The sequence below is a fragment of the Bacteroidia bacterium genome (assembly GCA_041391665.1).
GTDB lineage: Bacteria > Bacteroidota > Bacteroidia > J057 > J057 > JAGQVA01.
The window spans coordinates 346,028-576,713 of record JAWKNO010000002.1 but is presented as its reverse complement, the minus strand read 5'-3'; the positions used below and the strand labels follow the sequence as shown (position 1 = coordinate 576,713).

Genomic DNA, 230,686 nt, shown 5'->3' with positions numbered 1-230,686 from the left:
GATGAAGAATTACTGAAAGAAATTGCGGCCAGAACCGGAGGGAAATATTTCCAGGCTACCAGTAATGCCGCTTTGGGTAATGTCTATCAGGAAATCGATCGTCTCGAAAAAACTCGTATCGAAGTTACACGTCTTACCAACTATACAGAGGAATTTTATTGGTTTCTCATCATTGGGGGCCTTCTGTTTCTACTGGAAATGGTCCTTCGATATAGTGTTGTCAGAAGTATCCCTTAAGAAATATGGCAAGTAGATTTGAACATCCCGAGGCTCTGTACCTTTTATTTCTGCTCATTCCCATGGCAGTAATATTTGGGGTATTCTGGTTTGGCAGAAAAAAAGCTATTGCCCGAATGGGTGATGCATCTTTGGTTGCCAGGCTTATGCCGGCAAGTCCTACATGGAAACACCAGATCAAGTTTGCGCTCGCCTGCCTCTCTCTGATTTTTCTCGTTTTTGCACTCGCCAATCCGCAGTTGTCCGAAACACCCAAAAAAATAAAAAGAGAAGGCGTTGACCTGATTATTGCCCTCGATATCTCCAAAAGTATGCTGGCTGAAGATGAAAAGCCTTCCCGCCTGGCAAAATCCAAACAATTTGTATCACGACTTATCGATAAACTTGCAGGGGACCGGGTTGGAATGATTATTTTTGCCGGAAATGCCTATCTCCAGGTACCGCTTACCTCCGACTATCGCGCGGCAAAATCTCTGTTAAAAACAGTTAGCACAGACCTCGCACCGACCCAGGGAACTGCCATTGGTGAGGCAATCCGGTTAGCTGCAAAATCTTTCCCGGAAGGGCAGACACAATTTAAAACCATGCTTATCATCTCTGACGGTGAAAATCATGAAGGAGATGCACTTGAAGCCGCCGAGGAAGCCGCATCACAAGGACTGGTTGTGCACACTATGGGGATTGGTACCACCAGAGGTGCCCCAATCCCTGAGATGAAAAATGGAATGGAAGACTACAAAAGAGATAAGGAGGGGGGAATTGTTTTTTCAAAACTCAATGTCGAAATGCTCAGAGAAGTAGCTGCAGCTGGAAAAGGAAGGTATTTCCAGCTTACACAGGGAACCACAGAAGTGAAAGCTTTTTTGGATGAGTTGGCGGGAATGGAAAAGAAAGAGTTTGAAGATCAGGAGTTTACAGATTATGATGACTACTTTCAGCTATTCCTGGGCATCGGGATACTTTTTCTTTTGCTAGAATATTTTATCTCAGAAAGCCGAAGCAGAATTTTCTCTGACTGGCGTATTTTCAGAGAATAACCGGACACTCAAATTTGGGAAATATGAAACGCATTTATCTGATATTTTTTCTCTTGATCCTGGTAGTCCCTACCTATGCGCAGCTATTTTCAGAACCGGGAAAAGCAGATGTACGAGCAGGGAATAAAGCGTATGAAGACAAAAATTATGCATTGTCAGAGCAGGCCTACAAAAAAGCATTAGAAGCTAAAAAAGAAAATTCACGTGCAGTGTACAATTTGGGAAATGCTTATTACCAGCAAGGCAAATTTTCCGAAGCCGCTTATGAGTTTGAAAAAGCGGCGAGCATGGCCGAAAATTCTGGTGAAAAGTCTCAGGCGTTTCACAATCTGGGAAATGCGCTGCTAAAGGACAATAAATTTAAAGAGAGCATTGATGCCTATAAAAGAGCCCTGAGGGAAAAACCTGATGACGAGGAAACCAAATACAATCTCGCCTATGCGCAACAGATGCTGAGAGAACAACAACAGAAACAAAACCAGGATCAGAAGCAGGACGATAAGAAAGACCAGGACCAAAAAGACAAACAGGATCAGCAAAAACAGGATCAGCAAGATCAGAAACAAGACCAAAATCAGGACCAGCAACAAAATCAGGATCAGAAAGATCAACAGGACAATAAAAGCGAGGCGCAACAGCCCAAACAACAGCAAATGTCGCCGGAACAAATAGAGAAAATGCTGGAAGCACTTGAATTTCAGGAAGAAAAACTTCAACAGGATCTGCAAAAAAAGAAAGTCCCGGCTAACAAGAAAAAAGTAGAAAAGGATTGGTAATCTATCTTTAACCTAACTCCGTCAACGTTTATGAATCAGGGAGACATAAATCAGCAAATCTACGATCACACACTGAAATTCGCTCAGGCTGTGCGTGAACTTGGGAAAGTAATCCCAATGACCGTCTCCAATGTGGAAGATCTTAAACAGTTGATCAAAACTTCAGGTGCAATCGGCGCCAATTATATAGGAGCCACAGAAGCAACCAATCGAAATGATTCTCTGACTTATATAAAAAACTGCGTGCAGGAAACAAAAACCACGCAGTACTGGCTGAATCTGATTGATATTCAGGGCGATCCGATGCTCATACAAAGGCGCGATCAGCTCATACGTGCTTCCAACGAACTTGCCGCCATTTTTTCAAAAATCATTCAAACCAGCAGGGCATAAAGCATATGAAACGGATTTATTTGTTGATATCGATATTTGCACTCAGTTCCGGATGGTTATACGGACAGGCATTTAGCGCTTTTGTCAGCAAGAATAAAGTCGCTTTGGATGAGACCTTTCAGGTTTCATTTAAGCTGGATAATGCGCAACCACAAGGAATAGAATACCCTTCTTTTGATGGTTTTCAGGTACTGGGTGGCCCAAACACCTCCACCAGTATGCAGTTTATCAATGGAAATACGACACAATCCATTACGTATTCCTTTTATATTCGACCCAAAAAGGAAGGCAAAATCACCATCGGCCCCGCAACAATCGTTGTCAATGGTCAGAAACTTTCTTCCCAGCCTATCCAGATGGAGGTTTCCGCAGCCGGATCTTCCGGAAACCCCAATACAGCCGGAGGCAATACAGAAACCCAGCGAAAAGATCAAAGCCTGGAAGCCCAGCTAAAAGATTACATTTTTCTGCGGGCCATTGTCAGCGACCGGGAGGTATATATGGGCGAACAACTGACTGTGACATATAAATTGTATGAGCGAATCCGGGCATTAAATCTTATCCCCGAAGAGCCACCAAAATATGAAGGTTTTTGGGTGGAAAATGTAGAACTCAAAGGCGCTCCTGCTCAAAACGAGATTATCGACGGGATTCAGTACCAAACACGGATTATAAAAAAAGATATTCTGTTTCCCCAAAGAGCCGGTAAACTGACCATTGACCCCATGACGCTTTCATGTGTGGTACAGGTACAGGCCCAACCCAAACAGCGAAGAAGTATTTTCGATTCATTTTTTGAAACCTACGAAAACTACCCCTATACTTTTGCCAATGCACCAGTTCCTGTACAGGTAAATAGCTTACCCGCAGCAGGAAAACCAGCCGATTTCAGCGGTATGGTGGGGGTACTGGATATGGAAGTAACATTGGACAAACCCGAAGTAAAAACCGGCGATGCCGTTACATTCCGGATAAAGTATTCCGGACAGGGAAATATCAAAAATTTTCGGGAACCCCGCCTGGAATTCCCCCCTGACTTTGACGTTTTCGACCCCAAAGTCGATGAGTCTATTGTCAAAAACACAGGTACCGTCAGTGGCAGGCGCAGTTTTGACTACCTGATTGTTCCCCGAAACCCCGGTGTATACCGGTTACCGGAAGTTACTTTCAGCTATTTTGATACAAAGAAAAAAGATTACGTTACGCATCGCTCACCGGAATATACGCTCACCGTTACCGGAGAGGCACAACGTCCGGAAATCAGCACTTCCAATATGAGTAAAGAAGATATGGAACTCATTGGCCAGGATATCCGGTATATCCAAACAGATGATTATTCCCTTCGGAAAAAAGGGCAGACCTTTGCCGCCTCTCTCCCCTTTTTCGCCCTTTACTTTCTGCCATTGGCAATATTCGGGATATTGATTTTTGTAAGGAAAAACCAGCGAAACGCGGCCGCTGACCAGGATGGTACCCGTAGGAAAAAAGCCAGCCAAATGGCGAAAAAACGATTGACAGCCGCGCAAAAATTTCTGGCTGCCGGAGAAGAAAAATCATTTTATAAAGAAATTACACGGGCAATATGGGGCTATGTCAGCGATAAGCTTACGATCAGTCAGTCAGAACTTACCCGTGAGACGATCAAAGAGAAACTGCTGGCCGGCAACGTACCGGAGTCGCTGATCGGACAGCTCACCGATTTGCTCGATACCAGTGAAATGGCACTGTTTGCCCCCTCATCCGCCGGAGGTGGAATGCAGGGCACTTATGACCAGGCGCTAAAATTAATCGCTGAAATTGAGGGTATTACAGGAAAATAATACCACTAACTGCAATACAAAGACATGAAAAGATTATGCATTTTTATCGCTGTTATCCTGCTGCTTACCAGTAGCGCATTCGCTCAGGAAGCGGAGCATCTCTTTAAACAGGGTAATGAAGCATATATAAATGAAGACTATTCAGGCGCAGTACAGCTTTATGATTCTGTAATAAACCAGGGATTTGAATCTGCAAAACTATATCTCAACCTGGGAAATGCCCACTATAAACTCCAACATACAGCCCTTGCAGTACTTAATTATGAACGGGCATTGGAAATAAACCCGAGGTTTGAAGACGCAAGGGTAAACCTTCAACTGGCCAACCTTCGCGTAAAGGATAATATAAAACCCATCCCGGGTTTTGCGATAACCGAAAAAATACGGAATTTCATACTTTCATTTTCATCCGGGCAATGGGCATGGCTGGCGATTGCACTTTTATTTGCAGCAGCTACCTTAGGAGGAGCTTTTCTTTTTCTATATTCACCCATTGTAAAGAGAGTTACTTTTTTTAGTGGAATATTTTTTGTGGTTTTGTCTCTCGCTGCTTTGACTATCAGCCTCAATCGGAATCTCAAGGAGCAACACAGTCATCTGGGCATTATCCTTTCGCCCAATGTATATGTAAAAAATGCCCCTTCGGGCCGTACAGATCTGCTAATCCTGCACGAAGGGGTAAAAGTAGATCTTCTCGATGAGATTGGCGGATGGACAAAGATCAGGGTAGCCGATGTCAATATTGGTACAGTAGAAGGATTTATAGAAAATAAACATATAGCCCCTATTTAACTTAGTCGTATTTATGCATCAGACAATCCTGGAGACTTTTCAAAAACACTTTCACCATACCCCTACCCTGGTTATCGCTCCGGGAAGAATCAATCTGATTGGAGAACATACCGACTACAATGAAGGGTTTGTGCTCCCTGCAGCCATTGACAAAGGAATCGTATTTGCTGTGGCACCCAATCATACGACCCGTTGCCGGATCATTGCAATGGATCTCAAAGATGAGTATGAGACAGAACTTCACGACCTTCAACCGGTTTCTGTATCATGGGCCAACTACCTGCTGGGGGTCGTCCACCAGTTTCAACTCAACGGTTATGCAGTAGGTGGTTTTGATTGTGTATTTGGTGGTAATATTCCGGTTGGAGCCGGGCTTTCCTCTTCTGCGGCAGTAGAATGTGGTATAGGTTATGCACTCAGTCTGATATTTGATCTGAATATTTCCCGGATGGATTTGGTAAAGATGGCACAAAAGGCCGAACATACTTTCCCCGGGGTTCAATGTGGCATAATGGATCAGTTTGCCAGTACTTTTGGCAAAGCCAACCATGTAGTCAGGCTGGATTGCAGGACGTTGGATTACGAATATTTTCCCTTTGACATGCGTGCGCACAAAATTCTACTTTGTGATACCCGGGTTACTCATTCACTTTCTAATTCTGAATATAATACCCGCCGAAAAGAATGCGAAGCGGGAGTAGCAATAATTCGAAACACCTTCCCTCACGTTCACAGTCTCCGCGATGTAAATGCAGATATGCTGGCAGCACATGAAGACCAGATGGATCCCGTTGTTTTCAAAAGATGCAGCTATGTCGTTGAAGAAAATGACCGGGTAATTAAAACCTGTGAAGCATTAAGCCAGGGAAAATTGGCACGCGTAGGCGAATTATTGTATAAGTCCCATGAAGGACTGCAGCATCTTTATGAGGTAAGTTGTCCCGAACTTGATTTTCTCGTAGAACTAACCCGCGACAATCCTGAAGTAATGGGCGCAAGAATGATGGGAGGCGGATTTGGGGGATGTACCCTCAACCTTGTACCATCTGCTTATGCAGAAACGGTGGCAGAGGAGCTGAGCAGTCAGTATGAGGCAAAATTTGGCATAAAACCAGGTATATACATTACGAGTATTACGGACGGCGTGCAGGAGATTATTCGTTCCCAGGCATAAAAACTACCTGTGAACCAATCTTTTCGTTAATATTGAACCTTATTTCATATCCCGATTCATGAAAAAACTAAGTATACTCATCATTTTTTCATTGGCTATGTTTGCTGTTCTTACGGCTACAGGCCAATCAGGAAAAAAAGGCATCTCCATACAGGCTGGCTATCAACTGAAATACCTTACCCCGCGTTCTGTCAATTTTATTATCGGGAAGTATAACAGTTCGGTTTCTCTCACAAGAAAAATGGAAGAAATTAAATGGGCCAATGGATTTTCGGCAGGGCTGGGATACCACAGTGGCAGAGCCAGTTTTCGACTGAGTGGGATGCTTTTCAATGCACAGACTTATGCTATTGGCCCGGACAACAACGGCCAAAACTTTCGCAGAGACGTACAACTGCATGGCGGCGTAGTCTCATTAGGCCTCAATAGCGAGCTGATTAAATTTTATAGCGAAGGTGGGTTTAATGTAGGCGGATCTTTTGATCTTACCAATTTCCGAACAGCTACTGCTCAGGTTGCCGAGGCAAGTTTTGACGAGAATACAGCCCTTTCCCAGGTTAGTAACGCGTGGATGACCAGTTTCACGATCCTGGCCCCTTTCCGGTTTGGATTTGGGCCGGTTGTAAAACTTTCCATTGAGCCATATTACCAGATATTTTTTGGCAGACTGAATTACCGCCAGTTAAATCAGGCGGTTAATGGTTCCTCAGTACCTTCCAATTCACCGGAATTGTTGACAGAACCCGATCATGCCGGGATCAATGCAACACTGATGATTTACCTGAGACGGCGCTAATCAGCGAATCCACTGTACTTTCGGATTACTGCCATCTTTTTCCCATGAGAGTTTGACTCGCCGCTGTTCTTTCCCATTGTAGTGGGTAAGGCGAACGACGAGTATTTTCCCTGATTGAATCCAGTCCATCTGGCTTACATAGTAACCGTCAAACCTGAATTCACCAACTTCACAGAAGGCATCAGGGCCATTTCCCTGGTTGATAGACATAATATCGTATACATCTTCCGGAGTAACTCTACGGATATGTATGGTCTCCAGAATACATTCCCCACAATCACCCCATCCATAAGGATCGCGGTAGCTACTTTCCCGGATAATAATCCCCGGGAGTTCATCGGGAAATCGAAAGATCATATTTTTCCGGCTTTTGCCGTCAGGAAACCCCGCAGTTTTTGCGCGTTCGACCTCAATCATTTTTCCGGCTATTCTGACAAACTCCTTTTCTGTGGGTAGTTTATTGACGTGAGCCATTTCCATGATCAGCGTAGAAACCTGAACCCCGGAAATCACTTCAGCATCAAAACGGTAAGGTACCCGGGAGAACTTGATTTCTGACAGCACATCACTTACCTGATGTTCGCGATAAACAATACCATCGACATCCACAGAGGCATAGATCCATTCTGTATTGCCGTACACAAAAAGTGGAAGAAGACGAGCGGCACGGAAAAAATCATTAGGGACAGGAGATATATTTGTCTTCAACGGCTTCTGAAAAACTACCTGATTGAAAGTCGCAGGTACGCCTTGCTTGCGATTGTTGGAACTGGAGAGGACGATATTGGCGGGAGCAGAAGGCGTGGCGCCATTATCTGCGATATCAACCAAAAAGCGAATCTGGTCCAGTTGAGGTAGTTGCACAAACCCCAGCGCTTCAGGGGTAATACGGGCATTAATGGTATACCCATCTTCCTTTTCATTGATTTCTGCAATATAATCAATGCCTTCCGTCAGATTGCCGAGTCGAATATGAAGCGCATCTTCGACGAGACTCAGATCTGATTTATTGTAATGGATGACAGATCTTCCATCAGGAAAAAAGCCAAAATGCACGATTCCAAAGGGGACCGATTTACTTTTTAAGTTTTTCCTTTCAGGAATATCCAGACTATCTCTGCGGATTTCAGAAGACTTGGGATAATCATATTGAGAGACGAAGTCCCCGGCATTGGTTATTTTTCCATATTCTGAAAACACACTAAAGAAGCGGGGATCTTCTGGTTCATTGCTGCGGGTGCTCTCAGGGATAGCACAGATATACGCAGGATGCGTATTATATTCAAAATTAGCGGGGAAAACTGGTTTGGGAAGAGCAAACCACACTTCGATGTGGTCTGTGTTTGCATTACTTTGAGGATCTATATTTACATCCTTATCGTGAACTTCTATAACCAGTGACAAATTGGCCTCATACGAAAACAATTGCGCCCGCGCAGTAATATTTGAGGCAGAGGTGGTAGAATTTGCAATTGCATAAAACTGATCCGTTGAAAAATCAGGAACCTGCCCGACCGAGATCAAAGGAAAGAACAAATAGCAAATCCAGATATTTTTCCTGACTTCCGAAAAGCTCATACCATGAATGTCAGTTGGTGTTTCAGTAAAATTCAACCCATCGCACAATCAAAAAACGAAATTTAGGTACATACAGTTTTCCCTTTTATGGAAAAAAGGAAAGATATATTACTTCAACTCAGCCAGGTCCACAAGAATCCCTTTCTGGCCGGCAGCAAGCGCTTTTTTTCGCATGTTTAACGCTTCCTGCCGTGTTTGGTAAGGGCCTAACAAGATGCGGAAAATCGGTTTGTCATCCTTGATACTATTATGTACCATCGTGTTTTCAAATCCTTTGCGGTGGAGATCATCTAACCCTTCCAGAAGTCGGTAATAGGTAAAAAACGCGCCTACCTGTACACCAAAACCCATGGGTTCCTGTTTTGTTGCCGCCATTTGGAAAAGTGCAGGTGTGTATTTTGCCATTTCCGCTGATAGCTTATCAGGAAGGCTATTTGCAGCACCACTGCCAGTCGCCTGCCCCTGACTGGGAGCAGATTCACGTACCTCCCCGTCTTCAGAAAGAAGTTTGCCGGCCTGGTCGCGAAGCGGGAGATCTGAAAGTACAATCTTGGTGCGATCTTCAGTCACACCACCGGAGTTTCCCGGCGTTGATACGGTTTCCGCAGGTGCCTGCGCCCCGGTAGTTGAAATCACATCCAGTCTTACCTGCGTAAAACCATCCCGGGTCAGGCCGATCTGCTCGGCAGCTACACGACTCAGATCTATGACACGACCTACTTTCTGTGGGCCCCGGTCATTGATCTTTACCGTTACAGATCGCCCATCATCAATACGGGTTACACGAACCATTGTACCAAAACCGAGCGTACGGTGTGCCGCGGTAAAGCTATATTTATTGTAGCGCTCCCCACTGGCTGTACGTTGACCATGAAGGTTATCACTGTAATAAGATGCTTCGCCATACTCCTGGGCAAATGTCAGTATGGGGAAAAACAACCCCAACAGACAAATCCAAAGTACTTTCATATAACTAAGAAAACTAAAAGGATTTTCCATTGTTCCTCGCTTAATCGTAATACAACATTAGGAAAAGTTTACACACTTTACAAAGCACGATTTCCGGTATTCATTCATACCAGATAAATACAGGCAATGCTGCAATTGTAGGTCTTGTCATTAACTGATATCTTTGCCTTGTATGAAAATAATGATTTATACCGACGGAGCGGCAAAAGGCAATCCCGGGCCCGGTGGATACGGCGCAGTATTGCTTTCCGGCCAACATAGAAAAGAGCTATCTGAGGGTTACAGAAAGACTACCAACAATCGCATGGAGTTGCTGGCTGTAATTGTTGCCCTCGAAGCATTGAAAAAGCCTGGGATGGAAGTTGATATTTTTACTGACTCCCAATATGTACAAAAAGCTGTAACCGAAAAATGGGTTTTTGGCTGGGAGAAAAAAGGGTTTGCCGGAAAGAAAAACCCGGATCTGTGGCGACGTTTTCTTAAAGTTTACCGTTTACATCAGGTAAGGTTCCACTGGGTAAAAGGCCACGCTGGCAATCCGCTCAATGAACGCTGCGACCAGCTTGCAGTAGCAGCTTCACAAAAAGCTGAGCTGAAGATCGATTTTGAGTATGAAAATGAGCAATAACACATGATCCGATTATTTTTTTTACTCGTGGCCGGATTCCTGCCCGTTTTCCATCTCTTTGCCCAACAAACAAAAAATGTAACCCTTACGGGTCATTTACCCTATACCAAAGAGCTGAATGATATCTGGGGTTATACAGACCTGAATGGTAACGAATACGCCCTCGTCGGCCTTACCAATGGCGTTTCCATTGTAGATATTGCCACGCCGTCACAACCGGTGGAAGTACAGTTTATTCCGGGAATGGAATCGGTATGGCGCGATATAAAGACATTTGACCACTACGCTTACACCTCCAATGAAACCGGAAATGGCGTCCTGATCATCGACCTTTCCGGCCTTCCAGGCAATGTGGCCTACAAGGATACCACATTGGGTGGCATCAATACTGCACATAATGTATGGATTGATGATAATGGATATCTCTACATCATCGGCTATAACACAACAGGAGGTTTTAAATTATTTGACCTCAACAATGACCCCTGGAATCCTACCTTCCTGGGCGACTATCATCAGCATTATGTTCACGATTTGTATGCGCGCAACGACCTTGTCTATGCAGGTGAACTTTCCAACGGCCTGACCATACTGGATGTAACCGATCCGGGTTTGCCAACAATTATTGGAAACCGCGACTATCCCCGTGCATTTACCCACAATACCTGGATCAATGACGCGGGAAATGTATGCTTCACCACGGATGAACTTGCGCAGGCTTACCTCACCGCCTGGGAAATCAGTGACCCTGGAGATATTCGTTTTCTGGACAAAATCCGCTCATCTGTCAATGACGGGCAGGCTGCCCCTCATAATGTCCACGTGCTCAATGATTATCTGGTGACGTCCTATTACGCCGACGGGTTGAATATTGTAGATGCTTCACGGCCAGGAAACCTGGTTGAGGTAGGTTATTATGATACCAGCCCCAAAGCCAGTGGTTTCTTTGAAGGCGCCTGGGGTGCATATCCTTTTTTACCCTCGGGATTGGTGCTGATATCGGATATTGAGGAGGGTTTGTTCATCCTTCAACCGCACTATCAAAGAGGTTGTTATCTGGAAGGGAATGTTACTGATGCCCAAACTTCTGCCCCCGTCACCAACGTTTCGGTTCATATTGTCGAAGATAGCCTGGAAGAATTCACCCAAACAACCGGCGCGTATGCAGTCGGCACCCCTGATTCAGGCAGTTACACCGTGATTTTTAGTAAATATGGATATGAATCAGATACGGCTTTGGTTTCGTTAGACAACGGACAACTGACGACGCTGAATATTGCGCTCGTTCCCCTGCCCCGTACCCAGCTAAAAATACGGCTGCTGGACAGCGAAACCCTTCAACCCCTTCCGGGTGCACAAATTCAGGCCATTGCACCAGATCAGGCAGCTATTTTTTCTTACACAACCAACGGCAACGGCGAGGTTTCAGACAATCGGTTTGTCATCAATAGCTATGCGTTTATTCTGGGAAAATGGGGCTATCATACATACGATACAACCCTCACCGTGGCTCCAGGAAACGATTCACTCGTTTTGTACCTGATGCCTGGCTATTACGATGATTTTGCCCTTGACTTTGGATGGGAGGTTACGGGCAGTGCTGAAAGAGGGATATGGGAGAGAGGAGAGCCCATAGGTACCTACAGAGAGAATGGCGAAATTTACAATCCGGAATACGATCTGCCCGACGATATCGGAGACCAGGCCTATATAACCGGTAATGCCGGAGGCGCCCCTTTTGGTGATGATGTGGATAATGGCACAACCTTGCTGATTTCTCCCGAAATTGATCTCAGTGGCTATGACACGCCCATACTACAATACTACTGGTGGTTTCTCAACTGGTCTCTTAACGGCTCTGCTCCCGATGGACCGGGAAATGATTTTCTGACGGTATCTGTTACCGATGGCATCGATACGGTTGAATTGCGGCGTTATACCGGGCCATTCGACACTACCTGGAATGCGGCGACGATTGTTCCGTTTGTAAATGCCATTGACCGTAGCAAACCGGTAAAATTTATTTTTTATACCCAGGACTTAGAACCCGGCAACCAGGATGCGGTGGAGGCAGGCATTGATGGATTCCGGATCGTGGAGGAATCTTCTGTCGGATTGGAAAAAACAAGTGTTTTGCCATTCCGCATTCAGGTTTTCCCCAACCCTGCCCATGATCACTTAACGGTCGCGTATCAACTACCCGAAAACACCCATTCTTCTGACTGGCGCATTTCACTGGTCAATAGTTGGGGGCAAAAGATCATTTCTACCCCCCTCACAAATGTATCCGGCGATATTTTGATGAATTTTGCTCTTTCTCCAGGCATATACCTGCTCACACTTGAGCAGGAAAAGCAGCCCGTATTCTCTCAAAAAATTCTCATTCAACCCTGATTACCGAAGGAGTGTAACACTGCCTATCCGCTGAATTTTTTCCCCTTCAAAACCCACTCCCCGGGCGATAAATACATATACCCCTTCCGGTGCCAGAAGACCTGACTTGGTTTCTCCTTTCCAGACATTTTCCATGGATGTGGATTCGAAGATTTTCTCTCCCCATCGGTTAAAGATTTCCAGACTATACTCAGTAAGAAAAGCCCCATGCACGGTAAATTCATCATTGGTGCCGTCCCCATTGGGTGTAAAGGCATTGGCCGTATGAATCCGGGGATCGAGCACAACGCAGGACTCGTTGGACATACTGGAGGTGAAAGTTCCACCGGCTTCCCAGGCAATCACGCGATAACAATTCATAGCCTGTATCGCATTTGCCCCAACATCTTTATAACCCGTCTGCGTACCATCGATTGTCGCTACATTTGTAAACTTACCTGAGAGCTGATCAACCAATTGAATATCATAGCGATCCACCCCGTTTTCCCAGCCTTCATAGGGGTTCCATTTGAGGAATATTTCACCGTCGTTTCGCTCCGCATGAAGCAATATGCTCTTGCCTTTGCGGCCGGTAGGCGTATAGTCTCCACAGGAATCAATTGTTGAAACCTGATATTCGTAAGACAAGGCATTCACATCCGCATTGAAATCCTGAAACTTCGACTCTCCGGCATCAAAACTTTCGCGATACACTTCCTGATACCCATTTCCGGAACTCCTTTCTACGACGACCTCATTTGCCTTATCAATGGCTGCGGCATCCCATTCTACCTCAATTAACTGGTTGTTTTCTACTGTAACCCGAATAATATTCCCTTGTTCTGTGGGAGGAATATGCACGGGAGCAGCATGTGTAGTATCTGAATAAGACTGAACATGACCTTCGCCAACCGCAACAATCCGATAGGAAAATGCATCATAACAGTAGGTTTCACGATCCGAATAATAACTTGCATTGCCAGGCATTGTGGCAATCAGGATCATACTTTGCGGATTATAGTCCATTACTCTGAAAATCAGATAGTTCTCCACATGATCCCAGCCAATATAAGGATTCCACCGAAGGAAAATTTCATCTACCAGCCCATTTGCCATCAGATTGAGCGTACAATGGGCTTCTGCCAGGCTAATATCATAAGTTGTACCGCAATCATTTACCACCTGAATTTTATAGCAATATGACTCATCCAGCGTATTTAATCCGCGATCGACAAAACGCGTCTCACTGATATCGTACATCACTCCCACAGAATCATAGCTACCGCCGGGCGCCATTCGGTAAACCACATAGCGGTTAAAATCATTATAAACATTGGGAAATGGCGAGAACACAACTTCTACCTCCTGATTATTGAGTACCGAAACATACTGGATGTTGATGGCCTTGGGAATAAAATCAGGCAATACCTCCACATAGGCCGGGCGGATCAATTCGTCGGCACAGCCCAGGGAATCCACCACGGTCAACGAAATATCATACAGCCCTGAAGTCGTAAATTGATGAACAGGAGTCTGTCCATTGAAGCCGGAGCCATCACCAAAGTCCCATACCCATTGAACCAGTGGTGCATATGCAGCTATACAATCGTCGAAAAATAAAACCTCCGAGTCGGGGCAAATCACGGTATCCAGAGCAGAAAAATTTGCCACAGGGTGATTCAAACGAATATAATCAGGTCTGGAGAAGGTAGCTTCACAGCCATTTGTATCCGTTACAGACAGCCCTACAGCGTATTCACCATCTGCCAGCCAGGTATGATTGGGGAGAGAGTCAACAGCCACAGAGCCATCGCCAAAGTCCCATATCCATTTGACCGTTGGTATGTCAGTCAGGTTGTGAAAGGTGGTGGTAAAGGGCGCACACCCGATACTATCATCTGCAATAAAGTTAACCACAGGAATGGGGAATACGGTAATCGTCTGGGTTGCAGAACCCGTACAGGTATTGATATCCGTTACTGTGAGATTTGTATAATAAGTCCCTGCCGGAGGAAAGGAAAATGAGGGCTGGGGAAGTGTTGAAGTTCCATTATTATACCCAAAATCCCACACATAATCTGTAAACGGAAAAGGATGTCCATTGCTGGATGCCTGAAAGGATACAGATAATGGGCTACACCCAAAAGGATCTACCGCTAATATTGTTGGCTTAGGCGAAGGGACAACTGTGATGTAATCAGATACCCGCAACGTATCCATGCAGCCCTCAGACGAGGTAACGATCAGGGTCACATCATAGCTGCCCAATTGTTGGTAATAATGTGTAGGAAATTTTACAGAATCTGTTCCGCCATCGCCGAAGTCCCAGTTCCAGGCTACAATCGAAGCCGCTCCAAAAGACTGATCCACAAATGTCACGGAACCCGAGTCGCAGATCACCGCGGTATTGGAGTTAAACTCCGCCACGGGTGGCTCAAAAATCGTAATTGTATCAGGCGCAATGGTAAATATCTGACAGCCGGTATTGTCTTCTACTCTTAATACCGGAATATAGGATCCCGAAGCAGCATAAACATGAGAAATATTTTGTCCAAGATCTGTATTCCCGTCGCCAAAAATCCATTCATAGACAATGGAATCTTCCGGCGAAGTAGCGGAAAAGTTCACCTCCGTCCCCGGGCAGCCAGATTTTGGATCAAAGGTAAAAGTCGTGGAAGGGCCCAAAACCGTAATCATATCCTGCCAGACCATGGTATCAGCACAACCTGAAGGAGTTGAAACAATTAGCCGCACGGTGAATATTCCAGGTGCTGTATAAACATGCGAAGGCGTGGTTTGGGAAGACGTTGCGCCATCGCCAAAATCCCATGCCCAGGTAATGCCAGTGTGGGGAAAACTTCCCAGGGTCGAAAAATCAACCGCCAGCGGCGGACAAGGCGCAAACATCGTATCAGCCACAAAATCGGCGATCAGTTCGCGTATCTCTACCATTTGGGGGATAAACACAGACGTATCACAACCATTGACATCCGAAAGATAGAGAGTTATATCATAAAGGCCCGTATCCTGATAAGCATGAAAGGTATTGGCCAGCACAGAAGTAGCCCCATCGCCAAAATCCCAGGAGTAAGTAAGCCCTACACCTGATGATTGAGAAACAAACACAGCAGGCGTTCCGGGGCAGTTAATCATCGGGTTAACTGTAAAAGCGGGTATAGGCTGTGTGGCAAATATAAAATTGGTTCGAACGACCGAATCCATGCATCCGTCTTCATCCTGAACCGTGAGTTTAACAGTATAGTAGTCGGGTTGTAAATAAGTATGAGATACGTTTTGAGTATTGGTAGTGGTGCCATCGCCAAGGTCCCATGACCAGGCGGTAACCTGCCCGGTTCCATAAGAGTTGTCGGAAAAACTCAGCGCCAGCGGTACGCAACCGGCATTGGGTTCTGCCAACCGAAAATCGGCATTTACTCCCAGAGCTGAAATACCCGGATCCCAAACGAGTGTATCCCGACAACGAATACTATTCTCAACCACAAGTGTAACTTTAAAGTTTCCGGGATTTTTATACGTATAAACGGGGTTTTTTAGCAAAGACGTATCGCCATTCCCAAAATCCCAATGCCACTTGATCGCATTTTCAGAAAGGTCATTAAAATGAATCTGAAGCGGCACACAACCACGATTTGTATCGGCCTCAAAATCAGCCATAACCGGATGAATATAAATGGAATCTATCGCCGAAATCAGACAGCCGGTTGTATCATTCCCCACCAACAACTCAACATAATGGAATCCCGGTGTCTGGAATGTATGGGTAAAAGACATGCCGGATAAACTGATAGAATCCTCCAGTGTCCATGCCCATGTATCAGCACCGATGGACAAATTGCTGAAAAGTATGGTTGCCGGCAAATCACAGATATATTTCTGACTGATCCCGATCACCGGCAGAGGTGCCAGAATATTGACCATATTGCTATAGCGCAAGGTATCCCAGCAACCCCTGTCAGAAGCTGTGAGAATAACATCCATATCTCCTATCGCAGCAAATCCGTGAAGCGGGTTTGCAGACATAGCCGTATCCCCATCCCCAAAATACCAGATGTAATCATTGGCACCAACCGTATTATTGATAAACTGAATATCTGTAAGTGCACATGCCTGATTGGTATCTGCGGCAAAATCGATTATAGGTTTTTGGCCGGCGCTGATATAGTTGGGGCGAATGATTGTATCGGTACATCCCTGGCTGTTGGAAGTGATCAGGGTAATATCGTAATAGCCGGTATCCACAAAGGTATGGGAAGGGTTTTGCAGAGTAGAGGTAGTGCCGTCGCCAAAATCCCAAAGCCAGGTGATCACCGGGTAAGGAGAGTAAGTCGTATCACTGAATGTTACGTCAAGGGGCGCACAACCATTGGTTTTATCTGCCACAAATCCATTCCGCACTTCCCGGATCTGAACAAAATCAGCCAGGGTGCGAGTATTTGAGCATCCTCCGGGGCCGGTTACCGTAAGCCGGATGTTGAAAGTATCCACTGTGTAAAAAGTATGCAGCGGATGTTGAACAGAATCATACGTTCCATCCCAAAAATACCACCACCAGGAAACAGCATTGGTGGATTGATCCTGAAACTGAACCGTAAAGGGCACTTCACAACCAATTTTCGGTGTACTGGCTGCAAACCAGGGATTGGGGAGCGCATATACAGACACATCTGCCTGAAGATCATATATACACCCACTCGCATCAGATACTGTAGCTACAATATGATAACTACCTGGTCCTGAATATTTGTAATATGGGACAAGCCCGGTAGCAGAGATTCCGTTGCCAAAATCCCAGTGGATATTGCTGTTTGAGGCTGCATTGGTGGTGAAAAAGATTGTATCTCCCACACAAATAGAGGTATCACTGACTGAAAGGCTCAGGGTATTCACCCCAATATTTACCAGTCCATCTTTCGTAAGTGTGTCTCTGCAACCCTGAGCATCTTCAATAATATGCGTTACATCGTAGCTTCCGTTTGATTGATAAGTGTGGACAGGGTGCACCAGCGATGAGGTTGTCCCATCCCCAAAATCCCATAAGTGTATGCCGGTCGTGTCGCCGGTACTGGTAAAAGTGCTCGTCAGCGGTGGGCCACACGCAAGCAGGTTTGTAGCAGAAAAAGAGGCATCCGGAGAATTTACCTGTATGTATGCATTGAGGATTTTATCATCGCTGCAATGGTATTGGTTCTCCACGATAAGCGAGACCGGATATATCCCGGGAGAAGTATAGGGGTGAACCGGATTTTGCAAACTACTCGTTGTACCGTCTCCAAAATCCCACATCCAGGAAACAATGTTTCCGGAGGGATTGGTCGACTGATCAGAAAATACAATGGGGGTAAATCTACATACATTGGTGAGGTTTGCCGAAAAATCCACCACAGGGTTTCCGTGAGTGGTAATGTAGTTCACCCGGGTCAGGGTATCTTTCTGTCCGTTTGCCGAAGTGACAATCAGGGTCACGGTATAAGTTCCCGGCTGCGTGTAGATCACGCCAGGATTCTGCAAAGTGGATGTTCCCACACCCGTATTCCATTGCCAGGAGACGGCATTGGTGGATAAATCTTCGAAGGTCACGACAACTGGTGCGCAACCGTAGGTGGTATCTGCCTGGAAATCAGCAACTGGCTGGGCAAGGAGGTTTGGAACAGAGCAATAAATTCCAAACAGTATAACTAGTCCCGATATGTACCTTTCCATGATTCAAAAGTACGTATAATCGGATTGTCCAACCTAATAGCTGTTAGTAAGTAGTTTAATTTGTTTAACCACGGGTGGGTGTTGTTCAAAAACCAGTTATTTATCAGCCATTTAGGTATTTCTCCCTATCTGCGTAACCCCAAAAGTACAGGTAATAAATTCTCTCCTTCGTACAATTATGTAACTATCATCGGGTATTTTTGCGTAGAAAGCGTAATGACCTTTTTAGTTAGTTTGCGATATTTTCTTAAAATTGTGTAATCTGCCACCCGGGTTTTGGCCCGGGTGTTTTTATGTTATACATTCAAAGCCAACAATCGGGCACAGAGTTTCGTTTGCTGTAATGATTAACAAACAAAGGGTCTGGTTAATTTGCGAAAGTGCTCTACTTTAGTGCTAAATATTTGAAGACTGCTCATGAATAAGCATATACTTATTACCGGAGGCGCGGGGTTTATCGGCTCACATCTTGTCAGGCATTTTATCAACCATTATCCTGACTATCGTATTTTCAATCTGGACAAACTTACCTATGCCGGAAATCTGGAAAACCTTCGTGATGTGGAAAACCACCCGGGTTATACATTTATCAAAGGCGATATCTGTGATCCGGAGCAGTTGACGTCTATTTTTGAATCATACGATATCACTCATGTCATCCATCTGGCAGCAGAAAGTCATGTGGATCGGAGCATACTGGATCCGCTTGCTTTTGTACAAACCAATGTGATCGGAACTGTGAACCTGCTCAACACTGCCCGTAAGTTCTGGAAAGGAAATCAGGACAGATTGTTTTATCATGTTTCCACCGATGAGGTATATGGTTCACTGGGGGACCATGGATTTTTTCTGGAGAATACGCCCTATGACCCTCAAAGCCCATATTCCGCATCAAAAGCCAGTTCCGACCACTTTGTCAGAGCCTATGGAAATACGTACGGATTTCCCTTCATCATGAGCAATTGCTCCAACAACTACGGCGCCTATCAGTTTCCGGAAAAACTTATCCCCCTTTTTATCGCCAATATTTATGAAGAAAAGCCTTTGCCGGTATATGGAAAAGGCGAAAATATCCGGGACTGGCTTTGGGTAGTGGATCATTGCCGTGCCATTGATGTTATTTTTCATAAAGGGGAAATTGGAGAAACCTATAATATCGGCGGACAAAATGAATGGAAAAATATCGACCTGATCCGCCTGATGTGCCGTCTGATGGATAAAAAGCTTGGACGCGAAACAGGAAGCTCAGAAAAGCTTATCACCTATGTAACCGATCGTCCGGGACACGACATGCGATATGCGATCGATCCTACGAAACTTGTAACACAACTGGGATGGACACCCAGTGTAAATTTTGAAGAAGGACTCGAAAAAACCGTTGACTGGTATCTCAGCAACTCCGGTTGGATCGAAAGTGTAAGGTCCGGAGCTTACCGCTACTACTACGAGCAGCAATACGGACAACGATTAACTTAACGTAAATGCCTCATCGTAAACATCTTACGGCAAGCCCTTTTGGGGCGGCCATGTCTCTTGCGTCTACCTGGCTGTATTTTCTGATCCTGCAGACCGCAGATAGTTTTGGCCTTGCGGCCATTTTTGCTGTGATTCTTTTGCACTTTACGCTGCTGTACGCGCTGGCAAGCAAATTTCAACGCACTACAGCCGGAGAATGGATGCGTGGCGCCATTGTCGGGCTCAATGCCGGATTGAATGGAATTTTGTTGTTTTTCTTCACGGAGAATATCACCGTTTCGGGAGCCATTGCCGTGATTATTATGCTCGCTGCCTTTCTCCCGGTATCTCGCCACAGGGTCTATCATACCGTGATCGGCTGGCTCAACTGGCTTTTGCCGATGTCATGGCTGGTCACCTACCCGGGCATGATGATTTACCTCATCAACCTTATGGCTGCACCACTTGGATATATTTATCCGGTACTCAGGGGCTTGCGGGTGAAATTGTATATTGATCTGCGAAGTTGCAGCTTTACCATGTATGGAGGGTTGATTCGTCCGGTAAAAGGATTTTCAGGGTTGAATATGGGCAATTTCATCTTTATCAATCCGGGTTGGGAACATCTGCTCAAACACGAAATCGGGCATTTGTTTAGTCTCGCAGCATTGGGATTCGCCTTCCACTATATTGGAGGAATAGACGAAAACTATGTTCAGGAAAATTACCGGGAAGCCTACGCCGAATATCTTGCTGAAAGCTACAGCACCCCCGGCGTATCGACATTGAGCATGTGGCGGTAGAGCCAGATAATAATCTGGATGTTTTAGAGCCAGATAATTATCTGGATGTTTTAGAGCCAGATAATAATCTGGATGTTTTAGAGCCAGATAATAATCTGGATGTTTTAGAGCCAGATAATAATCTGGATGTTTTAGAGCCAGATAATAATCTGGATGTTTTAGAGCCAGATAATAATCTGGCTCTACTGGCAAAATTCGGGCCTTTCAATGAGGAATGCCCCCCACCACCGGGAAAACAAAAAACTTATGTATTTCCCTACAGGCGATTTTTCCTGATAAAAATCAAAATACATCTTCTCAGGTTTTTCGCTGGTTTGTTCGTCAAAACAAATATGATAATTGCGGACGGCAGAAAGGTCAGAAAGCTGAAACTGGGTAATACGCATATCGGACATACGAACCGTTACCCGGTCGGTGACCATGCGGTTACTGCGGATAAATACCGACTTATGAATGCGGGTGGTCATCGAAAATGGTGAAAGTACAAGAATGTAATCCAATTCCTTTAATACCTCACCTGGTCTTACCAGGCGACTGCGTTCCGCATCCCAGGATTCCTGCATGGCTTTGCCTTTGGGAAGATCCGCATTGAGAAAGTGGATAGAATCCGCACCTGAGAGAACCTGCAGTTGCTCCGAAAGCATCCACCCAACCCGTATCATAAATTCTGATTTGAGCTTTCCCGCATAAGAACGATCATCGCCTATAGTTAGAAATTGGGTGATCGCAATGTTCTGCTCCTCCGGAATTTCAAAATCTTTTCCACTGATATATAATCCTACCTGTTTTCCTCGGAGTATTTCATTTTGGCTATAAGCCGATCCTGTTAGTCCCACCAACAAAATCAAAACAACATGAAGATAATTGCCACATTTCGTAAGAAAAGCAGACAGACAGGAAGCGGGGGTAATAATCATATTAATTATGCTCAACTAATTCTTCGATATAGATGCGGCTTTTGTCGGGGTTAAATTCGCCCATCGCGCCATCATTGACAAGAGTGCGATTATATTTTTTGACAAGACCTATTTCGGGGGCATAGATTTCATACGCCAGCGACTGACGTATCAGCCCTTTTGTATTTTCCTGTACCACCATTACACAATGATCATAGGTCACCCCTTTGACAACCACGGAGGTATCTATATTCCCGTAATAAAATTCCTGAGCACCGAGATTGTTGTAAAGATTGCCGTTCCAGCTTACTAAAGTATGCACAGGAAACTTCAGAACCTGGATACGCACATTGTTTTCGGTACGTTCTGCATAATAGTCTCCCGATGAAGCTGGCTCATAATACACCGTTCCCAGAAGATAATATTTCCAGTCGTAGTCCTCGCCACGGTCAAAATCGGAATGGTAAATATCAAGTCTGTAGAGAGGTCTGCCCGTAAGATCCGTTTCTGTACCGCTGATTTCTTCCCTTTTATAGAAACGGGCAGCGACGGGTCCGCCTGTATTGAACGTAGTATCAATCACTTCACTGATCCGGTATTGTCCTTTTGTGACAGGAAAAATGGTAGTGGTATGTGGCAGAATCACATCCCTTGTCTGGTTGCAGCGCAGCAGAAATAGCGCGGAGAAAGTCAGAAGCAAGGAAAAAATATAGCTTTGTTTTGTCAACGTATTTAATTTAGAACCAAGATCGGAGTTTTTGTGTGATTTCCCAATGAGAAAACTTCCCCTATATAACGTTGGAAATAAATCCTAAGTGTGAGCAGGTCAACGGAAGTTTACTTCTAAAACAATCACGACTGAATCACCTTCTTTGCTGCCTCCACCACTTTAGGGGCATTCCCGATAAATATCTCTTTACCCGCTACAATGACAGGCCGCTTCAGAAATGTGTATTCCTCCAAAATGTATCGCCGGTAATCCGCTTCCGTCAGTGTCATTTTGTTTAATCCCCAGTCTTTGTATTTTAATGCGCGCTTGCTAAACAAAGCTTCATAAGAACCAGTCATCTGGTACAACTCGTCCAGTTGCTCCGGCGTAATATTTTCCTCTTTGATGTTCTGGAATTCAAATTCAGGGCCGGGAGCGATTTCTTTCAGAATGCGCTGACTGGTCGTGCAGGTTGCCAGTGTATAGATTTTATTCATACAATGATTTTGGGCTGCAAAATAAGGATTTCTTCCGGATAACGTTATTCGTATGTAAATTGGCTACCTGATAGCCAGCTCAATTCTAATCCTGAAAAAAAAATTTACAATGACGAAACCATTCTACCTGCCACTAACCTTTGTTCTGGTTGGATTATTTGCCTGGAGTTGTGAACTGCTTACTCCTGACAACTGCAAGGAAGGCCAGACTCGTATTACAGTCAACACTTCCGACAATTCGGTATGCTGCCCGGAAGGCTGCACCTGCGTCAGTCTCGCAGATCAGGAAGTGCGAAATACAGCAGACAAATCCACACTCCCCTCCAATGATACCATTTCCATTCCGGAACCACCGCCAAGTGGTGACCCGATAGATTTGGTTGAATGTGCAAGTCTTGACGATAGCAATGCTTATCAGCTCGATCCGGGCAATGATGCCAATATCATCATGACCCTGCATAGTGCGAGTTTTGAAGACCTGAAACTTTCGGGCCAAAACCTTCTTTCCGGCGATAATTATTTTACCAGAGGTTATCTCAACGAAGGAAAAAAACCCTACTTCATCACCATTGTCAGGTCTCAGACAAATGGAAAAATTATCCGGTTTGCCTACACGGGTGAGACGCTTTTTGCAACGCGCATTTCTCTAAACTAGTCTGTTTCATTCAGGTTGTTATACCTGACGGATGTAACCAATCACATGTCCTGTCCGATGTTTTCCCGGCTTTTCCTGATATTCTGTATCCTAATGGGATGTGGAGGGGATATAACACACTCCCCAAAGCCGACACAGCCGGCATCCGGGCAGGACATGATTGAGTCCATTTCACCTGAAGAAGAAATCAAGCTTGCCCGGCTTCGGCTTTCAAACCTCCCGGCAGATAGTCTGGCAGCTCAAATGGAGGAACGGCTGAAACTCGTAGGACTCCTGCAAAAAAACAAACAAACTGCTGAAGCAGGAAGCCACCTCGATACGCTTTCCGCTCTGCTAAATAGCCATAATGACAGGGGTTCTCTGTTTTTTATCCGAACAGAAAATCTGCTGGCAGGGGAAGATTTCAGGGAAAATAAAATGGATTCGGCGCTTGCTCATTACAACAATGCCCACGAAGCAAACCAGGCTTTAGCTGTTCTGGATTCCTCCGAGTTTTTGAAGTCTCTGGTAAATACGGGGGTTATTCTGGACAGAATCAGACGGTATGAAGAAGCACTAACCGTTTATAAAAAGACGCTGCCGGTAGCCGAATCATACTCCCCCACCACATCTGACAGACTGGCAAAAATCTACAATAACCTGGGCAACACACTCAATCATCTTCAGCGCCCCCTTGAAGCTGTGGTATATTTTCGCAAAGCAGCCGACTTTCTCTATGAAAATTTTCCCGGCGATTATCCCTACACAGCAAAAACACAGTCCTATCTTGGCGACGCCCTCCTCCTGCTGGGTCGTTCGGAAGAAGCACTCGGACTTTACGAAGATGCCCTGGATATTTACCGCAAAAATCAGGCAGACGATATAGGAGTAGCCGACATTTACCTTCGACTGGCAAATGCCTACAAAGAAAAGCGGGATTTGGATAAAGCCATAGACTATTACCGCCAAAGTATTCAGATGTATACCAACGCCGGCAGTCATGCTTATTATCAGAATGTCCGGGCAGGGATTTATCAAAATCTCGCGCTGACTTATATGGAATCAGGCGATTTTTCTTCGGCCCATGAGAATATGGAGGAAGCCGAAAAGATATACCACCAATTATTTCCCGGCAATTTGGGACTCAACGGCCAACTGGCACTAAATCATGGGCTCATTTATTTTAATGAGCACAAATTGCCTGAGGCAAAACAAGCTTTTGAAAAAGCCAGCAATAATTACAATTCCCAATATGGCGAAGAAAGTCCTTATCTGATTTATGTATTTTATGCGCTGGGAAGCCTGTATGAAGAAGAAAATGATTGGATAAAAGCCGAAAATCAGTACCGTACAGCCTTACAAATTGCGCTCAATACTTACGGTCCCAACCATTATACAACTGCCAGGACTTATATGAATATGGCCATTCTGGCAAAAAAGCAGCAACAATTTGATCAGGCTGAAACACTGATCACACAGGCCATTCAGTGTTTATATCCCCCATTTTCCCCACAAACCCCTCAGGAAAATCCGGAACTCCTCCGGGAAATACCAGCTGCGGGTTCGATCACAAAAATACTTTGGGCCAAAGCAGAGATTTTAAGAGATAAAGGAGAACGATTGGGCGATACCACCGCACTTCGCGCTGCATTAGGCACCTTTCGCTTTACGCTTGATCTGATCAGCCGTATCGCCACAGATATTTCTTCCCAGGGTTCGCGCCAACAATTGCAAGAGAATAACTACCAGCTATATGAAGCGGGAATCAGCACCGCATGGAAACTATTTGAATGGACCAGCGACACCAGTTATTTGCAAGAAGCCTTTCATCTCTCAGAGAGCAGCAAGGCGCATTTGCTTCTCGAAGCACTGAAGGAATCACAGGCCAAAGCATTTGCCGGAATTCCAGCGGCAGTCATAGAAAAGGAGCGGTATATACAGGACCAACTGAACCTGATAGAAAAAAAACAATACGATGCTGCAGAAGGACCAACCCGGCCAGACAGTGCCGAAGCAGCTTTGCTTGAGCAAAGCCGGTTCACTTTTCGCCAGCAATACGACTCATTAAAACAAAGCCTGGAAGTAAACTATCCACAATATTACCGGCTCCGGTATGATCAGAAAACAGCAAAAATTGACGAGATCCAGGCTGTTTTACCCGATACGACCGGCTTCCTAGCCTTTTTCACAGGAGACAGCAATGTGTATGTTTTTGTGCTGGCGAAACATCAATTTACGGCACAAAAAATGAAAATCCCCAACCTCACGGAGCAGGTAACAAGCCTGAGATCAGGTATCCTTGACTGGCATTATGAGACAGGAAAAACCGAAAAAGAAAAGACCACCTTACTCCAGCAATACGCCATCACATCTGCCAACCTGTTTCAGGATTTACTTAAACCCGTAGAAGATAAACTTCCCCCCAGGCTGGTTATCGTGCCAGATGGCGTACTGGGCTACCTTCCTTTCGAGTTATTGTTGACAGAGCCCGCGGATCTTACCCATTCCCCCTCCCGGTGGCCATATCTTCTCAGAGACCATGCTATCAGTTATAACTATTCGGCAACCCTGTATCGGGAGAGGAAAGAAGCAGAAGCAGCGCAGCCTGTTGGGAAAGGATTTATAGCCTTTGCACCGCAGTTTGGGGAAGGAGAGAAAGAAAAGGATCGCAAATCAATACCCAATACAGCTTTCAGCCCTTTGCGTTACAATATGGAAGAAGCGAAAGAAATCGCATCTATCACCGGGGGGAAAGCTGTTCTCGGCGACGAAGCCACCGTTGACCATTTTTACAAATCGGCCCCGTCACGTGCAGTGATTCACCTTTCCAGCCATGGAAAGGCCGATGACAGGGACGCCCGATATTCCTATATAGCCTTCGCTGACCCCGGGGATTCAGCCCGAAAACAACTACTCTATGTTGCAGACCTGTACAATCTCCATCTGCAGGCTGAGCTTGTTGTACTTTCAGCCTGCGAAACAGGGCTGGGGCAGCTGTACCGCGGTGAAGGGATTGCCAGCATGGCGCGGGCCTTTACTTATGCAGGAGCCAGAAGTATTACCACAACCCTATGGCGCGTCAACGACAAGGCAAGTGCAGATCTGATGGTATCCTACTATCACCATCTTGCATTGGGAGAATCCAAAGACCGGGCACTTCAGCAGGCAAAACTCCATCTTCTCCGCACACAGCAAGATCCTTTTTTGTGGGGAGGATTTGTCACAATAGGAGACATGGAGCCTTTACAAAAAACAGGGATACCGTTTTGGATATGGGGAATAGTAGCAGGAATTGTGCTGGTGGCAGGGGGATTTTTTGTATATTTCCGGAATGAATATTATTCCCGCAAGCATAGAACATCTCCCGGTACTGGTCCCATTATTTGATGCCTACCGGACGTTTTACCGAAGACCATCCGACCCGGAAGCTGCCCGTGTATTTCTGGAGGAAAGAATCACCAGGCAGGAATCGGTGATATTCCTTGCGCAGGCCGATCAGACCGGCGCAGGATTCGTACAGCTTTATCCACTTTTTTCTTCACTTGGGATGAAACGACGGTGGCTGCTCAACGACCTTTATGTCGCTCCTGAATTTCGAAATATGGGCGTAGCTACCCTGCTCATTGAACGGGCACGCGAATGGGGTATTTCAACTGGCGCCAGCGCCCTTATGCTGGAAACAGAAGTTACCAATGTCGGCGCGCAGCGATTGTATGACAAAACGGGCTGGAAACGCGACACCAGCAATTTTTGGTACTATCTGGAACTATTAACCTGAAATGAAAAAAATCCTCTATATCTCCCTGCTGTTTTTAACTGCATCCTGCCAAAGACCTCCCGTAGAGCCTGACCCAGATCCCGATCCGGAACCCGAAACCATACCCGCAGGTGCTTATGAGATTCCCGCCTCCGGGCAGCGAAGCGGCGATGCCGATGCTGGTTATATCTACCTGACAACCGGCGACTATGTGAGCAGCGGTATCCCCTTGCAGATATACAAAACTGTCTATGGAAATGTAACAGCCAACGAATTGGGCAGAAGCGGAGAAAATGCGAATATCGCCTATGATTATACCGCCGTCACTGCCCCAAATGGCGTACAGGTTGTATCTGCCAACTGTCTGCAATGCCATGCACAAAAACTCAACAATACCCTGATTGTCGGACTGGGGAACTCTCTGGGAGATTTTACGACTGACCAGAGTACGCAAGTATCAAACCTGGATCTCGCGGTCAAGTTCATTTATGGAAACAACTCCCCCGAGTGGGTGGCTTATGCACCTTTCAGAAGAGCAATACTTGCTGTGGGTCCGCAACTTGTCATGCCTTCACGAGGCGTAAATCCGGCGGACAAACTCGCGGCAGTACTGGCGGCCCACCGCAACCAGACGGATTTGGTATGGCGAGACGAACCCGGGTTGACCATTCCGGCAGGTGTCGTGCCGACCGATGTACCAGCCTGGTGGTTGATGAAGAAAAAAAATGCCATGTTTTATACAGCAACCGGCCGTAGTGACATGGCCAGATTTATGATGGCATCCAGCCTGCTCACACTCACCGATACCGCAGAGGCAAGGAAGGTTGACAACCATTTTGCAGATGTACTGGCATACATTCAGTCTATAGAACCCCCCGTGTACCCGCAGACCATTGATCCGGTACTTTCCGCGAAGGGTAAAACTATTTTCACGCAAAATTGCAGGAGTTGTCATGGGACTTATGGAGACTCCGCTTCCTATCCTAACCTACGGGTAGAACTGGCAACCATCGGGACAGACCCGTTGCTTTCTTCCAGCAATTATTCGGAGAGCGCCTTTATCGCATGGTATAATGGCAGTTGGTTTGGGAAAAACCCAAACCAGGCGCAGTTGGTAGCCGAAGGCGGATATATTGCCCCGCCACTCGACGGCGTTTGGGCTACAGCCCCCTATCTTCACAATGGCTCTGTACCTGATCTCGAAACTTTGCTCAACAGCCCTTCAAGGCCTGACTACTGGCGGAGAACTTTTGACCACAGCGACTACAACTATGAAACTGTAGGTTGGAACTATACCTTGGAAACAAGCCAGACGGATGTAAAAACCTATAACACTACCCTTCCGGGTTATGGAAATCAGGGACATACATTTGGCGATAATTTAAGCGAATTGGACCGAAAGGCGTTGATTGAGTATCTCAAAGGAATCTGAGAATAAATTTATGTCTTTTCTTATTATCTTGCCCGAATGGAACTTTTAGCACTGGCTCTGGCACCGGTTGTGTTTATTTTCACCTATGTTTATTTGAAGGATGAATATGAACGGGAACCGCTTAAATATTTGATCATTTCTTTTATCCTGGGTGTACTGATTGCATTCCCGGTAGTTTTTATCGGTGAGCTTTTATCTACCTATACAGGCATTTCAAGCACTTCAGGATCCGCGGGGGAATTGTTTATCTACGCTTTTTTTGTAGTTGCATTTACGGAAGAGGTAATGAAATACCTCGTACTTCGCTATTACAACTATCCGCACGAGGAATTTGACGAACCCTATGACGGCATTATGTATGGTGTTGCCGTATCATTGGGCTTTGCCGCAATAGAAAATATATTATACGTTTTCACCTCAGATGGCGGACTGGAAACAGGTTTGCTGAGAATGTTTACCGCAGTACCTGCCCATGCCGTCTTTGGCGTCATTATGGGTTACTTTGTTGGCAGAGCCAAATTTTTGGGAGAAACCGGCAATCCCTATACGGAAAGAATGAAAGGGCTTTTGGGGGCCGTTTTATTGCACGGGTTGTACGATTATTTTCTGTTTTTGGGAAATGAATACCTCGCGTTATTTGCCTTTATTGCGCTTTTTGTAGGTATTTGGCTGGCTTACCGGGCGATGCGGCTACATGCAGACTTATCGCCACACAAAATCCCCCCCATTTCTGCCGGGGAAAATTCTCCGGTCGAGGACCCCTCCGGTGAAGACACTCTGATTTGATCGATCCATGAAGGAAAAAATTCCCAGAAACCAGCTTGCCGCACTTCTCGACCAAAAATACCAGCAGTACAATACCCCTGATTTTATAGAAGAAGATCCCATCTCCATTCCGCATCAGTTTGACCAAAAAGAGGATATCGAGATCGCAGGATTTTTGACAGCGCTGATTGCCTGGGGGCGCAGAACCTCCATTATCAATAATGCCAACAAGCTGATGGAAATCATGGGACAATCCCCCTATGACTTTGTGATGAATGCAGAAGCAGGAGAACTGTATGGGTTGGACGAGTTTGTTCATCGCACTTTCAATGGCGGAGATTGTCAGGCGCTGGTTCTTTCCCTGAAAAATGTTTATCTAAATCATGGTGGCCTGGAAAAAATTTTCTCCAAAGGCATACACGAAGCACATGAGAATGTATATCACGGCATTTTGTTTGCCAGGGACCGTCTGGTATCTTACGAAAATTTTCCGGAAAGAACTCAAAAGCATATTGCCAACCCGGCAGCAGGCTCTTCCGCCAAACGAATCAATATGTTTCTGAGATGGATGGTACGCGACGACCAGCGAGGAGTAGATTTTGGTCTTTGGAAACATATTTCTCCCCACCAGCTCATCTGCCCGCTTGATGTACACACAGGCAACGTTGCGCGAAAGCTGGGGCTGCTTACCCGCAAACAAAACGACTGGAAAGCAGCAGCAGAGCTTACGGCAAACCTGCGCTCATTTTGCCCCGAAGACCCTGTGAAATACGATTTCAGTTTGTTTGGACTGGGCGTTTATGAAGGATTTTGAAACGAAATTATAAACCTATTGGGATCATAAAATGAACTTCTGCGGAACTTTGCGATTCCTTTACGGGACTCTGCGTGAACCGGAGAATCTGTGATCGGAGATCATTTCTCTGCTTTTGGACGCAGAGGAACGCAAAGTCCGAGCAGAGTTTCGCAGAAACTCCCAATTATTTTATAATTCCGTTTTGAAATATTACAGACCAAATCTTCCATTATATTTGGCGGATTAACTCTGATTGCATGCAAAACTATTCCCTCCTGACCGACCTCTACCAGCTCACAATGGCTTATGGTTACTGGAAAACCGGGCTAAAAGACCATGAAACTGTCTTTCATCTATTCTTTAGAAAACATCCTTTTCAGGGAGGTTATACAATTGCATGCGGATTACAGCCTGCGATAGACTTCATCAATCATTTTTCCTTCAGCAAAGACGACCTCGATTATCTGGCAACCCTCACCGGTAACGACGGAAAACCACTTTTTGCGATCGAATTTCTCGAATATCTGGAAAGTCTGGAAAATACCCTGACGGTTCACGGTGTACCGGAAGGAACGGTGGTTTTCCCGCACGAACCCCTGCTCAGGTTGCAGGGACCGATTATTTTGTGCCAATTGCTGGAGACACCCCTGCTCAACATACTCAACTTCCAGACACTGGTTGCCACCAAAGCCTCCAGAATTGCCCGTGCGGCTCAGGGAGAACCCGTGCTGGAGTTCGGACTTCGGAGAGCACAAGGCGTAGATGGTGGACTGGCAGCCAGCCGTGCAGCTTATATAGGCGGTTGTGCGGCTACTTCGAATGTGCTGGCAGGCAAAATGTTTGGCATTCCGGTGAAAGGCACACATGCACATAGCTGGGTGATGTCGTTTCCAACCGAAGAAGAAGCATTTGAGGAATACGCCAAAGCCATGCCCAACAACTGCGTATTTCTGGTTGATACCTATGATACCGTTGAAGGTGTCAAAAACGCAATTGAAGTAGGGAAAAAACTGCGAACCGAAGGGCATGAGATGGTCGGCATAAGACTGGATTCCGGCGACCTGGCGTCATTGAGCATTACAGCAAGGAAACTGCTCGATGAGGCCGGTTTTACGGATGCCAGCATAGTTGCCAGCAATGATCTTGACGAATATGAAATGAAGACTTTGAAAGAAAAAGGCGCAAAAATCAACGTATGGGGAGTGGGAACGCGGCTGGTTACCGCTTACGACCAACCTGCATTGGGCGGCGTATACAAACTTGCGGCGATCCGCAAACCAGGAGGAGATTGGGCTTACAAGGTGAAATTATCAGAACAGGCAATCAAGGTTTCAAATCCGGGCATACTAAATGTGCGCCGGTTTGTAGCAGACGGACAATATGCCGGAGACATTATCTTTAGCGAAGAATGGCAGCCCGACATGTGCCGGTTTGAGACTTTTTCCGGGGAAAAAATCCAACAGAAAACCGATTCACACCAGGATCTTCTTGTTCCTGTTTTTGAAAAGGGAAAAATGGTTTATCCAATGGCAGATATTCACCAGATCAGGGCAATTGCGCAGGCAGGCATGCGGCAATTTCCGGACAGTGTATTCGCACAGACCTCACCCGAGACCTATGCCGTAGGGCTGGAGCCCAGGCTTCTTTCGTTCAAGCTGGAATTAATGAATCGGGCAAAATAAGGAGAATAAATCTGAAATTTTCTTTTCACCTCCTTCCGCCGGCCAGATGTGTATTTTTACTTTTATTATGTATCCAGATCCCGGGCGTACAACTTCACATACCCGCAATCTTTACAGCGATAGGCACGAAGGGTAAATACCTGATCATTTTTGAGCGCACCTGTCCACATATTCATTTTCGGATCACCCTCCACCCACTTGGAGGCAAAGACCTGCCCATAACCGCGATCGGCAATCAGTCCAGGCTCCATAATTCCTTTACACTCGGGACATTTTGTATTAATGGGTTCCATAGAATTTGACATACATTCACTAAAAAGATTTACATTTCGCCACAACTCAGACCAAAATAATGAAATACCTCCAAATTCTTCTAATTTTGATGATTGGGTTTGGCGGCTGCAAACAGCCTAAACAAACGGCGATCGTTGAGAACTTTGAAAATCAGGCCCAAACACTGGAAAAGCCGTACGTCATTATGGTTTCTATGGATGGGTTCCGGTACGACTATGCGGAAAAATATGAAGCCAAAAACATTCTCCGACTGGCTTCCGAAGGTGTGAGCGCAGAATCCATGATCCCGTCCTTTCCCTCTTCCACATTTCCCAATCATTATACGCTGGCTACAGGTCTGTATCCCCAAAATCACGGATTGGTGTACAATACGTTTTATGACAAAACCCGGGGAGAGATGTACAAAATCAGCGACAGAGAGAAAGTGGAAGACGGTTCCTGGTATGGAGGTACTCCCCTTTGGGTACTGGCAGTAAAGCAAGGCATGGCATCTGCCAGTTATTTTTGGGTCGGATCGGAAGCAGCGATCCAGGGAATACGCCCGGTATATTATTTCGCCTACGACTCCAGCGGTCCCAACCGTCAAAGAGTGGATCAGGTAATCGAATGGCTGAAGTTACCCGAACAGAATCGTCCCCATTTTATCACCTTATACTTTTCAGATGTTGACAGCAAAGGCCATAGTTATGGCCCAGAGGCACCTGAGACAAAGGCGGCAGTGCAAGCGCTGGACGAAGAAATCGGCAACCTCGACCGCAGGGTGAGCGAACTGGGATTGCCAGTCAATATCATCCTGGTCTCCGACCACGGGATGTATCCGGTAGATACTGAAAATCCGGTATTCCCGGAGGACGAAGTTAACATCAGCGATTTTACCATTGCCAAAGGCAGCGCCATCTGGATGCTGTACAGCAACGATACCTCACGGGTAAAGGAAACTTATCTTCAGCTAAAAGCCGTAGAAAAAGACAGGTATCATACCTATCTCCGGAAGGAAGTTCCTGCGCATCTCCATTACAATCAGAATCCGTTGATCGGAGATCTGGTCCTTATCGCAAATCCACCCAATATCCTCACATCTCAAAATTTCCACAACAACCCTGGCCAGCACGGCTATGACCCGACAACTACGCCCGAAGTAGGTGCGATCTTTTACGCCAAAGGCCCGGCATTCAGGAAAGGGCTCAAGATTCCTCCTTTTGAGAATGTCAATGTTTATCCCCTTGTAGCTAAGATACTGGGACTTGAAATCACAGATTCTATTGATGGAGATCTCTCTGTTTTGGACAGCGTGCTGGTTAAATAAAATCATTACGCCTTAAAACTTCACCCGCAACTGGATTTTCACTTCGGTCTTCGACGGGCCGCTGATTTCATCCAGGCCAGAACCGATACTATCGGTTTTCCAGAGTCGGGTTTGCGCCACCCTCGCCCAGAGATCCAGGTTTTTGTGGGGCTTCCACCCTACAATTACATAGTAGCGGCTACCCGTCTGATAATAAGGCGGAATGGAGGAAAACCCAAGTACATCGTTTTCATATGCATACACCCGTGTGTCATAATCAGGTGTATCAAAAATGGCGTATCTACCGGTAATTTTCCATTTATAACCGAGTTTCCAGCTGAGATCCTGATAAATCATCATGCCCCCTTTTACAACAGAATCTCCCTCACGAAACCCGGCAAATTCCATCCGGGTGCGGTAGGTAATATCGCGGTTGACTTTTGTCTGAAAATGAATTCGCACCTGCGTTTTATTTACCGGTACAAGAAAACGCACCTGCTGCCCCGGCAGATATTCACTTGCGTTCATTTCTTTGTTGTCCGATCGGAACCGAAGGTAAACCAGCGTATTTCGGTTGGGTTTATATTCAGCCTGTGCCAAAAACTCCCAGCCACGGGAGGGATAGTCTGCCTGATAACGATTCCATGGAAAATAAAACTGATCGAAGTACAGATTGAATGTCCAACGGTTTATGGGCACTATTTGAAGACCGACATACACGCCGGTTTCATTTTGCAGTGCCGTAGGTCTTTCGGCAAAGGCATACCCTTTATCGCTGTGGAAATCCCGGTCAAAATGGCGAAAAACCATTGACACATCCAGCTGTGGTGCCAGGCTGCTCATGAACCCCATTACCCCACCCCATCCACCAGAGCGGGACCGGGCGATTTCTCCGAAAAAATTAAAGTTGCGAATCACCCGGTCAAAGTCCAATGAATAAATTGAATTGTGCTCCCCGCGAAAGTCAAACTGATTATAGGAGTTGACGGGCTTGATCACTTGACCGGAGAAATACTGATGGAAGGCAGTAAAACCCATGCGCAGTTTACGGGTCTGATATTCCAGGCGACTGCCCGCAAGGGTTTCCTTCAATGTTTTGCGGCTAGTGAGTTCGGCAGTCGTACGGTGCAATCCTCCCAGGCGAATACCAGAGACTACCAGGTCATCTTTGGCGAGCGTATCGACCTGTTGCACGGTAGCATCCAGCGAGATGCAGGAGAAAAATGTAGTGAGGTATAGTTTTTTCCAGGCAAATGTGGTTGCAAGGCCACGCATGAGTTGGTTTTCATTGACTGAGCTATAAGGCTGGATACCCTTGCCGGTCATTTTGACATTACTGATTACTGTAGATCCCTTTCCAAACCCCACGCCACGGCTCAGTACCAGCCCCTGGCCGAAAGAGAGATTGTAATCGCCGACCACCAGATTCTTCAGGTTTCCATACCCTGCAACTGCGACATGGCCAGAGAGGAAATCATAACCATACAGCTGATTGGCCGGATTCCACAACAACTTCTCTCCGGGATCTTTTTCGCCGGTAAGGGTAATGCTCACATTGCGCCCATATCGGGCTCTGAACCGAGTGTACAAACGCGTAGGAGATCCGAGATAAGACGTCCCCCCCGTGGTATCATTTCCGGAAAAACCTCTTTGAGGCTCCAGCAAAAAACCCGTTCGTTGGGTTAATTCAAAGTCCAGATTTTTGATTACTTCCCGGAAGTTCGGGCCAGAGGGGTGGTCGGTACCCGGGCTGATGTGTTTTTCCCCTATGTGTCGAACGACGATAAAGGGAAGCCAGAGACGGATTTCATCAATGGTAAGTCCGGGGACAGCCTGTAATTCGTAGAGAGAGACAAATGCACCAAACCTTTCTTTGTAGGCATCCAGGCGACTGACAACCAGCTCAGTCATCCCAGGGAGAAGCAGCAATTGTTCGCGGCTGGCAGTATTGATATCGAGACGTTTACGGGCAAAATCTTCCAGAACATCTGTGAGGAAGGAAAAATCTATTTCCTCCTCCACCTCTATATTGCTGACCATATCTTCCAGAGCAGGAGAAACGGATTCAGCAGAAAAGTCTTCCTCATTTTTCACAGAATCTACCTGAGCCAGAAGAAAATCCGGCCAGAGAAAAAAAGCAATAGAGAGGAAGACAACCGTGATCAGCTGTCTCTTTTTCATCCCTTATTCTTTGCAAACTGGTAAGACAAAGAAATATGTGGGGTATATCCCAGTCTTTCATGAAAGCTGAAAGCCATATCCAGCGATAATTTTTCCAGCTTAAGCCCCAAACCAGTATTAAAGGTGAGCGGATTTGTACTTACACCGACACGGGCAAGAAGTGCAGGAATTACGACATATTCCAATCCCCCACTCCAGCTTAAGGGAAAAGCGATAGATTTTCGCACATCCGCAACCAGCAGCACCTTTTCGGAAGGCTGGTACAAAATTCCGGTTGAAAACACTGAGAGGATTTCTTCTTTCCCCCCAAAGCCCGCGATGGTAGCGCGGTTGGCGTTGGCTGCCGAAAATCCAAGTGTGAGTTGAGAATTGATTTTTGTTTGGGTACCGACAGTTACAAAAGTTGCCGAAACATTTCCGGCATCGGCTGTAGCGATAGAGAGATAATTAACTTTTGCCCCCAGACTAATCTTTTCAGCGAGGGTAATTGCGTAAGAAAGAGCGAGTAAATTTTCACGCCATGCGTCAAATCCAAAGGATCCCGCTTCGAGACCGACAGCTTGTTTCCCTCCAAAAGGAAAGACAAAACCAGCATGACTTCGGGTCAGTTCGGCGAGGTTAAATCTGCGAAAAAAAAAGATACCTGCTTCGGGATTTTTTAATCCTGCGATTCCTGCGGGATTGTGAAATAAACTCCAGAAATCACCGTTTACAGCGGTGTAGGATTGGCCCAGGGCGAAAGCCCGGCTGCCGGCTATTTCAGACGGATCAATACCTGCAAAAAGCATTGCCGGAAACAGCAATAAGACAAAGAGAAAACGATACATAATGGTTGTGCTTTAAAGAAAATTAGTACGAACAAATAAAAGAAATAATTCGCGCATTTCTCACTTTGAAATTGAAAAAAGCCGTGTTTTATTCGCCACCTAAAGACCATCTCCGCAAAAACGCATCAATGACTAACAACGCATTTTCAGAAACCTTGCAGTACCTCTATACCCTCTTGCCCATGTACCAGCGGCAGGGGCCTGTTGCTTTCAAAAAAGGGCTTGGCAATATTCAGGAATTATGCTGGGCATTAGAGCAGCCGCAATGGAAATTTAAGAGTATTCATGTAGCCGGCACCAATGGCAAAGGGTCTGTTTCTGCCATGCTCAACAGCGTATTGATGGAAGCAGGTTACAAAACGGGCATGTACACTTCACCGCACCTGCTTTCTTTTACTGAGCGTATGCGGGTAAACGGAAAGGAAATTTCGCAGGAAGAAGTGGTCGAATTCGTGGAAAAAACCAAACCCCTGATTGAGCGGATGAAGCCCAGTTTTTTTGAGATGACGGTAGCTATGGCATTTGATTTTTTTGCCAGAGAAGAAGTAGAAATTGCGGTAATTGAAGTGGGATTAGGGGGAAATTTTGATTCGACCAACATCATCCATCCCGAAATAAGTGTGATCACCAATATTTCCTACGATCATATGGATATGCTTGGAGATACACTCGGGTTAATTGCCGGAGAAAAAGCAGGCATTATTAAACGTTTTACACCAGTAGTAATCGGAGAAAAGCATACAGAGACTACGCCTGTTTTTGCGGATAAGGCAACATTGATGGAAGCGCCTTTATTTTGGGCAGAAGATATGTTCCATATAAACAGCATTTCCCTCACAGAAAATGGGCAAAAATTTTCGGTTACAGATGTTGAAGAAGAGGATGATAGTCTGGTTTTTGAACTGGACCAACGGGGCGATTACCAGCAAAAAAACCTGGTTACCACACTATCTGCACTGAAGGTAATGAACGAAGAAGGATGGGAAATCTCTGATAAAGCCATTCGCAACGGGTTGGCAAAAACCACAACGAATAGCCGTTTAGCGGGCAGAATGCAAAAATTATCCGCCAACCCTACTGTACTATGTGATACAGGTCATAATGAAGGCGGAATCCGGTTAGTGGTAGAGCAGTTGAGTAAAATGAAAAAAAACCATCTCCATTTTGTACTGGGAATGGTTGCAGATAAAGATCACGATAAAATCCTATCACTTCTCCCAAAGGATGCGACCTATTATTTTGTACGCCCGAATGTGCCACGTGGATTTGACGCACAGAAACTCAGCGAGAAAGCCGCCACTCACGGACTCAATGGAGAAGTTTTTGATCGGGTAGCAGAGGGTGTAAACGCGGCACGGAAAAAAGCTATGCCTGAAGATGTGATTTTTATTGGAGGAAGCACATTTGTTGTGGCAGATGCGCTTGAACCCGTACCGGTAGGATAATTTAGCTACAAGCAAAAAGCAGGATTTTTGTAGCGATTACAGCATCTGAAAGCCGTTTTTCTGCATTACCTTTAAGTTCGTGGAAAAGCACACCGGCCTCTTCAAGTTCCCGGCGGTAGATATCATATAATTCTTCCCGTTGGAAAGGATTTTCCCTTTGCGGATCAAATTCCCAGGGAACATCTGTTCCGGCCAGGAAATGCATATCATAATCAGGGAGATTCATATTTTCCAGAATCCATGGATCACAATGGCGGTATTTGTATTCACTCCAGACTTTTATGACCAGCAGATTGGTATCGGCAAAAAACACATCCTTTGCATTTTTGCGGGCAATATCTTCTTCCTGCATCTGGAGTCTGGCGATGGCAGACAGATCTTCCTTCGTATATGCGCGATTGAGTTCAGAAAGATATACGCGGGCGACTTCTTGCGCGAGAGAAGTATTAAAAAAGTCTGCCAATTGACGGGCAAGGGTAGATTTTCCGGTCGATTCCGGTCCGACAATCGCTATTTTCAATGGAAGACTCATACATTGGCAAGCTGAATCCCCATTTTTCTTTTCCAGTTAAAATAGCCAAGAGTAGCGAGCACGAGATAGATCAGAAACATCAAAGCGGTAAGCCTGAGGTCTTTGTACCAATAGATACCAATAGCGATGACATCAACAGCGATCCAGATGAGCCAGTTTTCGATTTTTTTCTGCGCCATTAATACCTGTGCCAGCAAGCTAAAAGAAGTCGTGTAAGCGTCCCAATAAGCGAGGTCAGCATTCGTATAGTTGTCGAAGAAAAAACCAATAATAAGAATTCCCAAAATACCCACCAGGAGATACATACCCCATAGTTTAAGCGGGCTGGTGGTAATCGGGAGGTCATCTTTTTTATTGCCGCCGTTGAGCCAGTGATACCAGCCATAGACACCGGTAATGAAGAAGAAAATATTAAGCACCACATCAGCATAGAGACGTGCGATAAAAAAAATGTAAATATAAATACCGACGTTAATGAGTCCGGTCGGCCATCCCCAAATATTCTCCATGGCATTGAGCGCAACGCAGACTACCCCAAAGATAAATCCCAGCACTTCGAGTGGAGAAGTACCGACAGCCTCACAGGCTTGAGAAAATTGAATCCAGAGATCATTCATGAGCAAAAATTGCGTTCACAAAGTAAACACTTTGTTTGCCTATCCCAACAAGGAATGAATTAATTTCGTAACAGATATTGTATATCAAATCGTAGATTAATTATCTTGCACGAATCAGAAATCTATCATGAGACTTAAATATAACGCCCCGGTTATCCTGACCTATACGCTGGTATGTACGTTGGTACTTATTCTGCAAAGTTTTACAGGGTTGGACATTATGACTTACTTCACTATTTATCCTGTGGTGGACATCTCCAATCCGGTCTGGTATTTCCGATTATTTTCACATGTTATCGGGCATGGGGACTGGGCGCACCTTGCAGGCAATTTTTCCTTTATCCTACTTTTGGGGCCGATTTTAGAGGAAAAGTATGGTTCCAGAGATACCTTACTCATGATGTTTGTAACGGCCCTGGTAACGGGGATTTTACAGATTGCTTTTTTTGACAACCCCCTTTTAGGCGCAAGCGGCATTGTTTTTATGTTGATTTTACTGAGTTCCTTTACCAATGCTAAAGGAGGAATTCCACTGACATTTATTCTGGTGGTAATTCTTTTTCTTGGGAAAGAGGTTCAGGATGCCTTTGCAGCAGATAATATTTCCCAGTTTACCCATATCATTGGCGGTATTTTAGGGGGATTGTTTGGGTTCTTTCTTGAAGGGGGGCAAAAGCGGGCAAGAGAAAAATCTGGAATACAAACTAAGTAGAACTGCGTGGTTTCTTTGGAAATTGCATATTTTCGCAGGCTCTATGAAGTACCAGTTAATTCACAAAGATTTACAGTCAAAAGCGCGGGCAGGAGAAATCGAAACTGCGCATGGCAAAATAGAAACCCCGATTTTCATGCCGGTGGGTACTGTGGGCAGTGTCAAAGCTGTGTCCCAGCAGGCTTTGATGGAGGATGTACAGGCCCAAATCATATTAGGCAATACCTACCATTTGTTTTTACGCCCGGGGAAAGATATTCTCCAGCAGGCAGGTGGTTTACACAAATTTATGCATTGGGACAGACCGATACTAACAGATAGCGGCGGTTATCAGGTGTATAGTCTGGCTGGAAGCAGAAAACTTACAGAAGAAGGCGTAACCTTTTCCAATCATATAAATGGCAGTAAACATTTGTTTACGCCAGAGTTGGTGGTGGACATTCAGCGTGCGATTGGTTCGGATATCATGATGGTGTTGGATGAATGTCCTCCCTACCCTTGTGATCACAAATATGCAAAGACCTCCATGGAGCTTACTCATCGTTGGGCATTGCGTTGCAAGGAACACCACCAAAACCAGGGACCTTTGTATGGCTACGAGCAAAATCTTTTTCCAATTATCCAGGGCGGGACATATAAAGATTTACGGACTCAATCTACAGAGTTTATTGCAGGACTGGACTTGCCCGGCTGCGCAATTGGCGGCCTTTCGGTTGGAGAGCCGGCGGAGATCATGTACGAACTGACCGAGCTATCCTGTGATATTCTCCCGGTTGATAAACCACGTTATCTTATGGGAGTGGGCACACCAGTAAATCTGCTCGAATGCATTGCTTTGGGGGTGGATATGTTTGACTGTGTATTGCCTACCAGGAATGCCCGCCATGGTCTGATTTATACCAGAGAGGGGGTCCGCAATTTAAAAAATCAGAAGTATGAGAATGATTTTTCCCCACTTGACCCCCACAGCGAGTGTGAGATCGACCAGTATTATACCAAAGCATATGTAAGACATTTGTTTAAGGCACAAGAATATCTGGCGCTTCAGATCGCGAGTATCCACAACCTGCACTTTTTCCTCTGGCTGGTAAAAGAGGCCCGGAAACATATTCTAGCTGGTACCTTCCTGCCATGGAAAACAGAAATGGTAGTAAAATTGGGTGAAAGGCTTTAACAGGAAGCCATTACAATTACCAGGTATGATCTTCTTTGTTAAGAAAGGCGTCAACCCCGCGTTTGCAGTCATCTGTAGCCCGTGAATAGGCATTCATTTTTGCAGCAAATCGCATCGCCTCCTCAAGCGGGAAGCTCTGAATATCAGCGATCATTTTTTTAGTAAGTTGAAGAGAAGCAGCCGAATTTTGTGTGCACATTTCCCCGGCAAACTTTTTAACAAAAGCCGAAATTTCATCTTTAGGGATAATCTGATTGACCAGATTATAGTTAACCGCTGTTTGAGCATCGATTATTTTCCCGGAAAGGAGAAGCTCTTTTGCCCGGGTTTCTCCTATTTTTCTCAACAAAAACGTCATAACAATTGCAGGAACAAACCCAATGCGCACCTCGGTATAACCGAGTTTGGCGTCAGGCACGACAAATGCAAAATCGCACACCGTCGCGAGACCACAGCCACCAGCAATGGCATGACCTTCGATCTGAGCAATCACGACTTTGGTAGCGCGGTAAATGGTAAGGAAGAGTTGAGCAAGCGAGGTTGAATCAGCAAGGTTCTGTTCAATATTGTATTCCTGCATCTTTTGGAGATACCCCAAATCTGCACCTGCACAGAAAGCCGGTCCGTTTGCCTTTATGACAATGATTTTTACCTGAGTATCCTGCTCTGCGGTCAATAAGGCATCTTTCAGTTCGACTATTAACACATCATTTAACGCATTCCTTTTTTCCGGACGATTGAGAGTAACCCAGGCAATACGGGACTCCACGAGGTATTCAAGATGTTGATAGATTTTCATACAGGTAGTGTTTATCCAAAGCTACAGCAAAATTGGGGGGAGTCAAAAAAATGGGGGTACGGTTTGTGGCAGTATTTTTTATCAAGGGTTTGGGGGAAGGTGGGGGTCGGAAGTTTTGAGGGCTTTGGCCGATCCCCGTTAACGGGGATCAGATCTCAAAAACCCCTTTCCCGGAGGCCTACCCCCATTCAAGATCCGTAATCCGCATACCCTCACCATCCCCGGAAGTCTCCTTCAGGCGGCAAAATTCAGACGCAGAAACATAAACCCGACCGGTAAAGGTTTTATTTTCTTTTGTCTTTGGGAATGAGAACATTGATCAAACTTTCAGCAGGAATATATATACCTGCAATATCGACCAACTCCTCCTGGAGACTCATCCGCTGGTGTATTTCCTTCTGGTTACGGATTCGTTGGCGGACATCTTCGACTCGATCCAGCCCAACCGATACTCCTGTGTATCGCTTCTTCCAGCCAAACGAAGACTCCTCCGGCCATTCTTCTTGCATCCATCGCGAAGAGCATCCTTTCATATGATTCATCACGCCTGCAATAGTCTGTGTACGACGTAGTCGGATGAGTACATGTACATGATCCTGCACGCCGTTGATCTCGACAAGATCAATTCCCTTATCCTGGCAATCCCACAAAACCAAATTGAAAATGTCTTCTCTCCGTTCTTCACTTAGCAATGGCGCCAGATTCGGAGTCGTCCATATCAGATGGAGCCAGTTAAGCACAAAGCTGTTTTGTTTTATTATCATAGTTGTGTAAATAATTATTTACTGTTTTGTATCCTTTTGCCTATTACCAATATAAGGCCGGCGATCCCCAGTTCTCCTGCCATAATCAGAAAGCCTTGATAGTCCTGCCATTCGTCAATCACTGGGGAAGGAAGCGCCCCAATAAGCGTCACGATGGTGTACAAATACCCGATCAGCCGCTGGCAAAAAAATCCCAGCCACTCTCCTAATACTGGCACTGAACAAAGGACTACCGTAAAAAAACCAACCAATACCAACACAAAAGCCAGCGATGCAACCAGTATATTGCTCAGCAAAAAATAGGTCGGGAATTTTCCAAAATGCAGAATGATCAGGGGAAGCGTTGCTATCGTTGCACAAAATGTCACTCCTATCCACGCATATAGGGTCTTAAGCAAAAAATGGTGTGCAGAAAACTGTGCTTCGAAAATGGGGAATAGTACGATAATCCCAACTACCGCAGAATACGATAACTGAAAACCTGCATCAAATGCAATAACAGGATCTGCGAGCAACTGTATAAGCCCGGCTGTCCCTACAATATTCAGCATGCTGTATCGGAGGTAAAATATCCTGAAAATCAAAACAATCCCAAACATCAGAACGGCACGCACTACAGCCGGACTTGCCCCTGTCATCAACATATACCCCAACAAGAAAATCAGGATAATTGCATTCTTGATCTTCAAACCGAATGGTACCAGATGAAGCAGAGAAAAAATATGGTTGAGTACCAGGAAAACAATCCCCACATGCAATCCGGAAATTGCCAGAATATGGCTTACTCCTGCAACCGAAAATGCATCCTTTACTTCTTTACTCATTTCACCCTTTTCCCCCAAAAACATCGCCTGTGCAATTGCTCCGGCCGTAGAGTCGGGGATTACCTGCTTCAACTGCTCACACATTTCCTGCCTCATCGTTTCCAAACTGACATCCCAGCCTTTTTTCTTCCCTGAAACCTGAATGGCATCTGCATAAACTGTATGGAAAATCCCCTGATTATGGAGGTATTGGAGATATCCCTCATTGGCCGTATAAGCATCTGTTACATTGCCCCGAATCAATACCTCATCAAATCTTCCCAGACTACTGGTATCTCGCACGTCTATATATAGCAGAAACCGCCCCGAAGCTGAAATCCATTCACATTCCTTGCGGTAAGCAATCAATTCGGCCCAGGTCGAACGTCCCCTGAAATTCTTCTTTACCGGGCGAATGACCCTTGCATACAATTCTCCCTTACCACAATTCACGTCATTGATAACCGGTAAATCAGCAGTCCATGTCCGGGCATAATAATTCAGACTGCCTAACCCCAGCACAACCAGATAAATACCTGCTGCTGCCAGATATTCCCTTCGGAAGGAATAATTTTTCCCGTAGTATAGCCGTATCGCGGCCAGCAATCCCAATCCCGAGATCCCGGCTACTATACTCCAGGAAAAAAAATACCTGGCCAGAACAATGCCGGCCAGGTATAACAGTACAAACTTAAAAACAGGAGCTTGTGTAAGTGCTTTCATGGTGCCTTAAAGTAAGGCAAGCTCCGTTTTAATTCATTGGAAAAAACCAGAAAAAGGTAACAATAGCATTTTCTCTTTAACGGGTAAAAACCCACTCATCTTCCCGGGAAAGCCCTTCGTGGAAACAATAACCCATACCCGTAAAATGTTTTATTTCTTCGGTGTGAGTAATTTTTTCTCGGATAATAAAGTCTGCCATCGCACCCCGGGCCTGTTTCGCATATAAAAAAATGGATTTGTACTGTCCATTTCGCTCTTCCTTGAAAGAGGGGGTGATAACCCTCCCATCGAGTTTTTTCAGGTTTACTGACTTAAAATACTCTGCTGACGCCAGATTGATCAGCACTTTATCTCCGGAATCCGCAAAGGATGTGTTCAGCGCATGGGTAATGCGATCGCCCCAAAACTCATATAGATTTTTACCCCTTCGCGTTTTCAACGCTGTACCCATTTCCAACCGGTAAGGCTGAATCAAATCGAGGGGATTTAGCAGACCATATAAACCTGACAAAATCCGTAAATGCTGCTGGGCAAATAAGAAATCTTCCTCCGAGTATTTTTCCAACTCAAAACTCAGGTAAACATCTCCCTTAAATGCCAGCAATGCCTGCTTGGCGTTTTCTGGTGTAAAAGGGGTATGAAATTGTTGGTACCGCTCGTGGTTTAATGCAGCAAGTTGGGGACTTATATCCATCATCTCCGCAATTTTTTTCTCACTTTTCTTTACCAACTCCTTGATCAGCAATTGTGAATCAGGCAAAAATGAGGGCAAAGTATGTGTGGTCGTGTAGCGGGTTTCTTCTGAAAAATCCAGCTTCTTTGCCGGGGAAATAATGACAATCATATCTAAATTTTTATTCACTTCCTGACTAAACGAATATAAACGGGGAAATGGTCGCTAAATCCTTCTGGCTGAAATTCATCGCGAAAAATAGATCTGCGGGGCATATCCTTCGCAGAACCGTTTCCCCCCACCTGCATAAACTCCTCATTCACTATTGCCGCCGAACCTTCCTTATACTGTAATTTGCCGGTCCCATCATTCATCAACCCATGACTTATCAATATCTGATCAAACAGGTTCCATTTGCCCTGATATGTCAGTGTGCCTATTCCATTGGGGTCGTGCAAAGCGCCTACCGGATTATAAAAGCCGTTATCACCTACTGATCCAGCCTCCGTTTCCGCTCCCATAATCTCATGGATGCTTCGATTCCCGGGATCATCATTGTAATCACCTACCGAAACAATACAGGCATGAGGATCTTTCGACAGAATTTCCGACACTCGCTCCCTTGTAACTTTTGCTGTTGTGATCCTGCGGATTTCAGATTCATCTTCACCGCCACGCCGGGAAGGCCAGTGATTGACAATCATATACAGTCTCTCACCTTTTATTTGCCCTTCCACTACCAGAATCTTCCGGGTAGTATAATCAGGCTCTTCGGGGAAATCAACATCATAGGCCTCATGGGAAATATACTTGAATACTTTGGGGTCATATATCAACCCCACATCTATACCCCGAATATCTTCGGACTCTTCCAGTATTACCTCATATCCTCTTTTCTTCAATGAAGTAAGCTGAACCAGATCCTTCAAAACCTGCACATTTTCCACTTCTGCCACCCCCAATATATCCGGGCCCTTTTCACCCATTTGACTGATTGCCAATGCCAGGTTGTCCAACTTTTTCAGGTATTTTTCTGTAGTCCATTTATATCTGCCTTCGGGTAAAAACTCACTGTCATCTTTCACAGGGTCATCTTCTGTATCAAACAGATTTTCAACGTTATAAAAGCCTATTACCACTTCACTTTTCCCGGAGAGATCACTTGGGTTTTCCGGCATCTCTTTGCCATGGCTTCTATCAGAACCATTTGCCTGCTTACAGCCTGTTATCATATACAATGTGAACAGGACAACAGATACAATTTTAAGTTTAGAAAAAATCATTGGGAATTTCATCTGATAAATATTTCCCGCAAGTTACTAATCCTGCCCTAAACTCAATCGATTTTCCGGCATACCTTAACCACTTATTCCTCCCAAATTTTAAAATGTTTATTATATTTGTGCCGCATGGCGATCGCATTACTCCTGACTTGCTTATCTTTAAATATTTATCTGACGGGAATCACATGGTTCCTGCAGATTATCCATTTTCCCCTTTTCGAAAGTGTTGGATTGAATCAATTTCATGACTATCACAGGAAGTTTTTTCAGAAAAAACAATTCATTGTCCTCCTCCCCTCACTTGTCGCTGCGATCTGTGCGCTGATCCTCATCTGGGTAAAACCCTGGGGTACAAATATGGTTTTTGTAAAAATCAACCTCGGGCTCATGGTCATCGCATTGGGCGCTTCTGTTATTTTAGTAGAACCGCTGCACAAAATACTCTCCTCTCACGGCTATTCAGATAAAGCGATCCGACAACTTACCCGTGTAAACTGGGTCAGAACCTGGGCATGGACAGGAAGCAGCCTGATGATTATACTCGCTGTTTTTAGCATCCTCGCCCAACACACCGAATAATACGCGATCCTCCTTTGCTAAAATTGCCTTTTTTTACAAAAAATATTACCTGTGAGAAAGGATTTGCGTGTATTATTTAACTAAATTAAAATCCATTTGTGTATTTTGTCCGTTCAACCCCTATAAACCTCTCTTTTTGGGGGTCTCACTTTTACAGGATTACTGATACTGAAATCAATTATCTATGAAGCTCAAATTGTTGATTACCGGTGCTGTCGTTTCTGCTCTCCTTATCCTCAGTTCTTACACTCTTCATACTAATGAGGGTGATAAACCAGGAGTGCTGATCCGGCTGATGATGCAGGGAATGGAATACTATCACTATCAACCACCCAAAATCAATGATGATTTTTCCCAACACGTCTTTGATCTCTACCTGAAAAATCTCGACTACAGCAAAAGATTTCTCACAGAACGTGATGTGAATAATCTCAAAAAATACAGGGAGAAAATTGATGAAGAGCTAAAAGAAGGCTCTTTCGAATTTTTTGATATGGCCATAAACCTGTTTGACAAACGGGTTTTAGAAGCGAAAACCTATACTGAAGAAATCCTCTCTCAGCCATTTGACTTTGATCAAAAAGAATATCTTGAGACGGATTATGAAAAGCTGGAATTTGCCGAAAACGAAGCGGCGATTAAAGATCGCTGGAGAAAAACGCTCAAATATCAGACCTTATCCCGCCTCGTTACGCTAATGGAAAACCAGGAAAAGGCGGTCTCTTCAAGTGGACAGGAAGGGATTGAATCCAAATCTTTCGCGGATATGGAAAAAGAGGCCCGAATGAAAGTCCTTAAAGCTCAGGAACAAACCTTTCACCGCCTGGAAAGAATTCCTATCACAGACCGAAGAGCGGATTTTATCAACTCCGTTGCGAATGTCTATGATCCCTATACAGGGTATTTTCCACCTAAGGATAAAGAAGACTTCGATATGGATATTTCGGGTAAACTGGAAGGCATTGGCGCCCAACTCCGGGAAACCGACGGTCTGATTAAAGTCGTATCTATCGTCCCTGGTTCTGCTTCCGCCCGCCAGGGAAGCCTTGAAGTGAATGACATCATTCTGAAAGTCGCTCAGGGAGACCTTGACCCCGTAGATGTGGTAGATATGGATATTGATGAAGCAATCAAAATGATCCGTGGGAAAAAGGGTACCGAAGTCCGGCTGACCGTTCGCAAAATTGATGGTTCAGAGCAGGTTATTCCGATTGTCAGGGATATCGTCGTGCTCGAAGAAACCTATGCGAAGTCTGCAGTTCTCCAAAGTGAAAAGAATAAGAAAAACGTAGGTTATATCTATCTGCCGAAATTCTATGTGGACTTCGATGACCCCAGAGGCAGACATTGTTCTGAAGATATCGCCCTTGAAATTGAAAAACTGAAAAAAGACAATATCAAAGGTCTTATCATCGACCTCCGCAACAATGGTGGTGGCTCTTTACCTGATGTAATCGACATGGCGGGCCTGTTTATCAGCAAAGGCCCGGTTGTTCAGGTAAAAGCGCGCAGCTCCGCACCACAAGTGAAGTCTGACAAAGATCCTACCATCCAATGGGATGGGCCGCTGCTGATTCTGGTCAACTCCCTTTCCGCTTCCGCTTCAGAAATTCTCGCAGCTGCGATTCAAGATTATGACCGTGGGGTGATTGTAGGGACAACAACCTTTGGAAAAGGTACAGTCCAAAGCTTCTTCAGCCTCGACAACATGGTGCAAGGCTCCAGCGACCTTAAACCACTGGGTGATATGAAACTCACTACCCAAAAATTTTATAGAATCAACGGTGGGGCAACTCAACATAAGGGGGTCGTTCCGGATATCATCCTTCCTGACGAATATAGCTTTGTTGAATATGGTGAACGCGATCAGGATTTTTCTATGCCCTGGGATGAAATTTCACCCGTGAGCTATCAGAAATGGTCTGCCCCTGTAAGCCCCAAACTGGAACAATTGAAAAAAGCCAGTGAAAAACGAGTTGCCGAAAGTGAAACATTCAGCCTCGTCAAAGAAAATGCAGAAAGGTTGAAAAAAAATCAGGATCAGGAATTTTATCCCCTGAATATTGAAGAGTTCCGTGCCGAAAGAAAACGCCTCAACGATGAAGCAGCGAAGTATAAAGATCTCAAAAAGCCGATTGAAGAAATGTCGGTAAATTATGCCACCGCCGATATGGGCTTCATCAATCAGGATACGGTTAGGTCAAATAGGTTTAAGGCTTTCCGCGATAACCTGGGGAAAGATCCTTATGTTTTTGAATCGCTGAATATTATCAAAGATATGCAGTAAAATTATTGCTGATTTTTATATAAAACCCCCTCCCGGAAGCCCGGGCGGGGGTTTTTAAAACGCATCCCCCAAATGCTGACTACCCGTGCTACTTTACCTCCTCATTTCAGGTATTTCCAAATCCTGATACCTGTCATCTCCCTGCTCCTGGCCTGCACTACCGCCGGTAGCCAGCCAGGGCAAACTTCCGCCAACGGTTCTCCCCCACCCTTTAACCGATCGCTGCTTATTGTTGCTGGAACGGAAGATTCTGCGAATACTGCGCTTTTTAAAACCTGGGCACAAAATCTTGGCAGTCGCAGCAGACGAATGGAAGTTCGCTTTAAAACCGACAAAGAACTTCTGGCGGAGGATTTAAGCGCGGGACAAATCCTGTATATCGGAAATCCAAAAACCAATGAGGCTATAGCGGCCATATCTGATAAATTACCCATTTTGTTTGCGCCAGATTATTTTTCTCTGGGAAAAACCAGCTATAAGGGTAATGGATATGTATGTGTGATTTCTTCTTTTTCCTTGCCGGGAGCAAATTCTCCGGTGAGTCTTGTCACGGCCAACCAGGATGTAGATATCCTCGCTTTCCTGGAAAATGGTGCTTTTTCAGGAAGATTTGGCATCCCCTGGGGGCAATGGGGGTATCAGATATTTCAGGGAAACAAACGTATTCGCCTCGGTAATTTTACCGAAAAAGGAAGCCCCGACGGTAATCCTAACTGGGACTTCTCCGATCAGTCATCTCCACTTGTCACATCTGAACATTTTCGCTTCTTTATTCACAGCGATACGATTTCAAGATCTACCGTCAATCAGCGAATGGACAGCTGTGAAAAAATTATAGGAACCCTTCAAAAATTTGCCGGCTCAAAATCTCCTCTTAACATCGACTATCATCTGTATGGATCTGCACAAAATCTTGGCCTTATGACTGAAAGAATGGAGCAGGCTTTTGCAGATCCGGTTCGCAACGAAATTCATATACTCGCCAGTCAGGATTATGCCGAAAATATCGAGGCAATTGAAACCCGACTTTTTTTTCGTCAACTAAAAGGCAAACCAGAAGTAATCGCTCTGGAAGAAGGGCTTTCTATCTGGTTTTCACCTCGCTGGCAAAAAAAGGGATTCGGATATTGGTCCTCCCGGCTATTTCAATCCCAAAACCTGCTTACCCTGGCGCAACTCACCAATAATGAGTATTTCCAGGCCGAATCACCACTCATTCGCGGTGCAATGGCAGGATCACTGATCGATTTTTTGATTGCATCCTGGGGAAAAGATGCCTTTCTGGAAAAATATCCCACCTGGCACCCCACTCCGGCAGAAATTGCCACAATGGAAAATGACTGGATTGCATATCATCAGGATCACTTCATTGAAGCTCAGCCCCCTGTGTATCCTGAGCCGGGGTATCAAAAAGGAATGACCTTCGCACATGAAGGTTATGGTATTTATAATGGCTATGGTTCCGAAATGGCCCACGAATCACTCACCCGCCTCCAATCTTTGGGTACAAATGCTATTTCTCTTGTGCCTTATACAGGTACTCGTGAAGTTCAGTCACCAGAAGCATTCGGATTCTCACAGTTTGCCGGTGGAGAAAATGATGCAAGCCTTATCCATGCCTACTATGCCGCCAAAAGAATGGGAATGAAAACCATGCTCAAACCTCAGGTATGGGTGCGCGGTGGATGGCCCGGTGACCTCGAAATGAAAAATGAAGCCGACTGGCAAATGTTTTTTGTCGAATACCGCCGTTGGATCCGACATTATGCCATGCTGGCAGAAATACATGAAATGGAGATCTTCTGCGTCGGGGTCGAATTCGTCAAAGCAAGTACCTCCCACCCCGACGAATGGAGAAAGCTGATCAAAGACCTGCGCCAATTGTACCATGGCCCGATTACCTACGCCGCCAACTGGGGAGAAGAATTTGAAAAGCTTGCCTTCGCAGATGCACTCGATTTTATCGGGCTGGATTGTTATTATCCGCTGAGTGGAAAAAAAACGGCGTCTAAAGCCGAACTCCGCGCCGGATTCCGGAAAATTGCCCAAAATATCCAGAAGATATCTGAAAAGCATAACAAGCCGATCGTTTTTACGGAAGTGGGCTTTCGTAGCATTGAAGCACCATGGATTCAACCACACGCTGAAGCCGGAGATAGCCCATATCGGGAAACAGATCAGGCGCTATGTTATGAAATTGTTCTGGAAACCATGAAAGACCAGCCCTGGTTTAAAGGTTTGTACTGGTGGAAATGGCCTTCCTACCTCGATCATACGGATCGCGACCCCACAGACTACAACCCTTTTGGAAAAGAAGCAGAAGCGGTTTTGCAGTCGTTTTATTGATATTCCATTTTTTCCCCCAATCCCTACCCAAAGCTTTAAATTGATGGTTTTAAGACCATTTCTGAAAAAATAAAAAATATCTACATAATTCCTATGTATTTGGTAGGATTTGTGTAGATTTACTTTTGTTTTCTTTCGCTTCGTGGGATTTTTCCGTCTCTGATACGTTGACTCAAGGCCCGTCGGTTTTTAAATTTCTGTCTGAATCCAATTATGCTTAAGGTTAAATTTTCCTTTCTGACCCTTGCCCTGATATTTTCCGCTTACCTCATCTTCGCGCAGGAAAACCCGCCTGCTTAAGAAAACAAAGAATCGTTTTCCATTAAACTGGAATTCAGACCCCGTACCGAATTCAGAAACGGGTACCGCCAATTGCGAGAGGACACAACCCATGCCGCAATATTTACCGAAGGAAGAAGTCGCCTGTACCTCAACTATGAACGCAAAAACTTTATTTTCCACACCTCTATTCAGGACGTCAGAGTGTGGGGTTCACAGGACCCCAGATCTACAGAAGGGAGTTTACAGATTTTTGAGGCTTATGTCGAACCTACACTCAAAAAGGGTATTTCCGTAAGGATAGGAAGGCAAAAAATCATGTATGACAATCAACGTTTGTTTGCTCAAAACAACTGGCGTCAAAACGGTGGCGCGCATGATGCAGTAAGGTTTATTCTGAAAAATAAAAAAATCGAAGGAGACCTGATCGGTGCTTTTAACCAGGAACAAGGCGCACAGGAACGATTTTTTGAAACGGATTTTTCTCCTGGTTTCAACAATTATAAAGTCCTGTTAGCCAATTTTATCAAATACAAAACAGACAAATTCACCCTTACCGGCATCAATGTCGCAGATGCTTTTCAGGATGCACAAAATATCCGCACTACTCATTGGCGCTATACCAGTGGTGGCCGGATTGAATTTACCAAAAATCGCTGGTATACAACTTTGGCCGGCTACTACCAATACGGGAATACCTCAAAAGGCACAAAGCTGAGTGCCTGGTACCTCCAACCTGAAGCACAGTATAAAGACAATAAACACTGGACCATTCGTCTGGGAGCAGAGGTTTTTAGCGGGGATAATGGCCTCCGTCCGGACAATACCTCCCAATCTTTCGATGCACTGTACGGCGTAAACCATCGGTTCCTGGGATCTATGGATTATTTCACCCGATTTCCCGGCGACCTCAACAATGCTGGCCTGGTCGCCCCATACTTATTTATCTTCTATGATGTAAACAAAAAAATGACGCTTCGCGCAGACGGGCATTTATTCTCCTCGCAAAACAACTTTGTACCTGATGGTGCTTTGGCCGCAATCGACAAATATCTTGGATTTGAAAATGATCTGCTTATCCGCTATCGACCCAATACCTATACAGAAATTGATCTCGGATATTCATGGGCTAGCCTCTCCGAATCTATGGAATATATCAAAAAGGGGGGAAACAGCAGCCTTTTCCAAAGCTGGGCTTTTCTGATGATCACCTTCAACCCCGAAATATTCCACTGGACAAATACTCAATAAAATTTATCATACAATTTTTGCCGCATAAGACAATACGTTAGTTCCCGCATTAAGAAAATTTAACACCTATCATATTATGAAAAACAGAATTGGCATTTATTTGCTCACAGGCATTCTATTGTCCATTTTTTCCGCATGCCGCTCAGACACCAAGGTTGCATCCGGCGAAGATCATGAAACGCAAACCCTAAAAGGTACGATCTCCATTTCCGGGGCATTTGCCCTTTATCCGCTGGTAAATGTGTGGGCGGAAGAATTCAGAAAAGAGTATCCCGATGTCAGAATTAATATTTCCGGGGGAGGAGCAGGCAAAGGTATGGCAGATGTGCTGGCAGGGGCTACAGATCTCGGTATGTTTTCAAGGGAAGTAACCAATGCCGAAATTGAAAAAGGCGCCTGGTGGATTTCTGTAACTAAAGATGCTGTCATCCCTACCATCAGTGAAAAAAATCCTTTGCTGGATCAGATCAAAAGGAAAGGTCTGACCCGGGAGGAACTAACTTCCTGCTTTCTGAAAGAAGGCAAAAAAATGTGGCCGATGTCTTCGCTTGAACTAAATGCCTATACCCGTTCTGATGCTTCCGGGGCAGCTGATGTCTGGGCAAAATATCTCGGGGGCAATTCTCAGGAAGAACTGAAAGGAATTGCTGTTTACGGCGATCCCGGGCTGGCAGAGGCCATAAAAAATGACCCGAAAGGTATTGGGTTTAACAATATCATCTATGTTTTTGACCTGAACTCGGGTGAAAAATATCCCGAAATCGAAGTCGCTCCCATAGATATCAATGCCAACGGGAAAATCGATCCTGAAGAAGATTTTTATCACAATCTCGATGAAATCAATGCGGCAATTGTTGATGGCAGATACCCCTCCCCTCCGGCCCGTGAACTATACCTGATCTCCAAAGGGAAACCCGCTAATCCGATAGTTGTTACTTTCCTGCAATGGGTACTGGATAAAGGGCAACAGTTTGTAGAAGCTAATGGATATATCCTGCTACATGAATCCGTCATTGGAGAACAAAAAAAGAAATTATAAACCATGTCGTACGCAATCAGACATTATCAGGAATTTCTTCGGAAAAGTTGGATGCAGATCACGCTGGGCCTGATCCTTTTCCTTCCCCTGGCAATAGGTTTGACTTTATTGTTTAAATCATTGCCTTTGCTCACGAATCTTGAATTTTCAGGGTTTTTACTCGGCTCCGAATGGATACCCGCACAAGGGAAGTTTGGTCTGCTTCCTTTTATTGTGAGTTCTGTTATAATTTCTTTTATCGGCCTGCTGATTATGGTTCCCCTATGCCTGACCGCCGCTATTTACATCACTCAGTTTGCGCCTGTATGGATATCTCGCTTCCTCCGGTCAGTGATTGATATTCTTGCAGGAATCCCTTCCGTAATCTTTGGCCTTTGGGGTGTTATCAGCATCGTACCCGTTGTGTCGTCATGGGCAAATTTATACGGCACGGAAAATTCATCCGGATATTCTCTGCTAGCTGCCGGCGTAGTCGTTTCCGTTTCAGTTATGCCTTTTATGATGAATATGTTAATTGGCCTTTTTGAGTCTGTAGCAATTGAATTTAAAGAAGTTGCCTTGTCAATGGGCGCCAGTTACTGGCAGACGATTAAATGGGTGATTTTGAAAAAAATCAGGCCGGGCATTTGGGCATCTTTTACCCTGGGTGCCAGTAAATCATTTGGAGAAACCATTGCGGTATTAATGGTAGTTGGCAATGTTGTGAAGATTCCCGGCAGTTTGTTTGACCCTGGCTACCCATTATCTGCACTACTGGCCAATAACTATGGAGAGATGATGTCTATCCCTATGTACGATGCAGCATTGATGTTCTCTGCGCTCATATTGCTCATCATCGTCATCTTCTTCAATTACCTGTCCCACAAAGTGATCCGCTATTACCAGTCAAAGGCTTAACTTATAAAACCCATTTTATGCGCAGATATATCTATTTAGAAGAAAAAATCGCAAAAACGGTACTTGCTCTGTTTACTATGCTGATTGTTGTCGTTCTTTTCAGCATCATCGGAGGTATTTTTGTCAAAGGCCTTCCTGCACTTAGCCTGGAAATGATCACTCAGGTACCCAAAGGGGGGTATTATTTTGGGAAAGAAGGGGGAATACTGAATGCGATATTGGGTTCGGTTTATCTTGCTATCGGCGCCTCGCTGATTACCTGTACAATCAGCATCCCCGTTGCACTTTTTATCCATACTTATTTATTCTCTTTCCCAGGCTGGCAAAAAAGGATTCGCCTTTGGCTGGATGTCTTATGGGGGGTTCCGCCCATCGTCTATGGTGCTTTCGGGTTTAATCTCATGCTTTTTATGGGATGGCCGACTTCTCTCCTGGCAGCTATCATAACAGTTTCGCTGCTGATCAGCCCAGTAATGATCCGGGCTATGGATGAAAGCCTTCAGCAAATACCTTCTGGAATGTTTGAATCGGCTTTGTCTCTGGGTTTTTTTAAAGGAGAAATCGGTTTTAAATTTCTATTCAAACAAGCTTTACCGGGTGTTGCGACGGCATTTCTTCTCGCGCTTGGAAAAGGTATCGGAGATACAGCCTCTGTACTTTTTACCGCAGGTTATACCGACTACATCCCCGAAAGTCTTTCAGATCCTGCCGCTACCCTGCCCCTTGCTGTATTTTTTCAACTAAGCTCTCCCATCCCGGAAGTGAAGTCCCGGGCCTATGCCGCTGCCGTGGTTTTAACCATTATCGTTCTGATTATCAGCCTTTCATCTCGTTTTATCAGTTTTCAACTTTCAAAAAATAAAATACAATGAGTAGTATTGATCAAAATACGCCCTTTCTGGATGAGGAAATCATCAGGAAAGATGAATCAAAAGGTTTGCACAATCTCCTTTATGTCAATAACCTGAGCTTATGGCATGGGAAACAACAAACTTTAAAAAATGTCGAATTAAACATCCGGGATAAAGGCATAACCGTCCTTTTAGGTCCTTCGGGTTGTGGCAAAACCACTCTGCTCAAAACATTTAACCGCCTCACTGATATCTACCCGGATATCCGTACTGAAGGTTCTGTTTTTTTTGAAGGCAAAGATATCCTGGGCAAACAGACCGATGTATATAATCTCAGACAAAAAATGGGGCTGCTTTCTCAAAAACCGCAGCCACTTCCAGGTACCATTAGCGACAATATTCGTTTCGCGCTGAAATTAAAAGGTACCTGCGCCAAATCTGAGCTGGATGACCGGGTAGAATATTATCTCCGCAAGGTTGCGCTCTGGGAAGAAGTGAAAGAAAGGCTCAAAAGCCCCGCCGGCAGGCTTTCTATCGGACAGCAACAGCGTCTTTGCCTGGCAAGAGGGTTGGCCATAGAACCACGGGTTATCCTTGCTGACGAACCGACCTCCGCGCTGGATCCTATTTCTTCCCGAAAAATTGAGGAGCAGTTTAAAGAACTTAGTCAGGACGTCGCAATCGTATTGGTTACCCACATCCTTCGGCAGGCAAAACGACTGGCAGACTATGTTGCCTTCATGTATTTCGGGGAAGTCGTCGAAAAAGGTCGTCCCGGCGTTGTATTTGAAAATCCCAAAACCGAAACATTTAAAGAATACCTGCTTGTTGGTCATTAATGAGGGGCAAACTTCAATACCCGGTAAGGTTCCCGCCCTTCTCCTTTGACCATTAACCGGTCTTTGTAAACGTCAACTACTGCCCATGCAGTGGTTGATTCTGTTTCTACCATACCGTGAAAAATCAGGTAATGGATCCCATTACTTACCGTATAACCGCCGGCATGGTTGTGGCCGCTCATCCATGCAACTACGCCTTTGGATGACTCCAGCAGGGTTTTTACTTCATTGTCATTCCATAGATTATGCGCCTCGGACGGATAAATCGGAAAATGTGAAAACAGTACAACATACTGATTTTTTTTCTCCGCATCTTTCAGAGTCTTTTCGATCCACCGGAATTGTTTTTTGCCTATTCCACCATTCCACTCCTGTGCCTGTGGTTTGCCATTTGCTTTCACTGACTCATAAATATGTGCGGCAGTTTTCTGCTGTTTGCTTCCTCCCGGCCAGGCATATACGCTCTCCTCATTGCCGTCCGTTACAATAAACCGCCAGTTCTGCACAGTATAATCATAATACCGCTTTTCCAGCCCAAGCCTGCCCGGGACTTTTTCTTTTTCGCCATCATCAACCGAAAATTCGTGATTGCCCAGGACAAAATATACTGGCGTGTCTAGCCTATCAAAAATGGGCAAAATAGTATCAAAACTCCGGTAATCCCGATCTATCACATCTCCCAGATGAACCACAAAAGATAGCTCTTTAGTGGCGAGAACCGCTACACTGGAATCTAGTTTTGCCGGGGAAAGTCTGTAAAAGCGGCTGCCTTTTGTATCACAATCGCAGTATTGTACATCCGCTATCACGCCAAAGGAAAACAATGGTTTTTCTGTCTGTGCGGAAATGCTATATCCACTACATAAGGCAATTAACAAAATTGTCATTTTGACTGATAATCTGTATTTGTTCATACGTTTTCCATCTTTTGTGGTCGCAATCCATTACATCTGTTTCCTGAATTTCAAAAAAAGGTTGCATATTACCGCTCACAAACCTACAACTTTCCCGAATGAATCTGACAGCAATGATCGAGGAACTTCGCCAGCAAGTCAGCGGCGACCTCCACACTGACGATTACGCTCTTGGGCTTTATGCGACAGATGCCAGTATTTATCAGATAAAGCCCCTGGCGGTCGTTGCTGTTAAAGACGAGACAGATGTTCTTGCCGCTATTAAAATTGCCCAAAAATATGGGGTAACCCTTCTCCCCCGTGGAGGTGGCACCAGCCTGGCCGGACAGACAGTAGGGCATTCTCTGATTCTGGATTTCTCCCGTTATATGAATCAGGTCATTGAGTTTAATGAATCTGAACGATGGGTTCGGGTCCAGCCAGGACTTGTCAGGGATGAGTTAAACGCTTTCCTCTCTCCCTATAAACTTCATTTTGCCCCTGACCCGGCTACCTCCAGTCGTGCAAATATTGGTGGCATGATCGGAAACAATTCTTCGGGCACCAAGAGCATTTTGTATGGAAAAACCGTTGATCACGTACTTGAATCGCGTTTTATTCTGGCCGACGGCACCCTCCTCCACCTCAAAAATCATAGCCCGGAGTCCTGGGATCAAGTTGCCAGTCAAAACGATCGCGAAGGAGAGATCTACCGGAAATTTCGCGAATTGATTCATCAAAACCGCACAGAGATTGAAGCCCGTTTCCCAAAAGTCATGCGAAGAGTCGGCGGCTACAACCTGGACGAATTTATCCACACCGACCAATGGAACCTCGCCAAACTTGTTACCGGGAGCGAAGGTACGCTAGGGGTCATGCTGGAAGCAAAAATCAACCTCGAACCACTCCCCAGATTCGAATCCGTTTGTGTCGTACACTATCACACCGTACTGGATGCCATCTATTCGGTGGAAACCATGCTCAAATACCAACCCGCCGCCGTTGAGATTCTCGACGATGTCGTGGTACAACTCAGTCGGGAAAATCTCGAAACCTCCCGCCATAGTCACTTTATCCAGGGAAACCCTGCTGCTATTCTCATAGTCGAATTTTATGGCGAAACACCCGAAGAAGTAGAAACACGGCCACTGCAAATGATTGAAGAACTGAAAAGCAAAGGCATGGGATATGCGCACCCGCTTTTCACTGATGAAAAAAATCACGATGATGTTTGGGTAATCCGCAAAAAAGGGCTTGGCTTAATGCTCGGCATCAAAGGAAAAGCTAAACCGCTGCCGTTTATTGAAGATGCCGGCATTCCCATTCCTCATTTACCCGAATATATTGACCGCGTACTTAAGCTATGTGCGGACCTCGACACCAAAGTTTCTATGTATGCACATGCCAGCGTGGGTGTCATTCACGTACGACCGATCCTTGATCTAAGGGAAGAAACTGACATAAAAAAACTAACTCAAATTGCAGAACGCACTTTTAACCTTGTCATGGAATATGGCGGCTCCTGGAGTGGGGAACATGGAGACGGACTGGTGAGAAGTCCCTTTAATGAGAAATTTTTTGGCCCTATCGTTTATCAGCTTCTAAAAGATGTAAAGGCGCTTTTTGACCCTGAAAACCGAATGAATCCCGGAAAGATTGTCGATGCCCCGCCCATGGACCAAAATCTTCGATATGGTAAGTCCTACCACTCAGCGCCACCGACAACCCATTTCCACTACCGCCAGGAGAATGGCTTCGAAGCAGCTGTCGATATGTGTACTGGGGTAGGCGAATGCAGAAAAGTATTGTCAGGCACCATGTGCCCCAGTTTTATTGCTACCCGCAATGAAGAACATTCCACCCGTGGGCGCGCAAATGCGCTCCGGCTTGCTATGTCGGGTCAGCTGGATGAAGAAGGACTCACCAGTCCCCGGCTCAGGGAAGTCCTTGACTTATGCCTTTCCTGCAAAGGCTGCAAGTCTGAGTGCCCCAGCAACGTTGACATGGCCAGACTTAAAAGCGATGTATCTCAACTCTATTACGACAAACACGGCCTTTCATTCAGAGATAAACTGATTCGCAACACGACCAAAGCAGCGAAACAGCTGAGTGGCAGTATGGCACCCGTAGTTAACCGGGTACAAAAGACTAAAATTTTCCGCGTAGCAATGGAAAAAATGGCGGGATTTGACCGGCGCAGAGTGCTACCTGAATACGCTGCGGAGACTTTTGAAAAATGGTACCGCAAACAAGCACATGTTTCATCCCCAGATAAACCGAAGGTGGTTTTGTTTGCCGACACCTTCCTCAACCATCACGAACCTGAAGTAGGTATTGCCGCATTCAGGTTGTTGCAGGATTGTGGTTATGAAGTAATTCCGGCCTTTGCCGGCTGCTGTCAACGCCCAAAGATTTCTCATGGATTTTTGAGAGAGGCCAAAACTGAAGGAGAAAAAACGCTGAGGAATCTTAATACCTATATTCAGGAACACATACCTGTAGTAGTCGTAGAACCAAGTTGTGCCTCGGCACTTACTGATGATCTGCCTGAGTTGCTCGAAGATATCGGTTTGGGTGAAAGCATTAAATCGGGGGTAAAAATGATTGATATTTTCCTGGCAGAAGAGAAGGCCGCAGGCAGACTTGATGTCAGTCTCGAACTTATTGCAGAAACCAACCTTCTGCATGGCCATTGTCATCAAAAAGCCCTTTTTGGTACCAAGGCGATGAAACAACTCGTTTCCGGAAATGGCAAATCCATCAGTGAAATCCCTTCAGGATGTTGCGGAATGGCAGGCTCATTTGGCTACGAAAAAGAGCATTATGATTTGTCCCGGAAAATAGGGGAGCGCAAATTATTTCCTGCAATAAAAACCGCTGAAGCCCAAACCGGTATCATTGCCTGCGGTTTTAGCTGCCGTCACCAGATCGAACATTTCACCGAAAAGAAGGCACGCCACTGGGTTGAGATGGTTCGGGTAAAAAAATAACCTTCGACATGACTCGCATACTTTCAATATTATTTATTTCTATTCAACTGACAGGATTTTCTTCCTGCCAGAAAAAGCCCGAACAAACCGCCCAAACCGCTACGGTTCAAACTGTTAAGGTGCCTGATACATTAATGATTCTCACACTGGAGAGAACTATTTATCCGTTGGAAAAAACCGTTTCGATGCCATGGGCAGTTCGGCTTTCAGATGTATTGGCAGACATTGGCAAACCGATAAGCATTGTTCGTTCGTTTTACGAATTTATACCTGAGAATTTGGCAGATTCTCTGATCAGTCTTCACCCTGCAGTAGTCGTGATCGACTTTGGATTAATGGAATCCTGGGTAAATACAACCAATCAGAACGATGACTCAGCACTGCCATTAACGGAATTTCGCAATCGTTTACACCAGCTTTCCAAAACATTTTCGGCAAGAGGAATATATGTAATCCTACTTACCCCCAACCCATTGGGCGAGGCATATGAAAAATGGCGAAGCGACCGCCTGGAAATGTATGCAGCGACCATACGCGATTTGGCAAACCAATTCTCACTGGCATTGGTAGATGTGGAAGGGAGTTTTGGCCAATACGCATCTATACCGGGCAATCAATTGTCGGATTTACTGATAGAAGGTAAATATCCCAATGATATCGGACAGGCAATCATTGCAGAAGATGTTGGCGTTTCTATTGCGTATCAGTTGTACCCGGGGAAATAATACCCCCATATCTTACTCAATATTAGCGATTTCAGATAATTATTGCGAACTTCGCAGGCTGTTTTGACAGGGTGGATCAAAATGCCAATATGTCATTCTGACAAACCATTTCTGCCAAAATGAAAGTAACGTCAAGGTGTTTGTAAAATTTGTCATAAACAGGATGCTTGGCATATTTTTCGAAAAACCCTACACGTAACAAATATGAAATTTATCTCATAAAACTATTTATTTAAATCGCGAATCAACTATGGCAGTAAACATTAAACCATTAGCTGACAGAGTGCTGGTACAGCCGGCGCCTGCGGAAGAAAAGACAGCTTCTGGTATCATCATTCCTGATACCGCTAAAGAAAAACCACAACGCGGAACCGTTGTCGCTGTCGGTCCAGGTAAAAAAGACGAACCAACCTCAGTTTCTGTAGGAGACACCGTTTTATATGGCAAATACTCCGGTACAGAAATCAGTATCGAAGGAACAGATTATCTTATGATGAGAGAGTCTGATATCCTCGCGATTGTTTAATTTTTCCACAAAAATTCCAAAATCAAATTATTGCAAATAAGCTATGGCTAAAAAAATTGATTTTAATGTTGAGGCTCGCGACCGTTTGAAAAGAGGCGTAGATGCATTGGCAAATGCTGTAAAAGTAACCCTCGGGCCAAAAGGAAGAAATGTCGTTATTGACAAAAAATTTGGCGCCCCGGCCATCACAAAAGATGGTGTTACCGTCGCTAAAGAAATAGAGCTGAAAGATCCCGTAGAAAATATGGGTGCCCAAATGGTGAAGGAAGTTGCTTCCAAAACCGCTGATATCGCAGGTGATGGTACAACGACCGCTACAGTACTGGCTCAGGCTATGGTACGTGAAGGTTTGAAAAACGTAACAGCCGGCGCTAACCCTATGGAGCTGAAAAAAGGTATCGAAGAAGCTACGAAAGTGGTAGTTGCTCAGCTGAAAAAATTCTCTAAAAACATCGCCGATTCCAAAGAAATTGCACAGGTTGCAACCATCTCTTCCAATAATGACGAAGAAATTGGTGCCTTCATCGCTGATGCAATGGACAAAGTTGGAAAAGATGGTGTTATCACTGTTGAAGAAGCCAAAGGTCTTGACACTTACCTCGACGTAGTGGAAGGTATGCAGTTTGACCGTGGATACCTCTCGGCTTACTTTGTAACCAATCCTGACTCCATGGTAGTAGAGCTGGATAATCCTTTTATCCTCCTCCACGACAAAAAAGTCTCTCAGATGAAGGACCTTCTTCCTGTACTTGAGCAAACCGTTCAGACAGGTCGTCCGCTTCTGATTGTTGCTGAAGACGTTGATGGTGAAGCATTGGCTACGCTGGTTGTAAACAAAATCCGTGGTTCGCTGAAAGTTGCTGCGGTAAAAGCTCCGGGCTTTGGAGACCGCAGAAAAGCTATGCTCGAAGATATCGCTATCCTTACAGGTGGCCAGGTAATCTCCGATGAGCGTGGATTCAAACTGGAAAATACAACCCTCGACATGCTGGGAACTTGTAAAAAAGTTTCTATTGACAAAGATAACACAACGATCGTTGACGGTGGAGGTGATACTGAGCTGATTTCAGCGCGTATCAAGCAGATCAAATCTCAAATCGAATCCACTACTTCAGATTACGACCGCGAAAAACTCCAGGAGCGTCTGGCAAAACTTTCCGGTGGTGTTGCAGTGCTTTATGTAGGTGCTGCTACTGAAGTGGAAATGAAAGAGAAAAAAGACCGTGTGGACGATGCGCTTCATGCAACCAAAGCGGCTGTAGAAGAGGGCATTATCCCTGGTGGTGGTGTTGCACTGGTACGTGCAATTGCAGCCCTGAAGCCCGGTCGTGGCGGGATCAATGACAACTTCCTGAAGGGAGATGTAGGTATCGGCGTGGCTATCGTTCGTCGTGCATTGGAAGAACCGCTTCGTCAAATCGTGGAAAATGCTGGCCTCGAAGCTGGTGTTATCCTGAACGCGGTTATGTCTAGTGACCAACTTGACTATGGTTTTAATGCCCGCAATGAGCAGTACGAAAACTTCTTCGAAACAGGTATCATTGACCCGACCAAAGTAGCAAGAACTGCACTGGAAAATGCATCCTCTATCGCTGGTATGCTCCTGACCACAGAAGCTGTGATTACAGATGAACCCGAACCAGAATCAGACGGTGGTGGTCATCATCATGGTGGAATGGGCGGCGGCATGGGCGGCATGATGTAGTCCCATTCAAAATAAACCCAAAAGCTGTCCTTCGGGACAGCTTTTTTTTTGTTTTTTTTCTTATATTAGGTAGGTAAATAAACACCCTAAACCCCCGATTATGAATACTTTTTCAACGATTATTCTGATCGCAATCATTGCTGCCGGTTTCTATTTTACCTATTGGGCCATTCAACGTACACTTAAAGAAGAACCATCAGGAAAAACAAAAAGCAAAAAAAGCCGTCACAAAGCTTGAAACCAAGGGCTCTTTCTCCTGCCACCCGTGGTAACATCCTGATTTTTTCTTACATTTGGCAGGAGTTTAATTACTAGTCTATGCCGGATATCCCACCGATTAAGCAGAAAGAAAGGATTCAGGAGGTAAAGACCATTTTCGCCGGTTATCTGGACAAAAAAGGGCAGCGGAAAACACCTGAAAGGTTTGCCATTCTCGAAGAGATCTACCAAAGGTCGGATCACTTCGATGTGGAATCTTTGTACATACATATGAAAAACAACAACTACCGTGTAAGTCGGGCAACGGTCTACAATACCCTCGACCTTCTGGTAGAATGTGATCTTGTAAAAAGGCACCAGTTTGGTTCCTCGCAAGCACTATATGAAAAATCTTATGGCTATAAACAACATGACCACATGATCTGTTCCTCCTGTGGAAAAGTCATGGAGTTTTGCGACCCCCGACTCGGTGAAATTGAAAAAACCATCGGGGAAATTCTTGATTTTGAAGTTTCTCACCATTCTCTTACCATCTATGGTCAATGCAAAGATGTAACCTGTGAAGGTCGTAAGGGAACTAATCACTAGCAAAAAAATGGAATTTAAAACAACCACCTCCGATCAGGTTGTCATCTATCACCTGAAAGGAAATCTGATTGGAGAAACTGATGGTATTCCGCTAACGGAATCTTTCAGCGAATATATTGAAAATGGTGCAAGAAATTTTGTCATCAATCTCCAACATCTTCAACATATCAATTCAAGCGGACTAGGCGTGCTGATTACGCTTTTGACAAAAGCCAGAAAAATTGGCGGTGAAGTATCTCTGGCCAATCCTTCTTCTTTTATCCAGAATCTGCTTATCATTACCAAACTGAATACTATATTCAAAATCCATCCTACAGAAGAAGATGCCGTTAAGGCTTTTGTTCTCTAATTAATCCAAATTCTAAACCAACTACTATGCCTGTAGACGTATTACTGGGCCTGCAATGGGGCGACGAAGGGAAAGGAAAAGTCGTGGATGTGTTTACCCCGAGTTATGATATCGTAGCCCGCTTTCAGGGTGGCCCAAATGCCGGGCATACCATTGTCTTTGACGGAACCAAATATGTACTTCATCTTATTCCTTCGGGAATCTTTCACCCAAATACTGCCTGTATCATCGGAAATGGTGTAGTGCTGGATCCGATTACGCTTAAAAAGGAAATTGAAACACTGGAAGGTTCGGGGAAAAATATCAGAGATCAATTGTATATTTCCAAAAGGGCGCATCTCATCTTACCTTCTCATAAACTTCTTGACGCGGCCTCAGAGCATGCCAAAGGAGATAAAAAGATTGGATCTACTCTTAGAGGAATCGGACCTACCTATATGGATAAAACCGGAAGGAATGGATTGCGCGTGGGTGATCTGGTTTCTGGTGATTTTGAGCAAAAATATCAGTTTCTCCTGGCCAAACACCGCCGAATGCTCGATGACTATTACGGATTTGAGTATGACCTCTCCGCTACGGAAGATCAGTTTCGCGAGGCCATAGACTTTCTCTGTGAGCTCAATCTTGTAAATACGGAGTATATGCTTGCAGATGCATTAAAAGCAGGAAAAAATATCCTTGCCGAAGGTGCACAAGGAACACTTCTCGATATCGAGTTTGGCAGCTATCCTTATGTAACCAGTTCTAATACAACTACAGCTGGCGCTTGCGTTGGCCTGGGCATTCCGCCTCAGCAGATCGGTCGCGTATTTGGCATTTTCAAAGCTTATTGCACCCGGGTAGGCAGTGGACCCTTCCCCACAGAACTCAACGACGATCTTGGAGAGAAAATCCGTCAGGAGGGCAGCGAATTTGGCGCAACAACCGGAAGACCCCGTCGAACAGGTTGGATTGACCTTCCGCTGCTTAAATACGCGGTTCAACTAAATGGTGTTACCGACTTAATCATGACCAAAGCAGATGTTCTTTCCATGCTTGATGAAATCCAGGTCTGTACAAGCTATATTGTAGAAGGAGGAGAAACTCAAGAAGTGCCTTTTGACTTTGAAACCTCTAAAGTTGAGCCTGTCTATGATTCATTTCCAGGGTGGAAAGCAGACATTACCGCTGCCAGAACCAAAGAGGATCTCCCCAAAGCGTTAAGAGATTATATCGATGCGCTGGAATCGTATCTTGACGTACCGGTATCCTATGTATCCGTAGGACCAGACAGACAACAAATATTATCAATGGAAACACTTACGGTTTAATTTCCAGGTACAGCTATTCACACCCTTCGATACATTTCCCGGAATGATCAATATAAAAGGTCTGCACATCTATGCGGACCTTTGCTTTTCCACTAAAAAAAGGAAAAGCCTCGTCGTACACCATCTCCGTAATCCTCTTCCCTTGTGTATTAAAATAAGCACTTTTCCCCTCACGACTGACAATGACCAATCCTTCAGAAGAATTTTGTGCATAATCATACTCCAAAGGAATTACTGTCTGTCCGGAATAGTTGATAAATCCGTAACGGCTATTTAAAGAAACCATGGCTACTGAATCCTGATACGACCAGACACGATCATACATCAAAGGTACAACCTCCTCTCCCCGGGCATTGATAAATCCTGATTTATCATTGACACTAACTTTTGCCCGACCTTCCCGAAAATCAGAAGCCTTGTCATATATTGGCTTTGCTACGATCTCTCCGGAGGCAGCAATAAATCCATACTTACCTTCCTGGAGTACACGCGAAACATTATCCTCCAAAGGCCATACTTTCTCAAATACACTAAAAATAATGCCTTCAGGATATTTGAGCGTATCATTTTGTGAAAAAATGGGGTTCCCCATCAGAATCCCTATCAACAAGAAACCCGCTCGTGTGGAAAAAGAAAAATCATTCCTCATATCATTCTTTGTTTTGCTACATACAAAATGCCTATTTTATTGCGATAAAGTAATCTAATATAATTACCCATGTCCAGGTTTATTCATCTTATCCTTATTCTGCTACTTTCACTTCAGGTCCAAAGCCAACTCCGCATTCGGGTCATGCAATACAATCTGCTAAGCTTTGGACCACCTTGTACGAATGTAAATATTAGCAACAAATATAACTGGCTGGGTACCATTTTGGAGCACTATCAACCGCATATCTTTACAGTAAACGAATTGGGCCCCAATATCGCTTATGCCAATGGGATAAAAGCTTTGTCTTTTGACTATACCAACCGGATTTCCTATGCAGACTTTACCAACAATGCCAATTCCAACTTTGTCAATCAACTGTTTTATGACCATGATATATTTGCCTATACAGGCGTTGAGGTGATCGGCGGATTTCTCAGAGACATGAATGTCTATCATCTGTACATAAAGCCGACTACTGTAACACCAGGCGTAGATACCGTATTTCTCGACTGTATCGTAGCCCATTACAAAGCTGGCGACACGCCCGGAGATGCTAACACAAGGGCGGGCATGGCTCAGGCCGTCATGAACTATATCAGCACCAAAGGAAAAGGGAAAAACATTCTGGTCATGGGTGATTTTAATTTATATTCCCACAATGAGGCAGCCTTTCAGACCATGGTTTTTAATCCTGATACTTCTATCAGACTCCTTGATCCTGCCGGGAAACAAAACGGCTGGAACGGCTCTACTCATGCTATCATTCATACACAATCACCCAGACAAAGCTCTGTAGATTGTGGTTCCGGCGGAGGAATGGACGACAGGTTTGACTTTATCCTTGCCAGTCCTGCAATTATGGGAGATACTGCCGGAATTGGTTATGTACCCGGCACTTATGCAGCTTTGGGAAATGACGGAAACAGCTACAATCAGGAATTATTATGTAGTAATACAGGATCAGTACCTGCAGCAATTTGTGCGGCAATGAAACAAATGTCAGACCACCTCCCCGTAGTTATGCAGCTGGAGGTCGCAGGGGTTACCGGAATTGAAGATCATCAACTGGCCGATTTTTCATTTTCTGTTACTCCTCAAAAGAATGATAATATTATTCGCGTCTATTTCAGCGACGATTTATCAAAACCCCAAACCCGGGAGATATCATTGACTAATCTTTTTGGACAAACTCTTTTTACCCAAACAATCTCTCCAGGTGTAAGCCAAATAGCGATTCCTGCGACTTCTCTGGCGAGTGGCTTATATGTCATCAGACTCAAAAATAGCCAGAATCAATCCGTCGTACGCAAACTTTTGTGGTGATTTGGTCAGAGTAATTCTATATGTCCGGAGGAGAAACTCCAATAATGTTAGAATTTTGTGCTAATTATATTTGCTTTATCTAAATTTGTTAGTAAATTTGGATTATATCAAACGCAAATTCTAATTATGTTGGCAATTCAACTCAAAATCGGACAAAGATGAGTACCTATCGACCAAGAATCACTAAATCCGGGGCGGAATACTATTCCCGTCGTGGTGAGACTACCCTCACGCGCCCAATGCCTGAAAATCTCAGGAGAAATTTTCGGAATATAGGCATGATTGCTGGGGTTATTATTTTATCCAATATTCTGACTCATACCATTTTTAACCCGGGTGTCCATTTCCGTGGTGGTTCAGAAATGCCTACTGCACCGGTAAAAGAACCATCGCTTTATTTGATTGACAAAGCGAGTATGTTTGTTCCCGATATTTTCACGTTTGAAGATAAAGTCAGAGAAATCGCGGGTATGCTGCATGTACCCCCCGAATGGCTAATGGCCGTTATGTATTCCGAATCAAAATTTGATGCATCGGTGCTAAATCAAAAGGGAAGCGGAGCTACCGGACTGATACAGTTTATGCCGGCAGCCGCAGAAGATTTGAATGTTTCTCTTCAGCGAATCCGTAAGATGAACCATCTCCAGCAATTGGAATATGTATATCTATATCTGGAGCAGGCAAGAGAAAGATACGGAGACTACGAAAGTCTTGCGGACCTCTATCTGGCGATTTTGTACCCCAAGGCACGCAAACAGGACTATTGTTATACCCTGTATGCAAAGCCCGGAAAATCGTATGAGCAAAATGCCGGGTTGGATGAAAATAAGGATGGAAGAGTTACGGTCAGTGATATAGACCGCCGGATGAAAAGACTGTATCCGACGGCCTATATGGTAGAATTGGATAACTGAAGTTAGTTTTTTACTTCTTCGGAGTTCATTACCATAGTCTGCTGGCGAATAGACTCTTTGTGAATCATTTGAAGAATCTCGTTCATAATGTCTTCACTCAATCCTTTGGCGACGGCAGCCTGAAGACGATCTTTGATAATATCGCTCCAACGGGCAGCCTGAAGAATGGTAATGCCATTCTCTTTTTTATAATGACCGATCTGGCGGGAGATTTTCATCCTGTTTGCGAGTAAATCGACCATCTGATTGTCAAGTTCGTCGATCTGGTCTCTCAACAAGGAGAGCTGATTAATGAAAGCAGGGTTATCGCTCTGGGTTTTACGGTAAACGAGTTCATTGAGAATATGGCCAAGGCGTGCAGGTGTCACCTGTTGTTTGGCATCACTCCATGCTACATCGGGATTGATATGCGCTTCGATCATTAACCCATTAAAGTTAAGGTCCATTGCTTTTTGTGCAACAGAAGCGATAAGGTCTCTTGTTCCACAAATATGGCTAGGATCGCAAATGATCGGCATATCAGGGTAGCGACGACGAAGTTCGATAGGAATTTCCCATTGAGGCTGATTGCGGTATTTTGATTTACCGTAAGAGGAAAAACCCCGATGGATGGCGGCGATTCTCCGAATACCCGCCTGATAAATGCGTTCAATTCCTCCGATCCATAATTCAAGATCCGGATTTACGGGATTTTTAACCATGACAGGAATGTCCATCCCCTTGATAGCATCGGCAATCTCCTGAACGGCAAAAGGGTTGGTTGTCGTTCTTGCGCCAATCCAAAGCATATCAACGCCTGCTTTGAGGCATTCGTACACATGTTTTACGTTGGCAACTTCTACGCAGGTGGGAAGCCCTGTTTCCCGCCCAGCTTCAGCAAGCCACGCAAGGCCTTCACTACCGATTCCCTCAAAGGAATTGGGTCTTGTACGTGGTTTCCAGATTCCGGCACGCAACACCTGCACATTTTCTTTGGCAACGAGGCGCGCGGTTTCCAACACCTGCTCACGGGTTTCTGCACTACAGGGACCAGAAATTACCATTCTTTCACCCATACCGAAACCCCAGTCTTTTAAAGGGATAAACGTTAAACTATCCATGGTATTTGTTGAATTGATTATTTAATTCCATTAAGAATTGGGCCGATTACATTGGCTGCTTCCATCAGCGAATACGTTTGATCGTATTCGCCTTTGGCGATCAAATCTCTGAAAAGACCCATTTTTTCTATATAATTATTTAACACGTCCAGAATATTCTCGCTGTTTTGCTCATATACATCCCGCCACATGCGGGGAGAGCTTTTAGCAAGTCGCACAGTGGAAGAGAAACCACCACTGGCAAGGTTAAAGATATTTGCTTCGCTTTTTTCTTTATCCAATACTGTTAAAGCAAGCACAAAAGAGGTGATATGCGATATATGAGAGACATAAGCCGCATGAATATCGTGTTCACGGGCATCCATATAAATGATCCGCATAAATAGACTCTTAAATAGTCGCTCAACCAGATGAACTGCCTGAGGGTCGCTTTGGCTTCGGTCGCAGATAATTGCAGCCTTTCCGTGAAAAAGATTATTGATCGCTGCTGCCGGCCCCGAAAACTCTGTACCTGCCATTGGGTGCGCCGCAACTGCACGGGACCGCCGCGGATGCCCGGCTATTCGACGTATAATTTCTGCTTTCGTCGAACCCATATCTACGACAACCCCTTTCTCTGATATCAGGTCTAGCACCTGTGGGAAAAGAGAAACAATCCCACTTACCGGTACTGCGAGAATCACGAGATCAGCCGCCGCACAAGCACTTTCCAGCGATAATATTTCATCTACCAACCCCAATGCTATCGCCTGATCTGTATGCAATGGATTTGCATCCACACCGATCAGCCAATCAGCAAAACCATTTGCCCGCAGATCCAAAGCCAGTGATCCCCCGATAAGTCCCAATCCTACAATCGTAATTGTCATTACTGCACCTTTTCCAGTTGAAACTCAAGAATTCTTGTCAGGGCTTCCTGCAATCGGGTTTTGGGCATACACAAGGATGCACGGATGTACCTGTCACCCTGTGATCCAAAAATAAAACCCGGGGTAATAAAGACGCTACAATTATTCAAAATATATTCAGAATAAAACTCGCCAGACGGAGAGCTATCGGGAATTTTTGCCCAGATAAACATGCCCACCTGCTCCTGACTAAACGTACAATCCAGCGCGCCCAGCATTTTCTCGACAATTTTCCTTCGAACCAGATATTCCATATTACGCTCTCTATGCCATTCGTAGGAGTTGTCTAATGCAGTAGCCGCAGCTTCCTGCATGGGTAAAAACATACCCGAGTCCATATTACTTTTTACCCGAAGAATCGTATCAATATAGGCCTGATTTCCAGCGACCATTCCGACACGCCAGCCCGCCATATTATGCGATTTGCTTAGAGAATTTAGTTCGACGACCACGTCTTTTGCTCCTTCAGGCTCCAGCATACTCATAGGGCGATCATTTAACACCAGACTATATGGGTTGTCATGGCAAATGAGAATCCTGTTTTTCCGGCCAAATGCGATGATTTTCTCAAAGAGTTCTCTGGAACCTGTAGCCCCGGTAGGCATATGAGGGTAATTGACCCACATGATTTTTACCTTTGAGAGATCCATTTTCTCTAATGTTTCAAAATCCGGCTCCCAGTTGGTAGTTTCTGACAGTTGGTAAAACAGCGGCTCGGCACCTGCGATTCGGGTGTTAGAGACGTAGGTCGGATACCCCGGGTCAGGGATCAATGCCTGGTCGCCGGGGTTTAGAAAGGCCATGGAGATATGCATAATCCCCTCTTTGGAACCCATCAATGGAAGAATTTCCGTTTCAGGGTCCAACTCTACCCCGTATGTATTCTGGTACCATTGAGAAAATCCTTTACGAAGCCGGGGTATCCCTTTATAGGGCTGATAACCATGATTTCCGGGATCTACCGAAGTATTGATCATGGATTTAATCGTTTCCTCAGAGGGCATCATATCAGGGCTTCCGATCCCGAGGTTGATAATATCCTCTCCTTCTGACATGCGGCGACGCAACTCGCGCAATTTTCCCGCGAAATAGTATTCCTGAATATGTGCGAGTCTGTTTGAGGGTTCTATGATCATAGATAATTGATTTTTTTAATAATAACGATTAAAGGTGAGCCTCCGGATGCTTTTTGCCCCGTTCGTATTCTCCAAGGATTTTTAGCTCTGCGACAAGGGGTTGAATGGCTGAAAGAGAACGCTGATATTGCGCATAATCATCATATTCGAGATCGATATGAAAAAAATACTGCCATTCATGTCCGATTACAGGAAGAGACTGAATTTTAGTCAGGTTCATTCCATGGCTGCTAAGTACAAGCAGAATTTGAGATAAACTCCCAACCTTATGGACAAGATTAAAACATAGCGAGGATTTGTTTGGCCGGATTTTTTCAAAATCCACGAGGTCGCTTTGCTGAAGTACTAAAAAGCGGGTAAAATTTCGTTTATGGGTTTCAATTCCTTCTGCAAGGATTTCCAATCCGGTATGTTTTGCGGCCAGTCTGCTGGCAATGGCACCTACACCCGTTTTTTTCGATTTTTTAATCATCCATGCACTGTCTGCGGTATCGGTGCTTTCAATCAGACGAATATGAGGCTGATCTTCAAAGTATTTGTGACACTGCAAAATTGCCATGGGGTGCGAATGGACTTCGTGGATTTCGGCTAAACTCTGTCCGGGAAGCGCCATGATATGATGTTCTATACGAAGGTATAACTCACCAATTATCGTATAACGGGAATCTCTGACAAGGCCATAGTTGGGCAAAATTGTACCTGCCACGCTATTTTCTATTGCCATTACCCCAAATTCGGCTTTGCCTTGATCTAAAGAACGAAAAAGAGCCGGAAAAGAGTCGCACATTTCCAATTCTATTTCGTCGCCAAAAAACTTCCGGGCAGCAATTTCGTGGAAAGACCCCATCACACCCTGAATGGCAATTCGTTTTTCGGCGGTTAATACTGATTTCATTTTTTCGTTTTTCAGTTTTCAGACAAAAAAAAATCCCTGAAATTTTCTTTCAGGGACTTGCTTAGTTTTTATAAAAACCATTATACAAGGCCCTGCCCTTTACCAAAAAAATAGTAAAAGTAAAAAAAGCTGGCGTTGTATATGAGTGATAATTTCATAATGTTAATGCAAGTATAAGTAAAAGATTGTTAATTCAAAACTTATTTTGATAAATTGTATGTAAAGAAATTACGGTTTAATTGCGATGTTTAGCAGAAACATTCATTAAGACTGAAACCAGCTTTTCCAAATCTGCTGGTTCATTATATAAATGTGGCGAGACCCGGAGCGATTTTCCTCTTACAGAAATGAATATTTTTTCTTTCTCCAGCTCCTGTTTTATATGATTTACCGCCAACCCTTTGGGAAGATAAATACCAACCAAATGATTGCTCCGCCACCCGGGCTGCTCAACCTGATAACCCGCAGACTGAAGAATCTCCAATGGTTTTGAAACCAGTTCTTTACAATACCCCTGTATATGGTCCACCCCTTGCCTGTTGATCCACCCTATTGCGGTAGTAAGCATTGGAACCAGGATAAAATTGCTTTGTTCTCCCATATCATATCGTCGCGCAAATGGCTGATAATGGGGCTCATACCTGGCCAGAGAGCTAAAGTCTTCACTCCCCATGCGGTTGATCCAGTTTTCTTCCAGCGGCTCCTTATCATCAAAAAAAGGCCCAAACCAGGCGAGTCCCAGACCATAAGGCCCCATTAGCCATTTATACCCCGCAGCAATTACGGCATCTGGCTGTATCTCCTGAATATCAAAAGGAAACGCGCCAATAGACTGTGTGCCATCAATAATAAGTTTGGCACCCACTTCCCAGGTTTTTTTGCGAATGGCAAGGAGGTCAAAGCGTGTCCCATCTACCCAGTGAAAATGGGGAAGGGCGACTACTTTTGTACTCTCGTCGATAGCGTTTAGTATTTTTTCATTCCAGTGCTCCCCTCTGTCAGAAAAATCCTGCGGCGGGGTGACCCTTATAACAGATGCGCCAGTATGGTGGGCAAGCTTTTCCCAGCCAAACACATTGCTGGGAAATTGTTCGTCTGCCAATATGATTTTCTCACCTCTTCTCAAAGGAATATTGCGCGTAGCGATCGCCATTCCATAAGAGACAGAAGGAATCAAAGCAACCCTTTCGGGAGTATCCCCACCAACCAGTTTGGTAAACGCTGATTTGAGTGCCTTTACAGGGGCAAAAAAATCATCGGTTGAGATACGGTTAGGAGAACGTTTTCCCAAAATACCCGTTATCCCGGCTTCTTCCACCTCTCGCAACATCGGTGACATATATGCACCATTCAGATAGATAACCTCAGGATCAAGGTTAAACATGTATTTGAGGGAAGGGTTCATATTTTTCAGGGGTTATCTTTCAACGGGAGAATCCAGGTGCTATTCCTGAATATACTTCGGGTGGTTTCGGCCATATTAATTTCAGGGTCAACCATTTGCTGAACAGGTCGGTTATTCATTGAAACCCTGATATTTGCCTGTACCCCGACTTTCTTTGAGTGAAGCTTGATTTTTCCCCGGTCGGACAAAAACTGACAGAATTGCCACATTGCGGCGGGGTCCATGGCCATCAGCGTGATCTGATCGCGATTGAGTTTGTAGGCGCTGAGGTCAACCGGGTAAATGGTTTTTCGGGAATAATCGAGAACCTGGAATTCCAGCTTTTCTGTTTTTCTGGTCTGAATTTTCATCCGCCATGAAAAACGCTGTCCCTGACCTGTCCATTCCGGGTTTCCCGGGTATAAAAAATGGCGGAATGGCATTAAGAGATGAATGCCAAAATATATACAGAGGATCAGTACCAATCTGCGGGAAGGGGCAAATACGGATGGTTTAGGCTGTTTTCTTTTGGGATCAGGCTTCCGGAAATACAGCTTTTCCTTCAACCAGTTCTGATCCAAAAAAAGTACAGTTGCCAGAACCATAAAATAGGGAAATATGTTGATATCGTCGAAGAGTGATGCATTGCTCAGGTTAAAGAACAATACCCCGGCGACGCCCAGCCAGCGGGTTTTAGGAAATAGCAGTATAAAACCTATGGTAAGGTCGAAAACAAGCCCACCGTAGGTAAGCAGTCCAATAGCGATGGAGTCTCCAAGCAGTTGGTGCAAATAAAAACCCTCATCCAGCATGGTCATCACAGGTTCGTGCCGAATGAGCCAATCATAATTCAGCTTAGCTATTCCCCCAAAAAAATACACCATCACCAGATGAGCCTGAAGGACGTAATACATCCAGGCTGGAACCGTTTCATCACCAGTTGGCGCAGTTTTTCGCCCAATTTTCAATGAAGTATCCGCATCAATAAATATCAACCATCCGGAGAGCAGACAGATCAGATAAAGGTGGTTGTTGTAATAGGCTTTATCAATAAAAAATATATAGGTAAAGCCAATGGCAAAAACCGCCATAGCTGGCCGATACCATTTACCCAAAATAATGAGAACACAGCAGGCTATCAGCGCTACGATGAGCAACCACATGAGGTTTTCGGGGAGTGGGTTCAGCCATGAAAGCAGATCATAATGAAAATGCACTTCAGGGTCCGTCAGAAAGACAGGGACAAAGTCCAGTTTCACCAGATACAACATCTCCCAGAGCATAATTGCACCAAAAGAAATTCTAAATATGCCCAGCCCCAATGCTGGCATAGGCCGGAAAAGGTAGCTCCATTTATCAGATCGATTAACGGAACTACTTTTAGTACTGTTTGCCATAAGTAGATTACCGGATCAAAGTAATTGAACCACCCCTTTGGATGCGTTCACCGCGGTAAGTTACAGCATTTACTTTATAAACGTAAGCACCTTCAGCAACTGGTGTTCCGCCCGCACTTCCATCCCAACGGAAAGAGGGGTCATTGGACTGGTAGATCAATTGCCCCCAGCGGTTAAATATTTGAATTTCAAATACTTCAATAGAGTTCATCACGATATAAAATTCGTCATTATGCCCATCTCCGTTAGGGGTAAAAGCGGTAGGGAAGAAAATATTGTAATCCAGCGCCCTGATAAACCTGTATTCAAAATCAGCCGGACATCCAATATCGTTGTCCGCTGTCAGGATCACCACAAAATCTCCTGGTTCGGTGAATGTATGAGTTGGGTTCGGGTCTTCCGAAAATTCACCATCGCCAAAGTTCCAGATAAAATTGGTAGCAAACTGGCTTTGATTGTTGAAATTCACCTCCAGCGGATAAAAACCTTCGGCGGGATCTGGGACAAACTCCGGTCTTGGCAGATTCCGTTCGACATATACTTCATGGAAGAAAGTATCTCCGGCACAACCATTGTCTTCAAATGGAATTACCCAGAAAACACTCGTCGACGGCGGTACAACCCGAATACGATCATTTTTTGCACCTGTACTCCACAAGTAGGATTTGCCACCGGACACTTCCAGAATCTGATCCTGCCCGATACAGATTTCGTGATAAGGGTCGCCGGTAATCACAGGAAGTTCCCAGACATTTACCGTTACCTGATCAGTATTGACACAACCATTGTCATCTGTGCCAGTTACGGTATAGGTAGTATTGACAGACGGGAATGCGAGAGGCGCATCTGATGCAGGGTCGGAGAGCGTCTGACCGGGAGACCAGAGATAGGTAGTTGCTCCGGTAGCCGACAGAAGTGCCGCACCCCTGTCACAGATAAAGGTATCCACTCCTGCATCTAAGATCGGCAACGGATTTATCGTAAGGAATATATCGTCTTTAGCGGTACAGCCATTTCCATCCGTCACCGTTACAATGAATCCTTTGGAAGTAGTTGTATTGGCAATAGGGTCCGGAATAGAGAAGTTGCTCAAAGCAGGATCAGCATTCCACTCATACCCGATACCACCCGAAGCATTGAGGCGGACTGTTTCGCCGATACAAATCGCCGTATCAGGGCCAGCATTGGCCGGTGGGGGCGGGTTGACAAATATTTCAACGGCAACGTCATCCATACATCCGCTGGAATCTGTTACTGCAACAATATAAGTAGTAGTAACGACCGGAAATACAAAGGGGTCAGCTACCAAAGCATTCACAACAGACGAATCCGGAGACCAGGAATAAGCAGTTGCCAGTCCGCCGATATGACCAGCCTGCAGGCGTATGGTATCGCCAAAGCAAATTGTATCCGGCTCACTGACTTTTGCATACATAGTCAGAATATTCAGGGTATCAGTATTTACACAGCCGTTGATATCCGTAACAGTTACAACATAGGTAAAATTGGAGTCAGGCACCGCCATTGGGTTAGGGATATTATCTGCGCTAAGGAAAGATGCGGGACTCCACAGATAATTAACGCCTCCGCTGGCAGTAAGCTGCACAGAGTCCTCTCCACATTTGGTAAAGTCTGTACCTGCATCAGCCGGAGGCAGAGGATTGACGGTAAGGAACATTGAGTCGCGTTCAGTACAGCCATTGGTATCCGTTACCGCTACTACAAAAAACTGACTTACCAGCGGGTTAGCCAGCGGGTTAACCAATGTATCATCACTCAGGCTATCGCCGGAAACCCATAGGTATGATATCCCACCGGCAGCTGAAAGCTGAACCGTATCGAAGATACAGATTGCCTGGTCCAGGCCCGCATCTGCCGGAGGCAATTGATTGACAAAAACCATCATGGTATCAACATCCACGCAGCCGAGGCTGTCGGTCACAGTCACAATATACTCTGTAGTAAATGCGGGGGAAGCCATTGGGTTTTCAATATTGGCATTACTCAACCCAGTTGCAGGCGCCCAACTATAGGACATACCACCAGAAGCGAACAGTTGCACACTGTCCCGCGCACAAATCGTAACATCAGGCCCGGCGTCAGGATCAATCACAAATACCGTTACCTCCGCAGAATCAGCGCAACCCCATACGGCAGTAACTGTTCCTGTATAAATCGTAGTTGTGTCCGGAAAAGCGATAGGATTGGGGATATTAGGATCGCTCAACGCATAAGAGGGAGACCATTGGTATGAAATACCTCCGGTCAGTAAAAGCGGAACAGTTCCTCCCGGGCATCGAACCGTATCGTTGCTAATTGTAATAATAGGCAATAACCGCACGACCTGATCCAAAGAGTCGAGACTGGTACAACCGTTGGTGTCGGTGACAGACACATAAAACCGCCAGGTACTGTCCAGCGTAGTACCGCTATAAGTCGGTGAAGCAACCGGGCTGGCGAGGGTAGGATCGTTAAAAATATTGGCAGGCATCCACTGATAGATGACTCCGCCAGTTGCATTCACAGTAGTACCCCCCCCAGAACAAACATAAGGGTCTGTACCAAAAGTCGTGGTAAGTGGAAGCGGATTCACCACTACGGTAACTGTATCGCGGTCTGTACAGCCTGTAATATCTGTAACCGTTACATAAAAATCTGTTGTTGCCTGAGGAAATACAGTAGGCGTAGAAGAAGCCGCATTGATCAGATCAGGAGATAAATCCCACTGGTACCCTACCCCACCACTGGCGGCAAGCTGGATACTGTCATAAATACAAACAGGTATATCCGGGCCGGCATTTGCATACATTGTTCTGACAAATACCGAATCCATGCTGGTACAGCCATTGGTATCCGTCACCGCAACAAAGTAAGTCGAGGAAGAATCAGGGTTTGCTATTGGGTTAAACACCAAAGGATTATCAAGGCCCAGGGCAGGTGTCCAGGCAAAATTCACGCCACCACTGGCAGCAAGCGGTACACCCACATTCCCACATTTCGCGGTATCATTTCCGGCATCTACAATGGGTAGTAAGTTGACAATGACGGTTGTTGTATCAGTATTTACACAGCCATTGGCATCGGTAACCGTAACCACATAATCGGTAGTGTCAGTAGGAAAAACCAGGGGATTGGGGATATTGGTGCCAGACAGAGAGGGCGAAGGATTCCAGACATAAACAACTCCACCGCTCGCGTTCAGGTTAACTGAGTCGCCAATACATAAAGGCTGGTCATTGCCAGCATTGGCATTGGGCAGTGGATTGACCACCACGGTAACCTGGTCAGTGTCTGTACAACCCGTAACTGCCGTAATGGTCAAGGTATAAACAGTGGTAACCAATGGTGAAGCAATCGGGTCAGAAGAGTTAGGGTTACTCAGAGTAGAAGGATTATCCCATGAATAGGAAACACCGCCATTGCCATGTAATTGTACGGCTTCCCCCACACAAAGTGTATCATCTACTCCAGCATCCGCATGAACTACTGAGACCAGAATTCCATCGGTTTGTGTACATCCATTTTCATCAGTTACAAAGACAGTATAATTGGTTGTTGTCAGCGGATTTACGATCGGATTAAACACAGAAACATTACTTACACCTGTCCCAGGGCTCCACAAATAGGTATAATCAGGGTCGAAAGTCGCAGCGATCTGAATACCGGTTGTACCACATTTCAGTGTATCATTTCCCGCGTTGATTATGGGTAAAGGATTAACGGTTAGTGTCATGCTTGCGGTATTCACACAACCATTTGCGTCTGTTCCGGTAACGGTATAGGTAGTAGTTGTCGTAGGATTAGCCGTAGGATTGGCTACTGTGGAAGAAGAAAGACCTGTGGCCGGAGACCAGACATAATTTACTGCGCCCGTTGCATTCAGCTGGGTACTACCACCAATACAAATGGCGGTATTCGCCCCCGCACTCACAGTCGGCAACGGATTGACCGTAACGGTCAGTTGATCTGTATCTACGCAACCTAAGCTATTGACAACTGTTACAGTATAGGTTGTGGTCGTAGCGGGCGAAGCTTTGGGGTTTGCAATATTAGGATTACTTAAACCAGTTGCAGGGGACCAGGAATAGGTAATTCCCCCTGAAGCGGAAATCGTAACACTATCTCCGGAGCAGATAACCTGATCGGGTCCGGCAACCGCATCCATAGGAGTTACCACAACCTGATCTGTATTTACACAGCCATTGAGATCCGTCACCGTTACAGTATAGGTTGTGGTGAATATATTATTAGCTACCGGATTGGATATATTAGGGTTGGATAAGGTAGCAGCAGGAGACCAACTATAAATAATCCCCCCTGTAGCCTGCAACTGCATCGGGATTCCCGGGCATTTTATCGTATCATTTCCGGCAAAAGCATTTGGCAGAGGATGAACCAGAACGAACACATTATCGGTTTGCACACAGCCAAAAGCATCCGTAATACTTGCGGTATAGGTAGTGCTGACGGTGGGTGTTGCCACTGGGTTTGCAATATTCACATTACTGAGGCCGGTGGAAGGAGACCACAAATAGGAAACCCCGCCGCTTGCCTGGAGGAAAGCGCTTTGGCCTACACAAAGTGTATCTCCCAGCCCTGCATCGGTGGGAGGCAGCGGGCTGATGACGACATAAATCGTATCTCTTGTGAGAAATTTACAATAGTTGACATCCCTTGCACCCAGAATCATGGGAACGGTCATTCCCGCCATGGTACAGGGCGGTGTCCAGCAGACATTTCCCGAAATCGGGTTGGTACCAGACTGCGTAATCGTAGCCACCGGTTGTGGTGCACCCAGGCCGGGAAAAGGGCCCTGTATCGGTATCAGTTCCAGTGTATCAAATGCATCCGCGTCTGAAGCCGTCCATGTGAAACAGAAGTTCTCAAGTGGATCCACAAATACAGTATCCGCACTGGCTCCAGGCAATGTATGAGAGAGCGTAGCCCGGGCCATTGGCTCTACAATCACATAGGTTGTATCAAAAACGATATTATACCCGGGGCAATCGGAAGTATCCCGCCCGCCGACAATAAACAAGACGGTATCACCCTCCAGTTTACAAGAGGCCGTCCAGCAGACTTGTCCTACCGCAGGATTGGTACCAGTATAGGTTAAGGTTGCAAAAGGCGGAGGCAGCGTATTGCCAATGCCAAAAACAGCACTGACAGGGAAAAGAATTACGGTATCGCCTACAGTAGGATCGGAGACAGAAATGTCATAGCAAAACGATTCGGTCGGCTTTACCCAGATCGTATCTCCATTTGAACCAGGAACCGGCGCTGTATTATTGGCGATCACAGGCTCATTTCCCTGCGGAGAACAAGTAATTACATTGATCTGAAAGTCCCGTTTGTTTTCACTGAGCAGCACACCATTGCGGTATTCTTTTACAGAAAGCGCAAAAACAGAAAGACCAATTTGGGTGGGTGTGAGGGTAAGCAGTCCGGAAAGAGGGTCTATGTTAAAATTGCCGGAGGCAAAAGGATCCTGATAACTATAGCCGGCAAAATAATTCACATTTTGATAGGGAGGTGGTCCCATAGGATTGGCCCCAAATCCGCCGACACTTACTACCGGATTAAACTGGGTAGCGCCCTGTCCCACTGTATTGACGCCTGTATAGGGGTTGGAAATCTGGTACACCAACGAGTCACCATTGGGATCAGTCGCCGAGTGGTTGAAGCTGAAAGGCTGATTGACACAAAGGAACAGTGGCGGCAGCTGATTAAATGTGGGCATACTGTTACAAGAGGCTGGCGTAGTTTCGGGAACCTTTGCCAGTACCGTAATGCCCTGATTTTGGAAAATATTAGTAACCACATTGTTTCGGCAGCATCGTGCCCAACCGATATTATATCCTCCGGCAAGTGCAGGAAGGGTAACATTCGCTGTATAGTTGACATACTCCACACAAAGGTTATAAGGAGTACCGGTACAGGCATTCCAGTCCACCGGAAGTACTTCTATTCCCGTTTGAGACAACGGGATATTGACAGTGTTATAAAGCGTGTTGTTACTGCCACGGAAAATAAATAAGCGCACATTATTGTCAAAAGCGGCTTGTCCATTTACACAATCTCTATACACCGTAAGTTTTACCTGATACACCCGCGCTGCCGGGTTTACGCAGGTGTAGGTAAGTTCTGCGCCGGTGATATGTGTTGCATGGGCACTTAAAAACACAGAAAAAAACAAACCTAAAAAGAGGGAAATTTTCGCTCGAATCATGGGGAAACGGTAAATGTTCTTTATTTCAGATATTTCTATTTTGTGTTATTATCTACAGTAGCCTGAGTATTCAGAAATCTTACCCGGTTATACTTTCATTAATATTCACTTTTCTACTTTGGCATTTTTTGTCAAAAAAAGATTCATTTTCAGACCAATAAATCTACACAAAACTACACGAACCTAACATCCCTTTGGTTGGGTTCGGTTCAATTTTTCGTACCAACGGCTCATTCGATGCAGATTGGAACCCTTTCCCGGAAGAATTCCCGGATAATTTTATTCCAGCTACACTTTTTATATGTCTTATCCGTGATTTTCCCCTATTCTTTTTGAGCCAGGTATATCTTCAGTTTTTGGCAAAGTGGGCAAAAAACATTACAAAAAACCACCAATTCTTACCTGTATAATTAATGGAAAGCATAAAAAAAACGGGGATTCATTTGTTGAATTCCCCGTTATAAAATATTCAGTTATTTAATATTTCAACCTATCTGACAATAGTAATGGTTCCGGATTTCAGGATCTCTGTACCGTGAATATCACGGGCTTCCAGATGGAACACATACACACCTTCAGGCAGTACCTGTCCGGAAAGGCCATGCCCATCCCACCGAAAATCCAGTTCATTGGTCGCAAAAACTCTTTCTCCCCAGCGATTGTACACCTGAAAATCCATTGTCGAAATCAGGTGGTATCCAATGGTCAGCTCATCATTAAACCCGTCGCTATTAGGAGAAAAAGCGGAAGGGACGTAGATGCCAATTACCTGTTTGACCTCAATCACACCTGACAGTTGGTATTCGCAGCCATAACGATCGATCAGATCGACAATAACTTCATATTTACCGGGTCGCTGGTATTCGTGAGCGGGTTCGGCTTCAAGAGAAGCTGCACCATCCCCAAAATTCCACCGATACTCTTCTACTTCAATATTTCCCGATATCCGGAAGTTTATGAGAGAATTGGGAATTTCAGCGATCCACTGACTGGGAATCATTTCTGCCTGACCTGGCTGATACAATGTGGCATCTACCGCAAATTTTTCGCCAATACATTCTTTATCTGAAATGGCCCGGACATAATAGGTTTGCGGATAGGGCAACGGTGGAGTGACATAGCTATTCCCTTCCTGAAATGGCCGCTGATCGTTGATGCCATAAAACCATTCCACCCGTTTCGTGGGAGGTACTGACTGTGCGATCAAAAATGCCTGATCGCTAAAACAAACCGTATCGTGCCGAAAATCCGGCGCAGGTGGCATGGGATAGATCTCCAGTTCGAGCGTACGACTAGCTGTACAACCTTTATCTGTAGCGACAGAAAGCGTAATCGGGAAAAAGCCTGAAGTCTGATATGCATGCACAGGATGCAGAATTGTATCGGTGCGGGTACCATCGCCAAGATCCCAGGTCCAGGAGACAATTTCATCACCCGTAACTGTACTATCCACCCAGCTTTGGTTGAGAAAATGAGAGCTGTCTAATACACAGACCGGTTCCATATTGAAGGAGGCTACAGGGTTGGGGAAAACAGTAACATTTTTAGTGATACTGTCGGCGCAACCAAACTCCGTCCAAATATTGAGTTTGGTCTGAAAAATTCCCGGATCCCAATAAAACGGATCGGGATCAGATAAACCAGACGTGCGACCATCGTGGAAAGACCAAAGGAAGCGGGTGATAGCACTGTTGTCAACCACTGAACTTAGATTTGTATAGATCATCTGATTCTCCTCACAAATCTGCTGGGAAGTAAAATCAGCATCCGGCAAAGCATATACTTTAACATTATCCGAGTAGGTATCTTTGCAACCCAGATTGTCAGTGACCTGAATGGTTACATTATAGGTTCCATAAGAACTATATAAATGCGTAGGGCTAAGTGCAACACTACCCGACCCGTCACCGAATGTCCATTGGGACAACTGACTGGTTCCTGTGCCTAATTGGGTCTGATTGGAAAATGAAATCGGGATTCCAAAACACTCAAACTCTGCCGTGAAGTTCGCCACGGGGCTTTTATATACCTCCGCATTTCTGGTAAGACTATCGGTACAACCTCTTGCGGTCGTGGCAATCAACTGAACGGGGAAAGTGCCATAATCTGTGTATGTATGTACAGGATTAGCTGTATTGGATTCGCTGCCATCGCCGAATAACCAAACGTAACTCACGCCCGGACGGGTATCATTCACAAACAGGCTGGGGGTATTCTGGCAAACAGGGTCAACCGTAAAACTGACCACAGGCAAAGAATCTACCAACACGGCATGTACAATTGTGTCCAGACAACCCTTACTGTTGGCCGTGACCAATTGTGCCTGAAAAATGCCCTGATTGGTATACAAATGAGAAGGATTGGAAGTGGTATTTACCTGCCCGTCTCCAAATTGCCATAACCAGGAGGTAAGCTGGTCAAACCCGGCTGTACTGGTAAAGGAAGTAGCATTCCCCTCACAGACACTATCAGCGGTAAATGCTGCAAAATTTCCCGGATAAACGGTAACCTCCATCGAATCTTCATAAATACAGTATCCCTGAAGATCGGTTGATAAAAGGTAATAGGTGGATTTTTGTTCCGTAGTTCCTGAATAAGTGATAGAAATAGAAGGATCAGAAATCGTAGTACTGGAAAGCCCGGTCGCAGGTGTCCATTGATAGGTCTGCCCCACTTGCGGCGTATAACCGATTGTAACAGAAGATGCAGAACAAAAAGCCGTATCCTGAAGCGGCGGAATGATGGGTTTGTCCCAGATTTGCATTACGGCTGTATCGCGGTAAATGGTTGTCGTACACAGCGTACTATCGACGTAGTAGATTTCAATAAATTCGGTGCCTTCTACGAGGTTATCAGAAAATATATATACGGGTAACACAACACTATCCACACCTGCCGGCATGATAATACTATCAGGGAGTGTCTGATAATCCACACCGGGAATCGCAGTTCCACCAACTGTAAAATGGAAAACGGTTGTATCTGTGGGGGGCGTGGGAAGCGTAAAGGTAAACAACCCGTAATTCACACAGCCCTCCACCGCAACATTGGCACCCAGTACGGTCGAGTTGGTTGCGCTCAGGTTAAGTGTCGGGGTTATACAGCCGATACCACCGACTTCAAAAAATACCCCCGAATCATAAGATGCATCAAAAACGTCGGCAATCGCCAGAGTTATATGATAGGTCTGACAGGGAATCACGGCGGCGGCGGCTACCATAGGCACAGTAAATCCGTCAAATTCGACAGAAGTCCCAAAAGTATTATCGGTATAATAGGGGCAGTTGGTACAAGGGCCGAAAGGTATGGTTCCGGGGTTACTGTTGCCATTATTGACATTATTGATCGCAACCGGAATCGTTGTACCGGGAATGCGTGCGATATTCTGACCAGGCGTACCCGTATATCCGGGACCGGAAATAAAGAAGGCAAACACGTCATTGAAGTTTGAGGCTACAAATTCATTGTATTCTTCCGAAGCAAAAACGTAGCTGATGCCGATCGAATCGCACAGCGGAACCACATCAAATTCGATCACACAGACATCATATACGGGTCCACCGACAATAGAACTGAGGGGCGTATAATTTTGAGGATTAAAGGAAAAACTCCCTGAGGTAAGTGCAGATATATTGGGACCTCCCGCAGTAAGCACATTTCCGGTAGAAATTACCACACCGGAATCCAGTCCAAGATTCGAATTCACTCCATTAAACTGGCCGGTTTGGGAGGGCTGACAAAATTGGAAGGTCAGATTACTGACGGTAACGCCCTGGGCAAACAGTGTGGAAAACAGGGTGTCATTGGGCAAGGTATCTGCCGTTACCAATTGAGCATGAAGTGGTTTTACCCACAAAACAGATAAAACCAGAACATAAAATGTAAATCTTTGTCGCATAGCCAGGGTTAATAGTGTAGGTAAATAGGATACGGAACAGCAAGATAAAACAAAAGGTTAAAGACGAAAAGAAATACGTCTGAAACGGGCAATTTGGGTGTCTAACTCAATGTGCTTGACCCGGGGGCCTTTTGTGATTTTCAAACGAAAATCATCCCAGATAAATTGCCGGAGGAGGAATAAAAGCGATATTAGTTGAAGGGACCAGACGCTATTATTCAAATGCTTCAACTTCCAGGCTAAAAAAATCGCCTTTCTCACTTGGGTGAATATTGAGTAATCCAGCCCTTACCAGCAAAACAAGCAACCCTGACACCTGCTGGCGATTGATCTTCAACAATTTCTGGGCTTCAAACAGGGTGATTTGCCGGGTTTGTTCCAGGTGTTGCAGAAGCAATTTTTCCCTTTCCCCGATTCGGATAGATACACCCGACTTCTTTTTTTCGGTGCGAAGGAGTTTTACCATTTCCTGGCTGGCGAGAATACTCATATCATTGCTCCTTACAAAGGCCTGTTTATTTCCTTCATGGAATAAAAAATGAGGCTTTCTTCGGCTTACCGGCACATGGTACACCAATACTACACGACGGGCACTCAGCGGAACCCGCTCCAGTCTGAAGTTGAGTTTTGGGCGGCAGGCTTTCGTCACAAAAGATTCTATCGCAAATACCTCTTCATCGGGAAATTTACAACCCGGAATGCTTTTATCATCGTCCACACCTACCATCAGCATACCGCCTGATGTATTGGCAAATGCCACCATTTCCCGCGCAAGTTTTTCCGGAAAAGCAGCTTTACGCTTAAATTCCAGATTGAGCCCCTCGCCTTTGCTGACCAGTTTTCTAAGTTCGGACATTTCCATAAATCACGATGAATACCGAAATAAGTCATAACCGGGATTAAAGTCCAATCTGCTTACTAAAATCAAACCGATTTTGTTTAGATTTATCTCAAAATTCCCCTATATGATGTATCGTCGATTTTATCTGGTTGCTTGTGTCTTTATTTTCTTACCTGTATTGTTTTTCGGGCAATCTTTTTTAGGGCTCCAAACCGGAAAAACGCTCGGCATCTACAATCTTGATCTTCAGCCTGCGGCTATTGCCGGTCAAAATCCGAATGTAGATATTCAGCTTTTTGGGCTCTCTGCTACACTTGAAAGCAATTACCTTTCCGTCAGTACGTCAGCCATAAAGGATGGTTCTGTCTGGTCAGCAGATGGAAGCAACTACACCCGAATATTTCCGGAAACACTCAATGGCAAGGAAAAAAATATGTTTCTGAATTCGGATTTTCTCCTGCCATCCCTATCAGTAAAGGTAAACCCCAACCGCTCATTTGCGCTTAGCGGTCGTTTGCGAAGCTTCTCCCACCTCGACAAGGTGGGCGAGCCGGCGGCGAGATTCTCTTTTCTGGGTCTGGATATCCCGGAGCAGTTTGGCATACAATACAACAATGACCGGTTTCGATTTTCAACCTTGTCCTATGTAGAGCTGGGACTGGCATGGGCTGAGAAGGTATATGAAAATGGCCCGCATCGGATTATGGCGGGTGCTCGTTTTAAATTTCTCAGCGGCCTTGCCGGAGCTTATTTATATGCCAACCGACTGGAGTATTCTTTTGACAATGCCCACATCCTGAATGTACATGAAGCAGATATGGAGTTCGCTCACTCTATACCCATCGAAGGCATTGATAATAATTTTAACCCCAGAAATGATTTTGACAAGTTTAACCTCCGAAATACTGGTTTGGGAGCTGATCTTGGCGCTATTTACGAATACCGGCCCGACGGACAAAATTATAAGGCACGTGTAGGATTGAGTATTCTGGATTTGGGCAGCATTAGCTTTGAGCAGTCTGTATTTAGTCAGAATTTTTCAGGAAGTGTCATTGGATACGATCTCAACCAGCTAAATCTAAACGGTGTCAGGAATTTTGACAGTACGCTTAATAGTGAATTTGAATATCAGTCAGGCGGGGCTCAATTTCGAATGGCACTACCTACTGTTGTAAGTTTGCAGGCTGATTTCAGGTTGCAGCGCAATGTATATGTGAGTGTGATTCCGTTTCTGGCGATGAAACGTTATGGCAGAGCAGGAGCCGTTCATCAGCTTTCCAACCTGGCAGTGACGCCCCGTTTTGAAGGCAAATGGTGGGGTGTGGGAATACCTTTTTCATTAGCTGGAGACAGAGGTACCAGTGTAGGTGCGACTGTCAGAGTCGGCCCAGTCGTAGCTGGTTCCGCCAACCTGTTTAACTTTCTGCTAAAAGACAATATACGATCTGCGGATGTCCATTTCGGATTTAGAATTCCGCTGTCGGTTTCCAAAAAAGATAAAACCGGGCAGGAAGAGCTCCCGCCATCGCCAGAGCCCGAATCAAAACCAGAGCCCACAGAAAAACCCCAAAAAGAGCCAAAGGAAAAACCCGTTAAAGAACCCAAAGAAAAGCCAGAAAAGCCAGAAAAACCCGATACGGAGAAAACGGTAGCGGAGAAAAAAACAAAAGAAAAACCGATAAAAGAACCTGTAGAAAAGGCCCCAAAAGAAGTCCCGGATAAGCCCATGTCAATATCGCCGGAAAAAACTGAAGCGGTTCCCGAAATTGAAGCAACACCTGAAATAGCGCTCCCTATGGAGTCAAAAGCTCCTGCGCCAGTCGTAGAATCTACGCCATTGCCACCGGCAACAGAGACTGCTGCTGAAATTGCCAAAAAGGAGGCAATCGCCAGGGCAGAAGAAAAGGCCCGGGCAGTAGCAGAAGCAGCAAGGATAAAACGCGAAGAGGCCCGGCAAAAAGAAGTGGAGGCGCAGAAAAAAGCCAGAGAACAAGAGCTGTTGTCAACCGATACTGAACTTTATCAGGATCGCGACAATGACGGAATTGCAGATAAATATGATCAATGCCCGGATGTACCCGGCCCCCTGGCGCTTGCAGGTTGTCCGGAAAAAGTAGAAAAAACCGTTGTAAAAACTGTACCCAAACCCGTAGTTGAGACAGAACCCGTAGTAGCCGGGATGGATTATTCAAAAGGAATTTACAGCACCGGGCCACTCTCCAAATACCTGCCATACGCAGACTATGACCACGACGGAGTGGTAAACGAAGATGACCGTTGCCCCGAGTCCGCCGGGCCAAAATCCAGGATGGGTTGTCCGGAAGAAGACCCCAGAGGCGATCATCTTTTAGAGGAACTGGAAATTGATGCGTTTGAGCGGATCTACTTCGACTCAGGGAGCGACCACCTCACCGGCAATAGCCGGATGGTGCTTAATCGCGTATCAGATTTTTTGAAATCACAGCCTGAAGCCAATATTCAATTAGTAGGCCATGCTGATGATATTGGCTCCGACTCCTACAATGATGATCTTAGCCAAAGAAGAAGTGAATCGGCCAAAAAATATCTGGTAGCCAAAGGCATTTCTGAAGACCGGCTTTCAATAGAATATTTTGGAAAACGTATGGCTGTAGTTCCCAACCGGGATGAAGCAGCCCGTAAAAAAAATCGCAGGGTAGAAATTGTATTGGTAGGAAATTGACAATCAGAACTTTTGCGCCTGAGCCAGAATGTTCCTTATGGCCGGTATGATTTCCTCCCTTGAAATCGGTTTAGCAAAATAATCATCAAACCCCGACTCCAGAAATCTTTTTTTGTCACCGGGAAGCGCATAACTTGTAACTGCAAAAATGGGAAGATTTGTATTACGGGCATCTTTCCTTAGCATTTTCATAATCGATTCTCCATCAAGGCTGTTCCCCCCCAGGTTAATATCCATCAGAATTAAAGAAAATGGATATTTCTGTACAGCAGTAAATGTTTGTATATCATTTTCAGCCTGGATCACCTCACAGAAATCTTCGATAATTTTACTTAAGACCAGCGCATTAATAGGGTTATCTTCAACAATCAATACATAAGGTTTCATCATAATTCAATAGAAGTTTGCTGAACAACTTTTTCCATATGTATACTCTCCACCAATTGAAAACTTACTTCAAATGTAGTACCCTGGTTTCGCCCGCTCCGGACACTAATCGTACCGTTTAAAATTTCTACAATGCGTTTAGTAATGGAAAGCCCTAGTCCGGCGCCTTCATAGTTACGATCGAGACCATCACTTTCCTGTTCAAATTTCATAAACAACTTTTGGTTAATAAACTCCTCACTCATTCCGATTCCGGTATCGGCAACACTTATGATCCCAACTTTCCCCTGGGGAGTATACGATTCCCTCAGACTTACGACCACACTTCCTTCTTCGGTAAATTTCACCGCATTGCCGATCAAATGTTCCAGTACCTGATCAATTAAATACACATCCAGACATGCCATCATGTCAGCGTCTGGCATCTGAAGGACCATATTCAGGCCTTTGTTTTTTCCAGCGGCTTCAAATTTTCTGAACCCATTTTTCACAAACTGATTAAGTGAAAGGGGATTCAAGTTGATTTCCTTACCATTGGCATCCAGGCGCGCGAGTTCCAGTACAGAACCGATGGTACGCAAGAGTCTTTGCCCGGAGTCGAGGATTAAACCTGCATAAGTATTAAGATTTTCTTCTTCATCGTATTCACTGCGAATAATTTCGGCTAATCCGATCACCCCGTTTATCGGTGTGCGAATCTCATGACTCATATTTGCCAGGAAGTTGGATTTTGCTTTGTTGGCGGCTTCAGCTTTTTCTTTGGCTTCAATCATGGCCTGCTCGGCCTGTTTTCGCTCTGTGATATCGGTGATACGAATCATCATCAGGGGTTTTTCGCCATAATGTATATAGGTATAAGCGACGTTTCCCCAGAAAATACGGCCATTGCTGGAGACAAATTCACTCTCCGTACTCCAGCGCTCCTTGTTATTCAGGCGATTGTAAATAGCAGCGATTCTTTCTGGTGAATGGGGTGTTTTTCTAAGGCTGTTTGCATTTTTCCCCAGAATACTTTCTTTGTCTTTTTCATCAAATAATTCCAGAACCCGAAGGTTGCATTCCTCAATCAGGTGGGTTTCCGGATTTACCACAAAAATCGCATCATACGAATTGTTAAACACAGCCTTAAGCTCCTGCTGTGCCCGAAAAATAATATCGTCAACCTGTCGATTGGACAGTTTTTGAAAATACACTGCAATGAAAACGAAAATCACTGCCGACATTCCGAAGTTCCCTACATAGGTATCGTGTTGTTCGGCGATTTCGATGGTTTGCTGGCCCAGAATCGCGTAGTCGGTTAGTTCCAGTAAAACAAGGCATCCCACTTCCATTGCCAGAGCAAGGCTGATGTACCACCATTGTTTCAGGTCAAACACCATAAAAACCATCATCAAAATCATGAGATAAGCAAGATGTTCTCCACTTTCAAAACCCAAAATCGAACTCGTGAAGAACACACTGGTGTCTGCTGCAATAAAAAAGAGAAATTTTGCAGCAACTTCCCGGCGAAAATGGTTAGCGACAACGACCAACCCAAATCCAATGATCGTACAAATCTGCACAATGCCGGCCAGATTCTGCCCAATTTCAAAGTAATATTCAATATAAGGAGAGAGCAAAACGATAGCCGCCAAACTGATACGATTGACCATTCGGATACGCTTGGCATCACCTGATGACATATTTTCAATTACGCCCTGATTGGATAGCAAAGTCCAAAATCGGAGAATAAAACCCATAATGATCTCTTCTGATTAAATGCTTTCGAGGTATAAATGTATATATTGATTCGATTATTAAAAAATACATGTAATGGAATAGTTGTTTTAATTCTTTTTTTACCTTACCGAAAAGAGCTGAAAATCTGCAGCAAGTACAGATTGTTAGGCATATCAGTCAATCAGGCTTTTTTTTCTCCCCCTCAATCCTGAACTTGAAATCAATTCAACCTGCTATGTTTCACAACAACCTATCCGGAGTTTCACCTTTGCCAACCCATATCCACACACTGGTAGATCTATTGACTTCCAGAGCGGAATCCAACAGCCATAAACTGGCATGCGCCTTTCTCGAAAAAGGGGAATTACCCACACACGAATTCACCTATGACCAGCTGGATCTTCGCGCACGTGCGATTGCGGCAAGGCTACAGGCATTGGGGCTTTCCGGTGAGCGGGCCATTCTGTTATATCCCTCGGGGCTGGACTATATAGCCGCATTTTTTGGTTGTCTTTACGCGGGTGTGATTGCGGTACCCGTATATCCCCCGCAAATGGGCAAACAGATTGACCGGGTACTGGCAATTGTAAAAGACTCCGGGGCCAAAGCATTTCTTACCAATCAGGAAATCATGAAGGCAATCGGCCTGTTTATGCCAGAGTTGGTTGCCGGAAACCCCGAAGCCTGGATTGCAACAGACCAAATCGAAAACAAGGAAAGTACTCAATGGCATACGCCAGCAATTACCGGGCAGTCTCTCGCTTTTTTGCAATACACTTCCGGCTCAACCGGTAATCCCAAAGGGGTATGTGTCACCCATCAAAACCTGCTGCACAATGAACGCATGATCAGTGAAGCTTTTCGCCATCAGGAAGGCGAAATGATCGGTGTTGGCTGGCTACCATTATATCACGATATGGGGTTGATTGGAAATATCATTCAACCCATTTTTGTAGGGCAGCCTATCTATATAATGTCTCCCCTATCTTTCCTCCAAAAACCAGTCAGGTGGTTACAGGCCATCGACCGCTTTAAGGCAACCTCCAGTGGCGGGCCCAATTTCTCCTATGAATTACTCATGGCAAAAACTACTCCGGAAGAAATTGCAGCATTGGATTTAAGTAGCTGGAATGTAGCATTTACAGGAGCCGAACCCGTCAGAGCCGATACGATCAGACGGTTTTCAAAAATGTTTGCCCCGGCGGGGTTCAGGGAAGAGGTTTTTTATCCCTGCTATGGAATGGCAGAAACCACCCTCCTGATCTCAGGAGGCGATGAAGGCAAGCTGCCGGCCATGCTGCATCTCGACCCCACTGCATTAGGTAACAATGAAATCAAACCTGTGGAAGCGCAAACACCACACGCCATTTCAGTTGTAGGCTGCGGACATACCTGGGGCGGTCAAACCGTACAGATTGTCCATCCGGAAACGATGGAAATTTGCAAGGATCGTCAGGTAGGAGAAATATGGGTAAAAGGCGAAAGTGTAGCTGCGGGCTATTGGAACAATCCCGAAGCCACGGAAAAAACCTTCCATGCGTTTATCAAAACCACCGGAGAAGGGCCATTTCTCCGGACCGGTGACCTGGGGTTCATCTACGACAATGAGTTGTATATCACCGGCAGATTAAAAGATCTGATGATCATCAGAGGGAAAAATCACTATCCGCAGGATATCGAACATACGACAGGACAAAGTCATGAAGCATTAAAACCCGGAGGATGTGCAGCCTTTTCAATAGAAGTGTCCGGGGAAGAACGCCTCGTAATTGCCGCAGAAATAGAACCCAATACGTTAAAAACCCATTCCTCCGAATCAATATTTGGCGCGATAAAAAGTGAAATTGCGATCCGGCATGAATTGCAGGTGTACGCGATTACCCTGCTTAAAAGACGCAGTATACCCAAAACCTCCAGTGGAAAAATCAGGCGGAAAGCTTGTAAAGAAGCTTATCTACTAAAGGAATTATCTATCGAAGCGGAATGGATCAGCGATCTCACGGAAGAAAATACGGAAGCTACAGAAATCTCCCCCACCCCAACTCCGGTATTGGATGCTTCAGGTATCCAGGCTTGGATCATCACATGGATGAGTAAAAAACTCCGCGTACCAGCAGCCAAAATCGATCCTCAGGAATCTATGCAAGCATATGGACTGGACTCAATGGGAACCGCTGAGTTTGAAGAGGAAATATCCCAGTTTGTTGGTTTCAAATGGCCGGTAATGGATTTTCTGATCAATGAGCCTACGATAGAAGAGATCAGCAAAAGAGGGGAAATGTTGCTGGCTGAGCGTAAAAGTAAATCCTATTAACCTTTTGTTAACTGTTTTAGGTTTTCATTAACCCAAACCCTTTATATACAACCCTAAGTTTGTCCAGTCTGTTTTTAACTCTGACTGGATGAAAAAATTTTACACAATCTCCGCATTCTGGATTCTATTATTCTCCACCACATTTGCCCAGACAAATACCCATCCGACCAAAACCATAACCCTCGATTCTGTAGTTGTGGAAGGAAGTGGCCATTTGCCTGATATCTCACGCCTCGAACCCATCGGGCATACATTTATTTTTTCCGGCAAAAAAAATGAGGTAACCAATCTCCTTGGAAAAGATGTCGCGTTGGCAGAGAAATATGGAAGGCAAATTTTTTCAAAAATCCCGGGCGTATTCATCTATGATATGGACGGTACCGGCAATCAGGTTAATATTTCTACCCGAGGGCTGGATCCGCACAGAGGATGGGAGTTTAATATCCGCAAAGACGGAATACTCACCAATACCGACATGTATGGATACCCTGCCAGTCATTACAATATCCCAATGGAAGCGGTAGCGAAAATTGAATTGGTAAGAGGAACGGGTTCGCTACAATACGGGGCACAGTTTGGCGGGATGTTGAACTATATCAGCAAAAGGCCTTCTGCGCAGAATATGGCTTTTGAATCCATCAATACCGTCGGATCATACGGGCTGGTGAGTAGTTATAATTCTGTATCAGGAACTATCAAAAAATTCAGCTACTATATATGGGCAAACCGCAAACGCAACGATGGCTATCGAAAAAACAGCGATTCAAAATATGAAGCAGCCAATGTGTCTCTTTTTTACAATCCCACAAAAGATTTGCAGCTCAAACTGGAGTGGACACATTCCAACTACCTGATCCATCTGGCTGGGCCGCTTACAGATAGCATGTTTTATGCAGACCCGCAATCTTCTACCCGTTCCCGCAATTATTATAACCCCAATATTCATATCCCGTCATTTTCTCTCGACTGGAAAATCAAACCTACGACACAGCTGGTTCTGAAAACTTCCGCGGTATTGGGAGCAAGAAACAGTGTCATGTTTGACAAACCTGCAACTATCGAAGATTCTATCGTAACAGCCACACAGCAATACAATCCACGCCAGGTGGACATAGATAACTACCACAGCTACACCTCCGAACTTCGCCTTTTACATTCGTACCACCTACTTGGCAAAGTCAGTTCTTTGTCCTCAGGCGTTCAATATATGAACAATGACCTACATCGGAGACAACAGGGCAAAGGAACTACAGGAAGCGACTTTGACCTTAACCTTTCGGCTCCCGGTTGGGGCAGGGATCTGCATTTCAAAACTTCCAATCTGGCAGTATTTGCAGAAAACCGCTGGGTATTATTTAAAGGATTTTCATTCAATACGGGCGCAAGGATGGAAATGGGCCAAAGCGTAATGTCAGGGACCACCATATATTATCCCGAAAGAGATTTGCCCAATACCATTAAACATGCCTTCCCGCTTTTGGGTGTGAATGCGGAATACGATATAACCGAAAAGATCAATTTTTATGCAGGCTGGTCGCAGGCATACCGACCGGTGATTTTTAAGGATATTGTACCCTCTTCCATCTATGAGTTTACCGATAAAAATCTGAAGGATGCCTATGGCTATAATATGGAAGCAGGTTTCAGGGGTTCATGGAAATTTCTTTCCTGGGATATAACCGCCTTCAGACTATTGTACAACAACCGAATCGGAACGCTGGCAAAAACTGATTCTGCGGGCAACCTCACCATTTTCCGAACCAATATCGGCAACTCCCAAACCCATGGACTGGAAATGTTTGTACAAGGCATTTTTCCAATCAACAGCAAAACCCGACTAACAATCTTTACATCAACCGCATGGATGGATGCAAGATATAAAGGAGCATTTGTACGTTCAGGCAGTGAGAATATACCGATAAGTGGAAACAAAGTAGAAAGTGTACCAGAATGGATATCGAGAAATGGATTTACTTGTGAATATGGCGCTTTCAGTTTGACCGGATTGTATAGCTACACTGCCCAAAGTTTTGCGGATGCCCTGAATACCATAACCCCATCAGCAAGTGGATCGACAGGCATTGTACCGGCTTACCATTTGTTTGATCTCAACTTATCGTGGATACTCACCAAAAATGTCAGCATCAAACTCAATGGTAATAATATTTTCAATCAGCAATACTTCACAAAAAGGCCACAATTTTACCCCGGACCCGGAATCTGGAATTCGGATGGGAGGACTTTTTCTGCAACAGTAATTATAAAAGTATAGGTGTCATAGTTCCGCTGTTGAAGCCTTTTACTTCCTCAATATCAAATATTGATAAGGCTGAAGCGATACCGAAACTGACAACTTAACAGGCGTTTGATCCAGCGCATTTATCCAGTCTGTATTCTTCAAAAATGGCGGAAGAGAATAATTGGACACACTGTTTTGGGTATTGACGAATACGAGCACTTCCTCTGTCTGGAAAACTCGTTTGAAAGCAACAACATGGGCGCCATCATTTACCAGTTGAAGCCCCCCTTCTTTTATCGCCTGACTGGACTGTCTGAAAGCCATGAGGCGCTTGTATTCAGCGAAAACTTCCGGGTTTAGCTGCCAGTTGATAGGGCTTTTGCTAAAGAAGGGCGTTTTATCAGACCGACCGACCTCCTGTCCGTTGTACAACAAAGGCACTCCTCCCATGTAAGCGGTCAGAACAAAAGCACTTAAAGCGCCTGACTGCCCACGAAATAAATTGACCGGCGAATCATTCCAGGCAGATTCGTCGTGATTAGTGATAAAACGCAACTTATGGCTGCCGGCAGGTATAGCGCTATATTCAGAATTGTGCGTGTTGACCAAATTAGAAGTAGCCAGATTGTTTTTATAGACGTTGAGCGTTTGTCCGTAAAAATCCCAACTGTAATTCATGGAAAAACCAGCAGAAAACAACGAACCTGATGCCCCCTCAGCAAGCAGGATATATTTTCGGCCTGGCAATGTTTTGAGAGAATCAATAGCCTGTTTCCAAAAATCCACAGGCACCCCATCTGCATAATCACACCTGAAGCCGTCTATATTGGCTTTCAACACCCAAAACTTCATCGCACTAATCATAAATTGTCGCATGGTAGCATTGTCAAAATTCAAATCAGCGACATCCGCCCAGTTTGTACCCGCAGGAATAATAATATTGCCAGCACCATCTTTGGTGTACCAGTCCGGATGCGCGGATATCCAGGGGTTGTCCCATGCGGTATGGTTTGCCACCCAATCTATAATGACCGCCATGTTTCGGTTGTGCGCCTCTGCCACCAGGTTTTGAAGGTCTTCCAAAGTACCATACTCAGGATTGACTGCGCTGTAATCTTTTACCGAATAAGGAGAACCCAATTGTCCGGCATTTTTGAGCACACCTATGGGGTGAACAGGCATTAACCACAGGACGTTGATGCCCAGCGCTTTTATAGAATCAAGCCGTGCCTGCACCCCTTTGAAAGTGCCTTCCGGACTAAAAGCCCGCATATTGACTTCATATATCGCGACATCTTTGGTTTCCGGAACACCCGCAAATGGCGCAGCAAAAGCTACCGGATCCGGATCAGGAGTAGTCGCTTCAGGTTTTGGCGGGACAGGCGAAGGATCTTTTTCACAACCAGCAAACACAACCAGGCAGATAATCAAAAACCGAAATAAAATATTCATAGAGAGCAGATTCTTTGAGAAACAGGAAAATAACCAAATAAACGGGAACCATTAAACTTCAAGTGTACCCATATTTTTTTACCAATCATCTGAAGAATAGACAAGGTTTAAAGAACGATCTAAGAAATCCCCAGCTTTAAAGTCTTGTTGAAACCGTTGCCAGGCAGCTTCAAAAAGGGGGTTCTTTGCTTCATCTTTGAAGGGATTGGGATATGCATCGGGATCAATATTATATTTTACAGGAATATCTGTAATTGCCATCGCATACTTTGTGTGCAAATAGTCCAGCAGATTTTCAAGGCTGTCGAATTGATATAAATAGTTTTCCAGCAAATTTTCCCCATACAAATCGAGTCCAAAAGAAATCCACTGCAAATCCAGCTCATATTTCCCTTTAGGTGCATCAAAAATGATAGCGATACCTAATACCATCCCATCATAATCATCCATGTTGCGGTAGGCAACCATTAACGACCCTTTTCCCACAGTATGGATATGCGTTTTTAACGCTACCAAATCAGTGAAATGATTTTGTATTACTGACATATGACAAATATTGATACGAAGATACGATACTTCTGCCCTATTTCTTTTTCGCAGGACGAATTACCAACACAGAACCCGCATAAGGAATAGTGGCATTAAAATGTGGCAACTTTGTATTAAATTTGCTGCATGAAGTTTGAAGAGTTTGGCCTTGAACCGGAATTGAGCAGGAGCCTGCAGACACTGGGATTTAACCGGCCCACCGATATTCAATATAAAGCGATTCGTCCGATCCTTGAAGGGGAGGATGTATTGGCAATTGCTCAAACAGGGACAGGCAAAACTGCGGCATTTGCCATTCCCGTGATCAATATTCTTCATCGGAGAAAACGCTCAAAGCGCGCCACGGGCATTCGGTGTGTGGTGATGGTACCCACCCACGAACTGGCGATCCAGATCAACGGCGTTTTCCAGCAAATCGGCAAACATACCAAGGTGCAAACCTTCGGTATATTTGGCGGGGTAGAGCAAAACCCACAGATAGCCCGACTCGAAAAAGGACTCGATATTCTGATTGCGACACCGGGGCGATTATTTGATCTTGTGAGTCAGGGGCATCTGCGGTTGAATATGGTGGAAATTTTGATTTTGGATGAGGCCGACCATATGCTAGCGCTGGGATTTTATAAAGATATCGAAGATCTGATCAAATTTTTACCTTTGAAGCGGCAGACCTTATTTTTCTCAGCGACTATTGATGAGAAAATCAAAAAACTCGCATACTCCCTCGTTCAGAAACCCATTCGTATTCAGATTTCGCCCAAAGATCCTGTAGCAAAAAACATAGATCATGCAGTCATATTTGTAGCCATGGAGGACAAAAGATTTTTCCTCGAAAGGCTGATCAATGAACATCCGGATAAGAAATTTCTCGTATTTGTGCGAACCAAAGTACGGGCAGAGCGGGTAGCGAAGGCCATGGAACGAGTGGAAATAGAGAGCCAAACCATTCACAGCGACAAAGATCAGCACGATCGCGCAAAAGTGATGACTCAGTTTAGAAAGGGCGGTGTCAAGATCATGATTGCTACTGATGTAAGTGCAAGGGGAATAGACATAGCAGATGTGGACTATGTAATCAACTACGACCTGCCCGAATTGCCGGAAAACTACGTACACCGCGTGGGGCGCACAGGTCGGGGAACCAGGAGAGGCAATGCCATTTCGTTTTGCAGTCCGGAGGAAAATGAATTACTGACAGCGATCGAAACTTATATTGGCAAGGAAGTCGAAGTACTGGACATCGCACACGATGAGTACACCGATACCATCGAGCTCACCAAAGATTCTGGGAATAATAATTGGAAGGCGCTGATGAAGGAAGCTGAAGAAGCGAAAAATCAGCCTAAAAGAAAAAAGAAAAAGAAATAACGTGTATTTTAGTGGTAGAATACGGTTGGATATTAGCTAAAAAATGTAAAACCGATACCATGAGAATCGCTTACTTCTTTTTAATCACTGTGGTATTCACACCGCAAATGATCGCACAGTACCCCGGAGACTGCGAATCTGCATTGGAAATACCTATCAGCCTTACTAAAAACTCATTTTCCTTCCCTGCCCCCCAAGGTTATGGGGAGGTTCAGGAAATAACTCCTGCAGGGAAAAGCCCCAAACTGTTTAAAGAAGAACATCACACCTTCTGGGGGAAAATCAAAAGCCCTTTTACAGGCTACCTGGGGCTAGAAGTCATTCCACACAATATAAAGGATGATTATGATCTCATTGTATTTGTTGATAGTACTGGTCAATTTTGCGATGAACTTCAAAGCGATATATCCATTCCAGTAACCAGCATTATTTCCCGAAATGATTTATCGGTAAATAGCCAAACGGGATTGTCAGTGGTCGGAGAGAATAAATACATCAATCAAGGCGTGGGACCTTCTTATGCGCCGCTACTTCCAGTAAAAAAAGGGCTGACCTACTATTTCTGGATAGACAATGTATATGGAGGTACGGATAGCTTTGACATGGTCTTTAGTTACTTTTACCTGCCAGGTATCAGGGGTACAGTAGCTGACCGGGAAACCGGAGAGCCTTTGGTTGCGCGAGTCAGGGTGAACAACGAAGATAGAGATGCCTACACGCTTTTTTCCAACACGGAAGGAAACTGGCAATTGTCACACTATCTGGAGTTTAATCAAACATACACACTTACTTTTGAGGCGGAAGGGTATTTTTCTGAGCAAAGGGAAATGAGTTTCCCCATCGTCAGAAATAATAAAAACCACCCATTAACCATAGAGCTTGTGCCGATAAAGGAGGGAGCGGTGCTCACACTGGATAGGGTATTATTTTATGGCAACAGCCCAGATTTATTACCTTCTTCATACCCTTCGATTGAAAATCTGGCGGAGGTATTACGAGTCTATCCAAAGATGAAAATCCAGGTGGAGGGACATGTCAACAGTGCAGGGTATGAAGAGGAGGAAAGAAAAAATCGGCAGGATTATTTTTTCACTCTATCCAGAGCCCGTGCGTTGAGAGTATGTAATTATCTGGCAGAGAAAGGTATAGCCAAAAACCGTTTATTCCCCAAAGGTTTAGGAGACAGCCAAATGTTGTATCCCGAGACTTACAAAGAATCAGAAATGCAGCAAAATCGCCGGGTAGAAGTAAGAATTTTGAGTTTATGAGGAAGATGATCCTATATGACGACGCTTACCCCTACTCCTCCCGCTTCCATTCATAACTGGCTCCCACAGAAATCACATGCCCGGAGTATAAATTCTTCCTGGCAAATACAATGTCTGAATAATTTTGGTATTCAAGGGTTGCTGATATCTTTGAAGAAATGCTATATGCCGCACCAAACCCCCAACTGGTGTATTCGGTTCCGTCTCCTCTGATAAAATCTACCGGCGCGCCAGGCTGACCAAGGGTCTTTTGTGCTGCAAGCCGAGCATTTAACCATAATTTCCCTTTTACCTGGTATCCCACTTCCACACCGGTTTTAAACTGATTGCGGAAAGAGTTTCCCGAAAATCCTGTGCGGTAATTAAATGCGCCATACACAGAAACATATGCCGGAAAAGGATAAAACGAATGCGAAGCGGCAAGTGTACCCCAAACATTTAGTTCGCCGTCTCCGGTCGGCAAATTGATCCGCTCAAAGCTGGTCATTTTATTCTGGGCATAGTTGTTCCACGATCCTGTGGGCAATTCCGGAGCTATACTCAATGAAACCGGAAAGCCGCCTTTAAGAAGTGCATACTTAAGTTCGGCGTGTAAGTCGCCAATTCCCGCAACCGCTTCCGTCGTCTCAAAACTGTTGATCTTCAGCAACGGAAAACTCCCAATGACGGTAAACCGCTCGCTCAATCCATATTCTCCATACAGAGAAAGTGCCTGCTGCCGAAACTGGCTGGTAGTAAGCAAATCACCGGCGAGGTTATAATATTGCGCCGAAGCAAATGAAAGTGCTCCTGCTTTTATGTAACCCTGGCCGGGTTCCCGTGTCCAGCCGCTCTGAGCGGAAAGTCCGGACACGAGGAACAAATAAGCCAGGAAAAATCCTGCGTTTTTCATTCGGTTTTAAGATGGGAAGTAATCAGAAAATACGCAGGATATTAGTTGAGTGCGGCGTTTCCAAAGGGAATATTCGCAGAACCACACCAGAGAATGACGTGAGTGAATTTAGCTGCGGCAACCGGGTCAAGTTTAAAATACGTTTCTCCGGTTTTGCTGATTGGGCCTACCTGCCGTAAATCTGGATTGCCATTGGCGGGATCTGCTACAAAGTTTTCGGAAGTTGACAGATATACAGTCACTGTACCTGTACCCAGGTTTGTGGTAAAATTGCTGCCAAACCTCAAAAACTGAACATCGTCTTCATCAGTACCTAATTCGACCGTTCCGGCAGTTCCGGTTCCGTTTTGTTCTACAAGACTACCACTTTTTGCGGCAGCAAAAGTACCATTGGGAAGCGAAGAGTCGATAAAAATAGTCTCTGTTTTGCAAGCTGCAAGCAATACTACGACAAGTGAAAATAGAAAGATGATTCGGTTCATACGTGTAATTTTTTTGTGAATGATTAACTTACAGGTACAATTATCGGCCTGAAGTATCACGATAAAATCACAGAACCATCACTTTTATTGGCCGGGCAAATTTTTACTCTTTGACGAGTGTCCAGGTAGTTTTCCGATGTGAGGATGGACCACTGGCATTTCCAATAACGCGATACATGCTCCACTGCTGGCGGTTTTTTTCATTTACCTCAATCGTACCAACCCAGTCACATCCAAATATATCTCCGCAGAAAAAATTGTAAAAAAATACTCTTTTCAGTTCCTCATCCGCTTTAAAAGGCAAACCGATCAGAGAAAAAGTGGAATTGGCAAGCGTAAGCGAATACGTCCTGAAAACCCGGTCGCCTTCTTCGTAAGTCAGAGTCAATACGCCCACATTATCCGTTTCGGAAACATCCTCCACACTGCCATCGGGGTGAATGATGACAATTTCTTCATGCGCAATATTCCAAACGCCTTCCATTTGGCGGGCATATACCAATTGTTTGTCCTTGCAGGCACTGGTCAGCAACAAAATAAATGCTGCCAGAAAAAAATATTCCTTTCTCATTTTCTATCTCTTTTATTCTTAGCTGCTTTTTCTTCCCAACCATATTTCCACGCCAATATTAATTCTCACAGACCGAAAACTCTGTGTGCGAACGGCATCTTCAAACGGGTCAAAATTGACCGGGTCGTCGGCCCACACCTGATAATTGCGGGGCAGATCGTTCCAACGAATACGGGTAATGTCGTAATCCAACATCGTGGACAGGCCATCGTCGGGAACCATGTTGGTAGGAAAACTAATGCCTACGGGAATAAAAACCGGCCCCAGTTTCAGTCCGGCACTTGCGCCCACATCCAGCGTAATGGTCGAACCATGATACACACCGAGAATATCGTACTCATTTCCCCGACTAAAAGAACCATCCTGGTATACATATCCCAAATCAAACAGACTCTCCCGAACGCGTGCACTGAGATGCCCCTGAATCAGCAAAAAGCGTTTCAGGTGAAATCCTATATCCACCTGACAGTTGTAGTCTTTTACCCGAAAATCTGTCCGGGTGAGAAGGTTATTGGCAAATATGGACTCATTTCTAATCGATTTACTGCCATAGGTCAGGAAAATTCCCGTGGCAAATCCCGCATTATCCCCGCTGAGAAAACGGATTCCCATGCCCCAACCAGCGTGACTTAAACCGTTTGCAGCAACGGTGTCAAAAGGTTGTTTCATGTTCACGCCATAATAGGCATTGTAGCTCTGAAAAAAATCATTCAACTCAAATCCCGAGAGTTGGGACGATTCATAATCGCCGCGAAGCGTCAGAGCTACCTGATAGTCTTGTGCAACAATCCAGCAAGGGTAAAGAAACAGGAGGAAAATCAACAGTCGGTTCATAGGTGGAAATTAGCCACTGCTAAGTTATAAAATTGAGGAAATTTTCCTGATTAATAACCTCAAAAGTTGCGTTTGGATAAGTTTCAAGCCAGGAACGGCTGCATTCCGAACTCCAGCTTCCAATACTTGTTCTCCCAATTTGATTAAATTGAGAGAGTTAATTCTCCTAATTTGATCAAATTGGGAGAATGACTATTCCTTTTCAGCTTTATTAATCTGAGGTTCCGGCAACCGATATGGCACTTCCGGCCCAATACCCAGCCGGTCAAAACATACCTCATGAATATTGTTGTAGCGACCCGTTGCTGCTGTAACGCCCCAATACACGATGTCATTTCCCCCAAAAATATTACTCACCAGGTCGTATTGTGTGGCGATGATTTCCCTTCGGTCAATTTGTACTGACAACCGCTGGATTTCGGGGTTCCAGATAACGATAAAACTGTGCCGGGTACAGTCTTCGATATTGTCTATAAGTTGCGGTCCTGCCAGGTCGCTGTAATGCCCCATCCTCCCATTGGCCATGATTGCCAGATGGTCCTCCGCCGGGTCATTCAGGTGGTAGTTGCGCCAGGTATCTATTTCGATGCCCACCGAAGGCACAAGGCCGGCAAACCCCATCCCCTCCCCTACATATCCCAATTGGTTTCCCTGCGAAGTAAATACAAATACCATCCCGTCGGCTCCTTCTACATCCTGACAACCCGCCATGATTGACAGCTCAATCGCAAAGGGCTGCATCAGACTGACTGGCTTTTTATACCAGATTGAACCCGAAGTATAATCCACATCTTCTGTCAGGCGAAAACAATAGTCCTCGGTCAGATAGGTCGAACCCCGCAGCGTAAAATCATCAACTGTGGGTCGCTGGGCAAACAGAGTTCCCGGCACTCCCGCATTTGAGAAAATGAGGAGCAATATCCAAACACCCTTAACGATGTTATATTTTATTACGTATTTTAAATTTTCATGTTGTTTCATCATCGCTTCGTTTATAGAAAAAATAATTTCTCCTCAACCCAGCGCTTCCCGGCAAAAATCAATACATTTTCCGACTTCCACCACGGCATCTGAGCCTTCCGGAATCGGATACTCCAGTTCGATTGCCGCCAGAAAACGATATTTTTCCTGCTTCAGCAACTGCAAAATTTCTTTCAATGGCGTATCTCCCTGCCCCCAGGGCATATTCGGGCCTTCATCAAATTTGCGATCCTTGAGGTGGAGGTTGAGAATGCGGTCCGGATATTTTTTAATCAGGTCGATCGGAGACTGATTGGTTCCCGCCACATAATGCCCCACATCGAGGTTCATGGCATTAAACTTTGCATCACCAAGCAGTTTATCCCAACTGTTGAAATTGACTTTCGCGTGATTGTGGTAGCCAACCATTCGCTTATACTTATCGGCAAACGGCCCCAGTTTGCTGGCAGCTTCATCTGATCTTTCCAGCGTAATGCCTTTCGCACCCACCGTCTTTGCCACCTGGAAACAATAGTCAATTTCCGCATCTTCCATGCGATCCATTGGAAATTTGATGACATCAATCGCAACGCCTTCTGCGTTAAATTTTTTCCGCAACATTTTGAACCTGTCCATAGAGGCGGATAACCGCCATTTGCGGACTTCTTCCATATACTTTTTGCGTTCCGCCTGCTTTTCGGGCGTAGAAGGCCCGGGACTCCATGCAGGCGCAGCGGGTGCTCCGGCAAAAACCTCAGCCGGATCGCCCATGAGTTCGGCAGAGTTAAGCCCCAGCTTCACCAGATAACCGAGCAAATCATCTGCACTGCCCGGCATGCTGCGGAAACTGTACGTAATTGCCCCCAGATTTATGCCCTTTACAGCAGAAGGGAGAAGCAATTTTTTTGAATCACCCGCAAATGCAGGGAAAGGCAGAAAAACAGCAGCCGAAAAGGCCGCAGCCTGTGCCATAAATTTCCGGCGGGAAATCGCATCGGGAAAGGAGTTTTTTTGTTTCACGTGTAAAGGTGTTAGCAATTTTTTCTAATTTAGAAAAATAACCAATATTTTACGGATAGCCAATAATTATACGTGAATCACTCCCCCAAAATCCGCGGATGGAAACGCCGGGTCCGCCAACTCGATCAATGGTTGGAAAAATACAAAACCCCTGACCTCCCGGGACCGGAAAACCGTACTGATGCCTATGTCAAAATATGGATTGATCCTTGGTTCCGGCTCCAAAAGCGCAATCCTCCTGCCTGGTATTTCAAACTGATTCTCGATCGATTCTCGCTGATGTATGATCAATGGCAAATAGCTTTCAGCCACGCATCATATCCTTTCGACCTTCAACTATGGCTGTTTGAAAACAATACCATCGAATCCGAACTGGTATGTACAAGGGTGGATGAAGTCGGCCAACAGCGCAACAATTATTTTGAATCCTGTGAGGTAAAAAGGGATTTTCCGGTAAAAAAATTCGATGCCAGAACTTTTAAATCTACTGAATGGAACTGGTCATTGTTTTACGCCGGCAATCACTATTTTGAGAAAATGGATGAACTGAAGCCAGAGGAAATACAAAACCTCAGAGATCATGGTTTTGAGGAAAAGATTATTTTCCCTGGAAAGTCAAATGAAGACCGCCATTTCTGGAAACCGTATGATTTTGTCTGGGTAGGAAGAAAAAAGTAAAGCTCTGTCAGGTTTTATCTGTACTACTCCCGAATCCCCGCCACGTCCTGTACAAATTCGGGGCAGGTAGGCTCTCCTTTAAAAAAATCTCCTTTATATCCTTTGGTAAGTGCCCACCGGTCAAGCCAGCTGATTCCGCCACGACCCGTGAAGGTACTCTCGGTTTTGTAACATGGGTCTTTCAACGCTTCATTCAGCGTGACAATTTTATAGTTGCGGATTTTCATCATAAGGATAAGATCATCGAGATAGTCGGCATTGATCAGGTTGGCGTGAATGAGCAAAACCTGGCGGATCTCGTAGCCAAATAGTTTCTCCGATTGTTGTTCATACCAGGCTAGTTTGTCCTCCATATATTTTACATAAGAACGGCCAATAGAATCCATCATCTGTGTATCATTGCTTTTTACAGCATTTCCATACGCCTGTGCATAAATCCACTCAGAGTTGTCAACCGTAACAGGTGCTTCTATATACTTATTTTTTTTCAGGAACGTCTTCAAAGCGGCCTGCTTTTCAGGCGAATCGCCGGTATGTAGATAGGGGTGCCGGAAATAACGAAACTTGCGACCGGCTTTATTTACCAACGGACGGGTAACTCTTTCTCCCTTCAGAATGTCGTGGGAAAAAGCCTCAAAATCATTGTTGTGATAGTCCATGTGAGACCATGCATGGTTGCCGAGGTCCATCCCCGCATCCAGCCACATTTGCAGAAGATCAACCCGTCTTTTTTCCACTTCTCCATTTTTTTCCAGCTTGATTTCGTTGACAAAACCAATAGCAGGAACATCTGCAGATTGAAGATGCCCGAGGATTTTTTGCGTACCGGTAAGGGCAATTTCATAGTCATTTCCGCCCCCTACAAAGGGAAGATCGTCAATGGTAATGGCTATTTGCCGGGAATCTTCGGGTTTCCCGCCAAAAAATGTGAGAAAAATCAGAAGAAAAAGAGGCATAATGTCCAGGATTATGGTGAATTAAACCGCCCAATTTAAACCCGTATTTTGTAATTTACCATTCCTTGTACCTGAGGTATCTTTGATTTGTAATTTGTTACGGAGTTGTAAAGTAATTGGGATAAAGGGATTTTTCGAATGAAGGAACAGCAAAGACAGGAAATTACCCAAACGTCGGCAAAAATACTTTGCGAAACGCTGTGTGTACTTTGCGGAACGCTGCGTGAACCCTATTTTCCCTTGTCAAAGACAAACAAATACACTTAAAACGCAGATTTTCGAAGAGGAATCGCAAAGTTTCGCATAGTACACGCAAAAACTCTTAATTAATAATTCCGATTTGTTATTCACCCCAACATTTTCCTATGGCTATCCTTCACCGAATTCAAATTCTCTTTACAGCGGCAATCTGCCTGCTTTCCCTTTTGTCCTGCGAAAAAACGCCTCCGCCCAAACCCAATTTCGTTTTTTTCCTCGTCGATGACTGGGGTTGGACTGACGCGGCTTGTTTTGGGAGTTCTTTTTACGAAACGCCCAATATCGACCGTCTGGCAGCTGAAGGTATGCGTTTTACCAATGCCTATGCGGCATGTCCGGTATGCTCCCCTACCCGCGCCAGTATCATGACGGGCAAATATCCCGCTCGCACCGGCGTCACGGACTGGATTCCTGGCAGACAATCTTACCGCCCCATCGAAGCTGCCAACCGCAACATCGCCCGCCCCTTCCGGCTCGAACTTCCGCTGGAAGAAAAAACTATTGCCGAAGCACTCAAAGAGGCTGGATACAAGACTTTCTTTACAGGTAAATGGCATCTCGGAGGCGAAGGTTTCTGGCCTGAAAATCAGGGATTTGATATCAATAAGGGCGGACACGACAAAGGTTCTCCTCCCGGTGGTTATTTTTCACCTTACAAAAACCCCCGCCTCGACAATGGCCCCGATGGGGAAAATCTGACCGACAGGCTGGCTAATGAGTCGATTGATTTTCTGGAAACGACAGGCGAACAACCGTTTCTCCTCTACCTTTCTTTTTACACGGTCCACAATCCGCTTCAAACGTGGGACTCGCTGGAGCAAAAATACGAGCAGAAAAAGGCACTTGCCGGATATTCTGACGAACAACGTATGATTGACGAGCCCTGGATGGAAAAAGCGCCGGAAGGCAATTACAAAACCCGACTGGTGCACGATAATGCCAAATATGCGGGTATGGTCGAAACCCTCGATTATAATATCGGCAGGGTAATGGATAAACTGAAAGAACGGGGCCTCGACAAAAACACGATCGTTATCCTCATGTCCGACAATGGAGGACTGGCAACTGCTGAAGGTTCTCCCACATCCAACCTCCCGCTACGTGCAGGAAAAGGCTGGCTGTATGAAGGCGGCATCCGCGAACCGATGATCATCAAATGGCCGGGCGTAACCATAGGGGGAAGCGCTTCAGCAGAACCTGTAACCAGCACAGATTTTTACCCAACGATGCTACAAATGGCCGGAATTCCGCTGGACCCCAATCTTCACCCAGATGGGGAAAGTCTTGTTCCGCTGCTAAACCAGACAGGAAAACCCGATCGGGAGGCCATTTTCTGGCACTACCCACACTATGCCAACCAGGGAGGATTTCCCGGTGGGGCGGTAAGACAGGGCAAATATAAACTCATTCAGGATTACGAAGACATGCATATAGAACTCTACGACCTGGAAGCTGACCCCGGTGAAAAACACGACCTTTCCGCTGAATTGCCGGAGATCGCCCGGCAGCTTACCGATAAGCTCGAATCCTGGCGACAGTCAGTTCATGCAGAAATGATGGACCCCAATCCGGAATATGACCCTAACTATGTGCGAAAATAACCAACTACTCCAATGAAAAACTTACTGATTTTTCTTCCCGTTCTGTTTGCGACCACGGCTTTTTCAAGTGTAGTGGATTCTGCTTCGAATGGGTTTACAGTCAGAACCATCGTCGAAATCAAAGCATCTCCCATGGCCGTGTATGAAGCGTTAGTCCGGGATGTGGACCATTGGTGGGATCCTGCCCATAGCTACAGCGGCGATGCCAGCAATTTTTATATGGAGCCGCGGGCCAATGGATGTTTTTGCGAACAACTCCCCAACGGAGGAAGTGTACTGCATATGACGGTAGGGCATGCAAATCCGGGAAAGACGCTGATTCTGCTCGGTGGAATGGGACCCCTACAGGGAATGGGACTGTATGGCAGCATGACCTTTAGTCTGGAACCCAAAGGCGAAAATACCCAACTGACCATGAACTACGTGGTTTCAGGTTATATGCCCGGCGGTGTGCAAAGTCTGGCTGCCCCAGTTGATCAGGTGCTGGCGGGACAGGTAAACAGACTCAAGTCCTACGTGGAAAAAAAGGAATAATACCCCAACTTCGTACAGGAAAATTCAGAAATTCAAATATTTTCCTTAATTTCAGTCTGAAATAAATACCACCCGCCCCATGACAGAAGCTTATATTTTTGATGCAGTCAGAACCCCAAGGGGGAAAGGCAATTTTAAAGGTTCGCTCGCCGAAGTATCACCTGTAGATCTGGTAGTAACCCTGCTCCAGGCACTTAAACAAAGAAATGATCTGGACACTACCCAGGTAGAAGATGTCATTCTCGGCTGTGTAACCCAAATCGCCGAACAAGGCGCCAACATCGCCAAAACCGCTGCGCAACAGGCGGGTTACTCCGACACCGTAGCCGCAGTAACCCTCAACCGGTTTTGTGCTTCCGGACTGGAAGCCATCAACCAGGCAGCGGCCTATATCATGTCCGGACAGGTGGATTTAATGATAGCTGGTGGTGTCGAATCCATGTCCAGAGCAAAAATGGGCTCCGATGGCGGTTCTATTTTTATGGATCCCAAGATCGCCATTCCGCAGTATTTTGTCCCTCAGGGCATATCCGCCGACCTGATCGCCACACTGCATAACTTTTCCCGCACAGATGTCGATGCCTTTGGCATGCGTTCACATCAAAAAGCCGCTGCCGCATGGCAGGGGGGGAAATTCAACCGATCGGTTGTTCCGGTTCTCGATATCAACGGATTTACCATCCTCGACCGCGACGAAAATATTCGTCCGGACACATCCATGGAAGGGCTGGCAAATCTCACCCCTTCATTTGAGATGATGGGCCAGATGGCGGGTTTTGACTCCGTCGCCATTCAGAAATACCCTCAGGTCGAAACGATCAACCACGTACACCATGCGGGAAACTCCTCCGCCATCGTCGATGGCGCGGGGGTCATGCTGATCGGTAGCAAAGCAGCCGGTCAAAACCTTGGACTTACTCCAAGGGCAAAAATCCGCGCTTTTGCTGTAGTGGGCACTGAACCTACCATCATGCTCGTGGGCCCCGCACCTGCCTCCCGCAAAGCGCTCAAACGCGCTGGTCTCTCAAAAAATGATATTGATCTCTTTGAAGTAAATGAGGCTTTTGCCGCCGTAGTCATGCGTTTTATGGAAGATATGGACGTGTCTGAAGACAAAATCAATGTCAATGGTGGTTCGATCGCCATGGGGCATCCTCTCGGTGCTACCGGCAGTATCATTCTCGGAACCCTCCTCGACGAACTGGAAAGGCAGGACAAAACACTGGGGCTGGCCACTTTGTGTGTGGGCGGAGGAATGGGCATCGCAACTATTATCGAAAGAATCTGATGTTATCTATTACCAACGATATACTGGAAGTTCAGTCCGATAAGGATGGCATCGCCGTCATCACACTGAACATGAAAAACCTCCCCGCCAATGTCATGAATCCCGAATCGCTCCGGGCAATTGGGGAAGCTGTTACGCTCACTGTCGAAGATCTGAAGATAAAAGGAGCGATTATCACCTCTTCCCGCAAAGAGTTTATGGCCGGAGGCGACCTCAAAGCCATGCTGACCATGACGGACCGGGAAGAAATTTTCCGGGGTTTGCTGGAATTTAATGCTGTATTGCGAAAAATGGAGACAGGGGGCAAACCCTTTGTCGCCTGCCTCAACGGCAGCGCATTGGGCGGCGGATTTGAAATTCCGCTGGCATGTCATCACCGCGTAGCGGTTTATGATCCGGCATTAAGGGTCGGCCTTCCCGAAGTCAAACTCGGCCTCCTTCCCGGCAGCGGCGGTACACAGCGATTGCCCCGGCTGATTGGCATAGAAAAGTCTCTGCGATATATTCTGCAGGGATTGACTGTGCCGGCTGAACAAGCCTTAAAAGACGGGCTGATCCATGCCATCGTTTCCTCTCCGGAAGAATTGCTGGAAGCGGGCAAAAAATATATAAAAGAAAATGGCTCCCATGTCCAGCCCTGGGATGAGAAGCGGTTTAAGGTTCCGGGCGGGGATGTGCTTACTCCTCATGGAGTGCAGACATTTAGCGCAGGCGCAGGCCTTCTCAGACAGGAAACCCGCGGCAATTATCCCGGAGCCCAATATGCCATGAGTGCTATTTTTGAAGGTCTGCTGCTGCCTATAGACAGGGGCACGACTGTTGAGGCTCGCTATTTTGTAAAAGTATTGTTTTCGCCGGAGGCGCGAAACATCATCAAAACAGGCTTTTTTGCCATCAACAAAGCCAATAAGGGAGTTGCCAGACCGAAAAACGTTCCGCCATTCGAAGTAAAAAAAGTGGGGATCCTCGGCGCAGGACTGATGGGCGCAGGAATCGCCTATGTAACGGCCAAAGCGGGAATGGAAGTTGTGCTGAAAGATGTCTCGGAAGAGGTGGCGATCAAAGGGAAAACCTACAGTGAAGGATTGATTCAGAAAGACATTTCCCGCGGAAAAACCACCGCAGAAAAAGGGAAAAAATTGCTGGATTTGATCCACCCGACAGCAAATCCGCAAGATGTGGCGCGCTGTGATCTGGTCATTGAGGCTGTATTTGAAAACCGGGAGCTCAAAGCTGCTGTTACCTCCGAATCAGAACAGGTGCTGGCAGAAACTGCCATATTTGCCTCCAATACCTCCACCATTCCCATCACTGGACTGGCAGAATCATCGATCCGACCCCAAAATTTTATCGGCCTTCACTTCTTCTCTCCGGTAGATAAAATGCCGCTGGTGGAGATTATTGTTGGGGAAAATACATCTGAATACGCCCTTGCAGGTGCGATTGACTATGTGCTGAAAATCAGGAAAACCCCGATCGTTGTCAACGATAGCCGGGGATTTTTTACATCGCGCGTATTCAGTACTTTTACAATGGAAGGTATCGGCATGCTGACCGAAGGCATTCCCGCCGCAATGATCGAAAATGCTTCTAAGGATGTGGGTCTGCCTGTTGGAGCGCTTGCCGTATCTGACGAAGTAAATCTGGGCCTTGCACAAAAAATCAGGAAGCAAACCGAAGCAGATTTGGGAATAAAGGATACCCGTCCGGGAGCTTTGGTAGTTGACAAAATGGTGGACGAGTTTGGCAGAGCCGGAAAAAGACAGGGGAAAGGATTTTACGAATACCCCGCCAATGGCAAAAAACATCTTTGGCCCGGGTTGAAAGAACATTTTCCGGAAAGAAAAGACATTCCCGACTACGAGACGATTAAAAAGCGGTTGCTACATATACAGGCACTGGAAGCGGTCAAATGTCTGGACGAAGGCGTATTGCGCTCAGCAGAGGATGGGGATGTGGGTTCGCTGCTGGGCTGGGGTTTCCCGCCCTATACAGGGGGCGTCTTGTCTTATATAGAATATGTAGGAGTGGGAAAATTTGTCGCGGAATGTGAGGCTTTTGCCCGGCTGTACGGGGAGCGGTTTTTGCCGCCGTTGTCCTTAAAGGACCGAATTTAACCGAGCTAACGTTGGGTCAACCTCGAAGGGCACTAAGGTGAGTCGTTCTTTGTGCCCCTTGTGATTGCCTTTGTGCCCCTTGTGGTTCCTTCCTGGCAAAACAAAGAATAGTCTTTCAAGATTTTTAATCGACGATTTGCTCAAAGAGGATAAGCCACGAATGGCACGAATTTACGCGAATGGTTTTTGCGCTGATTTTCGTGGTTATTCGTGTCGAAGATACCTCAGGTAGGATTCGTGGTTATTTAAAGATTGGGCCTGATGAAGTCAGCCACGAGTAGTACAGAAGTATTTTCAACTCGAATATTCCCAAAAAATTCGTACCTTAGAGATCATACAACTGATCTTATATCTGGATATGTCCGACAACCAGCAAACCATTCTCAATAACATATACACACGACTTACTGCTAGTGAGCGATTTCATCTGGCGTTAATCCTGCTAAACGATTTTGATCCGGAAGATTCAATTGCAGAAATTCCCGAAACTTTCAAAGCCGAATACCGGTCGAGAAAACAGGCTTTTTTAGATGGAAAACTAACGGCTCGGCCCTGGCGTGAAGTGTTACAGGAAATGCAGGTACAAAAATCATAATATCCCAGGTTGAAAATTTCTGGTTAACATAATTTTAACCACAAGGAACACGAGGGATTCACGAAGGGCACTAAGGTGGATGTTTTCTTTGTGTCCCTTGTGGTTGCCTTTGTGCCCCTTGTGGTTCCTTCCTGGGAAAACAAAGAATAGTCTTTCAATATTTTTAATCGGCGATTTGCCCAAAGCGGATAAGCCACAAATGACGCGAATTTACACGAATGGTTTTTGCGCTAATTTTCGTGGTCATTCGTGGGATTCGTGGCTGACTTTATCAAGCCAAATCATAAATAGCCACGAATGACGCGAATTTGCACGAATGGTTTTTGCGCTGATTTTCGGGGTTATTCGTGTCGAAGATACCTAAGGTAGGATTCGTGGTTAATTTCTATTTGACAGAAACGACCACCTAATCAATCTGGTCGAAGCAAAGTTTTCAATGGTGAGTTTATTGTTAATCAGGCTGTTGCAAAAACACTCAGAGAAAAGATTGGTAGAAGAATAAAAAAAGCCACTCCTCGCGGAATGGCTTTTGTATTTTCGATCGCCTTTCGGCAAAAATAGACTAGTAACGGTAATAATCCGCTTTGTAAGGTCCCTGCTTGTCGACACCAATATAGCTGGCCTGCTTGTCATTGAGTTCGTCGAGCACTACGCCGATTTTGGCGAGGTGAAGGCGGGCTACTTTCTCGTCGAGATGTTTAGGAAGGGTGTATACCTGATTTTCGTACTGATCACCATTTGTCCAAAGTTCCAGCTGCGCCAGTGTCTGGTTGGTGAAAGAGTTGGACATTACGAAAGAGGGGTGTCCGGTAGCACAACCGAGGTTAACCAGACGACCTTCCGCGAGGATGATGACATCTTTTCCTTCAATGGTGTAGAGATCCACCTGCGGTTTGATGACATTTTTGGTTTGACCATAGTTTTTGTTCAACCATGCCATGTCAATTTCATTGTCGAAGTGGCCGATATTACAGATGATGGCTTTGTCTTTCGCAAGGCGGAAATGTGCTTCAGAAATGATATCGCAATTGCCGGTAGCAGTTACAATAATGTCTGCTTCTGGAATAGCATCAATCATTCTTTTTACTTCATAGCCATCCATGGCAGCCTGAAGCGCACAGATCGGGTCAATTTCAGTAACAATCACCCGTGCACCTGCACCGCGGAGCGAAGCTACAGAACCTTTGCCCACATCCCCATAACCCGCAACAACTGCAACTTTTCCTGCAATCATCACATCCGTAGCGCGGCGAATCGCATCTACGAGAGACTCTTTGCAACCATATTTGTTGTCAAATTTAGATTTAGTTACAGAGTCATTAACATTGATCGCAGGCATAGGCAGCGTACCATTTTTCATTCTTTCATACAGACGGTGAACGCCGGTAGTCGTTTCTTCACTAAGTCCGCGAATGTCTTTAATTAATTCAGGGTAACGGTCGAGTACCATATTGGTCAGGTCTCCACCATCGTCGAGAATCATATTCAACGGCTTCTGGTCTTCGCCAAAAAACAGGGTTTGCTCAATACACCAGTCAAATTCTTCCTCATTCATGCCTTTCCATGCATACACCTGAATACCAGCAGCAGCGATTGCCGCAGCAGCATGATCTTGTGTTGAAAAAATATTACAGGAGGACCAGGTAACTTCCGCACCCAGTTCGATCAGCGTTTCAATAAGTACAGCAGTCTGAATGGTCATGTGAAGGCATCCGGCAATGCGGGCACCTTTCAATGGCTTTTTCGCACCGTATTCAGCACGCAATGCCATAAGGCCTGGCATTTCAGCTTCAGCCAGCATAATTTCTTTTCTTCCCCAGTCAGCAAGGGTAATGTCTTTTACTTTATAAGGAAGGTAGGTTGTTTTAACTTGAGCCATTATAAGATATGATTTGATTATTTATACAAAAATACTTACTCATTATAAATTAAAAAACTAATGTTTTGCGAATCTTTCTACTTCGCGCCAAACACGAGCCAGATTCCCAAAACATATTTTCTCAATATCCTCATCTGAAAATCCTCTTTTCAACAATTCCTCAATCAGATTGGGATAATCGGAAACATCTTTCAATCCTACCGGCAGGCTATCCCCTACTCCATCAAAGTCAGAACCAAATCCCACGTGATCTACCCCCACCAGTTTAGCTACATGCTCTATATGATCTGCTACAACTGATACGCTGGAATATTGTTTTCCGATTTTCTCGCGATACGACTTTGAATAGGCTTTATAGGCAGAATCCTGACTGGTCAGGTTGTTTTCAATGGCCCAGGCGCGCAAGTGGTCCGCGACTTCATCCCATTGTAGTCTTATTTTTTCATCCAAAAAAGTGGAGCCAAAATTGATCATGATTACCCCACCGTTTTGTGCCAGCAGGCGTATCATATCGTCGTTCATATTTCGCTGAAAACCTGGGGTAAAATGCCGGCACGAAGAATGAGACGCGATGACCGGAACTTTTGTAATGGCCATCACATCATAAAAAGTACTGTCTGAAACATGCGATATATCCACCATAATTCCGGCTCGATTCATATTTCTGACTACCGCTTCACCAAAGGGGCTGAGTCCGTTCCATGTACGTGTGGTATCATAAGACGAATCGCAGATTTGATTGTCTTTGCCATGTGTAAGGGTAATGTAGCGAATCCCTCTTTGGTAAAAATATGCAACATTGGCGGTATCATTTTCCACGGGGGCGCCATTTTCCATCCCCATAGGAAGCGAAATCAACCCTTTTTTAAAGTTGGCCTCCACCTCTTCAGCCGTATTAGCCAGGGCAAACTTGTCGGGGTATTGTTGGGAAATACCGATAACCATATCGATAAGACTGTCGGCAAGGGATTTCGATTTTCCTGCGGTAAGTTGGTTTTCAGAGGGAATATAAATCGACATGAAGGGCGCATCTAAACCGCCTTCCCTGGCGCGGGCAAAATCAAAGTCTCCTTTTTCATTGATGGCCATGTCGAGGTATTCTTTTTCCAGTCGGAAATTTTTCACTTTCAGCCGGTAGGGCAAATCCACATGGCCATCGGCCATGATAAAACGATGGGCCAGTTCCTTCGCCTTTTCATTTAATGACTGGTCAGAATCTGACGAGGGTTGGCAGGCGACAGCCAAAAACAACAAAATGACAATCAGGGAATGTGATATTTTCATCGGGCAAGAATTTTATGCTGCAATATTACAGGATAATTTTACCAAAATGAAAAGACCTGGTACCAGGTACCAGGCCCTCACATTCCACAAAATCGCAAAAATACTAATGACAAATTCTTTGCATCAGCGACAAAACCCGTTGCTGTTTATCTTCTGACAGACCATATACCAATGCCTGATCGAGCTCCTGACAGGCCTCATGGTCGGCCCCTATCGCTACCATCGCCAACCCCTTTACCAGATAGGCCTCTGCATTGTGAGGATCTTCCTCTATAATTTCGGAAACGGTGGCAAAAGCAGACTCAAAGTTTTGAATTTTTATCTGTGTCCATGCATCTTGAGTTCTGCCTGAAAATATCGGCACAGGCGGCGCGTCGGACACCCGTACACCTTGTGTAAATGGTTCATCAAGATACATTGACAAATTCTCCGACTGAATTTTTAACAATTGATCGTCAGGATCAATGGTCCGCATCCGGTTAAGCGCACCATTACATACCTTCAGGTCAGCTTTTGCCAAATGATATTCGGCAAAAACATCCGTCTGTTCCCACAAATCTGCAGGGTACATACGAGTCACCCAATAAAAATCATTCATGGCATGAACCTCCTCACCCATATTTATCGATGCTAATGCGCGGTTGAGAAAAACTGCCGGTCCGATTTTTTGAAGGTCTTCAGGTACTTTTCCGGTTGTATTCAGATAACCAACAGCCTCTGTAAAATCTTCATGGGCATGTTTCCAGTCCCCCATTTTCCCATACGCCTGTCCGCGGTAAAAGTGATTAAATACCAATAAAGAATAGCTCTTCTTTTTTCGGGGCGTATAGCGGAGGCCCCGGGAAAAAGCGGCCAATGCTTCGGTATATTTTTTCTCATCCATACAGGCGATACCCTTTTCCAAATACTTATTGCCTTTCCGGTTATTACTCAGCATTTTATGCGCAAGCGTCTGTTGAAACAGCATCGGGTGTTTCAGTTCCTGAATATTTTCGTTGACCCCGCGGGGATTAAATACAATGGACAAATTGACCCAATATTTCACCGTTCTATTACCTATTCGGGCAGGGGTAAACCGCAATTTTCTGATATATGGATCCGCCGCTTCCATCAGCAAAGGATCAATCAACCGGGTGATTTTATGCTTTTCATAGGACCCATCTTCATTTACCAACACACGAAAATACATTTTACCGCCTGTATGACTCCACAGTGCCTTGGCAGGATACGGAATTTTACTTTGTATTTCAGACAGATTGAGGGGCTCTGGTTCCTGATCAACATACATAAACTCATGAACTCCCGGTTCATAGGACGATGAGATTCCAGAAGGTTGAGAAAATAATAGGGTGGTAATCCAGAGCAAGATGAGAATGCCTGTCAAGCCTTTCATCTAAAATGCAATTTGGTTTTGTTTGACAGGAATAAATTTATCCAATTAAATAACTGAAAAACAGCCCCTTGTTTGCTCTCGCGATTTTGCGCGAATAATTCCAGGAAAGAATATTACAAATAATAAAAATATTTGCCCCTCAATTTGGATAAAGCCCTTATTCATTTAAAAAAAAGGCTTTGGGGGTGAATGAAGTGGTTGTAAGACAAAAGAATAACCGGTATAATTACGCAAAAGGAAAAATGTTGGATATTGAGCTGACTGAATCGTTTCTCCAACAATAAGAATTGAGCCAGGTTGACAAGAACAAAAGAAAATCCCTATGAACGCTTCAATTTATTACAAAAGACTGCTTCTGGTTTTCATTATGGCAATTTCCCATACATGGATCTATGCAGATATTTCTCTTCCCGGTATTTTTACAGATGATATGGTGCTCCAGCAAAATGCTGAAATTACATTCTGGGGATGGGCTAAACCTCGCGAGAAAGTCCATATCTCTTTGCCCTGGCTGGATTCTGCACTTGTAACTGAAACTACGAATCAGGGCACCTGGCAAATGGTCGTCTCTACCCCCAGGGCAGAAGGAAAACCTTTTGATCTGAAAATCAGCGGGTATAACGAAACCATTCTGCGCAATGTGGTTCTGGGCGAAGTATGGCTTTGCGCCGGACAATCCAATATGGAATGGACTGCCGGGGGTGGAATTGATGGAGCCGCAGATTTTATTGCAGCAGCTGATTATCCCCAAATCCGATTCTTCCGGGTACCTCACCGTTCTGCCCTGACCCCACAAGATGACCTGAAAGGCCAATGGGTTTCCTGCAACCCCCATACCATGAAAAGCTTCAGTGCAATCGGCTACTTTTTTGGAGAAAAAATTCATAAGGAGTTAAAAGTACCGGTGGGACTGATAGACGCAAGCTGGGGAGGAACCCCGGCAGAAATATGGATGGCGGCAAAAGTCATATCAGAGGATGAATTCCTGTCAAAAGCCGCATCAACGCTAAAACCCGCGCCATGGGGGCCTGTAGAACCAGGCAGAGGCTATAATGCCATGATCGCTCCTCTGACCCGTTTCAGGATTGCGGGCGCACTCTGGTATCAGGGAGAGTCGAATGTGGGAAATGCGTATGCCTATACCAAAATGTTTTCGGCGCTGATCAACAGCTGGCGGGAGGAAAGAGGGTATATTTTCCCCTTCTATTTCGCGCAGATCGCACCGTATAAGTATGGAGAAGGGTTTGGCGGGGTAATGATTCGCAACGCCCAGCGCAAAACGCTGGAAGTACCGCAAACCGGCATGGTCGTTACCAGTGATATTGGCAATATTGAAGATATTCACCCCCGAAATAAAAAAGATGTTGGGATGCGTTTTGCCATGCTGGCGCTTACCAATCACTATAAAACCTCGCAGGCGGAAGCCTCCGGGCCACTCTATAGAAGCTTTGCAGTTGCAAAAAATAAAATCACCGTTTACTTTGACCATGCCGAAGGCCTGAATGCAAGAGGAGGTTCTCCCACAAATTTTGAAATTGCAGGCGAAGACGGAGTATATCATCCGGCCGAAGCTGAGATCAAAGAAAATACTGTCGTAGTGGTGAGCAAAGCAGTAAAAACACCGGTGTCTGTTCGTTTTGCCTGGGCAAATACCGCAGAACCCAATTTATTTAACCATGCAGGACTTCCTGCATCATGTTTTCAAAGTGAATAAACCCAAATACAGAAGATGAAAGAGTGGATTAAATATTTGCAGGATGAAGTAGATGCTGCATTTTTGTACAGAACCTTATCCGAACTCACCTCCGACACCAAGACCATCAAGATTTATAAGCAGTTGGCCGAGGTGGAAGATCGCCATGCTACCCGCTGGCGGGAACTGATAGAAGAAAGTGGAAATCTGGCTCCTCAAATTCTCCCCTCCCTCAAAGCTAAATTTATGCGATGGGCAGCCGTAAAGTTTGGCCCGGGTTTTCTCAAAGATGCCATGCTCCGGGAGGAAGGAGAAGAGGTGAGGATCTATCTGGATCTTTACCAAAAAAGTAACCCCGGCGCTACCAAAGAACTGGCCCTTGATCTGGCCAAGGATTCTGCGCATCATGCAGGGCAATTAACCCCAGAAGATGCCGGAGAGCCCTGGCACAGCGTAAATGCCGGTGGTATGCTTCGCAATGTGGTTTATGGTTTTAATGATGGACTCACCGCCAATTTTGGACTTATTGCCGGGGTGATCGGTGCCAGTTCAGCCGACCATGTCATCCTGATTTCAGGGCTGGCAGGAATGATTGCAGATGCGCTTTCGATGGGCTCTTCCGGTTTCCTCGCAGCAAAAAGCGAGCGGGAAGTTTTTGCCTACGAAAAAGAAATGGAAGCGCGTGAGATCCTTCTGATGCCAGAAATTGAAGCGGAAGAGCTCGCACTGATTTATGAAGCGAAAGGCATGTCGCGTGAACAGGCCGTAAAACTCGCCAATGAGGTCATTCAGGAACCGGAGCGTGCCCTTGAAGAAAAAGTCAGAGAAGAACTGGGGATTTCAGAAAGCTCTATAAGCCCGCTCAAAGAAGCATGGACAACCGGTCTTGCAACGGCTATTGGCGCCCTGATTCCAATTTTCCCCTTTTTTATCTGGAAAGGCATACCGGCCATTGTTATATCATTTATTATTTCGATGATCGCCCACTTTGGTGTAGGTGCTGTCAGAAGTTTTTTCACCGGACGAAACTTTTGGCGAAGTGGATTCGATATGTTTGTTGTAGGCTTTGGGATTGCCGCAGTGGGTTATGTGATCGGCGAATTGGTACTCAAGTATTTCATGTAAATCAGTAAAAATCAGTTAGTGGATAAAACAATCATTCTGAATACGGCCCTTGATTTTATCAATCACCTCGAATACGCCGCCATCCGGCGGGTAGTGATTGAGTTACAACTCAAAGATCAGCCTGATGTCTGGAAAAAAGTTTTTATCAAAAGAATATCTGCCCGGGACAATGAATTCTCCGTGCTAACAATTGGCGGCGAAACGATTTCCGGAGCAGATATTCTGGCGCTTATCCCGCCTTTTGATGATTATGATTCCGATGCCATTAGCTGTATGTGCGGGTAAAAAAATGCTTGTCTGATTTTCGGTTGCCATACCTTTGGGTCCTGTCTACCTTTATGAAAAAAAGTATGCTGACAGAACAAATCATGTATCAGGCGCTGGTAGATAAGGACTCTGCTTATGAAGGCACCTTTTTCGCTGCGGTAAAAACAACCGGTATATTTTGCCGGCCTACCTGCACTGCCCGGAAACCCAAAAGAGAAAATGTAACATTTTTCCAAACAACCAAAGCGGCAATGCTCGCAGGTTACCGCCCCTGCAAAGTCTGTCATCCGTTAGAAAAGGCAGGTGAAACTCCGGCCTATATACAAAGCCTGTTGGAGGAATTCGGCAACCAACCTTCTCTTAAGCTGAAAGAACATGATTTAAGGCAGAGAGGTATAGAACCAGCGACGATCAGAAGATGGTTTCTCAAACACCATGGGATCACTTTTCACACCTATCAGCGGGTATTGCGAATCAATTCTGCATTTAAAAAAATACAAAGCGGAACTTCTGTAACAGGCGCTGCATTTGATTCAGGCTATGAGTCGCTGAGTGGGTTTAATGATTCATTCAAATCTATTTTTGGCGTATCACCATCCAACAGCAAGGAAAAACAGGTTATTGATCTCACAAGGCTGGAAACGCCTTTGGGCACCATGATTGCCTGTGGAACGAAAGAAGGCATTTGCCTGCTCGAATTTTCCGAAAGAAAAATGCTGGAGACAGAGTTTAAACAGCTCGCCAAAAAGTTACATGCGACCATCATCCAGGGGGAAAATCCTCATTTTGGCAAACTACGGATTGAGTTAGATGAATATTTTGAGGGGAAGCGGAAATCTTTTTCCGTTCCCCTGGTAACTCCCGGCACAGATTTTCAGCAATGTGTCTGGAATGAATTACAACAGATTCCCTATGGGAAAACACGTAGCTATAAACAGCAGGCAGCAGCCCTCGGAAAACCAGACGCAGTCCGTGCAGTTGCCAATGCCAATGGAATGAACCGGATAGCCATTATCATTCCCTGTCATCGGGTAGTTGGCAATGATGGAAGCCTTACAGGCTATGCCGGAGGGCTTCACCGCAAAAAGTGGCTGCTCGACTTTGAAAAACAAATGGGATCAAGCCAATAGGGCTGATTTACAACGCGACAATCTTAGCACTTTGGCCCTCCACATCGGGCAATACCATACCTAAATCTGCATTGATATAAGTCGGGTCGCAGATCACGTATTTTTTGTTTTGATAGCGGATAAAGTCGCCGGGAACATCTGAAGTGAACTTCACCGCCGTAGCCGCATGGCCGGGGAACAACAGCCCCACTACTTCAAGGCCCATGATTTCTTTTACCAGGTGGGCAAAAAGCACCGCACGATCTTCGCAATCACTATATGGATAATACAAGGTTTCGTCACCAAACAGATAACGTTCCTGCCCAAATTGCTCATTGTCAGGCTTGTAAGCAAAAGCTGTCTGCACAAAGCGGAGAATCAGATTCACCCCTTCGGCTTCCCGGTTCTGATCGGGGCGCACAGGCATGTTTTTCACAATTTCCTGCAAAGCTACTACCATCGATGCATGGGCAGGTGCTGAAAGCGGAGCAGACATATAGATATCCAGATCTACAAAAGGATAGGTCTCATAAAAATCCACCAGATGGGTATTGACTTCCAGCGGTACGGTGTACGATTTGCCTGCATAAGAAAAGTTTACGGTTTTCTTTCTGGACTGGCCAGTAAACAGCGGCGCACTTTTCAGCTGAAAATCCATTACTTTTTTGGCTTCAGGATGTTGCGCCTGAAAAACTTTTGCCCGCAGCAATTCGGGGTTTCCGCCATCGAGGTCTATCGCATAGAGTTTATTGTCTTTCCCCTGAAGATAACTTTTGCCATAAAGCACATTTTTTGAGGGCAACATCAGATACATTTGGTTGCTTTCGTAGCTGACTGTAGCGATGTAGCCGGCTTTGGTGAGAATAAACCAGTTAAACAGGGTACGCGCATTTTTATCGTTAGGGTAGATTTGCTTTGCCATTTCATTTACCAAAAGGGCAAACCCCCAGTCGTTGAGTTTCAGGTCGCGCGCCTGACGGGAAAGCTGATATACAAGAAATTCGTAAGGAGTTTTTTCCAATTTTTCCCATTCATCAGCAATGGCGTTGGTGTTAAGTGTACCCGGCATACCAAACTCCATACCGGAGTCATAGTGTAAAGCCATTTGTTTACCGAAATAAGCCAGGCGCACTTCCCTGTCCATTTGATTGACATCCGCCTCCATCTTCGGGTCAGGTGGCGATGCAGGAGGTTCTGGCTCCGGATTTACCCGGAGGTCAGGTGTGGCAGCTATTCCTTCATCAGAAGGCAGATTCAAATCGGGAATGACCCGCATTTCCTGTTGATCTTTGGGAATACGGATAGCAGGATCGTACACCTTCGGAATAGATGGCTCGGGAATTTCCGGCGCAGCTTCTCCTTCGATAAACTGCATATTGAGCCACATGCGACGCACCTGATTGGCAAACTGAAGGTCCACCCTACGCTGCTGGTTTTCCATCTTCATTTGCACACGCTGACGCATAGCTTCCATTTTTTCTTCCCAGGTCTGCACCTGCGCAGTAGCTGTAATGACCAGACTACTGAGAAAACAAAGGATAATGACTGACTTTTTCATGGTAAAAATTTATTCCTTACGGATCATAATATCGAGTCGTGCGACTTCCATGTCTTTGTTGTACTGCTTGTTTTTGGCAAGCCATTCGTGAAAGTTTTCTGATTTCAGTTCCATGGGCATTTCGACCGATTCATTTTTACCGCCCTTATACAAGGCCGGTTTGGTTATAGGCTCTTTGGTGAAAACAACAAATATGCGGTTCTGATCTACTTCTTCATTGGCAAAGAGCTCATACTCATCCACATAGCTTTTTAAGCCCAATTGGTCTTTGGCGCCGGAAAACAAGATGTATTCCTTATCGGCTTTTATCGGTACGGCATTTATCTGGCTGGAAGGCATATTGCGGTAGGGGAATAATCGCTGAGCCGTATAAGCATCCGTGAGATAAACAGTAATATATCCATCTACCGGGCTTTTGAGGTAAAGGTAAAAAGACTCCCCATCCTTAAACTGCGAGGTTTCACAACCTGCATTTTCACAATCCAAAGCTTTGATGGACAGGTCAATATGTGGTTTTTCCAACTGCTGTACCGTTCCTTTCACCTTGCAGCTGATCCAAAACTCGCCGTTGTCGCTGGTAAAACGTTCACAGCCCTCATCAATGGTTTTTACCCATTCGCCATTGACATAAGTCTCCGCAATCATATTAAAGATCTGGGTGGTCTCGACCGTTTCGCCGGTATTTTTATTGCGTACAGAGGTCGTATTCCCCTGAATAATCACGGTTCCAAATGCCTTTTCAATCGCATCCACCATCGCTCGTTCAATGCAATACTGGCAGGCTTGTTGTTCTGAAAAATTTGAATTGGTCAGACTCAGCTGGTATTCACCAGTAGATTTTTGCGTTTTTTGGGCAAACAATGTCCCTGCCATTAGTAAGTATAATGACCATACAAGTAAATTCCTGCACATTACTGTATTTGTTAGTGTTGGGTGATCCGAAGATTGCCACAAAAACTCAAAAGCATAAAGATTGTCAGATGTTTGGCCCTCATGACTTTGAGCTTTTGCGGCAGATAGGTTATTTCACAAAAATATTATTTACGGAACAGAGTATTGATTTCTTCAATCAACTCGTCAGCTTCGCCTTCGAGCTCCTGGCGTACTTTCATCTCCAGTGCTTTTTCTGCTGCAATCATTGCTTCTTCCACGCTGTAGTACATTTTCACGGCAACTTCCATGTCTGATTTGCCTACGTTGCGGTAGATTTTGAAAGCAGGTTTTACGTAGGAGAGATTTTGCACGATGTAGTTTTTACTTCCGGCAACAAATTTTGTCAACGAATTGCCTTTTTCACGATCAATCTGGTCGTTGGCAATTTTCCCTTCGATGATCTGGTTGACTTCGTTGGAAATCTGACCGGCGAGCTGAAGTTTTGCGGCTTCCATGGCCTGCATTTCGGCAGCAGTCTGGGTTTTACCTACACCGTTTCCATCAGCAAACAGGTATTTGGCAGATCCGTCAGCATTTTCCTGATACTGCTTCATCCAGATACGCTCCAGTTGCTTTTCCATGGGCATACTTCCGGGGAATACCATATATCCATCTTTTTCAAGGCTACGGCCTTCTTTGCGTGCTTCTCTGACCGGCTGATCCTTAATGTCTTTTACCAGTTCTTTTTTCTCTTTTTCGGTGATTTTGCCCATTTTCCTGGGGCTAACTTCTTTCGGCTTTACGACATAGTCCTGAGCCATTGCAGGTACCGCCACAAACAGGGCGAGAACGAAGGAGAGTGCGAGGGTAATAATTTTATGAGACTTCATGATAATCAATGGTTAATTGTTAATTGTTAATGTTTAATGGTTAATAGCTATTGATTGATGATTACACTTTCATTTTGGCCATATACCTCTGGGGTTTGTACCCGGTTTTTGAGGCGTCGGGCCATATAAGGCACCTGTTCATTGATATAGGTGCGCATTTCTTCGAGGGTAATTTCACGGTCGCGGTTGGCGTTGGCTTCTCCCTGAAGCCCCTTGAGGAAATAGTATGTGAAGAGCGAATGTGATTGTTCTGCATACCAGGAGGCGATTTCTGCGCCACTGGCTGAGGTAAACACCATCGCTTTGGGGTCTTTGAGTACATTATTGCCTGACTTGATCCTGACAAGTGAAGCCTGCGGAATCAGTGTTCCACGGTCAGAAGATCCACTGAAACAGGCGTCGATCACCACCGTCAGCGTGCGATATTGGATTTTGCTCAGGTTGTCATAGAAGGTTTTGATTCCATAACCATTAAACCTGACCAAAGAAGGATCGCAGTCAACCGGTACAAAATAGGCTTCTTCGGTCTGAAGATCGGGTGCGCCGTGTCCGCTGTAAAAAACAAACACATCTGATTGTCCGGGTTTTACCAGATTATACAATCTCGCCTTGTGATCTTGCACAGTTCCAAAAATTCCGTTGAAATCTGCCTGGGTCGCGTTAGGAAGAAAGATGATATTGTTTTCATCAAATCCAAAACTCTGAACCAGATAGTTTTTCATACTGGCCGCATCCTGTAACGCAAAGTCAACGGGAGGCACATCTGGGTTGTTGTAATCTCTGTTGCCAATCACTACGGCAATAGCGTTGGGATTTTTCTCAAATGTGCGGGGCAGATTCCGGTCTACATCAGAAGTCAGGCGAATATCCTTCACATCATATGTGGGATCGGGCTTGGCATTTACCACCACACGGGAGTTGACTTCCAACTGTTGGTTGATATGAACAGTCATAGTCTGCTTTGTGCCGTAATTGCCGTATTCTTCCGTTATTTCAGCGATGACCGGCACTTCTTCCCCTTCGTACCGTTTATTGGTAAAAAATTCAAAATCAATGATCTGGCTTTGGCCTGGGCGCAAAGTTCCGAGGTTAAAAGTATTTTCTCCTGCAGTAAATACATTATCGGGAAGAACCATTTCCACCTGAACATTATCTGCATCACCGCTACCTGTATTCTGAACTGCTAATTTCAGGGTAATGGGTACTCCCAGCCGCATTTTGCCCCCCAACTCAGTAGCAAAGTGAAAATCTGCGATTTCAAGTGCCGGAGGCATAAACTCCTGCGTGGGAATCGTGATATACAGGTTGTCAGAGTCAAAGCCATTTTTTTCCAGCACCTGAATAGTAAAATCTGCCTTACCAGATTCGAGTGATATACTTCCGTACACAGGAACCACCACTTCCATTTCCTGCTGAGCTTTCAGATCACCGATAGAACGCTCTTCGTCAAATTCCAATCCGTTGATTCGGCCTTCTTCCACCACACGTACCACAAGCGCTTCGGCATCCGCAGGACCATTGTTTCTGACTACAAAACGAATATTTGTTTTTTCATTGGCATCGATCCGGTTATTTCCGTCTGTATCCGAGAACGTCAGATCGCGGGTTTTAACTGAAGCAGGTGCTCTGCGAGAGGAGGGAGTAACGGGTTCTGGTGAACGAGTCGGGGCCTCTTGACCTAATGTGATCGCCGGATCGTCTGTAGGAGGGTGATAGGTAACCCGAGGTTCATTTGGCGAAATCAGATGGTAACGTAATCCGTACTTTTCCAGCAGGTGGACAAAATCATAGCTGGTACTAACCCCGAGAAAATTAATATCGCGGGACAACCATTCGAGTTCATCATAACCATAATCCAGTGCATTTTGAAGATAACGTACTGCACCGGGAGCATTTCCCATCAAAGCCTGAAGCCCGGCCATGGTGTAGTGATACTGCGCATAAGTTTCTCGCTCAAAATTTCCGGAGTTGGAGATCAGGGAGTTCATTTCACGCAGCGCATTATCCTTGTCGCCCAAAAAGTAACGACAGAAAGCAGTTTGCACGGTAGAACTGCTGCTGAGACGGAGTACCTTTTCAAAATCTTTACGGGCAAGATTCAGATCGTTGTAGATCAGATAATTGATTTTTCCCCGAAAATAATAGGAGTCGGTAATATCAGGGCGATAAGAGATGGCTATGTTAAAATCCCTGATCGCTTTTTCATAGTCCTGAAGGATATACCAGCACAATCCCCGTTGGTAATGCATACGGGCAAGCTTACTGGCTTTTCCTGAAAAATAACGAATGGCAGAATGGTAGTCTTCCAGAGCCTCGGCATATTCACCTTTCTTAAAATGCTCGGATGCAAGATGGTGGTAATAATCTCCATCATAGGGATTTACACGAAAGACACTGGTATAAGACTCAATGGTCTGACGTATTTTGTCGAGTTGGCTTAGGGTACCGCCGGATTCATTGTAGATGGTGGGAGACTGTGCCAGAGTCATTCCACACAACATCGTATGTAACACAAACATCCAAAGGGCAGCGTAAAGTTTAGGGCTCATAGGGCTAGTGCATTTGGGGGTCTCGCATGTTATATTCAATGACAATCGGGATGATTTGGGGTTGCGTGATCATTAAAAAAAATTTACACGATCTATCAAATAAATCCTTTTCCCGAGTTTACGTCAAAAATACACCGAGGTCACCCACCAATACACGAACGTGTAGGATGGCTTAGCAAGCGTGTTGATATGGGATATGATTCTAAAAAAAGACTTTATCAATTACCCAGGCGACCTCCCGGCGGGTGATCGGTTCCGACGGACGGCGGTTGGCTTCTTCCATCCAGTCTTCCAGCCATTCGTTGTCTTTCAGGTTTCTGTTGAGGGCAAGGGCCATCTCGCCATAAGTCAGAGGCAGATCAGCATCTGCGGCTGTGAAATGCCCTGCGGATTCCTCCCCCCCAACTTTTTCCAGAACAGCCTTTACCTCCTCATGAGAAATAGTACTATCCGGATCAAACCAGGTCTGGTTGGCCCATTTGTAAGGGACTCCCCTGCCCCGCATCAGTCCGCGTACGCCCATTCGCTGGATAGCCTGAAAATCGCGGTCCGCTGGGGTAACATCCAGATAGGGCAATAGCCAGCAACCGGCGTCAAGCAAGGTCTGCTGAAGGTCAGAAACGGAAAGCGCTCTTGGCTCGATATTCTGTTTTACACAAAGTCCGGCAGCAGCTCCGGCTGCCTGCCCGATGAGCATCACACATGGCTGCAAACGGGTAGCCCCGTTTAAGATATGGGAAACAGATATGCTCTTCTCGGCAACGATGAGTCCGTCAATCGTTATGGGAATCATCGCGCCAAATGGAACTGAAAAAGAAGGGATTGGGGGAAATTCTTCCGGCCGGGTATGAGGATTTTTGTCGTGGTGATGGTCCAAAGGGTAATCGCCTACCGCTATTGCCTGTTCATACAAAGGGCGGTCAGGATCTGCATACGGGTCTTCTACATCTTCAACTGTCAGTTGAAACAGCCCTTTTACCCGCCTCGCCTCGCGATGATAGGGTTGGGAGGGCAACAAATCTTCTGTGGGAAATTCGTCATCGGCGAGTCCCAACTGGGTGAATCCTGCCTCAGTCTGGAGAAAATATAGTAAACTCAATGTGCGGTTTTTTGCAGCGATATAGGCCTCCTGCCGCTCTTCTTCCGTCATCGGAATCGGATTGAGGTAATAATCATTTCCATTGTTGGGCCAGTTGATCATATATTTTTTGCCTGGTAATCTGCCATAGTTCAGCACCGTCTGGCAATCGGGAACTTTGGTATCCGGATCGTCGCAAACCTCTTTACATATACAGTGAAATTCTTCCGGATCGTAGCCCTCAGGTCGGGAAATGATCCGGTTTTGTCCGGGACCATACTCTTTTAAAATAGCCGCATAGGTGATGTCTTGTATATTATCATCGTGAGGGTTTGTTTCACTGTCCTGCCCGGTCAGGTATTCGGCGCCAGCCAATTCCAGTACATCACCCAGCTCCGTGGCTTCGATAATCACTTTGGCCATGACCGTCCGTATCTCCCCCAGCTCGTTTACAAAGCGTGCGCCGGTCACACGATTTCCTTTTTTTAAAACTTCTACAACCCGATAGCCGTGAATGCGACTGAGTGTTCGTTCTTTGTCGGCCAGTTGGTTCCAGAACCGGTTGCCTATATGGGGCTCAAACAATGTATTACTCACCCATCCGGTAGCGACAGAATCAGGTCCGCCGTAATAATTGTAGAGCATCTGCCGCCATTCGCCCCATAGTCCGGAAGGAAGACGATGGTTGCCATCTGTCGCAGGAACCCCGGCAGAGGTAAGCATACCGCCCAACCAGTGAGTAGGTTCAATAATTATTGTATTGGCTCCACTTCTTGCAGCCTGTATCCCCGCAGTAACCCCGCTTGCTCCACCACCAATAACCAGTACATCAACAGATACATAGTCTTGTTCCGTAGTACAAGCTGAAAAGAAAAATAGCCACAAAGCTATAAAAAAGGACAGAAACTGAGAATTCATAACAAAAACTGTATATTCGTTTTGACTATTCGGACTAAATCTAAACAATTTCTTTCTAACCCGGATATATGAAATCGATTACTACTATACTACTGGGGCTTTTTTTGCCCGTTTTTCTATTTTCCCAGACAAAAACCCAGACGATCCGAGGAAAAGTATGGGATGCAGTAAGTCAGCAACCCATTGTAGGAGCTACCGTCTTTGTGGAAAATACCGAGCCAAGGATCGGGAATATCACGGATTCACGCGGTAATTTCAGGCTTGAAAATGTTCCCATAGGCAGAAGAACTGTTATCTGCAGATATACAGGATATGGCGATTATATCAGCGACAATCAAATCCTCACTTCTGCAAAGGAGCTGTATCTGGAAATTGCATTGGATGAGCAAATCGGAGAATCGACCACCGAAGAGGTATTTATTACTGCCAAAGAATACCCTACGCAGGCTGTCAATAAATTATCGGTCGTAAGCACACGTTCGTTTTCAGCAGAAGAAACCCAGCGTTATCCCGCAGCGGTCAATGATCCCGGGCGAATGGCTCTTGCTTTTCCGGGTGTCCAGCAGGGAGGGGATGATTCCGAAAACGACATTATTATCCGGGGAAATTCATCCTTCGGTATGCTCTGGCGTCTGGAAGGCATCGACATTCCCAACCCCAACCACTTTGCCCGTCCGGGTACCTCCGGGGGTGGAATCACTGTTTTCAGCGCACAGTTGCTTGCCAATTCTGATTTCTCCTCCGGGGGAATGGCGGCCGAATATGGCAACGCTATTTCAGGCGCGATGGATGTGCATTTCCGGAAAGGGAATATGGAAAAACGCGAGTACCGCACAAAACTCAGTCTGCTAGGGCTGGATTTTGCAACGGAAGGCCCCATTGGCAAAGGAAACAGCTCTTACCTCGCCAACTACCGGTTTTCGACACTCAGCCTGCTCAACAAGATGGGCTTCTACCTGGTCGGCGAAAGAGTGGAAAATGACTTTCAGGACTTGTCATTTAACCTGGCTTTTGACGGAAAAAATGGCAAAAGTTTTACGACTGTCTTTGGCATGGGAGGACTCAGTCTGGAACATTACCTGCCTGTAGCAAACCCCGCAGAAAGAGATTCGGGCGTAGCCAACCACTGGGAAGATCGTATACAGGGAAGCAATATGGCCGCACTGGGGGTTACGCATACCCGACTGCTGGATGACAAGTCCCATTTGAAAATTGTAGTTGCCGCGCTCCATAGTGATATTTTCAGAGATTACGACGTGCTTGATTTACAGGACAATCGATTTAAATACAACGACGAAACCTACCTTGACAACCGCATCACTGCCTCTGTCACCTATCAGCGGAAGTTTTCGGAAAGAACCAGCCTGAAGACTGGTATGTTTTTCCATCAGACCTTTTTCACTTTCAACCGGGAGTCTTTCCCGAGAAGTGCAGTCGGCGATATCACCAATACATTTTACAACAAACAGCTGAGCATCAGCGGAAAAGGCAATACGCAAACCCTGCAGTATTATGCGCAGTTTAGCCAGCATCTCACCGAAAAGCTCGTGCTGAATGCCGGCGCGCATTTCTTCTGGTTGCTGCTCAACAATACAGGAACTGCCGAACCCCGGGTTTCGCTTTCATGGTCTCCGCTCAAAAGGCATAAACTGAGTTTTGCTTATGGCCTTCACAGCCAGATGTTGCCATTAGGCGCGTATTTTTATGCACGAAGGGATACAGCTGCCGACCAGACAGTTACAGTGACTAACCCCAATTTTGACCTGAAAATGATTCGCTCACATCACCTGATTCTGTCTTACAATTTCATTGTAGGCAAAGGATTACGGCTCGGTGTAGAAGGTTATATGCAGCGTTTGTCGAGAGTACCTGTACAACCGGATATGGCTTCCGTCTGGTGGATGCTCAATGATCAGAGCGGAATTGCACAGTTTGAGCTTACCAGCGAAGGAAAAGGCCTCAACTATGGTGTAGATGTGGCGCTGGAGAAGTTTTTTTCCAGAGGCGTATTTTTCCTGCTGACCTATTCTCGGTTTGAGTCAACCTACGAACTACCGGATGGCAGAATATTCAATACCCGTTTTGGCACAAACTTTTCATCCAGCTATACATTGGGAAAAGAGTTTACCTTTAAAAACGAATCTGTACTGCAGATTGGGGCCCGGCTGCTATACAATGGCGGCTTTCGCTATACGCCTCCCGATTTTCCGGCTTCTGAAACTGCAGGAACCTATGTTGCAGATATAGCCCAAACCAATGAAGGCCAGGTAAAACCTTATTCCCGTATTGACGGGCGGATTTCCTATCGCACCAACAGAAAAGGCAGAGCTTCCAACGTATTTCTGGATATCCAGAATGTAACAGACAGAAGAAATACCCAAAACATCGGCTATGACCCGGTGAAAAAGGCGATTTATTACAGGAATCATCCCAGTGGGTTAATTCCTATTTTGGGATATCAGCTTGATTTTTAGACTGTGGAGGCAGGCACCGAATAGGCAGCCTGCCGGTTTTTCCGGTAATAAAAACGATGAGGATAAGTAGCCAAAGGAGGAATTGGAGCCTGTTCCCGGGGTTTATTTGCCCGGATTCGGGCGATTTCCAGTTTGATACTCTCCAGGCCTTTATTCATTGCCCAATGATGATTAAATGAAAAAAGCGGTCTCAGCGCGAATGAAAAAAGCCGGAAAATGACTTTATCTGCCAAAATCTCCCAGTCGTAGGTGATTTTGGCAATGGGGCCGTCCTGGGTCAGACTCCATTTGCCATATCCATTGAAATCACCCTCTGCCTGAAGTTCCAGATAATCAGGTAGCTGATTGACCGTCTGCTGAAATTTCCAACGAAGCGTATAAGGCAGCCAGCCCTTAGTAAACAGATGGTAATAGGTTTTGCCATCTGATATTTCCTTTTCAATACCCAAATACACAGAAGGCCACCAGAGCGGCAGGTCCATCGGACGATTCAGGATATCGGCAACCTCTTCTTTAGAGGCAGAGATTTCCCAGTTTGTAATGAAGTGATACTTTACGCCAGACATGGGTATAATGATTAAGCCATCACATTAACCAATATTATCAAAAACAGAATATTGCTTTCTCTCATTCAACGTTGCCCCATTTCCGAAAATTTGAGAACCAATTTCCCTTTTGCAAGATTTTTTTTACTGGTAAGCTGTATTCGCCCCACGCGTTCTCCCCAAACGCCTCCAAGCAGCGGATCTTCGACCGTGATCATCTCTACAGAAGGAAAAAATATCTGGCTGTCAAAATCCAGTGAGATAAACCTGTCACCGTTTGTTTCTGGTACCCGAATCAGGATTCTTCCCGGCATCTGTACAATCGCTGTATCGGGGATCATCAGATTTAAGACGATTTCCTCTGAGGCTACAAGCAGAAAGTCCTCTGTCAGGGAAATGGTTTGGCTATTGCGGTCCAGCACAAAACTGCGTTGCCATTTTTGTACGCCTGCTTCAGGAGGATAGGCTTTGGCTATTTCCGTTGAAAAATTCACCTGATCTTTGGTTTCGCTGAATAATAAGTTTTCGGCTTTATAAGGCCAGCCCTCTTTCTGCATAAAACCGCCGATTGTGGGAAGGTTGTGATACCCTGACTGCATTGTCCAGATGGCATACCGGTCGTCGGAGAAGGTTTTTCGGGTATAGGTTTCCACACCTACATCTATCAATGCAGGAAAACCGTCGAGGTAAATCATAAAACTACCGACGTCGTTGTGGTTATGGCTGTGCCCGTTGTTTCCACCGCTGGCGGCCAGGCAAAGGCCGGAAGCACTTCCCGTTTTCATTCTGGCGACCATGACTTCCGATTCTGGCAACCATACACTGGCGGGTAATGGCTCTGTCGGGCGTGCCAGAATGAGTTCTTTCCGGTTAAATAGTTCGGGTACACGACGCCCCATAGTATAACCTCCGGTGGGTTTGTACAATTGGTTCTGATCCTGGGCGATAAACGCGCCAAAACCCATCATATCGGCGTCCCCAATACGTTTCCCAAACCGGTAAACCATATCGCCTGATGGGTGAAGAATGGCACCCGCGTCGGCAAAGTTGATAAAATAAGGCCCGCCGACATGGGTATAATAAATATACTTTGCCATGTTTTTTATCAGCGGATGATCGTAGAAATTTATTTTTCCATCTGAAGCTGAATAAAGCAATTCCAGACAATCAAACAACGATGCCGCAGCACGTGCCCAATAGGATGGGCCTTCGTCGCATCCGCCATCGTCGGGGTACTGGTTGATAAACTCGTCGGTTGACCGAAGGATTTTGTGAATCGCCTGAATTCTTCTTTCAACATCATCTTCCATCAGTAATACCATCGCCAGCCAGTTGCTGTTGATCCAGGGAGTCCAGTTGTTAATACCTTTTTCATTGCGCTGAAAGCCCATCCACCAGAAATCTTCGCGTTCGAGATTGACATCAAGTACCCGCCGTTTTATTTCGGCTTTAATACGGGGACGCACAAGCGGCGATACCCGATCCAGTTCGTCGCCGAGCAGATAGTAGGTCCAGGCAAGGAGGGCACCAGTCTCGGCGGCAAACAGATCAACCGTAGGTTCATCGACATCAGGTAGGCCGGGGCCGGCAGATTGCAGGTACAGGTGTGCAGGCACGCCCCAGTACGACTCTTCACAGATCAGCCAGAGTCCATTGACAATCTGATCGGTAAATCGCCCTTTTCCTTCGATCATTTCGGCCATGACCAGATCGGCAACCATTTGCCTGCGCTCATAAGAAATATCCTGATAATGCGAGCGGTTGCCGTTTCTGGTAAATTCCAGCGCAAGACTGGCGGTAATAGAGGGCCATTCGTACCGAAGCGCCGCCTCGCCAAGGGTAATATGAATCTGCCGAAAGGCAGGATCAAGGGCCTCCCAGGGCTGCCGCTCTGAATAAGCAGGCCAGGGAGACCATTTTTCCTGTGGTAAAATTTCTTCTGAAAGTAAGGCCGGTGTATATGCCTTACTCAGCAGGTAACGGGGATATAATTTGATTTGCGCCTGAAGGGAACCCAAAGACAGCAACAGACAAAAATATATAGCTACCTGCTTCATATCTGCTTACATTGATGTGTGAATATTTACCAACAGATTCCCACCACCACCACCGTAATGATCAGCAGAATAACCGACAATATGCGGTAGTTTTGATACCATGGCAACCCTGCCAGTTCTGCGGTTTCTTCCCTGAATATAGCCGTTGTCCAGGTATAATCATTCGTTTTTTCAGCTGATGGCGGGGCAGTTGCGAGACTAAACACGACATGAACCAACATACAAAAAACCAGCAGCATGGGGCCCAAATGTAAAAAATGAATGTGGTTTAACGCGGGGAACCAGCCATTGATGGAAGACAGAATCATAAAAATCGAAATTATAAAACCTGCCATCAGGGAGGCAAATGCGCCGTTGGCATTGGCACGTTTCCAGAACAACCCTAGCAGAAATACACCAACCACCGGCGGTGCTATATAGGACAATACCTGCTGAAGATAGTCAAAGAGTGAAGGGAAGTTTTCGATAAAAGGTGCCCACCCCGCGGCGAGCAATACCAAAACTACTGTAGCGATCTGCCCTACCCTTACCAATTGTTTGCTGGAGAGGTCGGGTTTCATTTTGGATACAAAATCCATGGTAATCAGGGTGCTGGCAGAATTGAGCGTAGCGCTGATACTGGAAGACATTGCGGCCAGCAATCCCGCGACAACCAATCCCAGCAGCCCGGTAGGCAAAAGCTTAAAAAGCAATACCGGATAAGTCATATTGGGGCATTCCGAAAGGTTTTCGCAAATTTTTGTTCCGCCACCCTCGACCGGGATTTGATAGTTGAGAAATGAAAGGTCCAGATCTTTATAAAGTACAATCGCAATGAGGCCAGGAACCACCATAATCAGGATGACGGGAAGTTTCAGCAAACCGGCAAACAATGCGCCCCAGCGACCATGGTTGAGGTCTTTGGCACTGAGCACCCGCTGCACCATAAATTGATTATTCGCCCAGAAATAAAAGCCCAGAATCGGTACTCCAAAGAGCAAACCTGTCCAGGGCATCGTTCGGTCGTCGACGCTACCTGCAAGACTCAGCATGTATTCTTTAGGATGATTGAGAATTCCGGCAGATTCGGCAGCATCCAGTCCGGTCATAAGGCCGTTCCAGCCACCTACTTCGTTAAAGGCAAAAATGGTAAGAACGGTAGAGCCAATCACCAGCAAAATCGCCTGAATCACTTCTGTGTGCACGACAGAAGATAGTCCGCCGGGAATCGTGTACGCAGCGGCGGCAAAAGCCAGCAGAATGATAATAACCGTGGAAGAAAGCGTGGGGAAAAGAATTTTTAACACCAGATTGCCCGCATAAAGGGCAGAGGATGTGTCAATGATCACATTCCCGATGATGGTAATAAAGGAAAAATAATAACGGGAACGGCTGTCATAACGCCTTTCCAAAAACTCAGGCATGGTATAAACCTTGGACCGAAGATAAAATGGCAGGAAAAAAAGTGCAAAAAACACTAATACCACAGCTGCCATCCACTCGTAGTTATACACATTAATACCAGAATTGAAGGCGCTACTGGCCAGACCAGTGAGTGTATTGCTGGAAATATTGGCAGCAAAAAGTGAAATTCCGACAACCGGCCAGATCATATTGCGTCCGGCTAGAAAATAGCCTTCTGCACTTTGCCGTTTGGCATGTCGAAGTCCGTACCAGATAATTACGACCACATAGACAATCATAATGCCTATGTCCAGAGGATTCAGGGTAAATTGTTCCATTGGATTAATTTTTTCTTTTAAAACTATTGTGTAGTTAGTTTAAAAGCTCACCCTGTTTCCGGGCAGTAGTAGTAAGGAAAGTAGTAGTAATTAATTTCGCGTTGTCAGATTCTCCACAATAAAAGCCCCGACTTTTTTGCCCTGATCGACACCATTTTCACAAGCCGGGCGATAGTGAATGCCGCCATACATCCGGCTGATTGCCGCTTCTGATGACGCTTCAAAGAAGGAATTAAACGACCGCATTGGAAGTCCATATTCTTTCTCCGTTGAATCCATAAAAGCAAATGGCTCACCAAACAGAGCGGTAAGTGTGGTAGCAGCAGAGGCAGAAATGACACTATGTCCGCTTGTATATTCAGGAAATGGCGGCGTTTGAAGGAGAGGGCGCCATTGTTCATCCACATATTGATTGATTACCGTCTCCGGACGAATCAGCACACTGCGGTATTTTTCATCCCAGCAACTGATAAATGCATCTGCCAATGCAATGGAAGTACGGGTATATGCTTCTGAACTTCGCATGATATCTGCATTTTCTTTCCGGCAGGCAATGAGCGTAATACCTATCCAGTGGCCACCGGGTGTGATTTTTTTTGTAGCAAACATCACGTGCCCCTGATGGTGAGTAACAAACGGGTTACAGTCCCAGAATTCGGCAATCGCCTTTTGTTCATCCGTGAGCTGGTTGCCAATGTTGTACACTTCCATCATCTCTTTATAGAAAGTGCTGGCAGTATCTGTACTGAAACTGGTAGGTTTGACTGGCACAAACTGATCCGACGATTTGATCACAAAAGGACGAATGCGGCTCCAGTGCGGTTCGATTCCATCCATATAATCAGGCGGCGTTGGCGTCCAACGGGCAGGATCATCATTGACGGTATAGCGCGGGAAAGTGCGGGTTTGTTTATAATTGTCGTTTCCCGACCAATCTATAATATGTTGGCCTACCTTGGTTCCATATTCCAGCGATGCCGTAAATACATCAGAAGGGACACCCATCGCACGAAACTTGTCCATGACTTCCTTTTCGTAGGCACTCAGTTTGTCCTGAGAAAAAATCATGGTACGGGAAACCGTCAGAAATGCCTGAACAGCAGCCAGGGGATAACAAATTTCTTTTGACGTATCAGGTAAAGGCGTCGTCTCAAGGCCAGTCAGTTGTCCGGCTAGTGATTTATATTCGGGATGGTCATTTACCAACACTTCATAAGCCGCTATATTGGTATAGGCGTATATTCTGCTGGCAACCGGCGGGCTAAAAATATCATAAACGATAATATCCGTAAGGTTCTTAACCGTTTTATGCAAGAGTTCGGGATCCTGGGTAGTTGTCTTCCATGAATCATCGGTCTGGCATCCACTTACCATAACCGTTAGCCACACTACAACAAAAGCGAAATGTCTAAATTGAGTACTCATATCACAAATTATGCAAAAATGAACAAGGTCAAATTTTATGAATTAAATAATCAGTAACAAATATTCTACCCCAAAACAATCCTGCAGAGGTCTATGGCTTTACTGAAAACGGCTTACGATCTTTACCCACACCCGTGATTGTCAGCGACTTCCAGTTTTTAGGGAGGGAAGATTTCAATTGAATAATACCCGAACTACTGATTTCCAATCCGCCAAATCCTGCCAATACAGCCTGTAACATACCGCCTGCACCTGTTGCAAAATAAGGGTTTGTACCTCCGGCAGTTTCTGCCATCACCCCAAAGGGAGGCACGCCATTAGGTTTATAGCCTTTCACAAATAGCTCGTACGACTTTTTACTATCGCCATAACGGTTGTGCAAAATAGATAATACCGCATGCCCCATAGCAGGGCCATCCGGCGACATCCGTGGTTCATAATAATCCAAATCTTTCTTTATTTGTTTTTTGTCTGTAATCAGACCCAACGGATAAGCCAGCAGGTTGACATCTCCCTGTTTGATGGTTTCGCCTTCATACGTTGCGTGTTCGCGCGTCACGCCGTCAGCAAACGTGAGAATCGTCATATTATCAGCCACTACCTGCCAGCGGGGATCAGCATGTTCGCCCAGTACAGCCGCAGCTTCCGTAGCATAACGCAATGCCTCAATAGCAACCGCATTGGTAAACGCGTTATCATCGACATTTTCCGCCCATTCGTCGGCTGCCACTACATTGATAATATGATATTTGCCATCATCGCCTTTTTCTGCGCGGCTTGCCCAGAAAGCAGCGACTTCCTTTAATACTGGCCAACCTCTTTCGCGAAGCCAGGTTTTGTCGCCGGTTACCTGATAATATTTCCAGAATGCCCAGCCAACACATCCTGTGATATGGTGCTCAAAGGGGCCGGTCAATGCCCATACGGGCGTAGCCTCCTGCCCTATTCCGTCGGATTCCCAGGGGAACATGGCCCCGTCATAGCCATGACTCCGCGCATTCTGTTTGGCCACTTCCAATCGCTCATAGCGGTATTCGAGCAGCGACCGTGCAATCTCTGGCCGCAACATCAGTAATGGCGGGTACATCCATAGCTCCGTATCCCAAAAAACATGGCCATTGTATCCAAGGCCCGAAAGACCCATCGGCGATGGACTGTATGCAGTACCTTCTCTCACAAAAGAGTACAAATGATACAGCGCAAACCGGATATCGCGCTGGGCAACCTCATCTCCTTCTACGATAATATCGCTTTTCCACAAATCCTCCCACGCAGCCAGATGCCGGGACAATAACCGTTCCCGCCCTTCCAATGCGGCATAGATTGTCAACCGCTCTGCTTCATTGTGCGGATCTGAGTAGTGTTCGGTAGAACACTCAGATCCCACCACTGAAAATCGAAATTTTTCTCCCGCTTTCAGTTCCTTTACAAAACGGACAAGATGCATGTCGTAGTCCCACTCTTCATGAATAAGCGTTGGGGATTCATGTCCCTCAAACAAGTAGCTACAGGAAGCAGCCACCGTGTGTTTGCCTGTAGGACTTTTAGCCACAGAAGTCATCATCGGAATTTTTACATGTGGCCGGTCAATCATGCTGTAAAAGTTTTTCACATCTCGCAAGATTTCCGGTGCACGCATAATATTGCCGGGAGATATATTCACATCTTTTTTGGCAACGACCTCCATCTCGATCATTGCTGTAAATGGCAAATGACGGAGCGCCCGAACTGAATAAATGACAGAGATTTTGTCCTGATAATCAAACCTCGAAATAAACGTCGCCTCCTTCATATTGATTTCCTGAGTCAGATTGGAAAAATCTTTCATTCCCAACCTTCTTCCATCCACATCCAGCTGCATATTGGCGAAATTGAACCCTTTGAGAATATTAGATACACGGCCTCTTCCATATGTATCAAATACTCCATTGAGAACAATATCTTTCATTTCAAGTGGATTCGGCGAAGAGACAAGCCCCATCATGCCATTGGCTACCGTTACGCCAAAATAGTTGTCGGGATTTATCTGATCGGTTTTAATTACCCAGGTATCCTGAGCGATTCCACCAAAATTGATTGCCAGAAGCGTCGAAAAAATCAAAAAATGTTGTAGCAGTCGCCGTTTCATATTCAGAAATTATTTCAATTTGATGATGATAACCCCATTGCTTCCCCTTACGCCATAGAAGGAGGTCTCTGAGGGATCTTTAAGCACCTGAATAGTTTTTATATCGTTGACATTCCCGACCATATTATACACCGTGCTGTAGCCACTTGAAATCTGGCTTCCATTGACGATGTACAGGGGTTCTCCCGAGGTTTGAAGTCCGGCATTACCGCGGATACGGATTGTAGCCTGAGAACCTGTTCCCTGTACCCAGACACCGGATACTTTTCGCAGGTGATCAGTTAAATCAATCGTGTTTTGAAGGTCAGAAATTGTCGTTGCATCTTCATGCACTTTGGAGTCAGTTTTTTTCTCAGATACAGGCTGACTGGTTTTACAGGCCATTAGTCCGATCAATAAAGTAGCGAGTAGCAGGTAGTTCCTCATGGCATTAGGTGGTTTAGTTGAATAACTTTTAATGTATCATTGTTTCGGGCAAGTATCAATGATTCCTGACCGGAAATTGAAATTTTTCTAACTTTCCTCACCTGCCCCTTAACTTCTATATCGTTGAGATGGGTTACCTCAAAATTGCCATCTCCGCGGTTTATGAGCACTGTGCCAAAATCTGCATCATAACGCCCCATCTGAATATTACTTTCATAATAATTTCCGCCCAGAAATACGTCAGGCAATGCATCTCCATTCGCATCTGTCAAGACTCCGGTACGGTAAGGGGTAAACTGGGCCTGCCAGGGCAATGGTTTTACCTCAAAGGTGCCATCTCCATTATTCAGGATGACCGCATTAGAAAAATAGTTGGCCTCCCAAATTGTTGCTGCCTGAATTTTGTCCCTGCTAAACATCTGGCTAAACTCATCCCTCGCAAAGTCAGCAGCATACAGGTATTTCTGTTTCAGGGCGGGCATTTGTTTTTCCAATTCAATCATATTGGCAAATGGAACTTCTTTGCCATTGAGATAATAGGACAATAGTTGCTCGGGGGTTCCATTATCATCAAAATCGCTGAAATACATCCGAACAGGTTCTTCTGGTGATGCCTGCAAACGGCTGTTGAGTCCCAGGTTCCCGGCGATCAGATCCATGTCTCCGTCGTTGTCAATATCTCCGGGTAAAATAAAATTCCACCAGCCCTTCTTATCTGTGATAGTCTGTTGTTCGAATTTGCCACCGTTATTGACAAAACAAACGATTCCGCCCCATTCCAGACTGATAATCAAATCCTTGTCGCCATCCTTATCGGAATCATACCATTCGCAGGCTGTAACCATCCCCACTTTTGAAAGGCCGGGAGCAAAGGTCTCCGTCTTTTCTGTAAACTTTCCGGTTCCGTCATTTACCAACAGATAGGAAGCCGGTGTTTCGCCGTACTTCCAGGGCACAGTTCTTCCGCCTATAAACAAATCAGGTATCCCATCACCACTAAAATCATAAACAGCCAGTCCTGAAGCAGTCATAAAAATGCTGTCAAATGCATCTGCTTTTCGATGAAACTGGCCGGAGGCATTTCCCAGATAAACCCGTGGCATAAGCAGGGGATCCTGATTGTAATATTCATTGCCGCCGGAAGCGACCAGCAGATCTGGCCAGGAGTCTCCATTTATATCAGCAAAAACAGCATCTGTTTCCTCATACATACTGTCAGCATGAAAATCAGGTTGATAGGATTCTCTAAATGTCCCATTGGCCTGCTGAATCATCAGTTTCCCGACAGTACGTTTGGAGGACCCCAGGTAAAGGTCTTCCCGCCCGTCGCCATTGACATCGCCTACTGCGAGGGCCGGGCCTTCTGTAGAGTTCATATGTGGGAGAAGCGGTTCACGGTCAAATTCGAGAAAAGGGTTTTCATGATGGGTCAGAGAAAGGCCGGAAGTACTTGTTATGTCTTTAGCGGTAAATGGGGGGTTATTTTTGCGGTTGAAATTCTGATAATTGTAGACAGGAAGATGTTCTGTATAGGCAATAGTATGTTCACCCGCTTTTTCAGTGAGCTTTTGAAAAGTATTATCCGGCCAGATCAGAATAATAGAATCAGGCGTTGAAGCGCCACCGACTCCCACATGCATCGGAATCACCATACTGGATTGGAAACCTCTCACCGGGTAGTTTTCATACAGTCTGTTTTCAGCACCCCGGTACACCAGAATTTTTGCACCGACCGCGTCCGGATTTGTTTTGGCACCCGAAAGTGTGAGTTTCAGGAAATCGGTTTTATCGGCGAGCTTGTGCAGGTTTTCATAGATATAGGCAGGATCGTTGATATTATTGACGACAAAATCCAGGTCGCCATCATTGTCCAGATCGGCATATACAGCGCCATTGGAATAGGTAGGGAGATTGTTGCGGATACTTTTACCCAGATTGGCAAATTTCATATCGCCCTCATTCCGAAAAAATTCATTTGGCAGCTTGATTTCGGGCATATTTTCAACGACTGCAAGGTCGCCGTTTACCATATTTTTTGTGCGAATCCGCCACTGGATATCTTCATTGGCCATGAAGTTTATATAGTCCATATCGTTCATCCGCTTGGGAATCCCGTTAGAGACAAATAAATCCTTTCGTCCGTCATTGTCAAAATCAGCGAGAAGCGGTGCCCATGACCAATCCGTGGCATAAACACCTGCATAAAGCCCAATTTCGCTGAATGTTCCGTTTCCTTTGTTTAGTTGGAGATTATTGCGGGCATACTGGTGATTGTAGCCCTGTGTTACCTTGTACTGAAAGATTTTATAGGCGTCTTCTCCTTCCGATTTTTTCAAAATTTCGGGGTCATAGGGCAACATATCCAGGGAGATGACCTCCTGCCGGGAATCGTTATTTAAGTCGCCAATGTCCACGCCCATCGAAAACCGGCTGGTATGCATCATTTTTTCTGTCAGTACCTCTTTGAATGTACCGTCTCCCTGATTGATATAGAGGTAATCATTTTCATGAAAATCATTCCCTACATAGATATCAGGAAACCCATCCATGTTAAGGTCTCCGGTCGCAACCCCCAATCCATAACCGATGACTGTGCTTCTGATACCAGATTTTTCTGTTACGTCTGTAAATTTCTGCCCATCATTGCGAAACAGTTTGTCACCCGATAATGGATGAATCTGTCCCTCAAAAGAAGCCCGGGGCCCAAAAGTTCCATTGGCATGGAGGGAGTGATTGAGCAGAAACATATCCAGATCACCATCCATATCATAGTCAAAAAAAGCAGCCTGGGTAGAAAATCCTTTAAAATCCAACCCATATGCTGCCGCTTTTTCTTCATAGTGCGGGATGCCGTTTTCATCGATTCCTGTACAGACAAACAATTGATTTTTTCCCTGAAGTTTGTCCAGATCGCCTACCTGAGAAATATAAATATCGAGTTTCCCATCGCAGTTGATATCTACCACTGACACCCCTGTGGACCAACCGCCATCGTTGACAATTCCCGCCTTTTCAGATACGTCGCGAAACTTCAGTTTTCCCTCATTGAGATAGAGTTTGTTGGGCAATAAGTTTGCAGTAAAAAATAAGTCAATCTGCCCGTCATTATTAAAATCACCAGCCCCGACGCCACCGCCATTAAAAAAGTACATATAGTTAAATATGTTCAGATCAAGCGTAAGGGTAAGGTCATTGGCAAATGAAATACCCGTTGAAGCAGGCTCACGCAATACAAACAAAGCCTGATCATCTGTGGTTTTACGGCAGGCAACCAATGAAAGAAGAGAGACAATAATACCTATTTTAAAAGCAGATTTCATGATCAATGTGATTACATATCCACCCGTGAAATCATATATACAGCGGGTTTCTGGTTGTTGATCAGGAAGATTACCCTACGGGTATCTCCGTTTGAGATCAGGCTGATCTGTCTGACTTCCCCATTGACGCTCAGGCCAGACTCATTCTCCGGAATGCAGGCAAAATTTCCTTTCTGGTCATTGAGCAGGATATGGCCCTGACTCGCATCCAGCCGGGAAAATTGTGGCTGAAAATCGTAATTATTACCGCCCATAATCAGGTCATCAAATCCATCTCCATTGACATCGGTAAAAAGGGCGCTATTTATACAGGAAAGTTGAACTTCGGGTGCCATTTCGCGGATTTCAAACTGGCCGTTTCCATTGTTGATGGCAAAACTGGTTTTCAGGTAGTTGGTCTGTTTCACCAAAGACTGGCTCAGCGATTCTTGTGAAAACAGATCCTGAATGGCCTTCTTAGCATAATCGACATGTTTGAGATTTTGTTGTTTCAGGGAAACAATTTGCATGGTCATGTCTCTTTTCAGCGGCACAGGCATGTCTTTTCCGTCGATCGTTCGGGTAATGATTTTTTCGAGGGTCTGGTTTTGATCAAAATCGTTGATCCATAGTTTCAGCGGGGTTTCTTTGGAAGCTTTCAGGTAAAAATTCTCCCCCAGATTTCCCAGTGCAAGATCCATATCTCCGTCGTGGTCAATGTCACTGAAAGCCAGAGCAGACCACCACCCCTGGTAATCACTGAGGTTGGTTTCTACCTCCTGAAAACGCTTTCCATTGTACATATACACCTTTGGGCTCATCCATTCCCCAACGAGCACCAGCTCTTTATTGGGGCCGCCTACCAGATCTATCCAGGCTGCATCCGTAACCATGCCTGCCAGAGAAATAATATCATTTTCAGACCGGGCGACGTCTGTAAATCTGCCTGCGCCATTGTTGAGATACAAATAATTGGATGGGTTTAATCCATATTCCATAGGGACGCTGCGACTGCCCACAAATAAGTCTATATCACCGTCTTCATCAAAATCATAAGGAATGGCAACGGAAGTGTTCATGCCATTGGGAGGTAATGCAAATGCTTCCGCGCGGAAATTGCCTTTCCCGTCATTGATATACAACCTGTCTTGCATCCGTCGGTCGCGATACGGATGATTATTGCCCCCGCTTCCTACAAATAAATCCAGATCCCCGTCTCCATCGGAATCAAAAAATGCAATGGCTGTATCCTCCGAATTGGCATCCATTGCAAATGCTTCACTGAGTTGCCTTTTAAAACCCTTGGAGGTCTGGATATATAACTGCCCGGCCTGACCGGCAGCTCCTCCAATAAATATATCTTCCAATCCATCGCCATTCACATCGGCGACTCCCGCACATGGCCCCTCCTGCGATAACATTTCGGGGATATTTCCTTCGTAATAGAAATCAATATAATCGTCCTCTTTATGGGCTTCAAAATCATTGGTTTCTGCAACCAGATAGGGAGAAGCAGACTCCGCCTGCACCGGTTGCCAGGTACGCAAAACCTGATCATCATAGCGGAAAACATACAATGAATCAACTGGTAGCTGGTAAGAAACAGAAACCTTTAAGTCCGGCCAAATAATCCGGATGGAATCAATTATCGCAGCATTGCCCAAACCAACTATCATCTTATAATCAACCGAAGACTGAAATCCACGAGTGGGAAACAACTGTCGGTTGATATTTTTCCCTCCGGCAAAGAACTCAGCTTTTGCCCCTACGGCAAACCTGTTTTCGGAGGTTCCTTCCAGACTAATACCGGCAAAGTGGTTGGAAGAAACGGAATTGCTTAGATTCTGATATACAAAAGCTTCCTGATTCACATTATTTACGACCAGATCGAGGTCGCCATCGTTATCGAGATCACCATAGGCAGCACCGTTGGAGAACGATTTTTCAGTAAATCCCCAGGAATCAGTAACGTCTTCAAATCTGAGATTTCCTTCGTTTCGGAATGCCTTGTTTTTGACCGGGAGAGAAGGCATTTTATTGATGACTTCATTCATTTCTTCCTTCTCTCCGGTGAGCGCCATTTTCTGAATGACATCATTGGCAAAAAAGTCGATAAAATCCTGATCGATCACATCGTGGTAGATACCGTTGCAAACATAAATATCTGCATAAGCGTCATTGTCAGCATCAAACATCAGCGCCCCCCAACTCCAGTCAGAAGCCTGCACCCCACTAAACCATGAGATTTCCTGAAACTGGTTTTTCCCTTCATTCAGTTGAAGGGTATTGTGCATATACTGATTGTAAAAACCCCGATCCTGCTTTAGCTTAAACTGATTGATATTATCAAAAGAAGTCGTCGTTTTGAGTCTGTATTCATCGTCAGGAAGCATATCGGTGACAAATATTTCCGGGCGACCATCATTATTGATGTCTGCCATGTCTGCGCCCATGGAGGAGTGCGAAATATGGGACATTGACTCCTGGAGCTTTTCAGTGAAAGTTCCGTCTTTTTGATTGATATACAGGTAATCCCTTTCAAAAAAGTCATTGGAGACGTAGATATCGGGATACATATCTTCATTTACATCTCCGATGGTGACACCGAGTCCAAAGCCAATCAGGCTTCCATAAATGCCTGCGGCTTCACTTACATCGGTAAATTTCCCGCCATCATTGCGGAGGAGTTTATCTCCCCCTCCCTTTAGAAAATCTTTTACCGGCCATTCTTCGGCCCTGAGTTCACGTTTGTTGCTGTAGTTAAGAGTATTGACGGGAATAAAACTATTGTTGAGAATATATACATCCAGGTCGCCATCGAGATCATAGTCAAAAAAACCAGCATGTGTGGTATAGCCATTTTCAGCCAGCCCAAAAGAAGCGGCAGACTCGGTGAATGTGAGGTTTTGATTGTTGATAAAGAGAGAATTTGCCTGATCGACCCCTTCGCGATAACCGGCATTGCAGACGTAAATATCCAACCAGCCATCGTTATTGATATCCACCAGCGCCACACCTGTACTCCATTTTGTGGCGTCTTCAATTCCAGCCTGCGCAGAAATATCTTCAAATTTCCAGTTCCCTTTATTGAGAAATAATTTATTAGCGCCCATGTTGGAGGTGAAATAGACATCGGAGAGTCCATCATTATTGATGTCGCCGATTGCCACGCCTCCTCCGTTATAGAAATTGCGGTAACTGAAGATGTTAAAATCTTCAGAATTGGTTACAGTATTGGTGAATGAAATACCCGTTTCGGTATGGTTCATCCATTTAAATTGCTTTTGAGCGACCTCCTGCTTAGTGCAGGCGAAACCCAAAAACAGCAGAAGCAGGGGAAAATAACGCATGGGTTTGGGTGGAATATAAACGGAAAAAGGTCATTAGTATCAATGACCTTTTTCCATAACATATTTCAAAAGGATTAGTATCCAGGATTTTGCTGAAGGTTCGGATTCACAGCCAGTGCAGTGCTGGGGATCGGGAACAGGAGTCTTTCAGAACCGGAAGCAGGTTTTTCATTCCATGCATTGAGGAATTTACCGAAACGGATCAGGTCCTGACGGCGCCATCCTTCCCAGTAGAGTTCAAAACCTCTTTCGTCCAGAATATCATCAAGTGTAAGGGAAGTACGATCAGCAACTCCTCTTTTTGCACGAATGGAGTTAACAGCAGCCAGCGCGTCAGCAGTGCTTCCACCAGAGCGGAGAAGCGCTTCAGCTTTCATCAGCAGTACGTCTGCATAACGGAAGAAGACATAGTCATTATCAGAGTTGTCGCCGCTAACATAGTCGATCGGATATTTTACTACCCGTACACCCGTTACTTCGAGGTTATCACCGGTTTCAATGAGTTTCACTTCTTTGGTGAAAACCAGCGGAGCGCCTTTACGATCTTTCAGCGCAACCCCATTCTGGTCAAACTGCTGACCTTCGAGGAAACCCACTTTAAGACCGGAAACGTCAGTCTGGCCGGTATAGTCAGCGCTTTTGCGCACGTCACCATCTTCAAACTTGTTGTAGAAGTCAGCAATCGTTGTGAAACCATTCCAACCTGAAGGGTTGTTGTTGTAGTGAAGGGTACAGAACCAACGGGCACGTACGTTTCCACTGCTTTCGCCACCACGGTTTTGGTTGGTGAAAATAAGCTCAGTAGAGATCGCATCATTGTTAGGGGCAAAGTTGTCGTAGAAGTTATCTGCGATCTGATATTTGCCACTGTTGATCAGCTGGTCGGCAATCGTAATTACCTGGTTCATATCACCATTGTCAAAAGCAGGAGACTGACGGTTGGCGAAAGTACCTTTATTCAGGTAAGCTTTCATCAGAAGCACACGTGCAGCATCTTTATTGGCAAGGTAAGTAGGACCATCTGGCAGGTCAGGAAGGATTGCATTCAGCTCAGAGATAATAAAAGCAACAGCTTCGTCTCCGCCAAGTACACGGGGTGCATCAAGCAGATTGTCGCCGGGCTCTCTGAAAGGAACCTGTCCCCAACCGTCAGCTACGGAGAACATTACGAAGGCACGGATAAAACGCGCTTCAGCAGCCTGACTAGCAGAAGGATTAAAGCTCAGGATATTGGTCGTACTAAAAACTACCTGTAGCAGTTCATTGAAAGTACTGGTAAGGAAGGAGTGATCAGCCGCCCATGTGTGATCATGAAGCACACGCCATACACCGTTGTCATCCCAGTCTGGTCCACGGGTGGGGCCGATTACTTCATCAGAAGTGTGCTCTTGAGCAGCCCAGAAACGAGACTGATCCTGGTAGGGAAGGCGGAGGCCTTCATAAGACGCCTGAAGCAATGCGCTGACATCGGTTCTAGCCTTAATGAAGTCCTGAGCAGCCTGGCCCGATAAATCTTCATTGAGGTTTTCCACAAGGTCAGTACAACCCAGGGAGAAGAATGTCATCACACTGAAAGTGATTAATATTCTTTTGATTTTCATAATGAATTAATTTTTTAAAAGGTTAAACTAACTGCTCACCAATTAGAAAGAAAAACTTACACCTGCAATGATGCTACGAGCACTTGGGTAAACAGCGTATTCGATTCCAAATGAAGGTACACCACTTACCTGCTTGTCAACGTTAACTTCAGGGTCAAAACCGGTGAAGTTTGTCAGAACAAATAAGTTCTGTCCGGTTACGAAGACTCTTGCGCCTTTCACATAACCATTAAACAAATCGCCCAGGTTGTATGAAATCGTAGCGTTGGTAAGTTTCAGGTAGTCACCGCTTTCCAGGTATCTGGAGGAAGACTTGATCGAGTTGGAAAGATTTTCCTGGTTGGCTACATCCAGCAGAGAAGCTGCGATATTTCTACCAGAGTTCAGGTTACCGATCGGAAGAATGGTATTCGCAGTGTTGTTGTAAATCTGGTGCCCAAATGCGCCATTGAAGTTGACATTGGCAGACAGTTTACCTGCTGTAAGGCTGGTAGTGATACCGAGGAGAATATCCGGGTTTGGATCCCCGAGGAAGTACAAGGTATTTCCACCATCAGTCAGATTATCCAGTCCGTTTTCACCAATACCATTCCACTCTCTTACGTAGAAGGAGTTAAGAGGCTGATCGTTTTCCAGACGCTGAACAGTAGAACCTGTGATCCCTTGTCCGTGAAGAGCACCGGTAAGAACCGTAGGACCTACATAGTTGGTCAGCACGTTTTTCAAGAATGCACCATTTACTCCGACTTCCCATGAGAAGTTGTCTTTGGAGATGATAAAGGTATTCACCAAAAATTCAAACCCTGAGTTTACGACTTCCCCATCGAGATTCACCCAGTAACGACCTGCGGGAGCGGGCTGAATGGTTTCGAAGTTGAAGAGGAGGTCAGTGGTGGATCTGTTGAAGAAGTCAAGTGAACCGTAGAGACGGCCATTTGCAACACTGAAATCAAGACCTAAATTGAGGGTCGTAGAGGTTTCCCATCTCAGGTCAGGGTTAGCAACGTTTTCAAGTCCGTTGAATACACCATTGTTACCGAAACCATATCTTTCCTGAGAAGCACCAGCGGGAAACTCCTGGTTACCAGTTTTTCCCCAACCCGCGCGTAGTTTCAGGCTTTCAAATGGAGATCCGGAGAGGAAGTCTTCATTTGCAAGATTCCATGCAGCAGCAAAGGATGGGAAAACTCCGTATTTGTTATTGTCACCAAATTTGCTGGAACCATCAGCACGAACGGTTGCTGTCAAAAGGTATTTACCCTGAATGTTGACATTGGCACGGCCAAAGAAGGACTGCAGCTCAGAGGTTGGGTCAGCAAATGAGCTGATATTACGGCTGCTTTGAGATGAGTTTTGCAGAATGTTGTTATAAGGCAGCTCATCTGTCAGAAAATCCTGGCCTGAAAGGCGCATACCGCGGTTTTCAAATTTCATATATTCATACCCGGCAACTGCATTCAGATCGACATTAGAGCCGATAGAGGTATTGTAGGAAAGGGTATGAGTAAACTGCTGAGTAGTCAGTTCATTATTTGAGAAAGCACCCCAGCCTCTTCCTTCTACCCCCTGAATATTAATCCAGGAAGCGGTCTGAGACTTACGGATACCTAACCCGTGGTTGATGCTATACAGAAAACGATACTGCAGTTTATCTGTAATTTTGAACGAAGGAGAAATACTTCCCAGAATATTGGTGGTGTTAGCTACGTCATCATTGGCCTCAAGCATGGCAAGGGGATTGATGGTAGTAGAACCCAACTCAATGTCCAGATCACCATTCGCTTTTCTCAACGGTCTTGTAGGGAACCACTGAAGCGCCTGGCCAATAAGACTGCCTGTAAATCCGGCATCATTCACAATCGGGGCGATCTGCTCTTTGTTGTGAGAAGCGAGCAAATTCATATCAATAGTCAAACGGTCATTCAGGAAATTGTATGATCCATTGAAGCTACTGGTATATTTTTTCAACCCACTCTTCTGAATAATCCCTTGCTGATCGAGGTAGCTGGTAGAAATACGGTATCTGCCCTGATCGTTTCCACCATTGATAGAAACATTATAGTTTTGGGTAATACCATTGCGGAGGATAGCCCCCAGCGCATCTTCATTGCCACCAAAATCACCACCTGTAAGGCCGTAATCAGCAAGTGTCTTACGATATTCATCACCGGTAAGTACATCCAGTCTTTTCAGAATGGAGCTTACTCCCACAGAAGCATTGTAGCTTACAGAAGGAGCGCCTGCTTTACCTCTTTTGGTAGTGATAATTACCACACCATTTGCACCACGTGAACCATAGATAGCTGTTGCTGAAGCATCTTTCAATACATCAATAGACTCAATATCATTAGGGTTGATGAAGTTGAGTGGGTTTGAAGAAGGAGATGCTCCTACACCAGAAAGACCGATGTCAGGTCTCGCTGTTCTGCCATCCAAAGGCACACCGTCCACTACGAAAAGCGGCTGGTTACCGGAACGAACAGAAGCATTACCACGGATACGGAAGGTAGCAGTACCACCAGGCTGACCGCTATTGTTCATAATCTGAACACCTGCGACTTTACCCTGTACCAACTGGTCAGGAGCGATGATGATACCTGCGTTGAAGTCCTCTGCCTTAATAGATGATACTGCACCCGTAAGATCTTTCTTCTTTACGGTACCGTAACCTACCACGACAACTTCTTCCAGTGTTGATTCATTTGCTTCCATCACCACATCGATAACGGTGCGTCCATTTACGGCAATCGTTTGCCTTGTGAAACCAACAAAAGAAAAAATGAGGTTTGCATTGTCACCTGCATTGAGAGAGTATTTACCATCGGCATTGGTAAAAGCACCGACAGTCGTACCCTCCACCAATACAGTAGCTCCAGCCAACGGACTCCCGTCTGCACTGGATGTAACCGTACCGGATACGGTCTGGGCGTGGACGCTACTGCCAACAATGAGCCCCAACATTGTTAGTAGCAGCAAATAGAAACTTTTTGCTTTTTGTTTAATGTTCATAATAATAGTAGTTAAAATCAGGAAAATTCCAGAAACAAACTAGTTGAAAGAGTTAATTTTTCAATATTTAAATAATGGCTTTCAGGAACTATCAAAATTCAGAATAGCTCCGCCCCGACTCATCTTCTGAAGAGCAAAAGCAGAAATCGGATGTGTACGGAGACAAAATCTCTGAGGAGGGGAAGAGATACGCTTCTAAGTAGTTTGGTAGTCTTTCAGCCAAATTTTTTTAATCGTTAAGGGTTGAGTGTAGTAGTCAAAAACAACAATAAAACTTTCGCGAACTGATATTGTTTGAGTTTTAGATTTTAAAGATTGCGATTTTTTATATACGAATCAAGCATATCACAACCTGTTGTTTACAATGAATTTGCCGAAATCGATTACGTAATCCTTTTCGTTAAAGAAAAATCTTATCTTTTTCTGAAAAAAAAACGCAAATTCATCTTTGATCTCAGGCTACTTGAAAAAATTTATGCAAAAACGGCAAATCACACTCGCAGACCTCGCAAAAGAATTAGGAATCAGTACCGCGACAGTTTCCCGTGCACTGAAAGATTATCCCGACATCTCTAATGAGACCAAACAAAAAGTTATTGCACTTGCCGAAAAACTTCACTACCGGCCCAATACACTCGCTGCCGGCCTCCGTAAACGGGAATCAAAAATTATCGGCGTGATTATCCCGGATATTGTCAGTCATTTTTTTTCCTCTGTCATAAATGGAATCATGGACATCGCTTATCAGGAGGGATACCGTGTAATGATCTGCCAATCCAACGAATCCTTTGAAAAAGAAGTCGCAGATGCGCAGGCCCTCCTTACAAGCAGAGTTGACGGGGTGCTGGTATCTATCGCTCATGAAACTAAATCCTTTGATCATTTTACAGAATTTAAAGACCTGGGCATCCCGGTGGTATTTTTTGACAAGGTGCCAATCGAGGAATTTAAAGATGCTTCCAAAGTCGTCGTCGATGATTTTATGGGTGCTTATACTACCGTCGAGCACATGATCCTCCAGGGCTGTAAGCGGATCGCACACTTTCGGGGGCCCCTGATTGCCTATACATCCTTTAACCGGTTTGAAGGGTATAAACAGGCGCTCGCAGACTATGGTATCCCTTATGATGAATCACTGGTCTTTGCCTGTGAAGATATATCTTTTGAAGAGGGCCAAAGATTCTGTCATCAGGTTATTTCTTCCGACAACCCGGCTGATGCTATTTTTGCTGTTACCGATATGGTGGCGCTGGGGGCCCTGGTTACAGCCCGTGATGCTGGATTAAAAATACCCGAGGATTTAGCAATCGCTGGTTTCAGCGACTGGCTGATAGCCTCAATCATTGCTCCGCCCCTCACCTCTGTCGCTCAGCCCAGTCATGAAATGGGACAAACAGCCACAACCTTGCTACTGGAAGAAATAAACGCTAATAAAAATAATATACCTTTTTCTTTTAAAACCGTTGTATTAAAAACGGATCTCATGGTTCGTGCTTCCACTCGGTTAAAATAGTTGTTCTGATTTTTTATTATGAAGCGCCTTCTTTTTCTATTATTTCCACTTTTTACTTCCCTCCAGGCTCAAACCGATACGGCCGTATGGTATTATGACTTTGAAACCGCAATGCAGATTGCTGCTACTGAAAATAAATCTGTGCTGATGGTATTTTCTGGCTCGGACTGGTGCAAACCATGTATCAAACTCAAAAAAGAAGTGCTCGATCATCCTGCTTTTTGCGAATTTGCCGCCCGGCAGCTCGTTCTTCTCAATCTGGATTTCCCTCGTTACAAAAAAAACCGGCTCCCCGATGCCATTGCCTTTCGGAATGAGCGGTTAGCCGAAAAATATAATCCTCAGGGCATTTTCCCTATGGTGGTTTTGCTTAGCCCAAAAGGAGAAGTGATCGATCATACCGGTTATACGACTAATCAACCACAGACCTTTGTCCAATATCTTTCAAATTTAATCTCCTCACGTTGATTCGGTATCTCCCGGTTTACCTGCCTGCAATTGCCTTCATCGCTCTCCTTTCTCCCCCAAAAGGATTCGCTCAACATATGATGAATACGTGGGGAGTTGGAACCAGTGGGGGCATGGCTGCCGGATGGTGGATTTACGACAAGGGATTCAATGATACGCTTCCAACATGGCATGAGGGATACGACCGTACGCATTTATCTGCTATGTTCCAAAGTGGTTTTACCCTCGACTACCGAAGTCGGCAATTTTATGTATCTGCCGGGGTAGGATTCAGCTCTCTCAGAGACAATATTATGATCTCATCAGCAGACCGACGACGTACGGGGACCCGCTACCGTATTTCAGACGGAAATGCCATGCCGATTTTCTCTGTATTCCTCATGGGGGGGTACAATCTCTATCATAATAAGTCTTTTTCCTTTACACCAACCCTGTCCACAGGTACATTTTTTGTAAAAACGACACATCCCCAAAAAGCCTATTTCAAATACAAATACTTCTACGATATAGGAATCCGGCATGTGTTTCACCTCAGCGAAAACTGGGATTTTTCGGTCTATCCCCATTATTCCCAAATGATCATCACAACACGTCCCGAAGCAAATAAGGGATCCGGGCATCATATTTATACCGTAGGGGTCAACTTTGCCTTTAGCATATGGATTATTTAACTTTCCCGTAAAGAAGGAAATGCCATGAATGTACGCTGCATTTTTTCTCTCCTTTGTATATTTTTCTGGTGGAATACCGATTCCTCCGGACAAACCGCAACCTTCTCCAGAGAACTGATTCTTATGGGATCGAGGTTTGAAATTACAGCAATAGCCAATGATGATTCGACCGCCCGGGAATCCGTAGATCTGGCTATTGAAGAAATCAGCCGAATTGAGGATTTGATTTCGGAATGGGATTCGGCATCTCAAACCAGCGAAATCAATCGCCAGGCCGGCAAACAGCCGGTCAAGGTTTCGCAGGAATTATTCACGCTGATTCGCAGGAGTAATAAAGTATCGGCGCTGACCGGCGGTGCATTTGACATAACATTTGCTTCAGCTGATCGCATCTGGAAATTTGACGGCTCAATGAAAACGCTTCCCTCAAAAGAGGAAATCGCCCGTTCTGTAGCCAAAATTGATTATCAAAAAATTGTCGTTAATCCTTCAGATACTTCCATTTTCTTATCTGAAGCGGGTATGAAAATGGGATTTGGCGGAATTGGTAAGGGATATGCAGCCAATCAGGCCAAAACGATCATGCAACAAAGGGGAGCAACCGGCGGACTCGTGAATGCGGGAGGCGATCTCATCTGTTGGGGAAAAAGCCCCGGGCCCAACGGCTGGCGTGTAGGAATCGCCAATCCCAAAGCCCGTAACCAACTGGTCGCATGGATGGAAATCAATAATATGGCCGTGGTAACCTCCGGTGATTATGAGCGGTATGTTATTCTGAATGGTAAAAAATATGCTCATATCATTAACCCCAAAACCGGCTGGCCGGTAAGCGGACTGCAAAGTGTAACCATTATTTGTGCAGACGCAGAATTGGCAGATGCACTTGCTACAGCAGTATTTGTGATGGGAGAAAAAGAGGGTATGGCACTGATCAACCAGTTGAAAGGGGTAGAATGTATGATGATCAATGACAAAGATGAAATTTTGAAATCAGAGAGCCTGAAAATGTATTTTTACCACGAACAACCACAATCCGGGGAAACACCCCAGCTGATTATCGGACAATAGAAAAAAAACTAGCTATGAAAAACAAATGCCCAATCATGCCCATCAGGTTTTTGGTAATAATAATATTCCTGACATGCGTTGGAATTTCAGGTTGTGTTTCTGTAAAACCCTATCAGAAAATGTATCTCAACGATCAGGATATGGAGCTTTCAGCCAGAAAGCTTGAGTTTTACGAAACCAATTTCGAATCGTACCGCGAAGGATCTGCCGGGGCCAACGGAGGAAAAGTAGGCGGTGGATGCGGTTGTAATTAATTCATAATCTGTAGTTGATGTCTCATTGGAAAATATGGCTGATCGCCCTGACAGGCTGGCTGCCGATGGTAATGCAGGGTCAATCGCCGAAGGATTCTGCTGCAAATGCTGTATTTTTAACAACACAGCCGATCGACGTAGATTTTTTATTTAACTACTACTCACAGGACGGAAACCACTCTGCGGTAACCGGAGGGCTGGGAACAGAAGAACTCGAAGATCTTTCAGGAAAGGTGGTGATACAGGTACCCCTGGACACAATTACCCGAATCAACACATCATTTACCGTCAATCATTATACCAGCGCCTCCACTGACAAAATCGATACCTATGTTTCTTCTGCTTCTCAAAAAGATAGCCGGGCAGTACTTGTAATGGGATTTGACAGAGATCGTCCGGCCAACCGGCAGTCCTGGGGCGTATCGGGAGGCGGATCCATAGAGTCAGACTATATTTCCTCGTTTGTTACTGCCCGCTGGTCTCACACGAGCAGTGATGGCAATCGGGAAATTGCCCTTCAGGCACAGGCATATTTTGACCGGTGGGTTGTGATTTTTCCGGAAGAACTAAGAGCGCCGGGATTGGCAATGGTTCCTACAGACAAACGCAGGTCATTTAATCTTGCAGCTACCTGGTCTCAGGTTATCAACCCAAGACTTCAGGCATCTTTTTCAAGTGAAGTGGTTGTCCAAAATGGCTTATTGTCAACCCCCTTTCACCGGGTATATTTTCAGGGGGAATCTTTACCCAAAATCGAAAAACTACCACTGTTAAGGCTCAAATACCCATTGGGAATTCGGCTAAACTATTATGCAGCTGATTTTCTTATTCTTCGGTTTTATTACCGCTTTTATTTGGACAGCTTCTCGATTCTGGCACATACTACCAGCCTTGAGATGCCTGTCAAAATTGGGCCTTTCTTTTCTTTTTATCCATTTTACCGTTTTCATATTCAATCGTCTGCTCGGTATTTTAGTGAATACGGCCAACACTTGATCACAGAAGACTATTATACTTCCGACTTTGACCTTTCGGCATTCCATAGTCATAAGTATGGCTTAGGTATGAGTTTTTCGCCGGTTTACGGTATCGTCAAATTTCAACAGAAGAATGGGCGCACCGGACAATTGAAAAGTATAGACTTACGCTATGCAACGTACTCCCGCTCAGACGGGTTATCTGCTTTTATGATTGGCGCAGATATTGGTTTTAATTTCTAAAGTTTTCCTACCCATCGTCACAAGGGGTATATGAAACGAGTGATCATAATTTTTTCTATATTTGCCACATGCCCGAATTTGACCAGCGATTCCATGAGATTCGCCCTTATTTTGACGAGGAAATCAACGAAGTCCTCCAAAGACTTACCACAAAGCCATCCTTCTATATGCTGATGGCATACCTTTTTCCTGAAATGTCGGGAGAAGAGGTCGCGGAAAGCTTTAAGCAAATTCATTCATCCAGAGAGTTTCAAAGGCAATATATCTACCGCGCCATGAAAGGCGTAAGTGCAGAAAGCACTGACGGGCTGACAGTTTCAGGGATAGAATATCTCGATCCGAAAAGACCAACCCTATATCTTTCCAATCACAGAGATATCATTCTCGACTCGGCTTTCCTCAATACATTTTTGTTTGAGCAGGGATTTGAAACCACACAGATTGCCATAGGTAATAACCTCATGGTATCGCCATTGGTCACAGACCTCATGAAGCTCAACAAAAGTTTTGTTGTACACCGGGATGTTCCCCGAAACCAGTTGTATCAATACTCGGAAAGACTTTCTGCCTATATTCGCACGATCATACAAGGCGGTGAGTCCATCTGGCTGGCACAGAAAAGCGGACGTACCAAAGATGGGGATGACCGGACGCATACGGGATTGATGAAAATGCTCCATATCACAGGGACGAATGATTTGAAAGCCAGTTTTCGTGAGCTGAATATCGTACCCATGGCACTTTCCTATGAGTTTGAGCCTTGCGATTATCTGAAAGCGGAAGAACTTGTGCATATTCAACAGGGACTTCCCTACGAAAAAGACGACAAACTCAGCATGATCAAAGGAATCAGAGATTATAAAGGGCGTGTACATATGGCCTTTGCGCCTCTGATCAATGACCAACTTGACAAACTCGATGATATAGCGAATCGCAATGACTGGGTGAAGGCGCTTTGTGATCTCATTGACAGCCATATATACCGGATTTTCAGACTTTGGCCCAACAATTATATTGCCCTCGATATACAGGAAAACAGCTGCAGGTATGAAAAGGAGTATTCCGGTGCAGACAAAGATAAATTTCTCACTTACCTCGATAGCCGGCTCAATGAGATGAAAGGCCCGCCTGAACTTCTCCGTAATCAGCTTTTACAAATCTACGCTGCGCCTGTCAAAAACCGCGAAACCGCCGACAAACCCTACTAGTAGAAAAGTCCGGGATTCATACTTGCATTAAAAAAAAGTCGTGCAGGTTTTACCTTTTGTCCAGGAAGATACAAGTATGGCAATCCTTCGGTATCCAGCATAGGGTACTGCGGATTTTTGCTTTTATTCCACTTTAAAGGCACAAAATACATATCGTGAATCAGACGATTTTGAAAAAAATGCCTGACATACTCCGAATCCACTCCCAGATTTGCCTGGGCAATCTGCCCATATGGAAGCGCATACTGCACCTGCAAGGTTTGTATGCCATGGGAGAAATGTCCATACTGCACATCCCTAAGGTCCTTATACCCAAATCTTCCGGGATAATCTGAATGCCGGACCTTTTTTACATTGGGGTCGCGGCTGTCGCCGGTCCACATCAGGGTATTGAGTCCTATGGTCAGACTATCAATTCTGTAAAGAAAAACAAGGCTTGCAGTTCTGAATTTGTCGACAAGTTCACCGGTTAGCGCATCATTTTCCGAAGCTGCGAAGAACTTGCCGATATGAAAGCCTACGGTTCCCGTGCGCTGAGAGGTTTTTCGCTGATCAAAATAAAGATTATAGGCATAGGCAATGGCATATTGCCTACCTGTCTGGTTACTTAACGGGTTGAGGAAAGGGCTTTGGGTATGACGATTGGGCCCGAAACCTAATAATGCACCTGCCGAAATCTGAGCCTCCCATCCTGGAAGCGCAGGCCGCGGCCCCAAGTCTGTAATACTGTAAAATCCTCTGAGTTGAAGATTTACCTGCACAAAATCAGACAGGTAGTACCCACTGGCGGAGATTCCCAGCCGGTTGATGGTTGTACCCAATTGTACAGACAATCCGACAGTCCCGCCCAAACGCGCTGAACTTACCCATTGACTGTAGAGAGAATATACGCCCAATAATAAAAGGATCAGGCAAACTGCTCTTTTCATGCCGGAAGATAAAGATTTCCTGAAGAAAAGAAGCAAACCGGGCTCAATCTCAGCCCGCCTAGTGAACGACTACCTGCTCCAATTCGATTCGGGAGAGCGGTTCCAGCTTGTTTTCCTCAAACAGGCGATCCGTTTCCTCTACGGAAAATTTCTCAGGGTCTGCCTGGTAATTGATATAATCTGAAAAGACAAGCCCCCCCACGGTGCGTGTATTATAGGCTTCCCGAAAGCGTATCCCCCCTTCTTCCGTATAATATCGGTAAGCAAAATAATCCATTCGGAAGTTGTCGGTTCTGAACCAATACACAAACAAGTCATTAAAGTCTTCTCCCCCACCCTCCTGGTCAAAGGATACTTCTATCTTATGATAGGAAATATCTTTTATCTGAACCTGAGCCAGGTATTTTTTTCTGACGGCAGGGTCGTTGAGTCCAAAAGGTAAAACAGAAAAATAAATTACTGAGTTGACGGAATTGGAATATTTTACCGCCATAGAATCAGGGATTTCTGTGCGCACTTGATTGATCTCGCGATAGAAACCCTGATTATTTAGCACATCTCTTACAGAATCGCCATTTTCCTCAAAAAGTCTCTCGTACTGATAATCACCACCGTTTCGGATAGAGATATATGCACGATCCCGGAAGGTAAAGGCAATTTCTGCATGAGAAAATTTTTCACCGCCATAGGCTTTAATAGCCTGGTCAATAATCCATTGCGGATCATTTTTGTTAGTATTCTCTGAGGAAAGGCATCCAAACAGGAAAACAAAGGGAAAAGAAAAGGATATAAGCTTTTGCATTCAGGAAACTTTGGGGACAAATATAGCCTCCATTCACAGAAAAAGTCGTCAGCTGGTTTACAAAAGCAAACTTTTCTATCAGGCAACACATCAGATTACCTTCACCACAATTTCATAATCTTTGTAAGGAACCTTCTTGCCATATACCGGATATGGATTTACGGCTATGAGTTCTATCGTATGATCGCCGATCGTTACCATTTTTTGCACTTCAGGGCGGGAACTCAATCCCAACGTTATACCAACCGGCTCCTGATCTGTCAGCGAGACGCTCAATTTCACCAAAACTTCTCCTTCCCAGATACACTCTACGCCCGTAGGGCAGCGGGAATCGGTCTCTACAGAGGCAAACTGTATGGCCAAACCCTTGGATGGGAGAGATATTTTTTGCTCAAACCGAATAGAAACTTCATTATCAGAGATAGGCGGAACCTCCTCTTTTTGGGAGCATCCTGTAAGGAAAACCAGGATTAAGGGAAAAAAATACTTCAATAATTTCATGGTTAACAACAATTAAATTGAACAGTTACCCTTACGACGGTTATACGTACAAAACCGCTGCATTGATACCTGTAAGAAAGTTTCAAATTTAGAGAATGATTTCAGCCAAAATTATCAGACCTTTTAGAAATACCCGGATCACAATATTATCCCTATGGAACCGAACAATGTGTTCCCAGTCTCAACATTTTCCGAAAATGGCATATCGGGAAAAGAGGTTATCCAGAAACATATCGAAAAATTGTTTCAGTTTTCGATTGACCCTGCATGTGTAGCGGGATTTGACGGGTATTTCAAATTAATCAATCCCGCCTTTTCCAATATTCTGGGGCATAGTAATGAAGAATTGCTGCGACGACCTTATATGGATTTTGTACATCCGGACGATGTGGAAAGTACCTTAAATGAGGCGAAAAAACTGGCTGACCGGTCGATTACTACCATAGGATTTGTCAACCGTTACCGAAAAAAGGACGGAACCTATGTCTATTTTGAATGGAATGTTTTCCCGGATGCAGAAAATCAACTGCTCTATTGTACGATCCGAGATATTACCCTTTTGGTAAAGGCAGAGGAGCGGGAGTTAAAGACCAATAAAACCATTAATCTTATTCTGGAAGGAATTGATGCAGGGGTCTGGGAATGGAATATCCTTACGGGGCAGGAATGGTGGTCCGATAAATTTTTCCATATCCTCGACTATCAGCCAAATGAAATAACACCTTCCTACAGTACCTTTATCAACCTCCTCCATCCCAATGATATAGAAATGGTCTCTCAGGCGTTGGAGACACACCTGGAAAAAAAAGAGAAATACATATTGGACATACGAATGCAGACGGGAAAGGGCATCTATAAATGGATACAGACATCCGGTCGGGCAGAGTGGAATGAAGATGACAAGCCAGTGAGAATGTACGGTACGATTCTCGATATCGACGAGAAAAAGAAGAAGGAAATCCGCTTGAAAAACTCCATTGATGTAATCAATGAACAAAACACACGGCTGCTGGATTTTGCCCACATTATCTCTCATAATCTTCGTTCCCATACCAGCAATTTCGGAATGCTGATCGGACTATATGAATCGCTGCCCGATGAAGACTCCCGCACGGAGATCTTTTCAAAGATTAAACAAAATTTCAACAATCTCAATGAGTCAATCGAATCCCTCAACAAGGTGGTTAAGATTAAGTATGGCATTCAGGAACAGAAAGAAGAAATCGATCTTCCGGAGACATTGAGCAGAGTGCTGAAAAGTATAGAATACCAGATTCAATCCAGTAAAGCAACCATTAATACCGACTTTAGTCAATACCAGACGATCGCTTCTGTTCCGGCATATATGGAAAGTATATTTTATAATCTTGTTTCCAATGCGATCAAGTACCGCCACAGCCGAAGAGCACCAATCATCCATATATCTACAAAACTGGAAGGTGGGCGGCCGGTACTTATCATTAAGGATAATGGGATAGGCTTAGACATGAAAACGCATGGAAAAAAAGTATTCGGAATGTATAAAACTTTTCACGGCAACCCTGATGCCAAAGGCCTCGGACTATTTATGACCAAAAATCAAGTTGAAGCATTGGGGGGTAGTATTACATGGGAAAGTGAACCCGGACATGGCTCCACTTTTAAAATTTATTTTTGATGCAAAAAAAACACTTTGAAATTGCGTGCATTATTGATGACGATGACATCTTTATTTTTGGTTTAAAACGCCTCATCGAAATTAAAAAACTATGCAAAAACCTGATGATCTTTTCTAATGGCAGAGAAGCCCTCAACTTTTTTAGCGATTACCTTCCTCACGTATCTGAAGTCCCTGACCTTATTTTACTTGACATGAACATGCCGGTACTTGATGGCTGGCAGTTTTTGGAAGAGTTTGCTTCCATCAAAGCCAATTTTTCCAAACAAATCACCATCTTCATGGTGAGTTCTTCTATCAATCAGGCAGATATTGAGCATGCAAAAAATTTATCGCTGCTTTCCGGCTACTTGATAAAGCCGATTTCCCTTCAGGATCTTGAAAAATTATTCTCAGGTGAACTTGAAGGCATTTTTGGCACCAACCACATCTAAATCTGTTACCAGAAATAAGCGTACAACATCGTTGTAATCAGTATGATACCTGTTGCTGCGGCAGTAAAAACAGGATCTTTCTCTCTTACGACTTCGCTGTGTACAATCGCTTTAGGAGAATCTTCTCCCTTTCCTTCGAGCCTGGAGATTACCACAATCAAAACCAGCGATATCAGGAATACGATACCCATACGGTTCATAAACGGTATAGAAGGAAGCCACGCATTAATCGCGAAGGAAAGCGGAACACTTAACAGTGCGGATACCAGGGCTGAATTAGCCGTAGCTTTTTTATAAAACAAGCCCATAATAAATACGGCTAGTACGCCCGGACTTACCAGACCTGTCCAGTTTTGGATATTCTGAAATACCTGATCACTTTTACCCATCAGGGGATAAGCCACAAGACCTGCTACCAGCATAGCTACAAATGCTACGATACGGCCCACCAGCACCAATTCCTTTTGAGAAGCATCTTTTTTAATATACGGCTTATACAGGTCCATCGTGAAGATGGTAGATGTGCTGTTCATCATAGATGCAAGCGAAGAAACAATCGCCGCAGCAAGCGCAGCAAAAGCCAGCCCCTTAAACCCGGAAGGCACAAAGTTAGCCAGTAACCAGGGATATGCGCCATCTGCCTTATCGATTGGCGCCTTCATGGCAAAAGCCACAATGCCTGGTATAACCACAATCATCGGGAGAAGCAGTTTCAGATAACCAGCAAATGCTACCCCCCGCTGCGCTTCCTTGATATTTTTAGCTGCCAGGGCCCGCTGAATGATATACTGATTACACCCCCAATAGTAGAGATTCGCAATCCACATTCCGCCGATCAACACACTCAGTCCGGGCAAAAGATTGTAAGCGTCCTGAGATTGGCCTGCATCATCTGTAAATATCAATTCCCCTTCAAAAAGAATCATATTAAACCGGTCGCCAAAGTCTCCCATCAGTTTGCCGATTCCTCCATAAGCATCAAGTGCGATATAAGTGGTCATCAATCCACCACCAATCAGAAATACAACTTGTACGACATCTGTCCAGGCTACCGCCTTTAGCCCTCCATAGACACTATATATAATCGAAAATAGCGCCAGTCCAATCATCCCGTAAACCAATGGAACCCCCATAATGATCTCCATGGCTTTTGCACCGAGATACAAGACAGAAGTGAGGTTGACAAAAACAAACACCGACAGCCAGAAAACAGCCAGCAGTGTTCTCACCCGGTTATCATAACGAACTTCCAAAAACTGCGGCATAGTAAAAATGCCTTTCTTCAGGAAGATCGGAAGAAAAAACCAGGCCACTACCAGAAGGGTGATAGCGGCCATCCACTCGTAGGTAGCGATAGCTAACCCCAGCCGGAAACCGGAACCCGACATACCGATAAATTGTTCTGCAGAAATATTGGACGCAATCAATGATGCCCCGATCGCCCACCATGGCAGCGTTTTTCCGGCAAGAAAGTAGTCCTCCGCATCTTTTTCTTTTCCACCTTTTTCGCGTGACACCCACAGGCCGATAAAAATAATCAGCGCGCCATAGGCTGCAAATACAATGTAATCAATGGTACCAAAATTCATTCCTCGGTAGTATTAGTTAGTAGTGGGGCGTAAAATAGACATTTTTCAATTATCACTCCGATTTTAGGAGGAATTTTTTCAGTCTTTCAGGATCATCGGTATTTATATAGTCCACACCAGCGTCCAGCAATACAGTCCAAACTTTCTCATCCTCAGGTGTCGCCCACAGCCGTACTTTTTTTCCCTGCCGGTGTGCCTGGTCTGTGAGCGCTTTTATCGCAGCCATTTCTCCTGCCGGGATTTCGTCTTTCCCTTTCCATGAAGTCACGATTCCGTATCTTTGACTGATCAGCGGCACGAGAGAAGTTTCGTACAATTCGCCCAAATCTTCCGGACGCCCATCAATACGCGCCAAACGGCTGCTATCGGCAGCAATGGTGGCTACCGGACGGTCTCCTGATATGACAACCTGCACAGCGACCGGACGATTTTTGCCCGGTTGGAGCAGGTAATCGTATTTACTCAATACTTCTTTCAACTTTGCATAGGTAGCTTCACCATCATTTTTGAAATCCACCAGCAACTGTATAGGCTGATTATACCCCGGAAATACCCAGCCATGGTTTTCAGTTACCAATCGGGAAAGTGGTTCCAGATATAAAGACTCAAGCGTAGGTGAGCGAGGGGTGATTACCGGACGGTTGTGAGAAACATACAATTTATTGTCTATCAGCCAGATATCGGCTTCAATGCTTGCAAACCCGTTTTCCAGAGCTTCCCAGAGCGGCTTTGACTGCTCATAGTCATTGTGAGAATGCGCCTGAGGCAATGCTACCACCGGGTCGATCATAACCTCCGCCATCACCGGCAGGTGGTCGGAAGGATAACGGCCAGACCACGAATCGGAAAGCGTGGCGTGTTTGAGCACAACTACACGGTTTCGGGTGAATATATAATCAATCCTTTTGTCCCCTTCTCCGGGAAAATGAAACCCACTCCACGTAGATTCCGGTCCATGGTGAGGGATCAGGCTCTCATAAAAAGAGTCTTTAAGGTTCTTTTCGGGGTTGTCTGAAGTTAAAATTGAATAGGGAGAATCTGCCGGCGTAAGGTTAAAATCTCCACTAAGAATGACCGGAAGATTGTCGGGATTCAACTCAGCAATCTTGTCCATGATCAGCCGGGCGCTGTTTTCTCTCGCTTCTACGCCCTTGTGATCAAAATGAGTATTAAAGTGGAAAAACATTTTACCAGTAAAGCGATCTCTGAATTTTGCCCAGGTCACAATCCGGTTAAGGGCAGCATCCCAGCCACGGCTGGCCATTTCGGGGCTTTCAGAAAGCCAGAAGGTAGCGCCTTCGACCAGGTCGAAGCGGCTCTTCCGGTAAAATATCGCAGAATACTCTCCCCATTGCAGATTCGTATCTCGGGCTACTCCATGTGCGCCGAAATCAGGCAGCATGGATTTGAGATCGACCATCTGGTTTTCGAGCGCTTCCTGAACGCCAATAAGATCGGCTTCGTGGTAGCGGATCATACTTTCGACAAGGTCAGTACGATGGGGCCAGGCATTGGTGCTGTCAGAAGCTATATTCAACCGGATGTTGAAGGTCATCACCCGGAAACTCCGGTCTGTCTGAGCCTGTGCGGGGAATAAAAACTGAGATAGTAGCAAGGTGAAAAATGCTATCGCTGACGTTAGGGTTTGCATAAGTTTTTGTTACAGCTACAAAATACAATGTTAAGCAAAAAACTTCAACCATAAGAATCTGCGGGAAAACACAATTCTGAAAAGCCCGGATGTATAAAAACCAGGGACTTTTCCATAGCGAATATCCGGGATTGACAGCTGCTACAATGTATCCTATCTTTCTGAAAGTTTAGATCCACCATACAGATTCTAAAATAACACAAGCTCCTATAATACTCATTACTTTATGAAAACCATTTTCACAATCTTCGGATTTTGCCTTTTCCATATGGCGATTGGCCAACAATTTACGGCTTTTGATCTCAATTCTAAGGGCGCAGCCTATTTTGGGGAGTTTACCGAAATAGGACAAAAGGCCTATTTTTCCTGTGCTACGGTAGGCGATACCAACAGCGGTATCTGGGTAACAGATGGTACGCCGGCGGGTACTCATGTCCTAAGCAAAGTCCAGGCTGGTGGAAATCTCTTTTTCTATGAATTAACGGCTTTGAATAATCACTTGATTTTCAAAGCAGAACGCACTTACGCAGATATGGTAAACGGAATTGAATTATGGCATTCTGATGGGACAACAGCAGGTACAAACATCTTAAAGGACATATGGCCAGGCTCAGGCTCTTCCGTCCCCGAACAGTTATACCTTTTCAATGGAGAAGTGTTTTTTAGGGCAACGGACAGCCTGAATGGAACTGAGTTATGGAAAACCGATGGCACAGCTAACGGGACTATCCTTGTAAAAAATATTGCACCCGGAGCAGCAGGTTCATTTGTAGACAATTTTACAGCACTGGGAAATCAGTTATTTTTCTCTGCCTATGAACCAACTACAGGCAATGAATTATGGGTAACTGACGGAACCCCAGGCGGCACACACCTCTTTCTGGATATAAATGCAACCGGTAACCAATCCGCTGGTCCAAGGAATTTTTATGTTTATCAGGGAAAACTATATTTTACGGCAGAAAGTGCCGGAACCGGAGCTGAGTTATGGGTTTCTGATGGAACCGTGCAGGGAACTACATTTCTTAAAGATATAAATCCGGGGCCAGATGGCTCAGGGATACGCGAATTTTACGGCTTTAATGGAAAAGTATATTTTAATGCACAGGATGACACACATGGAGAAGAATTGTGGGTAACCGACGGGACTTCGGGTGGTACGTATCAAATTAAAGATATTCATACCGGTAGTGCATCTGCCTACCCATTAGGGTATATGAATTTTCAGGGCCATCTGTATTTTTCCGCCTATGATGATTCTCATGGAAATGAATTGTGGTATACAGATGGGACCGAAGCAGGTACCCAGCTTTACCTCGATATTATTCCCGGCTCCGACGGAAGTAATCCGGCATCTATGACTACTTTCGGAGATAGTCTTTATTTTGTAGCTCTGGAAGCTATAGGTGATAATCAGATGTTTGTAACTGCCGGTGATCCGGCACAAACGCATGTGATTAGTCCTCCGGGTAATACAGCTATCAATCCACTGTTTGGATTAAACTTTACGGTATTCAATCCTGTACTCAACAGCCTGTTTTTTTCGGCCGATTATGATCAGACTGGCCAGGATATGTGGCAATATACAGATGCCTCCGGAGGTGTTGGAATTGAAAAACAGATTAAACAGCAGTCCTTATTTTCCATCTGGCCAAACCCGGCTGATGATATCGTCAGGATTTCTTCCCAATTGTATCCTGTTAGGCCAATATCAGTTGAAGTGACAGATTTGCAGGGCAAAATAACAGCATCAGAATCTGGATTTTCAGATCAAATGACCATTGATATTTCCACACTTTCACCAGGTTTGTATATGCTAAAACTACAAATGGGGAATAGTACCAGCTTTCACAAACTAGTAATAAAATGAGCCAGAAATTCAGTACTTCACTCTGATCTCTGTTTTGATGGGAACCCGCTTTTCGATGTTGAAAATGACGGACAGCTCCATTACAGCCGGAACGGCCAGCTCTCCCCTTCTGGCAGGTTCAAACTTCAGCTGAGAAATATAGGGATCGACTGCAGCTGACAGAAGCGAATCCGCAGATTCTACAATATTGTGGGCCACATATTTACCCGCCTCATCCACTTCTACCTCTACACGTACCGCGCCTTCAATCTTCCTGGAAACGGCTTTAAGCGGGTATTTGACGGGGTCAAGGGCATCAATATTTTTGATTTTGGGTTTGGTGAAAGGAAGTTCAGATTCTTCCGTTTTGCGCATTTCCGGTGTTTCTGTCTGGGAGAAAAGTATCACAGGGAAAAGGAGGAATCCAATCAAAAGAAGCGAAAAGGAAGTTTTCATAGGGGAATCGGTAATGGGTGGAATAATTACAAGGAATCAGCCCAAACTTCGGGAAAAAATAATTATTTTTCAGCTACTGTTCCTATTGAGGCTAAAATATTCCATGCAAAACCCTTGCCATTCAACATCACTCCCTGAAGATATGCACCCCGATGCCCGGGTTATTGCCGAACATTTTCAATTCGACAAACTCCCGGTAGAAGGAACCCTGTTTAAAAGCACCTATCGCTCTGCCCGGGAATTTGCCAGTGGCGCACCTTTCGGCACAGCGATGATCGGCTTTTACTGCGAAAAACCGCTGAGTGTGTCTTGTTTTCACCGGCTAACGCATGACGAAATCTGGCATTTTTACGGAGGCGATCCGCTGGTTCTTTATCTGCTGTATGAAAATGGCACAAGCCGGGAAATTGTCATGGGTAGTGACCCTGCGAAGGGGCATGAAATACAGTTTGTTGTACCTGCGGGTGTCTGGCAGGGAGGTTGTCTGATCGGGGGAGGTCGGTATGCATTATTTGGCTGTACGATGGCTCCCGGCTTTACGGGTAACTGTTTTGAAGGAGCAAATGCTGAAGTATTGATTCAACAATTTCCGGACAGAGCCGATATCATCCGCAAGCTGAGTGTAAACGGGCATGAAACCCGAATGCCGGATGGATTTGCTTCCTGATAAGTTTTAAAATTTATTATCAACTACACAATGAAAACGAGCCTGATTTTATCCGTTTTTCTGATTTTCTCAGCTTCCATTTTTGCTCAGCCGCAAATACATAATTCCTTTGCACTCGATAGTATCCTGACCCTGGCCATGACTTCCTCGGTCAATCGAGATAGCGTAAACTGGGAAAAACTCAAACCGCAGATTTATGCCCTGCACAAAGAAGAGGGTATTATTGCTGCGGGGAAACTGATCCTCAAAGAGCTAAAGGACTTCCACGGAAGAATCTGGGTAAACAATGTACCCTACAATGGCTTGTCCAAACCCTGGAAAACCTCCACCATGGTCTTTGATTCACTCATTCTGGATCAATACCGCAGAACGGCAATACCGGTTTTGGGACAGGTCATAAAGGAAGAATTCGGTTATATCAGAATCCCCGGCCTGATCATGGGGCCCGCGGATTCACTCTATGCCTGGCAGATCAGACAAACGATCCTGGACATCCAGCAAAAAAACAAACCCAAAGGTTGGATCATTGACCTTCGACTCAATGGTGGGGGAACCATGTATCCCATGCTGGCGGGATTATGTGATTTTTACGGGGACACCAAAGTGGGGGCATTCGCTGAAAAATCTTCTGGTTATAATGAAAACTGGATCATCAAAGACCAGAATCTCTACATCGATGACCGGCAGATGACTGACTATCAATTGTCCAAAATGGACAATTACCTACAGCTGGATACCGTTCCGGTTGTCGTCCTGATCAGTGCGGCAACCTCCAGTTCGGGAGAAATTACGGCTATTTCTTTTAAAAACAGACCCAAAACCTTCTTTATCGGCGAGGAAACTTCAGGATACACCACAACCGTAACCTGGCAGCCCATCACTGAAAATATTGTAATTCAGCTGACCATCAGTTTTTATGCAGACCGGTTGGGAAATATTTACGAAGGTGATTCGGTAATTCCAGATGAATATGTAGAAGGCGGAGACAATTTTTATGATCTGGAAAAGGATGTAAAAATATTGCGGGCCGTAGAGTGGCTGAAGCGCAATTGAGAAGGGATATTACTTACTTAATCTATACTCTGAATGGTGATGCTGCCTTCCATAATCCGGTGATTCGTGCGGATCATTTGATCGATGCTGGAGAGAATGGCTTCATTCATTTCCTTTTCTTCCTCAGTTTCCGCGTTGGCAAGCGCTTCAACATAAGTTTTTCTGGCTTCTTTCAATTCTCCGGTCTGTTGTTCAATCTGCTCGTAGAAGCTTACCACTTTATCTTCATTTCCCAGGGTGGAAACACCGAGCATAATCGGTTTTTCATCAGATGAGGCAGAAAGGTTTTGAGCTTGTGAGAAGAATCCGGTCAACAGGAGGGCGGTAAGGATGAGCAAGCTTTTCATATATGTAATGTTAATCTTTTTTGTTGTTTGATATTTCAAAGGTAGGGCGGGTTTACAGGATTACCAAGGTAACATATCCTCTCAACCGCCCGTTTTTTTTTTGCCATATTTGAGGTAAGGAAAATGGGGAAAGTCAACAAAAATCATCCAGACTTCGCATACAACTGAAAAAATCCAACCTCCTGCTACAACAAATTTGCCATGTAAGCCCGCTCGTTTTCGGAGCAAAAAAAAAGACGCTATCAGCCCGATATCGCTTCCAGGAGGGTTTTTACTGTAAAATACCGGGAAAGATTTACTGGAAAAGGTGGGGATTCAGGGGCGATAATCTACCCGGGAGGTAAAGATTCATTCATGAACATTTCCTTATAACAGCCGATTTTGAAAGGATATTTTCTATCGACTAACAGGTCAAAAATATTACTTTCGTCAATAAAATGTAACAGATACAATTAAAATTCCGACAGGGAAAGCTGAAAATCTTACATGATCCGGGGATTATGTTAACAAATTTCAGACCTTTCCGATATCATTTCCAGGCATAGTGTAAACAGGCATGAAACCCTATTGACGAATGGATTTTTTTCATAATAAACGAAACCTGTTGTTTACCGACGGAGGTTTTGCTTATTTTCAGGGTGTGCCACGGATTTTGGATAAAAATGAACCTGAGAGAAATTCACGTTACGGACGCCGAAGCTTTTATCAAACTGCTCTCCACCATTGAGTCGGAGTCTCCTTTTGCCCTGCTTGAACCTGGCGAAAGGCGTACAACCATCCGCGAGCAGATGGATGAAATCGAAACGATCCTTGACCGTGACAATCAGACAATACTTATTGTCGAAGATGGCGCAGAACTGGTTGGCTGGCTGGGCGCTTTTGGCGATTCGCACCGCCGCACCCGCCACAATGTACTGCTGGCAGTCGGTGTACGCGAAGACTATCGCCGCAAAGGCATTGGTTCCTGGCTGTTTACTGAAATTGAAAAATGGGCATGGGCTCACAATATCCGCAGGATGGAACTTATTGTTCTCTCTCAAAATAAAGCGGGAATCGGCTTATACCGAAAGATGGGCTTTCAGATTGAAGGCACGAAAAGAGAATCGTACCTTCTCGATGGAGAATATGTGGACGAATACATCATGTCAAAACTTCTGATTCGACCCGAACCCCCAAAGCGAAATCCTTTTCCCAAATGGTAACACTCGACATTCTTTAGATTTTATTTAACATCCCCGATAAACCCTGGTATATGATACGTTTACTCACTACTACCCTGATTGCATCTTTCCTCCTTTTATGGAGCGGCTGCGGTGAAACTTCTTCCGGAGATAAAAAACTGCGTATTGCAGTTATACCCAAAGGTACTACCCATATCTTCTGGAAAAGCGTGCATGCTGGTGCAAAAAAAGCCGAAAATGACCTTGGCGTTGAAATTATCTGGCAAGGGCCGCTGAAAGAATCTGATCGCCAGACGCAAATCCAGATTGTGCAAAATTTTATCAGCCAGAATATTGATGCCATTGTGCTGGCGCCGCTTGACTCCCGCAGTCTTGTTCCGGTAGTAAAATCTGCCGGAAAAAGAAACCTCCCCGTAGTCATATTTGACTCCGACCTGGACTCCGACGACTACCAAAGTTTTGTGGCAACAGACAACTACAAAGGCGGCCAACTTTGTGCAGAACTTCTGGCCGAGAAGATGGGCAATAAAGGCAAAGCCATTCTGATGCGTTATCTGGAAGGTTCTGCCTCCACGACAAACCGCGAACAAGGTTTCCTTGACCGGATGGCAGAAATTGCCCCAGACATCGAGCTGATCTCTACCAACCAATATGCAGGCGCCACCATCGAACGCGGCCTCCAGTCTTCCCAAAACCTGCTCAACCGGTTTCCGGAAGTAGAGGGAATCTATTGCCCCAACGAAACCAGCGTTCAGGCGATGCTCCGCGCCCTGCAGACTTCAGGTAAAGCTGGAAAAGTCATTCTCGTAGGTTTTGATGCCAACGAAACGCTGATTCAGGGAATCAAAGACGGAGAACTTCACGGCGTTGCGCTACAGGATCCCTTTATGATGGGATATAAAGGCGTGGAAACAGCAGTAAAAGTTGTGCGCGGTGAGCCATTTGACAAACGCGTCGATACAGGCGTAGTCATGGTAACCAAAGACAATATGGATTTACCCGAAATTCAAAAATTGCTGTACCCTGAAGTGGAAAAGTGGCTGGGAGAGTAATCATGCATATCACCAGCGCGGGTTTAAACCGCGAGTGATATGAAATAAAAACACATGCTGCAACTACATAATATTCACAAAACATTTGGTCCGGTAAAAGCCCTGCGGGGGGTATCACTTTCAGTGAACAAAGGCGAAGTACATGCCATAATTGGTGAAAACGGAGCCGGAAAAAGTACCCTGATGAAAATTCTCAGCGGTGCCACCCAGCCTGACCGTGGCGGAAGCATTAAGCTTTTGGGGCAAAATTACCACCCCGAAGATCCTGCGGAAGGAAGAAATGCCGGGATATCCATGATATACCAGGAATTAAACCTCGCACGCCATCTTACGATTGAGGAAAATATTCTTTTGGGAATGGAATCCACCCGCTGGGGATTTGTACGCGACCAAAGTGCCAAAGTCAGAGAAGCCCTCGACTGGCTGGAACAACACGATCTTACTCCCCGGATGAAAGTAGGCGATCTCAGCATCGGGAAAAAACAAATGGTCGAAATCGCCCGCGCACTCGTAGCAGAATCGAAGATTGTCATCATGGACGAACCGACAAGCTCTCTTTCTGCCGAGGATACACAGGCACTTTTCAGGGTTATCCGAAGGCTAAAAGAAAAGGGCATTTCGGTGCTGTATATCAGCCATTTTCTCGAAGAAATCAAAGAAATCTGCGACCGCTTTACGGTGCTTCGTGACGGAGAAACCGTAGCTACAGGGGATGTATCCACGACAGAAATCGACACACTGATCACACATATGGTTGGCCGCTCAGTCGAAGAGCTTTATCCCGCGATTCCTCATCAGCAGGGAGAGGTGGTTTTAGCGGTAAATAACCTGAAAGGCTCCGGTGACCTGCCGGATGATGTGTCTTTTTCGCTTCACCGCGGTGAGATCATGGGCATAGCCGGGCTGGTCGGTGCAGGAAGGTCAGAAACCATTCGCACCATCTTTGGGCTCGACAAAGCGCAAAATGGCGAAGTGAAAATTACCGGACAACCGACCATTTCCGCCACCTGGCTCAACCCGCGCAAGGCGCTTGGCCAAAGCCTTGACCTTCTGAGTGAAAACCGAAAGGAAGAAGGCCTTGCGCTCAATATGTCCATAGGTGCCAATATCACCCTTTCCGCCCTTCATCGTTATGCCCGACTGGGATTTGTCCGGTTAAAAGAAGAAACAGATGCAACAGAAGAATGGGTAAAAACCATGAATATTAAATGCCGGGACGGGAATCAGGCCATCCAGAATCTTTCCGGAGGCAACCAGCAAAAGGCCTGTATTGCGCGGTTACTTCACCACAACAGCGATATTTTTTTCCTTGACGAACCAACCCGCGGCATAGATGTGGGCAGTAAAGCAGAAATTTATCGGCTCATACAGGAACTCGCTGCCCAGGGGAAAGCCATTGTGGTAGTCAGCTCCTATTTACCAGAGCTATTAGGGATCTGTGATACGCTGGCAGTCATGTACAGAGGGAAATTGTCACAGATTCGCCCACTTAAAAACTGGCCCAGACAGGAAGTCATGCGGTTTGCTACTTCAGGAACCATTAACGAAACGATTTGATGCAGAAATATTTACGTCTTTCCCTAAATCTACTATACAAACTAGGTCCATTTGGTGCACTGCTTTCCGTAATGGCTCTGTTTGCGGTTATCGGAATCTGGAATGAGAATTTTATCCGTTCCTTCTTCTCCCTGTATAATGAAAAAACCATCCTTACTCAAACGGTAATCATCGGCATTGGGGCCCTGGGCATGACGATGGTGATTATTTCGGGAGGAATAGACCTGAGTGTAGGTTCACAGGTAGCACTGGGTACGGTCATTATTTCGCTGATTTTAAACGGTGGAGACCCAGAAAACATGGGTTTTTTCAGACCACTGATGGCTGCGATGGGAGGCATAGGCGCTTGTGCTGTCGTGGGATGGATAGGAGGTTTTGTCAGTGCCCGATTCCGGATTGTACCGTTTATTGTTACACTCGGCACGATGCAGGTAGCAAGAGGCGTAGCCAAATGGTTTGCCGGTGAGCAGACTGTTCCCACCGGTAGCAACTGGCTGCAGTCCTTAATGCTGGTCGATCCGGAACCATCATGGCTGGTGTTTGCACCCGGAATCTGGATTACACTGATACTACTGGGAGTACTATATATCGTACTGAAATACACCGTTTTAGGTCGTCACATTTTTGCAATTGGTTCTAATGAACAAACAGCCAAACTATGTGGGATCAATGTAGAATGGAAACGCATTCTGATTTACACACTTTGTGGGTTGTTTACCGGTGTGGCTGCAGTCATGCAATACAGTAACCTCACCATTGGAGACCCGACCGCTGCGGCGGGAATGGAACTGGATATTATCGCAGCTGTAGTCATTGGCGGAGGTTCACTCAGCGGCGGAGAAGGCAGTGCCGTAGGTTCGATCGTAGGTGCGCTCATGATCGCCGTTTTGAGAAATGGATGCAATATTCTCGGAGTACCTACTTATGTGCAGGAAATTATTATTGGTCTCATCATCGTTGGTGCCGTGCTGGTTGATAATATTCGCCACCGAAACCGTAGCTGATCATTTGTATTATTTGTAACTGAACGACATTCTTGTAACTTAGTGTCGATACGACTATAACCAAAGCCCTATGAAATCCCCGCTTCTGTCCAGATTTCTTATATTTTCTCTGGCGGCAATATTTGCCTGTACAGGGAATGAAGAAAGTCATGATACCCCAACTGTCGCAGAACAGACCGACAAGCTCGAAAAACTTCCCTTATATGACCTGAGTCAATTTCAGCCGACAGACGAAAACTGGAAAATTGTGGGAGAAGTTTTTTCACTTCCCGACGAACCTCAAAACATGACTACGGAGGCGGGGGTTGGTATTCTCGCTAATCAAAATAATGAAACGCACCGGAAAAATATTTTTACCGCATTTGAGCATGAAGACATTGAAATCGAATGGGAGTTTTTAATGCCCAAAGGCTCTAATTCTGGTGTTTATTTCCAGGGCAGATACGAGGTTCAACTATTTGACAGTTGGAAAACAGCACCCGTAACGTATGTGGATTGCGGCGGTATTTATCAACGCTGGGACGAAACAAAACCTGAAGGAGAAAAAGGATTTGAAGGAATCGCACCCAAAGTAAATGCCTCATTGGCACCCGGTCTCTGGCAGCGAATGCGCGTAATTTTTCGCGCACCGAGATTCGACGAAAAAGGCAATAAAACTGAAAATGCCCGATTTGTAGAAGTGATTTTTAACGGAATCACCATTCATGAAGATGTCGAAGTAACCGGCCCCACGCGAGCAGCGGCCTTCGCCAATGAACAGGCAACCGGCCCGATTATGATTCAGGGAGACCACGGCCCTGTGGCTTTCCGCAACATCCGCTACCGGCTGTTCAACCGGGAAAGCCTGGCCATGGACAAAATCAATTACCGCTACTACCACGGCCGCTGGGATGTACTTCCGCCTTTTGATTCTTTAGAGGTCAGAGCAGAAGGGACTTCCCGTTTTTTTGACATCGAAAAAATTAAAACCCGCGATAATAATTACGGCATACGATTCTTTGGCCCATTGCCGATTACCAGGGAAGGGGATTATTATTTCACAATTATCTCTGACGATGGCTCAAGACTTTATATTGACGATAAAGTAGTTGCCAGCAACGATAGCACTCACGCTGAACAGCCCCGTAAGGGCAAAGTATTTCTCTCTGAAGGAACACACAACCTCACCCTCGATTTTTTCCAGGGTGGTGGGGGTGCCTTTCTACAGGTGTTTGTCGAAGGACCTGGAACGCCCTACTCACCTTTTCACTCTCCGCCCTCTCTCCTCAAACAAGGGGGAACCAGTTCTATGCTGGCCATATCCCCACGGGACTACCCCGAATTGCTGAGAGGTTTCTCAATGTTTAATGGAAAAAAACGTACACACGTCATCAATGTGGGAGATCCTGAAGGAATGAACTACGCTTATGACCTGCACCAGGGAGCTCTGCTCAAAGTCTGGCGCGGTGGTTTTCTCAACGTAGCACCCATGTGGGAAGGCAGAGGGGAAACCCAGCTATCAATCCCACTCGGTACAGCGGTGGAAATCTGTGGTACTCCGACGCTGGCCATGATTGAAAATCCGGCAAGTGCCTGGCCTGACTCACTGCCTGATCAGGCACATTTCTACCCCAGAGGCTACACACTGGATGAAAATGGGTTTCCTGAATTTCATTATTCGGCCTGGGAGACCCAGGTATCCGACAAAATTACACCTGACAAGGGAGTATTAAAAAGGGAAATTATTTATACCTCACCTACGGCAAGACAAATGTTGTGGACAGTGCTTGCACGGGGATCCTCTATCCGGAAAATCGGGGAGAATCAATACAATGTAGGCGGAGCATTTTATCTGATTACAGATCCTGCGCTGGAAAAAAACCTGACGATAAGGAAGATTCAAGGCCAGGAGGAACTCGTAGTTCCTGTTCTAAAGGGAGAAAAAGAAACCCGGATTACTTACTCTTTGGATTGGTAGTTGTCGAATACTAACAAAGAAAACAATGAAATATTTCATAACCTTCACCATAACACTCTGCCTGATTGCTGGCCTCTTTGCACAGCCCAATGCCAGAGAAGCAGAATTTTACCGGATTGAATCGCTGCCCATCCCTTCCGACATCGTATTGGAAGTAGGGGGAATGACATTCAATAACCGCGATCAGCTGACAGTCTGTACCCGTAGAGGAGAGGTATGGGAAATCGAAAACCCTTACACCAATTCTCCGCGCTTTCACCGTTTTGCCTCCGGCCTGCATGAGCCGTTGGGGATTGCCTGGACACAAAACCAATACTATGTAACCCAGCGAAGCGAGCTGACCAGGTTGCGGGACAACAACAACGACGGAAGAGCGGATTTGTACGAGACGGTATATAGCTGGCCACTTAGTGGCAATTATCACGAATATTCCTATGGGCCACTGATTTTACCCAATGGCGATATGATCCTGACCCTCAACCTGGGTTGGGCAGGAAGAGGCGTAAGCTGGGCCCCCTGGAGAGGGTGGATGATAAAAGTTACCCCTGACGGACAGATGACGCCTATTGCAACAGGATTCCGCTCACCGGCAGGGTTTGGATTTAACGCCGAAGGTGATATTTTCTATGCCGAAAATCAAGGAGACTGGGTAGGTTCCGGGCGAATGACGCATGTGGAACCGGGAGATTTTGTAGGCAATCCCAGCGGACTGCGCTGGGCATCAGATCCGGCTTCACCGGTGAAAGTAAAAGAGGCTGATGTTCCCGACGGACAAGGCACACTTTATGAAGCCGGACAAAAAGTACCCGGCATCAAACCACCTGCAGTCTGGTTTCCACACACCCTGATGGGAATTTCCACCTCCGATATTAAAACGATCCTGGCGGGTACTGCTTTTGGTCCTTTTGCCGGCCAGATGCTGGTAGGCGATCAGGGGCATAGCAAAGTGATGCGTGTATTTGAGGAAAAAATTGACGGGGTATGGCAGGGCATTTGTTTTCCATTTCTGGAAGGATTTGCATCGGGTATTCTTCGACTGGAGTGGGGGAAAAATGGCGTGTTGTTTGTGGGCATGACCAGTCGCGGCTGGTCGGCAACCGGTACCGATCCCTACGGCATTCAACGGGTGAAATGGACAGGCAAAACTCCTTTTGAGATGAAGGCCGTATATGCCAAACCCGACGGGTTTGAAATTGAATTTACTCAGCCGGTTGATGCAGCAACAGCCAGCGCTCTGAATAGTTATTCTCTCACAAGTTTTACCTACAACTACCATCATATTTATGGCAGTCCTGTAGTGGATAAACAACCCTGTGAAATCCACAAAGCAGAATTATCTTCTGACCGGACCCGGGTGAGATTATATGCAACAGGAATCAGACAAGGTTTTATCCACGAAATCAAAGCTTCAGGTGTGCAGGCAGGCGGAAAGTCACTTCTTCACGAAACCGGTTATTATACACTAAACCGTATCCCGTCAGGTGCAAAAATGGCCATGGAAGCGCATATGAACCATACAGCCAGCAGCACTGCTGAAATTGTTTATGACCCGGCCAAATACATTCCTAAAATCCCCGCAGACTGGGGAGGAAAACCAGACCAGGTTCTGGTCATATCCGTTTTGCCCGGATTAAAATTTGACAAAACAGAACTGGAAGTACGGGCAGGAGCAAAGGTAAAGCTGGAATTTAACAATCCCGACGACATGCAGCACAACCTGGTCATTGGCAAGCCAGGGTCAATGGAGGCGATTACCAAACAAAGCCTGGAGCTCGGGCTGGACCGAAGCAACAGAGGGTATATACCCGAATCCGATCTGATCCTCTTTCACACCAGTCTGATGCAGCCTCATTCGGTCGAATCCATATATTTTCGCGCACCTGACCAGCCCGGTGTTTATGATTTTTTATGCACTTATCCGGGACATGCGATGGTTATGAGAGGAAAATTAAGGGTACTTTAAAAAAAAAGTACACAAAACTTAAATTTCCCTAAACATTTTTTTTTGTAGGGTGTTATTAAAGGTCGGTTGTATCACTAAAAAATTAGATACAACCGATTATTTTTTTCACAAATTGGGGTCTATTTTTCCAAAGGCTATGAGTAATATACTTGCTGACAACTGTCTGAAGGTTTATTTGCCCTACGATTCTATCAGGGCGCAAAGCTTACATAGCAAGCTGCAACAGCAGCAAAACACTTCCATCCACACCGTATTTCTATGATTTTTTCTTCCTGAGGCATTAAGTAAGCAACGTTTTCTGCGTGCTTACTCGTTCTTGGGTGAATAATTTTTTTATTGAGGTATCACTCCCATTGGAGAGGTATATCTGTACGATGCGTTCTTTGCAAATTGTGTTAATTAACCTAAAATCTTTAAGCTTTATTAAATGAAAAGACTATTTCTTTTAGTCGTTATTAGTGCATTGTCGCTGAGTTTCATTTTTGCCCAGCGGACAGTGTCTGGTACGGTTACCGATGAGACAACCAGTCAACCGCTGGAAGGCGTTGCGGTGCTTGTCAAAGGAACCAGTATTGGGATGTTCACGGATGCATCAGGTAAATATAGCCTGGTTGTACCACAAGATGGAGATGTCTTGGTTTTTAGTCTGATCAGCCATACCCGCCAGGAGGTAGAAATCGGGGGTAGAAGTGTGATTGACGTTGTCATGTCTGTGACTGCGCTCCAGGTTGACGAAGTCGTAGTAATCGGGTACGGATCGCTTCAGCGGAAGAGCTTAACCGGTTCACTCACATCCATCAAAGGTGAGGATATTTCTTCCTTCCCCGCACCCAGCTTCGACCAGATGCTGGCAGGGCGTGCAGCCGGTCTTCAGGTTACTACCAACAGTGGGGTATTGGGAGAAGCACCACGAATCAGAATTCGCGGTACAAATACCATTTCCTCCGGTGCAGATCCACTGATCGTTATTGACAACGTACCCGTTGTTACCGGCGACCAGAGTGGTGTTACCGCTCAAAACGTGTTGGCAGACATCAACCCCAACGACATCGAGTCTGTCGAAGTGTTGAAAGATGGTTCTGCAACAGCAATTTTTGGTTCACGCGCTGCAAATGGCGTTATTCTTATCACTACCAAACGCGGTAAACTCGGCGAAGGCGCAAGAGTAAGCTACGAAGCCAACATTGGTGTCAACACAGCGGCGAGCCGCCTTGACCTCCTCAATGCCAATGAGTTTATTGAAATTGCCAACGAAAAATTCAGAAATGCAGGCCAGCCTGACCAGGCTTTTCCAGGTCCCGGTAATGTTGACACTGACTGGCAGGATCTGATCTTCCGCAACGGTATCACTCAGACACACAATCTTTCAATCAGTGGCGGAGCTGAACGTACCAGCTACTTCTTCTCTACAGGTTTTTCTGACCAGCAGGGCGCGCTGGTAGCCAACAACCTCAAGCGTTATGCATTCCGCGGAAACGTAGATCACACCCTCAACCGTGCGATCAAGATCGGTTCCAGCCTCAGCCTTACCCGCAGTATCACCGAAGGCCTGAACACCGGCAGCAACGCGCTCTCCGGTAACCTCGTAGGTGCTGCACGTCTTCTCCCCAACGTAAGAGCTTTTGATCCGGAAAATACTGCATTTGACGGATACAACGTTACGCCTGACGGAGCCGCACTGGGACAGGACAACAACCTCCGCCCTGTGGACAACAACTTTACCAACCAGGCTTTTGTACTGGCCAATAACCAGCTCCGCGCTGCGAACCTTCGCGTATTGGGCAATAGCTATGGCGAATTGAAAATCATCGATGGATTGAAACTACGCAGCCAGATCGGGGTGGACATGCTCAACAGCGAAAGCTTCCTGAGCTACGATCCCCGTCATGGTGATGGCCGCGGTGCCAATGGTCTGCTGATTCAGCAATTTGTATTCGTCTCCCTCTGGAACTGGCAAAACACCCTGAATTTCAACAAAATATTTGCAGATGCGCATGATGTGAATTTTGTTGCAGGTTATGAGGCTCAGAAACGTCTGGATCGCAACTTTGACGCTCAGGGAAGCGATTTTTCCGACCTGTTTTTCCTCCAGAATAACCTGATCGATGGTTCCTACGCCAACCAGTTTTCTGGTGGATTCGCTGTACCAGAGGGATTTGAATCAAGGTTTGCCAGGTTAAATTATAGCTACAAAGGGAAATACCTATTAGGCTTGTCTTATCGCATAGATAAGATTTCCTCTCTTTCCGTAGATAACCGTACAGCATCCTTTTTTGGTACATCAGCCGGATACCGGATTTCAGAAGAAAGTTTCTTCCAGAACTCTGTGCTCTCCAATATTTTCTCCGAAATGAAAATCCGTGGCAGCTACGCTCAGGTAGGTAATACCGATATTGGAGACTTCCCTTATCTTGGCCAGTTCGGTGCTTCTCAGTACGGCGACCTTACCGGCATAGCCTTCACCCAGGCTGGTAACCCCGATCTTCAGTGGGAGTCAGCTACAAATATCAACGTAGGCGTTGATTTTGGATTTTTTAATGATCGTCTCGGTTTGGTGGTCAACTGGTTTAACAACAACGTGGACAACCTCGTACTGGCAAGACCTACACCTCCCTCCACAGGTGTTCCCGGCAACAGCATTAACCAAAACGTAGGTGCGATCAAAAACTCCGGAATTGAAGTAGAAGTGAATGCCCTGACCGTTACCAAAGGTGGATTTTCATGGAGCACTGCATTTAACTTTGCGTTCATCAAAAATGAAATCCTGGCTCTTAACAATGACGAGGACATCATTTTTACCTACCATATCAACCGTGTCAATGAATCTATCGGTACATTCTACGGTTTTGAATGGTATGGCGTAAACCAGGCCAATGGAAACCCGATCTGGGTAAAAGCTGATGGAAGCCTTGTACAATACAATGTAAGCACCGGCCAGTACCGGGTTTATACAGAGGAAAACCCTGAAGATATTTCTACTGCCGGTACACTGAGTGCAGCTACCGATCGTAAGTTGCTTGGAAACTCAAACCCATTGTGGCAGGGAGGCTGGAACAATACTTTCAGCTATAAAGGATTGAGTCTTCAACTGTTCTTCCGCTATGTAGGTGGAAACTATATCATGAACGTTACCCGTCAGGCTACCCTCCTCAATATGGGTTTCCAGAACAACGGACGTGAAATTCTTGATCGCTGGACAGCAGCAGGTCAGGAAACCAATGTGCCAAAACTCTACGCTGGTCGCGAAGCTGCCATCAACAACACTGGTGCAGCTGACAGCCGCTTTATCGAGCCCGGAGACTTCCTCCGTCTGCAGAACGCAACCCTTTCTTATGAGTTGCCAAGAACGTTGTTGAGCAATGTTTCCTCGACTGGAATTCGTTCTGCCCGCCTGTTTGTGCAGGGACAAAACCTGTTGACTTTCACTCAGTATTCAGGATTAGATCCAGAATTAAACTCCGTGATTGGTACCAACAGCCAGTTTGGTCTCGACAACAACACCAACCCGCTTGTAAGAACAATTTCCGGCGGTATCAGCCTTGGTTTCTAATTCAAACTGTTCAACAAAAATATAATGAAAAGCATTAATAAATTTTCCCTTCGCAGGCTGAGCATGGTAGGAGCAGTGTTGTTCTTCCTGACTTCCTGCCAGGTAACCGATCTTGAGCCTTTGGCTTTTTTCAGCGAGACCACGGCGTTCAGTACTGCTGACCGTGCCGAACTTGCCGCTATTGGTATGTATAATGCTGCCCAGAGTGGAACTTACGCAGGTGGACAAGTAAGAGGATATCCTTTTGGAGCTGCCAACGTTGAGCAGAGTGAAATGCGGGGTGAAGACATGGTAAACCAGGCGCTGTTTTACCAGATTACTTATGAGGCTACTTATACGCCTTTCTCCGCCAACAATGTCTGGATGTGGAATACTCTTTTCACCCTCATCAATCAGGCAAATATCGTCATCGAAGGCGCGAAAGGTGCGCAAACTGAAGGTCTCCTGCCGGCAGATGTGGCAAGTGCATACGAAGGAGAAGGCCGGTTTATGCGTGCCATGGCTTACCACGAGTTGCTGATCCACTTTGCCAGACCTTATCTGGAAAACAATGGATCAAGTCAGGGGGTACCCATTCGCAGCGTTGCCATCAACTCTGCTTCCAAAGTAGAAGATGCTATTGCCCAGGGTCGCAACTCTGTTGCCGAAGTATATGATTTTATCCTTGCCGACCTCGACTTTTGCGAGTCAGCACTGCCTGATACCCGCAGTGGCATCGAGAAATCTGTACGTGCTACCAAAGGCGCTGCAATTGCTCTCAAAACCCGTGTAAAACTTCACAAGGGAGACTGGGCAGGTGTCATTTCTGAAGGCAACAAAATCATTTCTGCTGCGGCTCCATTTACCAGCTCCATTGGTGGTTATGCACTTGATGGAAGCCTGACAGGAGTATACAGCAATACCTCCTCAGAGGCTGTCTTCTATATTGACAATGCGACTACCGATAACCCAGGGGTAAATGGCGCTTTGCCTGCTATGCTCGGCAATCCTTCTCAGGGCGGTCGTGGTCTGGTTCTGATCAGTCCACAATTCTACAACAACCCGCTCTGGCTGGATAGTGACCTTCGCCGTACGATGCTCTCCAACAATGGACGCAGCTACTTCACAGACAAATATACTGACAAAGTAGGTCGTTCTGACTCTAACCCGATCCTCCGGTATGCTGAAGTACTGCTCAACGTAGCGGAAGCAGAAGCAAGAACCAGTGGCAGCGTATCTACACGTGCACTCGATCTGCTCAATGCGGTACGCAACCGCGCAGTTACCGAAGAAGCAAATCAGTTTACCGCGGGCAGCTTTGCCAATGCCAATGAGCTGATTTCAGCCATCCTGATGGAGCGCCGTATCGAACTGCTTGCAGAAGGTAAACGCTGGGGGGATATCCACCGCCTGGCCAATGATGCCAACTTCAGCACCAATGGCATCCCTTCAAAAATACGTTTTGCTGACTTTGCCTTTACTGATTATGATCTGGTAAACCGTCCGGCAGTCAACAATAGCGTAGCGGCTATTCCATACAGCGACTTCCGCTTCCTCTGGCCGATTCCAGCTGATGAGCTTGCGCAAAACCCAACCCTGGCAGCGCAGCAAAATCCTGGTTACTAATCCGTACTTAAATAATATTTTTCTATGGCCTTCCTTCGGGAAGGCCTTTTTTTTTACTTTATATTAATATTTTGCCTATAAAAAACGTCTGTTTTAAAATGGCCATTATGAAGAAGTTACTGTGTTTTTTTGTCCCCTTACTGTTTCTGACACAAAGTATTTATGCCCAAAACTGTGTACCGGGACCTTACCGGTTTCCACATTTTCCGGGGTCTGTGATCGATACCAATGTCGTGTATGGAACTGTGCCCAACTTCGGGCAGGTACCGGTCGATCTGAAAATGGATGTATTTACCCCTGCCGGAGATACCAGCACGCAGCGTCCGCTGATTGTCTGGATTCATGGAGGCGGTTTTTACGGAGGGAATAAAGCTGAGATCTGGCAGCTTTGCGATAGCTTTACCAGAAGAGGATATGTCACCGCTTCGATCTCCTACCGACTGGGATTTTACCGGCAGTTTGACCCAATTCTGGGAGAATTTCAATATCCATATTGTCATGATGAGGCAGAACTGTCCCGGGCAGTTTACCGGGCTATGCAGGATGCCAAAGGAGCTATACGATATCTCCGGGGCCATGCCGGGCAATATGGTATAGATACCACACACGTTTTTGTGGGGGGTGAAAGTGCCGGTGGATTTACAGCACTTCATGCAGCCTTCAGGGATCAGGCTGCCGAAAAACCGGCAACGGCAGATAGTCTGCCACCCGTTACCCGGTCAGACTTGTTTGGAAACTTGCTTTTCAGCGCACAAAGACCTGATCTTGGCGCTGTCGAAGGTGTCCTAAATCTTAATGGTACCAGTGCCCGGGTAAATGGCATTATCAATATTTATGGAGCCATTGAAGATACCCTGCTGATCGCATCTGCCAATGACCCTGCATTGTTTCAATACCATATCCTGCAGGATCCGATTGTAGATTGTGGTACCGCTAAAGCATATTTTCAGGCCTCCGGCCTGATATTTCCCTTCACCGGGGCGAAGGCGCCGCTTGTGCACGGGGCATGCCGGATCAAAGACCGGGTCATTTCAGTGGGTTATACCGACGACCGGCACAAAACCTATCTGAGAAATCCCGACCTTTTTGCCAATCCCCCCATCTCTCCACACAATTACAGTGGGGAAAAAGCTTTCCTGGTCGATACCCTGGCTGCTTTTCTCGACCATTTGCGCTGCATAGAAAATACGGCAACCGGCATTGAAAATCCGGAGGAACCTTATCCGGTCTCGATTTTCCCCAACCCGGCAAAAGATGTTGTCTTTTTTGCATTTGACCCCATAGCTGGCGAAAAGACCATTGCCCGTATCTTTGATCTTGCCGGAAAAGAATGGTTTTCAGGAGAAATCGCAAACGGAAAAGAGGTGAATACCCGATTTTTACCTTCGGGTATTTATCTTGTAAAAATTATATCCGGAGAAAAATTCCGGGTGATGAGACTGCTGATTGAGTAAAATCAGAAAGTATAACGCAGAGACAGCGCACCGGTATTCACCAGCCCATTGTAACCAATAAGGTTGACCAGTGGTTTGTAGTCAATACTGATACAAAAGGGGATAGCCTCTATCGTGTATTCCAAGCCAACAATTCCACTTATCCCTGCCACCATTTCGCTGTTGTCGGAGAATATGGGCCAGTTGTCTTTGCGATCTTGCCAGAATCCTATATGGCCGCCTAAACCATAGTACCATTGGAGTTCCGGCACGTCAAATGCTGTGGCATGTTTTTCAAACAGCAAGGTAGTCCCTACGGCCTTGCGGCGAAGTTCGATAATTCCCTCCACAGCAACCTCCTGACTGACAAAGTGTTTGATCGTGATTTCGCTATCGCTCCACAGGCGAAGTCCTACACCTGTTTTGTAGTTTTGGCCATCAGCCATACCGATACCCAACAGGGCAATCAAGGTAAAAAGTAAAAGGTGTTTTTTCATTCACAACAGGGTTAAAATTCAATCGGTACAAACGGGGGAACCTGCTCTGAAATAAAATCTGACGCGCAAATAAACGAAATAATACTCAATTCTCTTCCCGGGCTTCCATAATTCCTTTCCAAAACAAAATACCGCCTATTGCAGCAACCGCAAATGGAAATAGAATCATATTTTCTGGCAAACCATCAAAATTTGCCAGGGAGGTCAAAATTCCCGCCATACCGACCACCCCTCCCACAAGCATACTCTCCTCTCCTGGCCGTTCCTCATGTTCGCCGGCTTCAAGCGTCCGATCATCCATTTCCAGGATTATATTGGCCCTCTCATAATCATCCGTGTGTACCAGCAACTGGATCTCACCAATACTTTCGCGGAAAAGACTCACTTCATTTGGATCTTCTGCAAAATCAATCGCACAACGTACCCCTTCTGCTTTCAAAAGGATTGCGTGGCGATTGGCATTTTTCATCTGGTTGTAAACAGCCAGAATAACCATTGGATCTTTCATACTCCCTCCATTTTGGAAAAAACTGTACTTTCCTTTACGAAGAATATGTTTATCTGTTGGCTACTTCGACAATATCAGAAACTTCCAATATCTTTTTTTCATACCCTCTTTGCGTAACATTGATCATTGCCAGGCCAATTTCTTCAAGGGTAGATACATATTTACCAAAAACCTTTTTCCAAATGGGGTAAAAAGGTGCAAAAAACCTGTACATTTTCAGCGTGTTTTTAAGTCCGGGGGTTGGCTGAATATAGCCCGGGCGAAACATATAGGCTTGTTTAAAACCCAGATTCAGCAGATGGTTTTCGGTTTTGCCTTTGACTCTGCCCCACATACTCCTGCCTTTTTCGCTACTGTCAGTACCCGATCCGGAAACATAGCAGAAAGTCATATCCGGATTGAGTTTTAGTAAAGTTTTGGCAAAACTCATGGTGAGATCGTAGGTGAGTTGGTGATACTGGTCTTCTTTCATTCCGACAGATGATACACCCAGGCAGAAATAACAGGCATTATAGCCTTTGAGTTGATCTTCAATTGACGAAAAATCAAAAAAATCTTTATGTATGATTTCGGTTACTTTGGCATGCTGCATATTGCATGACCTTCGACCTACCACCAAAACAGACTCGACATCCGGCTGAAGCAGGCATTCGTGTAATACCCCTTCGCCAACCATGCCCGTGACTCCGGTAATAATTGCTTTGATTTTCATAGACTGAAAATTTAAAGCAAAATCAGGAATTTACCAGTATAAATACAGAAATAAAGGAAATCAAAATATTCAACAAACCCAGCTTGAACAAAAACTCAGGTCTGTCCTGAAGGGTTACGCCCACCATACTGCTGACCAGCAGAGCAATCAGAAAAAATGAAAACACATTGTATATACCGTAATGTGGGAAAAAACTAAAAACCTGAATCATCGTCTCCGGGGTGTAGGACCGGAACTTATCCTGAACCGCAATTCTATCGGCCGTTTCAGGAAATTCCCAGACGTATAAATGCGTAACAATGTGATAGAAGGGTGTTTTTCGCAAACTGATAAAATCGCCTTTCCCCAGGTTATCAAAATGGGTATAATCCAGGATAAAAGACAAACTGTCGGTACGGATAAACCCACTCAATTCTCCACCTGGTCCCTGCGTGATTGCCATCGAACGCACTTCTTCAATATCCGAATACTGGGCGAAAAAATAATCGGCCACGACGCTAAAGGCAAACAGTAATCCGACCCAGGCCACAAATCTGGAAAAGAAGTTATAACGGGAAAACTCTTCAAAACGGGTAGGCCGGCGGGGTGTCTCATAAGCAGGAGAGGAATAAGAGGTTGAATAATTGTACTCCTGCCTGACCTGTTCGCTGTATTTTACAAACCGATGGTAATCGTATCGCCCGTCGTATTGTTTTCGTTTGATTGGATCGCCTAAGGTCTGGTATGCTTCATTGATGTCAAGAAATTTTTGATGGGCTTCCGGATTTTCGTTACTATCCGGGTGATAAATCATAGCAAGACTCCGGAACGAGCGTTTTATTTCTCGGTCTTCAGCATCTTTATTCAAGCCCAGAATATCGTAATAATCCTTGAACATGTATATCTTGAACTTCTAATTTCGCGAAATGTTACAACCATTCAGCCAAAAGATATACCACTATTGTTCCAGCCTCCGTAATTTTTTGCCCAATTGTCATAATTGCACGGTGGACAGTTTTGCCTAGGCCTTAAAAATAATGCCCAGCAAGACTGTTGCAAGTGCCAGGGTTGCTGTGCCCAGGTATGCATTAAATTCCGGATTTTTCCGAAAAACCAGCGTAGCTATGCACAAAATACCCAGACTAAAGAGGAGCAAAACATTCATATCATCATACCTTCCGCCATAGGTAGAAAATTGCCGGTAGCCTTCGGATGATTGTATAATCGCTTTCACGGGAATACGTCCCATAGGCGTTTTGATAACCTGTACTTTTGAACCCACAGGAAGGTGCTCAGCATTTTCTCTCAACACCCCAAACCGGCTCCTGTTGGTCAGGATTCGGATCACACCCGGTTCTGAAAATGACCAGTCCACTTCGTATTTGGACTTGACGGTCTCAGGAGGCGTAGATTCCGCCAGAAAAAAATCAGCAATCAGCCCTGCACAAAAAACGAACAATACCGAAGCTACCACCCTCACCCATCTGGAATACATGGTATAGCCCAGGAGATCACCCTGCTTCCGACTGATAACGGTACGCCGGTAATCATCGCTGAAAAACTCCTGCGAAATGGTAGTCGTTTTTTCACCTTCCTGATTGATATCATTAAATTTGGGTCCCGAATAGGCGGCACCGCGGTAACGCACACGCGGAGAATATCTCCCCCTGGCATATCGGGTAGCACGCTTTGCGCGGGTCATTTCAAAGCTACTGGCATGTTGTGGTTTAGGCGGGGTAACTTTGGAAATATAGCGGTGATTGTATTTCCGCCTTTCATCCGGATCACTCAGGATGTGATAAGCCTCGTTGATATCCACAAAAAGTTGATGTGCAGCTTCATCCGAATTGCTGTCCGGATGATATTTCATTGCCAGCTTACGGTAAGCCTCCTTGATTTCAGACTCTTTGGCCGTACGGCTGATACCCAGTATTTGATAATAATCTTTAAACATCAGGCTTTTCCGGAATTAGTGAGAAATCCGACCTTAATAGTATAAAGATAGAAAATTTGAAAAATTTCACACAGTCTTTCTATAATTCCATACCGCAAGGCCATTAATCAGGATTGAGTACCCTGCCAACGTCCATATTTGCCTGGAAATATCGCTGAGTCCGGCGCCCTTCAACATCACCATCCGGATCGCTTCGATAAAATACCGTACGGGATTGAAATAGGTAATTTTCTGTGCCCATGAAGGCATATTCTCTATGGCGGTAAACATCCCGCTGAGGAAAATAAAAATTACCATAAAAAACCAGGCGATAAACATGGCCTGTTGCTGGGTTTCAGTAAAAGTGGAAATGAATAGCCCCAGCCCGAGGATTACCGTCATATACAAAGTGGTAAAGGCAAACATGAGCGGAATACTTCCCAGAAAGGGAATATTATACAGGAGTTTGGCGACAATAAGCCCCAGCCCAAACTCAAACAAAGCAATAACCAGAAACGGTAACTGTTTGCCAAGAAGGAACTGATATTTGCGAATGGGCGTTACGTTGATCTGTTCAATTGTGCCCATTTCCTTCTCTCTGACAATATTCATCGAGGAAAGAAAGCTCCCAATCATTGTCACCAATAGCGCAAGAATGCCCGGAACCATAAAGGTCTTGTAATCCATTTTGGGATTAAACCAATAGGCCTCATTGACAGAAATGCTTACCGTTGCCTGAGGGGGAGAGGCAAGGAGTTTAGCGCCATACCGGGCAATCATTTCCCGGTTAAAATCGCGAATTACCTGGCCGGAATAGGCCACGGCAAGCCCACCTTTAATTCCATCTATGGCATTGGCAATCAGCTGTATTTGGTTCACATTCTCCCGAAACAACTGCCTCTCAAAACCAGCCGGAATTTCAATAATCAGATCCGCCCTGTCTTCATCCATGATCCGGGAAACCTCTGCTTCAGAAAAAGAAGTACCCACAACACGAAAGTAAGCCGATCCTTCAAATTTACCTGTCAGCTGCCGGGAAACTGCACTCTGGTCTCTGTCAACGACCACCAGCTTAAGGTTTTTCACCTCAAAGTTGGCAGCATAGGCAAGCAGAATAAGCTGCAGCACAGGCGCAACAAAAATAATCGGCAGGATTGCCTTATTCCGGAAAATCTGCCGGAACTCTTTATATAAGATGAATAATATTGTCCGCATAATACCTGATTGAAAGGTGAATACTTTTTATTTTTCTGCTCCTGCCCTACTCCAGTCTGATTTTAAATTTCCGGACGCTGACCATCATAAAAAACATTGTAAATCCTATGAGGATCAACGTTTCCTGCCATAAGAGATCCATTCCAGCACCTTTGAGCATGATGCCTTTCACGATAATAACAAACCATTTGGCCGGGATAACATTGGAGATTACCTGAAGGATCTGGGGCATATTTTCGATCGGAAACATAAATCCTGAAAGCAGAATAGTCGGAAGCATCAGACCCATGAGCGAAATCATCAACGCTACCTGCTGCGATTTTGCAATCGTGGAGATCAGGATTCCTAATGCCAGAGCGGATAAAATAAACAACATGCTCTCACTCAAAAGTAAAACAACACTTCCCTGTACCGGCACACCAAATACGAAATTGCCCAGCAGCAAAATCACAATGGCATTGATCAAAGAAAGCATAACATAGGGCGTGACTTTCCCCAAAATAATTTGAAAAGGACGCATAGGCGAAGCCAGCAAAACCTCCATCGTGCCCATTTCTTTTTCCCGGGTAATGGAAATAGAAGTCATCATCGCAGATACCAGCATCAGGATAATAGAAATCAACCCGGGAACGAACAGAAATACGCCCTTCTGTTGCGGATTATATCGCATCCTGGCCTCCGGTAAAATCACAATCGGTATGGAAGCCGTTTCATTTAACTTTCGCTGGTAGTCCTGCAAAATGGCAGAAGTATAACTTACCAGCGTGTTTGCAGTATTGGGATCCGTAGCATCTGCCAGGATCTGAATAGCAGCCGTGCCATTATGCTGAAGTTTTTGTGCAAATCCCTCCTCAAATACGATCGCCAGTTTAATCCGCCCCGACTGAAAGGCCGGTTCAATATCTTTTTCAGCATCCAGATTGGACTCCAGAATAAAATACCCGGAAGCCAATATTTTTTCGACAATCTCATGCGTCACTTCATCTTTTGACTGATCAAGGACGGCAATATGTGCCTCCCGGATTTCATTGGTGACCGCGTAGCCAAACAACAAAATCTGCACGAGAGGCATTCCAAACAAGATCAGCAGGGTGCGCCGGTCCCGAAAAATGTGGAAGAATTCTTTTCTGACAAATCCGAGAAATCTTTTCATATACCAGGGAATGAATCAATGAATCAATGAGAGTTGGCAGGGCGTGCCAGGCTGACAAACACTTCGTCCATGCTGTCTGCCGAAAACTGACGCTTCAGTTCTTCGGGGGTACCCATCGCGTCAATTCGCCCATCCACCATAATGGAAATCCGGTTGCAATATTCTGCCTCATCCATATAGTGGGTGGTCACAAAAATAGTTACCCCACTGTGGGCAGCTTCATAGATCAGATCCCAAAACTGGCGGCGCGTTATCGGGTCCACGCCTCCGGTGGGTTCGTCAAGAAATACGATTCCGGGATCATGAAGAATGGCAGTGGAAAACGCCAGTTTCTGTTTCCAGCCCAGAGGAAGATCGCGGATAAGGGTGTTGCGAACCCCGGTAAGGCCAAGTTTTTCCAACATTTCGCCAGTTTTGGTGCGGATATTTTTCCGGCTAAGGCCATAAATACCCCCATAGAAAAATATATTTTCCGCGACTGTCAGGTCCTCATAGAGTGAAAACTTCTGGCTCATATAGCCGATACTTCGTTTGACCTTTTCAGTCTGCCGGAAAATATCGTAACCCGCAACCGTGGCTTCGCCGCCGGAAGGAGAAAGCAGGCCGCAAAGCATCCGCATGGCCGTGGTTTTTCCCGCACCATTTGCGCCGAGGAAACCAAAAATTTCCCCTTCGTCCACCGAAAAGGAGATATGATCGACTGCGGTAAAACTACCGAAGGTACGGGTCAGTTCTTTTGCTACAATTGATGCCATAACTACTCCATTAATGCCATAAAACAATCTTCAATGCTGGCGCGTACCGGTTCAATCTGCACATGGGCATGGCCCCTGGCTTCCAGATATTGGGAAAGCATACTATCCTGAAAATCAGTCCTTTTATCTGTATAGTGTACACTTTCACCAAAGGCAAACACCGAGTTTGCCTGCGGATAAGACCGGAGGTCGTTGAGCAACTGCCAGGTATTGCCAGCCCTGACTGCATATAAAGGCCGGTCAAACTGGCCGACAATATTTTCGGGGGAATCTACCTGGAGAATTTTTCCGTTCTGGATCAGCGCCACACGATCACAAAGACTAGCCTCATCCATATAGGGCGTAGAAACGAGAATCGTGATGCCGCGCTCGCGGAGTTTTCTCAGCATTTCCCAGAATTCGCGGCGGGAAACGGCGTCTACGCCGGTTGTGGGCTCGTCGAGAAACAGCACCTCAGGACTGTGAATCAGGGCACAGGAAAGGGCGAGCTTCTGCTTCATTCCTCCGGAAAGATCACCGGCACGACGATTTTTAAAAGGCTCGATCTGGCTGTATATATCTTTGATCAGGTCGTAATTTTCTTCCAGCGTTGTACCGAAGATGGTAGCAAAGAGGTTGATATTTTCCAGAATGGTAAGATCATAATACAGGGAGAATCTACCCGGCATATACCCCATCCGCATTCTGATCTCCCGGTAGTTTTTTACCACATCATACCCCAATACCTCGGCTTTACCTTCGTCAGGAAGAATCAGCGTAGCGAGAATGCGGATCAGGGAAGTTTTACCCGCTCCGTCTGGTCCGATCAGACCAAACAATTCTCCCGGCTCTATCTCCAGACTTACGCCTTTCAGGGCAGGCGTTTCTTCGTAGGACTTGCTGATTTGTTGAATGGAAATGGCTTTCATATCCTGATTAGTTGCTGGCGACACCTGAGATAAAATTCACTTCTCCGGGCATACCGATTTTCAGCGTACCATCATTCACTACTTTGACTTTGGCTGCATAAACGAGCGTCGTTCGCTCCGTTTTTGTCTGTATGGATCTGGGGGTAAATTCTGCCTGCGGCGAGATCCATGTTACCGTGCCCTGCATCTGGTGATAGGATTGGGCATCGGCATCTGCGAGTACTTCTACGGTCTGTCCGACCTTGAGATCATCCAGTTGATCGCCCTGGATATAGATTCGCAGGAGGAGTTCGCTCACATCCGCAATTTTATATAGTGGACGGCCAAAGTTGGTTACTTCCCCTTCTTCCGCATACTGGGTGAGAACCTGCCCGTCGATAGGGTTTCGGAGAATGCTTTTAGCAATCTGGTCATCGATCTGGGTGATTTGGGCCAATAAGGGATCTACTTCACCCGAAATCCCCTTATTCGCTGTATTGAGCGTGGTGATATGGGCAATCATCTGCTTTTCGACTAATTCGAGCTGCCCCGTAAGATCGTCGAGTTGTTTTTGGGTTGCGGCGCCATCTGCCAGCAATTTTTCTACCCGGCTGATTTCCCGCCTGAGGTTTGCCTTTTGCTCTTCGTACACATTGGTCTGAGGTTGTATCAACTGTTTTTTGCCCAATACCGCACGGATGGCAGCCCGCAGTTGTTGTTTGCGAAGGTAGAGTTGTGTTGTATCGACATACCCGACAACTTCGCCGGCTTTAAGATTTTGCCCCTCTTCCACAGAAAAACGAAGAAGTTTGCCATTGGCTTCCGCCGAAACCAGCACTTCCCGTGCTTCAAAACTTCCATGCGCATCAGAGGTATTGACCTCGCGGTTACAGGCCATCAGGCCCAAAGCAGAAACTGCCAGCAGGTAGGTGAAATATTTTATCTTCATTGTATGAATGGTTAAAAGCTGATTACAATACACCGGTTTTTGTCAGGATACTTACCCGGGAACGGGCGGCCTGAATGGTATGCGCTTCCAGGTTAAGTTGTGCTTCTGTCAGGGACGTAACTTCTGCCAGATACTCCGCGGAAGTTATGACCCCATTTTCAAACTGCGCGTTAAATTGGGAGACGATAGATTGTTGCAGTGCTATGATTTTTTTATCTTTTTCAATCTGATCCTCAAGGCTTTGTATCATTTCCTCATCTCTTCGGATACTAGCGCGGATACCGAGATCAAACTGCTGCTTACGGGTCGATACCATTTCCTTTCTGACTGAGGCTATTTCCTTTTCCCTTTGGGTTTGATTCCAGTCCCAGGGGGTCCAGGCAAATTTTACCCCGGCTTGCATAAAAGGCGAAGGCGTGGTTTCGAGAAAATTGAAGGGGTTGGGTTGTCCGATCCCCCCCATAACAAAAGCAGATACAATCGGAAGGGTGCGGGCTTTGAGCAGTTCGCTTCCTTGTGACAGCTGCTGTTGTTGAAGGTCAAACAATTGATATTCAGGCCGCCCGCTGAGTTGCTCAGGTACAGGTTGGCTATATTCAGGAACAATCAGTGAGGCTCCGGACAGATCATTACGCCCGGTCCAGTCTTCCATCACGTGCAACAGCGCACGCCGGTCGGCTTGTAGCTGGTCCACTTTCTGTTGGAGTAGCAGGATCTGTTTGTCGAAAGCATCGAGGTTGCTTTTTAAAACTACCCCATTGCGCACCCCAGACTCCAGCGATACGCGCCGCGTAGCCAGTTGCTCCAGCGTTTGGGTCAGAATGGATTCATTTTTATCCAACAGGAGAATAGAAAAGTACAGCTCATTGACCACTTCTTTCATTTTGTTTATTTCCACTTCCGTTTCCTGAGTCTGTACCTGTTGTGAGACGGCATTGAGTTCTTTGCCCATTTTCACTGCCCCGCCATCAAATACAATCTGACTGACATTGAGTGCCGTATTAAATTGGAAATGCGGGATTTCGGGAAATGCAGCCCCAGGGCCGAGTTCGGGAAAAGTAATCACATCCGACTGCCAGGTAGCCTGACCAGTAAGCGAAAGTTTGGGAAGAAAGGCCGCAGCCAGATTTTGATTTTGCAGACTGATGACAGACGCGATCAGATTTTTCTGCTGCTGAAGCGGGCTTTGCTCCATGGCCTCCCTGTGGCATTCTTCAAGAGAGAGAGTTTGACTATAAGAAAAAACAAAAGCCAGACTCATCGGGATTAACAGAAAGAGTTTTTTCATAATTCCGGAGATTTATTGACCAGGTAAAGATTCAGATGACGAAATAGCACGATAAGCGAATTCAGACACAGTGTCTTTCCTTTTCTGTATAAATGACAAAAAACTTTGCTCAGACAAACCAAAGAGTCGGGTGAGGACGGGCTTCATCATGAATGGAAAAACAGACATGGCAATCAGATTAATAATCAGGTCGCGGGGATCTACAGGCTTAATTTTACCGGCAGCCACTTCAGCCTGAATCTGGGCCATAAGTTTTGCCATCACTTCAGCGGGCTGAATGGGCGCATCGAGAAACACCGACTGTATGAAGGAATCCGCATCTCGCTGGATTGAACTCAGCACAAACAAGGGTAACAGCGGATTTTCAGATAACATGTCATTATACATGTAGCTGATTTGTTTTATTTTTTCTTCCAGAGACTCATCGCTCATAATAATTGCCAGCAATCGGGGAAAGATCTGCGCAAAGGCTTCCTGAAATATTTTCTCAAATAATTTCTGCTTAGAGCGAAAATAATAATGCAACATGGCTTTATTGATTCCCGCTTCCTGCGCGATTTCCTCCATTCTTGCACCAGCCAGGCCTTTCTCATAAAAAATCTTCCGGGCGGCAGTCAGAATTCTCTTTTCGGTATTGTCGTCTTTACTCATTTTAACTAACCAGTTGGTTAAACCATACGACCAAACTAACTGATTGGTTTTTTATTTCCAAAAAAAATATTGAGAGGTACGATATTTGTTTGCTTAGTTGTCGCGATATTTGCGTTAATAAGAAGGAATAAATAACCAGCACATGGACGGAGCGCCCAAAAAACATACTATAGACATCGAAAAAATTGCAGAAAAAGAAATCTCTGCGACCCTGAAGCGGCCAAAATTGGGGTTCAGTTTCAATCCTTCTTTTAAGGTACCGCGAATGATATTTTTGAGTCTTGTGGGACTAGGCATACTCGCGGGGCTGGCTTTTTTGATTTTTGTTTCTACAGACCTTCCGCCAATGGATCTGGTAGAAAACCCTGAGTCTGACCTTTCCACGCAGTTGATTTCTTCGGATAATGTAGTATTGCAAAAATACTATACACGCGAAAACAGGGTAAATGTCAAGCTTAATCAGGTTTCTGAACATGTAGTGAATGCATTGATAGCGACAGAGGACGTGCGTTTTTATGGTCATTCGGGCATAGATCCCAAGTCGTTTTTTACCATTATCGCGGAGTATATCCGCAGTCGTGATTTTCGCGGAGGGAGTACCATTACGATGCAGCTTTCGCGCAATCTTTACGATGAAGTGGGGCAACAAAGTACGCTTATTCGTAAAGCAAAGGAATACCTGGTATCGGGTTATATTGAGCGCCGGTTTACCAAGCAGGAAATCATGGAGGCGTATCTCAATACGGTGAATATTTTCGGAAACTCATATGGAATAGAAACAACCGCCAACCGCCTCTTTGATAAGTCTGCCAAAGACCTTACCATCGAAGAATCTGCGATGATTGTGGGAATGCTGAAAGGACAAGGGGTATATAATCCCTTTCGTTATCCGGAAAAAACACAAAACCGCCGCAATACGATCATTGATCAAATGGTCAAATATGAGTTTATTGACCCCAAAGCGGTCAATGTTGACAGTATTAAAAATATTCCTATTCAGGCAGCCCTTACCGACCAGGAACAAACGCATATCAAAGGTCTCGCTCCCTATTTTCGTGAATATGTGCGGGAAGAGCTGACCAAGTGGTGCGAAAAAAATAAAAAGGCAGATGGCAGCAAATACAACCTGTACACAGATGGTCTGCGGGTCTATACGACCATAGATTCCCGGATGCAGGCCCATGCCGAAAATGCAGTAAGGGAGCATATGACCACGCTTCAGACCGATTTTGACAAGGTGGAAAACCGGGGGCTTAAACAACTGGACAAAGATCCATCCATCCTCATCGATCTCAAACGCAAATCACAAAGGTATATCAACGCGAAAAAAGCCGGAAAGTCAGACACTGAGATTGAGAAAGAATTCAGACAAAAAGTGCCCATGACCGTCTTCTCCTGGCAGGGGCAGCTTGACACCACGATGACCCCTCTCGATTCGCTGAAATACTACGCCCGTATTCTCGAAACCGGCATGATTTCTATCGATCCGACCAATGGCCATGTGAAAGCCTGGGTAGGGGGTATTGATTTCAAATACTTTAAATACGACCACGTAGCGAAGGGCAAACGTCAGGTAGGCTCAACCTTTAAGCCATTTGTGTATGGTGCTGCGGTACGTTCAGGCTTTAAGCCTTGCGATATTGAACTCAACCAGCCCGTGGTTTTTGACAACCCCGGTGGCAACCGGTGGATTCCCAAAAACTCCGATGGAAGTATTGGCGGGAAAATGACACTAAAATATGCACTGGCAAACTCCGTAAACCTCGTTACCGCCCGACTTATGAAAAAGCTCGGCCCACATGAAGTTGCGAGTTTTGCGCACAGCATGGGGATCTCTACCGAACTCGACGAGGTCCCTGCACTTTGTCTCGGCACAACCGATCTTAGTGTCATGGAACTTACGCATGCTTACAGCACATTTGCCAACAATGGCAACCGGATTGAGCCGATTTTTATCACCCGCATCGAAGACCGGTCGGGAAATATACTCGCGAGCTTTGAACCTGAGCCTAAAAACGTGCTGAGTGAAGAACATGCCTACCTTATCATAGAATTGCTCAAAGGTGTGGTTGATCAGGGAACAGCACAAAGGCTTCGTTTCAGATATGACTTCAAAAACGAAATAGGCGGAAAAACAGGTACTACCCAAAATCAGTCTGACGGTTGGTTTATGGGAGTAACGCCCAACCTCGTTACAGGTGTATGGGTAGGTGCTGCAGATCGCAGAATGCGGTTCCGCTCAATTAAATATGGACAAGGTGCGAATATGGCTTTGCCTATCTGGGCTTTATATATGAAATCCGTATATGCTGACTCACGGATTCAACTTCCCATGGAGAGATTTAAAAAGCCGGCAGGTGTGGATGTATCACTTAATTGCAAGCCCGTCACGGATGATGATACAGATAAACCGGGAACGCCGACAACTCCGGGAACAGATGATTTTGGGGATTTTGATTAATCTCCCCGAAGTTTATCCAGCAGGTCGTTGAGTTGCTCAGCCTCCTCATTGGTAAGGCTTGAAAATACCTGATCCATCTGGTAATTCAGATCGTCTACAGCGGAAAGAAGATTCATGCCACTTTCACTGATAAATACATCAACCAGGCGTTTGTCTTCCATACAAGTACGACGAATCACCAGATCCTTTTTTACAAGCCGGTCTACGATTCTTGAAACGTCGGACATCCTGTCTAGCATTCTCTCACGAATGACGCAAGTCGAAACCGGATTTGGATGCTGCCCCCTCAATATCCGCAGCACATTGTACTGCTGGGGTGTAATGCCATAAGGTTTAAAGACATCTTTATGAAGGTCAGTAAGCCAGTTGTGTGTATAGATGATGTTCACAGCCAGTTTTTGCCTGACACTTTTAAAAGGTGTCTTTTGCTTTATTGCATCTTCTAATTTCATCTTTTCAAAAGTTTACCCCTCCGGTTGAAGCCGGAGGGGATATTATTAAATAGTAATATGAATATAGCTACTATTTGGCAGCTACCAGCTCAATATTACAATTTATTTGAATTTCTTCTCCGACAACCAGTCCTCCGGCTTCCAAAGCCATGTTCCACTTCAACCCATAATCAAAGCGATTGATGGTACCAGAAAGTTTAAAACCACTGCGCTCATTGCCCCATGGATCTTTGACTGTGCCTTTATTTACCACGTTCAAAGTAACTTCTTTGGTAATGCCATGCATCGACAGGTCCCCTACCAGCGTATATTTTCCATCAGCTGCTTTGGTAAAAGATTTACTCTTAAATGTAATCTCAGGATAAGTAGCTGCATCAAAAAAATCGACTGACCGCAGGTGCTCATCGCGCTGGTCATTGGCTGTATTGATCGAAGCTGTTTTTGCAGTAAATGAAATCTCTGCATTTTCAAAACCTTCTCCCTTCGTCACCGCAGTTGCATTAAATTCTTTGAAGGAACCATCAACTTCGGAAATGACCATATGCGTAACCGTAAAGTTAATGTTCGAATGGGAAGCATCTGCATTCCATGTTTTCTGGGCAAATACTGTGCTCAGACCCAAAACAAAAATAGTAGTAAGGATACTTAACGTTTTCATAATGATAATAAAATTGTATAAAAATTGATTTATACACCTATAACGATGTTTAAACATTAATGTTTAAACTTTTTTATTTTTTTACAATAATTTTTGGCCACTTCCGTCTTTCCCCAACACAGTGGGCAATTAGTTGCAGTTACCCTCAAAACCTCTTACATTGAAGATTATGAAAGAAAAACAAAAAATTATTACCCTCTACTTTGAGACAAAAGCCTTTGATATGGGCTCTGTAGACGTGACCGAAAAACTCTATGAAATTATTCCTGAAGACCAGATTGAAGGAATTAAGTATATTGTTCCCAGTAGTACCGAGCATGGCATATACTTTACGGTAGTAATCATAGAGAAAAAAGAAAAACAAAAAGGCGTGCTCGGATTTAACGGATAATATTATGAAACCGGCCATTTTCCCTTTCCTGATTTTACACTTTCTTATGTATCTGCCTTTATCTGCCCAAACGCCTGTACACCTGCACCACACGGGCAAGGAAGTGGAAATTCGGGTAGGGGAACAAATGGTAACCCGGCTGATTTTTCCTGATAGTCTGAAAAAACCAGTTCTCTATCCGGTAAAAACAACTTCAGGTATAGAGTTAACGCGTGGTTTTCCGATGGAACCCCGAACTGGCGACCGGGTGGATCACCCCCACCATGTAGGGATTTGGTTTAATCACGGAGATGTGAACGGCCTGGATTTCTGGAATAATTCTGATGCTATCCCAGAGGATAAGCGGAACCAATATGGAACAATTGTGCTTCGGGATATCATCAGTATGAAAGAAAAAAAGGGACAAGCCGTGATCCGTACGCGATCGGAATGGCTGGCTCCTGATGATAAGGTATTGTTGGAAGAAAATACCACTTACACGTTCTCTGCTGGCAAAGATTTTTGGATAGTGGACAGAAAAACCAGGCTTACAGCAAAAGCTGATTCTGTAACATTTACAGATTCCAAAGAAGGAATGTACGGCATCCGGCTACGGCAGGAAATGGAACTCTCCAATACCAAACCAGCACGCCGTATCGGTTCAAACGGACGTGTCACAGACCAGCCCGTAACACAAAACCTGACTACTTCAGGCAGTTATCTCACCAGTGAAAATCTAACGGATCAAGATGCCTGGGGTAAAACGGCCCGTTGGATAAGACTTTCAGGAAACGTAGAAGGAAAAACTACTTCCGTCATTATCATGGACCACCCGTCCAATCTTCATTTTCCCGCTTACTGGCACGCCAGAGACTACGGTCTTTTTGCGGTGAATAATATGGGGAGCCATTCGTACGACAAGAAGGCAGCGCGAATTGAATACCAACTCATCAAAAAGCAATCGCTCACATTCAACCACCGTCTGATCGTGCAGGAAGGCTTCCCTCCCAGGCCAGCGGAAATAGAAGATTGGTACAAATTGTTTATTCAGCCCTAGAATAAGCTACATTATTTTTGTCCGGGCCTGTTCACGCGCCTGCCCAATAATCTTCATAATTGCAGGGCTTAGTGCGAGATCTTCTTCTACCAATAGCATATACTTGATGGAAAAAGTTGTAGAAAAAGCCGTAACAAGATCCAGCAAAACATTGTAAGCGCCGCGGGTGAGGCCTTTGATGCCAAGGTCTGAGTTTCCTACTGCCGCAAAAGACTTACAATCGATCGGCTGGTTGTGATGATTGGCGTATCCGGCACCTGTGATCACCTGACACCCTTCCGACCATGTATCGACATTTCGGTCCAGCCCTTTTCCTGCCCAGTGGATATTAATAGAATTGTTGATTTCCAGATCGCCGACCAAATCCGCTTCAGTCAGATTGAGGTCTTTGGATCGCACTACGGCAACTCCACCGCCAGGAATATCCACACTTAAAGGCTTTAGCGCCTGATGGGTTTTTGCCCCATTTTCACTATTAATCCCATGCCAGCCGAAGTGATAATTGTGCTGCCCCTGTACTAAAAATGGAAAACCCTTAGAACTCTTGGTTGCCCCGGGATCTGTAGAACCCTGAAACTTAAACACCATGCCATTGATCAAAAGGATCAGCACATCGTCAAACTTCTGGACACTGCCATCACCTTTTCTGCGGATACCGACCAGATGTATATGTCCGGGACGGAAATCCCAGTCTGCAATTTTCAGCGTATCGATTTTCGATGCTTGTGGCAGTTTATTGACCATCGTAAGCATACGACTGGGCTTTTGCAGATAGCTGGCCTTTACCGTATCCAAAAACCTAAGCCAGGTGGCATATTCGCTGTCAATATCCGGGGGAACCTGATTGCCATTGTCGACCCATTGTTGCCAGGTTTTCCGAATGTCTGTCCAGTCAGCTTTTTTTCCTTCGGATTTCCACCTTTTCAGCTCAGTGAATGTCATTGATCCGGCAACCCCATCGGGAATAATTGCTGATTTTCCCTCTATTGTCCGCACATATTCCTGAAACAACCGGATGGCGGAAAGGGTACCATAACCACAGATCCCATCGACATTGCCATTGGGAAAAAAGCCGGCTTCCTTTAAGGTTGTCTGTACTTCACGGACCCCCATTTCACTGGCGGGCCCAAGCTGGCTAAAATCCGCCCATTTCCCCTTTTGTTCTTCTTTTAGTTTCCTTCCCCAATCCAGGCGGGTAACTTTTTTTACCTGATTCAGGTATTGATCAATCTGTTCCGGATTAACATCCTGGTCAATGACGCCTAACTTGATCATAAATTGTAGCTATTAAATGGGTGGATGGATAATATGCGTGGCAGGGAAATCACACGCCTAAATATAGAATAATCTGCAAGCATCGGAAAGAAATCCGAAAACTTTTCACGTCAAAGCACCAGCGCTTAATTTCCCCACCGGTATGCTCCCGGATTAAGCCCCATCAGGTCAAGCACTCTGTGCGTAACCGTATCCGCGAGCTCGTCGAAATCTTTGGGATGCGAATAAAAAGAAGGCGCCGCAGGAAGAATAATTCCTCCGGCAAGCGTGACGGTACGCATATTTTCGATATGGATCAGGTTGAGCGGGGTATCGCGAATCACACAAATCAGCTGTCGCCGTTCTTTGAGAATCACATCCGCAGCACGGGTTGTCAGATCATCAGAAAGGCCGGAGGCAATACGCCCCAAAGTACCCATAGAACAGGGCATAATCACCATATGGTTGTAGCGCGCTGACCCGGAGGCAAATGGTGCGCGATAATCTGACCGGTCATATACAGGAAAAGGCGAATGGCATTCTTCCCCCAACTCATGTCGCCAGACATCAGGCGCATTCTTCGAAAAAACCACGCCTACTTCCACATGGTCCATTTGCGAGAGCTGTGACATGAGTCGTCGGGCATACATACTGCCACTTGCCCCCGTCACAGCGAGGACTATTTTCTTTTTTTGTTCATTCATACGTCAATTTCAACCGATTAACCTCGATTTAAGTCAGAATATGTAAAAAAAATCCTAGTTTTCGTAAATAACGATTTCTCCAAGATGAATTATTATTTTACCAGGCTATAATGGAAAAACGAATTCTTCTGGTAAGTTGTTTAATGATTTTTTTACAGATGGTATATGGCCAGGAAATCCGGTTGTTTACCGGTAAGCCATTTATCACACTGGATGAACAGCTGCAACTTATACTGATTGTAACCGGAAACCCCCTGCCGTCCACTCCTGTATTTCCGGAGATGGATGGTTTTTCGAAAGTTTCAGCCAATGCCCCTGCCCTCTCGCGTGGCCAGGGAAGAGAAATTCATTATGTCCAGTCCTATTACCCTCTGAGGACAGGAAAATTTACCGTACCTTCTTTTGAAGTAATAACCCCCTCCGGAACAAAACGCACACGTAAACTCCTCATAGAAGTGGAAAAACCTTCTATCCTGTATAAATTTGAAGACATTACAACACAAGCAACTGTACGTTTGGTATTTAGCCGTGATACCTGTTTTGTAGGAGATCAAATCACCGCAGAGATCAGAGCATCCGTTACAACCGGGAAGGAAAAATTTCTCAGATTTTTACCTGTAAGTATCGAAGAACTTGCCAGACAAATAGACCTTACAGGACTTCAAATTGAGGGTATTTCCAATCCGGAGTCAGCCCATTCTATTCATATCGACGGTAAAACAGAATTTACCCTCGCCAAACTATACCTCTTCCCTACCCGACCGGGAAATTTTACGCTACAGCATATCACGTTGCAAACTGAGCAACAACAAATTGCAAGAAATACCTCCGCAGCAGATCGCCGCAAAGGTGCCAACCGCCGGGTCAATCCCGGACAGATGGCCGTTCCTCCGGCCAGTTTTTATGCCCGTCCCTTGCCTCAAACCCATTTCACAAAAGCACCAGCGAGTGGCGTTTTTTCTATTTTCCATGAAGTCTCACGAAAAACCTATACAACAGGAGAGAATATCAGACTGGAAATTGCCATTTCAGGGACAGGCAATCCAGATTGGGTGAAAACGCCGGTCATTCATGAAAATGAAAAACTCATTTATTTCGAACCACATATTTATACTTCCAGGGAGTTTGTTGATTCAGCGCTTGTGAGCAGAAAACAGTTTGTCTACGAAATTATTCCCGCCTATCCCGGCACTTTTAACCTGGGGCCAGTGTTGTTTTATTACTTCAATACACAAAATCAATCGTACGATTCTCTCGAAATTGATGTAATTCCCGTAACTGTCACGGGGGATGATATTCCGCAGTTGATGGAAGTAAGCGCCCTCAATCATTTTTATGACCGCGCCTTTGAGGTAGCAAAAACACAGCCGGTGCCCTCACGCGCTTACGCGCCCTGGCTGGTACTGGTATTCCTTACCTTCAGCGGAGTTTTTATGGTATCAGGAAGAAGATTTTACTGATCTTACCGGCGAATCAGATTGATGTGTGCTTGTCCTGTAGGGTAAAAAAACGTCAGGATAAACATCCCGGAAGGCAAAACCGGCATTTCCAGATTTAACTGGTCTTTTCCTGGCACAACCCGCATATTTCCCCCCAGATGTTGCCTGCCTGCCATATCGACCAGTTTATAATTTACGGAAAACTCTCCTTTTGCCTCATAAGCGACCCACAACTGGTCTTCGAATGGATTCGGACCAGCCTTTTCAATGACAAAATCATCATTCTGAACCCGTTGTTCAGGATTGTTTCGGGTAATTGCTACTGTATCGGAGTAAAAGATTGAACCGTCGGCCCTTATCTGCGCCAGTCTGTACCACGCAGGATCATAAGCAGGAAGCAAAGAATCGAGATAAGTATAATACGGCGAGGTATTTTGCACATCTTTTCCGCCAAAAACCATCTCCAACTCTTCAAAATACTGCTGGTCAGAGGACCTTTCCACCACAAAATAATCGACAATCACCGGAAGATCTATCGTCCACCGAAGCTGATTCCCGTTTTCTTCGGCCACTCCTGTCAGAACTACCATTCCCGAAGGAACTACCAGATCTCCGTCGCGCCCGTTGACGTACACCGATCGAAAATCCAGATGGTCAACGCCATTGGGGGGGCAGGCATCTGTTTGAGAATTGCCCAGATAGGCGTAGCCCTCTCTGCCGAATGTGCCATAGTCATAGCAGGTTTTGCCATCGCCGAGGTTGCTGCCAACCGTAGCTGCACTTCCCCCAAACCCCTCTACCCCACCCGAAGAAGTTCCGGTTGTCCACTGCATATCGCCATAGGTAAAGACAATGGTCGCTGAGGAGGGAAGTGTTTGGTTGTGAATCTCACCGATAGTGCTGTCCATAAGAATGACCTGAAAGGTATTTTTCAGATCACAGTCCTGCTTACTACAACCAAAATACCCCACAGAAATCCATGTCGCAATAAAATAATGCCCATCAGGATCTGCATAATATCGCAGTTCGCCCCCTTTGGACAGATCCACATCACCAAAAAACGGAGCGATCATCAGCGGCCCTCCCAGGCAGAATGGCTCAGGCGTAAACGCCAGATATTCTTCTCCGAAAGTGAGATTCCCGTTGAGATTGAGCCATGCCTGGCTGTATTTTCTGCCAAAAAAATTAAAGGGAAAGCCCAGGTCCACAGACTCCGAACAATCATCACATGCCGTTCCGCCTTTGAAGTAACGGTATTTCACCGGGTTACCGGCAAGATCTTCACCGATTGGTATCCACAATGGCGCAGGGTCACTGAGCTTCGGGCAATCACCCTGACAAAGCTCCGGCGTTTCGCCCGTACCACAAATTCCATCATCACAGCGATTGGCATTGCCGGTAAGCGTTATTTCATCTAAACCCATCCCCCAGCCCCATTCGCCGCCATCTTCATATACAAACCTGAAACGTCCGGCAATCAATCCCGGACTGGAAATTTCAAGCGTCACTTTTCCCGAAAAATCCGTCTCCTCTGACCATATTTCCACCCATTCGCTGCCCACCCCCAGCTCTACCGCAGCCTTGCCTTTTCCTGCATATTCCTGAAAATTCAGAAAAAAACTCAAGACCATGCTCCCCTGAAATCCTGCAAAATCCACTTCCGGTGTTACCAGTTCTGCCCGACCAATCTGATTTCCAGCCTCATCATCCACATATATCCAACTACCATTACCCGGATTTCGGAAAAACCCAAAGCCTCCGGTTCCTATTTGCCAGGCACCGCCGTCTTTAGTTTGAGAAGCATCCCATCCGTCGGGAATAGTACCATCCCATGAAACAGAAAAAACCGTGTCATAAGCCAGGTCTGTACATTGCGCCGACAGAGAGGCAAAACCCGAAAGGATTCCGGAAACCAATATGAGCCGAAAGATCAGCCGAAGAGTATTTTTAGCATTTGCGATCATTCCGTTGCCTGAATACGGTCGTTTTCCAGTTTGATTTCAGTTTTCAGATAATCAATGCGCGTCTGTAGTTCTTTGTAAGAAAAATCGGATTGCTGATTGCGAAACGATATCCGCCATTCATGATCATCTATTTCGCGCCATAGGCGCAATCTTTTTTCAATCGAAAGCAGGAGCAACCTGTCTGCAGGAGAGAGATTTTTTTTCTCATCCAGCTTTTTCTTTTCCCCAACCAATTGCATGATCGTAGCGGTATTGGCGGAGGTTGCAGCAGCTGTGCCGGTAGTTCCCCCCCGGGGGATTTTTGAGGCGTAAACCCTGACTTGTTGCAAGGCAGCCCTTTCATCGTAGTTGGGACGAATAAAAAACAACCCGGCCAATAGTACCGCGATTGAGCCAATACCCCAGGCAGTCATTTTCAGCCGTTGGCTGATACGCAAATCTCGATTTTGCTGTTGCTTTGCCATTTACCTTCCTCGAAGCTGAATGTACACTTATACTTTCAACCCGAAGGCAAATTGATCAATTTGTACGGTATTCGTAAATTTATTTAAGCCTATACATTACACTACAAAATGCCTCATTCGAAGCTAAGCGGTTTGTATCGGGAGGCCTTAAAAATGGCATCATAGTCTTTCCTTTCTATCAGATCGCCAAGGGTTTCCTGCGGGTTTTTGCTCATATAAGCATCGACAATTTTCCAGCCCAGAAACTCACCGAGGCGGGGGGCCGATTCAAGGGAAAGCGTAGTCGTATAAGGTTTGTCTGTAAGAAAATCTCTCTGAACCATAAAATCAGTACTGTACATACTGGCACTCAGCTCTTTATAAATTCTTGCCTCATAATAGTTAGCCCACTTCATTTGCGCTTCGGAATACAAAAGCAGCAGGGAGTCGGGCGTATGGGGCAGAAGCTGGTGAATAAAGTATTGCTTTATCCCTTCGCGAATCATTTGATCGAGAAGAGTTGGCTGACCACTGAGATCCACAGGATCGACCATTCCTTCTGCAATTTCATGGATCATCATTACATCAAGGTATTCAGAAGAAAATCGTTTCTTTTGATATTTGGGAATATTTACCGGGTAATATTTCAGATTGGGGCCAAGAAAATAATGCAACCCAAAACTAAAGTATTTACCCAGAAAAACCATCTGATCGGCAGTACGCAAATCCCCTTCAGGGATATAACCATTGACATGCGTGCGAAAAGCGGGAATCTCGACCTCAGGAATATACTTTACCAGCCGCTTAAGGGGAGGGCTGATTTTTTTAAAAAAATCGTAATCGTAAGGAAATACCTGGCGCACAGTGTCCAGCAAATGATAAATATTGGGATCGGCAAGCAGCGGGCCAATATTCTGCGCAATCAGGGTATCAGCCATTTCAGAAGAAATCGGTTTGCCCCGAAGCATTTCGTCAATGCCTATCCATTGATAAAAAAATTCCTTCTCCGGCAGGAGAAAGGAGGTATACACCTTCATATAGTCTTTTTCACCTCCATTCACAAGCGCATCTGATGCAGCGAGCATCAGGCTGTCTGTCCGGAAAAAATCCAGAGGAAGTTCTACATCTGCAATGTCGGCGTTGGGGTCGCTTTCACAGGAAATAAAAAAAACGAGTGAAAACAGTAATCCCAGAGTTATAAGCGGCTTTTTCAAGATAAGTATATTCATGGATTACAAATATAATACAGAATGCCGGTAATCCACACAATTGCCAAATTGTACACTTTTAACAACACGTCATTAAATAAAATGATCTTTTTTATAAACACTGTTGTTTTTTTGTACAATATTATTTTCATTTGTACAAAATAGATACGCTTTACATGGCCAGAATACTAATCATTGACGACGACGAAGCAATCCGTCATACCTTGCAGGAAATCCTTGAATATGAAGATTATGAAATTGAATCGGCACCTGATGGCGTAGAAGGACTGGAAATGGTGATCAATAATGGCTACGATGTCGTCTTGTGCGACATTAAGATGCCGAGGATGAATGGACTGGAAGTGCTTGAAAAAGCGCGTGAAGCCCGTCCTGATACTCCATTCATCATGATTTCGGGGCATGCCGACATTGAGACCGCGGTTGAAGCGACCAAAAAAGGCGCCTACGACTTTCTGGAGAAACCACCCGATCTCAATCGCCTTCTTCTCGCTGTACGAAACGCTGTAGAGAAAAAAGACCTTGTTGTAGAAACCAAACGCCTTCGGCGAAAGATTTCTAAAACCCGTGAAATCATCGGCCGTTCGCCGGTGATGGAAAAAATTCAGGAAACTATCTCCCGTGTCGCGCCTACCGATGCCCGCGTACTTGTAACAGGGAGCAACGGTACGGGCAAAGAACTTGTCGCCCGATGGATTCACGAAAAGAGCAATCGCGCTGATGGGCCGATTGTAGAAGTGAACTGTGCAGCAATTCCATCAGAACTCATTGAAAGCGAATTATTTGGCCATGAAAAAGGTTCTTTCACCGGTGCATACAAACAGCGCGTAGGCAAATTTGAGCAAGCAAATGGCGGTACGCTTTTTCTGGACGAGATTGGTGATATGAGCCTTTCGGCTCAGGCCAAAGTGCTGCGGGCCCTTCAGGAAAGCAAAATTACCAGAATTGGTAGCGATAAGCAGATTTCGGTAGATGTAAGGATTATTTCTGCGACCAACAAAGACCTCTTGCATGAGATTGAATTGGGCAATTTTCGCGAAGACCTATACCACAGGCTGAGTGTAATTTTGGTTCACGTGCCCCCGCTCCGCGACCGGAGAGATGACATTCCGCTTATTGCGAAAAGTTTTCTGGAAGAGATATCAGAAGAATACAGCATGCCGACATTGTCTATAGATTCCGATGCTATGTCCGAACTTCAAAAGCTGGACTGGACAGGAAATGTGCGGGAATTGCACAACGTCATCGAGCGACTGGCCATTCTGTCAAATGGAACCATTTCTCAACAGGATGTGCTGGATTATGCCGTTCCACAACGACGGGAGGTAAAACCCCGTGGAACCAGTATCTACGACGACTTCGAGCAATTTCAGGCCTTCAAAGACCATGTAGAGAAACAGTTTATCATCAAAAAACTGGACCAAAATGCATGGAATATCTCTAAAACTGCGGAAGTACTGGATATCCAGCGGAGTCATCTGTACAATAAGATGGAGAAGTTTGATATCCGCCGCGACTAACTGCGGATAGAAAACTGATCGCACGAAGAAGCAAAGCCGCAAGGAAGTTTCTGTATTCAGAAACTCTTTGCGGCTTTAAATCTTTGTGAGATACGATTAACGTGGTGTAACCCAATACACCCAGGCGTAAATCAGCTCAAATCTGCTCCTTCAAAAGGAAGTTTTCTAATCCGCTTACCAGTAGCAGCGAATATAGCATTTGCCACTGCCCCGCCTACTGGCGGCAGCCCGGGCTCTCCAAGTCCCTGCGGATTTTCGCTACTCTGTACAAAATGCACTTCCATTTCCGGAGTTTCACGCATTCTTATCATCCGGTATTTGTCAAAATTGGACTTCTGGGGCATACCGTTCTCAAATGTAAGTTCGCCAAACCGGGCCGTTCCCAATCCATCCACCATCCCCCCCTCAACCTGAGTCTCTGCACCGCTGAGATTTACAACCAGTCCGCAATCCACCACACTGGTCACTTTGTGCACCTTGATTTCACCTCCCGTCACCGATACTTCAGCGATTTGCGCAACGTATGAACCAAAGGAAAAATGGCAGCCAAAACCCTGAAAAACTCCTTCTGGCATCGGTTTTCCCCATCCTGCCTTTTCAGCAACCTGGCGAATTACCTGCTGAAAACGTTCCGGGTTGTAGTCCACATTTCCGCCGGGTTTTGATTTAGCTTTTTCCAAAAGATCGAGTCGAAACTGTACCGGATCCTTACCCAACTCATGGGCAATCTCATCCATAAACGACTCTTCACAATAACCCACAAAATTGTGGTTGGGCGCACGCCATGCGCCCGTCGTAATGGCAGATTCGACGTTGTGAGAATCTACCCGGAAATGTGGTAATGCTCCTGCGGGAAAACTATTCTGCCGGGTAGCATTTCCGGTATTAATAGCCGCTGCGCGGCAATGCCAGGCAATCAGATTCCCCTCCGCGTCAATTCCCGCCTGATAACGGTATTTTCCAGCCGGGCGATAAATGCCTCCGGTCATGTCGTCTTCCCTTGTCCAGACGACTTTCACGGGTACGCCGGCAAGCTTTGACACCATAGCAGCTTCCAGGGCATAATCGGTACGAAGTCTTCTGCCAAAACCGCCGCCCATACGGGTCATCATGACGGTCACTTTCTCTTCAGGAATGTCCAGCATCTTCGCGACTTCTTCTCTGGCTCTGGCCGGCGTCTGGGTTGGGCCAAGGAGCTCAACCCCATCCTCACGTACGTGGGCAAAAAAGTTCATCGGCTCCATAGTATTGTGAGGAAGAAAAGGCGCTTCATAAACAGCTTCAATGACTTTTGCAGCTTTTTTGATCGCTGCGGGCGCGTTGCCGTCTTCACGTTGCGGTTTGTCAGCATTCTTCTGAATCAACTGATCAAATATCGCCAGGTGGGCATCCGTACTTTCGGGTTTTGCAGGCGCTTTCCAGGTCACTTTCAGGGCTTCCCGTCCTTTGAGCACTTCCCAGGTCGAATTTCCCACGACAGCGATTTTATTGTCAAAGGTCAGTACCGCATCCACACCGGGCATGGCTTTGGCATCGGTATCATCTACGGTATCCAGGGTCTGGCCAAAGGCAGGCGGACGGAGGATCACTGCGATTTTCATGCCTTCGCGGGTGGTATCAATCCCATAAGGCATTTTGCCGGTTACGATCCGGCGATTGTCGCTGTTGGGGATACGTTTCCCCAAAATTTTAAACTGAGAGAAGTCTTTTACCTGCACATTTTCCGGTGGCGTAACCCCGGCAGCCTCAGTTGCAAGTTCAGCGTAAGAGAGTTTTTTATCTGAAGCGGCGTGAAGTACGTGTCCATTGTCGGTGGTACATTCGCTGACAGGTACCTGCCAGCGGGCAGCGGCAGCTTCTATAAGCATCTGACGCGCAGTTGCACCGGCCTGGCGAAGCCCTTCCCAACTGGAGCGAATCGAGCCCGAACCACCGGCAACCTGCCGTTGGAAGTTCTGAGAATCAAGGCCTCCTTGTTCAATACGCACCTTTTCCCAGGCGACATCCAGCTCTTCGGCGATAATCATCGGCATAGAGGTTTTTACCCCTTGCCCAATTTCCGGATTGGGCGCGATAATAGTTACGACCCCATCAGAAGCGATTTTGAGGTAGGCATTGATATCGGATACGACAGCCGGTGTTGTATTGGCAGCAGGCGGTCTGCAGCCATACATCCAGTTGAAACCAAGAAGCATTCCCCCTCCGGCGAGGGAGGTCACTTTGAGAAAGGACCTGCGGTCAAATTTAGTTGAAGTGCTCATATTCTACCTCCCTTCTCAGCTGCCAAAAGGATAGCTGCTTTAATGCGTTTATAAGTACCACACCGGCAAAGGTTGCCCGACATGGCGTCGTCGATTTCTTCATCTGTCGGTTTGGGATTGTTGCGAAGCAACGCCACAGCAGACATAATCTGACCCGCCTGGCAATACCCACATTGGGGGACATCGATTTCTTCCCATGCTTGTTGCACAGGATGTTCACCATCTTCAGAAAGACCTTCAATGGTTATAATTTTTTTATCACCCACCGCAGAGATGGGGAGCGAACAGGAACGGGCGGGAGTACCGTTGACATGGACTGTGCAGGCGCCGCATTGGGCAATACCACAGCCAAATTTGGTACCCGTAAGGCCAATTGAATCGCGAAGTACCCATAACAAAGGGGTATCCTCACTGACATCAACCGATACTTTCCGGCCATTCACAGATAAAGAGTAAGCAGCCATAACAATTTTTGATTAGGTTTCAGTGGCGGGTTACCTGAAATACCCGCCCAGGTACAAATTAATAATTTTTTTGACAGTGCCTTAGTTATGATCCGCCCTGCCTTTGTATTTTTGCAAAAAAATATGAAGCTCCAGGAACCCATCACCCTTCAAACCGCAGGTCAAATACTGGAATGTGAATTTGCCGGGCCCGCAGATCACCTCATTGAGGGAATCAACGAAATACACCGGGTCGTACCGGGCGACCTCACTTTTGTCGATATCGAAAAATATTATCATAAGGCGCTTACCAGTGCTGCTACTACGGTGATTATCAATAAGCTTGTGGACCCGCCAGCGGGCAAAGGGCTGCTGATCAGCGATGATCCCTTCAGGGATTACAACCGATTGACAGAATATTTACAGCCTCAAAAACCACTGAATACGGCCGGCACCCCCATTATGGGAGAAGGGGTAAAAATCGGGCATAATGTTGTATTCGGAGAAAATGTAAAGATTGGCGATTTTACCGAGATCGGGCACAATTGTGTGATCGGTTCTGAGGTAACCATTGGTACCCACGGCCGGATTCATGCCAACGTTACGATTTACGACCATTCCCAACTAGGTGACCATGTATGTATAAACAGCGGTACGGTCATTGGGGGGGAAGCCTTTTATTTTAAGGCAAGACCTTATGGAAGAGACAAGATGGTTTCAAAGGGCCGGGTAATCATTGGCAACCATGTAGATATCGGATCAAACTGCACCATTGACCGGGGCGTAAGTGCAGTTACTGAAATCGGAGACTGGACAAAGCTTGACAATCTGATACAGATCGGCCATGATACGATCATAGGCAAACGATGTATTATCGCCTCACAGGTCGGTATAGCCGGAGTTGTCAATATAGAAGATGACGTGATCCTTTGGGGACAGGTTGGCGTAACAAAAGACCTGACCATTGGCAAAGGGGCAGAACTTCTGGGCAAAACAGGGGTCATGTCTTCTCTCGAAGGGGGAAAAAAATATCTTGGCATGGTGGCAATAGAAGCCAGGCAGATGTTGCGTGAAATTGCAGCCCTGCGAAAACTGCCGGATATGATCCGCGACTGGGAAAAGAAAGACTGATCGCCTAATCTATCAGGCCAAATTGCCGAAGATGGTGAGTCGTATGTTTCCAATGGATGCGATCCCACTCCGAATGGTTTAGTCTGCCAAATACCGGGTGCATGGTTGTCGCCTCGGGGTTTTGTTCGAAAAACTGGTAGTAATCATCAATACTCTTGAACAGAACTCCTTTAGCCTCATCCAAACTTCCATAACGGAGGGGAAGGGTTTTGTCTTTCGGAATACCTACAACTCTCACACTTCGGGGAAAAGGTTGATCATTCCAGATAAATTCTTTCATCTTTGGAAGTTTCTCTTCAGGCGTTGTACAAGGTAACCCCAGTTCTTTCCGGGAAATATAGAAAAGTCCGGAAACATGCTCAATCATGTGCTGTGGACCCATAATTCCCCATAAGGCGGGTGTATCTTCAGTTAATTTTTCCAGAGAAGCAGGTACTACTTCAACGAGGAACTGTTTATGCTCATTTATCATTGGGACAATTTTGCTGACAAATTGCAAAAAATCAGGCACATCCACCAAATATCATACACCTTCACAATATCTGCGCAAAAAGGCAAGGTTTTTGCCGTAACTCTTTAGAAGCATCCATGGGATACAATCACAAGCTAAGAAAACACAAAGCCTGATTATAATGGGTTTAGCACTCATTTAAGCAGTAAAATTGACCTATTATACTCCATTACTTTTTGTCTATGCTTCACCAGGAACCCCCATTTTCCCTTGATGATTACCGGCTTAAAGTTCAGCAGCTAGAACAAATAATTAAAGAGCAGGATGAGATGCTTAGGCAAAAACCTGCCCCGTCTCTAAAGGTTTGTGACGACCTTCCGGTCATGGTTATTCTCCTTGACCCCGGGAGCTTTCTTATTACCTATATCAATCATATTGTATTAAAAATTCTGGGAGGGACTCCATCCGATTTTATCGACCATGACATTTGCGAATTTTGTGAAACCGTTTATAAAAACGATGTACGAAAACATCTTACAACCCTTCAATCCCACGGAAAAACAATCATCTCCGATATTGTGGTTAAAGGGCAAAATGGTATAGGAGTAGATGTTGTCATGAAATCACAATATTCAGAGGGCAAAATTTTTATCGTCCTACACAACATATCCAACTACAAGAAGTATGAAAGGCTAAATAAAATTCTGGAATCCCGTGTTCGGCAACGCACGGCAACGCTCCACGAGCAGCTAGACTATATTACCCAGCAAAACCGTCAACTCAACGATTTTAAATCGGCCTTGCTAAATGTCATGGGAGATTTAAAACAGGAACAAAGGAATTTTTCAGAGGTAAACCGGCTGGTTCAGGAACTTCGCAGGTCGAATGAAGAACTTGAGCAATACGCATCACTGGCATCACACGACCTGAAGGCACCGCTCCGAATGGTTGTCTCCCATCTTCAGATATTAGGTAAAAAAATGGGAGAGCGGCTTAAAGCGGAGGAAAAGGTTTTTCTGGATTTTGCTGTAGATGGCGCTAAAAGAATGGACCGTATGCTTAGCGGGATTCTGGAATATTCCAGGATCAGCAGTGAAAAAAAGCCTTTTGAATGGGTGGATATGAATGAGGTCATTAAGGAAGCATTAAATAACCTTCATGCTGTTATCAACGAGACCGATGCAAGGGTAGAATTTTCCCAACTCCCTCCACTGGTGGGTGATCATCTGCAACTGGTGCAACTGATGCAGAACCTGATCGGAAATGGTATTAAGTTTAAGAATATTTACCCTCCACAAATCAGTATTTTCAGTGAAAAAACGCCCACGCATATTCTCTTTATGGTAAGAGATAATGGAATCGGGATCGAAGAACACAGTATCAGTAAAATATTCAGAATCTTCGAACAGGTCAACAGAGACGGGAAATACCCTGGCAATGGCCTTGGGCTTGCCATTTGCAAGGGTATTGTACAGCGCCATGGCGGCAAAATATGGGCAGAATCTCACCCGGGAACCGGGACGACATTTTTCTTTACGCTGGAACGCTATCCAGAAGGTCAGCCAATCCCTGTCCCACCAAAATTTACTGATTTTCGCGTAGATGGCGGGAGCAATTCGCATAGCTGATTGATGCAAATGCGAAGTTTGTCGTCATTATCTTCCTTGATGGCGTCCTGTCCCCTTTGCATAATCTCATACGCTTTATCCTGACTTGTAAATGCACCATAGCGACCATAGATTAAATCCTGATAAAACTCCCTCACATAACGGCTGCTTTTCCAGCGAATCCGCCAGTTGAGCCTGCGTATTTTTTCAATAAACTCCTGTATTTTCAGCGAACTATTGGTTGCCAGCGTATTTTTCTCTGCCTGTATGATTTCGCTATAGGCAACGGTATCTTCTTCCGAAGGGCTGTAGTGCTCCATAACAAACTCCATATACCGCTTGGTTTCAAAGTACTCATTTTTGATTTTGATAATCACTTTATCCCTTGTGATCTCGTCCACCTTGCGGGCAATTTTGCGCTTTTGATCCTCAATCTGAAATTTGTCGTCAGTACTATCGTCCGGAGACATTTTTGTCGCTTTATCAGCCAGATCCAAAATGTCGTATTCCAGGTCAACCAGTTGTTGCGCCGCTTCGAAATTCCCCTGCTCTTCTGCTTCCCGGATTTCATCGCTCAGTTTCGTCCGAAGAGCATGCAATTCCTCTACCAGGCGATGGATATTCACTTTGCGTTCAGATGGGGTAAAAACATCTGCATATTCCTGATCCGTCATCAACAAATAGGCACTGATTTTCAGATCACGGGATTCGGTCATCTCCAGTGTGATTTCAATATCTGATCCTCTTACGAGGTCGCGGGAGAGTTCTTTTCCAGGAATACTGATAAACCCGATCGGAAGATTCGCGGCGGGGAGTACCGTTCCCGGCCCTTCGACGACGGAGATGGTGATCCTGTCGGCAGAGCCTTTTGCCAGGGTACGGGTTACCTGTTTGACCAGTGTTCTTTTAACGGGCAGCAAGGTGTTTTTTCCAAAAACGACCTCCAGCGTTGTGGTACTATTTTCCACATCATCTATTTCCAGACAAATATCCGCGGGCAAAGGTTGTCCTACCACACTATAACGTCCCTGAGCAATCCCGATAATGGTTGCATTTGTAGGAACAACCCCATTTTGGGCGTCCAGAACTTTAAGTTCAAACTGATTAAAATTATCCTTTACCAATGGCAAATCTTCCTGAATCTGAACTTTTAGTGGTTTAAGGCCAGAATCATACCCCCCATCCAACCGAACAATGCGGTAATACAAATCCACAAGTTTACCAGAAAATTTTGCAGTAAAATATTCAGACAACTCCTGGGAGGCTTTCTGATAAGCCATAACAACTTCAACTTCCACCGGAGATTCACTTGTAAAAAGAGGCATTTTTTCGGCCTGTTTACGACGCGTACCTGCATAAAAGGCAGCCCCTACGGCAACTGCCGTGGTAGGGTCCACCTTGGTATTGACAGAAACACCCATCTTTTCCGCCACTTTCTCTCTCACGTAAGGGATATAAGTAGAGCCACCCACCATCAACACAAATCGCAGATCACTGGCAGCGACTGCATTTCGGGTGACTATATGCTCCATCATCTCAACCGTACGCTGAATATATGGTTCAAGCAGGGTTTCAAACATACTGCGTGTAACCGTCACCAAACCCGCTATCGTCTTGCCACCATCATCTTCTGTTTCAAACTCAATATCGGCAGATTCTGCAACAGAAAGCTGGACTTTAACATCCTCCGCTTTGAGAAGCAGCGAATTATACAGGCGATTGTACTTGCCTGAAGCGCTTTTCAGGTCAGTGGAAAGATTCTCAAATTCTCCGTTTTCCTCCATCCAGGGGATGACGATTTTTTCAACAATATCCTTATCAAAATCATTCCCCCCCAGAAAATTATCCCCCTCGTGATCCACGATTTTCATTTCGCCATCATGAATTTTTACCAATGCAACATCAAATGTGCCTCCACCCAAATCGTACACCAGCCACTGCCCTTCTTCAAATTTGTCAGTCTCATCCTGATTGGCGTAGGCAAGACTCGCCGCAATCGGTTCCTGAAGCAAAACAACCTGCTCAAACCCTGCGAGATACCCCGCCTTTTTGGTCGCATTGGACTGTATCGTATCAAAGGAAGCCGGAATTGTGATCACAGCAGCATTTACGGTTTCACCTGTATGAACAAAATTTTTAAGCTCGCGAAGGACAAAAACAGAAAGTTCAACTGGCGTTTTATGGGCGCCCAAAGAAGAAAAATACCAGGTCTCCGTTGTTCCCATTTTCCGCTTAAAGGAACCCGCCACCTCTCCGGAGGCTTTCAGCAGGTATTCGCGGGCTTTTTCCCCCACAATTATTTTGTCCTTGCGAAAAGCAACCACAGAAGGAAGCGTGTCTTTTTGCCCTACAGGATTTTTAAAAACTACTACCTGACCTTTTTCAAATTTGGCGATAGCAGAATTGGTCGTGCCAAGATCTATTCCAAAATTTATCATAGTATGGTTGATTCTACTACTACTACACCTCTTTGAACGATTTGACTAAAACCATTGACATTCAGGCGAATAATAGGCTTTATAGCTTCTGTAATAATAAGATTTTCGGTTTTGTCTCCACTAATGGACGCCTCACAATCTGTTCTCGTTTCGTCATATGACTCTCCTTCCGGATTTTCATAGACCAACCCCATTTCCTCCAGGGCAGACTTGATACGGGCGATGTTTCTCGTCAGGGAGGCATCTTCGTTACGGAGGATTTTTTTCTCCATTTCGAATACCTGGTTGACGATTCTGAGCAGGGAAGCAGGAGGCGAATTGACAAATAAATCCATGACCGATTGTACTGTTTCCGGAAAAGAAAGTTACAGCTAAATTATGAGGTTTGCGATACCTGATACGAAAGGGGAACTACGACCCGAAGTGCCCGGGGTAAAATTTCTATCTTCACCGGAACCGAATCCAGGACTTCACCGTCTGCTTCGATTTTAAGTTCCGGTGGCCCTTCAAACCAAAGCGTCCGGGAGCGGAAATGCCGGATTTTAGGGTGAGTATAAATTTTCCCGTTATAGATTTTCAGAATATTTCTCAGAATTTCACCCGCAGACACATCATCCGCAATGGTTATATCGAGTAAGCCATCATCTGGCAGGGACAAAGGAACGAGGTTCATTCCGCCACCATTATATCTCCCAATACCCACCGTCACCAAAAGCAGTTTTTTCTGTTCGAGAAAATCATCGCCTCTCACGGTTACTGCTGAAGCCTGAAACTGAAACATATATTTCAGGAGGCTGATCAGGTAAACGAACTGCCCGGTAAATCCTGATTTGTTAATTGAAAGAGTTTTTTCGGTGAGAAAAGTTTCAAAAAGAAAACCGGCTATATTATTGAAATATCGCACTTTTGGGACGGATGCATTTGTCCAGGTTATTTTTCCTGCATCCTGAAGAAAGGTTTGAGGATTTTGGAGCAGTTGAACTGCCCGCTGGTAATTTTTGGGAAGGCCATACATACGCGCCCAGTCATTGCCGCTTCCGATGGGTATAGAAGCCAGCATAATCTGGTCACTTGCCACAACCTCCTGGCTCAGGATTCCATTGGCGGCCTCATTTACTGTGCCATCGCCACCGACTGCTACAAACCTGCGGTAACCCTTTTCCACAGCTGCTTTTACCAGTTCAATTGCATCCCCCTGTTCACGTGTAAAAGCCACAGAGAAATCTATACCCATGCGTTGTAAAATCTGTTCGATTTTTGGCCACTTACGAGCACATTTACCTCCGCCAGATTGCGGATTTACAATAAAATACCAGGCCGATAATGTCATAAGGATAGACTTTTTCAGAAAATACTTCAATTGCTACCTGAAATTTTCAGATAACCGTTGATAAATATCCAAAAAAAATAATTACCATTTTTACGCTGAATACAACTTAGCACTTTACTTGTATGCCTATTCAGCGGAAACATTTTGCCGGGTACCTACGGTGCGCTTTTTGGTTAGCCACAGGCTTTTTTTATATTTACACGATATGAAATACTGTCCATCTTGCGGGAAACCGCTTAGCATTGGTACCCGTTCCGGAAAAGAACGCATGGTTTGCATGGACGAGTCCTGCGGATTTGTCCACTGGAATAACCCCACGCCGGTTGTATGCGCGATTGTCGAGCGAAACGGCAAACTCATTCTGGTGCAAAGTATTGGCTGGCCCAGGGAGTGGTTTGCCCTTGTTACCGGCTTTCTTGAGGCCGATGAAATTCCAGAAGATGCCGTTCTTCGTGAAGTAAAAGAAGAAACTGGCCTGGAAGCCCGAATTGAAAGTTTTGTCGGTATATATCCCTTCTTCCGCCGCAACCAATTGCTCCTGGTTTACCACGTCATTGCAGAAGCGGGGCCGGTTGTGCTAGACAAAACCGAGCTTACCGATTACCGGGAAGTGCCCATCGAAGAGGTCAAACCCTGGCCCGCAGGAACAGGTGTCGCGCTTCGCGACTGGCTCAGAAGCAGAGGATTTGAAAGGGAGTTTATACCTTTTCCGTAACCCATTCATCAGTACCCCATATTTACCCCTTTTTCAACGGCAGGCACACCTGAGTCCATCCATGCCGGTATAGGAGCATCCTTCAGATAATAGTCAAAAAACTGCTGCATCCTAATGGATAAATCTACCCGGTTGGGCCACTTGGTTAGGTTATGTTTTTCGCCATTATAGACCAACATCCACACAGGTTTATCCAGACGTCTCAACGCAGTAAATAACTCTATTCCCTGATACCACGGCACAGCGCCGTCGGCATCATTGTGCATCATCAGCAAGGGGGTCTGGATATTCGGGGCAGAAAATAATGGGCTGTTATCAAGATATCGCTGAGGATTTTCCCATAATGTTGTACCTATACGGCTCTGCGTCTCCTCATACTGAAACATTCGGCTCATGCCTGATTCCCAGCGAATTCCGCCATAAGCGCTCGTCATATTACTGACAGGTGCTCCCGCCATTGCCGCCCGGAACATATTCGTTTTGGTAATGATATAGGCAGCCTGATACCCTCCCCAGCTATGTCCCTGAAGGCCCATCCGCGTTTTGTCGATGAATGGATACTTATCAACCAGAAACTCGGTACCACTTACCACCGCATCGTATGCATCATTTCCCGGTTGTCCGGTTGTATATTCGATATCCGGATAAAAAACTATATACTCATTGCTGGTATAATACGCGGGGTTGATGGTAGAACGACTCGGTGAAGGAGAAAAATACCAATACCTTCGGTCAGACAATACTTCATAGAAATAGACCAGCAGGGGATATTTTTTTGTCGGATCCAGGTCTTCAGGGGTATAAAGCAGTCCCTTGCGGCTTTTCCCGTCGGGAGATTTCCACTCTACAGGCTCTACCCTGCCCCAACGGTATTCCTTTTGTTGGGGATTGATTGCGGTAAGTTTTTGGGGAGCGGAAAATCGGGAATCCGACACATACAAGTCGGGATTATCGGTAAATGTACGTCTGGTCCAGATCAGCTTGTCGGCAGAACCCGCCATAGCCACATTGCGGAAACTGGCGTTGTCAGAGATCAGTTTTTCGAGGGTATATTTTCCTGACATTTGCAGGCGGTAGAAACCCTCCGACTGGTCTTCTTCAGAAACCCCTTTCAATAAGAGATAGTCATTTTCCAAAAAAGGATTTTCACTGTCAGTATCTACATATTCAAATCTGATATTATTTTTTCGCCCATATTTACCGGTAAGATTGACGGGTTTCTCCTTTCCGGTAAGATCAAACTTCCAGAGGTCGTAGCGATCTTTGATCACGACAAAACTTTGATTTTCTCCAAACCCTTCTATTCCGTAAGGAAAGGCAGGTTGTGGGGTATCGTGTTTTTCGTCATAAAAGGCCACTTTCAACCCTTTGGTAAGTGAAAAATCTTGTCTTTCCGCCACAGGTGAAGCATACCACTGTGTATCGGAGGGTTCGTACCAGACCAGATATTTTCCATCAGGGGAAAGCCGGGTCGCGTATCTGCGATTTTTTACGATCATTTGGGTCTCACCCGAATTTACATCAATCACATACACGTCCTTAAAATCAGGATACTGCCAGGAAGTCTGGCGAAGATACGGCAACCGGTAAAATCCATAAATCACGTTGTCATCGCCTTCCCGCTGGATAAATACTTCATCCACACTTTCGGTGGCTAATTGGACCAATCGTCCGGAATTTATATGCCATACGGCAGTATAATTTTTTTTCTTATCCTTTTCCAGCTCAACCTGCTGCTGCGGCTGAAGGCGCATATCCTGCCAGTTCCAGATATCAACCCGCACTTTTTCATCGTCTGTGAGTGTGTCTTTTACCGGAGTGGGAGGAATGGGCGCCGTACCCAGCCATATCCGCTCGCCGGAAGGCGAAAACTTCAGATTCCCATTCGTACTTACTGCCCACCCCTGCTCCATACCAGGGGTATTTTGATCAACGATTTTTACCAGTCCGGCTTTCCCCTTCAAATAGTACAAATCAAATACTTTGACTTCACCAGTATCCTGCGTAACAAGAATAGCAAACTGATCTCCGGCTTTGTCCAAAACAGGTTTGGTAGCTCTTCCGGCATTTTTAAAGATCGTAAGATCTGTGCGGGTAGCTGTGTCAAATATTTTTACAGAAACTGAATCAATGGAGTCCCCAAACACCTGAGTGAACGCAATCGCATTACCGTTTTCCCCCACCATAAACTCCTCTACAGAATCAAAACTAAATGAATCACCAGTTACAGGGTTAGAGATAAACAACCAGGTATCTTTCTTCTTTTTGTCTTCCGGTGGTTTTGTTGAAGTACTGTCAGTCTGCGTGGAGTCAGAAGGCGCCTTGACTTTTTCGGGTTTTAGCAGATACCCCAACCATGAACCGCTTTCCGTTGGAACCTGAAAAGATTGAATTTGAGGCATTTTGGAAAGCGACCTTGCCCCCATCAGCCAAATACCGAGCGAATCTTTGGGCAATTCATCATCTTTCTTTTTGGCAAGTTTGGCTTTTCTCATACTATCCTCATGAGGTTTGATGCGGAAAGTGAAAAATGTTTCTTCAGGAGAAAAAACAGCCTGAGAGCTCCGGGGAAACGAGTCTTTTCTACCTGACGCTACTTCCAGCAGATACAGCCAGTTGTCTCCTTTTTGGGGGTTGACTTCCCAGGAGATGTAGTTTCCGGAAGGAGAAATTTGAGAATTGTCCAGTGTCTGCCAGAAATCATAGACACTGTGATCCAGCGGCTTAAGACTAGCAGACTGAGAAAATGCCATAAAAAATGCGGCCAGAAAGCCCGGCAAAAGTAAGATGATTCTGTGGTTCATGTATGAGGTAAGCTAAGGTAAATATGTTTATATTTCCATTACGCGAAGGTTTCTCCATCGCACTTTGATGCCGCCACCATCGTGAATCTGAAGCGCAATCACGCCTTCTGCTTCGCCGATTTTTTCGTCGTGAATATCCACCATCTCCTGCCCGTTGAGCCAGGTAGTTACATGATCGCCTTTCACCCGGATTCGCATTTGGTTCCATTCGCCCATTTTCAGAATATTTTCTTTTTCGTCGGGAATCTGAACCAGCCACCCACGGCCATAAGACTCATAAATTCCTCCCGTATCGTGATCCGGAGGCGCTACTTCTACCTGCCAGCCGCTGATTTTGGTACCATCGAGAGAAGATCGGAAAAATACCCCGCTGTTTCCATTGGCTTCCTGCTTAAACTCCAGCTCAATTTCTACATCTTTATAAATTTTATCGGTAGCAAGATACCCATACGCCTGGTCAGGGCCGCTTTCACATATAAGCAGACCATCTTCGACATACCATTTTTCTGTACCATGGATGTTCCATCCGGTAAGATCCTGTCCATTAAAAATAGACACCCAATTCTCGGCAGGCGCAGAAGTTTCAGATTCTTTTTGCGTAGTAGAAGAGGAATTGCAGGCGACAAGCAGTAAAATGCATGTAACCCAGACAGCCAGGTGATTTTTCATAATAACATGAATTTTTCTATTTCGTTAATTCGTAGTGCATTCGATCGGGGTATAATTTATAAGAAATTCTTTTTCCAATGAAGTATATTCTTTTCATATTCATTTTGACAAGCGTTTTCAGCCAAACTACCGCACAGAAATCGATTTTACTGGGCCCGGAAATTCAGCTGCGATATAACCAGTTTTACCTGACTCAGGGGTTTGACTGGTTGAATTCTGGTGTATTCCGCCCTGCTTTGGGTCTCAGGGTTGTGGTCCCGCTTTCTGAGTCGTGGAAATTATGTACCGGTTTACAGGTAGCGCTTGCCGGGCAGAATGTCTATAACGCCACCAATACATTTACCTTAGGCCGAATGCCTTTCCTGATTCAATGGCAGCACCCATTTCAAAAAGAAGGTAAATGGTCTTTCCTGATTCGCGGAGGGCTTACCGGAGAATATCTGGGAAAAGTAACCCATCGGGCCAATGGCTCCCCCACAGTTGTCACCAACTATACTTCTCCCTTTCTTCTATCTTCGACAGCAGAGGTTGGTTTTTCCAGAAAGCTATCCTCAGGCGACGAATGGGTATTGACCGCCGGCGCAGACCTTGGTTTTTGGGGAAGTATTCCGGCTTATTCCTCCGGAAGCCAGGGCCCGGCATATCAGATGGCTGCTTTTTATCTTTCAACTTTATGGTTATTGAAACCTTCCAACTTCCTCAAATAACCTTCCTATGCTTACCAAAAACCACCTGATCCCGCTGATGTTTCTGTGTTCTGTATTTGCCTGCCGACCTGAATCTGTAACCCCGGGCACACTGAATGAGGCAGTGGAATCATCGGTAAATCCATATATACTTTTTGGCGGTCTCTCATCCGTTTCGGTAGGGGTTATTCAAAAGAATACCGCACAGACCTTTCATTTTGGTTATGCTTTTCCCGGAAAAAACCAAAGCCCCACAGATTCGACGATCTATCCCATTGGCGATCTTACCCAGATTTTTACTGCTACGCTGATTGCAGATCTTATACTGGAGGGGAAAGTCAGATTAAACGACAGCCTGGACCGACATCTGGCAGTAGTTGCACCGGATTTTGAGGGGGAAAAAATTACGATCGGGCAGCTTGTAACCCATACTGCGGCGCTTGGTTATGAAATCGCACCCGGCTATACCGACCTTTCCCCGCTGGAACAGGCAGTTCTGTACAAAAATTTTGGCCGTACAGATTTCGACAACTTTCTAAAAAATGCGGATCTCCCCTATCTCCCCGGAGAAAGATACAATTATTCCAGGGCCGGAATGGGGATTTTAGGGTATGTAACAGAAGAAATTTCCGCTCAAAGCTGGCCCGACTTTTTACAGGAGCGCATCACAGGGCCACTGAATATGGCTGATACGAGAAACCTGGAAAGGATGAATACACGGCAATTTGAAAGACTGGGCGAGGCTTTTTCGACCACACAGAAAACACTCACCGAATATCAATGGGGCGAATACCGGGGCGCGGCTTCACTTTATGCAACCGTTCGCGACATGATAACTTTTCTTTCCGCCGAAATGGATCCGTTGTCCTCCGTTTCAGATGCGTTTTTGTTGACACAGACCCCGCTTTTTGAACTGGGTGCAGGCAATCAGGTGGGCATGGGATGGCTAATTGCCGAGAAAAACGGAAGTACCATTTACCACCGGTCGGGAACCGTGGCGCAGTCGGCATTTCTGGCATTTGACAGACAAAAGCAGCTGGGGGTTGTGATTCTTGCAGGCACACCTGATGAGGAAAGCGTAAAATCCATTGGCTGGGCGGTCATGGATTTTCTTCAATCACAGTAGCGAACAGCGTGATTTGTGAATTTATAATTGTATCCTTTCCTGAAAAATCCATTATGGAAAGAAACTAATTAAATTCCCACATTATGAAATACCTTCTGGTTATTGCTGTCATTTTTTTAAGTTTTATATCCCCTGCATCAGCGCAACAGAGAATCACTCTCAAAGAAGCACTCACCCGAAAACTGGTCCAAATCCGTATCAAGGGAAACGGCGGGTATCAGGGACAATGTATCAAACTCGCCATTAAAAATGATACCGACCAGGTGCTGTCACTGGAAGTTCCTCCCGGACAAATGTTTCCCAGTGAAGATTCTTCCGTGCAGGATCTCATCACGACTGCCCCTTTGTATGTTGCCCTGGAACCACGGGGCGTAAAAAATGCAGATCTGTTTACGATGTGCACCCAGTCTTACAACATGGTACCATCTGAGGGAGAGCGATTTAGTTTTGGCCCCATGGCAGAAGGGTTTTTACTAGCGTTGGCGGAAAAAATTGCCAAAGGCAATTATCAGAACAGCACCGCACAATCGGCCGTATGGGCAGTAGCCAACCGCAACCCTATTTCAGATATTTATGGTGCAGATACAGCGATGGTGCGCGATGTAGCCACAGTTGTGAGTGAAGCATGGGGAATACCCGTATCACAGTTTGACCTGCAGCCAAGAGCGCACCATATTACTTCCATTAATACAAGCATCGAAGGACTGGTCAACAAACATATCCGGGAGGCAAAGCTGGCCATTTACGATAAAGAAGGGAATATTGTACGTCAGTATTTTGAGGGAAAACATTTTGAACCAGGTTTTATGCAATACCGAATCGGCGTCAACCACACCTTGGGAGATTCTGCCGAATTGTACCTACGGCTCACCGACGGAGAAGAAGTAATAATGGAAAGACAGGTATTTGCGGGAGACGAAATCACACCCTTGAAAAGGGTACATGCGCAGGCTGTGATGACTTTTCTGGTGAAAGAAAACGGCGATGCAAGTGTGGGCATCTATGACAGTGATGACCAGCTATATTTTTATATTGTCGAAAGCAGATCCATCAGGGAAGGGTTTAACAGAGGCACCTATATAGCAGGCAAATATTTGCCAGCTGGTAAAGATTATTTCATCAAGGTAAAAATGAATGGAGAAACCCTTGCTCAGGAGAAAATAAACCCAGATGCACCCGAACCAGTCATTTATCCATCCAGAACAGTTTCAGGGGTATTTTCATTTAAACAGGAGACAGCAGTAAGTGATGTCAGGCTTGCCATTTATGACAGTGAGGGTCGTGTAAAAAGGCTCCTTTTTGATATTCACCAAATGAACCCGGGAAACAAGCAGTATAATTATCGTTTTGAGCACAGAGATGGCCCCGATGCAATATTTTATGTAAGGTTAGTAGATGCTTCGGGAAGGGTATTACAAGAAAAGATTGTAAAATAGGAAAACCCCCGAAAAACAAAATTCTCCAGGGGGTTGCATTAGTATGTAGATAAAGAGTTGCCTAAGGAATTAAATTTTGATCACCCGTCGGGTATGGACTTCTCCTCCTACGATTACCTGGAGGAAGTACAATCCGGCGGGAAGATCACTGACAATGATTTTGTCTTTGATCCGGAGATCAACGGGTTGCTTATTTATTTTATTAAACAGCATGGAACCGGTGTAGTCAAACAGTCGAATCTCATAACCGGTTAGAAAAGGAAGAGCATATTCCAGGTTGATAATATCGGTTACCGCACTGGGATATGTATAATATTCGCGGTTTTCAGGGATATAGATGGTGATTTTATCTGAGTATATAACGCTATCGTCTTCACGGACTTCCTTAATGCGGTAGGTTACCGTTGTATTACGAACTGGATTCATATCAACAAAGGAGAACATACGGGCAGGCCGGCTGGCATGATAGTTCACACCTCCGATTACCTCAAATGGCTGCAGGCCGACCTGCCTTTCTACAATAAAGTAGTCAGGCGTCTCTCCATCTGTCAGCCCCCAATCAATACGGACTTCTTCCTGATCTACAATAGCTTCCAGATAGGTAAAAATTCCTGTTGGCGGAAAGTGATTTTTAACATTTTGCGGTACCCCCCCCGCAATGTCATTCATAGTTGAAAGACATATAAAGAGCGATATAACCAGATACAAATGTTTCATGATTTTCTGATTATCTAAATGATTCCTGAATTAAAAGTGCAAGAGTAATATAAACAAGAGCTTTCGGTCTTCGATCAAATCCCAAACTACGGCTCTAAGTTACGACTAAAAGCATAGCAACTATTCCGTATGTAATATTTCAGCAAAAAATGCATAATTTTTGAATGATTGGGTTCGGCATTAACCCAAATATGTACAATTTCATTAAAATTTCATCAAAACTGCCCACTGTTTTCAGTTTGCGAATACACGTAAGAAATCACCCTTTCTGTGGAGTTATTTCATTTTTTAGTAATGATTTGCGCGTTTCCTTACAATTTCCTACGTGGATAAGGCTCTATCGGCGGCCGGTTACCTGATAGACCTGAATCTTTTCCCGCTTCCCTTTCACCTCAATGGGATCCCATGCATCGGCCTGAATCAGCGATTTCACTTTGACATAAATACTTTCACTTATCAGAATCGTGTTGGGCGCATCTTTGGTAAGGGTTTCTATGCGTTTGCCGGTATTGACGGTATCACCGGTTACAGAATAAGAAATCTTATCTTCAGACCCCAGGTTTCCGGCTACTACCTCCCCACTGTTGATACCAATTCCCATTTCAATCTCCCTTCCCATTTTTTCCCGGTACCGGCCATTCAATTCCTCCAGCTTTTTCATCATGTCGAGGGCGCATAAAACAGCCCGCTGTTCAAAATTGGGCGTACTGATCGGCGTTCCGAATGCGGCAAAAATTTCATCTCCCACAAACTGATTGACTGTTCCTTCATGGCGTTTGATGACCGCAGACATGATCGCATAATAATCGTTGAGAAACGCCACAACCTCTTTGGGCGACAGCTCCTCGCTCATGTTGGTAAACCCACGGATATCACAAAAAAGTACCGCAATTTCTTTCAGCTCGCCTTCAAAAATAGAATCAGTCGTATTGCTGAGTGCTTTTTCCACAACGGATTCGGGAACATATTTCATAAAAAGCTTCAGGGTTCGCTCCTGTTCCTCCACCTTTGCCTTGAGTTCGTGTACCAACCGTTTATTATTTTCCTGAAGTTCATGCAACTGGCGGGCATTTTCGATGGTCATCCGCAGTTCATTTTCATCCCATGGTTTGGTTATATACCGGAAAATACGCCCGTTGTTGATCACAGAAATGATGGCCTCCATGTCAGTGAAACCCGTAAGTACAATTCTCACGCACTCCGGATACTCTGGAATCGTTTTTTCCAGAAACTGCACCCCCGTCATCCCCGGCATCCGCTCATCAGTGATGATGAGATGGACTTTGTTTTTACGCAGCATCTCCAGCCCTTCCTCTCCACTGGAAGCTGTGAAAATCGTATATTCCCGCCGAAATGTCGCCCGGAAGGAAATCAGATTCTGGGGTTCATCATCTACATACAGGATAGAGAAATTTTTGTCCATGACGTTAAATTAACAATTTCTCCATTCAACCATCAACTCTCTCCGGGTCTGAAGGGCGAAGAATTGGCACCTTTGCATAATAATACCCATTTTCGACGCCAAATGAAGGTTTTTCGTCTGTAAAAAATGCATACCGGGCTTTCAAATTTTCAACTCCCACACCAGTTGACTCGACATTTTCCGTCCTTTTCTGATAGTTATTTTTCACCACAAAAAAACGATCTTCCTCTGTATATAATTCGATAGTCAGGGGTTGTTCACCAGAGATGATATTGTGTTTGATCGAATTTTCCACCAGCATCTGGATCGTCATGGGAGGAATGAGGTATGACCACAGAGATTCGCTCACCTGAGTGTACATCCTCAGGTTATTTCCAAAGCGGATCTGCTGTAGAAAAAAATAGTTTTTGATAATATTTAACTCATCTTCCAGCAACACGAGATTTTCACCCCGAAAATCGAGTACATACCGGTACACACGGGTAAGTTTGGAAATAAAATCTTCTGCCAGATCGGGATCATCGTGGACCAGCGAACTAAGCGCATTGAGGCAGTTAAAGAGGAAATGAGGGTTTACCTGATTTTTGAGTGTCTCAAATCGTGAAAGGATATTTTCCTTCTCCTGGCGTTCGGCCTGAAGCAGAAGGTTTTGTTTTTCTTCGTGCAGACCTTTGTTTTCAGTTTTCAGCCGGAAGGCATCGAGCGCATTGTCTATGATAAGTTTTAGTTCCTGCTGCTTCCAGGGTTTGGGGATATAATAATATACTTTCCCTTTATTGATCGCCTGTACAATCGCCTCCAAATCGCTGTAACCAGTCATCACCATTCGTATAGGATCAGGGAATTCGGGAAGAATCTTTTCAAAAAGCTCTACGCCCGTCATCTGCGGCATACGCTGGTCACTGATAATCAGAGATACCGGTTGCTGGCGCAGCAACTGAATCGCCTCCTCTCCACTCTGTGCAGTCATCACCTCATAATATCGCCTGAAAGAGGCTTTAAATGATACCAGATTCTGGTATTCATCATCGACATACAGAATTGTAGGTTTCCGTTCTTCCATCAGGTTTTGGGGTTATATCTTTACCACCTGCTGCTTAAAGGGTAAAATTATCACAAATTCTGTTCCTTCTCCGGGAGTACTATTAACCTGAATGGTTCCTTTATGGTTTTCGATAATGCCAAAAGTAATCGAAAGCCCAAGCCCTGTGCCTTCACCCACATCTTTTGTGGTAAAAAACGGATCAAAAATACGGGATTTTACTTCAGGTGTCATCCCCGGCCCGTCATCTTTGATACGAATGCGAAGACAGCCTCCCGATTCCGGATTACAACCTTCCACCAGTTCGGTCGTGATTGCAATTACCCCTGCTTCCACCGGTAGATCCCGGGCATTTTTTCCCGCCTTTTCTTCTATTGCCTGGATAGAGTTGGTAAAAATATTCATAAATACCTGGTTCAATTTTCCAGGCATACATTCTACTACAGGCAGATCTGAATAATGTCGCTCTATACGTATCCGATCTTTCAACTTATTACTGAGCAAAGTCAGTGTGGCATCTATTCCCAGGTGAATGTCCACATGTTTGAAGGTGTTGAGATCTCCCCTGGCAAATATTTTCAGCCCATCGACAATCTCTTTGGTTCTGACGGCGCCTTCTTCGATACCTCCGAGCAGCAATTCCATTTCTTCAAACAAAAATTCTGCGTCAATCTCTTCACAGTATGCTTTCATTTGGGCAAACTGTTCTTCTACATCGCCTTTCATATCGATATTCCGGATCATCCTGAAAATCACCTTAATTTCTTCAAAATCTTTTTTCAGTGGGCTTACATTGCCTTTGACAAAATTGATTGGATTATTGATTTCATGGGCAATGCCGGCGGTAAGCTGACCAAGCGAGGCCATTTTTTCGGATTCGACCAATTGCGACTGGGTTTCTTTGAGTTGGGTAAGTGTATTTTCGAGCGCCTCATTTTTTTCTTCCAACAGATCATGTTGAGCGGCAATTTCCTCTTTCCTACGCTTGAGCGCCACGGTTTTTTTCACGATTTCTTTATGTTGTTCCCAGATTTCAGCCGTGCGTTCAAATACCAACCTTTCAAGGTTTTCATTCTG

At 45.4% G+C, this 230,686-nt stretch carries 182 protein-coding genes and 1 pseudogene (2 of these 183 cut by a window edge); 89 read left to right on the top strand and 94 right to left on the bottom strand.

The features are described 5' to 3' along the window. The 8 genes in view from R3D00_14000 to R3D00_13965 are tightly spaced (at most 58 nt apart) and all read left to right on the top strand, a layout consistent with a single transcriptional unit that may run on beyond the window. Positions 1–237: the end of a VWA domain-containing protein gene (locus tag R3D00_14000; GenBank protein ID MEZ4774293.1), read on the top strand. 771 nt of this gene lie to the left of the window's left edge; 237 of the gene's 1,008 nt are visible here — the last part of the coding sequence; its start codon lies beyond the left edge, outside the window; the stop codon is at positions 235–237. Between the two features lie 5 nt (positions 238–242). Continuing rightward, positions 243–1,274: a VWA domain-containing protein gene (locus R3D00_13995; GenBank protein MEZ4774292.1), complete on the top strand. Its 1,032-nt coding sequence runs from the start codon at positions 243–245 to the stop codon at positions 1,272–1,274. 23 nt (positions 1,275–1,297) lie between these two features. Next, positions 1,298–2,050, top strand: coding sequence for a tetratricopeptide repeat protein (locus tag R3D00_13990; protein MEZ4774291.1), 753 nt, complete (start codon positions 1,298–1,300; stop codon positions 2,048–2,050). A gap of 30 nt (positions 2,051–2,080) precedes the next feature. After that, a complete protein-coding gene (locus tag R3D00_13985; protein ID MEZ4774290.1) occupies positions 2,081–2,443 on the top strand; it encodes a four helix bundle protein in 363 nt (120 codons plus the stop codon). A gap of 5 nt (positions 2,444–2,448) precedes the next feature. Next, positions 2,449–4,263 (top strand): BatD family protein, encoded by a 1,815-nt coding sequence (locus tag R3D00_13980; GenBank protein ID MEZ4774289.1) that lies wholly within the window; start codon positions 2,449–2,451, stop codon positions 4,261–4,263. A 24-nt stretch (positions 4,264–4,287) separates the two neighbouring features. After that, positions 4,288–5,055 carry a tetratricopeptide repeat protein gene (locus tag R3D00_13975; GenBank protein ID MEZ4774288.1) on the top strand — a complete coding sequence of 256 codons (768 nt, stop codon included), beginning with the start codon at positions 4,288–4,290 and terminating at the stop codon, positions 5,053–5,055. A 13-nt stretch (positions 5,056–5,068) separates the two neighbouring features. Beyond that, positions 5,069–6,229, top strand: a complete 1,161-nt coding sequence (gene galK / locus R3D00_13970; protein ID MEZ4774287.1) for a galactokinase — start codon at positions 5,069–5,071, stop codon at positions 6,227–6,229. Between the two features lie 58 nt (positions 6,230–6,287). Then, the gene (locus R3D00_13965; GenBank protein MEZ4774286.1) at positions 6,288–7,025 is read left to right on the top strand and encodes a hypothetical protein; all 738 of its coding nucleotides are present in this window, start codon (positions 6,288–6,290) and stop codon (positions 7,023–7,025) included. Here R3D00_13965 and R3D00_13960 read toward each other — a convergent pair whose 3' ends face one another. After that, positions 7,026–8,603, bottom strand: coding sequence for a hypothetical protein (locus R3D00_13960; protein MEZ4774285.1), 1,578 nt, complete (start codon positions 8,601–8,603; stop codon positions 7,026–7,028). A 108-nt stretch (positions 8,604–8,711) separates the two neighbouring features. Continuing rightward, positions 8,712–9,602 carry a septal ring lytic transglycosylase RlpA family protein gene (locus R3D00_13955; GenBank protein ID MEZ4774284.1) on the bottom strand — a complete coding sequence of 297 codons (891 nt, stop codon included), beginning with the start codon at positions 9,600–9,602 and terminating at the stop codon, positions 8,712–8,714. Positions 9,603–9,744: 142 nt separating this feature from the next. On the opposite strand from R3D00_13955, the gene rnhA reads away from it, so the two are divergent. Then, positions 9,745–10,200, top strand: coding sequence for a ribonuclease HI (gene rnhA, locus R3D00_13950; GenBank protein ID MEZ4774283.1), 456 nt, complete (start codon positions 9,745–9,747; stop codon positions 10,198–10,200). 3 nt (positions 10,201–10,203) lie between these two features. Next, positions 10,204–12,594, top strand: coding sequence for a choice-of-anchor B family protein (locus tag R3D00_13945; protein MEZ4774282.1), 2,391 nt, complete (start codon positions 10,204–10,206; stop codon positions 12,592–12,594). On the opposite strand, the gene R3D00_13940 is transcribed toward R3D00_13945, so the two are convergent. Further along, complete coding sequence (locus R3D00_13940) at positions 12,595–18,294, bottom strand: PKD domain-containing protein (GenBank protein ID MEZ4774281.1); 5,700 nt, start codon at positions 18,292–18,294, stop codon at positions 12,595–12,597. A 417-nt stretch (positions 18,295–18,711) separates the two neighbouring features. Here R3D00_13940 and rfbB point away from each other — a divergent pair, with 417 nt between their 5' ends. Continuing rightward, positions 18,712–19,770, top strand: coding sequence for a dTDP-glucose 4,6-dehydratase (gene rfbB / locus R3D00_13935; GenBank protein MEZ4774280.1), 1,059 nt, complete (start codon positions 18,712–18,714; stop codon positions 19,768–19,770). 5 nt (positions 19,771–19,775) lie between these two features. Continuing rightward, entirely contained in the window at positions 19,776–20,552 is a 777-nt protein-coding gene (locus tag R3D00_13930) for a hypothetical protein (GenBank protein MEZ4774279.1), read from the top strand. A 182-nt stretch (positions 20,553–20,734) separates the two neighbouring features. Here the strand turns inward: R3D00_13930 and R3D00_13925 are convergent, their stop codons facing one another. From R3D00_13925 to R3D00_13915, 3 genes are all read right to left on the bottom strand, one after another. Further along, on the bottom strand, positions 20,735–21,469 hold the full coding sequence (locus R3D00_13925) for a hypothetical protein (GenBank protein MEZ4774278.1): 735 nt from the start codon (positions 21,467–21,469) through the stop codon (positions 20,735–20,737). 1 nt (position 21,470) lies between these two features. Beyond that, positions 21,471–22,175 carry a hypothetical protein gene (locus R3D00_13920; GenBank protein MEZ4774277.1) on the bottom strand — a complete coding sequence of 235 codons (705 nt, stop codon included), beginning with the start codon at positions 22,173–22,175 and terminating at the stop codon, positions 21,471–21,473. Between the two features lie 125 nt (positions 22,176–22,300). Further along, positions 22,301–22,654, bottom strand: a complete 354-nt coding sequence (locus R3D00_13915; protein MEZ4774276.1) for an ArsC/Spx/MgsR family protein — start codon at positions 22,652–22,654, stop codon at positions 22,301–22,303. A 109-nt stretch (positions 22,655–22,763) separates the two neighbouring features. Here R3D00_13915 and R3D00_13910 point away from each other — a divergent pair, with 109 nt between their 5' ends. The 7 genes from R3D00_13910 (at position 22,764) to R3D00_13880 (ending at position 31,720) form a co-directional block, all read left to right on the top strand. After that, a complete protein-coding gene (locus R3D00_13910; GenBank protein MEZ4774275.1) occupies positions 22,764–23,309 on the top strand; it encodes a hypothetical protein in 546 nt (181 codons plus the stop codon). Positions 23,310–23,465: 156 nt separating this feature from the next. Continuing rightward, a complete protein-coding gene (locus tag R3D00_13905; protein ID MEZ4774274.1) occupies positions 23,466–26,675 on the top strand; it encodes a CHAT domain-containing protein in 3,210 nt (1,069 codons plus the stop codon). After that, positions 26,620–27,066, top strand: a complete 447-nt coding sequence (locus R3D00_13900; protein MEZ4774273.1) for a GNAT family N-acetyltransferase — start codon at positions 26,620–26,622, stop codon at positions 27,064–27,066. Before R3D00_13905 ends, R3D00_13900 begins: the two co-directional genes overlap by 56 nt. 1 nt (position 27,067) lies before the next feature. After that, positions 27,068–28,477, top strand: coding sequence for a c-type cytochrome (locus R3D00_13895; protein MEZ4774272.1), 1,410 nt, complete (start codon positions 27,068–27,070; stop codon positions 28,475–28,477). Positions 28,478–28,513: 36 nt separating this feature from the next. After that, positions 28,514–29,263: a PrsW family glutamic-type intramembrane protease gene (locus tag R3D00_13890; protein ID MEZ4774271.1), complete on the top strand. Its 750-nt coding sequence runs from the start codon at positions 28,514–28,516 to the stop codon at positions 29,261–29,263. Between the two features lie 7 nt (positions 29,264–29,270). Then, complete coding sequence (locus tag R3D00_13885) at positions 29,271–30,056, top strand: TIGR02757 family protein (protein ID MEZ4774270.1); 786 nt, start codon at positions 29,271–29,273, stop codon at positions 30,054–30,056. Between the two features lie 239 nt (positions 30,057–30,295). Further along, positions 30,296–31,720, top strand: coding sequence for a nicotinate phosphoribosyltransferase (locus R3D00_13880; GenBank protein ID MEZ4774269.1), 1,425 nt, complete (start codon positions 30,296–30,298; stop codon positions 31,718–31,720). A 65-nt stretch (positions 31,721–31,785) separates the two neighbouring features. Here the strand turns inward: R3D00_13880 and R3D00_13875 are convergent, their stop codons facing one another. Beyond that, positions 31,786–32,025: a PF20097 family protein gene (locus R3D00_13875; protein ID MEZ4774268.1), complete on the bottom strand. Its 240-nt coding sequence runs from the start codon at positions 32,023–32,025 to the stop codon at positions 31,786–31,788. 47 nt (positions 32,026–32,072) lie between these two features. Between R3D00_13875 and R3D00_13870 the strand changes: the two genes are divergently transcribed. Next, positions 32,073–33,320: an ectonucleotide pyrophosphatase/phosphodiesterase gene (locus tag R3D00_13870; GenBank protein MEZ4774267.1), complete on the top strand. Its 1,248-nt coding sequence runs from the start codon at positions 32,073–32,075 to the stop codon at positions 33,318–33,320. 12 nt (positions 33,321–33,332) lie between these two features. Here the strand turns inward: R3D00_13870 and R3D00_13865 are convergent, their stop codons facing one another. Then, positions 33,333–35,480 (bottom strand): helix-hairpin-helix domain-containing protein, encoded by a 2,148-nt coding sequence (locus R3D00_13865; protein MEZ4774266.1) that lies wholly within the window; start codon positions 35,478–35,480, stop codon positions 33,333–33,335. Continuing rightward, positions 35,477–36,307 (bottom strand): hypothetical protein, encoded by an 831-nt coding sequence (locus tag R3D00_13860; protein ID MEZ4774265.1) that lies wholly within the window; start codon positions 36,305–36,307, stop codon positions 35,477–35,479. Before R3D00_13860 ends, R3D00_13865 begins: the two co-directional genes overlap by 4 nt. A 128-nt stretch (positions 36,308–36,435) precedes the next feature. Between R3D00_13860 and R3D00_13855 the strand changes: the two genes are divergently transcribed. Further along, on the top strand, positions 36,436–37,752 hold the full coding sequence (locus R3D00_13855; GenBank protein MEZ4774264.1) for a folylpolyglutamate synthase/dihydrofolate synthase family protein: 1,317 nt from the start codon (positions 36,436–36,438) through the stop codon (positions 37,750–37,752). 1 nt (position 37,753) lies between these two features. Here the strand turns inward: R3D00_13855 and R3D00_13850 are convergent, their stop codons facing one another. Next, positions 37,754–38,284 carry an ATP-binding protein gene (locus tag R3D00_13850; GenBank protein ID MEZ4774263.1) on the bottom strand — a complete coding sequence of 177 codons (531 nt, stop codon included), beginning with the start codon at positions 38,282–38,284 and terminating at the stop codon, positions 37,754–37,756. Beyond that, entirely contained in the window at positions 38,281–38,901 is a 621-nt protein-coding gene (gene pnuC, locus R3D00_13845) for a nicotinamide riboside transporter PnuC (GenBank protein MEZ4774262.1), read from the bottom strand. The genes R3D00_13850 and pnuC overlap by 4 nt, the downstream gene beginning before the upstream one ends. Before the next feature lie 127 nt (positions 38,902–39,028). On the opposite strand from pnuC, the gene R3D00_13840 reads away from it, so the two are divergent. Continuing rightward, positions 39,029–39,613, top strand: a complete 585-nt coding sequence (locus R3D00_13840) for a rhomboid family intramembrane serine protease (protein MEZ4774261.1) — start codon at positions 39,029–39,031, stop codon at positions 39,611–39,613. 43 nt (positions 39,614–39,656) lie between these two features. After that, the gene (tgt, locus tag R3D00_13835; protein ID MEZ4774260.1) at positions 39,657–40,787 is read left to right on the top strand and encodes a tRNA guanosine(34) transglycosylase Tgt; all 1,131 of its coding nucleotides are present in this window, start codon (positions 39,657–39,659) and stop codon (positions 40,785–40,787) included. Between the two features lie 16 nt (positions 40,788–40,803). Here the strand turns inward: tgt and R3D00_13830 are convergent, their stop codons facing one another. From R3D00_13830 to R3D00_13810, 5 genes are all read right to left on the bottom strand, one after another. Further along, positions 40,804–41,586 (bottom strand): enoyl-CoA hydratase-related protein, encoded by a 783-nt coding sequence (locus tag R3D00_13830; protein ID MEZ4774259.1) that lies wholly within the window; start codon positions 41,584–41,586, stop codon positions 40,804–40,806. Between the two features lie 284 nt (positions 41,587–41,870). Further along, positions 41,871–42,350: a transposase gene (locus R3D00_13825; protein ID MEZ4774258.1), complete on the bottom strand. Its 480-nt coding sequence runs from the start codon at positions 42,348–42,350 to the stop codon at positions 41,871–41,873. Positions 42,351–42,364: 14 nt separating this feature from the next. Beyond that, complete coding sequence (locus R3D00_13820) at positions 42,365–43,876, bottom strand: ComEC/Rec2 family competence protein (protein ID MEZ4774257.1); 1,512 nt, start codon at positions 43,874–43,876, stop codon at positions 42,365–42,367. 76 nt (positions 43,877–43,952) lie between these two features. Then, positions 43,953–44,720 (bottom strand): peroxide stress protein YaaA, encoded by a 768-nt coding sequence (gene yaaA, locus R3D00_13815; GenBank protein MEZ4774256.1) that lies wholly within the window; start codon positions 44,718–44,720, stop codon positions 43,953–43,955. A 14-nt stretch (positions 44,721–44,734) separates the two neighbouring features. Next, entirely contained in the window at positions 44,735–45,781 is a 1,047-nt protein-coding gene (locus R3D00_13810) for an endonuclease/exonuclease/phosphatase family protein (GenBank protein MEZ4774255.1), read from the bottom strand. A gap of 282 nt (positions 45,782–46,063) precedes the next feature. Between R3D00_13810 and R3D00_13805 the strand changes: the two genes are divergently transcribed. The 8 genes from R3D00_13805 to R3D00_13770 all read left to right on the top strand — a co-directional run bounded on the left by R3D00_13805 (position 46,064) and on the right by R3D00_13770 (position 56,200). Then, positions 46,064–46,411 (top strand): hypothetical protein, encoded by a 348-nt coding sequence (locus R3D00_13805; protein ID MEZ4774254.1) that lies wholly within the window; start codon positions 46,064–46,066, stop codon positions 46,409–46,411. 184 nt (positions 46,412–46,595) lie between these two features. Further along, positions 46,596–48,698 (top strand): carboxy terminal-processing peptidase, encoded by a 2,103-nt coding sequence (locus R3D00_13800; GenBank protein MEZ4774253.1) that lies wholly within the window; start codon positions 46,596–46,598, stop codon positions 48,696–48,698. A 72-nt stretch (positions 48,699–48,770) separates the two neighbouring features. Further along, positions 48,771–51,044, top strand: coding sequence for a hypothetical protein (locus tag R3D00_13795; protein ID MEZ4774252.1), 2,274 nt, complete (start codon positions 48,771–48,773; stop codon positions 51,042–51,044). A gap of 321 nt (positions 51,045–51,365) precedes the next feature. Continuing rightward, a complete protein-coding gene (locus R3D00_13790) occupies positions 51,366–52,574 on the top strand; it encodes an alginate export family protein (protein ID MEZ4774251.1) in 1,209 nt (402 codons plus the stop codon). Between the two features lie 76 nt (positions 52,575–52,650). Beyond that, positions 52,651–53,613 carry a substrate-binding domain-containing protein gene (locus R3D00_13785; GenBank protein ID MEZ4774250.1) on the top strand — a complete coding sequence of 321 codons (963 nt, stop codon included), beginning with the start codon at positions 52,651–52,653 and terminating at the stop codon, positions 53,611–53,613. 3 nt (positions 53,614–53,616) lie between these two features. After that, positions 53,617–54,510 carry a phosphate ABC transporter permease subunit PstC gene (gene pstC, locus R3D00_13780; GenBank protein ID MEZ4774249.1) on the top strand — a complete coding sequence of 298 codons (894 nt, stop codon included), beginning with the start codon at positions 53,617–53,619 and terminating at the stop codon, positions 54,508–54,510. A gap of 17 nt (positions 54,511–54,527) precedes the next feature. Continuing rightward, positions 54,528–55,382, top strand: coding sequence for an ABC transporter permease subunit (locus R3D00_13775; protein ID MEZ4774248.1), 855 nt, complete (start codon positions 54,528–54,530; stop codon positions 55,380–55,382). Beyond that, entirely contained in the window at positions 55,379–56,200 is an 822-nt protein-coding gene (locus R3D00_13770) for a phosphate ABC transporter ATP-binding protein (GenBank protein MEZ4774247.1), read from the top strand. Before R3D00_13775 ends, R3D00_13770 begins: the two co-directional genes overlap by 4 nt. On the opposite strand, the gene R3D00_13765 is transcribed toward R3D00_13770, so the two are convergent. After that, on the bottom strand, positions 56,197–57,087 hold the full coding sequence (locus R3D00_13765; protein MEZ4774246.1) for a metallophosphoesterase: 891 nt from the start codon (positions 57,085–57,087) through the stop codon (positions 56,197–56,199). The two genes, R3D00_13770 and R3D00_13765, sit on opposite strands and share 4 nt — an antisense overlap. Positions 57,088–57,212: 125 nt before the next feature. On the opposite strand from R3D00_13765, the gene R3D00_13760 reads away from it, so the two are divergent. From R3D00_13760 to R3D00_13725, 8 genes are all read left to right on the top strand, one after another. Beyond that, the gene (locus R3D00_13760; protein MEZ4774245.1) at positions 57,213–60,083 is read left to right on the top strand and encodes an FAD-linked oxidase C-terminal domain-containing protein; all 2,871 of its coding nucleotides are present in this window, start codon (positions 57,213–57,215) and stop codon (positions 60,081–60,083) included. Positions 60,084–60,091: 8 nt separating this feature from the next. After that, positions 60,092–60,808, top strand: coding sequence for a hypothetical protein (locus tag R3D00_13755; GenBank protein ID MEZ4774244.1), 717 nt, complete (start codon positions 60,092–60,094; stop codon positions 60,806–60,808). 250 nt (positions 60,809–61,058) lie between these two features. Next, on the top strand, positions 61,059–61,334 hold the full coding sequence (locus R3D00_13750) for a co-chaperone GroES (protein MEZ4774243.1): 276 nt from the start codon (positions 61,059–61,061) through the stop codon (positions 61,332–61,334). 43 nt (positions 61,335–61,377) lie between these two features. After that, on the top strand, positions 61,378–63,039 hold the full coding sequence (gene groL, locus R3D00_13745) for a chaperonin GroEL (GenBank protein MEZ4774242.1): 1,662 nt from the start codon (positions 61,378–61,380) through the stop codon (positions 63,037–63,039). Between the two features lie 100 nt (positions 63,040–63,139). Beyond that, a complete protein-coding gene (locus R3D00_13740) occupies positions 63,140–63,277 on the top strand; it encodes a hypothetical protein (protein ID MEZ4774241.1) in 138 nt (45 codons plus the stop codon). 80 nt (positions 63,278–63,357) lie between these two features. Next, a complete protein-coding gene (locus R3D00_13735) occupies positions 63,358–63,846 on the top strand; it encodes a transcriptional repressor (GenBank protein ID MEZ4774240.1) in 489 nt (162 codons plus the stop codon). 7 nt (positions 63,847–63,853) lie between these two features. Continuing rightward, positions 63,854–64,195, top strand: a complete 342-nt coding sequence (locus tag R3D00_13730) for an STAS domain-containing protein (GenBank protein MEZ4774239.1) — start codon at positions 63,854–63,856, stop codon at positions 64,193–64,195. 26 nt (positions 64,196–64,221) lie between these two features. Then, the gene (locus R3D00_13725) at positions 64,222–65,505 is read left to right on the top strand and encodes an adenylosuccinate synthase (GenBank protein ID MEZ4774238.1); all 1,284 of its coding nucleotides are present in this window, start codon (positions 64,222–64,224) and stop codon (positions 65,503–65,505) included. 13 nt (positions 65,506–65,518) lie between these two features. Here R3D00_13725 and R3D00_13720 read toward each other — a convergent pair whose 3' ends face one another. Beyond that, positions 65,519–66,154 carry a WG repeat-containing protein gene (locus R3D00_13720; GenBank protein ID MEZ4774237.1) on the bottom strand — a complete coding sequence of 212 codons (636 nt, stop codon included), beginning with the start codon at positions 66,152–66,154 and terminating at the stop codon, positions 65,519–65,521. Positions 66,155–66,223: 69 nt separating this feature from the next. Here R3D00_13720 and R3D00_13715 point away from each other — a divergent pair, with 69 nt between their 5' ends. Together R3D00_13715 and R3D00_13710 are read left to right on the top strand one after the other, a co-directional pair. Continuing rightward, entirely contained in the window at positions 66,224–67,480 is a 1,257-nt protein-coding gene (locus R3D00_13715) for a T9SS type A sorting domain-containing protein (GenBank protein MEZ4774236.1), read from the top strand. A 158-nt stretch (positions 67,481–67,638) separates the two neighbouring features. After that, on the top strand, positions 67,639–68,394 hold the full coding sequence (locus R3D00_13710; protein MEZ4774235.1) for a transglycosylase SLT domain-containing protein: 756 nt from the start codon (positions 67,639–67,641) through the stop codon (positions 68,392–68,394). Between the two features lie 2 nt (positions 68,395–68,396). On the opposite strand, the gene R3D00_13705 is transcribed toward R3D00_13710, so the two are convergent. The 9 genes from R3D00_13705 to R3D00_13665 form a co-directional block, all read right to left on the bottom strand. Then, positions 68,397–69,494 (bottom strand): bifunctional 3-deoxy-7-phosphoheptulonate synthase/chorismate mutase type II, encoded by a 1,098-nt coding sequence (locus R3D00_13705; GenBank protein ID MEZ4774234.1) that lies wholly within the window; start codon positions 69,492–69,494, stop codon positions 68,397–68,399. 17 nt (positions 69,495–69,511) lie between these two features. Next, complete coding sequence (locus R3D00_13700; protein ID MEZ4774233.1) at positions 69,512–70,363, bottom strand: prephenate dehydrogenase; 852 nt, start codon at positions 70,361–70,363, stop codon at positions 69,512–69,514. Then, positions 70,363–71,538 (bottom strand): aminotransferase class I/II-fold pyridoxal phosphate-dependent enzyme, encoded by a 1,176-nt coding sequence (locus tag R3D00_13695; GenBank protein MEZ4774232.1) that lies wholly within the window; start codon positions 71,536–71,538, stop codon positions 70,363–70,365. Before R3D00_13695 ends, R3D00_13700 begins: the two co-directional genes overlap by 1 nt. Before the next feature lie 28 nt (positions 71,539–71,566). Beyond that, a complete protein-coding gene (locus R3D00_13690; GenBank protein MEZ4774231.1) occupies positions 71,567–72,433 on the bottom strand; it encodes a prephenate dehydratase in 867 nt (288 codons plus the stop codon). Positions 72,434–72,668: 235 nt separating this feature from the next. Continuing rightward, positions 72,669–73,838 (bottom strand): aminotransferase class V-fold PLP-dependent enzyme, encoded by a 1,170-nt coding sequence (locus R3D00_13685; GenBank protein MEZ4774230.1) that lies wholly within the window; start codon positions 73,836–73,838, stop codon positions 72,669–72,671. 5 nt (positions 73,839–73,843) lie between these two features. Continuing rightward, positions 73,844–75,214, bottom strand: coding sequence for an HTTM domain-containing protein (locus R3D00_13680; protein ID MEZ4774229.1), 1,371 nt, complete (start codon positions 75,212–75,214; stop codon positions 73,844–73,846). 7 nt (positions 75,215–75,221) lie between these two features. After that, on the bottom strand, positions 75,222–81,443 hold the full coding sequence (locus R3D00_13675; protein MEZ4774228.1) for a gliding motility-associated C-terminal domain-containing protein: 6,222 nt from the start codon (positions 81,441–81,443) through the stop codon (positions 75,222–75,224). A gap of 490 nt (positions 81,444–81,933) precedes the next feature. After that, positions 81,934–85,341, bottom strand: coding sequence for a PKD domain-containing protein (locus R3D00_13670; GenBank protein MEZ4774227.1), 3,408 nt, complete (start codon positions 85,339–85,341; stop codon positions 81,934–81,936). Between the two features lie 214 nt (positions 85,342–85,555). Further along, positions 85,556–86,197, bottom strand: a complete 642-nt coding sequence (locus tag R3D00_13665) for an ATP-binding protein (protein MEZ4774226.1) — start codon at positions 86,195–86,197, stop codon at positions 85,556–85,558. Between the two features lie 109 nt (positions 86,198–86,306). Here R3D00_13665 and R3D00_13660 point away from each other — a divergent pair, with 109 nt between their 5' ends. After that, entirely contained in the window at positions 86,307–88,883 is a 2,577-nt protein-coding gene (locus R3D00_13660; protein MEZ4774225.1) for a DUF5723 family protein, read from the top strand. Positions 88,884–88,886: 3 nt separating this feature from the next. On the opposite strand, the gene R3D00_13655 is transcribed toward R3D00_13660, so the two are convergent. Beyond that, positions 88,887–89,270, bottom strand: coding sequence for a response regulator (locus R3D00_13655; GenBank protein ID MEZ4774224.1), 384 nt, complete (start codon positions 89,268–89,270; stop codon positions 88,887–88,889). Next, a complete protein-coding gene (locus R3D00_13650) occupies positions 89,270–90,952 on the bottom strand; it encodes an ATP-binding protein (GenBank protein ID MEZ4774223.1) in 1,683 nt (560 codons plus the stop codon). Before R3D00_13650 ends, R3D00_13655 begins: the two co-directional genes overlap by 1 nt. A 272-nt stretch (positions 90,953–91,224) precedes the next feature. Between R3D00_13650 and R3D00_13645 the strand changes: the two genes are divergently transcribed. Next, a complete protein-coding gene (locus R3D00_13645; protein MEZ4774222.1) occupies positions 91,225–93,303 on the top strand; it encodes an AMP-binding protein in 2,079 nt (692 codons plus the stop codon). 88 nt (positions 93,304–93,391) lie between these two features. Beyond that, complete coding sequence (locus R3D00_13640) at positions 93,392–95,575, top strand: TonB-dependent receptor (protein ID MEZ4774221.1); 2,184 nt, start codon at positions 93,392–93,394, stop codon at positions 95,573–95,575. Positions 95,576–95,602: 27 nt separating this feature from the next. Here the strand turns inward: R3D00_13640 and R3D00_13635 are convergent, their stop codons facing one another. Together R3D00_13635 and R3D00_13630 are read right to left on the bottom strand one after the other, a co-directional pair. Then, positions 95,603–96,994, bottom strand: coding sequence for an alpha-amylase family glycosyl hydrolase (locus R3D00_13635; protein MEZ4774220.1), 1,392 nt, complete (start codon positions 96,992–96,994; stop codon positions 95,603–95,605). Between the two features lie 78 nt (positions 96,995–97,072). Further along, positions 97,073–97,540, bottom strand: a complete 468-nt coding sequence (locus tag R3D00_13630; GenBank protein ID MEZ4774219.1) for a hypothetical protein — start codon at positions 97,538–97,540, stop codon at positions 97,073–97,075. A 129-nt stretch (positions 97,541–97,669) separates the two neighbouring features. On the opposite strand from R3D00_13630, the gene R3D00_13625 reads away from it, so the two are divergent. Both R3D00_13625 and R3D00_13620 read left to right on the top strand, forming a co-directional pair. Beyond that, on the top strand, positions 97,670–98,911 hold the full coding sequence (locus R3D00_13625; protein ID MEZ4774218.1) for a DEAD/DEAH box helicase: 1,242 nt from the start codon (positions 97,670–97,672) through the stop codon (positions 98,909–98,911). A 59-nt stretch (positions 98,912–98,970) separates the two neighbouring features. Then, positions 98,971–100,179: an OmpA family protein gene (locus R3D00_13620; protein MEZ4774217.1), complete on the top strand. Its 1,209-nt coding sequence runs from the start codon at positions 98,971–98,973 to the stop codon at positions 100,177–100,179. A gap of 31 nt (positions 100,180–100,210) precedes the next feature. Here R3D00_13620 and R3D00_13615 read toward each other — a convergent pair whose 3' ends face one another. The 6 genes from R3D00_13615 to R3D00_13590 all read right to left on the bottom strand — a co-directional run bounded on the left by R3D00_13615 (position 100,211) and on the right by R3D00_13590 (position 104,938). Next, positions 100,211–101,071 (bottom strand): hypothetical protein, encoded by an 861-nt coding sequence (locus R3D00_13615; GenBank protein ID MEZ4774216.1) that lies wholly within the window; start codon positions 101,069–101,071, stop codon positions 100,211–100,213. A gap of 41 nt (positions 101,072–101,112) precedes the next feature. Then, positions 101,113–101,553, bottom strand: a complete 441-nt coding sequence (locus tag R3D00_13610; GenBank protein MEZ4774215.1) for a DM13 domain-containing protein — start codon at positions 101,551–101,553, stop codon at positions 101,113–101,115. A 103-nt stretch (positions 101,554–101,656) separates the two neighbouring features. Continuing rightward, positions 101,657–102,124: a hypothetical protein gene (locus R3D00_13605; GenBank protein ID MEZ4774214.1), complete on the bottom strand. Its 468-nt coding sequence runs from the start codon at positions 102,122–102,124 to the stop codon at positions 101,657–101,659. 18 nt (positions 102,125–102,142) lie between these two features. After that, positions 102,143–102,958: a hypothetical protein gene (locus R3D00_13600; protein MEZ4774213.1), complete on the bottom strand. Its 816-nt coding sequence runs from the start codon at positions 102,956–102,958 to the stop codon at positions 102,143–102,145. Between the two features lie 192 nt (positions 102,959–103,150). Next, a complete protein-coding gene (locus R3D00_13595) occupies positions 103,151–103,849 on the bottom strand; it encodes an L-type lectin-domain containing protein (GenBank protein ID MEZ4774212.1) in 699 nt (232 codons plus the stop codon). 123 nt (positions 103,850–103,972) lie between these two features. After that, a complete protein-coding gene (locus R3D00_13590) occupies positions 103,973–104,938 on the bottom strand; it encodes a sugar phosphate isomerase/epimerase (GenBank protein MEZ4774211.1) in 966 nt (321 codons plus the stop codon). Positions 104,939–105,010: 72 nt separating this feature from the next. On the opposite strand from R3D00_13590, the gene R3D00_13585 reads away from it, so the two are divergent. Continuing rightward, the gene (locus R3D00_13585; protein ID MEZ4774210.1) at positions 105,011–105,616 is read left to right on the top strand and encodes a hypothetical protein; all 606 of its coding nucleotides are present in this window, start codon (positions 105,011–105,013) and stop codon (positions 105,614–105,616) included. A gap of 23 nt (positions 105,617–105,639) precedes the next feature. On the opposite strand, the gene R3D00_13580 is transcribed toward R3D00_13585, so the two are convergent. Next, entirely contained in the window at positions 105,640–106,572 is a 933-nt protein-coding gene (locus R3D00_13580; GenBank protein ID MEZ4774209.1) for a polysaccharide deacetylase family protein, read from the bottom strand. 365 nt (positions 106,573–106,937) lie between these two features. Between R3D00_13580 and R3D00_13575 the strand changes: the two genes are divergently transcribed. The 5 genes from R3D00_13575 to R3D00_13555 all read left to right on the top strand — a co-directional run bounded on the left by R3D00_13575 (position 106,938) and on the right by R3D00_13555 (position 112,965). Then, a complete protein-coding gene (locus R3D00_13575) occupies positions 106,938–108,431 on the top strand; it encodes a sulfatase (protein MEZ4774208.1) in 1,494 nt (497 codons plus the stop codon). A gap of 12 nt (positions 108,432–108,443) precedes the next feature. Beyond that, positions 108,444–108,965: an SRPBCC domain-containing protein gene (locus R3D00_13570; protein MEZ4774207.1), complete on the top strand. Its 522-nt coding sequence runs from the start codon at positions 108,444–108,446 to the stop codon at positions 108,963–108,965. A gap of 79 nt (positions 108,966–109,044) precedes the next feature. Then, the gene (locus R3D00_13565) at positions 109,045–110,253 is read left to right on the top strand and encodes an acetyl-CoA C-acetyltransferase (GenBank protein MEZ4774206.1); all 1,209 of its coding nucleotides are present in this window, start codon (positions 109,045–109,047) and stop codon (positions 110,251–110,253) included. Continuing rightward, positions 110,253–112,370, top strand: a complete 2,118-nt coding sequence (locus R3D00_13560; protein ID MEZ4774205.1) for a 3-hydroxyacyl-CoA dehydrogenase NAD-binding domain-containing protein — start codon at positions 110,253–110,255, stop codon at positions 112,368–112,370. The genes R3D00_13565 and R3D00_13560 overlap by 1 nt, the downstream gene beginning before the upstream one ends. 358 nt (positions 112,371–112,728) lie before the next feature. After that, positions 112,729–112,965 (top strand): addiction module protein, encoded by a 237-nt coding sequence (locus R3D00_13555; GenBank protein ID MEZ4774204.1) that lies wholly within the window; start codon positions 112,729–112,731, stop codon positions 112,963–112,965. A gap of 562 nt (positions 112,966–113,527) precedes the next feature. On the opposite strand, the gene ahcY is transcribed toward R3D00_13555, so the two are convergent. From ahcY to R3D00_13540, 3 genes are all read right to left on the bottom strand, one after another. Next, the gene (gene ahcY / locus R3D00_13550; protein MEZ4774203.1) at positions 113,528–114,844 is read right to left on the bottom strand and encodes an adenosylhomocysteinase; all 1,317 of its coding nucleotides are present in this window, start codon (positions 114,842–114,844) and stop codon (positions 113,528–113,530) included. A gap of 57 nt (positions 114,845–114,901) precedes the next feature. Next, positions 114,902–116,128 (bottom strand): dipeptidase, encoded by a 1,227-nt coding sequence (locus R3D00_13545; protein MEZ4774202.1) that lies wholly within the window; start codon positions 116,126–116,128, stop codon positions 114,902–114,904. 103 nt (positions 116,129–116,231) lie between these two features. Beyond that, positions 116,232–117,521 carry an energy transducer TonB gene (locus R3D00_13540; protein MEZ4774201.1) on the bottom strand — a complete coding sequence of 430 codons (1,290 nt, stop codon included), beginning with the start codon at positions 117,519–117,521 and terminating at the stop codon, positions 116,232–116,234. A gap of 322 nt (positions 117,522–117,843) precedes the next feature. On the opposite strand from R3D00_13540, the gene R3D00_13535 reads away from it, so the two are divergent. From R3D00_13535 to R3D00_13520, 4 genes are read left to right on the top strand one after another with little or no spacing between them, the layout of a single operon-like run. Further along, complete coding sequence (locus tag R3D00_13535) at positions 117,844–119,235, top strand: sialate O-acetylesterase (GenBank protein ID MEZ4774200.1); 1,392 nt, start codon at positions 117,844–117,846, stop codon at positions 119,233–119,235. A 15-nt stretch (positions 119,236–119,250) separates the two neighbouring features. Further along, positions 119,251–120,339, top strand: a complete 1,089-nt coding sequence (locus tag R3D00_13530) for a VIT1/CCC1 transporter family protein (protein MEZ4774199.1) — start codon at positions 119,251–119,253, stop codon at positions 120,337–120,339. A gap of 18 nt (positions 120,340–120,357) precedes the next feature. Continuing rightward, positions 120,358–120,624, top strand: a complete 267-nt coding sequence (locus tag R3D00_13525) for a hypothetical protein (protein ID MEZ4774198.1) — start codon at positions 120,358–120,360, stop codon at positions 120,622–120,624. 53 nt (positions 120,625–120,677) lie between these two features. Then, complete coding sequence (locus R3D00_13520) at positions 120,678–121,736, top strand: trifunctional transcriptional activator/DNA repair protein Ada/methylated-DNA--[protein]-cysteine S-methyltransferase (GenBank protein ID MEZ4774197.1); 1,059 nt, start codon at positions 120,678–120,680, stop codon at positions 121,734–121,736. 7 nt (positions 121,737–121,743) lie between these two features. Here R3D00_13520 and R3D00_13515 read toward each other — a convergent pair whose 3' ends face one another. From R3D00_13515 to R3D00_13495, 5 genes are all read right to left on the bottom strand, one after another. Beyond that, complete coding sequence (locus tag R3D00_13515; protein MEZ4774196.1) at positions 121,744–123,273, bottom strand: hypothetical protein; 1,530 nt, start codon at positions 123,271–123,273, stop codon at positions 121,744–121,746. A 9-nt stretch (positions 123,274–123,282) separates the two neighbouring features. Then, entirely contained in the window at positions 123,283–124,146 is an 864-nt protein-coding gene (locus R3D00_13510) for a hypothetical protein (protein ID MEZ4774195.1), read from the bottom strand. Between the two features lie 164 nt (positions 124,147–124,310). Further along, complete coding sequence (locus R3D00_13505; GenBank protein MEZ4774194.1) at positions 124,311–125,036, bottom strand: hypothetical protein; 726 nt, start codon at positions 125,034–125,036, stop codon at positions 124,311–124,313. A gap of 47 nt (positions 125,037–125,083) precedes the next feature. Then, positions 125,084–127,585, bottom strand: coding sequence for a caspase family protein (locus R3D00_13500; GenBank protein MEZ4774193.1), 2,502 nt, complete (start codon positions 127,583–127,585; stop codon positions 125,084–125,086). Positions 127,586–127,787: 202 nt separating this feature from the next. Further along, positions 127,788–129,581 carry an FAD-dependent oxidoreductase gene (locus R3D00_13495; protein MEZ4774192.1) on the bottom strand — a complete coding sequence of 598 codons (1,794 nt, stop codon included), beginning with the start codon at positions 129,579–129,581 and terminating at the stop codon, positions 127,788–127,790. A gap of 68 nt (positions 129,582–129,649) precedes the next feature. Between R3D00_13495 and R3D00_13490 the strand changes: the two genes are divergently transcribed. Then, the gene (locus R3D00_13490; protein ID MEZ4774191.1) at positions 129,650–132,055 is read left to right on the top strand and encodes a carboxypeptidase-like regulatory domain-containing protein; all 2,406 of its coding nucleotides are present in this window, start codon (positions 129,650–129,652) and stop codon (positions 132,053–132,055) included. Here the strand turns inward: R3D00_13490 and R3D00_13485 are convergent. The 10 genes from R3D00_13485 to R3D00_13440 form a co-directional block, all read right to left on the bottom strand. Continuing rightward, a complete protein-coding gene (locus R3D00_13485) occupies positions 132,052–132,621 on the bottom strand; it encodes a polyketide cyclase (protein ID MEZ4774190.1) in 570 nt (189 codons plus the stop codon). The genes R3D00_13490 and R3D00_13485 overlap by 4 nt on opposite strands. Before the next feature lie 65 nt (positions 132,622–132,686). Beyond that, positions 132,687–134,657 carry a heparinase II/III family protein gene (locus R3D00_13480; protein MEZ4774189.1) on the bottom strand — a complete coding sequence of 657 codons (1,971 nt, stop codon included), beginning with the start codon at positions 134,655–134,657 and terminating at the stop codon, positions 132,687–132,689. Positions 134,658–134,683: 26 nt separating this feature from the next. Then, positions 134,684–136,378 (bottom strand): sodium:solute symporter, encoded by a 1,695-nt coding sequence (locus R3D00_13475; GenBank protein ID MEZ4774188.1) that lies wholly within the window; start codon positions 136,376–136,378, stop codon positions 134,684–134,686. Between the two features lie 90 nt (positions 136,379–136,468). Then, positions 136,469–137,803, bottom strand: coding sequence for a vanadium-dependent haloperoxidase (locus R3D00_13470; protein MEZ4774187.1), 1,335 nt, complete (start codon positions 137,801–137,803; stop codon positions 136,469–136,471). Positions 137,804–137,894: 91 nt separating this feature from the next. Continuing rightward, entirely contained in the window at positions 137,895–139,931 is a 2,037-nt protein-coding gene (locus tag R3D00_13465; protein MEZ4774186.1) for a glycoside hydrolase family 65 protein, read from the bottom strand. A gap of 9 nt (positions 139,932–139,940) precedes the next feature. After that, complete coding sequence (locus R3D00_13460; protein ID MEZ4774185.1) at positions 139,941–140,357, bottom strand: TonB-dependent receptor plug domain-containing protein; 417 nt, start codon at positions 140,355–140,357, stop codon at positions 139,941–139,943. Further along, positions 140,354–143,677 carry a VCBS repeat-containing protein gene (locus R3D00_13455; GenBank protein MEZ4774184.1) on the bottom strand — a complete coding sequence of 1,108 codons (3,324 nt, stop codon included), beginning with the start codon at positions 143,675–143,677 and terminating at the stop codon, positions 140,354–140,356. The genes R3D00_13460 and R3D00_13455 overlap by 4 nt, the downstream gene beginning before the upstream one ends. 11 nt (positions 143,678–143,688) lie before the next feature. Continuing rightward, on the bottom strand, positions 143,689–147,006 hold the full coding sequence (locus R3D00_13450; protein MEZ4774183.1) for a VCBS repeat-containing protein: 3,318 nt from the start codon (positions 147,004–147,006) through the stop codon (positions 143,689–143,691). Between the two features lie 74 nt (positions 147,007–147,080). Continuing rightward, positions 147,081–148,607: a RagB/SusD family nutrient uptake outer membrane protein gene (locus R3D00_13445; GenBank protein MEZ4774182.1), complete on the bottom strand. Its 1,527-nt coding sequence runs from the start codon at positions 148,605–148,607 to the stop codon at positions 147,081–147,083. A 42-nt stretch (positions 148,608–148,649) separates the two neighbouring features. Next, the gene (locus R3D00_13440; GenBank protein ID MEZ4774181.1) at positions 148,650–151,616 is read right to left on the bottom strand and encodes a SusC/RagA family TonB-linked outer membrane protein; all 2,967 of its coding nucleotides are present in this window, start codon (positions 151,614–151,616) and stop codon (positions 148,650–148,652) included. A 475-nt stretch (positions 151,617–152,091) separates the two neighbouring features. Between R3D00_13440 and R3D00_13435 the strand changes: the two genes are divergently transcribed. The 7 genes from R3D00_13435 to R3D00_13405 all read left to right on the top strand — a co-directional run bounded on the left by R3D00_13435 (position 152,092) and on the right by R3D00_13405 (position 158,018). Next, positions 152,092–153,129 carry a LacI family DNA-binding transcriptional regulator gene (locus R3D00_13435; protein MEZ4774180.1) on the top strand — a complete coding sequence of 346 codons (1,038 nt, stop codon included), beginning with the start codon at positions 152,092–152,094 and terminating at the stop codon, positions 153,127–153,129. Positions 153,130–153,147: 18 nt separating this feature from the next. Next, a complete protein-coding gene (locus R3D00_13430) occupies positions 153,148–153,597 on the top strand; it encodes a thioredoxin family protein (GenBank protein MEZ4774179.1) in 450 nt (149 codons plus the stop codon). After that, positions 153,594–154,268: a hypothetical protein gene (locus tag R3D00_13425; protein MEZ4774178.1), complete on the top strand. Its 675-nt coding sequence runs from the start codon at positions 153,594–153,596 to the stop codon at positions 154,266–154,268. The genes R3D00_13430 and R3D00_13425 overlap by 4 nt, the downstream gene beginning before the upstream one ends. Positions 154,269–154,292: 24 nt before the next feature. Then, complete coding sequence (locus R3D00_13420; GenBank protein ID MEZ4774177.1) at positions 154,293–155,336, top strand: FAD:protein FMN transferase; 1,044 nt, start codon at positions 154,293–154,295, stop codon at positions 155,334–155,336. Positions 155,337–155,371: 35 nt separating this feature from the next. Next, the gene (locus R3D00_13415; GenBank protein ID MEZ4774176.1) at positions 155,372–155,590 is read left to right on the top strand and encodes a DUF4266 domain-containing protein; all 219 of its coding nucleotides are present in this window, start codon (positions 155,372–155,374) and stop codon (positions 155,588–155,590) included. Positions 155,591–155,607: 17 nt separating this feature from the next. After that, the gene (locus tag R3D00_13410; GenBank protein ID MEZ4774175.1) at positions 155,608–156,810 is read left to right on the top strand and encodes a DUF3570 domain-containing protein; all 1,203 of its coding nucleotides are present in this window, start codon (positions 155,608–155,610) and stop codon (positions 156,808–156,810) included. 68 nt (positions 156,811–156,878) lie between these two features. Continuing rightward, a complete protein-coding gene (locus R3D00_13405) occupies positions 156,879–158,018 on the top strand; it encodes a 1-acyl-sn-glycerol-3-phosphate acyltransferase (protein ID MEZ4774174.1) in 1,140 nt (379 codons plus the stop codon). Here the strand turns inward: R3D00_13405 and R3D00_13400 are convergent. The 3 genes from R3D00_13400 to R3D00_13390 all read right to left on the bottom strand — a co-directional run bounded on the left by R3D00_13400 (position 158,015) and on the right by R3D00_13390 (position 160,250). Continuing rightward, positions 158,015–158,947: a polymorphic toxin type 23 domain-containing protein gene (locus R3D00_13400; GenBank protein ID MEZ4774173.1), complete on the bottom strand. Its 933-nt coding sequence runs from the start codon at positions 158,945–158,947 to the stop codon at positions 158,015–158,017. The two genes, R3D00_13405 and R3D00_13400, sit on opposite strands and share 4 nt — an antisense overlap. A gap of 58 nt (positions 158,948–159,005) precedes the next feature. After that, the gene (locus R3D00_13395) at positions 159,006–159,749 is read right to left on the bottom strand and encodes a DUF6503 family protein (protein MEZ4774172.1); all 744 of its coding nucleotides are present in this window, start codon (positions 159,747–159,749) and stop codon (positions 159,006–159,008) included. A gap of 90 nt (positions 159,750–159,839) precedes the next feature. Beyond that, a complete protein-coding gene (locus tag R3D00_13390) occupies positions 159,840–160,250 on the bottom strand; it encodes a hypothetical protein (GenBank protein ID MEZ4774171.1) in 411 nt (136 codons plus the stop codon). Positions 160,251–160,404: 154 nt separating this feature from the next. On the opposite strand from R3D00_13390, the gene R3D00_13385 reads away from it, so the two are divergent. Together R3D00_13385 and R3D00_13380 are read left to right on the top strand one after the other, a co-directional pair. Continuing rightward, on the top strand, positions 160,405–161,907 hold the full coding sequence (locus R3D00_13385) for a PAS domain-containing protein (protein ID MEZ4774170.1): 1,503 nt from the start codon (positions 160,405–160,407) through the stop codon (positions 161,905–161,907). Further along, positions 161,907–162,341: a response regulator gene (locus tag R3D00_13380; protein MEZ4774169.1), complete on the top strand. Its 435-nt coding sequence runs from the start codon at positions 161,907–161,909 to the stop codon at positions 162,339–162,341. Before R3D00_13385 ends, R3D00_13380 begins: the two co-directional genes overlap by 1 nt. A 5-nt stretch (positions 162,342–162,346) precedes the next feature. On the opposite strand, the gene R3D00_13375 is transcribed toward R3D00_13380, so the two are convergent. Then, positions 162,347–163,930 carry a sodium/sugar symporter gene (locus tag R3D00_13375; GenBank protein MEZ4774168.1) on the bottom strand — a complete coding sequence of 528 codons (1,584 nt, stop codon included), beginning with the start codon at positions 163,928–163,930 and terminating at the stop codon, positions 162,347–162,349. 52 nt (positions 163,931–163,982) lie between these two features. After that, positions 163,983–165,581, bottom strand: a complete 1,599-nt coding sequence (locus R3D00_13370; protein MEZ4774167.1) for an endonuclease/exonuclease/phosphatase family protein — start codon at positions 165,579–165,581, stop codon at positions 163,983–163,985. Between the two features lie 226 nt (positions 165,582–165,807). Here R3D00_13370 and R3D00_13365 point away from each other — a divergent pair, with 226 nt between their 5' ends. After that, positions 165,808–167,451 carry a T9SS type A sorting domain-containing protein gene (locus R3D00_13365; GenBank protein ID MEZ4774166.1) on the top strand — a complete coding sequence of 548 codons (1,644 nt, stop codon included), beginning with the start codon at positions 165,808–165,810 and terminating at the stop codon, positions 167,449–167,451. Between the two features lie 9 nt (positions 167,452–167,460). Here R3D00_13365 and R3D00_13360 read toward each other — a convergent pair whose 3' ends face one another. After that, positions 167,461–167,886 (bottom strand): TonB family protein, encoded by a 426-nt coding sequence (locus R3D00_13360; protein ID MEZ4774165.1) that lies wholly within the window; start codon positions 167,884–167,886, stop codon positions 167,461–167,463. 103 nt (positions 167,887–167,989) lie between these two features. Here R3D00_13360 and R3D00_13355 point away from each other — a divergent pair, with 103 nt between their 5' ends. Next, positions 167,990–168,553 (top strand): cupin domain-containing protein, encoded by a 564-nt coding sequence (locus R3D00_13355; protein MEZ4774164.1) that lies wholly within the window; start codon positions 167,990–167,992, stop codon positions 168,551–168,553. Between the two features lie 30 nt (positions 168,554–168,583). Beyond that, positions 168,584–169,606, top strand: coding sequence for a S41 family peptidase (locus tag R3D00_13350; GenBank protein MEZ4774163.1), 1,023 nt, complete (start codon positions 168,584–168,586; stop codon positions 169,604–169,606). 17 nt (positions 169,607–169,623) lie between these two features. On the opposite strand, the gene R3D00_13345 is transcribed toward R3D00_13350, so the two are convergent. Further along, positions 169,624–169,953 (bottom strand): hypothetical protein, encoded by a 330-nt coding sequence (locus tag R3D00_13345; protein MEZ4774162.1) that lies wholly within the window; start codon positions 169,951–169,953, stop codon positions 169,624–169,626. 662 nt (positions 169,954–170,615) lie between these two features. On the opposite strand from R3D00_13345, the gene R3D00_13340 reads away from it, so the two are divergent. The 9 genes from R3D00_13340 (at position 170,616) to R3D00_13300 (ending at position 185,276) form a co-directional block, all read left to right on the top strand. Beyond that, positions 170,616–171,155 carry a GNAT family N-acetyltransferase gene (locus R3D00_13340; protein ID MEZ4774161.1) on the top strand — a complete coding sequence of 180 codons (540 nt, stop codon included), beginning with the start codon at positions 170,616–170,618 and terminating at the stop codon, positions 171,153–171,155. A gap of 50 nt (positions 171,156–171,205) precedes the next feature. Beyond that, complete coding sequence (locus tag R3D00_13335; GenBank protein ID MEZ4774160.1) at positions 171,206–172,186, top strand: substrate-binding domain-containing protein; 981 nt, start codon at positions 171,206–171,208, stop codon at positions 172,184–172,186. A gap of 54 nt (positions 172,187–172,240) precedes the next feature. Then, positions 172,241–173,743 (top strand): sugar ABC transporter ATP-binding protein, encoded by a 1,503-nt coding sequence (locus R3D00_13330; GenBank protein MEZ4774159.1) that lies wholly within the window; start codon positions 172,241–172,243, stop codon positions 173,741–173,743. Next, on the top strand, positions 173,743–174,747 hold the full coding sequence (locus R3D00_13325) for an ABC transporter permease (protein MEZ4774158.1): 1,005 nt from the start codon (positions 173,743–173,745) through the stop codon (positions 174,745–174,747). The genes R3D00_13330 and R3D00_13325 overlap by 1 nt, the downstream gene beginning before the upstream one ends. 70 nt (positions 174,748–174,817) lie before the next feature. Beyond that, the gene (locus R3D00_13320) at positions 174,818–176,704 is read left to right on the top strand and encodes a family 16 glycoside hydrolase (protein ID MEZ4774157.1); all 1,887 of its coding nucleotides are present in this window, start codon (positions 174,818–174,820) and stop codon (positions 176,702–176,704) included. A 25-nt stretch (positions 176,705–176,729) separates the two neighbouring features. Further along, a complete protein-coding gene (locus R3D00_13315) occupies positions 176,730–178,667 on the top strand; it encodes a plastocyanin/azurin family copper-binding protein (GenBank protein ID MEZ4774156.1) in 1,938 nt (645 codons plus the stop codon). A gap of 427 nt (positions 178,668–179,094) precedes the next feature. Then, positions 179,095–182,217, top strand: a complete 3,123-nt coding sequence (locus R3D00_13310) for a TonB-dependent receptor (protein ID MEZ4774155.1) — start codon at positions 179,095–179,097, stop codon at positions 182,215–182,217. Between the two features lie 24 nt (positions 182,218–182,241). Next, on the top strand, positions 182,242–183,822 hold the full coding sequence (locus R3D00_13305) for a RagB/SusD family nutrient uptake outer membrane protein (GenBank protein ID MEZ4774154.1): 1,581 nt from the start codon (positions 182,242–182,244) through the stop codon (positions 183,820–183,822). A 107-nt stretch (positions 183,823–183,929) separates the two neighbouring features. Then, on the top strand, positions 183,930–185,276 hold the full coding sequence (locus R3D00_13300) for an alpha/beta hydrolase fold domain-containing protein (protein ID MEZ4774153.1): 1,347 nt from the start codon (positions 183,930–183,932) through the stop codon (positions 185,274–185,276). A 2-nt stretch (positions 185,277–185,278) separates the two neighbouring features. On the opposite strand, the gene R3D00_13295 is transcribed toward R3D00_13300, so the two are convergent. From R3D00_13295 to R3D00_13240, 12 genes and pseudogenes are all read right to left on the bottom strand, one after another. Beyond that, entirely contained in the window at positions 185,279–185,752 is a 474-nt protein-coding gene (locus R3D00_13295) for a hypothetical protein (protein ID MEZ4774152.1), read from the bottom strand. Between the two features lie 85 nt (positions 185,753–185,837). Then, positions 185,838–186,260: a hypothetical protein gene (locus R3D00_13290; GenBank protein ID MEZ4774151.1), complete on the bottom strand. Its 423-nt coding sequence runs from the start codon at positions 186,258–186,260 to the stop codon at positions 185,838–185,840. A gap of 49 nt (positions 186,261–186,309) precedes the next feature. Continuing rightward, complete coding sequence (locus R3D00_13285; GenBank protein MEZ4774150.1) at positions 186,310–186,972, bottom strand: epimerase; 663 nt, start codon at positions 186,970–186,972, stop codon at positions 186,310–186,312. A gap of 682 nt (positions 186,973–187,654) precedes the next feature. Further along, positions 187,655–187,855: pseudogene (locus R3D00_13280) on the bottom strand (DnaJ domain-containing protein). 117 nt (positions 187,856–187,972) lie between these two features. Further along, the gene (locus tag R3D00_13275) at positions 187,973–188,905 is read right to left on the bottom strand and encodes a DnaJ domain-containing protein (protein MEZ4774149.1); all 933 of its coding nucleotides are present in this window, start codon (positions 188,903–188,905) and stop codon (positions 187,973–187,975) included. A 66-nt stretch (positions 188,906–188,971) separates the two neighbouring features. Continuing rightward, complete coding sequence (locus R3D00_13270) at positions 188,972–190,099, bottom strand: ABC transporter permease (GenBank protein ID MEZ4774148.1); 1,128 nt, start codon at positions 190,097–190,099, stop codon at positions 188,972–188,974. A gap of 46 nt (positions 190,100–190,145) precedes the next feature. Then, the gene (locus R3D00_13265) at positions 190,146–191,252 is read right to left on the bottom strand and encodes an ABC transporter permease (GenBank protein ID MEZ4774147.1); all 1,107 of its coding nucleotides are present in this window, start codon (positions 191,250–191,252) and stop codon (positions 190,146–190,148) included. 23 nt (positions 191,253–191,275) lie between these two features. After that, entirely contained in the window at positions 191,276–192,007 is a 732-nt protein-coding gene (locus tag R3D00_13260; protein ID MEZ4774146.1) for an ABC transporter ATP-binding protein, read from the bottom strand. 2 nt (positions 192,008–192,009) lie between these two features. After that, entirely contained in the window at positions 192,010–192,915 is a 906-nt protein-coding gene (locus R3D00_13255) for an ABC transporter ATP-binding protein (GenBank protein ID MEZ4774145.1), read from the bottom strand. A 7-nt stretch (positions 192,916–192,922) separates the two neighbouring features. Next, positions 192,923–193,843 carry an HlyD family efflux transporter periplasmic adaptor subunit gene (locus tag R3D00_13250; GenBank protein ID MEZ4774144.1) on the bottom strand — a complete coding sequence of 307 codons (921 nt, stop codon included), beginning with the start codon at positions 193,841–193,843 and terminating at the stop codon, positions 192,923–192,925. Between the two features lie 22 nt (positions 193,844–193,865). After that, the gene (locus tag R3D00_13245; GenBank protein MEZ4774143.1) at positions 193,866–195,131 is read right to left on the bottom strand and encodes a TolC family protein; all 1,266 of its coding nucleotides are present in this window, start codon (positions 195,129–195,131) and stop codon (positions 193,866–193,868) included. Between the two features lie 12 nt (positions 195,132–195,143). Continuing rightward, positions 195,144–195,782, bottom strand: coding sequence for a TetR/AcrR family transcriptional regulator (locus R3D00_13240; GenBank protein MEZ4774142.1), 639 nt, complete (start codon positions 195,780–195,782; stop codon positions 195,144–195,146). 142 nt (positions 195,783–195,924) lie between these two features. Between R3D00_13240 and R3D00_13235 the strand changes: the two genes are divergently transcribed. Then, positions 195,925–198,243: a PBP1A family penicillin-binding protein gene (locus tag R3D00_13235; GenBank protein MEZ4774141.1), complete on the top strand. Its 2,319-nt coding sequence runs from the start codon at positions 195,925–195,927 to the stop codon at positions 198,241–198,243. Here R3D00_13235 and R3D00_13230 read toward each other — a convergent pair. Next, positions 198,240–198,695 (bottom strand): MarR family transcriptional regulator, encoded by a 456-nt coding sequence (locus R3D00_13230; GenBank protein MEZ4774140.1) that lies wholly within the window; start codon positions 198,693–198,695, stop codon positions 198,240–198,242. The genes R3D00_13235 and R3D00_13230 overlap by 4 nt on opposite strands. Before the next feature lie 70 nt (positions 198,696–198,765). Beyond that, entirely contained in the window at positions 198,766–199,353 is a 588-nt protein-coding gene (locus R3D00_13225; protein MEZ4774139.1) for a YceI family protein, read from the bottom strand. A 169-nt stretch (positions 199,354–199,522) separates the two neighbouring features. On the opposite strand from R3D00_13225, the gene R3D00_13220 reads away from it, so the two are divergent. Continuing rightward, on the top strand, positions 199,523–199,744 hold the full coding sequence (locus R3D00_13220; protein ID MEZ4774138.1) for a hypothetical protein: 222 nt from the start codon (positions 199,523–199,525) through the stop codon (positions 199,742–199,744). 4 nt (positions 199,745–199,748) lie between these two features. Continuing rightward, a complete protein-coding gene (locus R3D00_13215; GenBank protein ID MEZ4774137.1) occupies positions 199,749–200,780 on the top strand; it encodes a PmoA family protein in 1,032 nt (343 codons plus the stop codon). A gap of 6 nt (positions 200,781–200,786) precedes the next feature. On the opposite strand, the gene R3D00_13210 is transcribed toward R3D00_13215, so the two are convergent. Together R3D00_13210 and R3D00_13205 are read right to left on the bottom strand one after the other, a co-directional pair. Then, positions 200,787–202,055, bottom strand: a complete 1,269-nt coding sequence (locus tag R3D00_13210; protein ID MEZ4774136.1) for a hypothetical protein — start codon at positions 202,053–202,055, stop codon at positions 200,787–200,789. Positions 202,056–202,180: 125 nt separating this feature from the next. Next, positions 202,181–202,738 (bottom strand): UbiX family flavin prenyltransferase, encoded by a 558-nt coding sequence (locus R3D00_13205; protein ID MEZ4774135.1) that lies wholly within the window; start codon positions 202,736–202,738, stop codon positions 202,181–202,183. Between the two features lie 110 nt (positions 202,739–202,848). Between R3D00_13205 and R3D00_13200 the strand changes: the two genes are divergently transcribed. Next, positions 202,849–204,198 (top strand): BatD family protein, encoded by a 1,350-nt coding sequence (locus R3D00_13200; GenBank protein ID MEZ4774134.1) that lies wholly within the window; start codon positions 202,849–202,851, stop codon positions 204,196–204,198. Positions 204,199–204,200: 2 nt separating this feature from the next. Here the strand turns inward: R3D00_13200 and R3D00_13195 are convergent, their stop codons facing one another. The 3 genes from R3D00_13195 to R3D00_13185 form a co-directional block, all read right to left on the bottom strand. Further along, positions 204,201–206,141 (bottom strand): hypothetical protein, encoded by a 1,941-nt coding sequence (locus tag R3D00_13195; protein MEZ4774133.1) that lies wholly within the window; start codon positions 206,139–206,141, stop codon positions 204,201–204,203. Beyond that, positions 206,138–206,578 (bottom strand): hypothetical protein, encoded by a 441-nt coding sequence (locus R3D00_13190; protein ID MEZ4774132.1) that lies wholly within the window; start codon positions 206,576–206,578, stop codon positions 206,138–206,140. Before R3D00_13190 ends, R3D00_13195 begins: the two co-directional genes overlap by 4 nt. 140 nt (positions 206,579–206,718) lie before the next feature. Continuing rightward, complete coding sequence (locus R3D00_13185) at positions 206,719–207,813, bottom strand: hypothetical protein (GenBank protein ID MEZ4774131.1); 1,095 nt, start codon at positions 207,811–207,813, stop codon at positions 206,719–206,721. A gap of 155 nt (positions 207,814–207,968) precedes the next feature. On the opposite strand from R3D00_13185, the gene R3D00_13180 reads away from it, so the two are divergent. Then, the gene (locus tag R3D00_13180; GenBank protein MEZ4774130.1) at positions 207,969–209,330 is read left to right on the top strand and encodes a sigma-54 dependent transcriptional regulator; all 1,362 of its coding nucleotides are present in this window, start codon (positions 207,969–207,971) and stop codon (positions 209,328–209,330) included. A 131-nt stretch (positions 209,331–209,461) separates the two neighbouring features. Here R3D00_13180 and R3D00_13175 read toward each other — a convergent pair whose 3' ends face one another. Together R3D00_13175 and R3D00_13170 are read right to left on the bottom strand one after the other, a co-directional pair. Continuing rightward, entirely contained in the window at positions 209,462–211,591 is a 2,130-nt protein-coding gene (locus tag R3D00_13175) for a molybdopterin cofactor-binding domain-containing protein (protein MEZ4774129.1), read from the bottom strand. Then, positions 211,588–212,055: a (2Fe-2S)-binding protein gene (locus R3D00_13170; protein MEZ4774128.1), complete on the bottom strand. Its 468-nt coding sequence runs from the start codon at positions 212,053–212,055 to the stop codon at positions 211,588–211,590. The genes R3D00_13175 and R3D00_13170 overlap by 4 nt, the downstream gene beginning before the upstream one ends. A 123-nt stretch (positions 212,056–212,178) precedes the next feature. Here R3D00_13170 and lpxD point away from each other — a divergent pair, with 123 nt between their 5' ends. After that, entirely contained in the window at positions 212,179–213,165 is a 987-nt protein-coding gene (gene lpxD / locus R3D00_13165) for a UDP-3-O-(3-hydroxymyristoyl)glucosamine N-acyltransferase (GenBank protein ID MEZ4774127.1), read from the top strand. A 4-nt stretch (positions 213,166–213,169) separates the two neighbouring features. Here lpxD and R3D00_13160 read toward each other — a convergent pair whose 3' ends face one another. Continuing rightward, on the bottom strand, positions 213,170–213,637 hold the full coding sequence (locus R3D00_13160; protein MEZ4774126.1) for a DUF1569 domain-containing protein: 468 nt from the start codon (positions 213,635–213,637) through the stop codon (positions 213,170–213,172). Between the two features lie 221 nt (positions 213,638–213,858). On the opposite strand from R3D00_13160, the gene R3D00_13155 reads away from it, so the two are divergent. After that, on the top strand, positions 213,859–215,244 hold the full coding sequence (locus tag R3D00_13155) for an ATP-binding protein (GenBank protein ID MEZ4774125.1): 1,386 nt from the start codon (positions 213,859–213,861) through the stop codon (positions 215,242–215,244). On the opposite strand, the gene R3D00_13150 is transcribed toward R3D00_13155, so the two are convergent. The 3 genes from R3D00_13150 to R3D00_13140 are packed head-to-tail and all read right to left on the bottom strand — an operon-like array spanning position 215,175 to position 218,991. Beyond that, complete coding sequence (locus R3D00_13150; protein ID MEZ4774124.1) at positions 215,175–217,661, bottom strand: Hsp70 family protein; 2,487 nt, start codon at positions 217,659–217,661, stop codon at positions 215,175–215,177. The genes R3D00_13155 and R3D00_13150 overlap by 70 nt on opposite strands. After that, a complete protein-coding gene (locus tag R3D00_13145) occupies positions 217,658–217,996 on the bottom strand; it encodes a hypothetical protein (GenBank protein MEZ4774123.1) in 339 nt (112 codons plus the stop codon). Before R3D00_13145 ends, R3D00_13150 begins: the two co-directional genes overlap by 4 nt. 41 nt (positions 217,997–218,037) lie before the next feature. Continuing rightward, positions 218,038–218,991 carry a diacylglycerol kinase family lipid kinase gene (locus tag R3D00_13140; GenBank protein ID MEZ4774122.1) on the bottom strand — a complete coding sequence of 318 codons (954 nt, stop codon included), beginning with the start codon at positions 218,989–218,991 and terminating at the stop codon, positions 218,038–218,040. A 205-nt stretch (positions 218,992–219,196) separates the two neighbouring features. Between R3D00_13140 and R3D00_13135 the strand changes: the two genes are divergently transcribed. Beyond that, positions 219,197–219,706 (top strand): NUDIX domain-containing protein, encoded by a 510-nt coding sequence (locus R3D00_13135; GenBank protein ID MEZ4774121.1) that lies wholly within the window; start codon positions 219,197–219,199, stop codon positions 219,704–219,706. 8 nt (positions 219,707–219,714) lie between these two features. On the opposite strand, the gene R3D00_13130 is transcribed toward R3D00_13135, so the two are convergent. Beyond that, positions 219,715–222,510, bottom strand: coding sequence for a prolyl oligopeptidase family serine peptidase (locus tag R3D00_13130; protein ID MEZ4774120.1), 2,796 nt, complete (start codon positions 222,508–222,510; stop codon positions 219,715–219,717). Between the two features lie 27 nt (positions 222,511–222,537). Then, a complete protein-coding gene (locus R3D00_13125) occupies positions 222,538–223,179 on the bottom strand; it encodes a DUF1080 domain-containing protein (protein ID MEZ4774119.1) in 642 nt (213 codons plus the stop codon). Positions 223,180–223,256: 77 nt separating this feature from the next. Between R3D00_13125 and R3D00_13120 the strand changes: the two genes are divergently transcribed. The 3 genes from R3D00_13120 to R3D00_13110 all read left to right on the top strand — a co-directional run bounded on the left by R3D00_13120 (position 223,257) and on the right by R3D00_13110 (position 226,427). Beyond that, positions 223,257–223,886, top strand: coding sequence for a hypothetical protein (locus R3D00_13120; GenBank protein ID MEZ4774118.1), 630 nt, complete (start codon positions 223,257–223,259; stop codon positions 223,884–223,886). Positions 223,887–223,893: 7 nt separating this feature from the next. Continuing rightward, positions 223,894–224,991 carry a serine hydrolase domain-containing protein gene (locus R3D00_13115; GenBank protein ID MEZ4774117.1) on the top strand — a complete coding sequence of 366 codons (1,098 nt, stop codon included), beginning with the start codon at positions 223,894–223,896 and terminating at the stop codon, positions 224,989–224,991. Positions 224,992–225,074: 83 nt separating this feature from the next. Next, positions 225,075–226,427: a hypothetical protein gene (locus R3D00_13110; protein MEZ4774116.1), complete on the top strand. Its 1,353-nt coding sequence runs from the start codon at positions 225,075–225,077 to the stop codon at positions 226,425–226,427. Positions 226,428–226,496: 69 nt separating this feature from the next. Here the strand turns inward: R3D00_13110 and R3D00_13105 are convergent, their stop codons facing one another. The 4 genes from R3D00_13105 to R3D00_13090 form a co-directional block, all read right to left on the bottom strand. Beyond that, on the bottom strand, positions 226,497–227,096 hold the full coding sequence (locus R3D00_13105; GenBank protein ID MEZ4774115.1) for a T9SS type A sorting domain-containing protein: 600 nt from the start codon (positions 227,094–227,096) through the stop codon (positions 226,497–226,499). A gap of 385 nt (positions 227,097–227,481) precedes the next feature. After that, positions 227,482–228,567: an adenylate/guanylate cyclase domain-containing protein gene (locus R3D00_13100; GenBank protein ID MEZ4774114.1), complete on the bottom strand. Its 1,086-nt coding sequence runs from the start codon at positions 228,565–228,567 to the stop codon at positions 227,482–227,484. Positions 228,568–228,592: 25 nt separating this feature from the next. Then, positions 228,593–229,630, bottom strand: coding sequence for a histidine kinase (locus tag R3D00_13095; protein MEZ4774113.1), 1,038 nt, complete (start codon positions 229,628–229,630; stop codon positions 228,593–228,595). A gap of 12 nt (positions 229,631–229,642) precedes the next feature. Continuing rightward, a protein-coding gene (locus tag R3D00_13090; protein ID MEZ4774112.1) for an ATP-binding protein crosses the window boundary here: on the bottom strand, positions 229,643–230,686 show its end. The gene runs 2,433 nt beyond the window's last position; 1,044 of the gene's 3,477 nt are visible here — the last part of the coding sequence; its start codon lies beyond the right edge, outside the window; the stop codon is at positions 229,643–229,645.

Bases quoted from the DNA above. Each gene is read 5' to 3' on its own strand.
- R3D00_13375 (MEZ4774168.1), bottom strand. From the start codon at position 163,930: ATGAATTTTGGTACCATTGATTACATTGTATTTGCAGCCTATGGCGCG.
- pnuC (MEZ4774262.1), bottom strand. From the start codon at position 38,901: ATGAATGATCTCTGGATTCAATTTTCTCAAGCCTGTGAGGCTGTCGGT.
- R3D00_13545 (MEZ4774202.1), bottom strand. From the start codon at position 116,128: ATGAAAATATCACATTCCCTGATTGTCATTTTGTTGTTTTTGGCTGTC.
- R3D00_13555 (MEZ4774204.1), top strand. From the start codon at position 112,729: ATGTCCGACAACCAGCAAACCATTCTCAATAACATATACACACGACTT.
- groL (MEZ4774242.1), top strand. From the start codon at position 61,378: ATGGCTAAAAAAATTGATTTTAATGTTGAGGCTCGCGACCGTTTGAAA.
- R3D00_13695 (MEZ4774232.1), bottom strand. From the start codon at position 71,538: ATGATCATAGAACCCTCAAACAGACTCGCACATATTCAGGAATACTAT.
- R3D00_13850 (MEZ4774263.1), bottom strand. From the start codon at position 38,284: ATGAGTCTTCCATTGAAAATAGCGATTGTCGGACCGGAATCGACCGGA.
- R3D00_13905 (MEZ4774274.1), top strand. From the start codon at position 23,466: ATGATTGAGTCCATTTCACCTGAAGAAGAAATCAAGCTTGCCCGGCTT.
- R3D00_13610 (MEZ4774215.1), bottom strand. From the start codon at position 101,553: ATGAACCGAATCATCTTTCTATTTTCACTTGTCGTAGTATTGCTTGCA.
- R3D00_13115 (MEZ4774117.1), top strand. From the start codon at position 223,894: ATGCTTACCAAAAACCACCTGATCCCGCTGATGTTTCTGTGTTCTGTA.
- R3D00_13380 (MEZ4774169.1), top strand. From the start codon at position 161,907: ATGCAAAAAAAACACTTTGAAATTGCGTGCATTATTGATGACGATGAC.
- R3D00_13995 (MEZ4774292.1), top strand. From the start codon at position 243: ATGGCAAGTAGATTTGAACATCCCGAGGCTCTGTACCTTTTATTTCTG.
- R3D00_13520 (MEZ4774197.1), top strand. From the start codon at position 120,678: ATGAAAAAAAGTATGCTGACAGAACAAATCATGTATCAGGCGCTGGTA.
- R3D00_13960 (MEZ4774285.1), bottom strand. From the start codon at position 8,603: ATGAGCTTTTCGGAAGTCAGGAAAAATATCTGGATTTGCTATTTGTTC.
- R3D00_13615 (MEZ4774216.1), bottom strand. From the start codon at position 101,071: ATGAAAAACGCAGGATTTTTCCTGGCTTATTTGTTCCTCGTGTCCGGA.
- R3D00_13450 (MEZ4774183.1), bottom strand. From the start codon at position 147,006: ATGCGTTATTTTCCCCTGCTTCTGCTGTTTTTGGGTTTCGCCTGCACT.
- galK (MEZ4774287.1), top strand. From the start codon at position 5,069: ATGCATCAGACAATCCTGGAGACTTTTCAAAAACACTTTCACCATACC.
- R3D00_13710 (MEZ4774235.1), top strand. From the start codon at position 67,639: ATGAGTACCTATCGACCAAGAATCACTAAATCCGGGGCGGAATACTAT.
- R3D00_13330 (MEZ4774159.1), top strand. From the start codon at position 172,241: ATGCTGCAACTACATAATATTCACAAAACATTTGGTCCGGTAAAAGCC.
- R3D00_13645 (MEZ4774222.1), top strand. From the start codon at position 91,225: ATGTTTCACAACAACCTATCCGGAGTTTCACCTTTGCCAACCCATATC.
- R3D00_13350 (MEZ4774163.1), top strand. From the start codon at position 168,584: ATGAAAACGAGCCTGATTTTATCCGTTTTTCTGATTTTCTCAGCTTCC.
- R3D00_13310 (MEZ4774155.1), top strand. From the start codon at position 179,095: ATGAAAAGACTATTTCTTTTAGTCGTTATTAGTGCATTGTCGCTGAGT.
- R3D00_13275 (MEZ4774149.1), bottom strand. From the start codon at position 188,905: ATGTTTAAAGATTATTATCAAATACTGGGTATCAGCCGTACGGCCAAA.
- R3D00_13860 (MEZ4774265.1), bottom strand. From the start codon at position 36,307: ATGTATCGTTTTCTCTTTGTCTTATTGCTGTTTCCGGCAATGCTTTTT.
- R3D00_13515 (MEZ4774196.1), bottom strand. From the start codon at position 123,273: ATGAAAAAGTCAGTCATTATCCTTTGTTTTCTCAGTAGTCTGGTCATT.
- R3D00_13385 (MEZ4774170.1), top strand. From the start codon at position 160,405: ATGGAACCGAACAATGTGTTCCCAGTCTCAACATTTTCCGAAAATGGC.
- R3D00_13530 (MEZ4774199.1), top strand. From the start codon at position 119,251: ATGAAAGAGTGGATTAAATATTTGCAGGATGAAGTAGATGCTGCATTT.
- R3D00_13430 (MEZ4774179.1), top strand. From the start codon at position 153,148: ATGAAGCGCCTTCTTTTTCTATTATTTCCACTTTTTACTTCCCTCCAG.
- R3D00_13840 (MEZ4774261.1), top strand. From the start codon at position 39,029: ATGAGACTTAAATATAACGCCCCGGTTATCCTGACCTATACGCTGGTA.
- R3D00_13955 (MEZ4774284.1), bottom strand. From the start codon at position 9,602: ATGGAAAATCCTTTTAGTTTTCTTAGTTATATGAAAGTACTTTGGATT.
- R3D00_13635 (MEZ4774220.1), bottom strand. From the start codon at position 96,994: ATGAATATTTTATTTCGGTTTTTGATTATCTGCCTGGTTGTGTTTGCT.
- R3D00_13110 (MEZ4774116.1), top strand. From the start codon at position 225,075: ATGAAATACCTTCTGGTTATTGCTGTCATTTTTTTAAGTTTTATATCC.
- R3D00_13180 (MEZ4774130.1), top strand. From the start codon at position 207,969: ATGGCCAGAATACTAATCATTGACGACGACGAAGCAATCCGTCATACC.
- R3D00_13605 (MEZ4774214.1), bottom strand. From the start codon at position 102,124: ATGAGAAAGGAATATTTTTTTCTGGCAGCATTTATTTTGTTGCTGACC.
- R3D00_13340 (MEZ4774161.1), top strand. From the start codon at position 170,616: ATGAACCTGAGAGAAATTCACGTTACGGACGCCGAAGCTTTTATCAAA.
- R3D00_13620 (MEZ4774217.1), top strand. From the start codon at position 98,971: ATGAGAATCGCTTACTTCTTTTTAATCACTGTGGTATTCACACCGCAA.
- R3D00_13415 (MEZ4774176.1), top strand. From the start codon at position 155,372: ATGCCCATCAGGTTTTTGGTAATAATAATATTCCTGACATGCGTTGGA.
- R3D00_13630 (MEZ4774219.1), bottom strand. From the start codon at position 97,540: ATGTCAGTAATACAAAATCATTTCACTGATTTGGTAGCGTTAAAAACG.
- R3D00_13445 (MEZ4774182.1), bottom strand. From the start codon at position 148,607: ATGAAAATCAAAAGAATATTAATCACTTTCAGTGTGATGACATTCTTC.
- R3D00_13315 (MEZ4774156.1), top strand. From the start codon at position 176,730: ATGAAATATTTCATAACCTTCACCATAACACTCTGCCTGATTGCTGGC.
- R3D00_13360 (MEZ4774165.1), bottom strand. From the start codon at position 167,886: ATGAAAACTTCCTTTTCGCTTCTTTTGATTGGATTCCTCCTTTTCCCT.
- R3D00_13170 (MEZ4774128.1), bottom strand. From the start codon at position 212,055: ATGGCTGCTTACTCTTTATCTGTGAATGGCCGGAAAGTATCGGTTGAT.
- R3D00_13810 (MEZ4774255.1), bottom strand. From the start codon at position 45,781: ATGATAACAGGCTGTAAGCAGGCAAATGGTTCTGATAGAAGCCATGGC.
- R3D00_13285 (MEZ4774150.1), bottom strand. From the start codon at position 186,972: ATGAAAATCAAAGCAATTATTACCGGAGTCACGGGCATGGTTGGCGAA.
- R3D00_13475 (MEZ4774188.1), bottom strand. From the start codon at position 136,378: ATGGAACAATTTACCCTGAATCCTCTGGACATAGGCATTATGATTGTC.
- R3D00_13405 (MEZ4774174.1), top strand. From the start codon at position 156,879: ATGCCCGAATTTGACCAGCGATTCCATGAGATTCGCCCTTATTTTGAC.
- R3D00_13875 (MEZ4774268.1), bottom strand. From the start codon at position 32,025: ATGTCAAATTCTATGGAACCCATTAATACAAAATGTCCCGAGTGTAAA.
- R3D00_13295 (MEZ4774152.1), bottom strand. From the start codon at position 185,752: ATGAAAAAACACCTTTTACTTTTTACCTTGATTGCCCTGTTGGGTATC.
- R3D00_13100 (MEZ4774114.1), bottom strand. From the start codon at position 228,567: ATGGACAAAAATTTCTCTATCCTGTATGTAGATGATGAACCCCAGAAT.
- R3D00_13240 (MEZ4774142.1), bottom strand. From the start codon at position 195,782: ATGAGTAAAGACGACAATACCGAAAAGAGAATTCTGACTGCCGCCCGG.
- R3D00_13335 (MEZ4774160.1), top strand. From the start codon at position 171,206: ATGATACGTTTACTCACTACTACCCTGATTGCATCTTTCCTCCTTTTA.
- R3D00_13210 (MEZ4774136.1), bottom strand. From the start codon at position 202,055: ATGATCAAGTTAGGCGTCATTGACCAGGATGTTAATCCGGAACAGATT.
- R3D00_13565 (MEZ4774206.1), top strand. From the start codon at position 109,045: ATGACAGAAGCTTATATTTTTGATGCAGTCAGAACCCCAAGGGGGAAA.
- R3D00_13185 (MEZ4774131.1), bottom strand. From the start codon at position 207,813: ATGAATATACTTATCTTGAAAAAGCCGCTTATAACTCTGGGATTACTG.
- rnhA (MEZ4774283.1), top strand. From the start codon at position 9,745: ATGAAAATAATGATTTATACCGACGGAGCGGCAAAAGGCAATCCCGGG.
- R3D00_13830 (MEZ4774259.1), bottom strand. From the start codon at position 41,586: ATGAAAATCTATCAACATCTTGAATACCTCGTGGAGTCCCGTATTGCC.
- R3D00_13470 (MEZ4774187.1), bottom strand. From the start codon at position 137,803: ATGAGTACTCAATTTAGACATTTCGCTTTTGTTGTAGTGTGGCTAACG.
- R3D00_13660 (MEZ4774225.1), top strand. From the start codon at position 86,307: ATGATGTATCGTCGATTTTATCTGGTTGCTTGTGTCTTTATTTTCTTA.
- R3D00_13600 (MEZ4774213.1), bottom strand. From the start codon at position 102,958: ATGAACCGACTGTTGATTTTCCTCCTGTTTCTTTACCCTTGCTGGATT.
- R3D00_13105 (MEZ4774115.1), bottom strand. From the start codon at position 227,096: ATGAATGACATTGCGGGGGGGGTACCGCAAAATGTTAAAAATCACTTT.
- R3D00_13235 (MEZ4774141.1), top strand. From the start codon at position 195,925: ATGGACGGAGCGCCCAAAAAACATACTATAGACATCGAAAAAATTGCA.
- R3D00_13925 (MEZ4774278.1), bottom strand. From the start codon at position 21,469: ATGATTATTACCCCCGCTTCCTGTCTGTCTGCTTTTCTTACGAAATGT.
- pstC (MEZ4774249.1), top strand. From the start codon at position 53,617: ATGTCGTACGCAATCAGACATTATCAGGAATTTCTTCGGAAAAGTTGG.
- R3D00_13505 (MEZ4774194.1), bottom strand. From the start codon at position 125,036: ATGAAGTCTCATAAAATTATTACCCTCGCACTCTCCTTCGTTCTCGCC.
- R3D00_13665 (MEZ4774226.1), bottom strand. From the start codon at position 86,197: ATGTCCGAACTTAGAAAACTGGTCAGCAAAGGCGAGGGGCTCAATCTG.
- R3D00_13120 (MEZ4774118.1), top strand. From the start codon at position 223,257: ATGAAGTATATTCTTTTCATATTCATTTTGACAAGCGTTTTCAGCCAA.
- R3D00_13775 (MEZ4774248.1), top strand. From the start codon at position 54,528: ATGCGCAGATATATCTATTTAGAAGAAAAAATCGCAAAAACGGTACTT.
- R3D00_13800 (MEZ4774253.1), top strand. From the start codon at position 46,596: ATGAAGCTCAAATTGTTGATTACCGGTGCTGTCGTTTCTGCTCTCCTT.
- R3D00_13720 (MEZ4774237.1), bottom strand. From the start codon at position 66,154: ATGAGGAATGATTTTTCTTTTTCCACACGAGCGGGTTTCTTGTTGATA.
- R3D00_13305 (MEZ4774154.1), top strand. From the start codon at position 182,242: ATGAAAAGCATTAATAAATTTTCCCTTCGCAGGCTGAGCATGGTAGGA.
- R3D00_13490 (MEZ4774191.1), top strand. From the start codon at position 129,650: ATGAAATCGATTACTACTATACTACTGGGGCTTTTTTTGCCCGTTTTT.
- R3D00_13535 (MEZ4774200.1), top strand. From the start codon at position 117,844: ATGAACGCTTCAATTTATTACAAAAGACTGCTTCTGGTTTTCATTATG.
- R3D00_13580 (MEZ4774209.1), bottom strand. From the start codon at position 106,572: ATGCCTCTTTTTCTTCTGATTTTTCTCACATTTTTTGGCGGGAAACCC.
- R3D00_13250 (MEZ4774144.1), bottom strand. From the start codon at position 193,843: ATGAAGATAAAATATTTCACCTACCTGCTGGCAGTTTCTGCTTTGGGC.
- R3D00_13575 (MEZ4774208.1), top strand. From the start codon at position 106,938: ATGGCTATCCTTCACCGAATTCAAATTCTCTTTACAGCGGCAATCTGC.
- R3D00_13570 (MEZ4774207.1), top strand. From the start codon at position 108,444: ATGAAAAACTTACTGATTTTTCTTCCCGTTCTGTTTGCGACCACGGCT.
- R3D00_13820 (MEZ4774257.1), bottom strand. From the start codon at position 43,876: ATGAAAGCACTTACACAAGCTCCTGTTTTTAAGTTTGTACTGTTATAC.
- R3D00_13640 (MEZ4774221.1), top strand. From the start codon at position 93,392: ATGAAAAAATTTTACACAATCTCCGCATTCTGGATTCTATTATTCTCC.
- R3D00_13625 (MEZ4774218.1), top strand. From the start codon at position 97,670: ATGAAGTTTGAAGAGTTTGGCCTTGAACCGGAATTGAGCAGGAGCCTG.
- R3D00_13160 (MEZ4774126.1), bottom strand. From the start codon at position 213,637: ATGATAAATGAGCATAAACAGTTCCTCGTTGAAGTAGTACCTGCTTCT.
- R3D00_13125 (MEZ4774119.1), bottom strand. From the start codon at position 223,179: ATGAAAAATCACCTGGCTGTCTGGGTTACATGCATTTTACTGCTTGTC.
- R3D00_13865 (MEZ4774266.1), bottom strand. From the start codon at position 35,480: ATGAAAAAGAGACAGCTGATCACGGTTGTCTTCCTCTCTATTGCTTTT.
- R3D00_13465 (MEZ4774186.1), bottom strand. From the start codon at position 139,931: ATGAAACGGCGACTGCTACAACATTTTTTGATTTTTTCGACGCTTCTG.
- R3D00_13795 (MEZ4774252.1), top strand. From the start codon at position 48,771: ATGCTGACTACCCGTGCTACTTTACCTCCTCATTTCAGGTATTTCCAA.
- R3D00_13730 (MEZ4774239.1), top strand. From the start codon at position 63,854: ATGGAATTTAAAACAACCACCTCCGATCAGGTTGTCATCTATCACCTG.
- R3D00_13300 (MEZ4774153.1), top strand. From the start codon at position 183,930: ATGAAGAAGTTACTGTGTTTTTTTGTCCCCTTACTGTTTCTGACACAA.
- lpxD (MEZ4774127.1), top strand. From the start codon at position 212,179: ATGAAGCTCCAGGAACCCATCACCCTTCAAACCGCAGGTCAAATACTG.
- R3D00_13320 (MEZ4774157.1), top strand. From the start codon at position 174,818: ATGAAATCCCCGCTTCTGTCCAGATTTCTTATATTTTCTCTGGCGGCA.
- rfbB (MEZ4774280.1), top strand. From the start codon at position 18,712: ATGAATAAGCATATACTTATTACCGGAGGCGCGGGGTTTATCGGCTCA.
- R3D00_13940 (MEZ4774281.1), bottom strand. From the start codon at position 18,294: ATGGAAAGGTACATATCGGGACTAGTTATACTGTTTGGAATTTATTGC.
- R3D00_13395 (MEZ4774172.1), bottom strand. From the start codon at position 159,749: ATGCAAAAGCTTATATCCTTTTCTTTTCCCTTTGTTTTCCTGTTTGGA.
- R3D00_13095 (MEZ4774113.1), bottom strand. From the start codon at position 229,630: ATGGAAGAACGGAAACCTACAATTCTGTATGTCGATGATGAATACCAG.
- R3D00_13700 (MEZ4774233.1), bottom strand. From the start codon at position 70,363: ATGACAATTACGATTGTAGGATTGGGACTTATCGGGGGATCACTGGCT.
- R3D00_13195 (MEZ4774133.1), bottom strand. From the start codon at position 206,141: ATGATCGCAAATGCTAAAAATACTCTTCGGCTGATCTTTCGGCTCATA.
- R3D00_13770 (MEZ4774247.1), top strand. From the start codon at position 55,379: ATGAGTAGTATTGATCAAAATACGCCCTTTCTGGATGAGGAAATCATC.
- R3D00_13140 (MEZ4774122.1), bottom strand. From the start codon at position 218,991: ATGACATTATCGGCCTGGTATTTTATTGTAAATCCGCAATCTGGCGGA.
- R3D00_13480 (MEZ4774189.1), bottom strand. From the start codon at position 134,657: ATGAAGCAGGTAGCTATATATTTTTGTCTGTTGCTGTCTTTGGGTTCC.
- R3D00_13975 (MEZ4774288.1), top strand. From the start codon at position 4,288: ATGAAAAGATTATGCATTTTTATCGCTGTTATCCTGCTGCTTACCAGT.
- R3D00_13400 (MEZ4774173.1), bottom strand. From the start codon at position 158,947: ATGAAAAGAGCAGTTTGCCTGATCCTTTTATTATTGGGCGTATATTCT.
- R3D00_13255 (MEZ4774145.1), bottom strand. From the start codon at position 192,915: ATGAAAGCCATTTCCATTCAACAAATCAGCAAGTCCTACGAAGAAACG.
- R3D00_13440 (MEZ4774181.1), bottom strand. From the start codon at position 151,616: ATGAACATTAAACAAAAAGCAAAAAGTTTCTATTTGCTGCTACTAACA.
- R3D00_13725 (MEZ4774238.1), top strand. From the start codon at position 64,222: ATGCCTGTAGACGTATTACTGGGCCTGCAATGGGGCGACGAAGGGAAA.
- R3D00_13890 (MEZ4774271.1), top strand. From the start codon at position 28,514: ATGGAACTTTTAGCACTGGCTCTGGCACCGGTTGTGTTTATTTTCACC.
- R3D00_13290 (MEZ4774151.1), bottom strand. From the start codon at position 186,260: ATGAAAGATCCAATGGTTATTCTGGCTGTTTACAACCAGATGAAAAAT.
- R3D00_13885 (MEZ4774270.1), top strand. From the start codon at position 29,271: ATGAAGGAAAAAATTCCCAGAAACCAGCTTGCCGCACTTCTCGACCAA.
- R3D00_13760 (MEZ4774245.1), top strand. From the start codon at position 57,213: ATGAATCTGACAGCAATGATCGAGGAACTTCGCCAGCAAGTCAGCGGC.
- R3D00_13270 (MEZ4774148.1), bottom strand. From the start codon at position 190,099: ATGCGGACAATATTATTCATCTTATATAAAGAGTTCCGGCAGATTTTC.
- R3D00_13175 (MEZ4774129.1), bottom strand. From the start codon at position 211,591: ATGAGCACTTCAACTAAATTTGACCGCAGGTCCTTTCTCAAAGTGACC.
- R3D00_13365 (MEZ4774166.1), top strand. From the start codon at position 165,808: ATGAAAACCATTTTCACAATCTTCGGATTTTGCCTTTTCCATATGGCG.
- R3D00_13965 (MEZ4774286.1), top strand. From the start codon at position 6,288: ATGAAAAAACTAAGTATACTCATCATTTTTTCATTGGCTATGTTTGCT.
- R3D00_13655 (MEZ4774224.1), bottom strand. From the start codon at position 89,270: ATGAAACCTTATGTATTGATTGTTGAAGATAACCCTATTAATGCGCTG.
- R3D00_13245 (MEZ4774143.1), bottom strand. From the start codon at position 195,131: ATGAAAAAACTCTTTCTGTTAATCCCGATGAGTCTGGCTTTTGTTTTT.
- R3D00_13985 (MEZ4774290.1), top strand. From the start codon at position 2,081: ATGAATCAGGGAGACATAAATCAGCAAATCTACGATCACACACTGAAA.
- R3D00_13870 (MEZ4774267.1), top strand. From the start codon at position 32,073: ATGAAATACCTCCAAATTCTTCTAATTTTGATGATTGGGTTTGGCGGC.
- R3D00_13855 (MEZ4774264.1), top strand. From the start codon at position 36,436: ATGACTAACAACGCATTTTCAGAAACCTTGCAGTACCTCTATACCCTC.
- R3D00_13650 (MEZ4774223.1), bottom strand. From the start codon at position 90,952: ATGTCATCAGGTGATGCCAAGCGTATCCGAATGGTCAATCGTATCAGT.
- R3D00_13740 (MEZ4774241.1), top strand. From the start codon at position 63,140: ATGAATACTTTTTCAACGATTATTCTGATCGCAATCATTGCTGCCGGT.
- R3D00_13560 (MEZ4774205.1), top strand. From the start codon at position 110,253: ATGTTATCTATTACCAACGATATACTGGAAGTTCAGTCCGATAAGGAT.
- R3D00_13690 (MEZ4774231.1), bottom strand. From the start codon at position 72,433: ATGAAATCAGTATTAACCGCCGAAAAACGAATTGCCATTCAGGGTGTG.
- R3D00_13485 (MEZ4774190.1), bottom strand. From the start codon at position 132,621: ATGTCTGGCGTAAAGTATCACTTCATTACAAACTGGGAAATCTCTGCC.
- R3D00_13420 (MEZ4774177.1), top strand. From the start codon at position 154,293: ATGAATGTACGCTGCATTTTTTCTCTCCTTTGTATATTTTTCTGGTGG.
- R3D00_13325 (MEZ4774158.1), top strand. From the start codon at position 173,743: ATGCAGAAATATTTACGTCTTTCCCTAAATCTACTATACAAACTAGGT.
- R3D00_13915 (MEZ4774276.1), bottom strand. From the start codon at position 22,654: ATGAATAAAATCTATACACTGGCAACCTGCACGACCAGTCAGCGCATT.
- R3D00_13680 (MEZ4774229.1), bottom strand. From the start codon at position 75,214: ATGGCAAACAGTACTAAAAGTAGTTCCGTTAATCGATCTGATAAATGG.
- R3D00_13130 (MEZ4774120.1), bottom strand. From the start codon at position 222,510: ATGAACCACAGAATCATCTTACTTTTGCCGGGCTTTCTGGCCGCATTT.
- R3D00_13755 (MEZ4774244.1), top strand. From the start codon at position 60,092: ATGACTCGCATACTTTCAATATTATTTATTTCTATTCAACTGACAGGA.
- R3D00_13225 (MEZ4774139.1), bottom strand. From the start codon at position 199,353: ATGAAAACGTTAAGTATCCTTACTACTATTTTTGTTTTGGGTCTGAGC.
- R3D00_13540 (MEZ4774201.1), bottom strand. From the start codon at position 117,521: ATGAAAGGCTTGACAGGCATTCTCATCTTGCTCTGGATTACCACCCTA.
- R3D00_13990 (MEZ4774291.1), top strand. From the start codon at position 1,298: ATGAAACGCATTTATCTGATATTTTTTCTCTTGATCCTGGTAGTCCCT.
- ahcY (MEZ4774203.1), bottom strand. From the start codon at position 114,844: ATGGCTCAAGTTAAAACAACCTACCTTCCTTATAAAGTAAAAGACATT.
- R3D00_13260 (MEZ4774146.1), bottom strand. From the start codon at position 192,007: ATGGCATCAATTGTAGCAAAAGAACTGACCCGTACCTTCGGTAGTTTT.
- R3D00_13500 (MEZ4774193.1), bottom strand. From the start codon at position 127,585: ATGAGCCCTAAACTTTACGCTGCCCTTTGGATGTTTGTGTTACATACG.
- R3D00_13980 (MEZ4774289.1), top strand. From the start codon at position 2,449: ATGAAACGGATTTATTTGTTGATATCGATATTTGCACTCAGTTCCGGA.
- R3D00_13435 (MEZ4774180.1), top strand. From the start codon at position 152,092: ATGCAAAAACGGCAAATCACACTCGCAGACCTCGCAAAAGAATTAGGA.
- R3D00_13460 (MEZ4774185.1), bottom strand. From the start codon at position 140,357: ATGAGGAACTACCTGCTACTCGCTACTTTATTGATCGGACTAATGGCC.
- R3D00_13735 (MEZ4774240.1), top strand. From the start codon at position 63,358: ATGCCGGATATCCCACCGATTAAGCAGAAAGAAAGGATTCAGGAGGTA.
- R3D00_13685 (MEZ4774230.1), bottom strand. From the start codon at position 73,838: ATGAACCCTTCCCTCAAATACATGTTTAACCTTGATCCTGAGGTTATC.
- R3D00_13200 (MEZ4774134.1), top strand. From the start codon at position 202,849: ATGGAAAAACGAATTCTTCTGGTAAGTTGTTTAATGATTTTTTTACAG.
- R3D00_13220 (MEZ4774138.1), top strand. From the start codon at position 199,523: ATGAAAGAAAAACAAAAAATTATTACCCTCTACTTTGAGACAAAAGCC.
- R3D00_13510 (MEZ4774195.1), bottom strand. From the start codon at position 124,146: ATGGCAGGGACATTGTTTGCCCAAAAAACGCAAAAATCTACTGGTGAA.
- R3D00_13495 (MEZ4774192.1), bottom strand. From the start codon at position 129,581: ATGAATTCTCAGTTTCTGTCCTTTTTTATAGCTTTGTGGCTATTTTTC.
- R3D00_13910 (MEZ4774275.1), top strand. From the start codon at position 22,764: ATGACGAAACCATTCTACCTGCCACTAACCTTTGTTCTGGTTGGATTA.
- R3D00_13705 (MEZ4774234.1), bottom strand. From the start codon at position 69,494: ATGGATAGTTTAACGTTTATCCCTTTAAAAGACTGGGGTTTCGGTATG.
- R3D00_13215 (MEZ4774137.1), top strand. From the start codon at position 199,749: ATGAAACCGGCCATTTTCCCTTTCCTGATTTTACACTTTCTTATGTAT.
- R3D00_13715 (MEZ4774236.1), top strand. From the start codon at position 66,224: ATGTCCAGGTTTATTCATCTTATCCTTATTCTGCTACTTTCACTTCAG.
- R3D00_13880 (MEZ4774269.1), top strand. From the start codon at position 30,296: ATGCAAAACTATTCCCTCCTGACCGACCTCTACCAGCTCACAATGGCT.
- R3D00_13135 (MEZ4774121.1), top strand. From the start codon at position 219,197: ATGAAATACTGTCCATCTTGCGGGAAACCGCTTAGCATTGGTACCCGT.
- R3D00_13230 (MEZ4774140.1), bottom strand. From the start codon at position 198,695: ATGAAATTAGAAGATGCAATAAAGCAAAAGACACCTTTTAAAAGTGTC.
- R3D00_13900 (MEZ4774273.1), top strand. From the start codon at position 26,620: ATGAATATTATTCCCGCAAGCATAGAACATCTCCCGGTACTGGTCCCA.
- R3D00_13345 (MEZ4774162.1), bottom strand. From the start codon at position 169,953: ATGAAAAGCTTGCTCATCCTTACCGCCCTCCTGTTGACCGGATTCTTC.
- R3D00_13355 (MEZ4774164.1), top strand. From the start codon at position 167,990: ATGCAAAACCCTTGCCATTCAACATCACTCCCTGAAGATATGCACCCC.
- yaaA (MEZ4774256.1), bottom strand. From the start codon at position 44,720: ATGATTGTCATTATTTCCCCGGCAAAGAAGCTGGATTTTTCAGAAGAA.
- R3D00_13930 (MEZ4774279.1), top strand. From the start codon at position 19,776: ATGCCTCATCGTAAACATCTTACGGCAAGCCCTTTTGGGGCGGCCATG.
- R3D00_13155 (MEZ4774125.1), top strand. From the start codon at position 213,859: ATGCTTCACCAGGAACCCCCATTTTCCCTTGATGATTACCGGCTTAAA.
- R3D00_13410 (MEZ4774175.1), top strand. From the start codon at position 155,608: ATGTCTCATTGGAAAATATGGCTGATCGCCCTGACAGGCTGGCTGCCG.
- R3D00_13150 (MEZ4774124.1), bottom strand. From the start codon at position 217,661: ATGATAAATTTTGGAATAGATCTTGGCACGACCAATTCTGCTATCGCC.
- R3D00_13750 (MEZ4774243.1), top strand. From the start codon at position 61,059: ATGGCAGTAAACATTAAACCATTAGCTGACAGAGTGCTGGTACAGCCG.
- R3D00_13945 (MEZ4774282.1), top strand. From the start codon at position 10,204: ATGATCCGATTATTTTTTTTACTCGTGGCCGGATTCCTGCCCGTTTTC.
- R3D00_13765 (MEZ4774246.1), bottom strand. From the start codon at position 57,087: ATGACAATTTTGTTAATTGCCTTATGTAGTGGATATAGCATTTCCGCA.
- R3D00_13895 (MEZ4774272.1), top strand. From the start codon at position 27,068: ATGAAAAAAATCCTCTATATCTCCCTGCTGTTTTTAACTGCATCCTGC.
- tgt (MEZ4774260.1), top strand. From the start codon at position 39,657: ATGAAGTACCAGTTAATTCACAAAGATTTACAGTCAAAAGCGCGGGCA.
- R3D00_13265 (MEZ4774147.1), bottom strand. From the start codon at position 191,252: ATGAAAAGATTTCTCGGATTTGTCAGAAAAGAATTCTTCCACATTTTT.
- R3D00_13145 (MEZ4774123.1), bottom strand. From the start codon at position 217,996: ATGGATTTATTTGTCAATTCGCCTCCTGCTTCCCTGCTCAGAATCGTC.
- R3D00_13675 (MEZ4774228.1), bottom strand. From the start codon at position 81,443: ATGATTCGAGCGAAAATTTCCCTCTTTTTAGGTTTGTTTTTTTCTGTG.
- R3D00_13205 (MEZ4774135.1), bottom strand. From the start codon at position 202,738: ATGAATGAACAAAAAAAGAAAATAGTCCTCGCTGTGACGGGGGCAAGT.
- R3D00_13670 (MEZ4774227.1), bottom strand. From the start codon at position 85,341: ATGCGACAAAGATTTACATTTTATGTTCTGGTTTTATCTGTTTTGTGG.
- R3D00_13785 (MEZ4774250.1), top strand. From the start codon at position 52,651: ATGAAAAACAGAATTGGCATTTATTTGCTCACAGGCATTCTATTGTCC.
- R3D00_13370 (MEZ4774167.1), bottom strand. From the start codon at position 165,581: ATGCAAACCCTAACGTCAGCGATAGCATTTTTCACCTTGCTACTATCT.
- R3D00_13455 (MEZ4774184.1), bottom strand. From the start codon at position 143,677: ATGAAATCTGCTTTTAAAATAGGTATTATTGTCTCTCTTCTTTCATTG.
- R3D00_13825 (MEZ4774258.1), bottom strand. From the start codon at position 42,350: ATGATAATAAAACAAAACAGCTTTGTGCTTAACTGGCTCCATCTGATA.
- R3D00_13390 (MEZ4774171.1), bottom strand. From the start codon at position 160,250: ATGAAATTATTGAAGTATTTTTTTCCCTTAATCCTGGTTTTCCTTACA.